Raw genomic sequence first — 227817 nt, 5'->3', positions numbered from 1 at the left:
GGATGAAGAAGTGGCCGACTGCCACGCCTTCTGCCAGCAACTGGCCACGCGGCTGCGCGCTTCCGGGCGCTGCGAAATCCTACTGGGCCAGCGGGTGCGGGGCATTCGCCATGGGGGAGATAAGGTCCAGGCCATCGACCTGGGGGAGCGCGTGTTGCCGGTGGACCAACTGGTGCTGGCTGCCGGGCACCGCAGCGCCGAACTGCGCCTGCCCGGGCTCCAGCTGCCGCTGTATCCGCTCAAGGGCTACAGCCTCAGCGTGCCCATCGGCCCGCAGCACCGGGCGCCGGGCATCAGCATCACCGACTACAACCGCAAGATCGTCTATGCGCGTATCGGCCAGCAACTGCGGGTGGCGGCCATGGTCGACATCGTCGGCTTCGACCCGGCGCCAGACCCCGGCCGCCTGGCCCTGATGCGCCGTCAGGCGGCCCAGACCTTCGCCGAGGCCGGTGACTATCAGGCAGCCGTGGAATGGGCCGGCATGCGTCCGGCTACCCCCAGCGGCGTGCCGCTGATCGGGGCCACCGCCTACCGCAACCTGTGGCTCAACCTTGGCCACGGCGCGCTAGGGTTCACCCTGGCCTGTGGCAGCGGCCAGTTGCTGGGCGAACTGATCGGCCAGCGTTGCACCAGTATCGACATGCAGGGCCTGACGCCCCGCGTTGCCTGAACGTTAAAAGGAGTCTTCAGATGAGTATCCAGCGTATCCACAGCAACGAGCGCCTGAGTGGCGCGGTGAGCTTTGCCGGACTGGTGTTTCTTTCCGGGCAGGTGCCGGGGGCCAGCAGCGATATCGGCGGCCAGACCCGCGAGGTGCTGGAGAAGATCGACGCCTTGCTGGCCGAGGCCGGCAGCGACAAGGAGCACCTGCTCAGCGCGACGATCTACCTCAAGGACATCCAGGCCGATTTCGCGGTGATGAACGAAGTCTGGTCGGCCTGGCTGTCCCCCGGCCAGGCGCCGGCGCGCACCACCTTGCAGGCGGCCCTGGCGCGCCCGCAGATCCTTGTAGAAATCAGCATCATCGCGGCCCGCCGCTAACTGCCCTTACCCACAACGGAGAATAACAATGCATAAGATCACGTTGCTCGGCTGCACCTTGGGGCTGCTGTTCAGCGCCATGTCCCAGGCCAATGAAGCGCCTCTGCAGGGCACCCTGGCGAAGATCGCCAACAGCGCCAGTATTACCTTGGGTTATCGCGATGCCTCGGTGCCCTTTTCCTACGTGGGGGATAACAGCGGCAAGCCCATGGGTTATTCCGTGGAGCTGGCGAGCAAGGTGGTGGAGCGCATCCAGCAGCAGTTGCACCTGCCCAACCTGAAGGTGAAATACAACCTGGTGACCTCGCAGACCCGCATTCCCCTGGTGCAGAACGGCACCGTGGACCTGGAGTGCGGTTCCACCGGGGTGACGGCCGAGCGGCAGAAGCAGGTGGCGTTTTCCTACGGTTTCATCTACGTCAAAGGCCAGTTGCTGACCGCCAAGGACAGCGGGATCAAGAGCTTCGCCGACCTGCGGGGCAAGAACGTGGTGACCACGGCGGGGACCACCAACGAGCGCTTTCTCAAGAGCTACAACGTCGAGCACAAGATCGACATGTTCGTGATCAGCGCCAAGGACCACGGCGAGGCCTTCCAGATGCTCCAGTCGGGGCGTGCGGCGGCGTTCTACATGGACGATGCGTTGCTGTACGGCGAGCGGGCCAAGGCCCGGGATCCGCACAACTGGGTGGTGGTGGGGGAAGAACAGTCGCGGGAGATCTACAGCTGCATGGTGCGCAAGGATGACCCGCAGTTCCTGGCCCTGGTCAATGGTGCCCTGGCGGACCTGTACCGCTCCGGGGAGATCAACGGCATTTACCAGCGCTGGTTCCAGCAGCCGATTCCGCCCAAGGGCCTGAACCTGGAATTCCCCATGACCAGTGAACTCAAAGCGATCATCGCCCAGCCCACCAGCGATCCGGTGCAATAGCCACCACCAGGAGGGGTTAGAAGTCGCCCCACAGTTGCTGGGCCACGGCCAGGGCCACCACGGGGGCGGTTTCGGTACGCAGCACCCGCGGCCCCAAGCGTGCGGGGAGGAAACCGGCGCTGTGGGACAGCTCCACTTCGGCGTCTGTCAGGCCGCCTTCAGGGCCAATGAGGAACGCCAGGCTGGCAGGCTTGGCGTGGCTTTCCAGGGGCTGGGCCACGGGGTGCAGCACCAGCTTCAGGTCGGCCCGGGCCTGCTTGATCCAGTCCGCCAGCAGCACGGGTGGGTGGATCACCGGGACCTGTGAGCGGCCGCACTGTTCGCAGGCGCTGATGGCCACCTGGCGCCAGTGCAGCAGGCGCTTGTCGGCGCGCTCGTCCTTGAGCCGCACTTCGCAGCGCTCGCTGAAGATCGGGGTGATTTCGCTGACCCCAAGCTCCGTGGCCTTCTGGATCGCCCAGTCCATGCGCTCGCCCCGGGACAGGCCCTGGCCCAGGTGAATCCGCAGCGGTGATTCTGCCTGGCCGGCGAAGCTTTCATTCAGCTGGACCCGAACCCGCTTCTTGCCCACTTCCACCAGAGCCCCGCGAAACTCGGTGCCCGAGCCATCGAACACCTGCAGGGCAGCACCTTCGGCCATGCGCAGTACGCGCCCGATGTAGTGTGCCTGGGCTTCCGGCAACTCGTGTTCGCCTAGGCTCAGGGGGGCGTCGATAAAGAAGCGGGACAATCTCATCTGGGTTCTCTGCTGAATGTGAATCGGTGGAAAGCGTTCTGTGGCGAGGGAGCAAGCTCCCTGGCCACAACTAACGACCTGCTCTAGCCCGGATCGCGAAAGCCGGGGTGGAAGTCCTTGGGCACCGCCACGCTGACCTGGTCGCGGGTGGCGATATCGATGCCTTCACTGGCGACTTCGGCGAGGAAGTCGATCTGTTCCGGGGTGATCACGTACGGCGGCAGGAAATACACCACGCTGCCCAGGGGACGCAACAGGGCGCCGCGTTCCAGGGCGTGCTGGAAGACTTTCAGGCCGCGGCGTTCCTGCCAGGGGTAGGCGGTCTTGCTGGCCTTGTCCTGGACCATCTCGATGGCCAGGACCATGCCGGTCTGGCGTACTTCGGCAACGTGGGGGTGGTCCACCAGGTGCGCGGTGGCGCTGGCCATGCGCCGGGCAAGCGCGTGGTTGTTCTCCACCACCTTGTCCTGCTCGAAGATATCCAGGGTCGCCAGGGCCGCGGCACAGGCCAGCGGGTTACCGGTGTAGCTGTGGGAGTGGAGGAAGGCGCGCAGGGTCGGGTAGTCGTCGTAGAAGGCGCTGTAGACATCGTCGGTGGTCATGCACGCGGCCAGGGGCAGGTAGCCGCCGGTCAGGGCCTTGGACAGGCACAGGAAATCCGGGCGGATGCCGGCCTGCTCGCAGGCGAACATCGTGCCGGTGCGGCCGAAACCCACGGCGATCTCGTCATGGATCAGGTGCACGCCATAGCGGTCGCAGGCTTCGCGCAGCAGCTTGAGGTACACCGGGTGATACATGCGCATGCCGCCGGCGCCCTGGATCAGCGGCTCGACTATGACCGCGGCCACTGTTTCGTGGTGCTCGGCCAGGGTCTGCTCCATGGCGGCGAACATGTTCCGCGAGTGTTCTTCCCAGCTCATGCCTTCGGGCCGCAGGTAGCAGTCCGGGCTCGGCACCTTGAGGGTGTCCAGCAGCAGGGCCTTGTAGGTCTCGGTGAACAGCGGCACATCGCCCACTGACATGGCGGCGATGGTTTCGCCGTGGTAGCTGTTGCTCAGGGTGACGAAGCGCTTCTTGTTCGGTTGGCCGCGGTTGATCCAGTAGTGAAAGCTCATCTTCATCGCCACTTCGATGCATGACGAACCGTTGTCGGCGTAGAAGCAGCGGGTCAGGCCTTCGGGGGTGATCTTGACCAGGCGCTCGGACAACTCGATCACCGGCTGGTGGCTGAAGCCGGCGAGGATCACGTGTTCCAGCTGGTCCACCTGGTCCTTGATGCGCTGGTTGATGCGCGGGTTGGCGTGGCCGAACACATTGACCCACCAGGAGCTGACCGCATCCAGGTAGCGTTTGCCTTCGAAGTCTTCCAGCCAGACGCCTTCGCCTCGCTTGATGGGGATCAACGGCAGCTGTTCGTGGTCTTTCATCTGGGTGCAGGGATGCCACAGCACCGCAAGATCGCGTTGCATCCACTGGTTATTCAGGCCCATGTACAGTCTCCTGGAAGCGGCCCGCCAACGGCGCGGGCGAACAATCGGGCAAGCCTATGCAATGCATGGCCGCGGGACAACCTATTGTGCAAGACGCGCCACGGCGTGATGCGTCAGGTGCAAAGACGCCGCCTGCAAGACCCAGGGCACGGCACGAGGGAGCAAGGAGGCTGGCTTGGCGTGAGGCTTAATCTTTTCTTAACGCGCTCGGTCCAGACTACTGATCGTATTTCTCGATATTTCAAAGCAAAAAATTCCGCTTTAATTCGATAGGTAAATCGCTAGTCTTGATCTGCGTTTCTTACAGGATGCAACTGATGCAGTTACGTAATTCTTCTTCTCGCTATGGTTGGGTCAGCATTGTTCTGCACTGGGGCGTGGCCCTGGCGGTGTTTGGTCTGTTCGCCCTGGGCCTGTGGATGGTCGGCCTCGACTACTACAGCACCTGGCGCAAAGACGCGCCGGACCTGCACAAGAGTATCGGCCTGACACTGTTTGCAATCATGCTGCTGCGGGTGTTGTGGCGGTGGGTCAGCCCACCGCCGCTGGCCCCGGCCAACCATGGGCCGCTGACCCGCCTGGGGGCCAAGCTGGGGCACGCGTTCCTCTACCTCGGCCTGTTCGCGGTCATGATTGCCGGTTACCTGATCTCCACCGCCGACGGCGTGGGTATCCCGGTGTTCGGCTTGTTTGAAGTTCCTGCCCTGATCTCCGGACTACCGGACCAGGCAGATGTAGCAGGTGTGGTGCATCTGTACCTGGCCTGGGCACTGGTGATCTTTGCCGGTATCCATGGCCTGGCTGCGCTGAAGCACCACTTTATCGATCGTGATGCGACCCTTACCCGTATGCTGGGTCGCAAAGCCTGATGTTCAACCTTGACTCAAAAGGAATAGAAAGCATGTTGAAAAAGACTCTCGCCGCTCTGGCAATCGGATCTGCTGTATTGGCGGCCGGTCAAGTGATGGCAGCGGACTACGTGATCGACAAGGAAGGCCAGCACGCCTTCGTCGACTTCAAGATCAGCCACCTGGGCTACAGCTTCATCACCGGTACCTTCAAGGACCTGGACGGCAAGTTCAGCTTTGACGCGGCCAAGCCGGAAGACGCCAAGATCGAAGTCAACGTGCGCACCGCCAGCGTGTTCACCAACCACGCCGAACGTGACAAGCACATCACCAGCAAGGACTTCCTGGACGCTGGCAAGTTTGCCGACGCCAAGTTCGTCTCCACCAGCGTCAAGCCCACCGGCAAGAACGCCGACGGCAAGCTGACCGCTGACGTGGCCGGCGACCTGACCCTGCATGGCGTGACCAAGCCGGTCGTGGTCAAGGCCACCTTCCTGGGTGAAGGCAAGGACCCATGGGGCGGCTACCGTGCCGGCTTCGAAGGTACCACCAGCATCAATCGCCAGGATTTCGGCAAGATGATGGACCTGGGCCCGGCCTCCAACAATGTCGACCTGTACATCAGCTTCGAAGGCGTGAAAGCGAAGTAATGCTTCGTCTGTAGCCGCTGCCGCAGGCTGCGACAAGGCCCGCAGGGCCTTCGCGATCTCCCCCGCACAGCCCTTACAGGACTGATCGCAACCTGCGAAAGCAAAAAAACGCCCCCGACCACAAACCGGGGGCGTTTTTTATTGCCCGTCATGAAATGCGGTAAACCGGTCAGGTCCTGGCGCCGGGTTCCCCGTCGTTCGCAGCCTGCGGCAGCGGCTACAGAAACGCCCTCGACCAGCCACCATGAAAAACGCCCCGGGCCTTGCGGCCAGGGGCGTTTTTCATTTCAGCGCGAGGCTCAGCGGTTGCGGGTCAGCAGCGCCGGCTTTTCGCCCCGTGGACGGCTTGGCAACTGATCCAGCTGCTCAGGCGTCGGGAAACGATCGGCCTTGGATTCCTTGTGCATGATCTTCGGCTGGTTGCCCCGAGGACTCTGCACGGCCGGTTCCTGGCGTGGCTGATCGTCACGGTTCGGGCGGCGATTGCGCGGCTCGTCGCGACGGCCCTGGCTGTCACGAGGGGCGCCGTTGCGCGGGCCGCCACTGCGCTTGGCCGGCGCGGTGCCGGTGGTGCTGCCGTTGCTGTTGCGCGGGTTGCCGGAACGACCCTGGCCACCACCGGCACCGCCGCGTGGCGGATTGCCAGCGCCCGCACCCTGGGCCGGAGCCCCTGGACGGCGGCCGCGGCCCTGGTTGTTCTTGTTCTGGTACGGGCTGACGTAGTCAGCGCGGTTACCGAAGTTGTCCACGTCGTCGTCGAGGAACTCGTCCGGTGCGCGATCGGCACGGGGCGTCGGTTGACGCTGTTCGCGGGCCGGGGTGCCTTCACGAGGCTTCTGCTCGCGGGCCGGGCGTTCGCCACGGGCGGGTTTTTCCTTGCCGCCCTTGTCCTTGCCCTTGTCCTTGCGACCGCCACCACCGCCACCGCCGTTCGGGCCATCGCCGCGTGGGCCACGGGGATTGCGCGGGTTGCGCACATCCGGACGCTCGCGCACTTCCGGCTTCTCGGCTTCCACTGCGCTGGCATCGAAGCCCATCAGGTCACCGTCGGCGATCTTCTGCTTGGTCATGCGCTCGATGCTTTTCAGCAGTTTCTCTTCGTCCGGAGCCACCAGGGAGATGGCTTCGCCGGAGCGACCGGCACGGCCGGTACGGCCAATACGGTGCACGTAGTCTTCGTCGACGTTAGGCAGTTCGAAGTTGACCACGTGAGGCAGTTGGTCGATATCCAGGCCGCGGGCGGCGATATCGGTGGCGACCAGGATCCGCACTTCGCCGGCCTTGAAGTCGGCCAGCGCTTTGGTACGGGCGTTCTGGCTCTTGTTGCCGTGGATCGCCACAGCGCTCAGGCCGTGCTTGTCCAGGTACTCGGCCAGGCGGTTGGCGCCGTGCTTGGTCCGGGTGAACACCAGGACCTGTTCCCAGGCGCCGGCGGTGATCAGGTGCGCCAGCAGGGCACGCTTGTGGCTGGCCGGCAGGCGGAAGACCCGCTGCTCGATACGCTCCACCGTGGTGTTCGGCGGGGTCACTTCGATGCGCTCGGGGTTGTGCAGCAGCTTGCCGGCCAGGTCCGTGATGTCCTTGGAGAAGGTCGCGGAGAACAGCAGGTTCTGGCGCTTGGCGGGCAGGCGGGCGAGGACTTTCTTGACGTCATGGACGAAGCCCATGTCGAGCATGCGGTCGGCTTCGTCGAGAACCAGGATTTCCACGTGGGACAGGTCGACGCTGCCCTGGCCAGCCAGGTCCAGCAGACGGCCGGGGCACGCCACCAGCACATCGACGCCACGGGCCATGGCCTGAACCTGCGGGTTCATGCCGACGCCGCCGAAGATGCAGGCGCTGACGAACTTCAGGTCGCGGGCGTACAGCTTGAAGCTGTCATGCACTTGCGCGGCCAGCTCGCGAGTGGGGGTCAGGACCAGTACGCGGGGTTGGCGCGGGCCATGACGCTGGGATTTGTCCGGATGACCGTTGGGAAACAACCGTTCCAGGATCGGAAGGGCGAAACCGCCGGTTTTACCAGTACCTGTCTGTGCCGCGACCATCAGATCGCGACCTTGCAACACGGCGGGAATGGCCCGCTGTTGCACCGGAGTAGGCTGGGTGTAGCCGGCGGCTTCGATGGCGCCGACTAAAGCCTCGGAGAGACCGAGGGAAGCAAAGGACATGAGTAATCCTGTTTTAGTGAGGGCTTGGCCCAAAGGGATAATCTTGCCGGGCGTGAATGGCGTTTAAGAGGACGCAATCCCGTCCGGTCCTGCTGGCCTGAAGGGTCATTCACCGGCGGCTCGCGCGGGCCGGTTGGCTGCGCCGTAGCGGGGTGGAGAGGCCTTGAACAGGGTCCAGCGTCCGGGCGTGAGCCTGGCGGGAGGCCGGAGTATAACAGAGCAATCAGTGTGCGCTGCTTTCCTGCTGCTCAACGGTTTTTTCTGACTCGCGGGTTGATGAAGACCTGACCGGCGGCAGAGCAGGTTCAGCACCGTACTTGGCGCTCAGTTGGGCGTAGGCCGGTTCGCGCTTGAAGCGCTTCAGTTCGGCGCCGAAGCGCTGTACCAGCAGGTCCATGCCGGCATTGCGGCGCACGGCCAGGTATTGGCTCTGGCGGCTGATGACAGTGGGGTTCTGGCTGACCTGGTCACGCAGCCCCAGGCTGTCCAGCAGGTGCTGGCCGACCCGTTTGTCGGTAATCAGCAGGTCGATCCGCCCCAGCAGCAGCTTGCCGAAATTGGCTTCGTGGGTGGGGGCCGGTTCGCGGTTGAACAGGGTCGAGTTGCTGAAATCGTCGCTGTACAGATAGCCGGGGGAAGTGCCGATGGTCAGGCCCTTGAGTTCGTTCAGGCGCTTGAACGGGTGTGGGCGCTGGTTGGCATAGAACATCACGAACTCCACGTCCGAGAGCGGCTCGTTGGGGTAGAGCAGGGTGCCGTCGCGCTGGTCGCTGTGGAAGATGTCCAGGGCGCCATCGGCCTGGCCGGTTTCCAGCATCGCCAGGCAGCGTTTCCAGGGCAGGAACTGCCACTGCACCTCTATGCCCAGGCGCTGGAAGACAATGGCGGTGGTTTCGTAGTCCAGGCCCTTGGCCGTGCCATTTTCCTCATAGACATAGGGCGCCCAGGGTTCGGTGACAATGCGCAGCTTCTCGCCATGGGCGGCAAGGCTCAGGCAAGTGCAGAGAAAGGTGGTCAGCAACCGGGCTATGACGGACATTGCTGGAGATTACGACGAGAGATCATGCAATTGCTAGAGGCAGTTCCGGACGCTCTAGCTCAAGGCTGCTGCAAACAAAAAGGCCCCGGTTTTCACCAGGGCCCGGAGCTTGGGTTGCAGCCTGTCAGCGTGGCAGCTGGAGGTTGCTCCAGATCGCCAGGCTCGGGTCGGCCTGGTTCAAGGTATAGAAGTGCAGTCCGGGTGCGCCGCCCTGGAGCAGGCGTTCGCACATGTCACTGATTACCTGTTCACCGAAGGCCTGGATGCTGGCGCTGTCATCGCCATAGGCTTCCAGCTGCTTGCGGATCCAGCGCGGAATCTCTGCGCCGCAGGCGTCGGAGAAGCGCGCCAGCTTGCTGTAGTTGGTGATGGGCATGATGCCCGGCACGATCGGGATGTTCACGCCCATCTTCTGCACGCGCTCGACGAAGTAGAAGTAGCTGTCGGCGTTGAAGAAGTACTGGGTGATCGCGCTGTCGGCACCGGCATTGGCCTTGCGCACGAAGTTGACCAGGTCTTCCTCGAAGTTGCGCGCTTGCGGGTGCATTTCTGGGTAGGCGGCGACTTCGATATGGAAGTGGCTGCCGGTTTCCTCGCGGATGAAGCTCACCAGGTCATTGGCGTAGCGCAGTTCACCGCTGGCCATGCCCATGCCCGAAGGCAGGTCGCCACGCAGGGCGACAATGCGCTTGATGCCGGCTGCCTGGTACTGCTGCAGCAGGCCGCGCAGGTCGTCCTTGCTGTCGCCGACGCAGGACAGGTGCGGCGCCGCAGGGACTTTAACTTCGCTCTCCAGTTGCAGCACGGTGTTGACCGTGCGATCACGGGTCGAGCCGCCGGCACCGTAGGTGCAGGAAAAGAAATCGGGGTTGTAGCCGGCCAGCTGACGGGCAGTGGCGAGCAGTTTTTCATGCCCAGCATCGGTCTTGGTGGGGAAGAACTCGAAGCTGTAGCGACGATCTTTGGACATGGAGGGGACCTCCAGTTGCAAGTAACAGGCGGCAAGCGCCAAGAAAAAGCGGAGGTGCGCTGGTTTCTTGTGCCTGCAGCCTGCTGCTTGAAACTGCTATAGCGATTAGGGCAAGCACCAGGTCAGTTGCAGCAAGCAGAGCTTTTGGCTCTTTGCTTGCCGCTGATGACTTGCCGCCTGCAGCTGCTCTTAGTAGCGGTAGGCGTCTGGCTTGAACGGGCCTTCGACGGTTACGCCGATGTATTCAGCCTGTTGCTTGGTCAGTTGAGTGACCACGCCGCCGAAGCCGCGAACCATTTCCAGGGCCACTTCTTCGTCGAGTTTCTTCGGCAGTACTTCAACAGTCAGGCGCTCGGCTTTCTGGGCCGGCGACAGGTCGGCGTACTTCTGGCCGAACAGGAAGATCTGTGCCAGGACCTGGTTGGCGAACGAACCGTCCATGATGCGGCTTGGGTGACCGGTGGCGTTGCCCAGGTTCACCAGGCGGCCTTCGGCCAGCAGGATCAGGTAGTCGTCGTTCTGTGCATCGAAATCGCCAGGGCCGGTGCGGTGGATCTTGTGCACCTGTGGCTTCACTTCTTCCCATGCCCAGTTCTTGCGCATGAAAGCGGTGTCGATTTCGTTGTCGAAGTGGCCGATGTTGCAGACCACGGCACGCTTTTTCAGGGCCTTGAGCATGTTTGCGTCGCAAACATTGACGTTACCGGTGGTGGTCACGATCAGGTCGATCTTGCCCAGCAGGGCTTTGTCGATGCTGGCTTCGGTGCCGTGGTTGATACCGTCGATGAACGGCGAAACCAGCTCGAAACCGTCCATGCAGGCTTGCATGGCGCAGATCGGGTCCACTTCCGAAACCTTGACGATCATGCCTTCCTGACGCAGGGACTGGGCCGAGCCCTTGCCCACGTCACCGTAGCCGATGACCAGCGCTTGCTTGCCGGACAGCAGGTGGTCGGTGCCGCGCTTGATGGCGTCGTTCAGGCTGTGACGGCAGCCGTACTTGTTGTCGTTCTTGCTCTTGGTCACCGAGTCGTTGACGTTGATCGCAGGAACCTTCAGCTCGCCCTTGGCCAGCATGTCCAGCAGGCGGTGCACGCCGGTGGTGGTTTCTTCGGTCACGCCGTGAACGCGGTCCAGTACCTGTGGGTACTTGTCGTGCAGCAGCTGGGTCAGGTCGCCGCCGTCGTCGAGGATCATGTTGGCGTCCCAAGGCTTGCCATCCTTGAGGATGGTCTGCTCCAGGCACCACTCGTACTCTTCTTCGGTCTCGCCTTTCCAGGCGAACACAGGAATGCCGGCAGCGGCGATGGAGGCTGCAGCCTGGTCTTGAGTCGAGAAAATGTTGCAGGACGACCAGCGTACTTCGGCACCCAGGGCAACCAGGGTTTCGATCAGCACGGCGGTCTGGATGGTCATGTGGATGCAGCCGAGGATCTTGGCGCCCTTGAGTGGCTGTTCAGCCAGGTACTTGCGGCGCAGACCCATCAGGGCCGGCATTTCCGATTCGGCGATGATGGTTTCGCGACGACCCCAGGCAGCCAGGGAGATGTCGGCGACTTTGTAGTCGGTAAAACCTGCAGGCGTGTTTACAGCGCTCATCAAGAGCCTCCATTCGTAGTGTGCGAATGGGCGCCGTTGTGCGTTTAGTGTCCATACAGGGAGCCCTGTACCAACAACGCCCCATCCGAGCCTGACAGGTCATGCCTGCTGCAGCGCCCCTCGGACAGGTGGCGGGAAAACGGTATCAAGTGCAGATGACCGTTTTGAAACGGTGGCGATTATAGCCGCCTGAGCCAGACTTCCAAAAGTGTTTATGTCACCTGGATGAAGATCGTTAATCGCGACCATAGTCGATGTTGCATAGAGCATGACTGCCCGGTCTGCCATTATGCCGGGCATCAATTGGCAGGACGGTCAGGAGTGCATATGAATTTCCACACCCGCAAGTGGGTTAAACCCGAAGACCTCAACCCCAACGGCACGCTGTTCGGCGGCAGCCTGTTGCGCTGGATCGACGAAGAAGCGGCGATCTACGCCATTGTCCAGCTGGGCAACCAGCGAGTCGTGACCAAGTACATCTCGGAAATCAACTTCGTCAGCGCCTCGCGCCAGGGCGACATCATCGAGCTGGGTATCACCGCCACCGAATTCGGTCGCACCTCGATCACCCTGACGTGCGAAGTGCGTAACAAGATCACTCGCAAATCCATTCTCACGGTGGAGAAGATGGTCTTCGTAAACCTGGGGGAAGACGGCCTGCCGGCGCCTCACGGCCGCACCGAAATCAAATACGTCAAAGACCAGTTCAAGGATGACGCTTGCGACGCCTGATGCCTTGCGCAGAAAGGAACAGCCCCGAGCCCAGCGTGTCGTAGCTAAATGACCCGCCTGGTTCAGGAGCCTTATGGACGCGCAAAAAGATGGCAAGACCCCCGGCCTCTCTGCTCAAGAGCAGCATGAGGTCGACCATAACCAGCCGCCCCGCGCGGCGGTCCTGCATGAAATCATCCGCACCCAGGGCGACCAGGAACTGGAGCGCAGTGTCGCAGCCCTCTGGTGGTCGGCCCTGGCTGCCGGCCTGACTATGGGCCTGTCGCTGATGGGCATGGGCCTGCTCAACTCCCGCCTGCCCGACGGCGAGGCCTTCAAGGTCATTGCCAGCTTTGGCTATTGCGCGGGTTTTCTGGCGGTGATTCTGGCGCGCCAGCAACTGTTCACGGAAAACACCCTGACTGCCGTGCTGCCGGTGATGAGCAAGCCGAGCCTGAACAACTTCGGGCGCTTGCTGCGCTTGTGGGGCGTGGTGCTGGTGGGCAACCTGTGCGGCACCCTGCTGGTGGCCTATGTGATGCTGCACTTGCCGATTTTCGACGGCAAGACCGATCAGGCCTTTCTGGAAATCGGCCGCAAGGTCATGGAGAACGACAGAGCGCAGATGTTCGCCAAGGGCATCATCTCCGGCTGGATGATTGCCACCATGGTCTGGATGATCCCGTCCATGGAGAGCGCCAAGCTGTGGATCATCATCCTGATCACCTACCTGATGGCGCTGGGGGATTTCACTCACATCGTGGTGGGCTCGGCGGAAGTGTCCTACCTGGTATTTGCCGGCGAGTTGCCGTGGCGGGATTTCTGGATGGTGTTCGCCGGGCCGACCCTGGCCGGGAATATCATTGGAGGCAGTTTCATCTTCGCCCTGATCAGCCATGCCCAGGTGCGTAGTGAAAGTGGCAAGCCGAACAGGAACGCGGACCGGGCACCGGCGCCCGATCCGCGGCAGATCAAGAAATGATCAGTGGGCCTCGGCCTTGGCCGCAGGGGCATCCTGGGTGACATGGCGCACCAGTTTGCCGATGGTCAGACCCTGTAGCAGGATCGACGACAACACCACGATGTAGGTGATGCTCAGCACCAGGTCACGCTCAGGCCCCAGGGGCAGGGCCAGCGCCAGCGCCACCGAGACGCCACCGCGCAAGCCGCCCCAGGTCAGCACGCGGATAGTGCCCCGGGGCACGCTGCGCCAGCGCCGCAACAGGAGGATTGCCGGGGCCACGGTGAGCACGCGAGAGAGCACGATGGCCACGGCCAGCAGGCTGGCAGCCGCCAGGTGCAGCCAGTTGAACGGCAGCAGCAACAGCTCCAGGCCGATCAGGGCGAACAGCAGGGCATTGAGCATGTCGTCGAGCAACTCCCAGAAACCGTCCAGGTAGCGCCGGGTCATGTCGTTCATCGCCAGGTTGCGTCCCAGGTTGCCGATGATCAGGCCGGCCACCACCATGGCAATCGGCGCCGAGACATGCAGCTCGCTGGCCATCGCCGAACCACCGATGACTAGGGCCAGGGTCAGCATCACTTCGATCTGGTGCTGCTCGATGCTCTTGATCATCAGATACACCAGGTAGCCGATCAGCCCGCCGAACAGTACGCCGCCAATGGCCTCATGCACGAACAGCCAGGCCGTGGCAGCCACGGTCGGGGTTTCCCCCAGTTGAGCGATGCCCAGCAGCACGGTGAACACCACTACCGCGGTGCCGTCGTTGAACAGCGATTCGCCGACGATGGTGGTCTTCAGCGGCTTGGAAGCGTTGGCGGTACGCAGCACACCCAGCACGGCAATCGGGTCGGTGGGGGAAATCAGCGCGCCGAACAGCAGGCAGTAGAGAAAGCTCACGTGCCAGCCGAACAGGCCGAAGATCCAGTAGGCCAGGCTGCCGATGACGAAGGTGGCGATCAGCACGCCGACCGTGGCCAGCAGGCCGATGGGCCAGCGGTAGCTGCGCAGGTCGTTGAGGTTGACGTGCAGGGCGCCGGCGAACAGCAGGAACGACAGCATCCAGTTCATCAGCAGATCGCCGAAGTCGATCTTGCCAATCAATTCTTCCACATGTTCTTCCAGGCCGGGGTAGCCCAGGTAGCTCAGGCCTTGCAGCAGCAGCGAGAACAGCAGGGCGGTGACCATCACGCCGATGGTCGGTGGCAAGCCGATAAAGCGGAAGTTGACGTAGGTGAGCAGCGTCGTCAGGCAGATAAAGGCAGCGACAAGTTCAAGCATCCGGACTCCTTTGGATGATTACAGAAAAAGCGACCTGAATGCTTTCAGGCTAAGGGTTTGATGTACCGGCGTCGGCGAGGGACACAGTTTTCGCCATCGTCGCCTGACCGCAGCCATTGACCACAGCCTCGACCCGACGTTGCAGGCACTTGGGGAAAAGTACCTCGAACATGCCCATGTTGCCGAATTGGCTGCTGGCACTGCCAAATGCGCCGGTAGCCCGTGCAAGCAGGGCCGCAGGCATGCGAGGATTCCCGGCTTCTGCCCGGATGTGCGGTATCCGGCTTTTTCAGGCAACCAGGGAGTGCAAGGTGCTGGCGACAAGTCTGGTTTTGGTGGCGGCGTTGTTGCACGCAGCCTGGAACACCCTGATCAAGTTCAGTGGCGAGCGCTTGCTGGTGGTGGCCTGCATGGACACCGTGGCCCTGCTGTTCGTGGCCATCATGCTGTTTTTTCTCGAATCCCCACCACTGGAGATCTGGCCCTGGATCATCGCCTCGGCGGCATTCGAGCTCTTGTATCGATATCTGCTGATCCAGGCCTATCGCGTGGGGGATCTCGGGCTGGTGTACCCGTTGATGCGCGGACTTTCGCCATTGGTGGTGCTGGCGTTGACCCTGGTCTTCGCCGGCGAGGCGCTGAGCACTCAGCAGGTCCTAGGCATTCTGCTGATTCCCTTCGGCATGCTCTGCCTGCTCTGGCAGGGCGGCGGCGGGGCACGGTTGCCCTGGTCGATGCTGCCGGTGGTGGCGCTGATCGGCCTGTGCATCGGTTGCTACACCTATATTGACGGCCAGGCGCTGCGCCGCTGGTCGCACCCGCTGGATTATCTGACCTGGGTCACGCTGCTCAGCGCCTGGCCCTTTCCGCTGGTGGCGGTGGTCTGGAAGCGCCCGGCCTTTGCCCTGTTCTGGCGCGAGCAGTGGCGCCTGGGGCTGAGCGTCGGGTTTTGCGTGTTGTTCAGCTACGCTCTGGTGCTTTGGGCCATGCAACTGGGATCGATCGCCGAAGCGGCTGCGTTGCGTGAAATCAGTGTGATCCTGGTGGTGCTGTTCGGCATGCGCTACCTGAAAGAACCTTTCGGCCGGCCACGGCTCTTAGCCTGTGGACTGGTGCTGATTGGCATGTTGGTGATGAAGTTCTGAAGGCTCCCTAAAAACTCTAAAAAAGGATTTGCTCCATGACTGTCGCTTTCTGGTGTGTGTTGATTGCAATCATCCTGCCCTATCTCTGTACTGCCATCGCCAAGGGCGCCGGCAAATACGGGCTTCGCTACAACCATGACCCACGGGCGTTCCTGAGTACTCTGGAGGGTTTGCCCAAGCGTGCCCACAACGCGCAGCTCAACGGTTTCGAGGTGACCCCGGCATTCGCTGCGGCGGTGATCATCGCCCATGTAGCAGGTAACGCCGAGCTGGTGACGATCAACGTGCTGGCGGTGCTGTTTATCACCAGCCGCCTGCTGTACATGATCTGCTACCTGGCGGACTGGGCGATCCTGCGGTCCCTGGTGTGGTTCGTGGGCATGGGCCTGATCGCCAGTTTCTTCTTCGTTTCAGTCTGAGACACCCTTTTGCAGGAGCCGGCAAGCCGGCTCCTGCAGGGGCTCAAGGGGCGTCGGGCACTTCCGGCACCTTGGGCAGCGCTACGCCCTTGGGCCAGAGCATCCAGATCTGGCCCTGCTGCTTCATGTCTCCGGCCAGTTGCCCCGCGGCATCGCCCGTGCCCCAGAACAGATCGGCGCGCACCTCACCGGTGATTGCGCCGCCCGTGTCCTGGGCGGCTACCGGCCGTACCAGGCTGCTGCCATCCGGGCGGGTGGTGGACAACCACAGCAGGCTGCCCAGGGGGATCACCTTGCGGTCCACGGCCACGCTATAGCCTGACGTCAGCGGTACGTTCAACGAGCCCCGCGGGCCTTCATTGCTATCCGGGTTGCGGTTGAAGAACACGTAGCTGGGGTTGCTGCCCAGCAGCTCGGGAATCCGTGCCGGGTGGGCCTTGGCCCAGGCGGCAATGGTGCCCATGGTCACGTCCTCTTTCTTCAGCTCGCCCTGGTCCACCAGCCAGCGGCCGATGGGACGGTAGGGGTGGCCGTTCTGGTCGGCATAGCCGATCCGCAATTGGCGCCCGTCATCCAGCTGGATTCGCCCGGACCCCTGGATCTGCAGGAATTGCAGGTCCATGGGGTCGGTCAGCCAGGCAATCACCGGGGCCTTGGTTCCCTTGCTTTCGATGGTCGCCGCATCGTCATAGGGCTTGAGTACCCGGCCTTCGAGCCGGCCACGCAGGCGCTTGCCCTTGAGCTCCGGGTAGAGGCTGTCCAGGGCGACGATGATCATGTCCTCCGGCACGCCGTATACCGGCACATTGGCCACCTGGGTCTGGGTCAGGCTGCCGGGATAGACCGGTTCGTAGTAGCCGGTGATCAGGCCGGTACTGCTGCCGTTGCCCGAGCGCAGGCCGTAGACCTGCAGGTGCTCCTTGAGAAAGCCGCGGATGGCCTCGGGGGTTTGCGGCACCGTCGCGGCTGCGGCGCAGGTGGCGCCCCACACCGGGTCGGCCTTGAGGCGGGTGCAGGCGCTGCGCCAGGAGCCGAAACCGGCCAGCAGGTCGTTGTCGGCGACGTTGGGCAGGGCGTCCCAGGTGGCGCTGTTGTAGGTGGCCAGGGCGTGGGTGGGGGCTGGCTTGGTATTGTCGCCGCCGTTGCAGCCAGCGAGCAGCGCCAGGGCCGGCAGGGCCCAGAGCAGATGGCGAGGCCAGCGGAGCGGGCTCGGGTTCATGCTGTATTTCCTTGAGAGGCTGCCCGCCGCATTGGTGATGGGGGACAACCCATATTATTAATAGGGCTATTGGTCTTTGCCGGGGAGGCGAGGATACTGGCCGCCGTTTCCGTGACCAGACCTGAAGCCACCATGACGCTAAAAAGACTTTCTGTTGTATTGCTGGCCTGCCTGACGCTTTCCGCCTGTGGCGGTGTCGATCCCAATTCTCCCCTGGGCCAGCGCAAGGCGATCTTCAAGCAGATGCTCAAGACCGGCGAGGACCTGGGGGGCATGTTGCGTGGGCGGATTCCTTTCGACGGCGCGCGCTTTGCCGAAGGCGCGGTGAAACTCGACAGCCTGTCCCATGAGCCGTGGAAGCACTTCCCCGAGGTCAAGGAAGAGGATCACAGCAGCGCCACCGATGACGTCTGGCGCAAGCAGGCGCGTTTCCAGGAGTTGGCCCGCACCCTGGAAGCCGCCACCGGTGAGCTGGTGACGATCAGCCAGGTCCAGCCCTACAAGGCCAGCAATCTGGGGCCGGCGGTGCAGAAGGTCGAGGATGCTTGCAGCGCCTGCCACAAAGAGTTCCGCAATCACTGATTGGCGGCTCTGCTGAGCAGGGCCGCGGCATCAGGTTGCTTACTTGTCCAGTTCGTCCAGGGCTTGCTGCAGTTCCTTGCGCGACTCGGCAAGCTTGTCCTTGCGCTTGTTGATCTTCTCCGAGTCACCTTTCTTCATGGCTTTTTCCAGGTCGGCCTGGCGTCGGCTGACCTCATGCTTGGCCTCAAGCACTTTGTTTTCCCGCTCTTTCTTCAGCGAGGCGTCGGTGCAGTGGGCGGTCACTTCGCTCAGGGCGCGCTCCAGGCCGGCCTGCTGATTGCTGTTGCCGTGGGCCTTGGCCTGTTCGATCTGGTTCATGATGGCCTGGCGCTTGGCGGCGCAGCCGGTCAGCTCGGGGGCCTGCTCGGCGGCCAGCAGTGGCGCGCTCATCAGGCTGCAGAGGGTCAGGGTGGCGAGCGATGGAAAAAGTTTCATTGAAGGCTCCAGGTGAAAAAGATCAAGAAATAACCAATAAAAATACTGACTGTTGTACCGGGAATGGGCTGTTGGAGCGTATTCCGGCTTGGGTGGTTCCACGTGCCATCGGGCTAAAAACCTTCGATACCGGCGCTGTTCAGGGCGCCTTGCAAGGCCAGGACCTCTGGAGCGCGAAAAAACGCCACCAGTTGTGCGGCCCGCTCCGCTCCGATACCGGCTTCATTCTGCCAGTCCAGGCTGCTTTTCATGGCCAGGGCCTGCCATGGCCCGCTCAGGTCGGCCGAGCCACTGGGCGGGATGCCGAGGGCTTTGAGCCAGCGTGGGAAGGGCTGTTGCCTGGCGCTGTGCAGGCTCTCGAGCAAACGCTTGCTGCTGCGATCACCAAAGCCGGCAATGTTAGCAAGCTCTGCCTGATCCAGGGTCAGCCAATCCAGCAGGCCTTTGATACGGCCTGTTTCAACCAGCCGGGCCCAGGTCCGGCTGCCGATATTCTGCAGGTTCAGGCCTTGTTTGCTGCTGAGCCAGGTCAGTCGGGCCAGAAATTGTTCCTCGCAGCCGGGTGATGGCTGCCAGCAACTCAGGAAGTGAAAGTCGGCTTCTCGCGGGGGCTGGATGCTTTGGCGCAGGGTGCTTCTGAGTACCACTTCATCCAGGCGCGGGATGCTCAACCCGGCGAGACTGATGGCTACCTGATCGCCGGGAACGATATCCAGGGATCGCCAGCGTTGCAGTGAGCCGAGACTGACACGGCGGATCTGCCGGTCGTCCAGGGTCACCGGCTCGATCTCCAGCAGGGGCGTGATGCGCCCCGTGCGGCCGATACGAAAATCGACTTGACGAACGCTGGCCAGCACCTGGGCGTAGGGGTACTTCCAGGCGGCAATCCAGTATGGGGCCTTGGCCTGCCAGCGTTCGGCGGCGGGACGCCGGCTTTGCCGCAGGATGATGCCGTCACTGGCAAAGGGCAGTGGCGAGCGATACCAGCGGGCCCGCCACTGTTGTGCATCGGCGAAGCCGCCTACGGGCCGGCTGTACTCGCGGGGTTCGACAAAGCCCAGGTCTGCCAGTTGTTCCAGGCGTTCGCTCAATGTAGCCGGGCCCTGGGGCCAGTCCCAGACAAACAGCCCGATCTGCGCGGCCTCCGCCGCTGTCAGCTGTTTGCGAGCCATCCAGCCTGCCACCCGGTTGCGCGCCTTGAGGCTGCCGGAGCGAGCCTGGACATGCTGCTCCAGGCGCAGATAGAGCTCTCCTTGCAGCAACAGGTCGACGGGCCGTGGCAGTCGTTTGGGTATGGCCTCGATTTGCCAGGCTGCACGGGTCCAGTCATGGCCATGCACGCCGTCGCCACGGCTGAGTGCTTGCTGGAACTGCCCCCGGTGGTAGATCAGGGTCACCGCTACGCCGTCGACCTTGGGTTGCGCCCAGATGTCGTCGCGGCCCTTGAGCCACCCCGTCACGGCATTGGCATCGGCGAGTTTTTCCACCCCTGTGTGGGGGATGGGGTGGCGGATGCTGCCCCCGGCGCCGAGCAGGGGCTGGTCCGTTGCCCGGGGAGCCTGGGGGAAGCACTGGCGCCAGGTGAGCAGGCGCTGGCGGGCCTGATCGTAGAGCTCATCCGCCACCAGTGATCGGCCGTCACGGTAATAGCTGCTATCCCAGCGCTGCAGTTGCTGCTGCAGGGCGGTGATTTCATCGGTGGCACGGGGAACCGGCCAGTCGGGGCAGGCGGCCTGGGCGAAGAATGGAGTGAGGCTCAGCAGCACAACGGCTCTTGGCAGCATGGGGAGCATCCTTGCTCTGTGGGTCATGCGCTAAAGGCTAGAGGGGATTGGCTGACGGCCGGGACGAAGGTGGTTGCGAGGTGTTTCCCCGTCAGGGAACACCTGTGTCCTTGCTCGCTCGGCCCCGTACCAGCAGCGGTTTGCGGGATGAGCAAGAAACCTCAGGCGACAAAAAAGCCCCGCCGGGCGGGCCGGGCGGGGCTTTGGATGTTGCCAGGTGAAGCTTACAGGCCGGCAGCGGCGCGCAGGGTGTCGGCGCGGTCGGTCTTTTCCCAAGTGAAGGTGGTGAAGGTGTCGTCACCCACGGTCTTGGTTTGCGGAGCCCGGCCGAAGTGACCGTAGGCAGCGGTTTCCTGGTACATCGGGTGCAGCAGGTCGAGCATGGTGGTGATTGCGTAGGGGCGCAGGTCGAACACTTCGCGTACCAGCTTGATGATCTTGTCGTCGCTGATCTTGCCGGTGCCGAAGGTGTTCAGCGAGATCGAGGTCGGTTGGGCCACGCCGATGGCGTAGGACACCTGGATCTCGCAGCGCTCGGCCAGGCCGGCGGCAACGATGTTCTTGGCCACGTAGCGGCCGGCGTAAGCGGCGGAACGGTCGACCTTGGATGGATCCTTGCCGGAGAACGCGCCACCGCCGTGACGGGCCATGCCGCCGTAGCTGTCGACGATGATCTTGCGGCCGGTCAGGCCGCAGTCACCTACCGGGCCACCGATGATGAACTGGCCGGTCGGGTTGATGTGGAACTGGGTGTCCTTGCTCAGCAACTCGGCAGGCAGCACGTGCTTGACGATCAGCTCCATCACGCCTTCGCGCAGGTCGTTGTAGGACACCTCGGGGTTGTGCTGGGTCGACAGCACCACGGCATCGATACCGACCACCTTGCCGCCTTCGTAGCGGCAGGTGACCTGGGATTTGGCGTCCGGGCGCAGCCAAGGCAGCAGGCCCGATTTGCGGGCTTCGGCCTGGCGCTGGACCAGTTGGTGCGAGAAGGTGATCGGCGCCGGCATCAGCACCTCGGTTTCGTTGCTGGCGTAGCCGAACATCAGGCCCTGGTCGCCAGCGCCCTGATCTTCCGGCTTGGCGCGGTCGACGCCCTGGTTGATGTCGGGGGACTGCTTGCCAATGATGTTCATCACGCCGCAGGTAGCACCGTCGAAGCCGACGTCGGAGCTGGTGTAGCCGATATCGCAGATCACATCGCGAACGATCTGTTCCAGGTCGACCCAGGCGCTGGTGGTGACTTCGCCGGCAACAATGGCCACGCCAGTCTTGACCAGGGTCTCGACCGCTACGCGGGCGTGCTTGTCCTGGGCAATGATGGCGTCCAGCACCGCATCGGAAATCTGGTCAGCGATTTTATCCGGATGCCCTTCAGACACGGACTCGGAGGTGAAAAGGGAGTATTCGCTCATCTTGAAGGTTTCCTAAATTTACCGATGGTGAGTGTCGCCAGCCGGTCGCTGAAAATGGCGAACCTGGATCTGGAAACCATTACGTAAGCCTACATACAGGCTTTCCCCGGGAGTCAGTCCCGCAGCGGTGGCCCAACGGGCCAAATCATCTTGTTCGAACCCTAGCCAGAGATCGCCGCAAGCCTCTTTGGCCCAACTCTGGTTGTGGCTGCACAAGTCTGTCACTAACAGGCTGCCGCCTGGTTGCAGCAATTGGGCCATCTGCTTGAGGGCCTCGGCCGGCGCGGCGAAATGGTGCAGGACCATGTTCAGCACCACGCAATCGGCCTGCAGCTGTACACCGTTCAGTGCATCGGCCAATTGCAGGCTGACGTTAGCCAATGTTTCGCGTTCGCACAGCTGGCGTGCCAGCTCCAGCATCGCCGGGCTGTTGTCCAGCGCGGTAACCCGGGCAAAGCGTCGGGCCAGCTCGGGGAGAAATCCACCGTCGCCGGGGCCGACTTCAATGGCCGTGGCCACTGGGTCGAAACTCAGTTTGTCCAGCAGCGCCAGCACACTGTCGCGATACTGGGGCAGTCCTGCGATCAGGTCCTGCTGGGCGCGGAATTTTTCCGCCACCCGGGAAAAGAAGTCCTGACTGGCTGCAGCCCGCTGCCGGTGCACCAGGCTGATCCGGGCCTGTACCTCGCCCGGTAGGTTCAGCTGGTCGACCTCTTCCAGCAAAGCTGCGTGCAGTTTGCCGCCCAGGAGCCCGGTATGGGGCAGGGCGCGGCGATAGAAAATCGCATTGCCTTCACGGCGGGTCGCCACCAGGCTGGCCTGGGCCAGGACCTTCAGGTGGTGGCTCATGCCCGACTGGCCGATGGCGAAGATCTGCGCCAGCTCCAGCACACCAAACGAATCGTTGCTCAGCGCGCGCAATACATTCAGCCGCAGGGGGTCGCCGCCGGCCTTGCACAGGGCCGCCAGTTCGTCGCAATCGTCATGGCTGATGGCAGGCGCGGGCAGGTTCATGGGGCAGCAGTCTAGAGATGCCCGCAAATGCTCGCAAGGCCAATATCAAAAAGTTTTGATATTGGTGCCTGTAGGGGCTTTTCCAGAGCCTCTGCTTCTACAGTCAACGAGCGGCGAAGGGGTTTCATCAATGGATTGTGTCTTCAACAGGGGAAAAACATGCCTGAGTGACTATCTGTCATTGCCCCCGCCTGACGCCTGAGGGAAAATGCAGGCCTTTTTTCCGTTTCGTTTTATTCAATCCCCAGGAGATCAGCGATGCCCAGCCGTCGTGAGCGTGCCAACGCCATTCGTGCCCTCAGCATGGATGCCGTGCAAAAAGCCAACAGCGGCCATCCAGGTGCCCCTATGGGTATGGCGGATATCGCCGAAGTACTTTGGCGTGACTACCTGAAGCACAACCCGAGCAACCCATCCTTCGCCGACCGCGACCGCTTCGTGCTGTCCAATGGCCACGGCTCGATGTTGATCTACTCGCTGCTGCACCTGACCGGCTACGACCTGTCGATCGATGACCTGAAGAACTTCCGCCAGCTGCACAGCCGCACCCCGGGCCACCCGGAGTTCGGTTACACCCCAGGCGTGGAAACCACCACTGGCCCGCTGGGCCAGGGCCTGGCCAACGCTGTGGGCTTTGCCCTGGCGGAGAAAGTCCTGGCGGCGCAGTTCAACCGTCCAGGCCACAACATTGTCGACCATCACACCTACGTGTTCCTGGGTGATGGCTGCATGATGGAAGGCATTTCCCACGAAGTCGCTTCCCTGGCCGGCACCCTGGGCCTGGGCAAGCTGATCGCCTTCTACGATGACAACGGCATCTCCATCGACGGCGAAGTCGAAGGCTGGTTCACCGACGACACGCCCAAGCGTTTCGAAGCCTATAACTGGCAAGTGATCCGCAACGTCGACGGCCACGATCCGGAAGAGATCAAGACCGCCATCGACACCGCGCGCAAGAGCCCGCTGCCGACCCTGATCTGCTGCAAGACCACCATCGGTTTCGGTTCGCCGAACAAGCAGGGTAAGGAAGATTGCCACGGCGCCCCACTGGGCGACGCGGAAATCGCCCTGACCCGCCAGGCGCTGAACTGGAACTACGGTCCGTTCGAAATCCCGGCCGACATTTATGCCGAGTGGGATGCCAAGGAAAAAGGTCGCGCTGCCGAAGCCGAGTGGGACCAGCGTTTCGCGGCCTATTCCGCTGCCTTCCCAACCGAAGCCAACGAACTGGTACGTCGCCTGAGCGGTGACCTGCCTGCCGACTTCGCCGAGAAGGCCGACGCCTACATCGCCGAAGTGGCCGCCAAGGGCGAAACCATCGCCAGCCGCAAAGCCAGCCAGAACACCCTGAATGCTTTCGGCCCCCTGCTGCCGGAAGTGCTTGGTGGGTCGGCCGACCTGGCCGGTTCCAACCTGACCCTGTGGAAAGGTTGCAAGGGTGTCAGCGCTGAAGATGCCAGCGGCAACTACATGTACTACGGCGTGCGCGAGTTCGGCATGACCGCCATCATGAACGGCGTTGCCCTGCACGGCGGCCTGGTGCCTTACGGCGCGACCTTCCTGATGTTCATGGAATACGCCCGCAACGCAGTGCGCATGTCGGCGCTGATGAAGAAGCGTGTGATCCATGTCTACACCCACGACTCCATCGGTCTGGGCGAAGACGGCCCGACGCACCAGCCGATCGAGCAACTGACCAGCCTGCGTACCACGCCGAACCTGGACACCTGGCGCCCGGCCGATGCCGTTGAATCGGCGGTGGCCTGGAAGAACGCGCTGGAGCGTAAAGACGGCCCTTCGGCGCTGATCTTCTCGCGTCAGAACCTGCAGCACCAAACCCGCGATGCCGGCCAGATCGCCGACATCAGCCGCGGTGGCTATGTGTTGAAGGACTGCGCAGGCGAGCCTGAACTGATCCTGATCTCCACCGGTTCGGAAGTCGGCCTGGCCGTTCAGGCCTACGACAAACTGACCGAGCAAGGCCGCAAGGTGCGCGTGGTTTCCATGCCTTGCACCAGCGTGTTCGATGCTCAGGACGCTGGCTACAAGCAATCGGTTCTGCCGCTGCAGGTCAGCGCACGTATCGCGATCGAAGCGGCTCATGCCGACTTCTGGTTCAAGTACGTGGGTCTGGAAGGTCGCGTGATCGGCATGACCACCTACGGCGAATCGGCTCCGGCTTCGGCACTGTTCGAAGAGTTCGGCTTCACCCTGGACAACATCCTGGGCCAGGCCGAAGAGTTGCTGGAAGACTAAACCCGGAAGCCGGGTTGTCTGTACTGACGCAATCGCGAGCAAGCTCGCTCCTGCAGGGATGTATACCGTCCTTGTGGGGGCGAGCTTGCTCGCGATGACGATGGCGCAGGCAGCACGAAGCTGATGGTTTCACCACCGGTCATTGAGAACCCCATGCCTCAACCGCGTCCCTACAAAGTTGCACTCAACGGCTACGGCCGGATTGGTCGTTGCGTCTTGCGTGCTCTGTTCGAGCGAGGGGCTGCGGCCGGGTTCGAGATCGTTGCCATCAACGATCTGGCCGACATGGCCAGCGTTGAATACCTGACACGCTTCGATTCCACCCACGGGCGTTTTCCCGGTGAGGTGAAGGTCGATGGCGATTGTCTGCATATCAATGGCAACTGCGTGAAAGTGTTGCGCAGTGCCACCCCCGAAGGCATCGATTGGGCGTCCCTGGGCGTCGATCTGGTGCTGGAATGCTCCGGTGCCTACCACACCCGCGAAGACGGCCAGCGTTTCCTCGACGCCGGCGCGCCGCGGGTGCTGTTCTCCCAGCCGATGGCCAGCGAGGCGGATGTCGACGCCACCATCGTCTATGGGGTGAACCAGGACTGCCTGAGCGGCGACGAACGGCTGGTGTCCAACGCCTCCTGCACCACCAACTGCGGCGTGCCGCTGTTGCGCCTGCTGGATCAGGCCATTGGCCTGGAGTACGTATCGATCACCACCATTCACTCGGCGATGAACGACCAGCCGGTGATCGACGCCTATCACCATGAAGACCTGCGGCGTACCCGTTCGGCCTTCCAGTCGGTGATCCCGGTGTCCACCGGTCTGGCGCGGGGTATCGAGCGCCTGTTGCCGGAACTTGCCGGGCGAATTCAGGCCAAAGCAGTGCGGGTGCCGACGGTGAACGTGTCCTGCCTGGACATCACCATGCAGACCGTGAGCGATACCGACGCCACCGAGGTCAACCGGATCCTGCGCGAGGCCGCCACCAGCGGTCCGCTCAAGGGCCTGCTGGCCTACACCGAGCTGCCGCATGCCAGCTGTGATTTCAATCATGATCCCCATTCGGCGATCGTCGATGCCAGTCAGACCCGTGTTTCCGGCCCCCGGCTGGTGAACATCCTGGCCTGGTTCGACAACGAATGGGGCTTTGCCAACCGAATGCTGGACGTAGCTGGGCACTACCTGCACACAGCCGCTCCACGCACTGACACTCAACTCTCTGTTTCTGAAGAACAGTAACCCAGGAATTGCGACCCATGACCGTGTTGAAGATGACCGACCTCGATCTGCAAGGTAAGCGCGTGCTGATCCGTGAAGACCTCAACGTCCCAGTCAAGGACGGTGTTGTCACCAGCGATGCGCGAATCCTGGCTTCGCTGCCGACCATCAAGCTGGCCCTGGAAAAAGGCGCGGCAGTGATGGTCTGCTCGCACCTGGGCCGCCCGACCGAAGGCGAGTTTTCCGCCGAGAACAGCCTCAAGCCGGTAGCCGACTACCTGAGCCGCGCCCTGGGTCGCGAAGTACCGCTGGTGGCCGACTACCTGGGTGGTGTCGAGGTCAAGGCCGGCGACATCGTGCTGTTCGAGAACGTGCGCTTCAACAAGGGCGAGAAAAAGAACGCCGACGAGCTGGCCCAGCAATACGCCGCCCTGTGCGACGTGTTCGTGATGGACGCCTTCGGCACCGCGCACCGCGCCGAGGGTTCGACCCATGGCGTGGCCAAGTTCGCCAAAGTGGCTGCTGCTGGTCCTTTGCTGGCCGCTGAGCTGGACGCGCTGGGCAAGGCCCTGGGCAACCCGGCCAAGCCGATGGCGGCCATCGTTGCCGGCTCCAAGGTGTCGACCAAGCTGGACGTGCTCAATAGCCTGAGCCAGATCTGCGACCAGTTGATCGTCGGTGGCGGCATCGCCAATACCTTCCTCGCCGCTGCCGGGCATCCGGTGGGCAAGTCGCTGTACGAGCCGGACCTGCTGGACACCGCTCGCGCCATCGCCGCCAAGGTCAGCGTACCGCTGCCGGTGGACGTGGTGGTGGCCAAGGAATTTGCCGAGAGCGCTGCGGCCACCGTCAAGCTGATCGCCGATGTGGCCGATGACGACATGATTCTCGACATCGGCCCGCAGACTGCCGCGCAGTTCGCCGAACTGCTGAAATCCTCCAGGACCATCCTCTGGAACGGTCCGGTGGGCGTGTTCGAATTCGACCAGTTCGGCAATGGCACCAAGGTCCTGGCCCAGGCCATCGCTGACAGCGCCGCGTTCTCCATTGCCGGCGGCGGCGACACCCTGGCAGCCATCGACAAATATGGCGTAGCCCAGCAGATCTCCTACATTTCTACCGGTGGCGGCGCCTTCCTCGAGTTCGTCGAGGGCAAGGTGCTGCCGGCGGTTGAAGTCCTGGAAGCCCGGGCCAAGGCCTGAGGCCTCGATTGGCCGGGCAAAGGAGTGTTCTGATGGTCAAGACGTTGCCACTGTTGATCGCCGTGGCGTTGCTGGCGGGCTGCTCCAGTGCCCCCAAGGCAACGCCTGCGGAGGATGCCGGCGAGGTGCAGAAAGGCTGCTACCAGGCTGACTGGCAGGCCGAGACGGCTCCGGTGATCAACAAGCGCCTGGGCCCTGAGGGCCTGGAGAAGTACGAGACGCCGTCAAAGGCCAGGGAACAGGGTTGCCCTTGACGGGTCAGATGGGTTAACGCAACGCGCCGGGGCCTGTTGGCCGCCCGCCGAGGAACATTGATGAAAGGTTTGATCGCCGTGGCGATGCTGGGCTTGTTGGCAGGTTGTGCCAACCTGAACCTGCTCAAGTCGCCGACCACTGACAACTGGACCACCTGGACCTGCGACAGCCAGGCCCAGGTGCTCTGGCGCTACACCGACGACAGCCGCAAGGCCGTCGACGTGCGCCTGGGGGGCGACGACCAGGTACGCCGCCTGAAGCTTGAGCCCAGCGGTTCGGGCTCGCTGTACAGCGACGACATGCTGGCGTTTCACGTCAAGGGCGAGGAGGGCCTGGTCTACTGGGTCGCCACCAATGACCTGATCGGCCGCGGCTGCAAGGCCATGTAGGGGCTGGCTTGCCAGCGGAGGCGGCCTCCAGACCTGTGCAAGGTTCAAGGCCCCTTTCACCGGCGAGCCGGCTCCTGCGTGGCTGTAGAGATTTGGTTTTAACGAATGGAACAGAGCGGGTTGACCCCCGATCTGCAATCACTTGAATAGCAGTCGCCGCTACGGCAGGCTTGCACGATTAACGACCCTCGACCGGGAGAGACACACACAATGGCACTCATCAGCATGCGCCAGATGCTGGACCACGCAGCCGAGTTCGGCTACGGCGTTCCAGCTTTCAACGTCAACAACCTTGAGCAGATGCGCGCCATCATGGAAGCCGCTGACAAGACTGACTCCCCGGTGATCGTCCAGGCTTCGGCCGGCGCCCGCAAATACGCCGGCGCGCCTTTCCTGCGTCACCTGATTCTGGCTGCCATCGAAGAGTTTCCGCATATCCCGGTGTGCATGCACCAGGACCACGGCACCAGCCCTGACGTCTGCCAGCGCTCCATCCAACTGGGCTTTTCCTCGGTGATGATGGACGGCTCCCTCGGTGAAGACGGCAAGACCCCGACCGACTACGAATACAACGTCCGTGTTACCCAGCAAACCGTAGCCATGGCTCACGCCTGCGGCGTGTCGGTAGAAGGCGAACTGGGCTGCCTGGGTTCGTTGGAAACCGGCATGGCCGGTGAAGAAGACGGTATTGGCGCCGAGGGCGTGCTGGACCACAGCCAGATGCTGACCGACCCGGAAGAAGCCGCGGACTTCGTCAAGAAGACCCAGGTGGATGCCCTGGCCATCGCCATCGGTACCAGCCACGGCGCCTACAAGTTCACCAAGCCGCCTACCGGCGACGTACTGGCCATCGACCGTATCAAGGAAATCCACAAGCGCATCCCCAACACTCACCTGGTGATGCACGGTTCCTCTTCGGTGCCGCAAGAGTGGCTGGCGATCATCAACCAGTACGGTGGCGACATCAAGGAAACCTACGGCGTGCCGGTTGAAGAAATCGTCGAAGGCATCAAGTACGGCGTGCGCAAGGTCAACATCGACACCGACCTGCGCCTGGCGTCCACTGGTGCCATGCGCCGCCTGATGGCCACCAACCCCAGCGAGTTCGACCCGCGCAAGTTCTTCGGCGCCACCGTGACCGCCATGCGCGATGTCTGCATCGCCCGTTACGAAGCCTTCGGCACCGCCGGCAACGCCTCGAAGATCAAGCCGATCTCCCTGGAAGCCATGTTCCAGCGTTACCTCAAGGGTGAGCTGAACGCCAAGGTCAACTGAGCCTAAGCGTCGAACGAAGAAGCCCGCAGCGATGCGGGCTTTTTTGTATTCGAAGCTCTTGCCTTCGTAGGCGCTGGCTTGCCCGCGAAGAGCGCCTTTGGGCGGATGCCGGGCTCAAGGGCGCCTTCGCCGGCAAGCCGGCTCCTACGCAGGGAGGGGGGTCAGGTCTTGTTGTGGTCGATGTCCAGCTTGGAAAAGGTCACCTTGCCGCCTTCGCTGGTATAGCCGGTGTTGTCCTGCACATAAACCCCGGCCTTGAAGTACAGCGGCTTGTCGCGCCAGGTCGCGCTCAACTGGCTGTCCCACTGATAGCCGGCAGCGCTGACGCCCAGGGCGCCGCCCGGGCTCAGGTGGATCAGGTAGGAAAACTCCCGGTCCATGGGCACGTTCTCGGCAATGGTGATGACACGGCCTTCCTCGTCGTCCGGGTGCAGGCGCACCTTGGCCACGATGTTGCCGCTGCCCTTGCTGGTCTTGTACTGGTACTCGACCTTCACCAGCGGCTTGGTGCTGTTGTAGGCGTGGATCTGGCCGATGACGATCTTGCCCGAGGAGGGCACCTGGTTCACCGCCAGGGTCGCGTACAGCAGGTTGTCCGCTTCGGGGTAGGTCCAGTTGCGCAAGGTGCCGTTGGAGTAGGTCTCGCGCAGCTCGGTGCGCGGGTAGATGGCGTTCTCGGTTTTCGAGCCGGTCACCGGCGACCAGAAGAACAGGGTGCCGGTATCGGAGTGGAAATACTGGTCCTTGAACCCCTTGACCAGTGTCGGGGTGTCGATGGTCGCCGGCGGGCTGCCGACGGGAACGCTGAGGTTCCAGGTTGCCAGGTCGATCATGGTGGTTTTCCGCAAGGCATGACTGATGCAGGTGGCCGAAGGCTTTAGCCTGCGCTTCTTAGGGGGTCTTTATAGCGCAGAAGCGGCGCTTGGCGAGGCCCGTATGGCGGATATATGGCGTCAGCAAAATGTCGAAATGCCATCTATCCCGGTTTTTATGCGGCAACTCTGTGACCGTTAGTCGGGAGCTGCGGCCATTGGCGAAGTGATGGCGTGCTGACAGCTTCTGCTTTTGAGGATCCGGGTCTAGAGTGAAACCTCAGGTTTTACCGGGTTTTTAAATCCGTTCAGTCTTATTACAGACAAGAGAAGCAGCATGGAATGCGTGCAACCAGAGGCAGCCGAAGGCCACTCCACTCTTCTGATCGTCGATGACTATCCTGAAAACCTCCTCAGCATGCGTGCTCTGTTGCAGCGCCAGGACTGGCAGGTGATGACCGCCGCCTCGGGGGTCGAGGCCCTGGGCCTGCTGCTCGAACATGAAGTGGACCTGGTGTTGCTGGATGTACAGATGCCCGGCATGGATGGCTTCGAAGTCGCCCGCCTGATGCGTGGCAGCCAACGTACCCGGCTGACCCCGATCATCTTTCTCACCGCCAACGAACAGTCTCAGGACGCCGTGATCAAGGGCTATGCCAGTGGCGCCGTGGACTACCTGTTCAAACCGTTCGACCCACAGATTCTCAAGCCCAAGGTCCAGGCCCTGCTGGAGCATCAGCGCAACCGCCGGGCCCTGCAGCACCTCAGCCACGACCTGGAGGTGGCGCGGGCCTTCAATGCCTCGGTGCTGGACAACGCTGCCGAGGGCATCCTGGTGGTGGACGAGGGCGGGTGCGTGCGTTTCGCCAATCCGGCGGTCTCGCGCCTGCTCAATGCCCAGGTCAAGGAGCTGGAAGGCTCGCCCTTTCTCGACTACCTGCAAAAGCCCCACGTTCCCGACTGGAGCGGCTCCGAGCTCTACGCCTGTTATCGCCGGGGCGAAACCTATCGCCTGCACGACGCTCAGATGCGCACCGTGCCCGGCCAGTTGATCAGCGTGGCCTTGTCCTGTGCGCCCTTGCCCAGTGACCAGAAGGCGATGGTGGTCACCCTGCTGGACATGTCCGAAGTGCGTCACCTGCACCAGCAACTGGAATACCAGGCCGTGACCGACCCGCTGACCGGCCTGCTCAACCGCCGCGGCTTCTATCAGACGGTGGAAAACATCCTGCTGCGCAGCGACCGCTCGGGAAAGTCCCTGGTCCTGCTCTACTTGGACCTCGACGGCTTCAAGCGGGTCAACGACTCCCTGGGGCACGACGCCGGCGACCGGGTGCTGCGCTGGGTTTCCGAACAACTGAAGGACTGCCTGCACTCCTTCGACATTCTCGGGCGCATGGGCGGCGACGAATTCACCGCGCTGCTGGAGCTGAGCTTCCCCGAGCAAGCGGCGAAGATCGCCGAGAAGCTGATCGAACGCCTGTCCATCAACCAGCAGATCGATGGCCTGGAGGTGGTGCTGGGGGCGAGTATCGGCATCGCCATCTACCCCGATTGCGGCTCCAACCTGGACGGCCTGTTGCGGGCGGCGGACATCGCCATGTACGAAGCCAAGCGCGCCGGCCGCCAGCAGTACCGCTACTACGATCACGAGATGAATGGCCGCGCCCGTTCGCGGCTGATGCTCGAGGAAAGCGTGCGCAGCGCCGTGGAGCGCAAGGAATTCACCCTGGTGTACCAGCCCCAGGTGGCCATTGCCGACGGGCGCCTGCGCGGTTTCGAAGCCTTGCTGCGCTGGCGTCATCCGAGTGTGGGCGACGTGCCTCCGGGGCTGTTCCTGCCCCTGCTTGAGGAGGCACGGCTGATCAGCCGCCTGGGCAGTTGGATCTATCAACAGGGCGCGGCCCAGCGCAAGGACTGGGAGCAGGTGTTCAGCCCCGACCTGGTGCTGGGCGTCAGCCTCAGTGCCACCCAGTTCAACATGCCCAACCTGGTGGCCGAGCTGCGCCAGGTGCTGTCGCGCCATGGCCTGCAACCGCGCCAACTGGAGGTGGAGGTTACCGAGGCCGCCTTGACCCAGAACCTGGATGACACCCGCAAACAGTTGCAGCTCCTGCGTCAGCTGGGGGTGCGGGTGGCCCTGGATGACTTCGGCTCGGGCAGTTGTTGCCTGGCCTACCTGCGTGACCTGCAACTGGACACCCTCAAGCTCGATCGCCACCTGATTGCCCGCCTGCTGACCTCGCCAAGGGATGCCGCCATTGCCCGCTGCGTGATCGACCTGTGCAAGCAGTTCGACCTGCTGGTGATCGCCGAGGGTGTGGAAACCCTCGAGCAATACCAGTGGCTCAAGGCCAATGGCTGCGAGTATGTGCAAGGTTTCCTGGTGGCTCGGCCGCTGACCGCCAGTATCGCCAGCCAGTTTGCCCAGCCCTTTGACTGGAGCGCGCTACAGGCCTGAATTCGCTACACTGGCGCCTTTTATGCCCTGCGTTGCCCCTTCATGACCGCACTCAAATACCTCCAGGCCTATCCCGTTGCCTTGCAGCAGCAAGTGCGCCAGTTGATCGATGAACAGCGCCTGGGCGACTACCTGAGCCAGCGTTACCCGGGCCGGCACGCTGTACAGAGCGACAAGGCGCTGTACAGCTACGCTCTGGAGCTCAAGCAGGAATACCTGCGCAATGCGCCGGCCATCGACAAGGTGCTGTTCGACAACCGTCTGGACCTGACCCACCGTGCCCTGGGCCTTCATACCACGGTTTCCCGGGTGCAGGGCGGCAAGCTCAAGGCCAAGAAAGAGATCCGCATCGCTTCGCTGTTCAAGGAGGCGGCGCCGGAATTCCTGCGGATGATCGTGGTGCACGAGCTGGCCCACTTCAAGGAGTCGGATCACAACAAGGCGTTCTACAAGCTCTGCGAGCATATGCTGCCGGGCTATCACCAGCTGGAGTTCGACCTGCGGGTCTACCTGACCTGGCGCGACCTGCAAGGCAAGGCGGGAGCGCCGGATTAACCCCTGAAGGCAAGGAGTGGGCGATGGATGTGAGCAAGACCAAGAGCAGTTTCTACCGCCGCCTGTATGTGGCGTACCTGATCGACAGCGGCCTGGCCAGCAGCGTGCCGGCGCTGACCGAGGTCACCGGCATGCCGCGGCGCACCGCCCAGGACACCATCGCGGCCCTGGCGGACCTGGACATCCTCTGCGAGTTCGAGCAGCAGGACGGCGCGCGCAACCATGCCGGGCGTTACCGGATCCACAACTGGGGCGCCATCGACAAGGGCTGGATCGAGCCCAACCTGCGGCAGATCAAGGCCGTGCTGGGCTATCCCTGAGGCTCAGGAGCGACGCATGCCGATGTGAGGAATACCGTCCTCCAGGTATGCTTCGCCCGCCACCACGAAACCGTAGCGGCCGTAATAGGCCTGCAGATGAGCCTGGGCCGAGAGGTAGATCGGCGTTTGCGGCCAGTGCCGCTCGGCCTGCTTCAGCGCCTGCTCCATCAGGGTGTGGCCCAGGCCCTGGCCACGGGCCTGTTCAGCGATGACCACGCGGCCGATGACCACGTCGCCACCCTGGGAAGTCGGGTCCAGCAGGCGCAGGTAGGCCAGCAACCGGTCGCCGTCCCAGGCCATCAGGTGGCAGGTATCGCCTTCAAGGTCGCGGCCGTCGACTTCCTGATAAGGGCATTTCTGTTCCACCACGAAGACTTCGGTGCGCAATTGCAGAATCGCGTACAACTGTTCCTTGCCCAGGTCGGTGTGGTGTTTGCAGACCCATTCGATGGTCATCTTCATATCCTGTATTGAGTGCTGCGCGAAATAGTAAGCACATCGCCACGGGATGTCTTGCCGGTTGTCACGCAGAAATTGTTTCTGTGAGATGGGTCAAAATGCCACTACTGAGATCACTGGTATTTGTCTTCTTTGTGTAATCTGTTTTCAAGACCTGTGCATGGGTTCTGATGAGCTAATGTTAGGAGCTGGGCCGACCTGTGCCGCACAGGCCGCGACCCTGGAGTATGGGCTGGAACGCGCTGGGCCCAGGGCCCGCTAAGGATCTATTAGCATGCTGCGACTGCATCGAGCTTTGGCTTTGATCGGATTGCTGTTGCTGGGCCAGAGCGCTTTTGCCGAAAGGCTGCGGCTGGTCGCCGATGCCTGGCCACCCTTTACCGACGCGACCCTGGTCAATGGCGGCGTGGCCACCGACATTGTCAGCACCGCCCTGTCCCGCGCCGGCTATTCCAGCGAATTCGAGCAGGTGCCCTGGGCCCGGGCCCTGCTGGGCATCGGCGAGGGGCGCTACGACGTGCTGGTGAATGCCTGGTACAACGAAGAGCGCACCCAGTTGGGGCAGTTCTCCGCGGAATACATGGTCAACCGCGTGCGCTTCATCAAGCGCAAGGACGCGCCGCTGGAATACAGCAACCTCAAGCAGCTGCATGAGTACCCGGTGGCAGTGGTGCGTGGCTACGCCTATTCCCCCGAATTCGACAATGACCCCGATCTGCAGAAGGTGCCGGTGCACAACTTCGCCATGGCGGTGCGCATGCTGGCGGCGGATCGGGTCAAGCTGACGCTGGAGGACGAATACGTTGCCCGCTACTACCTGGCCCGGGAGTCACCGCGGGTACGCAATGCGGTGGAGTTCCTGCCCAAGCCCCTGAGCGAGAACAGCCTGCATATCCTGGTCAGCCTGAAGAACCCCGAGCATGCGCAGATCGTGGCCAGGTTCGACAAGGAAATCGCTGCCATGAAAGCTGACGGCAGCTACGACCGCCTGCTGCGCCAGCACGGCATGTAACCGAAGGTGCAGGAGCTGGCTTGCCAGCGAAAGCGACTCCGGACCGTGCATGAGTCTTGCGGCCCCTTTCGCCGGCAAGCCGGCTCCTACGGTTTTGCGTTGTCGCTGGTGTCCTTGATCAGATGCGCCGCCAGGGTCCGCAACGGGCCCAGCTGACGGCAGATCAGCGCCAGTTGGGTCTGCACCAGGCGCTGGCCTTCGTCGACCTCGTCGGGCATTTGCTCCAGCTCATTGGCCAGGGCTTCTTCGGCATCGCTCTGGATATCGATCGGGGTCTTGTTGGCCAGACCCTGGGCAATCTCGTCGATGCTGGCCGCCAGGCTGACCCCGGCGCCTTCGATCAAGTGCTCGCGAACCTCGTCCGGCAGCCGGGTTTCGCGGTGTGCGCCCAGGCCCGAGAGGTAGCTGAGCAAGGTGTGGGACAGCACCAGGAAGCGAAAGCCCACGTCCGCTTCCTTACGGAAATGCCCGGGTTCCATGAGCATGTTGGCCAGGGTGGTGGACAGCGCGGCGTCGGCGTTGTGGGCGTTGCGCCGGGCCAGGCGGTAGGCCAGGTCGTCGCTCTTGCCGGCGGCGTACTGCTGCATGATCTGGCGCAGGTAGATGCTGTTGCAGGTCAGGGTGTTGGCCAGCACCTTGTTCAGGCGCCGGCCCTGCCAGTCCGGCAGGAACAGGAACACCGCCAGCCCGGCGATCAGGCTGCCCAGCAGGGTATCGAACAGCCGCGGCAGGAACAGCCCATAACCGTCGCCCACCTGGTTGAAGCAGAACAGCACCATCAGGGTGATGGCCGCCGTGGCCAGGGTGTAGCGGGTGGTGCGGTTGGTGAAGAACACCACCCCGGCGGCAATGGCGAACAGCGACTGCACCAAGGGGCTGGGGAACAGGTCGAACAGCGCCCAGGCGATGGTCAGGCCGATGGCGGTGCCGATGATCCGCTGGCCCAGCTTGCGCCGGGTGGCGCCGTAGTTGGGCTGGCAGACGAACAGGGTGGTGAGGATGATCCAGTAACCCTGGGAAGGGTGGATCAAATGCACCATGCCGTAGCCGATGCTCAGCGCCAGGGGCAGGCGCAGGGCATGGCGGAACAGCAGCGAGGTTGGCGTCAGCTGGGTGCGCAGGCGGGTCCAGACATCCTTGAAGTTGCGTGGCGAACGGTCCAGCAGGCTGCTGTCGGTGGCGTCCGCCAGGGCGTCGGGGTTGCTGGCGTCGCTGAGCAGGCGGTCGAGGGTGCCGAGGTTGGCCGCCAGGGCTCGCAATGAGCGCAACAGCCCGCGCCAGGCCGGGTTGCTCTGGATCCGCAGGTGTTCCAGGGAAGCGTGCAGGTCGCCCAGGGCCTCGGCGAAGGTGGCGTCATAGACGAACGGCTGGCGCAACTGGATGGATTCGGCCAGGGCACGGCAGGCCTTGCCCTGCTGGCGCAGCAGGCGCTGGCAGCGGAACAGCACGTCGCTGTGGAAAAACGCCTCGGTCAGGGCGTTGTATGGGTAGTGGGAAGAGCTGGCGCGCTCGTGAATGTCCTGGGCCAGGAAGTACAGCTTCAGGTAGCGGCTGACCTTCGACCCCGGCCGGCCGTTGCCCACCCGGTGCAGGATGATTTCCTTGGCGACGTTGAGGGCCGCCACCACCTTGCCGTTCTGCTTGGCCAGTTCCAGGCGCCGGGCCTCCACGTCCAGCTGGCGGATGGGCTCGAACAGAGAGGACTTGAGCTTGAGGTAGTAACCCAGTTCGCGAAACAGCCGGGCCAGGCTCTGCTGCACCGGCTGGTTGGAAAACAGCGCCTGCCACAGCACCGACAGCAGGCCGTACCAGGCGGCGCCGGCCACCAGCAGCAGCGGCTCGTGCCAGAAATCGATCACCGCGCCGCCGCGCTGGTCGACGCCGATCATGGTGTAGACCGAGAGGATCAGGGTCGCCGAGGCGATGGCGCCATAGCGTTCGCCCAGCGCCCCCAGCATGGTCAGGCCGAAGCTGGCCAGGGCCAGGGCGATGGCGAAGATCCAGGGGTAGGGGAACAGCAGTTCCACCGACAGCGCGGCAATGCTGAAGCACACCAGGGTCACGGCCAGGGAATTGAGCCGGCCTTGCCAGCTGTCGTCGGTTTCCGCCAGGGCGCTGGCGATGATGCCGAGGAACAGCGGGATCAGCAGGGCCATTTCATCCTGATACCAGCACAGCGCCATGCTGCCGGTCAGGGCGATGAACACCCGCACGCTGTAGCTGAATTTATCCAGCGCCCAGAGGCGGCGCAGGGATTGGCGAAAAGAGGTCGAGGACATGGAGTAGGGCAGGCCTTCCGGGGCGATGCAGCTAAATTGAGCCAGTATTGACGACGGCGCAATGCCGTCGTCACATCCTTGAGCAAAATCTGTTCCTCTTTCCTACGGCGCCCTGGCCACAGGCTCAGACGTACTGCGCCGCCGCGTAGCCCGAGGCCCAGGCCCACTGGAAGTTGAAGCCGCCCAAGTGGCCGGTGACGTCCAGCACTTCACCGATGAAATACAGCCCCGGGCTCTTCAGCGATTCCATGGTCTTGGACGAAACTTCCCGGGTGTCGACGCCGCCCAGGGTCACTTCGGCGGTGCGGTAGCCCTCGGTGCCCGCCGGTACCAGTTGCCAGCTGCCGAGTTTCTGCGCCACGTCCGCCAGCTCCGCCGGGGTGTACTGCTTCATCGGCTTGGAGACGAACCAGTGGTCGGCCAGCAGGCCGGCCATCTTCTTGGTGAAGATCTCCCCCAAGAGGGTCTTGAGCTCGCTGTTGGGGCGCTCGGCCTGCTGCTGTTGCAGCCAGCTCAGGGCGTCGTGGTCTGGCAGCAGGTTGATCTCGACGCTGTCGCCGGGCTGCCAGTAGGAGGAAATCTGCAGGATCGCCGGGCCGCTGAGGCCGCGGTGGGTGAACAGGATGTTCTCGCGAAAGCTCTGGTCGTTGCAGCTCACCAGGCAATCCACCGAGGTCCCCGATAGCTCGCTGCACAGTTCCTTGAGCTGGTCGGTGATGGTGAACGGCACCAGGCCGGCACGGGTCGGCAGCAGTTCGTGGCCGAACTGTTTGGCCACCTGATAACCGAAGCCGGTGGCGCCCAGCGTCGGGATCGACAGCCCGCCGGTGGCGATCACCAGCGATTGGCACTGAACCTGGCCGAGGGTGGTGTCGAGCAGGTAGCCGCTTTCGACCTTTTCGATGGTCTGGATCGAGGTGTCCAGGCGCAGCTCCACGCCGACCTGATCGCACTCGTCGAGCAGCATGCCGAGGATGTCGCTGGACTTGTTATCGCAGAACAGCTGGCCGAGTTTCTTCTCGTGGTAGGGCACGCCGTGCTTGGCCACCAGGCCGATGAAATCCCACTGGGTGTAGCGCGCCAGGGCCGATTTGCAGAAATGCGGGTTCTGCGACAGGAAGTTGGCCGGCTCGGTGTACATATTGGTGAAATTGCAGCGACCGCCGCCGGACATCAGGATTTTCTTGCCGGCCTTGTTGGCGTGGTCCAGCAGCAGCACCTGGCGGCCCCGGCCGGCCGCGGTCAGGGCGCACATCAGGCCGGCGGCGCCGGCGCCAATGATCACGACTTCGGTAGAACGCAAAACGGTGTCCTTAATAGAAGCGAACGGCCCTGTGGCAGCGGCTACAGGTCAAACAGTGGGGTTAGAGGACGCGCACGCGCAGCGAACGGCCCTTGATCTTGCCGTTGTTCAGGCGCTGCAGCGCCTGCATGACCACGGTGCGCTCAACCGCCACATACGACTGGAAGTCGAAGATCGCGATCTTGCCGACCTGGGCGCCCGGGATGCCGGCGTCGCCGGTCAGTGCGCCGAGAATATCCCCCGGACGTACCTTGTCCTTGCGCCCGCCGGCGATGCACAACGTGCTCATCGGTGGCTGCAATGGGGCGCCGCCCTGGGACTTGAGGTTATCGACCTGATCCCAGTTCAACGGGGCTTTCTGCAGTTGTTCGATGGCTTGCGCGCGATGGGCTTCGGACGGTGCGACGAGGCTGACCGCGATGCCTTTCTCGCCAGCGCGACCGGTACGGCCAACGCGGTGAATGTGGATTTCCGAATCGCGGGCCAGCTCGACGTTGATCACCATGTCCAGCGCATCGATGTCCAGGCCACGGGCGGCGACGTCGGTGGCGACCAGTACCGATGTGCTGCGGTTGGCAAACATCGCCAGCACCTGATCGCGGTCACGCTGCTCCAGGTCGCCGTGCAGGCCGACAGCGGAGATGCCTTTGGCGGTCAGGTGATCGACGGTTTCCTGCACTTGCTGCTTGGTGAAGCAGAACGCCACACAGGAGGCCGGGCGGAAGTGGTGCAGGACTTTGGTCACTGCGCTCATGCGCTCTTCCGGTGAAATCTCGTAGAAACGCTGCTCGATCTGCGTATCGTCGTGGAACGCTTCGGCTTTCACCGTTTGCGGATCGCGCATGAATTTCGACGCCAGTTGCTTGATGCCCACCGGATACGTGGCGGAGAACAGCAGGGTCTGGCGGCGCGACGGGGTCTTTTCGATGATGTCTTCGATGGCGTCGTAGAAGCCCATGTCGAGCATGCGGTCAGCTTCGTCGAGCACCAGCGTGTTCAGGCCGTCGAGCACCAGCGAACCCTTGCGCAGATGCTGCTGGATACGCCCTGGGGTGCCGACGATGATATGCGCACCGTGCTCCAGGGAGGCGATCTGTGGCCCGAACGACACGCCGCCGCACAGGGTCAGGACCTTGATGTTGTCTTCGGCGCGAGCCAGCCGGCGCACTTCCTTGGCCACCTGGTCGGCCAGCTCGCGAGTCGGGCAGATCACCAGGGCCTGGCAGCCGAAGTAGCGCGGGTTGATCGGGTTCAGCAGGCCGATGCCGAAGGCCGCGGTCTTGCCGCTGCCGGTCTTGGCCTGGGCGATCAGGTCCATGCCCTTGAGGATCACCGGCAAGCTCTGCGCCTGGATCGGCGTCATCTGGGCATAACCGAGGGAGTCGAGGTTAGCCAGCATGGCGGCGGACAGGGGCAAAGTATTAAAAGCGGTGGCGATGGTGGTCACGGGACTGGCCTGCAAAACAAAATGTCGCGCAGTGTATCAGTCCCGCTCCCACAACCTGCAAATTCTGGACGAGCAGCTGTGCAGGGGCGGTTTTGTGTAGGCGCTGGCTTGCCAGCGAAAGCGGCCGCGAGGTTGGCGCAGGGCTCGGGGGCCTCTTCGCCGGCAAGCCGGCTCCTACGGGGGGAGGTGCGTGGGTTCAGTGTTCGATGTGCTGCTCCTCGAGCTTGCGCGCGCGCCGGCCATCGGTGGGCGACAGCTGGAGGAAGATCGCCGCCGCCAGCATCGCCATGATGCCTACCGTGAGGAAGGTCAGTTGGAAGGCGCCGAGCACGGTGTCCACGCCATCGTTGCCCAACTCAGCGGTAAAGCCGCCCAGCAGCGCGCCGGCACAGGCCACCCCAAGGCTCAGGGACAGTTGCGCCACCACCGACAGCAGGCTGTTGCCGCTGCTGGCGGCGGCATCGTCGAGGTCGATCAGGGTCACGGTGTTCATCGCCGTGAACTGCAGCGAGTTGATCGCCCCCAGCACCGCCAGCATGCCCAGCAGCAGCGGGTAGGGCGTCTGTTCGCTGACCAGCCCCATACTGGCCAGCATGATGCCCAGGGCCAGGGTGTTGCCGGTGAGCACGATGCGGTAGCCCAGGCGCTCGATCAGTGGCCGGGCGATGGATTTGGCCAGCATTGCCGCGGCCGCCAGGGGCAGCATGCTCATCCCCGCCTGGGACGGTGAATAGCCCAGGGCCACTTGCAGCAGCAGGGGCACCAGGAACGGCAGGGCGCCGCTGCCCAGGCGGGCGAACAGGTTACCCAGAATGCCCACGGCAAAGGTCCGCACCTTGAACAGTGACGGGGCGAACAGCGGGTTGTCGGTGTGCACGGCCCGCAGCCAGTAGGCCGCCAGGCAGGCCAGCCCGCCGAACAGCAGCAACATCACCCGCAAGTGCGGCAGGTGCAGTTCCCCCAGGCCTTCCATGGCGATGGTGATCAGCACCATCGCCGCGCCGAACAGCACAAAGCCCAGGCTGTCGAAGCGTGTGCGCTCGCTGCCGCGCAGGTCGGGAATGAAACGCCACACCGCATAGCAGCCAACGGCGCCTACCGGCAGGTTGATCAGGAAGATCCAGTGCCAGGTCAGGTACTGCACCATCCAGCCGCCCATGGTCGGGCCGATCAGCGGCCCCAGAAGCCCGGGAATGGTGATGAAGCCCATGATCCGCACCAGTTCCGAACGCGGGTAGGCACGCAGCACCACCAGCCGTCCCACCGGCAGCATCAGCGCACCGCCCAGGCCCTGGATCACCCGGGCGCCAATCAGCTGGGTCAGGGTGTTGGACAGGGCGCAGAGCAGGGAACCGATGCTGAACAGCAAGATGGCGCCGAAGAAGATCCGCTTGGTGCCGAAGCGGTCGGCGATCCAGCCCGAGGCCGGGATCAAGAGGGCCACAGTGAGCATGTAGGCGATGATCACCCCCTGCATGCGCAGGGGGTTTTCCGCCAGGTCCTGGGCCATGGCCGGCAGGGCGGTATTGAGGATGGTGCCGTCCAGGGACTGCATGAAGAAGGCGATGGCCACCACCCAGGGCAGCCAGCGGGCGGTGGTGGCATCGAGTGGCGCGCGTTCGGGCATGGGACCTCTGGGTGAGTTCAGGTTTGAGGGCGGTTTCTACAGGGTCAGGGTCAGGCGGCTGACCAGCGCTCCGGGCAAGTGCATCGAAGCGGTCTGGCGCTGGCCGTAGGTACTGGCCGACAGCAGCAGCTCGCGTTGCTCGGTCAGGGCCTCCAGCTGCGAGCCCAGCAGGCTGTAGACGCTGTCATCGAAGCGCATGGTGCTCACCGGCGCCTGAATCTCGCCGTTCTCCACCCAGAAGGTGGCGAAGCGGGTCATGCCGGTCAGGCGCGCCGCCGGCAGGTCCGAGTAGTTCAGGTACCACAGGTTGCTGATGTACAGCCCGGTGCCCAGTTGCTTGAGGATCTCCTGCTGGGACAACTGCCCCGCGGCCATGTTCAGCGCGCTGGGGTACTCGCCGCTGCCGGCACCATTGGTGGTCAGGCCGTATTCGGCGGCGCTGCGGGAGTTGATCAGTTGGGCATTGGCGCTGCCCGCGGCGATCAGTGACAGGTCGCTGCGCGGGTAGCCTTCGTCGGAAAACGCCGGGCTCAGGGAGCCACTGACCTGTTCGTCGAGCGACACCAGCGGGTTCAGCGCGGCATCACCGGCATAGAGCTTCTGCAGCGGGCTGTGCTTGCTGGCGATCGACTGGGCCGAGAAGCCGCCCCAGGCCAGCATGCCCATGATCTCCTCCAGGGCCGCCGGCGCCAGGTAGGCCCGGTACTGCCCGGGCGCCAGGGTGCGCAGTGGCCGGCCAAGGAATTCCAGTTGTTCCCGGGCCTGCTGGAAGCGCAGGGCGAAGGCCTGGCTGTCCCAGGCGTGCCCGGCGTAGCTGGCCTTCACCGCCTCGCCGTTTTCGTGGAACAGGCTGAAATCGAAGTTGAAGCTGTTGGCCTGGTGCCAGCCGAAGGCCCCGCCGGAACTGGCGAAGCCACGGCTGATGGGGCCGGCAGCGTAGATGCCCACCAGGTCCAGGCCGGCGCCGGCGCGACCGATTTCTTCCACCACCTGCTCACTGCCGGGCAGCGGCTGGTCCTGCACGTGATGGCTTTGCCAATGGGTGTGGTTGAGCATCAGGTACGGATCGGCCGGCAGCAGCGGCAGGGTCTCGCGCAGTTGTTGCAGGCCATCGGCCAGGCGCTGGCGATCCACCTCGGGGTCATTGCTCAGGGTGATGCTGAGGTCGGCGTGGCGGCCATTGTCGATCAGCTTGAAATGCACGCTGGCCTGTTGCACCTGCCCGGCCTGGCGCACCTTGGCGTGGTTGAAGCGAATGAACTCCGAGGCTTCGGCGGCGTAGCTCAGGGTGAACTGCTCGGTCTCGCGCAGCGCGTCTTTGAGCCACTGCACCAAGGCCTTGAATGGCTGGGCCTGATCGGCTGTCCTGGTCATCAGGCGTCTCCTCCAAATACATCAATCTTGCTGAATACGCAGGCCGGCGAAGCATGGCCGACGCGAATCACCTGGTTGGGCTCGCCCTTGCCGCAGTTGGGCGTGCCCAGCACCTGGAAGGTGCTGCGGTCGCCGACCGCGCTGAGGTTGCGCCAGAACTGCGCGGAAATCCCCCGGTAATTGGGGTTCTTGACCACGCCCCGGAGTTCGCCGTTCTCGATCAACTGGCCCCATTCGCAGCCGAACTGGAACTTGTTGCGCGCATCGTCGATGGACCAGGAACGGTTGGTGGACATCAGGATGCCGTGCTCGATGTGCCCGATCAGTTGCTCCAGGGGCTGGTCGCCGGGCTCGATGTTGAGGTTGGCCATGCGGTCGATCGGTGCACGGTTCCAACTGCTGGCGCGGCTGTTGGCAACGCCGTCGAGGCCGCTGCGGTATTGCGAAAGGGCGCTGCCCAGGGGGCGTACCAGCAGGCCCTCGCGAATCAGGAACTGCTTGCTGGCCGCGGTGCCGTCGTCGTCGTGACTGTAGCTGGCCAGTTCCTCGGGGATCTGCGGGTCGAAAGTCACGTTGAGCAGCGAGGAGCCGTATTGCAGGCGGCCGAAATCCTGCTGTTTGACGAAGCTGGTGCCGGCGTAATTGCGCTCGTCGCCGAGAATGCGGTCCAGCTCCAGGGGATGGCCGATGGATTCGTGGATCTGCAGCATCATCTGGTCCGGCATCAGCAGCAGGTCCCGCGGGCCCTGGGGGGTATTGGGCGCCAGCAGCAGTTGCAGGGCCTGGTCGGCGACCCGCGGTGCGGCCCCCAGCAGGCCGCAGCGGCTGATCACATCGCCGGCGCCCTGCTGGCCGAAGTTCTCCCGGCCTAGGCTGCGGGTCTGGCTGTCGCTGCCGTCGTAGGCGGTCACGTCCAGGCCCGGGTAGACAAAACGCTGGGCCTGGCGCAGCTCGGCGCCGGCGCTGTTGAGGTAGATCTGTTCGACCTGGGTCACGCCGATGCCCACCTGCCAGTTCACCAGGCGTTCATCCTTGGGCACCGAGGCCGACTCATCGCCCAGCAGCTGATAGCAGTCGCTGAGGGAGGGGAAGGGCTGCTCCAGGTTGGGCGAGAAATAGTCCGCGCGGTGGCTGGAGACCGGTTGCTCACGCAGGTCCAGCAGGGCATGGGCGGCGATGACCCGGGCCTGCTGCTCGGCGCGGTCCAGGGCGGCCTGCAGGCCGCTTTGCGACAGGTCGTTGGTGGCGGCGTAGGCTTCCACGCCGCGCACCCGCACGGTCAGCATCGCCCCTTCGTCTCGGCCCAGGCTTGGCGGCTCGGCGACGTTCTTGCGCACCGACAGGTACTGGTCCGATTCGCGGACATAACGCAGGGAAAAGAATTCGGCGCCCGTGCGCAAGGCAGCGAAGCGCTGCTTGAGCTGGGGGTGAAAGTCGAACATGGAGGACCTCCTTGTGAGGCGCGATAGCGGGTCGACGCGTTTCGCCAGCAAACGGAACACCGCCCGGCGGTTCCTACAGGTATAGGTGCTGATGGGCGCGGGGGCGAAAGGGGATGTGCAAGTTGCAGAACTGTAGCCGCTGCCGAAGGCTGCGATCAAGGAAGTAGTTCTGAAGGAATGAAGGGAAGAGAAAAAGGGCGCCGACCCTTGCGGTCGGCGCCCGTCAGGCTTACTGCGCGGCGGGAGTCACATCGCGCATCGGCTTGCCACGTACCGGGGCTTCACCGGCTACGTAGTAGGCCGCGGTGCTGCGTGGCAGTGGCTGGCGGCCACGGATCTTGTCGGCGATTTTCTCGGCCATCATGATCGTCGGCGCGTTGAGGTTGCCGGTGGTGATGATCGGCATGATCGAGGCATCCACCACGCGCAGGCCTTGCATGCCATGCACGCGACCCTGGCCATCCACTACAGCCATGTCGTCGGTGCCCATCTTGCACGAGCAGGATGGGTGGAAGGCGGTCTCGGCGTGCTCGCGGACGAACTTGTCCAGTTGCTCGTCGGTCTGCACCTCGATGCCCGGGCTGATCTCGCGGCCGCGGAAAGGGTCCAGGGCCGGCTGCTGCATGATTTCACGGGTCAGGCGGATGCCGTCGCGGAATTCCTGCCAGTCCTGCTCGGTGGCCATGTAGTTGAAGAGGATGCTCGGGTGCTGGCGCGGGTCCTTGGACTTGAGCTGCACGCGGCCACGGCTCGGCGAGCGCATGGAGCCCATGTGCGCCTGGAAGCCGTGCTCTTTCACACCATTGCTGCCGTTGTAGTTAATCGCCACCGGCAGGAAGTGGTACTGGATGTTCGGCCATTCGAACTCTTCGCGGGTACGGATGAAACCGCCGGCTTCGAACTGGTTGCTGGCGCCGATGCCGGTGCCGTTGAACAGCCACTCGGCACCGATGGCCGGCTGGTTCCACCACAGCAGCGATGGATACAGCGACACCGGCTGGGTGCAGGCGTACTGCAGGTACAGTTCCAGGTGGTCCTGAAGGTTCTCGCCCACGCCCGGCAGGTCGTGAACCACCGGGATGTCCAGGCTTTCCAGGAGGGCGCGGGGGCCTACGCCGGAACGTTGCAGCAATTGCGGCGAGGCGATGGCGCCGGAGCTGACGATGACTTCCTTGCGCGCACGGGCTTCCACGCGCTCTTCAGTGCTGCCTTGCAGGTAGCTCACGCCCACGGCGCGCTTGCCTTCGAAGAGGATCTTGTCGGTCAGGGCGTGGGTGACGATGGTCAGGGTCGAACGCTTTTTCGCGGTGTCCAGGTAACCGCGGGCGGTGCTGGCGCGACGACCTTTAGGGGTGACGGTACGGTCCATCGGACCGAAGCCTTCCTGCTGGTAGCCGTTCAGGTCTTCGGTACGCGGGTAACCGGCCTGCACGCCGGCTTCGACCATGGCGTGGAACAACGGGTTGTTGCCGGCCTTGGGCGTGGTCACGCTGACCGGGCCTTCGCCGCCGTGGTAGTCGTTGGGGCCGATGTCACGGGTTTCCGCCTTGCGGAAATACGGCAGGCAATCCAGGTAGGTCCAGTCTTCCAGGCCTGGCAGCTTGGCCCAGCCGTCGTAGTCCATGGCGTTGCCGCGGATGTAGCACATGCCGTTGATCAGCGACGAGCCGCCCAGGCCCTTGCCGCGACCGCATTCCATGCGGCGACCGTCCATGTGTGGCTCTGGATCGGTCTCGTAGGCCCAGTTGTAGCGCCGGCCTTGCAGTGGGAAGGCCAGTGCCGCCGGCATCTGGGTACGGAAGTCGAAACGGTAGTCCGGGCCGCCGGCTTCCAGCAGCAGGACGGTGACGCCTTCGTCTTCAGTCAGACGGGTCGCCAGGGTGTTACCGGCAGAGCCGGCACCCACAATGATGTAATCGTATTCTTGGGCCATTGGAGCCTCCGTGGAGAGCTGCAAGCCTCAAGCTTCAAGCTGCGGGAAAAGGCAGCGAAGCGGGCTTGGCGTTGAATGAGGAGCAGGCGGCAAGCCAGGCTGTTGCCCTGGCTTGCCGCTTGTAGCTGGCTGCTAGCGGCTGCTTAGAACACCGAGGCGTAGTCGCCCAGCTCGACCTGCACCGACTTGATGCGGGTGAAGTTGTTCAGCGAGCTGATGCCGTTCTCACGGCCCACGCCCGACTGCTTGTAGCCGCCAACCGGCATCTTGGCGTCGGACTCGCCCCAGGCGTTGATCCAGCAGATACCGGCTTCGAGCTGATGAATCACGCGGTGAGCGCGGTTCAGATCCTTGGTGACCAGGCCGGCAGCCAGGCCGAAGTCGGTGTCGTTGGCGCGGCGGATCACTTCTTCTTCGGTTTCGTAGGTCAGGATCGCCATGACCGGGCCGAAGATTTCTTCACGGACGATGGTCATGTCGTCGGTGCAGTCGGTGAACACGGTCGGTGCAACGAAGGCGCCCTTGGCGAATTCGCCGTCGGTCAGGCGCTCGCCGCCGCACAGTACACGGGCACCTTCTTCTTTACCCTTGGCGATGTAGCCCAGCACGCTTTCCATGTGCGGGAAGCTGACCAGCGGGCCGAAGTTGGTGTTTTCGTCTTCCGGGTTGCCGATGCGGATGCGCGCAACGCGCTCGGCGATCTTGGCTTCGAAAGCGGCTTTCAGGTGGCTCGGTACGAATACCCGAGTACCGTTGGTGCAGACCTGACCGGAGCTGTAGAAGTTGGCCATCATGGCGGTGTCGGCGGCGCGATCCAGGTCGGCGTCGTCGAAGATGATCAGTGGCGACTTGCCGCCCAGTTCCATGGTCACGTCTTTCAGCGAGGAGCTGGAAGCGCTGGCCATGACCTTCTTGCCAGTGTCGGTGCCGCCGGTGAAGGAGACCTTCTCGATGCGCGGGTGCTCGGTCAGCCAGGTGCCGACTTCGCGGCCGCTGCCGGTCAGGACGTTGAACACGCCATCCGGCAGGCCGGCTTCGGTGTAGATCTCGGCCAGTTTCAGGGTGGTCAGCGAGGTCACTTCGCTCGGCTTGAAGATCATCGCGTTACCGGCCGCCAGGGCCGGTGCGGATTTCCACAGGGCGATCTGGATCGGGTAGTTCCACGCGCCGATACCGGCCACTACGCCCAGGGGCTCGCGACGGGTGTAGACGAAGGAAGTGGTGCGCAGCGGGATCTGCTCGCCTTCGATGGCCGGTACCAGGCCAGCGTAGTATTCCAGCACGTCGGCGCCGGTGACGATGTCCACGTACTTGGTTTCGGAGAACGCCTTGCCGGTGTCCAGGGTTTCCAGGGCGGCCAGTTCGTCGTTGCGCTCGCGGAGGATTTCCACGGCGCGACGCAGGATGCGCGAACGCTCCATGGCGGTCATGGCGGCCCAGATCTTCTGGCCTTTCTCGGCGCTGACCACGGCGCGTTCAACGTCTTCCTTGGTCGCACGCTGCACTTGTGCGAGAACTTCACCGTTGGCCGGGTTGATGGCATCGAAAGTGGCGTCGCTGCCGGCATCGGTGTAGCCGCCGTCGATGTAGAGTTTTTGCAGTTCGAAACGGGCCATAGTGTCCTCGCAAGTGCATTAAGTAGTGGGCTTGACCACCGGGCATGCCCCTAAGTTCGGGGCGCGCTGATCAGTGGCGGTTCAGGGGCCGAGCGTCTCTTTTGTGCTCTAGCGCTCCTGCTTAGCCAGTTGTAGATCCATGTATTCGTAAGCGATCCGTATCGCCTGGTCGGTGTCGAATGCATCACCCGACAAGGCACCACGCAGCCACAAACCGTCGATCAAGGCCGCCAGGCCGCGGGCTGCCTTGCGCGCATGGTAGAGCGGCAGGGCACGGCGGAACTGGCAACACAGGTTGGAATACAAGCGGTGGTCGTTGATCCGCTGCAACCTGTGCAAATCGGGCTGGTGCATGCTGGAAGCCCAGAAGGCCAACCAGGTTTTCATTGCCGGGCCGTTCACCTGGCTGGCATCGAAGTTGCCCTCGATGATCACTTTCAGATGAGCGCGCGGGCTGTCGTCCGTCAGGGCCTGGCGGCGTGCTCTGACGCCTTCGTTGAGCATGCTCATGATGTAACCCATCGTCGCTGCGATCAGGCCGTTCTTGTCCCGAAAGTAGTGACTGATGATGCCGTTCGAGACACCGGCCAAACGGGCGATCAGCGCAATGCTGGCGTCCCCCATTCCGACCTGATCGACCGCTTGCAGCGTGGCTTCGATCAATTGCTGGCGGCGTATGGGTTGCATACCGACCTTGGGCATCTGATACCTCTCCTTAGGCCTGTCGATTGGCGTATGACGCCCGTCGACTTGTGGGCCAGTCTATTTTGTTTTGATTGAACGTTCAATCAACAAAGAATAAGATCTGCGACAAATCGTCGCTGCCTGGGGAGTTTCTCCTGCTCGCAGATGGCGGAAAAACGACCTCCGAAAATGCCCGAAACTTACACGCGGCATAGCGTGGACCGGCAAGAGAGCACACGTGTTGAAGGGGCAGGACGCTCCGGGTTCCAGGCGACGAACTGCAGGTTCGTCACCGGCCCCGGATGCGGTTGCGCAACGCGGCTTTTGCGGTTTCGGGTGTTTTCGGGGTGTCTTTATAACACCCGATGATCGGCTGCCAACTAACCGATTGGTCGGGTGCCGTGTTGCCTTGTGTCCTTCTCTCGCACTGCCCGGAGCATCTGCGCAATGAGTTCTGCCTCTCTTATAAAGACCCCACCGGAGAAGGTGCGGGTCAACGGTTGGGTGTTCTACACCTCCACCGCGCTGATCCTGTTGTTGACCGCCATTCTGATCATCGCCCCGCAAGAGGCCGGCCGACTGCTGGGCATTGCCCAGGCCTGGTTGTCCCGCAGCTTCGGCTGGTACTACATGGTGGTGATCGCCGCCTACCTGGTGTTCGTGGTGGGCCTGGCGTTCTCCTCCTACGGCAAGCTCAAGCTGGGGACCAAGCAGGACACCCCGGACTTCAGCTACGGCGCCTGGGCGGGGATGCTGTTTTCCTCCGGCATCGGCATCTCGCTGCTGTACTTCGGTGCTTCCGAGCCGCTGGACCACTACTTCAACCCGCCGGAAGGCGTACCGGGCAGCAACCTGGCCGCACGCCAGGCGCTGCAGCTGACGTTCCTGCACTGGGGCCTGCACGGCTGGGCCATCTATGCCCTGGTGGGCCTGGCGGTGGCGTACTTCGCCTATCGGCATAACCAGCCACTGGCGCTGCGTTCGGCGTTGTACCCGCTGGTGGGCGAGCGCTGGGTCAAGGGCGCGGCCGGCCACGCGGTGGACGGTTTCGGCATGTTCGTGACCCTGCTGGGCCTGGTGACCAACCTCGGGATTGGTTCGATGCAGGTGTCTTCCGGCCTGGAAAACCTGTTCGGCATGGAGCACAGCAACACCAACCTGCTGATCGTGATCATCGTCATGAGCACGGTGGCCACCATCGCTGCGGTGTCCGGTGTGGAAAACGGCATCCGCCGCCTGTCCAACCTCAACATCGTGCTGTTCAGCGGCCTGCTGATCTTCGTCCTGCTGTTCGGCCCGACCCTGCACCTGCTCAACGGCTTCGTGCAGAACATTGGCGACTACCTGAACGGTGTAGTGCTCAAGACCTTCGACCTCTATGTGTATGAGGGCGACAGCGCCAAGTCCGATCGCTGGCTGGGCCTGTGGACCCTGTTCTACTGGGCCTGGTGGATTTCCTGGGCGCCATTTGTAGGCATGTTCATCGCGCGTATTTCCCGTGGTCGCACCGTGCGTGAACTGGTGGCCGGCGTACTGTTGATTCCCCTGGGCTTCACCCTGGCCTGGCTGTCGATCTTCGGTAACTCGGCCCTGGATCTGGTGGTCAATCAGGGAGCCGTGGAGTTGGGCAAGACGGCGTTGGAACAGCCGTCCATGGCGATCTACCAACTGCTCGAGCACTACCCGGCCTCGAAGATTGTCATCGGTGTGTCGATCTTCGTCGGCTTCGTGCTGTTCCTGACCCCCGCCGACTCCGGGGCGGTGATGATGGCCAACCTTTCGTGCAAGGGCGGCAACGTCGACGAAGACGCCCCGCACTGGCTGCGGATCTTCTGGTCGGTGGTGATCACCCTGGTGACCATCGGCCTGCTGTTCGCCGGCAACTTCGAAGCCATGCAGACCATGGTGGTGCTGGCCGGCCTGCCGTTCTCGGTGGTGCTGATCTGCTTCATGTTCGGCTTGCACAAGGCCATGCGCCAGGACGTGCAGATCGAGCAGGAGCAGGCGCAACTGGCCGAGCGTGGTCGTCGTGGCTTCAGCGAGCGCCTGAGCCAGCTGGACCTGCAGCCGACCCAGTCGGTGGTGCAGCGCTACATGGACAAGCACGTCAGCCCGGCCTTGCAGGAAGCGGCGGCGCAACTGCGCAACTTGAGCCTGGAAGTGCAGACCAACCTGGGCAAGTCGAAGAACCTGCTGGGCCTGCGCGTGGAAATGGATGAAGGCAATCCCTTCGTCTATGAAGTGAGCCTGGACGGCTACCTGGCGACGCCTAGCGAATCGACCCAGCCGGAAGGGGCCGACAGCGAAGTGCGCAGCCGTTTCTACCGCGCCGAGGTGTATCTGCACAACGGCAGCCAGGAATACGACTTGATGGGCTTCACCCAGGAGCAGATCACCCGGGATGTGCTCGATCAGTTCGAAAGCCATCGGCAGCTCCTTGGCCGTGTCTATAGCTGAGTGAAAACGGCCCCATCCTTGTAGGAGCCGGCTTGCCGGCGAAGACGTCCTCAAGGGCGCTGCAAGGCTTCAGGGCCTGTTCGTTGGCAAGCCAGCTCCTACAGAAGGGGGTGGGTGGTTAAAGCAAAACGCCGCGATTGCTCGCGGCGTTTTTGTGTCTGCTGCTTAACCCAGGTTCTTGCCGAGCAGCGCGTGGTAGAGCTCGCTGTCGCCAAGGATACCCACCACTTTCTGGTTGTCGTGGAGCACCAGTTTGTTGCCGGTCTGGTAGCGGATCTGCAGGGCATCGCGCATGCCGATGCTGGAGTCCACCAGGGTCGGGCGTCGGCCCAGTTCTTCCACGGCTTGCCCCGGAACCCAGTTCTGCAGGTCCAGCTGCGAGCCGTTGCGGCGTGCGCCCTTGATGGTGTTGCCTTCGGCCAGGTCGAGCCAGGAATCGCCACCCGGGTCCAGGCATACCGAGCCGTTGACCCGCTTGCAGTTGTCCAGGCTGCGCATCAGGCTGCGCCCGCACAGCACGTTCAGTGGGTTGGTGTGGGCAACGAAAGTCCGTACATAGTCGTCCGCCGGGTTGAGCACGATCTCTTCCGGGTTGCTGTACTGGATGATCCGTCCGTCTTTCATGATGGCGATGCGGCTGCCCAGCTTCAGGGCCTCATCCAGGTCGTGGCTGACGAAGACGATGGTCTTGCTCAGCTTGCGTTGCAGCTCCAGCAGTTCGTCCTGCAGGCCCTGGCGGATCAGCGGGTCGAGGGCCGAGAAGGGTTCGTCCATCAGCAGGATATCGGCGTCCATGGCCAGGGCACGGGCCAGGCCCACGCGCTGCTGCATGCCTCCGGAGAGTTCGTCGGGCTTCTTGTTGCGCCACTGGGTCAGGCCCACCAGCTCAAGCTTCTCGTCCACCAGCTTGCGCCGTTCCTTTTCCGGGCGGCCCTGCATTTCCAGGCCGAAGCTGATGTTTTCGCGCACGGTCAGCCAGGGCATCAGGGCGAACTTCTGGAACACCATGGCGATGCGCTTGGTGCGCATCATCTTCAGCTCGGCGGGGCTGCAGGAGGCGATGTCGATCTGCTTGCCTTCATGCTCGACGAACAGCTTGCCGCGGCTCACGGTGTTCAGGCCGTTGATGCAGCGCAGCAGGCTCGACTTGCCGGAACCGGAGAGGCCCATCAGCACGCAGATCTCGCCTTTCTCGATGTCCAGGCTGGCATTCTCGACGCCGACGATCTGCCCGGTCTTCTTCAGGATCTCGTTGCGGGTCATGCCCTGGTCCAGCAGCTTGAGGGGCTCGCGCGGGTCCTTGGAGAAAATCACGTCGACCTTGTCGAAGCGGATAATGCTCATGCGTCACCTCCTACTTTGGCTTCAGGTTGCTTGCAGATGCGGTCGAGCATGATCGCCAGCAGCACAATGGCCAGGCCGGCTTCGAAGCCCAGGGCGATATCCGCGGTATTGAGGGCGTTGACCACCGGCTTGCCCAGGCCATCGGCGCCCACCAGGGCGGCGATCACCACCATCGACAGCGACAGCATGATGCATTGGGTAATGCCGGCGGCGATGCTCGGCATGGCGTGGGGCAGTTCAATGCGCGACAACAACTGACGGCGCGAGCAGCCAAAGGCCTTGCCGGCGTCCATCAACTCTTGTGGAACATCGCGAATGCCCAGGTAGGTCAGGCGGATCGGCGCGGCGATGGCGAACACCACCGTGGAAATCAAGCCGGGCACCACCCCCAGGCCGAACAGGGTCAGGGTCGGGATCAGGTAGACGAAGGTGGGCACGGTCTGCATCAGGTCCAGCACCGGCCGCATCATGGTGTAGAACAGCGGCTTGTGCGCCGCGACTATGCCCAGGGGTACGCCGATGAGCACGCAGACCAGGGTGGCGAACAGCACCTGGGCCAGGGTTTCCATGGTTTCCTGCCAGTACCCCAGGTTGAGGATCAGCAGGAAGGACAGCACGACAAAGGCGGTCAGGCCCCATTTGCGCTGGATCAGGTGCGCCAGCAGGGCAATCAGGCCGATCAGGGCCAGGGGGTTGAACCAGGTCAGCGCGAACGTCACGCCGTGGATCATGGTTTCCAGGGTGGTAGCGATCGCGTCGAAGGTGCTGGCGCCGTGCTTCGTCAACCACTCGACGAAAGCCGCGATGTACTGGCCCAGGGGGATTTTCTGATCAGTGAGCATGGTATTGAACGTCCGCATGCAAGGGAAAAACAGCCCGGGCGGGCGAGCCCGCCCGGCGTAAGCGCACTACTTAATTTGAAGCTTGTGCAAGCTTGGCTTTCACGGCCTCCAGGCCAGGTTTACCGTCAATGGTGGTCACGCCGGCGAGCCAGGTATCGAGCACCTGAGGGTTCTGCTTCAGCCAGGCCTTGGCGGCCGCCTCAGGCTTCATCTTGTCGTCCAGCACGTTGCCCATCAGGGTGCTTTCCATGTTCAGGGTGAACGACAGGTTCTTCAGCAACTGGCCGACGTTGCTGCACTCTTCGGCATAGCCCTTGCGGGTGTTGGTGTAGATGGTGGCCTGGCCGAAGTTGGGGCCGAAGAACTCGTCGCCGCCGGTCAGGTACTTCATCTTGAAACGGGTGTTCATCGGGTGCGGTTCCCAGCCCAGGAACACCACCGCGGTGTCACGGCGCTGTGCGCGCTCGACCTGGGACAGCATGCCTGCCTCGCTGGATTCCACCACCTTGAAGCCGGCGTCCTTCAGGCCGAAGGCATTCTTGTCGATCATGGTCTGGATGGTGCGGTTGCCGTCGTTGCCCGGCTCGATGCCGTAGATCTTGCCGTCCAGTTCCTTCTTGAACTTGACGATGTCGGCGAAGTCCTTCAGGCCCTTGTCGTACAGCGACTCGGGCACCGCCAGGGTGTACTTGGCGTTTTCCAGGTTGGCCCGCAGGGTGGCCACGGTCCCGGCGTCGCGGTAGGGCTTGATGTCGTTTTCCATGGTCGGCATCCAGTTGCCGAGGAACACGTCCATGTTCTTGCCGTCGGCCAGGGACTTGTAGGTCACGGGCACGGAAATCATGGTGGTCTTGGTCTTGTAGCCCAGGGCGTTGAGCACGACGCTGGTGGTGGCGGTGGTCACGGTGATATCGGTCCAGCCGACATCGGAGAAGTTTACGGTGCTGCATTGTGCCGGTTCTGCGGCTTGTGCCAGAAGCGGCAGACTCAGCATGGCGGCCAACAACAACGACGGGGAACCTTTCATAGGGGGGACTCCTGGATGTTTTTTTGGCGGCGTTTGGACCGCGCTTATAAGTGTGGCGGTTGGTGTGTCGGGAACAGCTCTACCACCGTGCCTTGCAATCGAGTCGAGACTGATCATGTACCAGTGAAAATCTGTCGCCTACAGGGTGCGTCGTATCCAGTACAGGGAGGGTCGCATCCAGTGTCGGTGAGGTCGCTTACAGTGTTTTCGGGCGATTTTTCCTACAACTGAGCCGCAAAAAACGCCCAAAACCCCTGCGTTGCGCCTGGCGGCGTTAGTGGGCATGAGTGAGTCGGTGTCAGACGTCGCGGGCCTTGGCAAAAGCCTGATGATGCGCCCTTCTCGGCGGATTGCAGCTTGAGCGTAGCAGCTCCGTCAGAGGGCGTTTCCGGCGCCCGGACAGTGCTCAACCAGGAGTTACGCAGCAATGGCTATCAGTGTTTTCGACCTGTTCAAGATCGGCATCGGCCCCTCCAGTTCCCACACGGTCGGGCCCATGCGCGCAGCGGCTTTGTTCGTCCAGGTATTAAAGGAAAGGCAACTGCTGGAGCAGGTACGCCGGGTCGAGGTGCAGCTCTTCGGTTCGCTGTCCGCCACCGGCATCGGCCATGGCAGCGACAACGCGGTGATCATGGGCCTGATGGGGGAGTGGCCGGACGCGATCGACCCGTCGCTGATCGGCACGCGCATCGAGCTGCTGCGGGAAACCGACACCCTGTTGCTGGACGGGCGGCTGCCAGTGCCTTTCATCTGGGCCCGGGACATGCAGCTGGTGGACCGCAACCTGCCATTCCATCCCAACGCCATGACCCTGGTGGCCGCGGGCGAAGAGGGTGAGCTGCACCGCGATACCTACTATTCGGTGGGCGGCGGTTTTGTCGTCGACCAGGCCCAGGCCGACAGCGGTGTGGCGGACCTGGACCGCAGCGAGCTGCCTTACGATTTTTCCAGTGCGGTGGAACTGCTGGGCCTGTGCCAGAAGCACAACCTGCGGGTCGCCGAACTGATGCTGGCCAACGAGAAGGTCTGGCGTTCGGAAGAGGAAATTCGCAGCGGCCTGATGGCGCTCTGGCGTGCCATGCAGGACTGCGTGGAACAGGGGCTCAAGCACGAGGGCATCCTGCCTGGCGGGCTCAATGTGCGTCGCCGCGCGGCCAAGTTGCACCGTAGCCTGCAGGAACTGAACAAGCCCAATGTGATCGGCTCCACCCTCAGCGCCATGGAGTGGGTCAACCTGTTTGCCCTGGCGGTGAACGAAGAGAACGCCGCCGGCGGACGCATGGTCACCGCCCCCACCAACGGCGCGGCGGGGATCATTCCGGCGGTGCTGCATTACTTCATGAAGTTCAGCGAAGACGTCACCGACGCCAACGTGGTGGATTTCTTTCTCGGCGCGGCGGCCATCGGCATCCTGTGCAAGAAGAACGCCTCCATCTCCGGTGCCGAAGTCGGCTGCCAGGGTGAGGTGGGTTCGGCCTGCGCCATGGCGGCGGCCGGGCTGGCGGAAATTCTCGGGGCGACCCCTGAGCAGTTGTGCAACGCCGCGGAAATCGGCCTGGAGCACAACCTCGGCCTGACCTGTGATCCGGTGGGCGGGCTGGTGCAGGTGCCGTGCATCGAGCGCAACGCGATTGCCGCGGTGAAGGCGATCAATGCCGCGCAAATGGCCTTGCGCGGCGATGGCCAGCATTTCATTTCCCTGGACCGGGTGATTCGCACCATGCGTGATACCGGCGCCGACATGCACGACAAATACAAGGAAACCTCCCGTGGCGGCCTGGCGGTCAGCGCCGTGGAGTGCTGATTGCCGGCGCGCACAAATCGCTCACATGCCCAGGGGCGCGCCACCTTTTAGCGCGTCGTGAATAGACAAGTCGCCAACCGGGCCGGGCAGCCCCCGTGCCCGTGGCCCGGTTGTGCTTTGAGTGACACTCGCCCGCCCCTGTGCGAAGTGCTTGCCGCGCAAGTGCTACCTAATTGCTCACAGCTCTCTGGGCCTGGCCACCGCACGCCGACGGCGGCGCTTCTTATCCGCACATTGACAAGGGCTATGTAGACACGTCGCGACGTCGTTTTCAGGAGTTATTGAATGCCCATTCAACTTTAGGCATGGCAATTGCTCTGTGAATATCAAGCCCGTCTCCCTTGAGGAACAGGGCACATAAAAAGAGCCTCCGCCTGAGGCCATCACCCGCTTTGTGTGAGGAGATATCGCGATGACGTCGTTCAACTCCGGGGCCCAACCCCAGAACCGTGCGCCTCAATCCATCGGCTTTCTGCTGCTGGACAATTTCACGCTGATTTCCCTGGCCTCCGCAGTCGAACCCCTGCGCATGGCCAACCAACTGTCCGGTCGCGAGCTGTATCGCTGGACCACCCTCAGCGTCGATGGTGGCCAGGTCTGGGCCAGTGACGGTCTGCAGATCACCCCCGATGCCGCGATGCACAAAGCCCCCAGCCTCGATACCGTGATTGTCTGCGGCGGTATCGGCATCCAGCGCACCGTCACCCGCGAACATGTGTCCTGGCTGCAGAGCCAGGCCCGCCAGTCGCGCCGTCTGGGCGCGGTATGTACCGGCAGTTGGGCCCTGGCCTGCGCCGGCCTGCTGGACGGCTTCGATTGCAGCGTGCACTGGGAATGCCTGGCGTCGATGCAGGAAGCCTTTCCCCGGGTGGCCATGAGCACCCGCCTGTTCACCCTCGACCGCAACCGCTTCACCAGCTCCGGCGGCACCGCGCCGCTGGACATGATGCTGCACCTGATCAGCCGCGATCATGGCCGCGAGCTGTCGGCGGCGATCTCGGAAATGTTCGTCTACGAGCGCATCCGCAACGAGCAGGATCACCAGCGCGTACCCCTCAAGCACATGCTGGGCACCAACCAGCCCAAGCTGCAGGAAATCGTCGCCCTGATGGAAGCCAACCTCGAAGAGCCGATCGACCTCGACGAACTGGCGGTGTACGTCGCCGTGTCCCGGCGACAGCTGGAGCGGCTGTTCCAGAAGTACCTGCATTGCTCGCCGTCGCGCTACTACCTCAAGCTGCGGCTGATCCGCGCCCGGCAACTGCTCAAGCAGACTCCCATGTCGATCATCGAAGTGGCGTCGGTCTGTGGTTTTGTCTCCACGCCGCACTTCTCCAAGTGCTACCGCGAGTACTTCGGCATTCCACCGCGTGACGAGCGCATCGGTTCCAACACCACCCAGCAGGTGGCGATGATGCCGTTGCCGCAAGCCATGGTTTTGGCGCCGCTGTCCGGGCCATTGTCGGCCCTGAGCCAGGCACGCAACGAATCGACCTTCGCCAGCGTGCGCCTGTAGTCACAGGCGTTTCTTGAAATACACCACGCGCTCGGTTTCCTCGAAACCCAGCGCGTGGTGCAGATCCTGGCTGGCCAGGTTGTCGAGGCTGGTGTCCGAGGCCATTTCCACGCATCCCCGTTGTTGCCCCCAATAGGCGACCTGCTCGATCAGGCGCTGGGCAATGCCCTGGCGACGATGCCCGGGGGCCACATAGATGCCTTCAAGAAAGACCACGGGGGAGCTGTCGGTGCCGTTGACGTAGTCGTGGCGCAATGCAGCCTCGGCCAGGCCCACGGCCTCACCGTTCTCGGTGCAGGCCAGCCAGCAGCCGTAGCGCTGGGGCTCGGCCAGAATCTGCTGGATTTCGGCCTGGTGTTCATCCTGCGGGCAATCGGGCCATAGGCCCTGGCGCAATTGCAGCCACCCGCCAGCGTTGGCGGATGAACCAGGTTCAATGGGGGTCATGAGCGGGCCTGTGGTTTGTGGAGGAAACCCACTTTAGCAACCCGCCCGGGCCCCGGGGGCGTTCACGCGCGTTTTTGCTGCTGGTACTCGGCCAGGGCCGGCAGTAGTTGGCGGTCGATGGCCTGGCGTACGGCAGGCAGGATGGTCGCATTGCCGGTGAGCATCTGCTCGACCATGCCCTTGAGCGCCTTGGCCCGCGCATCGCTCAAGCCCCTTACCGCACATTCGCAGGCCTGCTCGGCGCTGGCGCCTGCGGGCATTTCGAAACCCAGGGCCCGGAGTTGTCCCAGCAGGTCGTCCTGGTCAATCAGATCCGCGTGCATCATGACTCTTATCCTTGTTCAGGGAGCGTGGTCGTGAGCCGATTCTGGTAGGGCGTCCGGGTGGCGGCAAGGGCAGATTGTCGCGATGGCCCGTTTACCTATGAACAGGTCGTTTTCGGCTAAGTCGATGGCCATGGCCGGTTGCCAGAGCGTTGGGAAAAGGCGGCGCAATCAAGTCTTGCGGCGCTTGCTTGTGAGGCCTCGGGCTTGCCTGAAGGGTGGGGTAATGAGCGTTCCTGCCGCGCAAAGACTTTCTGTGCAAGCGCTGGGTGTTTGGTAGGATGGCCGCCGAGTGGCAAACCATGGAGCTGGAGTGGATGAAAGTGATGTTCAGAATGGGGTTCGCCTGTTTGTTGTTGATGGTTTCCGGCGCCGCTCTGGCCGCTCCCGAGTGCGGCGATTTTCTGAAGGCCATGACCGACCCACCGAAGTCCCTGGAGTTTTTCCGTTGTGAGTCGAAGCCCCAGGATCAGGGCGCACCGCTGACTGCCAGTTACCGGGTCAAAGGTAAGGATGCCCATGAGGTAGAGCGCTATCTGCGGCGGGAGTTGGGGGTTCAGGAGGGGCTCAGGTTTGTCTGCTGCGGCTGGGAAACGAAGGGTTTCATTTCCTATAGGGATAGAAAGACCGGGCGTAATTACCAGATTGGCATGGGCTCTGAAGAGACGCCCTACAACCGGCGCCAGGATTGGCACAAGATCGGCTATTTCTATGTGACGGTGGTGCTGTATACCGAGGACATCTGAAGGCGTGGCAGTGGCCCTATTACCTATGAGCAGGTCGCTCTCGGCTAACTCGCGGGAAGGCAGAGTGGGCAGACTGAAACCAGCTCGCGTCGTGTCGGTTTGGTCACCTTCTCACCGCAGCTCCTCAGAAGTAGTCCCTGCCTCGATCCTGTCACGGCTTGATCGGGGCTTTTTTTGGCCTGTGGAAAGCTCTCCGGCAAGTTTCGCCGGCAAGCCGGCTCCCACGGGGGGAGCCGGGGCGGGTGGGGTGAGGATCAGCGCTGCAGCACCAGGATTCTGGAGAGCAGTTCGTCGCGGTCGATGTAGCAGCCCTGGAAGTGCCGGGCGCCGCTGGCCGGGTCGAAGGCGTTGCGCGCGTGCAGGGTGCGGCGGTTGTCGAAGCACCAGAGCTGGCCCGGGTCCAGGCGGCGAATGACCCGGAACCGGGCTTCGCGGGTCAGGGCGATAAAGCGCCGGTAGGCGCGGTACAGCCGGGGCATCTGTTCTTCCGTGGTGTCGAAGGGGCCACGCAGGAAATTGGCCATGCGGATTTCCGCGACCTGGCCCCGGGCATCCAGGGCGATGACCGGCGCCAGGCAGCGGTAGTCGCTGTGGCGGTCCTTGTTGCGAAACTCCACGGGAATTTCGCACAGGGCGCGGAACGCCTCGGGGTCTTCCCGGCGCAGGGCGTCGGCAATGGCGAAGCCGTCGACGAAAATGCTTTCGCCGCCTACCGCGTCATTCACCAGGCAATGCAGGAATTGCAGCCCCGGTTGCAGCTCGCGGGTCGGCAGGTCGCTGTGCAGCGGCAGATTGAAGGCGGTGTAGGCGTTGCTGTCGGCATCGGCCTTGGACTGCACGTTGAACAGCACGCCGAAATTGCTTTCGCGGATAAACGAAATACGCCGCGCAATCAGGGCCAGCGAGCCGGGTTCGGTGGGCGCGCCACGGACCTGGGTCAGGCCGGTATCGCGCAGGGCCAGCAGCCATTGCAGCAGCACCTGGGGGTCCTCCATCAGCGCCTGGTACTGGAACTCGGGCAGTTGCAGGCTGGCGTCCCACAGCGAGTGCCGGGCCTTGGCGGCCTGCCGTTCTTCGCGCGACTGTCGATCATAGGCATGGGCCCGCAGCCAGCCGGGGTCGAAGCGGCTGCGGTGGCCGTCCGCCCAGTCGAGGTTCAGGCAGCCGTCGGCATCAATGCGTGCGGCGCTGCACTCGAGGTCTTCGGCAACATCGACGATTTCCAGCACCTGTTCGCGGGTCACGCTGTAGACGCATTGCGGGCAAGGGCAGTTGTCCCGCAGCCATTGATGATGAAAAGGGCTGAGACGGCCGTCGGCCCAGTGCACCTGGAGCCGGTCCGGCAGGACCTGGACAGTGGCCAGTGCGCTGATCAACGGGTAACTGCGGTAGTCGGCAAGGGCGGCGGTGTTCACGGCGATCTCCTTTTCTTCTGAGGGCTATTTTTCCGCGGGCAGGGCGATCACCCGGCCGAGGCAGGCCGGGCGCGGCAGGTCCGCCTGCTCGGCGGCCAGGGTTTGCAGGCGTTGCAGCACCGGCTCGCTGAACGGCGCCGAACGCGGCCCGGCCAGGTCGACGTGGAGCAGCATCTGTTCGTTGCCGGCCAGCTCCTGGGGATCACCGACCTTGTGCAGGCTGTGATACAGGTGCAGGCGCTTGCGGTCGTGGCCGATGACCTGGGTGCGCACTTCGACCTCGGTGTCGAGCTTCACCTCATGCAGGTAGTTCAGGTGCAGTTCCAGGGTGAACAGCGAGTGGCCGCTGGCTTCGCGGTTATCGCTGTCGAGCCCCAGGCGATCCATCAGGGCGTCAGTGGCATAGCTGAAGATCAGCAGGTAGAAGGCATCGCGCAGATGGCCGTTGTAATCGACCCAGTCGCTGATGATGCGGGTGCTGTAGGTGGTCAGGGCAGGCATAAGGTCACCGGATAACGGTAGGAGCCGGCTTGCCGGCGAAGGCGTCCGTTGGGTTTGCGCCTGGCTTGGCGGCCCATTCGCCGGCAAGCCAGTTCCTACGGGGGTGGGTTAGTCGTGAAAGTGCATGCCGTGTTTGGCCTTGGTGGTTTTCACCGCCTCCAGCACCGCCAGCAGGCAGTCATCACGATAGCGCTCCAGGGCCGCAATGCTGTGGGTGCCCAGTTGCTCGGCGGTGCCTTCGACCACGTCGTCGATCAGCTTGTCGGTCAGCTCCGGGGCCGGCAGGTAGGTCCAGGGCAGTTGCAGCGCCGGGCCGAACTGGGCCATGAAGTGGCGCATGCCGGCGTCGCCGCCCGCCAGGGTGTAGGTGAGGAAGGTGCCCATGAACGACCAGCGCAGGCCGGCGCCAAAGCGGATCGCATCGTCGATTTCCCCGGTGGTCGCCACGCCGTCGTTGACCAGGTGCAGGGCCTCGCGCCACAGCGCTTCGAGAAGACGGTCGGCGATGAACCCCGGGACTTCCTTGCGCACGTGAAGGGCGCGCATCCCCAGGGATTCATAGACCTTGATCGCGGCCTGGACCGCTTCGGGCGCGGTGCGCTTGCCGCCCACCACCTCCACCAGTGGCAGCAGGTACACCGGGTTGAACGGGTGGCCCACCACGCAGCGTTCCGGGTGGGTCGAGCCCTCGTAGAATTCGCTGGGCAAAAGGCCCGAGGTGCTGGAGCCGATCAGCGCCTCAGGCTTGGCCGCGGCGCTGATTCTGCTGTGCAGTTCCAGCTTGAGCTCCAGGCGTTCGGGAGCGCTTTCCTGGATGAAGTCGGCATCCTTCACGCATTCCTCGATGGTGTCGACGAAGCGCAGGCGCTGTTGTGATGCTCCGGGGGCCAGCCCTTGTTTTTCCAGCGCGCCCCAGGCGTTGGCGACGCGCTTGCGCAGGGCTGCTTCGGCGCCGGGCGCCGGGTCCCAGGCCACTACGTCGAGGCCGTGGGCCAGGGCTCGGGCCACCCAGCCGCTGCCGATCACGCCGCTGCCCAGGGCGGCGAAAGTTTTGATGTCGGTAATAAAAGTCATCGCGTCTTCCTGGATAAAGAGTTCGTAGGAGCTGGCTTGCCAGCGAAGCTATTGGCGGCCTTGCGGGCCCCTTCGCCGGCACGCCGGCTGCTACGAGCTCGGATGTGACGGCCTCTTCGCGAGCAAGCTCGCTCCTACGGGGGGAGAGGTGGATTGGGGTTAGCCGCGTTGCTTCAGGCCCATCTTCTGGCGGCCTTCGGCAGGGGTCAGGACCCGGGCGCCGAGGCGGCTGAGGATTTCCGTGGCCCGTTCCACCAGTTGGCCGTTGGTGGCGAGCACGCCGCGATCCAGCCACAGGTTGTCTTCCAGGCCGACCCGCACGTTGCCCCCCAGCAGCACCGCTTGCGCGGCCATGGGCATTTGCATGCGGCCAATCCCGAAGCCGGCCCAGACCGCGTCCGCCGGCAGGTTGTCGACCATGGCCTTCATGGTGGTAGTGTCCGCCGGGGCGCCCCAGGGAATGCCCAGGCACAGCTGGAACAGCGGGTTGTCCAGCAGGCCTTCCTTGATCATCTGCTTGGCGAACCACAGGTGCCCGGTGTCGAAGATTTCCAGCTCGGCCTTCACTCCCAGCTCCTGGATACGCTTGGCGCCGGCCCGCAGCTGGGCCGGGGTGGAGACGTAGATGGTGTCGCCGTCGCCGAAGTTCAGGGTGCCGCAGTCCAGGGTGCAGATCTCCGGCAGCAGTTCCTCGACGTGGGCCAGGCGGGTCAAGGGGCCGACCAGGTCGGTGTTGGGGCCGAACTCCATGGGGTTCTCGCCGCCGCCGATCTCCAGGTCGCCGCCCATGCCGGCGGTGAGGTTGACGATGATGTCGATGTCGGCCTCGCGGATCCGCTCCATCACTTCGCGGTACAGCGCCACATCGCGGCTGAACTTGCCGGTGGCGGGGTCGCGCACATGGCAGTGCACCACGGTGGCGCCGGCCTTGGCGGCTTCTACGGCGGCCGCGGCGATCTGTTTCGGGGTGACCGGCACGTGCGGGCTCTTGGCGGTCGTGTCGCCAGCACCGGTGAGTGCGCAGGTGATGATGACGTCGTGGTTCATGGTGCGGTTCCTTACAGGCGTGTTTGCTGAGGGCGTGAGGTGGCCGTGCGCAGCCCAGGGCGGGCTGCGGGGCGGCAGTGGCGGTGGCTTATTTGCTGGTCAGTTGCAGGTGCTCGGCGGCCGGCTTGCCATCGAAGGTGGTGACCCCTTCCAGCCAGCGCTGCTGGTCCTGCGGGTGGTCCTTGAGCCATTGCCGCGCGGATTCCAGGGCATCCTTGTGATCCAGCAGCGGCTGCATCATGCGGCTCTCGTCTTCGGCGCTGAAGGTCAGGTTGGTCAACAGCCGGTGCACGTTCGGGCACTGCTCGGCGTAGTCAGGCGCGGTGACGGTCCACACCGTGGCCTGGCCTTCGTTGGGCCCCAGGGCGTTTTCGCTGCCGCTGAGGTAGGTCATCTTGAAGTTGACGTTCATCGGGTGCGGCGCCCAGCCGAAGAACACGATGGCCTCGTTGCGTTTCACCGCCCGGGCCACCGCCGACAACATGCCCGCCTCACTGGACTCCACCAACTGGAACTTGCCCAGGCCGAACTGGTTCTTGGCGATCATTTCCTTGATCTGCGTATTGGCTCCCGAACCCGGTTCGATGCCGTAGATCTTGCCCCCCAGTTCCTTCTGGAACCTGGCGATGTCGGCAAAGGTCTTCAGCCCCTTGTCCGCCAGGTAGGCCGGCACGGCCAGGGTGGCGCGGGCGTCCTTGAGGCTCGGTTCGGCCAGGACCTTGACCTGGTTGGCGTCGACGAAGGGGGTGATGGTCTGGTTCATCAGCGGGTTCCAGTAGCCCAGGAACAGGTCCAGGCGTTGGTCACGGATGCCGGCGAAGATGATCTGCTGGGAAGCACTGGTCTGCTTGGTCTTGTAGCCGAGGCCGTCGAGCAGGACCTGGGTCAGGGCGCTGGTGGCGATCACGTCGGTCCAGTTGACCACGCCCAGGCGCACGTTCTGGCAACTGGCGGCATCGGCGGCCAGGGCCCCGCTGCTCAGAAAAACGCTACCACTAAGCGCAAGCACACAGCTGCTGATCAGTCGTTTCATGATGCTTTCCTCGGCAGGTCGTTATTGTCGGTCCCGGCGTCTTTGTGCGCAGGTGTTGCCAAGGTACGCAGGCGCCGCCGGTGGCAAGCGCACAGCGGCGACCGACTCTTGCACTGCAGCGACCTGCCCCCTTGTGGCACGGGGGCATTTGGCGTATCACAAGGCCCACGCTGGCCGTCACCGGAGTGCGTTGCATGTCCCAGGACTTCTATTTCCTGCTGATGCCGGGGTTTTCCGCCATCGGTTTCATCTCGGCCATCGAGCCGCTACGGGTGGCCAACCGCTTTCGTGGCGAGCTGTACCGCTGGCATGTGCTGAGCGCCGACGGCGGCGCGGTGCTGGCCAGCAATGGCATGTCGGTGAATGTCGATGCGGCCCTGGAGCCGCTGAAGAAAGGCGCGACCTTGTGGGTGGTGGCCGGTTTCGAGCCGCTGAAGTTTCTCACCCCGGCCCTGGAGCACTGGTTGCGGCGGCTGGAGGTGGAGGGCGTGACCCTGGGCGGGATCGACACCGGTAGCGTGATCCTTGCCGAGAGCGGTTTGCTGGAGGGGCACCGGGTGACCTTGCACTGGGAGGCCATCGAGGCCTTCAAGGAGTCCTACCCGCAACTGAGCGTGACCCAGGAGCTGTTCGAGATCGATCGACGGCGCATCACCTGTGCCGGCGGCACGGCGTCCATCGACATGATGCTCGACCTGATCGCCCAGGCCCACGGCCCGCAACTGGCGGTCCAGGTCAGCGAGCAGTTCGTGCTGGGGCGCATCCGCCCGCGCAAGGATCACCAGCGCATGGAAGTCGCCAGCCGCTACGGCATCAGCAACAAGAAGCTGGTGCAGGTGATCGGCGAAATGGAACAGCACAGCGAACCGCCCCTGAGCACCCTGGCCCTGGCCGAGTCGATCAAGGTCACCCGGCGCCAGCTGGAGCGCCTGTTCCGCCTGCACCTCAACGACACCCCGAGCAATTTCTACCTGGGCCTGCGCCTGGAGAAAGCCCGCAAACTGCTGCGCCAGACCGACATGAGCGTGCTGGAGGTGAGCATTGCCTGCGGGTTTGAATCGCCGTCCTACTTCACCCGCAGTTACCGCGCGCGTTTCGTGCGGTGCCCGCGGGAAGACCGGCGCCCGTCGGGCGGCGGCCGCGAGCTGGCTTGACTCGGGCTCGGTAGCGCCGGCCAGCCGGCTCCTACGGTTACTTTTTCAGCAGGGCGGCGCAGGCGGCTTTGTAGGCTTCGTGCTGGTATTTGTTGAGGCTCGCGGCCAGAGCGAAGCCGTGCTTCTTGTACTGGGCGTTGATGGTCTGGGGCGACAGCAGGGTCACCTCGCAATTCTCCAGCAACTGAAACACGCCTTCGATCTTGAAGGTGGTGGGGCCGCCGGCGAACTCGCCTTTCTTGCTGCGCTTCTTGATGGCGATGCGGGTGATCCCGTGTTCGCGCACGAAGGCCCCGACCTGGCTGGCGAAGGCCCTGACGTTGGCGGCCTCGTCATCGTCTTCCAGGGCGATTTTCTTGGTGGCCAGCGGCTGGTGTTGCACCGCGCCGTCTTGCAGGGTGGCGAGGGCGAAGATGGCTTCGCTGCCTTTGATCTCGATACCGCAGATGCTCATGGGGAACCCTTTCAATCAGTGAGTGAGGCGCAGCTTACAGCTCCAGCTGGTCGGCGCGTATGCCGAAGGCGGCGGCGATCTTTTCCCGGGTGGCCCGGCGCGGCCGGGCGACGCTTTCCTGCTGGGCAAAGGCCGGCTGGGAGATCCCCAGGCGCCTGGCTACTTCGTCCTGGGTGAGGTGCAGGTGCTCGCGCCAGGCGCGGATCGGCGTGGCGCCGTCGACCATGCGGCTGACCACGTCATGGGGTATCAGATCGGCTTCCTTGTACTGCGCCATGTACTGCGCGTAGGGAATCACCACGAATGCCGGGCTGCCGTCCGGGCCGTGGATGATCTGGATGTCAGTAGGTACGTTCATCACGTTTCTTGACCTCTTGAACACTGACGATGTGTATGGCTCCGTCCCAGTCGAACAGGACCCGGTACTGCCCGACCCGAAGACGATAGGCATAAGTGTGGCCGGACAGGGCTTTGACGTTGCCACTGGCGGGCATGTCGGCCAGCAGGGCAATCGCATCGCGAACCTGGACCTGATGCTCGTGGTGCAGTCGCATCAACTGCTTGACCGCTTTTCTACTCCAGAGGATCTCGTTCATGGCGGACTATATAAGTCTTTTATAAGTAATGCGAAACCTTGCTTATATTTCCTGCCCGGCCAAGTGCAGAACCTTGTCCCTTTGTTGCCCGCGCCAACGTTACCAGGTCGTGGACTGCCCGCGCCGGTCCACCTCGTACACCTTCTGGCGCAGCAGCCGCTCCTTGAGCCAGCGCTCGGCCTTGCCCATCACCCGTTGTCGGGCCCAGAGCAGGTCGACGCCGATCAGCCAGTCGGTATGGGGGTAGGCCCCCAGTTGCAGTTCCACCAGCTCGCCCTTGGCCAGTTCACGCTGGATCAGTTGCCGCGGCAGGGTGGCCCAGCCCAGGCCGGCGCGGACCATTTCCAGCAGCGCCAGGTAGTTTTCCGCCTGCCACAGCTGGGTGGAGCGCAGGTATTCGCTGCTGGGCAGCTTGTTGGCGTGGGCGCTGAAGGCCAGGCGCCGGTGCACATGCAGGTCGTCGAAGGTCACGCTGTCGAGCTGCGCCAGCGGGTGGTCCGGGTGGCAGACGTGCAACATGATCAGCTTGCCCAATTGCTGGAACTCCAGCTCCTGGGGGTAGCCCGGTTGCGAGAAGGCGATGCCCAGCACCGCCTCACCCCGGGCCACCAGCTCGCTGGCGTCCCCGGACAGCGGGTGGCGGATCAGCAGGTCGACATAGGGAAAGGCCTGTTCGAACTCCCGCAGGGCCGGCATCAGCGGGCCATAGGGGGTTTCGATGACGATCGACAGGTGTGGCTCCACCACCTGCGACAGGCAGTCGGCGTTGGCCTGCAGGGTCAGGCAGCGCTCCAGCACCGCCTCGGCCTGCAGCAGCATCTTCTGCCCGGTGGCCGTCAGCACCGGGCTGCGAGCGCTGCGGTCGAACAGCTCGACCCCCAGGTCCGCCTCCAGGTTGCCGATGGCCACGCTGACCGTGGACTGGGTCTTGCCCAGCTTGCGTGCGGCGGCCGAGAACGAGCCGCTTTGCGCGGCCTGTACGAACATCTGCAGTTGATCCAGCGAAAAGCGCATCGCGGCTCCCGGCCCTGGAAGAGGGCTGTCTGATCCATCGTTAAAAACGATGGCTGCTCATTTGTTTCATCGTATTCAAGCACAGATCATGGCCCCGACGTCCGTACTTCCTGCCGGCGGCGCTTGCCCCGGATGCCTGCCAAAACAAAAGCAAAAGCTGCACCTTCAGGAGACCTGCGACATGACAATTTCCCGCGTGCATCCCGTGGACGAGGTCCTGCCCGTCCGCCAGCTGTTCACCTTCGGCCTGCAGCATGTGCTGGTGATGTATGCCGGTGCGGTGGCGGTGCCGTTGATTCTAGGCAATGCCCTGGGCCTGACCCCGGCGCAGGTGGTGCTATTGATCAACGCCAACCTGCTGACCTCGGGCATCGCCACCCTGGTCCAGACCCTGGGGTTCTGGCGTTTTGGCGCGCGGCTGCCGTTGATCCAGGGCTGTTCGTTCATCGCCCTGGCACCGATGATCATGATCGGCAAGCAGTTCGGCCTGACCGAGGTGTTCGGCGCGGTGATCGCCGCAGGCGTCATCACCATTGCCCTGGCGCCGCTGTTCAGCCGTTTGCTGCGGTTTTTCCCGCCCGTAGTGATCGGCAGCCTGATCACCATCATCGGCATTTCCCTGATGCCGGCAGCGGCGATCTGGCTCGGCGGCGGCAACCCCGCGGCGGACGATTTCGGCGCGCCGGCCAACCTGCTGCTGGGGCTGGCCACGGTAGCGGTGACGCTGGTGATCTACGGCAAGTTCTCGGGCTTTATCGGCAACCTCAGCGTGCTCATCGGCTTGCTGGTGGGCAGCCTGATCGCCGCGGCGTTCGGCATGACCGACTTTGCCCAGGTGAGCCAGGCGGCCTGGTTCGAACTGAGCCGGCCCATGGCGTTTGGGGCTCCACAGTTTTCCCTGGTGCCGATCCTGATCATGACCCTGGCGATGCTGGTGATCATGGCCGAGACCACTGGCAACTGCCTGGCCATCGGCAAGCTCACCGGCAAGCCGACCACCCAGCGCACCCTGGGCGATGCGTTCCGCGCCGATGGCCTGTCGACCCTGCTCGGCGGGCTGTTCAACAGCTTTCCCTACAACGCCTTTACCCAGAACACCGGGCTGATCGCGCTGTCCAGGGTCAAGAGCCGCTTCGTGGTGGCTGCGGCCGGGGCAATCATGGTGCTCATGGGGCTGTTTCCCAAGCTGGGTGCCCTGGTGGCCGCGGTGCCGACCCCGGTGCTTGGCGGTTGCGCCATCGTGATGTTCGGCATGACTACAGTGGCCGGCATCCAGGAACTGTCGCGGGTGCCGTTCGAAGGTACGCGCAACGCCATCGTGGTGGCGGTGTCGGTCAGCGTCGGGGTGCTGCCGATGTCCTTCCCGGCGCTGTTCGCCCATCTGCACGGTCCCCTCAGGCTGGTGCTGGAAAGCGGCATCTTCCTTGGCGCCATCACCGCCATCGTTCTCAACCTGCTGCTCAATCCCCGTGAGGCCACCGCCCAGGTGCTGGCAGCCCATGTCGAGCTCAATGACTGACGTTTTTCTCGCCGCCATTGCTGTGGCGGCTCCTGCCCATGAAAAGGAGGTCAAGATGACCCAGATTCTTTCTTCCATCCCTGCCGGTGTCACCGAACTGGACCTGCACTTGCTGCGCCAGAGCATCCAGCTCGCCGAAGAGGCCAAGGCCCGTGGCCGTCATCCGTTCGCGGCCCTGGTGGCCGATCGCGACGGCAAGGTCATCGCCAGCGCCGGCAACAACTCGATGCCCCCCGAAGGCGACCCGACCCAGCACGCCGAACTGGCGGCAGCGGCGCTGGCGGCCAAGCGCCTCAGCCCCCAGGCCCTGGCCGAGTGCACCCTGTACACCAGCGCCGAGCCCTGCTGCATGTGCGCCGGGGCCATCTACTGGACCGGCATTGGTCGGGTGGTCTACGCCTTGTCCGAACATGAGCTGCTGGAGTTGACCGGCGCCCACCCGGAAAACCCGACCTTTTCCCTGCCGTGCCGCGAAGTGTTCGCCCGTGGGCAGCGGCAGATCCCGGTGTTCGGGCCGATGCTTGAGAGCGAGGCCGCGCTGGCGCACAAGGGCTTCTGGAAATGAACGGCGGCCTATCCATCCATGTGGTGGACGTCGCCAGCGGCAAGGTGGCCGAAGGCATGGCGGTGCGGGTGCGCCGCCTGGGCGGCGAGCTGCTCTGCGCAGGGCGAATTGCCGGCAACGGCTTGCTGAGCGAGCTTGCCGAGCGGTCGGCGAGCTTCGGCCAGGGCGTCTACGAAGTGGAGCTGGACGTGGCGGCGTTCTATCGCGAGCAAGGCCAGGCGCTGCCGCCGGTGCCCTTCCTCGAGGTGCTGGTGTACCGCTTCGGCCTGGATGATCCGCGCCAGCACTACCACCTGCCGTTCAAGCTCACCGCCTGGGGCGTGTCCTGCTTTCGCGGTGGCGCCTGACCCGGCGCTGACCTGTAGGAGCGAGCTTGATCGCGAAACGCTCGCAGCCACCACAACCGGTTCGGCAGAGCGCTTTTCGCGGGCCGGCCCGCTCCTAGCGGTGGCGGGTCATTCCTGGGCGATGGATTCGATGAACTCCGAGCGTTCGTCGCTCATGCGCGCCAGGCAGTCATTAGTGGCGATGGTGTAGGCCTTGGTGCCGGGCTTGGCCGGAAAGGACTCCATCGCGCAGTCGGCGTCGCGCTGCTTCTGCCACAGTTGCTGGGCATTTTTGACCTTGGCGCTGATGTCGGCCAGTTGCCCTTTGTCGCTGCCATAGAGGGTGCCCAGGCGTTCCAGCAGGCTCTGCACGTTGTCGCCCAGCAACTGTTCGGCGGTGGTCCTGTTGTAGGTCGCGCATTCCAGGGTCTGCACGTTGTTTTCCACGCCGTCGCAGGGCGTGTTGTCGGCCTCTTCGGCCGCCTGTACGCCTGTCGTTATCAGTAACAAGGCCAGGAAGATCGGTTTCATTGCAGCGCTGCCCTCATCCAGTGACGCTTTCGTTGAAGCGGCGAATTCTGGCGCAAGCCCCGGGCAAAGAACAGAGGCCACCCATGCCCTCCGTCCGGCCCTTTGTCGGCGCTTGACGCTTTCGGCAATTCCCCTGTCGTTTTTGCACCCAGGCGCCCCGGCCCTCAAGCATATGCTGACCCCAAAGCGCCGGCAGACGATTCGGCGCATGAATCGCCAATAAGGGGACAGCCTGATGAGCCCAGCCGAACTACACGCCGACAGCATCGTTATCGACGGGCTGATCATTGCCAAGTGGAACCGCGAGCTGTTCGAGGACATGCGCAAGGGCGGCCTGACCGCAGCCAACTGCACCGTGTCGGTTTGGGAAGGTTTCCAGGCCACGGTCAACAACATTGCCTCCAGCCAGAAACTGATCCGCGAAAACAGCGACCTGGTGATGCCCGTGCGCACCACCGCGGACATTCGCAAGGCCAAGGAGCTGGGCAAGACCGGCATCCTCTTCGGCTTCCAGAATGCCCATGCCTTCGAAGACCAGATCGGCTACGTCGAGGTGTTCAAGCAGTTGGGCGTGGGCATCGTGCAGATGTGCTACAACACCCAGAACCTGGTGGGCACCGGCTGCTACGAGCGTGATGGCGGGCTCTCCGGGTTCGGCCGCGAGATCGTCGCTGAGATGAACCGCGTCGGGGTCATGTGCGACCTGTCCCACGTTGGTTCCAAGACCAGCGAGGAAGTGATCCTCGAATCCAAGAAGCCGGTCTGCTACTCCCACTGCCTGCCGTCGGGCCTCAAGGAGCACCCGCGCAACAAGTCCGATGCCGAACTGAAATTCATCGCCGACCACGGCGGTTTCGTCGGCGTGACCATGTTCGCGCCGTTCCTGGCCAAGGGCATCGACTCCACCATCGACGACTACGCCGAAGCCATCGAATACACCATGAACATCGTCGGTGAAGATTCGATTGGCATCGGCACCGACTTCACCCAGGGCCATGGCCAGGACTTCTTCGAATACCTGACCCACGACAAGGGCTACGCCCGGCGCCTGACCAACTTCGGCAAGATCATCAACCCCCTGGGCATTCGCACCGTGGGCGAGTTCCCCAACCTCACCGAGACCCTACTCAAGCGCGGCCACAGCGAGCGCGTGGTGCGCAAGATCATGGGCGAGAACTGGGTCAGCGTCCTGAAGGACGTCTGGGGCGAATAAGGCCACCCCCCCCACAGCACATTCCTGTAGCCGCTGCCGCAGGCTGCGATCGGCTCCGAAGGAGACGCGCTCTTGCGGCCCTCGGAAGGCTCTTCGAGCCTTTTCGCAGCCTGCGGCAGCGGCTACAGACGTACTTATCCACAGAATTCCGGAGTTTTGAAACATGGCCAAGATCGCCCCGCAATTGCCTATCGAAGTCGACAGCGAAACCGGTGTCTGGACCTCCGACGCCCTGCCGATGCTCTACGTGCCACGGCATTTCTTCGTCAACAACCACATGGGCATCGAGGAGGTGTTGGGCGCCGATGCCTACGCCGAGATCCTCTACAAGGCCGGCTACAAGTCCGCCTGGCACTGGTGTGAAAAAGAAGCCGAATGCCACGGCCTGGAAGGCGTGGCGGTGTTTGAGCACTACATGAAGCGCCTGTCCCAGCGCGGCTGGGGCCTGTTCAAGATCCAGGACATCGACCTGGATAAAGGCACCGCCAGCGTCAAGCTCGAACACTCGGCCTTCGTCTACGTGTACGGCAAGGTCGGGCGCAAGGTGGACTACATGTTCACCGGCTGGTTCGCCGGTGCCATGGACCAGATCCTGGCGGCCCGTGGCAGCAAGATCCGCACCGTGGCAGAGCAGGTTTACGGTGGTTCCGAAGAAGGCCACGACGATGGCCTGTTCGTCGTCAAACCGTTGTAAGCGGAGTTAAGAAAAATGGCTTTCGAAGCGATGTTCCAGCCGATCCAGATCGGCAAACTGACCATCCGCAACCGTGTGCTGAGCACCGCGCACGCCGAGGTCTATGCGACTGACGGCGGCATGACGACTGAACGGTATGTGAAGTACTACGAAGAAAAGGCCAAGGGCGGCATCGGCCTGGCGATCTGTGGTGGTTCCTCGGTGGTGGCCATCGACAGCCCCCAGGAGTGGTGGAGCTCGGTGAACCTGTCCACCGACCGCATCATCCCGCATTTCCAGAACCTGGCCGACGCCATGCACAAGCATGGCGCCAAGATCATGATCCAGATTACCCACATGGGCCGGCGCTCGCGCTGGGACGGTTTCAACTGGCCGACCCTGATGTCGCCGTCCGGGGTGCGCGAGCCAGTGCACCGCGCCACCTGCAAGACCATCGAGCCGGAGGAGATCTGGCGGGTGATCGGCAACTACGCCCAGGCCGCGCGCCGGGCCAAGGCCGGTGGCCTGGACGGTGTCGAGCTGTCGGCGGTGCACCAGCACATGATCGACCAGTTCTGGAGCCCACGGGTCAACAAACGCACCGACGAATGGGGCGGCACCTTCGAGAAACGCATGCGTTTCGGCCTGGAAGTGCTCAAGGCGGTACGCGCTGAAGTGGGCGACGATTTCTGCGTGGGCATGCGCCTGTGCGGCGACGAGTTCCACCCGGACGGCCTGTCCCATGAGGACATGAAGCAGATCGCCAAGTATTACGACGACACCGGCATGCTGGACTTCATCGGCGTGGTGGGTTCGGGCTGCGACACCCACAACACCCTGGCCAACGTGATCCCCAACATGAGCTTCCCGCCGGAGCCGTTCCTGCACCTGGCGGCGGGCATCAAGGAAGTGGTCAAGGTGCCGGTGCTGCACGCACAGAACATCAAGGACCCGAACCAGGCCACGCGGATTCTCGAAGGCGGTTACGTCGACATGGTGGGCATGACCCGCGCGCACATGGCCGACCCGCACCTGATCGCCAAGATCAAGATGGGCCAGATCGACCAGATCAAACAGTGCGTCGGCGCCAACTACTGCATCGACCGCCAGTACCAGGGCCTGGACGTGCTGTGCATCCAGAACGCCGCCACGTCCCGTGAATACATGGGCGTGCCGCACATCATTGAGAAAACCACCGGCATCAAGCGCAAGGTGGTGGTGGTCGGTGCCGGTCCTGCCGGTATGGAAGCCGCTCGCGTCGCCGCCGAACGTGGCCATGACGTGACCCTGTTCGAGAAGAAGGAAGCCATTGGCGGGCAGATCACCACGGCCTCCAAGGCGCCGCAACGGGACCAGATCGCCGGCATTACCCGTTGGTATCAGCTGGAACTGGCGCGCCTGAAAGTCGACCTGCGCCTGGGCACCGCGGCGGACACCGCGACCATTCTCGACCTGCGCCCCGACGTGGTGGTGCTGGCCGTGGGCGGCCATCCGTTCATCGAGCAGAACGAGCACTGGGGCGCCGACGAAGGGTTGGTGGTCAGCAGCTGGGACATCCTCGACGGCAAGGTGGCACCGGGCAAGAACGTGCTGGTGTACGACACCATCTGTGAGTTCACCGGCATGTCGGTCACCGACTTCATCGCCGACAAGGGTTCGCAAGTGGAAATCGTCACCGACGACATCAAGCCGGGCATCGCCGTGGGCGGCACCTCGTTCCCTACCTACTACCGCAGCCTGTACCCCAAGGAAGTGATCATGACCGGGGACCTGACCCTGGAGAAGGTCTACCGCGAGGGCGACAAGCTGGTGGCGGTGCTGGAGAACGAATACACCGGCGCCCGGGAAGAACGGGTGGTGGACCAGGTGGTGGTGGAAAACGGCGTGCGTCCTGACGAAGAGCTCTACTACGGGCTCAAGGAAGGTTCGCGCAACAAGGGCCAGATGGACGTCGAGGCGCTGTTCGCGATCAAGCCGCAGCCGTGCCTGAGCGAGACGGGGGAGGGCTACCTGTTGTTCCGCATCGGCGACTGCGTGTCCCAGCGCAACACCCATGCCGCGATCTACGACGCACTGCGCCTGTGCAAGGATTTCTAAGCCACTTCCTGTAGGAGCCGGCTTGCCGGCGATCGGCACTGGCGAGATACCGCGTGCTGCCTGATCGCTGGCAAGCCAGCTCCTACAAGGCCCCAGGTCTTTGGGAGCTCCACCATGTTGAACACCCTTCTTCCCATTCTGTTGTTCGCCGCCATCGGCCTTGCGGTCCTTGGCGCGCTGCGACGCGTGGCCATGTGGCGCCGGGGGCGAGCCTCCAAGGTCGATCTGATTGGCGGCCTGCTGGCCATGCCCAAGCGCTACATGGTGGATCTGCACCACGTGGTGGCCCGGGACAAATACATGGCCAACACCCACGTGGCCACGGCGGGGGGCTTTGTCCTGGCCGCCGTGCTGGCGATCCTGGTGCACGGTTTCGGCCTGCACAACCGCATCCTGGGTTATGCCTTGCTGCTGGCCACCACGCTGATGTTCGTCGGCGCGCTGTTCGTCGCCAAGCGCCGGCGCAACCCGCCGGCGCGGCTGTCCAAAGGGCCGTGGATGCGCCTGCCCAAAAGCCTGCTGGCATTCTCCGTGAGCTTCTTCGTGGCGACCCTGCCGGTGGCCGGGATCCTTCCGGAAAACTTCGGTGGCTGGCTGCTGGCGGCGCTGCTTGCGCTGGGTGTGCTCTGGGGCGTGTCCGAGCTGTTCTTCGGCATGACCTGGGGCGGGCCGATGAAGCACGCCTTCGCTGGCGCCCTGCACCTGGCCTGGCACCGGCGCGCCGAGCGCTTTGGTGGCGGACGCTCCACCGGCCTCAAACCGTTGGACCTGGAAGACCCGAACGCGCCTTTGGGGGTGGAAAAGCCCAAGGACTTCACCTGGAACCAGTTACTGGGCTTCGACGCCTGCGTGCAGTGCGGCAAGTGCGAGGCGGCGTGCCCGGCCTTCGCCGCCGGCCAGCCGCTGAACCCGAAGAAACTGATCCAGGACATGGTGGTCGGCCTGGCCGGCGGTACCGACGCGCAGTTCGCTGGCAGCCCGTACCCTGGCAAGGCCATCGGCGAACACGGCGGCAACCCGCACCAGCCCATCGTCAACGGCCTGGTGGACGCCGAGACCCTGTGGTCCTGCACCACCTGCCGGGCCTGTGTCGAGGAATGCCCGATGATGATCGAACACGTCGATGCCATCGTCGACATGCGTCGCCATCTGACCCTGGAGAAGGGCGCCACGCCGAACAAGGGCGCCGAGGTCCTGGAAAACCTCATTGCCACCGACAACCCCGGCGGCTTCAACCCCGGCGGGCGGATGAACTGGGCGGCGGACCTGAACCTGTCCCTGCTCAGCGACAAACAAAGCACCGACGTGCTGTTCTGGGTCGGCGACGGCGCCTTCGACATGCGCAACCAGCGCACCCTGCGGGCCTTTGTCAAAGTGCTCAAGGCGGCCAAGGTGGACTTCGCCGTGCTCGGCCTGGAAGAGCGCGACAGCGGTGACGTGGCCCGGCGCCTGGGCGACGAAGCGACTTTCCAGCTGCTGGCCAAGCGCAACATCCAGACCCTGGCCAAGTACCGCTTCAAGCGCATCGTCACCTGCGATCCCCACAGTTTCCATGTGCTGAAGAACGAGTATGGCGCCTTCGATGGCAACTACCTGGTGCAGCACCACAGCACCTACCTGGCCGAGCTGATCGGCGCCGGTGCGCTGAACCTGGGCCAGCACAAGGGCAGCAGCGTGACCTATCACGATCCTTGCTACCTGGGTCGTTACAACGGTGAGTACGAAGCCCCTCGGGACGTACTGCGTGCCCTGGGCATCGAGATCAAGGAAATGCAGCGCTCGGGCTTCCGTTCCCGTTGCTGCGGCGGTGGCGGCGGCGCGCCGATCACCGACATTCCGGGCAAGCAACGGATTCCCGACATGCGCATGCAGGACATCCGCGAAACCGGCGCCGAGCTGGTGGCCGTGGGTTGTCCACAGTGCACGGCGATGCTCGAAGGGGTGGTGGAGCCGCGGCCGATGATCAAGGACATCGCCGAACTGGTAGCCGATGCCTTGCTCGAAGACGCCGCCCCGAGCAAAGCGCCGGCGTCGGTGAAACCTGAACCTGCGGAGGTGCACTGATGAGCGACATTATCCGCCGCGATCCCCGGGCCGAGTGGATCGCCCGCAACCGCCTGCACCCGCTGCACGCGGCCATGCAGCCGGCGCAACACAGCTGGATGGGGCCCAATGGCCTGATCCGCAAGAACCCCCACGGCATCGGTTTCATCGGCCCCAACGGCCTCAAGCGCATCGACCGCAGTGGCGCCCAGCAGGGCGGCAGCGCCAAGCGCACGGCAGCGGCCGAGGTGCAGTTGCCGCTGCATCAAGTGGCGCAGCCGGCGTTCTACATCAGCGTGGTGCCGGACATGGTCGGTGGCCGCCTGAGCAGCCACGACCGCGACCTTCTGGGCCTGGCCCATCAGCTGGCGGGCCAGGACGGCGCGGTGCTGGCGGTGGTGTTCGGCGAGCACAAGGAATCGGCCTTCGCCACAGCGGGTGTCGACCGCCTGCTGGTGCTGCAAGGCAGCGAGTTCGAAGGTTATGCACCGGAGCAACGGGTGCAGGGCCTGCGGGCTGTGGATAACCAGTTCAGCCCGCGTCACTGGCTGCTGCCCGACAGCCGCACCGGCGGCGGCGAACTGGGCCGGCGCTTTGCCGCGGCCCTGGGCGAACGCCCGGCGACCCGGGTCTGGCAGGTCAAGGACGGGCAGTGCATCGGCCGTGCCGGCGCCGGCCTGCAGGACCTGGCGCGGCCGGTCGCGCGCTTGATCCTGGCCGCCGCCGAATGCGCGGAGCCGGTCAGCGAAACCCGCCACGAAGCCTTGCCGGTGGAGTTATCCACAAGCGTGGCCCGCAGCCTGGCGCGGATCGAAGACCTGGGCGCAGTGGCGGTGGACCCGGCGGCGATTCCCATGGCCGAGGCCGAATTCATCTTTTCCGGGGGCAACGGGGTCAAGGACTGGCCGCTGTTTCACCAGACCGCCGCCGCCCTGGGGGCCACCGAAGGCGCTTCGCGGGTGGCGGTGGACGACGGCTTCATGGCCCGCGACCGGCAAGTGGGGGCCAGTGGTATCTGGGTCACCGCGCGGGTCTATGTGGCGGTGGGGATTTCCGGAGCGATCCAGCACCTGCAAGGCATTGGTGCCTGCGATAAGGTGGTGGCGATCAACCTCGACCCGGGTTGCGACATGATCAAGCGTGCCGACCTGTCGGTGATTGGCGACAGCGCGGAGATTCTCAAGGCCTTGATCGCGGCGGTAGCGGCCTACCGCAACGACGCCAAGCGCGATGCGGCTTAAGGGGATGTTATGCACAGCAATGTAATCAGCCTGATTTCGATTGGCGCCCACCCCACCTCCGGCCGCCCGCGGCGTGCCGAACAGGATGCCCGGGCAGTGGAACTGGGCCTGCAACTGGCCGGTGCGCAGTTGCAGGTGCTGCATGCCGGCGATGTAGCCGAACCGGCCCTGCGCGCCTACCTGGGCATGGGCCTGGAACAGCTGCATGTGCTGGAGCAGCCGGCGGGCGCCGATGCCCTGCCGGCACTGACCCAGTACCTGCGTCATGCCGGCGCCCAGGTGGTGCTCACCGGCAGCCAGGCGGAAACCGGCGAGGGCTCGGGGATGCTGCCATTCCTGCTGGCGGAAAACCTCGGCTGGCCGCTGGTGGTGGGGCTGGCCCAGGTCGAGTCCCTGGGCGATGGCGTGGCCCATGTCCTGCAAGCCTTGCCCCGCGGCCAGCGACGCCGGCTCAAGGTGCGCCTGCCATTCCTCGCCACTGTGGATAACGCCGCACCCAAGCCGCGCCAGAGCGCCTACGGCCCGGCGCGCCGGGGCGTGCTCGAAACCGACCAGGTGCTGGTGGTGGAGGACGAGTTGTTCACAGGCTCCAGCCTGCAACCGGCCAAGCCGCGGCCCAAGCGCCTGAAAGTGATCAAGGCCAAGAGCGGCGCCGACCGCATGAAAGCCGCTACCGCCAAGGCCAGCGGCGGCACCGGCCAGGTACTCAAGGGCGTCAGTCCTGAGGCGGGTGCCGAAGCCATTCTCAAATTGCTCATCGAAGAAGGCGTAGTGCGCTGACCTCAGGGTTATGCACAACCCCTGGCACCGCTGTTCGCTGGCAAGCCAGCTCCTACGGGGGAAATGCACCCATGCCCTGTAGGAGCCGGCTTGCCGGCGAAGAGGCCAGCGCGGTTTTGCACAATTTCCGGCCGTCTTTCGCGACAGGGGGGTAGGGTTACTCACAATCCCTGTGTGCGGACCTGTGGATAAGGTGTTCGCGCCTCGCTCCAGCCCTTGTTCAGCAGGCCCTGGCGCCGCCTGTACGATTTTTGATCAGGCTAAGTCGGGGTTTTTTATGGCGTTTTTTCCATGATGGGAAAACCCTCGGGCAGACTTTTGCACAGCAGTTGCCCCCAAAGTCTGTTGGCGCTTCTGTGGATAAGATGTTCGCTTAGCGCTGTATCCCTTGCAGAACGGGGCTTTCAAGATTTTGTTCAAAAAACGACCAAATGCTTGTTTTTCCGCAGAATATCCTGGCGTGCCCCTGATAATGCGCGGCTTTTGGCGGTTTTCCACAGTGCCCGACTAGTGCACCCGAGTTGCCCCCAAAGTCTGTTGGCCGTTCTGTGGATAAGGTGTTCGCCTTCCTCTGTAGCCCTCTGAATACGTGGCTTTGATGGCTGTGTTCAAAAAATGATCAATACCTTGTGAAACAGCACTTTCTTCATAAGTCACGGATTTTATTGCCATTGCCCGGCGAAATATCCCCATGCCAGAGGAACTTGCCCACAGTTGCTGTGGGCCAAGGTGTGGATAAGGTGTTCGTCGAAGGCTGCACCCCTTGTAATCCATGGCTTGTGCGGCAATAGATCAAATTTCATACAGTTCTAATGGCTGCCTTGACACTGGCAAGTGGCCTGTCTTCACTGATGCCACAAGGACTTGGCAGTTACTTATCCACATCCGGTTCCCGGGAGCTCAGGCAATGGACTGTCGTTTATCACAGGCTTCTGCGATCCGCGCCTTTCTCCCTCGACGCACCCGCCGCCGCGCCACCAACCAGCGCGCCCGCCTATAGCTGCACTCCCGGGCTGCCGCCGGTTGGCACTTTTTCCACAGTTTGTGTTTCCCTGGCCAGGCTCCAGGCCAACCAGAAGTCCGCGGACTTTCTCAAGCAGGAGGCGCGTTTCTACAAGCCGCCGATCAACGTGACCTTCGCCAAGTTGCCCAACAACCTCAACCACGTCGGGGTCGAGCAACTGCCGTGCAACCACTGTGGCGACTGCGTCTGGGGCTGTAACAACAAGGCCAAGAACACCACCCTGATGAACTACCTGCCGGACGCCTGCAATCACGGTGCGCAGATTTTCTGCCAGGCCCAGGTGCGCCATCTGGAGCGTGACGGCGACGGCTGGATCGTGCGCTTCCAGTACCTGGACAGCGCCCAGGGACGGCATGTACGGGCGCTGCATCGGCCATGGGGCGATTCCCTATGGCGTTACCAGCGAACTGAAGGGCAACACCCAGGTGCAATGGTCGGAAACCCTTTCGGCAGACGATCCGAACTACCCGCTAGGGGTGCGCAATGGCTATGTGAAGGTGAGGCTGGACGGCCCGCAGATCAGCGAGACCTTCATCGGCGAGACCGGCGCGGTCAGCTGGTCGCGGCCCTGAAGGCCCTGTAGCCGCTGCCGAGCCCGCGAGGCAGCGACAAGATCCGCGGGACCTTGCTTGACGGTTTTCCGGCGGACCTCAGGCGCTCTCAAGATCGCTGCGCCTGCTGCGTCGGAATGCCGCCCAAGCCGTTCGCAGCCTGCGGCAGCGGCTACACAAGCCTTGTAGCCGCTGCGGTGCTTGCAGTGTCAGCCGGTGACCGGAACACCCTTGAGGTAAGGCGCCGGTTCCGCCCCCAGGTTGCTCAGCATGCGCTCGCTGTACCAGTCGACGAAGTTGACCACGCCGAACTCGTAGGTCTTGGAGTACGGGCCGGGCTGGTAGGCGGTGGAGTTGATGCCGCGCTGGTTCTCTTCCGCCAGGCGCCGGTCCTGGGCGTTGGTGGCGTCCCACACCTGGCGCATGCGTTCGACGTCGTAGTCCACGCCTTCCACGGCGTCCTTGTGCACGATCCACTTGGTGGTGACGATGGTTTCCTGGGCGCTGATGGGCCACACGGTGAACACGATGATGTGGTCGCCCATGCAGTGGTTCCACGAGTGGGGCAGGTGCAGGATGCGCATCGAGCCCAGGTCCGGGTTCTTGATCCGGCCCATGAGTTTGGCGCAGCCCTGCTTGCCGTCCAGGGTCATGGACACGGTGCCCTTGAGCAGCGGCATGCGCACGATGCGGTTGCGCAGGCCGAAGCTGGCGTGGGCGTAAGGGATCTTCTCGGCTTCCCAGGCGGCAGCGGAGGCGGCCACGTGGTCCTTGAACGCCTGGTCGGCCCGCGGGTCGGTGACGTCGTCCCATTCCAGCAGGGTTTTCAGCAATTCGGGGTGCGAGCCGCCGCAGTGGTAGCACTCGCGGTTGTTCTCCAGCACCAGCTTCCAGTTGGCCTTTTCATGCAAGGTGGTCTGCACCGCCACCTTGGTGTTCTCCATGTCGTAGGGCTCCATGTAATGGGCCAGGGTCGCGAGGAAGTCGTCGATGGCCGGCGGGTTCTCGGCCAGGGAGATGAAGATGTAGCCGCCGGCGGTCTTCACGTTCACCGGTTTCAGGCCGTATTGCTTCATGTCGAAGTCGGCGCCCATCTCGGTGCCGGCGAACAGCAGGCGGCCGTCCAGTTCGTAGGTCCACTGGTGGTAGTGGCAGACCAGCTTGGCGACCTTGCCCTTGTCGCTGGTGCACAGCCGTGAGCCGCGGTGGCGGCAGACGTTGTGGAAGGCGTGGACCACGCCGTCGGCGCCGCGGATGACGATGATCGGGTTCTTGCCGATCTGCAGGGTGATGTAGTTGCCCTTGGTAGGGATTTCGCAGGTCATGCCGGCGATCAGCCATTCCTTCTGGAAGATCTCCTGCATGTCGATATCGAACAGCCTTTCATCGCAGTAGAACGGCTGCGGCAGGGAAAAGGTCCGCTCACGTTCCTGCAGCATCTGTGCAGTGGCCTTGCGTGCAGGTTCCAGCGGATCGCCCAAGCTCAGGGTTGCGGTGACGTCCATCGTTCAAGTCCTCATGGCCGTTCAGTGCGGCCGGCGAATTAATTAGTGGCTACGGTGGGTGCTACGCAAGTCACGAAAAAAACGGCTGTTGTCGTTGAGGCGAGTGTGGGTCCGCAGGCGCCAAGAACCTTATCCATGGGCGACATGGCCCAATCTGTTCCCGACGCGCCAGCCCCGGCAGCTGGGGGCTGGTCGCGATAAGCATGTGAATGTCGCAGATAGGTAAATGGGCGCGAGAAGCCTTACGCAGAATCGCTGACAAGACGCCGACCGTCGGCCGTGGAGAACAGCATGTCCAACACCTTCCTTAACCCGGTAACCACCCAGACCTGGGCCAATGGCCGTCACATCGTCCGTTGCGTCAAAGTCATCCAGGAAACCTGGGACGTGCGGACCTTCTGCTTCATGGCCGACCAGCCGATCATGTTCTTCTTCAAACCGGGGCAGTTCGTCACCCTGGAGCTGGAGATCGAGGGCCAGCCGGTGATGCGTTCCTACACCATCTCCAGCTCGCCCTCGGTGCCCTACAGCTTCTCGGTGACCATCAAGCGCGTGCCCGGCGGCAAGGTCTCCAACTGGCTGCACGACACCCTGCACGAAGGCCAGGAACTGGCGGTGCACGGGCCGGTGGGGCTGTTCAACGCCATCGACTTTCCGGCGCCGAAGATCCTCTACCTCAGCGGCGGCGTCGGCATTACCCCGGTGATGTCCATGGCGCGCTGGTTCTACGACACCAACGCCAACGTCGACATGGTGTTCATCCACAGCGCCCGTTCCCCCAAGGACATCATTTACCACCGCGAGCTGGAGCACATGGCCTCGCGGATCGACAACTTCAGCCTGCACCTGATCTGCGAAAAGCACGGCCTGGGCGAGCCCTGGGCCGGTTATCGCGGCTACCTGAACCACAAGATGCTGGAGTTGATGGCCCCGGATTTCCTGGAGCGGGAAGTGTTCTGCTGCGGCCCCACGCCCTATATGAGCGCGGTCAAGCGGCTGCTGGAAGCCGCCGGTTTCGACATGGCCCGCTACCACGAGGAATCCTTCGGCGCGACCCCGGCCGAAGCCCGGGCCGATGCGGTGGAACACGCCGAACAGGCGGCCGAGGCGCCGGAGCCGGACCTGGCGGATCTGCATCAGGTGGAGTTCACCGCTTCGGGCAAGAGCATCCGCGTGGGCCCCGGGGAAACCGTGCACGCGGCGGCGGCCAAGCTTGGCCTGATGATTCCCAAGGCCTGCGGCATGGGCATCTGCGGCACCTGCAAGGTGCTCAAGCTGGGGGGCGAGGTGGAGATGGAGCACAACGGCGGGATCACCGAGGAAGACGAAGCCGAAGGCTACATCCTGTCCTGCTGCAGCGTGCCCAAGGGCGACGTGCGCGTGGAGTTCTGATCGCCGGCAAACCGGCCCCTGCATCCGTTTGCTGTAGGAGCCGGCTTGCCAGCGAACAGGTGCAACCTGATCCTTCGGTTACTGATACAACGCCGGGCGCCGATCCAGGTGCACATGGTTATGTTCACTGATGGATTTGTGCCAGGCCTGGGTCAGGTCCAGCTCCGCCAGCAGCAACTGCTCGGCGCTTTCCCGATCCCTGCCCGCCAGTGGATAACCGTCGGCATCGACAAGGGTCGAGCCGCCCACCCAGTTCACTCCACGTTCCTCGCCGCAGCGGTCGCAGGCGGCGATGAACATCCGGTTGACCGCCGCATTGGCCTGCACCCGGACCATCTCCGCCGGCCGCTCGCCGAGCGGGCGCGGGCCATCCGGCCAGTTCACCGGGGCGCACAACAGGGCCGCGCCGGCCAGGGCTGGCAGGCGCACCCACTCGGGAAACTCCAGGTCGTAGCAGATCATCATGGCGATCGGCCCGAAGCGGGTCGGCACCACCGGCGGCGGCTCGTCGCCCGGGGTGAAGATCAGGTTTTCCCTATCCCACAGGTGGGCCTTGCGGTACAGCGTCAGCCTGCCTTCGGGTTCGACCAGCGCCGCGCTGTTGGCCACGCGCTCCTGGTCCAGGCGCTCGCAGAAGCCGCCGACGATCACCACCTGCAGCTCTTCGGCCAGGGTTTTCCACAGGCTCAGGGTCGGCCCGTCGAGGCTTTCTGAGAGTGCCAGGGCTTCATTGCGGTCGCTGAACACATAGCCGCTCTGCACCAGTTCCGGCAGCACCACCACCTGGGCGCCGCGGGCGGCGGCCTGGCGTATCGCCTCGGCGCCCAGGGCGCGGTTGTACTTAAGGTCGCCGATGCGCGGGGCCACTTGCTGGCAGGCCACCTTGAGGGATGCCTGAGGAATCATTGCGCGCCTCCTTCCAGTTGCTGCTCGCTGGCCTGGATGGCCAGGCGCTCCGCGTCCAGGTCCAGGTTGCGGGTCAGCGCCCAGTAGACCAGCGCGGCCACGGCAAGGCCAACCACGAAGGCAATGTCGGCGCCGCCCAGGGCCTGGGACAGCGGGCCCTGGAAGAAACTCAGGGACATGAACGGCACCATCGCCAGCAGGCCGAGGAAATACGCCAGCAGCCCGGCGCTGGACCAGCGGCCATAGATCCCGGTGTGATTGAAGATGTCGCTGATGGCATAGCGACCTTTGCGCACCAGGTAGAAGTCCGCCAGGTTGACTGCGGTCCAGGGCACCAGGAAATACAGCATCAGCAGCACGAAAGTGTTGAAGCTGCCCAGGTAGCTCTCGGGAATGTTCATGGCGATGAGAAAGATCACCACCGCCACCAGCACGATTCCGCAGACCCGGCTCTTGAGGTTGGGCTTGATCGACTTGAAGCCGTCGATGGCGCTGATGCCGGTGAGCATGGCGCCGTAGCAGTTGACCGCCATGATGCCCACCAGCGCCGGCACTGCGATCAGCACGGTGAAGGTGCCGAAGCCGGGGATCACCCGGTTGCCCACTTCGCGCACGCTGGCGATGGCATCGGGGGAGGGCAGGGCCGAGGCCAGGAACGCCCCCAGGGACATCAGCCACAGGGCCGAACCGGCGGCGCCCAGGTAGGTCCAGAAGATCACCTGGCGCGACGGCGTCTGGTGCGGCAGGTAGCGTGAGTAGTCGGAGACGTACACCGAATAGCTGATCTGGTAGCCGGCGGCGGCCGACAGCTGGATCAGGAACGCCGACCAGGAGAACTGCGGGTCGGCCAGGGCCGAGTCGGCCTGCAGGGTCAGCAGGGCACTGACGGTGAGCACGGCGAACACGCTGATCATCACGTAGGTCAGCCAGCGCTGCACGGTGTGCAGCAGGTCATGGCCGATCACCGCGATCAGCACCGCCACGGCGATCATCAGGGTGTACCAGGGCGCCCGGGCGCCGGGAATCACGGTGTTGATGGCATCGGTGGCGAGGATCACGTTGAACACGTTGAAGCCGATGTAGACGAACACCACGGCGGTGAACGGCACGATGGCGCCGCGCAGGCCGAACTGGGCGCGGGACTGGATCATCTGCGGCAGCCCCATGCGCGGACCCTGGTTGGCGTGGAAGGCCATGCAGAAGGTACCCAGGCAGACGCCGATGACGATCGCCAGGATGGCGTATTGCAGGGCAAGGCCCAGGGCTGCGCCGGTGAAACCGGTGACCATGGTGGTGAGCACGAAGTTGCCGGTGAACCAGAAGGGGCCCTGGTGCCAGACCTTGCCGTGGCGCTCGTTGCGCGGCACGTAGTCGATGGAGCGGGTTTCGATCTTCAGGCCGGGAGGCTGGGCGTTCTCGGTGACGCAAGAAGAAGTCGTCATGGGGTACAGCCTTATTTTTATAGGTCGACCCCGGAGTCTCGGACAAACGCTGCGGTTGTTGAATCAGTGGGGGCAAATAATCAGTTCAGGAATTTGTGAACTGATGAAGGGGGCGTGCTTGACGGGCCTCTTCGCTGGCAAGCCGGCTCCTACGGGGTGGGGGGGCGCTGGCCATTGTAGGAGCCGGCTTGCCGGCGAAGGCGTCGGTGAGCGCGACGCTTGGGTTGCGGGCCTCTTCGCTGGCAAGCCAGCTCCTACAGGCGGGGGGTGGGTCAGGCGCTCATGACGGTGCGGATGTCGGCTGCCAGTTCGCGCACGCGGTCTTCCTCGGTGTCCCAGGAGCACATGAAGCGCGCGCCACCCTTGCCGATGAAGGTATAGAAGCGCCAGCCCTTGGCCGTCAGTGCGGCAATGGCCGGTTCCGAGAGTTGCAGGAACACGCCGTTGGCCTGCACCGGGAACATCAGTTCCACGCCAGGAATGTCGGCCACCAGTTGGGCCAGCAGCTGCGCGCAGTGGTTGGCGTGGCGGGCGTGCTTGAGCCAGGCGTCGTTTTCCAGGAGGCCGACCCAGGGCGCGGAGAGAAAGCGCATTTTCGAGGCCAACTGGCCAGCCTGCTTGCAGCGGTAGTCGAAGTCTTCCGCCAGCTTGTGGTTGAAGAACAGGATCGCTTCACCCACCGCCATGCCGTTTTTCGTGCCGCCAAAGCACAGCACGTCCACGCCGGCCTTCCAGGTCAGCTCCGCCGGGGTACAGCCGAGGAAGGCGCAGGCGTTGGAGAAGCGCGCGCCGTCCATGTGCAGGTTCAGCCCCAGTTCCTTGCAGGTGGCACTGATGGCGCGAACTTCTTCCGGGGTGTAGACACTGCCCACCTCGGTGGCCTGGGTCAGGGTTACCACCCGCGGCTTGGGATAGTGGATGTCCTGGCGCTTGAGGGCGATCTCGCGGATCGATTCCGGGGTCAGCTTGCCGTTCTGGGTGCCGGCGATCAGCAGCTTGGAGCCGTTGGAGAAGAACTCCGGGGCGCCGCACTCGTCGGTTTCGACGTGGGCGGTTTCCGAGCAGATCACGCTGTGGTAACTCTGGCACAGCGACGACAGGGCCAGGGAGTTGGCGGCGGTGCCGTTGAAGGCGAAGAACACTTCGCAATCGGTTTCGAACAGTTTGCGGAAATGATCCGAGGCGCGAGCGGTCCACTGGTCGTCGCCGTAAGCGCGCTCGTGGCCGTGGTTGGCCTGCTCCATGGCGGCCCAGGCTTCGGGGCAGATGCCGGAGTAGTTGTCGCTGGCGAATTGTTGGCTCTTGTCGGTCATGGCCGGCTCCGTGGTCGATGATGGTGCGCACTTTAACCAAGAATAATGGCCCAGCACACGCTCTGTTTATGCCGGAATAATGCATGGCCCATAAGGATTTATGCGTGACGCGATGCTGAAACCCGACACTGCCCGGCGCGACGGGGCGCTGGATGCGCTGAAATGGCTGGCGCTGCTGAGCATGGTCCTCGATCACCTGCGTTATGTGGGCCTGAGCCTGGACTGGTTTTACGTACCCGGGCGCCTGGCGTTTCCCTGGTTCTGCCTGGCCATGGCGGTGAACCTGACCCGGGCCAGGGATGAAATCGACCGCCGGCCCGGCCCATGGCGCTACCTGGGCTGGTTGCTGCTGTTCAGCCTGCTGAGCGAGATTCCCTATCGTCTGTTCATTCCCGGCCCCGATACCTTGAATGTGTTGCCCACCCTGGCCCTGGGCCTGCTGGTGGCTCGCGGCTGGCAGCGGCGCAGAGGCCTGGACCTGGGGCTTGGCCTGCTGGCCTTGCTGCTGGCGGTGGTTTTCAGCGAGCGGCTGATGTTCGGCGCCTTCGGGGTGTTGCTGCCGCTGGCCCTGGTACTGGTGTTGCGCCGGCCCTGGTATTTCAGCCTGCTGCCTGGGGCGCTGTGCCTGGCGGCCAATCAATGGGAAACCTTGTTCCGGGCGGCGCGCCTGGGCAATCAGGTGGCGACCTGCGGTATTGCCGCTTGTCTGCTGGCGCCGTGGCTGGGGCTGATGCTGCTGCGGGGGCTGCGTGGCAGGTCGGTGCCGGCCATGCGCCGCTGGGCCTACCTGCTGTACCCGGCGCACTTTCTCCTGCTGCTGGCCCTGCGCGCAGCCCTGTAGGAGCCGGCTTGCCGGCGAAGGCGCCCGTGAGGGTTTGCGCCCGGCTTGCGGGCCTCTTCGCTGGCAAGCCGGCTCCTACGGCAGAGAGCGTTGCGTTGTGGGGGAAGGACAGGCCCGATCCAGAGCCGTTGGCGGGTGGTGCGGGCAGGCATTTATCTCCGCACGCCAGGGCATGTCGTAAACGCACCTTTGCGTGGCGTCCATAGGCATTTGAGTTCCCCTTCCCGGTCATACCATCGCATCCAAAGGGCGTAGCTGTAAGGCTCGCCTCACCGAGACGAAAGGCGCACCGCCGCCGCTGGGAGAGACGTGATGTTCAGCAAGCAAGACCAGATCCAGGGTTACGACGATGCACTGCTGGCGGCCATCAATGCCGAGGAACAACGCCAGGAAGATCACATCGAGCTGATCGCGTCGGAAAACTACACCAGCAAGCGGGTGATGCAGGCGCAAGGCAGCGGGCTGACCAACAAGTACGCCGAAGGCTATCCGGGAAAGCGCTACTACGGTGGCTGCGAGCACGTGGACAAGGTCGAGGCCCTGGCCATCGAGCGCGCCAAGCAACTGTTCGGTGCCGACTACGCCAACGTCCAGCCGCACTCCGGTTCTTCGGCCAACAGCGAGGTGTACCTGGCCCTGCTGCAGGCCGGCGATACCATCCTCGGCATGAGCCTGGCCCATGGCGGCCACCTGACCCACGGGGCCAAGGTGTCGTCCTCGGGCAAGCTGTACAACGCGGTGCAGTACGGCATCGACACCCGCACCGGGTTGATCGACTACGACGAAGTCGAGCGCCTGGCCGTGGAACACAAGCCGAAGATGATCGTCGCCGGCTTCTCGGCCTACTCCAAGACCCTGGACTTCCCGCGCTTCCGGCAGATCGCCGACAAGGTCGGGGCGCTGCTGTTCGTCGACATGGCCCACGTCGCCGGGCTGGTGGCCGCCGGTCTGTATCCCAACCCGCTGCCCTATGCCGACGTGGTCACTACCACCACCCACAAGACCCTGCGCGGTCCCCGTGGCGGGCTGATCCTGGCCAAGGCCAACGAAGAGATCGAGAAGAAACTCAACGCTGCCGTGTTCCCGGGTGCCCAGGGCGGTCCGCTGATGCATGTGATTGCGGCCAAGGCGGTGTGCTTCAAGGAAGCGCTGGAACCTGGCTTCAAGGCTTATCAGCAGCAAGTGATCGACAACGCCCAGGCCATGGCCGGCGTGTTTATCAAACGCGGCTACGATGTAGTGTCCGGCGGCACCGACAACCACCTGTTCCTGGTCAGCCTGATTCGCCAGGGCCTGACCGGCAAGGATGCCGATGCCGCCCTGGGCCGCGCCCACATCACCGTGAACAAGAACGCCGTGCCCAACGACCCGCAGTCGCCGTTTGTCACGTCCGGCCTGCGCATCGGCACCCCGGCGGTCACCACCCGCGGTTTCAAGGTCACCCAGTGCACCGAACTGGCGGGCTGGATCTGCGACATTCTCGACCACCTCGGCGATGCCGACGTCGAGGCCAATGTCGCCCGTCAGGTGGCGGCCCTGTGTGCTGATTTCCCGGTTTACCGCTGAGAGCCGCAACTGGAGCAATGACTATGCAACGCTATTCGGGCTTCGGCCTCTTCAAGCACTCTCTCAGCCACCATGAAAACTGGCAGCGCATGTGGCGCACCCCGACCCCGAAGAAAGTCTATGACGTGGTCATAGTCGGCGGCGGCGGGCATGGCCTGGCCACCGCCTACTACCTGGCCAAGGAACACGGCATCACCAATGTCGCGGTGGTGGAGAAGGGCTGGCTGGGCGGCGGCAACACCGCGCGCAACACCACCATCGTGCGTTCCAACTACCTGTGGGACGAGTCGGCGCAGCTCTACGAGCATGCGATGAAGTTGTGGGAAGGCCTGTCCCAGGACCTCAACTACAACGTGATGTTCTCCCAGCGCGGGGTCTACAACCTGTGCCATACCCTGCAGGACATCCGTGATTCCGAGCGCCGGGTCAGCGCCAACCGGCTCAACGGCATCGACGGCGAACTGCTCAACACCCAGCAGGTGGCGGACGAGATCCCCTACCTGGACTGCTCGAAGAACACTCGCTACCCGGTGCTCGGCGCCACGGTCCAGCGCCGCGGCGGCGTGGCCCGTCACGACGCCGTGGCCTGGGGCTTTGCCCGCGCCGCCGACGCCCTGGGCGTGGACCTGATCCAGCAGACCGAAGTCATCGGTTTTCGCAAGGAAAACGGCGTGTGCATCGGCGTCGAGACCAACAAGGGCTTTATCGGTGCCAAGCGCGTCGGGGTGGTCACCGCCGGCAACTCCGGGCACATGGCCAAGCTCGCGGGTTTTCGCCTGCCGATCGAATCCCACCCGCTGCAGGCGCTGGTGTCGGAGCCGATCAAACCGATCATCGACAGCGTGATCATGTCCAACGCGGTGCACGGCTACATCAGCCAGTCGGACAAGGGCGACCTGGTGATCGGCGCCGGTATCGACGGCTGGGTCGGCTACGGCCAGCGCGGTTCCTACCCGGTGATCGAGCACACCATCCAGGCCATCGTCGAGATGTTCCCGGTCCTCTCCCGTGTGCGCATGAACCGCCAGTGGGGCGGCATCGTCGACACCAGCCCGGACGCCTGCCCGATCATTTCCAAGACTCCGGTGCCGAACATGTTCTTCAACTGCGGGTGGGGCACCGGCGGCTTCAAGGCCACCCCGGGTTCGGGCAACGTGTTTGCCGCAAGCCTCGCCAAGGGCGAGATGCATCCATTGGCCGCCCCTTTCTCCATCGACCGTTTCCACAACGGCGCGCTGATCGACGAACACGGCGCTGCTGCGGTCGCCCACTAAAAGGACAACTACCTATGTTGCATATCTTCTGTCCTCACTGCGGCGAGCTGCGCTCCGAAGAGGAATTCCATTCGTCCGGCCAGGCGCATATTCCACGGCCCCTGGACCCCAACGCCTGCACCGACGAGGAGTGGGGCGACTACATGTTCTTCCGCGACAACCCTCGCGGCCTGCACCACGAGTTGTGGATCCACGCCGCCGGTTGCCGCCAGTACTTCAACGCTACCCGCGACACCGTCACCTACGAAATTCTTGAGACCTACAAGATCGGCACCAAGCCGCAATTCACCGCCAAGGCTGCTGGAGAGAAGGTATGAGCCAGACCAATCGCCTGTCCAACGGCGGACGCATCGACCGCAACAAGGTCCTGACCTTCACCTTCAACGGCCAGAGCTACAAGGGTTTTGAGGGCGACACCCTGGCCTCGGCCCTGCTGGCCAACGGCGTGGACATCATCGGCCGCAGCTTCAAGTACTCCCGGCCCCGGGGCATCTTCGCCGCAGGCTGCGAGGAGCCCAACGCGGTGCTGCAGATCGGTGCCACCGAAGCCACCCAGATCCCCAACGTGCGCGCCACCCAGCAGGCGCTGTACCAGGGCCTGGTCGCCACCAGCACCAACGGCTGGCCCAGCGTCAACAACGACATGATGGGGATTCTCGGCAAGGTCGGCGGCAAGCTGATGCCGCCGGGCTTCTACTACAAGACCTTCATGTACCCGCAATCGTTCTGGATGACCTACGAGAAGTACATCCGCAAGGCGGCGGGCCTCGGTCGCTCGCCCACCGAGAACGATCCGGACACCTACGACAACATGAACCAGCACTGCGACGTGCTGATCGTCGGCGCCGGCCCCGCGGGCCTTGCCGCCGCCCTGGCAGCGGCCCGCAGTGGCGCCCGGGTGATCCTGGCCGACGAGCAGGAAGAGTTCGGCGGTACCCTGCTGGACAGCCGCGAGAGCCTGGACGGCAAGCCGGCGGCGGAGTGGGTGGCCAGTGTGGTTGCCGAACTCCAGTCGCTGCCGGATGTGTTGCTGCTGCCGCGGGCCACGGTCAACGGCTACCACGACCACAACTTCCTGACCATTCACGAGCGCCTCACCGATCACCTCGGCGACCGCGCGCCCATCGGCCAGGTACGCCAGCGCATCCACCGGGTCCGCGCCAAGCGCGTGGTGCTGGCCACCGGCGCCCATGAGCGGCCGCTGGTCTACGGCAACAACGATGTGCCGGGCAACATGCTGGCTGGCGCGGTCTCCACCTATGTGCGGCGCTACGGCGTGGCCCCGGGCAAGAAACTGGTGCTGTCCACCAACAACGACCACGCCTACCGTGTGGCCCTGGACTGGCTCGACGCCAGCCTGCAAGTGGTGGCCATCGCCGATGCGCGGCACAACCCGCGCGGCGCCCTGGTGGAAGAAGCCCGGGCCAAGGGTATTCGCATCCTCACCTCCAGCGCGGTGATCGAGGCCCGAGGCAGCAAGCACGTGACCGGCGCGCGTGTAGCGGCCATCGACGTCAAGGCACACAAGGTCACCAGCCCCGGCGAATGGCTCGACTGCGACCTGATCGCCAGCTCCGGCGGCTACAGCCCGGTGGTGCACTTGGCCTCGCACCTGGGCGGCAAGCCGGTGTGGCGCGAAGACATCCTCGGTTTCGTGCCCGGTGAAGCGCCGCAGAAGCGTGTGTGCGTCGGTGGCATCAACGGCGTCTACAGCCTCGGCGATACCCTGGCCGACGGTTTCGAAGGCGGTGTGCGCGCCGCCAGTGAAGCCGGTTTCCAGGCCGTTGAGGGCGTTCTGCCCAAGGCCCTGGCCCGTCTTGAAGAACCGACCCTGGCGCTGTTCCAGGTGCCCCACGAAAAAGGCACGGCGCGTGCGCCGAAGCAATTCGTCGACCTGCAGAACGACGTCACCGCCGCCGCCATCGAACTGGCGACCCGCGAGGGCTTCGAGTCGGTGGAACACGTCAAGCGCTACACCGCCCTGGGCTTCGGCACCGACCAGGGCAAGCTGGGCAACGTCAACGGCCTGGCCATTGCCGCCCGTTCGCTGAACGTCAGCATTCCGCAGATGGGCACCACCATGTTCCGTCCGAACTACACGCCGATCACCTTCGGCGCCGTGGCTGGCCGGCACTGCGGGCACATCTTCGAGCCGGTGCGCTTCACCGCGCTGCATGCCTGGCATGTGAAGAATGGCGCCGAGTTCGAAGACGTCGGCCAGTGGAAACGCCCCTGGTACTTCCCGAAAAACGGCGAAGACCTGCATGCCGCGGTCAAGCGCGAATGCCAGGCCGTGCGCGACAGCGTCGGCCTGCTGGACGCCTCGACCCTGGGCAAGATCGACATCCAGGGCCCGGACGCCCGGGAGTTTCTCAACCGCATCTACACCAACGCCTGGACCAAGCTCGACGTGGGCAAGGCCCGCTACGGCCTGATGTGCAAGGAAGACGGCATGGTCTTCGACGACGGCGTCACTGCCTGTCTGGCCGACAACCACTTCCTGATGACCACCACCACCGGCGGCGCGGCCCGCGTGCTGCAGTGGCTGGAGATCTACCAGCAGACCGAATGGCCGGACCTCAAGGTGTACTTCACCTCGGTCACCGACCACTGGGCCACCATGACCCTGTCCGGGCCCAACAGCCGCAAGCTGCTGAGCGAAGTCACCGACATCGACCTGGACAAGGACGGCTTCCCGTTCATGACCTGGAAGGAAGGCCTGGTGGGTGGCGTACCGGCGCGGGTGTTCCGTATCTCGTTCACCGGCGAGCTGTCCTACGAGGTCAACGTCCAGGCCGACTACGCCATGGGCGTGCTGGAGCAGATCGTCGAGGCCGGCAAGAAGTACAACCTGACCCCCTACGGCACCGAGACCATGCACGTGCTGCGGGCCGAGAAGGGCTTCATCATCGTCGGCCAGGACACCGACGGCTCCATGACCCCGGACGACCTGAACATGGGCTGGTGCGTGGGCCGGACCAAGCCGTTCTCCTGGATCGGCTGGCGCGGCATGAACCGTGAAGACTGCGTGCGCGAGCAGCGCAAGCAACTGGTGGGCCTCAAGCCGATCGACCCGACCCAGTGGCTGCCGGAAGGTGCGCAACTGGTGTTCAACCCCAAGCAGGCGATCCCGATGAGCATGGTGGGCCACGTGACCTCCAGCTATGCCCACAACTCCCTGGGTTATTCCTTCGCCCTGGGTGTGGTCAAGGGGGGGCTCAAGCGCCTGGGCGAGCGGGTCTTCGCACCGCTGGCCGATGGCCGGGTGATCGAGGCGGAAATCGTTTCCTCGGTGTTCTTCGACCCCAAAGGCGACCGCCAGAACATCTAAGGCACAACACGCTCATGTAGGAGCCGGCTTGCCGGCGAAGGCGGCCTTAGGGCCGGCACAAGGCCCAAGCGCCTCTTCGCCGACAGCCGCCTCCCCACAGGGCTGGCGTTATCAACAGAATTCAGGACAGGTGCTCTATGACCGCAGTCAACGTTTACCAACAGCGCCCCACCACCGGGGCCAAGGCCGAGTCGTCGTTGCACCACGCCGACCTGCCGAGCCTGGTGGGCAAGGGCCGCAAGAACGCCGGGGTGACCCTGCGCGAGAAAAAACTCCTCGGCCACCTGACGATCCGTGGCGACGGCCACGATCCGGCCTTCGCCGCCGGCGTGCACAAGGCCCTGGGCATCGAGTTGCCGGGTGCCCTGAGCGTGGTGGTCAAGGGTGAATCCAGCCTGCAATGGCTGGGTCCGGATGAGTGGCTGCTGATTGTGCCCAGCGGCGAAGAGTTCGCCGCCGAGCAGAACCTGCGCGCCGCCCTGGGCGACCTGCATATCCAGATCGTCAACGTCAGCGGCGGCCAGCAGATCCTCGAACTGTCCGGCCCCAACGTGCGTCAGGTGCTGATGAAGTCCACCAGCTACGACGTGCACCCCAACAACTTCCCGGTGGGCAAGGCAGTGGGCACGGTGTTCGCCAAGTCGCAACTGGTGATCCGCCGTACCGGCGAAGACACCTGGGAGTTGCTGGTGCGCCGTAGCTTCTCCGATTACTGGTGGATGTGGCTGCAGGATGCCGCGGCCGAATATGGCCTGAGTGTCCAGGCCTGAACCCAGCTTGGCTTGGTAGGAGCGAGCTGGCTCGCGAAGGATGGATTTTCCGGAAGACCACAGCGCCCTTGGATTTTTCGCGAGCAAGCTCGCTCCTACAGAGAATCGACCGCGCTGCGGTTGCCCCAACGAACAGGAGTTATCCCGCATGAGCCGCGCCCCCGATACATGGATTCTCACCGCCGACTGCCCCAGCGTGCTCGGCACGGTGGACGCGGTGACCCGCTTTCTGTTCGAGCAGGGCTGCTACGTCACCGAGCACCACTCCTTCGATGACCGGCTCTCGGGCCGCTTCTTCATTCGCGTGGAGTTTCGCCAGCCCGACGGCCTCGACGAACAGGGCTTTCGCGATGGTCTGGCGCAGCGGGCCAAGGCCTTCGAGATGAACTTCGAACTGACCGCGCCGCACTACCGGCCGAAGGTGGTGATCATGGTCTCCAAGGCCGACCACTGCCTCAACGACCTGCTCTACCGCCAGCGCATCGGCCAGTTGCCCATGGACGTGGTGGCGGTGGTGTCCAACCACCCGGACCTCAAGCCCCTGGCCGACTGGCACCAGATTCCCTACCACCACTTCCCCCTAGACCCCAACGACAAGCCGTCCCAGGAGCGTCAGGTGTGGCAGGTGATCGAGGACTCCGGCGCCGAACTGGTGATCCTTGCCCGCTACATGCAAGTGCTGTCGCCGGAGCTGTGCCGCAAGCTCGATGGCAAGGCCATCAACATCCACCACTCGCTGCTGCCGGGCTTCAAGGGCGCCAAGCCTTATCACCAGGCCTACAACAAGGGGGTGAAACTGGTGGGAGCCACGGCGCACTACATCAACAACGACCTGGACGAAGGCCCGATCATCGCCCAGGGCGTGGAGGTGGTGGACCACAGCTATTACCCCGAGGACCTGATCGCCAAGGGCCGGGATATCGAGGGCCTGACCCTGGCCCGGGCGGTGGGTTATCACATCGAGCGGCGGGTGTTCCTGAACGGCAACCGGACGGTGGTGCTCTGATGATTCCCGGGGCTGCTGCGCAGCCCTTCGCGAGCAAGCTCGCTCCTACAGGCGTTGCGCCTGTTCGCGCGAAAGCGATTTTGAAAACGAAACAGCATCTGTACCCGAGCAATCCACGTGTTTCCCCTTTGGGTTACGCGGTTCCATAACAACAACAGCGAGGTGAAAGCATGTCTGGTAATCGTGGTGTCGTGTATCTGGGCAGCGGCAAGGTCGAGGTACAGAAAATCGACTATCCAAAAATGCAGGACCCGCGCGGCAGGAAGATTGAGCACGGCGTCATCCTGCGCGTGGTCTCCACCAACATCTGCGGTTCGGACCAGCACATGGTCCGTGGTCGTACCACCGCCCAGGTCGGCCTGGTGCTGGGCCATGAAATCACCGGCGAGGTGATCGAGAAGGGCAGCGACGTCGAGAACCTGAAGATCGGCGACCTGGTCTCGGTGCCCTTCAACGTGGCGTGCGGGCGCTGCCGCTCCTGCAAGGAACAGCACACCGGGGTCTGCCTGACCGTCAACCCGGCTCGCGCCGGCGGTGCCTATGGCTACGTCGACATGGGCGACTGGACCGGCGGCCAGGCCGAGTATGTGCTGGTGCCTTACGCCGACTTCAACCTGCTGAAACTGCCGAACCGCGACAAGGCCATGGAGAAGATCCGCGACCTGACTTGCCTCTCCGACATCCTGCCCACCGGTTATCACGGCGCCGTCACCGCTGGCGTTGGCCCGGGCAGCACCGTTTATGTGGCCGGTGCCGGCCCGGTCGGCCTGGCGGCTGCCGCTTCCGCGCGCCTGCTGGGGGCGGCGGTGGTGATCGTCGGTGACGTCAACCCGGTACGCCTGGCCCACGCCAAGGCCCAGGGTTTTGAAATTGCCGACCTGTCCAAGGACACCCCGCTGCACGAACAGATCGCCGATTTGCTTGGTGAGCCGGAAGTCGACTGCGCAGTGGACGCCGTGGGCTTCGAAGCCCGTGGCCACGGCCATGCCGGTGCCCAGCACGAAGCCCCGGCCACCGTGCTCAACTCGCTGATGGGCGTGGTGCGGGTGGCGGGCAAGATCGGTATCCCCGGCCTGTACGTCACCGAAGACCCGGGCGCCGTGGACGCCGCGGCGAAGATGGGCAGCCTGAGCATCCGCTTCGGCCTGGGCTGGGCCAAGTCCCATAGCTTCCACACCGGCCAGACCCCGGTGATGAAATACAACCGCCAACTGATGCAGGCCATCATGTGGGACCGCATCAACATTGCCGACGTGGTAGGGGTTGAAGTCATCAGCCTCGACGACGCCCCGCGCGGCTATGGCGAGTTCGATGCCGGCGTGCCGAAGAAATTTGTTATCGATCCGCACAAGCTGTTCAGTGCTGCCTGAGACTTGAGGCGATAGAAGAAAAAGGGCGACCCACGGGTCGCCCTTTTGCGTTGTGGCATAAGCCCGAGACCGCCGCGAGCACTTCGTACCCCGTGGCTAAAAACACCCCCCTGTAGCCGCTGTCGAGCTTGCGAGGCTGCGCAAAGGTCCGCAGGACCTTGCGTGGCGATCCTGCGTCGGGCGCTGCCGATATCGAGTCAGAAACCCTTGCCCGGGTAGTCGACCCAGTGTTCTCCACTGAGGATGTACTGCGCGGCGGCCTCGCTAAACACGCCTGGCGCATCCCGCTGGAAACGCGATCGCCACTGGGGCAGCCACCAGTAGTTGAGCGCCGTGCCTCTTGGGAAAAGCACCATGCTCAGGACGGATTGGTCGATGAGCCCGCGCTGATACAACTGGTGAATGCGGTCCATGAAATCCAGGTAGTAGCCGATGGGCAGCGAGAGCATCAGCACGGCGGTATGGAATTTTTCCGTGGGCGCTCGTTGCGGGTTTTCCAGCAGGCCCAGGGCTTCGCAGTAATGGGCCTGGGGCTGGCGAGCCAGGGTCTGGGCCGCCGGGACTTCGAGAATGATCAGTGAGTGGATCTCCTCTTGCCAATCGGCGCCGTGGGTCTCCTGGAAGTACTGGCTGATGACCTCGGTCAGGGGGCCGGTGGCATGGGCTGCGTCCGAGCAACGGTTGCCGTCGATGGGGCGGCCGATGATCCAGATGACGAGGGGGATGGCCAGGGCCAGGGCGATGCAGCTGTAGAGGGCCGTTCTGATTGGAGATCGTTTCACTGCAAGTGCCGGAAGGTGCGGGGGGCTTGCGCGGCAACCCGGGGCTGGCGCAGACCCTGCTGGTGAGTGGGCAGGGCAGTTTAGCGTTGGCGGCTTCGCTGGCAAGCCAGCTCCTACACAAGCCTTGCAGGAGCCGGCTTGCCGGCGAAGATTCCCGTCAGAGCGCCGCCAATTGCCCCTGGTACAGCACCGGCCCGGTGGGTTGCCCAGTAGGCGAGCCGCCGTGGGGTTCCAGGCTCACCGCCAGGGCGATCGGGGTACCCAGCAGGTCGCGTTGGGCCGGGCTCAGGTTGATCCGGCCCTTGCCGCCCACCGGTACCACGCCCAGGGAAATAGGCTTGCCATCGGCAGGAATCGCCCAGAGTTCCAGGCTGCGGTCCAGGCCGATGGCGGTCAGGGTCAGGGGTTCCACCTGCAGGTACTGGGCGTGGGCCTTGATCTGCAAGGCCGGTTGCTGGTCGGCGCTGAGCAGGGTGGCGCTGTAGCGCACCTGGTCGTCCTGCCGGATAAAGCCGATGTACAGGGTGGCCAGCACGGCGCAGGCGGCGATCGCCAGGCGCAGGCGCATCCACAGCGGGTTTTTCTGCGGCATGTGCAGGACCTGGGGCTGGATACGCGCCTGGATGCCTTGCCACACATGCTCCGGCACTTCCTGCTCGGGCAGGCCTGCGGTCAGGCTGGCGAGGCTCTCCTGCCACTGCGCCAGTTCCTCGCGCAGGGCCGGGTCGTCCAGCAGGAGCATGTCGAAGCGCCGGCGCGCGGCGCCCTGCATCAGGCCGATGGCGTAGTCGGCGGCGAGGGCGCGGCGCCGTTCGGGGGTTCGATAATTCATGATTCAAGGCACCTGCGCAGGCGTTCCATGCCGCGGCGGATCCAGGACTTGACCGAGCCCAGGGGCGCGGCCAGCTGCTCGGCCAGTTCGGAGCAGGACAGGCCCTGGAAGTAGGCCACGGTGATGGACTGGCGTTGCATGCCCTCCAGGCTTTCCAGGCAGCGGTTCAGGGCCCGGGCCTGGCGGGCGCTGTCCAGTTGTTCGTGGGCCGAGGGGGCGTCGTCCATCAGTTGCTGCTGCTCCCCCTCGCCCAGGGGCCGCTCGCGGTGCTTGCGCAGTTGGTCGATGGCCTGGTTGCGGGTGATGTTGATCATCCAGGTCAGGGGGGCGGACAGGTGCGGCTGGTAGCGCACGGCGTTGTTCCAGATGCGCACGAAGCTTTCCTGCAGCACCTCCTCGGCCAGGTCGCGGCGGCCCATGAAGCGCAGGGCCACCCCATTCAGGTACGGGGCAACGCTGCGGTACAGGGTTTCGAAGGCGCGGCGATCGCCCAGTGAGCACTGGGCCAGCAAGTGCCGCAGTTGATCGGGGTCGAGAGCGGAAATGGCGGTTCTCCAGGCAGGTGGCAAATGAATGGACCACGGCTGGCAACGGTCGATCCAGCCAGAGGGTAGTCCAGGGTGGGCGGTTGTTCCATTCACGGGTTGCGACCTCCTGCTACGGCCGGTGCCGATGTGCCTGCGCCGGTCGTCGTTGCTGCATATACGCAGAGCGGCGAGCCGTGGATGCGTGATTCTCGACTAAAATCCACAGGGTGCGGGCGCCGCTGCGTCACTTTCGGAACATTCGCCCGAAGCTTCAGTCAAAAGGCTGTTTTCCAGCCATCCGAACACGGGTGGTTTCCTGCCCCATGAGGTTGTTTCGATGAATATTCCACGCGGTTTCGCCTTGGCTACCCTGATGACCCTGGCAGCCGGTTCGGCCCTGGCCGGCGGTTTCAGCCTGAACGACGCGGCCAATGCCATTTCCGGCATGCAGGGCGGCGACAAGGCTGCCGCCGCGGCCCCCACTTCCCAGACCGCCGGCCTGCTCGGAGCCCTGGGTTCGCAACTGAATGTCACTCCCCAGCAAGCCATCGGCGGTACGGGCGCCATGCTTGGCCTGGCGAAGAACCAGTTGAGCAGCACCGACTATTCCCAGTTGAGCAAAAGTGTCCCGGGCCTGGACAAGCTCTCGGGCAGCAACGCCCTGGGCAGCCTGGGTGCCCTGAGCGGCCTGCTGGGCCAGTCGTCCGGGCAGACCAAGGGCCTGGACAGCGCCCTGGGCGACGTCAAGGACACCAATGACCTGAACAACGCCTTCGGCGCCCTGGGCATGGACAGCGGCATGATCGGCCAGTTTGCGCCGGTGATCCTGCAGTACCTGGGCCAGCAGGGCGTTGGCGGCTCCCTGCTGCAAAGCCTGAGCGGCATCTGGGGCGTGGCCAAGTAGCGCGCTCCGGCCCCGGCGCCTGGCGCGCCGGGGCCCTCCCAGTTTCCTGCAATCCTGGTCTTTACCTTTCCCGGAGTTTTCGCCGAATCGGGCCTGTGCTATATCTCGCGCCCCGTTTTCCAAGGAAGCTTGAACGCGATGTTCATGGATGCACTGAAGATGTCTCTGCCCGCCGATGCGGTGCTCGGTTTCATGCTCTACATGCTGGGCGCGGCCCTGGTCTTTGCCCTCTATGCGTTCATCTATACGCGCCTGACCCCCTATAACGAATTCGCCCTGATCCGCGAGGGCAACAGCGCGGCTTCCATCGCCCTGTCCGGTGCCTTGCTGGGTTTTGCCATTCCGGTGGCCAGCGCTATTTCCCATTCAATCTCGATCATCGACTTCCTGCTCTGGGCCGGCATCGCCGCGGTGGTGCAGCTGCTGGCGTTCTTTGTGGTCAGCCTGACCCTCAAGGGCCTGTCCCAGCGCATTGCCAGCCAGGAGTACGCGGCGGCCATCCTGGTGGCATCGGTTTCTGTCGGTGTCGGCCTGCTGAACGCGGCCTGCATGACCCCTTCGGTCTGAGGGCGCGGCCATGAAACGCAGCAAGAGCGTGCGCCTGGTGTTGCTGGGCAGCGTGCCGTTTGCCCTGGCCGCCTGTGACGGCCAGTCCCAGGCGACCCGGGAAGTGCGCCAGACCCAGAATTTCAGCAGCGTCAGCGAATGCGAACGGGCACAGATTCCGTCCGCCATTTGCCAGGCCGCCCGCGATGACGCCCGCGAGCGTGGGGAGCGTGTGGCCCCGCGTTACCTGGACCTGCAACGTTGCGAGGAGGATTTCGTCACCGCCAACTGCATGGTCTCGCGCGATAACCGAGCCTATGTACCGATTTCCAGCGGTTTTGCCCTGACCTCCCAGCGCACGGTGCCGGACAAGCCCGAAGAAGAACAACAGACCAGCTCCAGTGGTGGTGGTGGTGGTGGTGGTGGTGGTGGTGGTGGCTCCAGCTCGGGCTCGCGCTTCTGGCGCTGGATCGGCCTGGATTCGACCCCTGAACCGCGCTATTTCAGCGAGGCCCTGTACAAGCAGCGCGATGGTCGTGGCGGTACCCAGCTGAGCACCCTCAGCCAGCAGGTGGAGGCTGGCAAGACCTTCTCTGGCGCCAGTGGCGGGCGCTTCGGGATATCCAGCCCGGAACACTTCACCAGCGCCGGCAACCCGCTGGCCGGCGCCCATGAAGTGGTCAGCCGCAGCGGCTTCGGCTCCTCCAGCCGCAGCAGTTGGAGCTTCGGTTCTTGAAGCGCATCCCCAGCACACCGCGTGCGGACTGGCAAGCCACGGCGGAGCAACTGGGTTTTGCCTTCCACACCTTCGACGGTGAGCCTTACTGGGACGAGTCGGCCTACTACCGCTTCAGCCTGCGGCAGATCGAGGACGACCTGGAAGACCCGACCCAGGAACTGCACGAGCTGTGCATGGCCCTGGTGGCCGAGGTGGTGGACAGCGAGGAACTGCTGGAGCGCCTGGCTATCCCTGCGGCCTTTCATGAGTTGATCCGCCAGTCATGGAAGCAGGGCGACCCCCACCTCTATGGGCGCATGGACCTGTGCTACGACGGCACCGGCCCGGCCAAGCTCCTGGAAACCAACTACGACACGCCGACCTCGCTGTACGAGGCGAGCTTCTTCCAGTACGTCTGGCTCGAACAGCAGATGCAGCGCGGGCAATTGCCGGCCGGCTGCGACCAGTTCAACAGCATCGAGGACAAGCTGCTCCAGGCCTTCGTCCAGGGCGGCTTCAAGTCGCCGATGCACTTTGCCTCGGTCAGGGATTCGCTCGAAGACCGCGGCACGGTCGAATACCTGCGCGACATTGCCCGTCAGGCTGGCCTGGGGACGCGGTTGCTCGACATCGAGGACATCGGCCTGAATGCCGGCGGGCGTTTCGTCGACCTGCTGGGCACCCCCATCGACAGCCTGTTCAAGCTCTACCCCTGGGAGCACCTGTTCAACGAAGCCTTTGGCCCGGCCATTGCCGGCAGCCGCACGCAGTTTGTCGAGCCGCCGTGGAAAGCCATTCTCTCCAACAAGGGCGCGCTGGCCCTGCTCTGGGAACGGCATGCGGGGCACCCGAACCTGCTGCCGGCGTTTATCGACGACGACCCCGCCGCCAGCCTGGGCCCGGGGTGGGTGCGCAAGCCGTTCTTTTCCCGAGAGGGCGCCAATGTGGAAATCTGCACCGAAGGCGGCGAGCATTTGATCGAGGCCGGGCCCTACGGCGGCGGGCCCTGCATCCGCCAGCAGTTCCACCCCTTGCCGGTGTTTGCCGGCAACCACACGGTGATCGGCAGTTGGGTGATCGGGGACCAGCCGGCGGGTATCGGCATTCGTGAGGACAACTCGCCGATCACCAAGGACAGCAGCCGCTTCCTGCCCCACGTGATCAGCGATTGATCAGCGGCTTTCGCCCAGCAACTCGCTGATGCGCTGGTCCTTGTCGGTCCACAGCCGGTTGACCCAGTCCTGCACCTGCTGGCGGAACGCCGGGTCGTTTTCGTAATCGCCCTGCCACAGCGCGGGGTCCAGTTCGCGGGTGCGGATGTCGATGATCACCTTGGGCACGCTGCCGCAGATCAGGTCCCAGAAACCGGGAATGCGTTCCTGGGGATAGACCACGGTGACATCCAGCATGGCGTCCAGCTGTTCGCCCATGGCCGCGAGGACAAAGGCCACGCCGCCAGCCTTGGGCTTGAGCAGATGCTGGAAGGGCGAGCCCTGCTGCTGGCGCTTGGCCGGGGTGAAGCGGGTGCCCTCCAGGTAGTTGACCACGGTCACCGGCTGGCGCTTGAACAGCTCGCAGGCAGCCTTGGTGATTTCCAGGTCCTTGCCTTGCAGTTCCGGGTGCTTGGCCAGGAAGGCCTTGCTGTAGCGCTTCATGAAGGGGTAGTCCAGGGCCCACCAGGCCAGCCCCAGGAACGGCACCCAGATCAGTTCCTTCTTGAGGAAGAACTTGAAGAACGGCGTGCGCCGGTTGAGGGTCTGGATCAGGGCCGGGATGTCGACCCAGGATTGGTGGTTGCTCACCACCAGGTAGGAGGTGTCGACCCGCAGGCCCTCGCCGCCGCGTATGTCCCAGCGGGTGGGGATGCACAGGGCGAAGATCAGCTTGTCGATCTCGGCCCAGGTCTCGGCGATCCACATCACCGCGGCCGAGGCGTAGTCACGCAGGCGCCCGGGCAGGACCAGCTTGAGCAGGGCGAACACCATCAACGGGCCGAACAGCACCAGGGTGTTGAGCAGCAGGAGCAGGGTGACGAAACAGCCGGTGAGCAGGCGGCGCATAAGGCACTCTTTGCAATCTTTTGGGCGCGCCATGATAAGCAGCTTCGGCGGGCAGGCCAAATTCTAGTGTGCTGACGAATGTTTCACCTGGGGGCGGGTAGGGTGGGTGGCAATTGGCTGGGGTGTCTATCGGGGCCCTTTCGCCGGCAAGCCGACTCCTACGGGGCTCGGGTAGAACCAATTCGTTGGCAGCGGTCTAAAATCCCGCTGCCCACTTTCTTCAAGGAATCCACCGTCGTGAAATCTGTCCTTGCTCTTGTGTCTCTGTTGGCGCTGCCGGTGATGGCTGCCGAGCCGACCCTGTATGGCCGTTACGAATACATCCGCCTGCCGGAAATCGGCGAAACCCTGCAAGCCAAGATGGACACCGGGGCCCTGACCGCTTCGCTGTCGGCCAAGGATATCCAGACCTTCACCCGCGATGGCGAGGACTGGGTGCGCTTCCGCCTGGCCACCAAGGACGCTGGCAGCAAGGTCTACGAACACAAGGTGGCGCGCATCAGCAAGATCAAGAGCCGTTCCGACGAGGACGATGACCGGGAAGAGCCGCAGGCGGCCAAGCGCCCGGTGGTGGAACTGGAAATGTGCCTGGGCAACGTCAAGCGCACGGTGGAGGTCAACCTCACCGACCGCAGCAGCTTCAACTACCCGCTGCTGATTGGCGCCAAGGCCCTGCGCGAATTCGGTGCGGCGGTGAACCCGGCGCGGCGTTATACCGCCGATAAACCCGACTGCTGATTGACGACTTACCAGGCATCCGGCACCGTTCGCACACTGAATTTGCGTGCTTGGATGCCATGCCCCATATCCTGATTGTCGAAGACGAAGCGGCGATTGCCGACACCCTGATCTTTGCCCTGCAAGGCGAAGGCTTCACTACCACCTGGCTGAGCCTGGGCCGTGCGGCCCTGGAGCATCAACAGGCGAGCCCGGCGGACCTGATCATCCTCGACATCGGCCTGCCGGATATCAGCGGCTTCGAAACCTGCAAGCAACTGCGGCGCTTCAGCGAGGTGCCGGTGATGTTCCTCAGTGCCCGGGACGGCGAGATCGACCGGGTGGTGGGCCTGGAAATCGGTGCCGACGATTATGTGGTCAAGCCCTTCAGCCCGCGGGAAGTGGCGGCGCGGGTCAAGGCGATCCTCAAGCGCATGGTCCCGCGGGCGGCTCCCGAGGCGGTCGCGGCGTTGTTCGTGATTGACCCTGAGCGGGTGCAGATCAGTTACCGTGGCCAGCCCCTGAGCCTGACCCGGCATGAGTTCCGCCTGCTGCAATGCCTGCTGGAACAGCCCGAGCGGGTGTTCAGCCGCGAGCAGTTGCTGGACGCCCTGGGGGTAATGGCGGATGTGGGCTATGAGCGCAACATCGACAGCCATATCAAAAGCCTGCGGGCCAAGCTGCGCCTGGTGGCGGCCCAGGCCGAACCGATCCAGACCCATCGCGGCCTGGGCTACAGCTACAGCCCGAGCCACGCCTGATGACCTTGGGGCTGCGGATCTTCCTGGTCTATTTGCTGTTCATCAGCCTGACCGGCTATTTCGTGCTGAGCACGGTGATGAAGGAGATTCGTCCCGGGGTCCGCCAGTCCACCGAGGAAACCCTGGTGGACACCGCCAACCTGCTGGCGGAGATCCTGCGGGATGACTTCAAGGCCGGCACCCTCAGCGAGAACCGCTGGCCGCAGCTGTTGCGTGCCTATGGCGAGCGGCAACCGGCGGCGACCATCTGGGGCCTGCCGAAGAATCAGGTCAACCACCGCATCTACGTGACCGACGCCAAGGGCATCGTGGTCCTGGATTCCAGCGGTCTGGCGGTGGGCCAGGACTATTCGCGCTGGAACGACGTGTACCTGACCCTGCGCGGCCAGTACGGCGCGCGCTCGTCGCGCTCGCTGGCCGACGATCCCAATTCCTCGGTGATGCACGTGGGTGCGCCGATCCGCGACAACGGCCAGATCATCGGCGTGGTCACTGTGGCCAAGCCCAACAGTTCCCTGCAGCCCTATGTCGACCGCACCGAGCGGCGCCTGCTGTGGTACGGCGCCGGGCTGATCGCCATGGGCCTGCTGTTCGGTGCCTTGCTGTCCTGGTGGCTGAGCGCCGCGCTGCGGCGCATGACCGCCTATGCCCTGGCGGTCAGCGAAGGGCGCCGGGCCGAGTTGCCGCACTATCGCGGCGGTGAAATGGAGCAGTTGGCCACGGCGGTGGAACACATGCGCACCCAGCTCGAAGGCAAGGCCTACGTCGAGCGCTACGTGCATACCCTGACCCACGAACTGAAAAGCCCCCTGGCGGCGATTCGCGGGGCGGCGGAGCTGCTGCAGGGCGAAATGCCCCTGGAACAGCGCCAGCGTTTCGTCGGCAATATCGACAGCGAAAGCGCGCGCATGCAGCAGTTGATCGAGCGCCTGCTGAACCTGGCGCAGGTGGAGCAGCGCCAGGGCCTGGAAGAGCGGGTGAATGTGCCCCTGGCGCCGTTGTGCAAGGAGCTGCTGAACAGCCAGCACGGGCGTATCGAAGGCAAGCAACTGCAGGTGGAACTTCAGGTGCCAGCGGACCTGGCCTGGTCCGGCGAGCCGTTCCTGCTGCGCCAGGCCCTGGGCAACCTGCTGACCAATGCCCTGGACTTCAGCCCCGTGGGCGGCCTGTTGCGTTGCAGCGCGCAACCTGTGGAGGAGGGCGTGGAGCTGGTGCTGTTCAACCAGGGCGAGCCGATTCCGGACTATGCCCTGCCGCGCCTGTGCGAGCGGTTCTATTCCCTGCCGCGCCCGGACAGCGGACGCAAGAGCACCGGCCTGGGGCTGAACTTCGTCGAGGAAGTGGTGCAGTTGCATGGCGGCCGGATGCGTATCGACAACGTTCCGGGCGGGGTGCAGGTGACCTTGCGCCTGCCCTGAGCGGGGATTCTCCACAGACTCTCCACATTGCTTCCATAAAACCCCCATAGCCGCGTTCCAGACTCTCCTCCATTCGAACCGGGAGAGCCTCATGAACCGCAACCTGACCTTCAAACTCGGGGCCATTGGCCTGTTGATCCTGCTGTTGCTGATACCGCTGCTGATGATCAGCGGCCTGATCAGCGAGCGCCAGAGCCTGCGCGACGGCGTGCTCGACGATATTGCCCGCAGCTCCAGCACCCAGCAGCAGATCCGCGGCCCGGTGATGGTGGTGGATTACCGCAAGACCGTGCGCACCTGGAAGACCGACGAAAAGACCAAGAAGCGCTATCAGGAAATCGGCGAGGAGCAAGGGCGCATGTTCTTCCTGCCGGAACACTTCGAGCTGGACGGCAAGGCCCAGACCGAGCTGCGTGCCCGGGGCATCTACGAGGCTCGGCTGTTCCACGCCGACAACCACATCAGCGGCCATTTCGCCGTGCCCGAGCAATACGGGATCAAGGAAGATTTTGCCGACTACCAGTTCGACCAGCCCTTCCTGGCGGTGGGCATCAGCGATATCCGCGGCATCGAGAACGCCCTGCAACTGCAACTCAACGGCCAGACCCTGGACTTCGCCCCGGGCACCTTTGTCAGTTGGCTGGATGAAGGCGTGCATGTGCTGCTGCCGCCCCTGGACCTGAAAAAGAACACCCGCCTGGATTTCGCCTTCGACCTGCGCCTGCAGGGCACCGGCCAGTTGCAGGTGCTGCCGGTGGGCAAGACCAGCAAGGTCCTGCTGACGGCCAACTGGCCGCACCCGAGCTTTATCGGCAACTACCTGCCGGTGCAGCGTGAAGTGACCGAGCAGGGCTTTTCAGCCATCTGGCAGACCTCGTTTTTCTCCACCAACCTGGAACAGGCCATGGAGCGTTGCGCATTCGGCACGCAATGCCAGGACTTCAACGGCCGCAGCTTCGGCGTGAGTTTCATCGACCCGGTGGACCAGTACCTGAAGAGCGACCGGGCCATCAAATACGCCTTGCTGTTCATCGGCCTGACCTTCGCCGGCTTCTTTCTCTTCGAGGTACTCAAGAGCCTGTCGGTGCACCCGATCCAGTACGGGTTGGTGGGCGTGGCCCTGGCGTTCTTCTACCTGTTGCTGCTGTCGCTATCGGAGCACCTGGGCTTTGCGCTGGCCTATGGCGTGTCGGCGGCAGCCTGTGTGGGGCTGATCGGCTTCTATGTCAGCCATGTGCTGCACAGCTGGCGTAACGGCGCGCTGTTCGCGATCGCGCTGGCGGCCTTGTACGGCCTGCTCTATGGCCTGCTCAGCGCCGAGGATTACGCGCTGCTGATGGGCTCGCTGCTGCTGTTCGGGCTGTTGGGCGTGTTCATGGTGCTGACCCGCAAGCTGGACTGGTATGGCATTGGCCAGCGCAAGGCAGCGCAGCCTTTGCAGTTCGATCTGGAGGCCGTCCATGAGTAGGTCATTGGGTTTGCGTGAGGATCAGCGCCAGCGGGAGCATCTGGCGCAGCGCATCGGCCAGTTGTTTCCGCTCGATGCCTGGTGGCTGGTACGCCAGCAAGCCATGCCCCGTGCTGCAGGAGCCGGCTTGCCGGCGAAGAGGCCCGATCGCCTGACCGATTAGACCGGCGGCCGGGTCGCCAGCATCGACGGGCGCTGGCTGATCTCGAAGTACCAGGCGGCCAGTTGGGGATGGTCCTGGCGCCATTCCAGGTCGGGGTGGCGGAAATCCAGGTAGCCCAGGGCGCAGGCAACGCTGATGGCGGCAATATCGAAGTGGCTGGCCAGTTCGGCAATCGCTTCGGCTTCCAGCACCGCCAGGGCTCGGCGGATCTTGTCGCGCTGGCCGTCGAGCCACTGTTCCCAGTGTTTTTCCGGGGCACGCAGGGCCAGCTCGTAGCGCACCAGTACCGAGGCGTCCATGATCCCGTCGGCCAGGGCCGCGAGCGTCAGGCGCCGCCAGCGGGCCGAGCCGTCCCGGGGGATCAGCGGGTTGCCGACGTGCTGCTGGTCCAGGTAGTCGAGGATTACCCGGCTGTCGTACAGAACCTGGCCGTTGTCCAGGCGCAGGGCGGGGATCTTGCCCAGGGGGTTGTCCTGGTTCAGCGCGGCGTCCGGAGCTACCGGGCTCAACTGGCTGGCTTGCAGGGCGACCCGGTTCAACTGCCCGGTTTCATGCAGCAGCACCATGACTTTGCGTACGTAAGGTGATGCCGGGTTGTGGAACAGCGTCATGCTTGGGGTGGACATGAATATTCCTCGCGGGTGGAAGTCTCGCAGCCCGGGGATCTTAGCGCAGCCTGTGGCATTGGCCACAGGGGCGATTGGCGGTACAGACGAGGAGTGATGAGTGCGCAGGTCCTATCTTCTACACGGGTTGTACAGCCTGGCCCTGACCCTGTTGGGCGCGCTGGCGGTGTATCTGGCCTTGCAATACGAGTTCCGCCGCAAGGGTGAAGGGGAGCCGGAGCTGGTCATGGCGTTCGCCTACATGGCCTGGTACTGGGCCCTGCCGGCACTGGCCCTGCCGGGCCTGGGCTGCGCACTGCTGGCCTGGCGCGGGCCCGACCCGGTGACCCAGCCCTGGCGCTGGAGCCTGGCGGCCAGCTATGTGCCGCTGCTGGGGCTGGCGTTGTTCAGCGTGCTGGTGGCCATCGAGGCGCTGCTGGAAAATCGCCTGTTCATCCCGGTGATGCTGATCGGCCTCGGGCTCTCGATGTACCTGTGGCGTGGTTTCCCGGCGCCAGGTTCAGGCCGCCGGCTTGCGCCGCAACAGGCCGCGCAGGGCGATCAGCGTCGGTAGGCCCAGGCCCAGCCAGCTCAAGCTGTCCCAGGCCCCGTCTCCCAGTAGCGCCGCGAACAACCCGGCGGCGCAGAGCAGGCCAATGCCCAGGGGCGCGGCGAAGACCTTCCAGAAGTTCGATTGCCGGGGTTTCATGGGCGCACCTGCGGTATCGACTTGCCGGCTCGCCGGCGGGCTAGCCACAGGTACAGGCCGCTGCCCAGGACAATGATGGTCAGCACGTCCATCGCCGCCCACAGCACCTTCATCGGCATGCCGCCGTAGTCGCCGAAATGCAGCGGCTGGGACATGCCCATGGTGTCCATGTACCAGGGCCGCCCGGCCACGGCGGTGACCTGCAGGCTACTGGCGTCGATCAGCACCGGGGTCAGCAGGTGCGAAGTCAGGTGGCTGCTGCCCTTGAGGAACACCGCGTAGTGATGCTCGCTGGAAAAGCGTGTGCCGGGGAAGGCGATGAAGTCCGGCTGCATGCCCGGGGCGGCTTCCCTGGCGATATCCAGCAGGCGGCTGGCCGGCGCCAGTGAGGTCAGTGGCGGCGCGTCGCGGTAGGGCGCGACCATGGCGCTGAGGCTGTCGTTGCGCCAGGCGGCGATGATCAGGTCGGCACAAGCGCTGATCACGCCGGTAACGCCCACCACTAGGGCCCAGGTCAGGGTTACCACGCCGATCAGGTTGTGCAGGTCGAGCCAGCGCAGGCGGCTGGACTTGTCCTGACGCACCGTGGCGAACTTCAGGCGGCGCATGAACGGCAGGTAGAGTACCGTGCCGGAGATGATCGCCAGCACGAAGAGGATGCCCATGAAGGCCAGCAGCAGCTTGCCCGGCAGCCCGGCGAACATGTCCACATGCAGGCGCAGCATGACCATCATCAACCCGCCATTGGCCGAGGGCATGGCCACGGCCTCGCCGGTGCGGGCGTCGAGCATGAAGGTGTGGGAGGCGTTGGGCTCGGTGCCGGCGGTTCTGGCCATGATGGTCATCACGCCATTGGGTTCGTCCTCGTCCCAGCCGAAGTACTGCATGACCTCACCCGGGCGATGAGCCTCGGCGGCCTTGACCAGCTGTTGCAGGTCCAGGTGCGGGGTGTCGGCGGGCATCTCCCGCAGTTCGGGGGAATCCCCCAGCAGGTGATCGATCTCGTGGTGGAAGATCAGCGGCAGGCCGGTGAGCGCCAGCATCAGCAGGAACACCGTGCAGATCAGGCTGGTCCAGGTGTGGATAAAGGACCAGCGGCGGATTGTCTTGCTTTTCATCGAGGCTCCAATGGCAAAAGGGCCGCGGTTCAGGCGGCCCTTCGGCGAGGGTTTTCCCTTCTTAGAATTTGTAATTCACGCTGGCCATGACGTTGCGGCGGTCGCCGTAGTAGCAGTAGGTGCCGTCGCAGGTCGACATGTATTCCTTGTCGAACACGTTGTTGGCGTTGAGGGCCACGCTGGCGCCCTTGAGCGAGCTGTCCAGGCGGCCGAGATCGTAGTGCACCGCGGCGTCATACACGGTGTAGGACGCGGTATCGCCGTCGGATTTGCGCGCGACATAGGCCAGGTTGCCTGCCGGCACGTTGTTGGTCTCGCCGATATAGCGGGCGCCGAAGCCTACGCCGAAGCCGTCCAGCAAGCCGTTGTGCCAGGTGTAGTCGGCCCAGATCGAGGCCTGGTTTTCCGGGGTCAATGGCAGTGGGCGGTTCTTGTCCTGAGGGTCGCCGACCTTGGTCATCTTGCTGTTGGCATAGGTATAGGCCGCCGTCAGCTTGAGGTTCTCATTGACGTTGCCCACCGCTTCCAGCTCGAAACCACGGACCTTGGCTTCCCCCAGGGGCCGGCTGACACCCAGGCTGTCGGTAAGGACGATGTTCTGCCGGGTCAGGTCGTACACCGCGGCAGTGAACAGCATGTCGCTGCCAGGAGGCTGGTACTTGAGGCCCAGTTCGTATTGCTTGCCGGTGCTGGGCTCGAAGGCCTGGCCCTTGGCGTTGCCGCCGGGTTCGGCCTGGAAGGATTCGGCGTAGGAGATGTAAGGGGTGAAGCCGGAATCGAAGACGTAGCTGAGGGCCGCGTTGCCGGTGAAGGCCTGGTCGTTGCGCTCATCGTGGGGCTTGTTGGCGATGTTGTAGAACCGGGATTCGGTGTGCAGCCAGTCCTGGCGCCCGCCCAGGGTCAGGCGCCAGTTGTCCAGGGCCATCTGGTCCTGGACGTAGAGGCCGGTGCCCTGGCGCTTCTGGTTGTAGTCGTTGTAGGCAAAGTAGGCGACTTTGCTGAAATCCTGACCGTAGACCGGGTTGATGATGTTGCTGGTGGGCGCTTCACCGTACAGCCACTTGTAGTTGGTGTTGACGCGCTGGTAGTCCAGGCCCAGCAACAGGGTGTGCTTGAGCTCGCCGGTGTCGAAGTCGGCCTGGAAGTTGTTGTCCACGGCGAACTGGCTGATGTCCTCGTTGACGATGTTGGCGCCACGGCGCACGGTGCCGTCGGCACTCACCGCCTGGTCGGGCTTGTTGGGCCAGTAGCTGCCACCGGCGGTAATGCCCTGGAACGACAGATCGCTCTTGGTGTAGCGCAGGTTCTGGCGGAACTGCCAGACGTCATCCAGGCGGTGCTCGAAGGCGTAACCCAGTGCGTAGTAGGTCTTGTCGTAGTATTCCCAGCTCGGATCGCCAAGGTTCTTGTGGTACTTGATCTCGCCCGCCGGGCTCGCCAGTTTGGTGCCCTGCAACGGCAGGAACTGGCTGGTGATGCCGGTATCGTCACGATTGAACTGGCTGAGGAAGGTCAGCTTGGTGTCTTCGTCAATGTTCCAGGTCAGGCTGGGGGCCAGGTTGTAACGCTTGTCCTGGTTGTGCTCGATGGCGGTGTTGCTGTCGCGGACCACGCCGCTGACGCGATACAGGAAACGCCCTTCGTCATCGATGGGGCCGGTGCTGTCGAAGCTGATCTGCTTGCGCTGGTAACTGCCGATCTGCAGTTGCACTTCGTGGCTGCTGCTGTCTTCCGGGCGGCGGCTGACCATGTCCAGCAAGCCCCCGGGTGGTGTCTGGCCGTAGACCGAAGACGCCGGGCCGCGGAGCAGGGCTACACGCTCCAGGTCCCAGGTTTCCAGCTTGGGCATGGTGTAGGTGCCCTTTGGCAGGGGCAGGCCATCGAGGAACTGGGTGGGTTCGAAGCCCCGCACCTTCAGCCACTCGGCGCGGCTGTCGCTGCCGTAGCTGCTGGCGGTGACGCCGGGCATGTAGCGCACGGCATCGTCGAGGTTCTGTACCGCACGGTCGCTCATCTGCTCACGGGTAGCGACGGAGATGGAGCGAGGCACTTCACGCAGTTCGGTATCGGTCTTGGTGCCGACGGCAGTGCGCTTGGCCATGTAACCCTCGACTGGACCCCACGCCGTTTCATAGCTGCTCTGGCCGGTGATATTGGTTTGCGGCAAGGCCACCACGCCTTCCGGTGTGGCCACCAGGCTGTAGGTGCCGGCGCTGCTGTGCTCCAGTTGCAGGCCGGTGCCACGCAGGGCCTCACGCAGGGCGCCCGGTGCATCGAACTGGCCCTTGACCGGGGCCGAAGTCTTGCCCGCCGCCAGGGACGGATTCAGGCTCAGGGCCAGGCCGGCCTGGCTGGCGATCTGGTTCAGGGTGCTGGCCAGCGGTGCGGCCGGCAGGTTGTAGGCGCGCACGCTGGTGGACTGTTCGGCAGCCATCAGCGCCGGGCTGGCCAGGGGGGCGCAGAGGGCGATGGCTACGGCCAAGAGACTGGGGCGCAACAGGGTGTCTAGCGGGCGGGACATACGGCGGCTCCTGAATGGAAATGTTTCGCAATTGCCTAGGTGCCGGACGAGATTGGAAAAGTGATAGGGCGGATTGAAAATAATTTAGATTTAGACTGATTGAGGCTAATTCGCCGGCAAGCCAGCTCCTACGGGATCGGTGCAGGAGCCAGCTTGCTGGCGAAGGCTGCGACACCAACCTCAGCGCTTGGCGTCGGCCTTGGCCACCACCGTCACCCACCAGGCGGTGTGCCGCTCGATCTTCACTGGCAGGGTCGGCAGCAGGGCATTGAGCGCGAGGTCCGTGTCCTGCAGCGGGAAGCTGCCGGTGATGCGCAGGTCGGCCACTTCCGGTGCGACGCCCAGGTGACCACGGCGATAACGGCCCAGTTCATCGATCAGGTCACCGAGCCGGGCGTTGTCCACCACCAGCATGCCCCGGGTCCAGGCGTCGGCCCCCAGGTTCAGGGCCTGCAGCGGGCCGAGGCCATCGCGGCGCATCAGCACTTGCTGGCCTTCCTTGAACACCTGCTCGTCCTGACCGGCTTGCGGCCTTGCCGCCACCGCCGATTGCAGCACCCCGAGGCGGGTGCCCTGGTCCTCGCGCTTGACCAGGAACCGTGTGCCCAGGGCGCGCATTCGGCCGTCGCGGGTTTCGACGATGAACGGCCGACTGTCGTTGTGCCCGGTCTCGATCAGGATCTCGCCTTCCTGAAGCACGATCCGCCGCTGCTTCTCATCGAAGCGCACATCCAGCGCACTGTGGGTATTGAGGTTGATCACCGTGCCGTCGGCCAGGCGCAGGGTGCGCTGCTCACCGGTGGCGGTGCGCTGGTCTGCCAGCCAGTAGTCCATCGGCAGGTAGCGTTCCCCGGCAAACAGCGCCAGGCCGCCGAACAGCACGACGCTGGCGACCCCGCGACCCAGCTTGCGTACCCGCCGGCGCAAGCCTTCGCGCGATTGCAGCAAGGCGTTGCGGGCCGGGCCGGTGGCCACGCCAAAGCGCTGGTCGAGCATGCCCAGCTGGCGCCAGGCGCGGGCGTGTTCTTCATGGGCAGCGTGCCACTTGGCAAACTCTTCGCGCTCCACGGCACTGGCGCCGCCATCCAGCGACAGCTGCCAGGCGATGGCGGCATCCAGCACCTGGGCCGACACCGGCTTGGAACTCATGGGGGTCATAGCGGCTCCCCGTACAGGGCGATGTAGCACTGGCGGATGCCCTGGGCCAGGTATTGGCGCACCCTTGGCACCGAGACCCCCAGGCGTTCGGCGATCTCGGCGTGGCTCAGGCCGTCGAGGCGGTTATAGAGGAAGGCCATGCGCGCCTTGCTGGAGAGCTTGCCCAGCAGGCGGTCGATGGCCTTGAGGTCTTCGAGGATCATCTGCTGTTCTTCGGGCGACGGTTGTTCGCCTTCGGGGATCAGCATCAGTTCGCTGAGGTAAGCCTGTTCCAGCGCGGCGCGCCGGAAATAGTCGAACAGCAGGCCCTTGGCGATGGCCACCAGAAACGCCCGCGGCTCCCGGGGCGCCTTGAGTTCGTCGCGGCCCAGCAGGCGCACGAAGGTGTCCTGGCTCAGGTCCTCGGCCCGCTGGCTGCAGGCAACGTTGCGCCGTAGCCAGGCCAACAGCCAACCACGATGGTCGCGATACAACGCACCAACCAGCTCATTGTGAGGGCTTTGGACTGACGACAACGGAACTCACCAATCGAGAAGTTTAAACTAACGAGAATTATTCGCGATTGTGGCAGAGGCGAAACAGTGGCGCAATTGACGCTGGTCGGCTGCCTTGTGGCTGAAGAGGGCGGGTGCCCAAGACAAGGAACCAGTTGTGTCGAGGGAACTGGCTCCCGTTGGCGTGCGCAGCACGCCCAAGGCGTTGTATCTGTTAGATCCAGGACTCCGGTTCTACGGCCGCGGCGCGGCCGAGCGGGAGCAAGCTCCTTCGCCACAGTGCGGTGGCTCAGAACGAAGGTGCCTGCTGCCGGCGTTTCCACTGGCCCAGGCGCTGTTGCAGGTTCAGCGGGCTGTGGATCTGCTGCTGGCGGGCGCGGTTGAACAGGATCAGCGCCAGCTCCGCGGTGGCCAGGGCATCGGCCGCCGCGTTATGGCGCTCCACCACTTGCAGGTTGAACCAGCGCACCCAGTCGTCCAGCCCGGCTTCGCGGATCTGGGCCTGGGGGCACAGCAACGGCGCCATGTCCGCTACATCGAGGAAGCTGTGTTGCAGGCGGTAGCCCAGGCTGTCCTTCAGCGCCCGGCCGAGCATGTGCTGGTCGAACGGGGCATGAAAGGCCAGCAGCGGGCTGTCGCCGACGAACTCCATGAAATCCAGCAGGGCCTCCACCGGATCACAGCCGGCGGCGATGGCGCTGGGCCCCAGGCCGTGGATCAGTACGCTGGGGCTGAGCTTGTGGCCCTGGCGTTGCAGGGTGCGCTCGAACTGCTGGCTGAAGTCGATGGCACCGTCTTCGATCACCACCGCGCCAATGGACAGCACCTGGTCGCGGTTGAGGTTGAGGCCGGTGGTTTCCACGTCCACCACTACCCAGCGCTGCTCTCGCAGGCTGCTTTCATTCAGCTCGGTGAAGGCCGGTAGCCGATCGCGACGCTGTTGCTGCTCGGCGCTCAGCAGGCTGACTGCGGGGCGGAACCAGGCAAACAGGCTCATAGCTGGTACCGCAAGGCCAGGCTGCTTTGCAGGCGCTGGGCCTGGCGCAGGGATTCACGCAGGATGCGCCGGTCCAGGTGGTTCAGGCTGTCCGGGTCGACCCGGTTGGAATAGGGCTGGTTCTCCCGGGTCTGGCGCTGGTGCTGCTGCATGCGGGTCTGCTGGATGAAGTGATAGGCCTCTTCATAGGCGGCGCCGTCCAGGGGCTCGATCACTTGTTTGGACACCAGCTGGCGCAGGCGCTCCAGGGTATTGATCGCGCCGATGCCGTTGGCCAGGGCCAGCAACCGGGCACCGTCGACGAAGGGGGTGAGGCCCTGGACCTTGAGGTCCAGGGTGGCCTTTTCGCCATTTTTCCTGGCCAGCACGAACTCGCGAAAACGCCCCACGGGCGGGCGCTGGCGCAGGGCGTTTTCCGCCATCATGCGTTGGAACAGACGGTTGTCCGCCACCTGGTCGAGGATGCCCCGACGCAGTTGTTCGGCGCTCTGTTCATCGCCCCAGACCACCCGCAGGTCGAAATAGATGCTCGAACCCAGCAGGTTTTCCGGGGTGGCCTCGCGGATGAAGGCCGCGAAGCGCCGGGCCCATTCAGCACGGGACAGGCACAGCTCGGGGTTGCCGGCCATGATGTTGCCCTTGCACAGGGTGAAACCGCACATGGCCAGGCTCTGGTTGATCTGCTGGGCGATGGGTAGCAGCTTGCCGCGGATTTCTGCCGCGTGGGCCGCGTCCCGGGCCTCGAACAGGATGCCGTTGTCCTGGTCGGTGTGCAGGGTCTGTTCGCGTCGGCCTTCACTGCCAAAGCACAGCCAGCTGAAAGGCACGCCGGGGTCGCCCTTGTCGGCCAGGGTCAGCTCGATGACCCGGCACACGGTGTGATCGTTGAGCAGGGTGATGATATGGGTGATCTGGGTCGAGGAGGCGCCGTGGGCCAGCATGCGCTCCACCAACTGGCCGATCTCGCCCCGCAGCGCCACCAGGTGTTCGACCCGGGGCGCGTTGCGGATGGTCCGCGCCAGGTGCACCAGGTCGACCCGCTGCAGGGAAAACAGATCGCGCTCGGAAACCACGCCGCACAGGCGCTGTTCTTTCACCAGGCAGACATGTGCGATATGCCGCTCGGTCATGGCGATGGCGGCGTCGAAGGCGCTGTGGTCCGGGCTGAGGAAGAACGGCGCCTGGGTCATGTGCTTTTCGATGGGCTGGTTGAGGTCCTGGGTGCCGTCGGCCACCACCTGGCGCAGGTCGCGCAGGGTGAAGATCCCCAGCGGGGCCTTGCGTTCGTCCACCACGACGATGCTGCCGACCTGCTGCTCATGCATCAGCGCCACGGCTTCGCGCAGCGGCGTCTGCGGTGAACAGGCCACCGGATGACGCATGGCCAGCTCGCCCAGGCGGGTGTTCAGCGAATACTGGGTGCCGAGGGTTTCCACCGCTTTCTGTTTGACTTGCTGGTTGACCTGGTCCAGCAGGCTGCTGACTCCACGCAGGGCGAAGTCGCGAAACTCCGCGGACAGGGCGAACAGCTTGATGAAAGCGCCCTTGTTCAGTTGCAGGCAGAACGTATCTTCGGCGGCGCGATGCTCGGTGCGGGTCGCGCGCTCACCCAGCAGCGCGGCCAGGGGGAAACACTCGCCGGAAGTGATTTCGAAGGTGGTCTCGGTGCTGCCCTTGGCGGCGTGTGTGCGTTCGCCCACCACGCGGCCCTGCTTGACGATATAGAAGTGCTCAACCGGGCCGTCGGCCGGCTTGATGATGCTGTCGCCGGGGCCGTAGAAGCGCAGTTGGCATTGTTCTACCAGGTAGGCCAGATGCAGCTGCTCCATCTGGTTGAACGGCGGGAACCGTTGCAGGAACTGCACGGTCCCCTGGATGTTCTGCAACACCGCGGTCTTCCCGGCCTGGGTGAAGGCGTCCGCTTTACTCATAACGATTACCGCAGTCTTTTTGGATTTGTTGTGGTCGGATCACGGCATGGTCGGCTGCAACGTCTGGGGTGCCCATTGGACGTAAGTCTAGGTAGCGCCCTAGGGGCCGGACATTTGGCTTTGAAGCGTCGGCAATCAATGCGAAAAAGCTCTGATCAAGACTCTTGGCAATTTTTCCGACGAAGTGCACATTGGAGGCCTGCTTAGCGATGTCTGACCACTGTGCTAGGGGATTGATCTGTTCATGTAGAGAAATGTATGCCCGACCACGATATTTTGAGTGACGCCGAGCGCGAGGCCCTGAGTGCGGTCATGCTGGAACCGGATCTGCCGCCCCAGCGGGTGCTGATCGCCGATGACGACAAGGATGCACGGGAGCTGCTTGCCGAGATTCTTGGCCTGGATGGCATCCGTTGCATCACGGCGGCCAGTGGCAAGGCCGCACTTGAGTTGCTTGAATCGAATAAATCCATCGGCCTGTTGATCACCGATCTGCGCATGGCGCCCTGCAATGGCCTGGACCTGATCCGCCAGGTGCGTGAATCGGAGCGGGCGGCGCTGCCGATCATCATCATTTCCGGCGACGCCGATGTCCGCGATGCCATCGCCGCCATGCACCTGAGCGTGGTGGACTTCCTGCTCAAGCCGATCGACACCACCAAGCTGCTGGCCCTGGTCAAGCACGAGCTGGGCGTGGTGCTCTAGCCGATCCCTTGCCACACAGGCGAAAAAAAGCCCCGGCCTTGCGACCGGGGCTTTTTTAATTACTGCTGGTTACGCGGGCTTACAGACCGTTCTTGGCCTTGAACTCGCGACGCCGGCGGTGCAGGACCGGCTCGGTGTAGCCGTTTGGCTGCTTGGTGCCTTCGATCACCAGTTCCAGGGCGGCCTGGAAGGCGATGTTGCTGTCGAAGTCCGGTGCCAGGGGGCGGTACAGCGGGTCGCTGGCGTTCTGCCGGTCAACCACCGGAGCCATGCGCTTGAGGCTTTCGAGCACCTGCTCCTGGGTGACCACGCCGTGGCGCAGCCAGTTGGCGATGTGCTGGCTGGAGATACGCAGGGTGGCGCGGTCTTCCATCAGGCCGACGTCATTGATGTCCGGCACTTTCGAACAGCCCACGCCCTGGTCGATCCAGCGCACCACGTAACCGAGAATGCCCTGGGCGTTGTTGTCCAGTTCGTTCTTGATCTGCTCCGGCGTCCAGCTCGGGTTGACCGCCAGCGGGATGGTCAGGATGTCATCCACCGAGGCGCGGGCACGCTTGGCCAGTTCGGCCTGGCGGGCGAATACGTCGACCTTGTGATAGTGCAGCGCGTGCAGCGCAGCGGCGGTCGGGGATGGAACCCAGGCAGTGTTGGCACCGGCCAGTGGGTGAGCGATTTTCTGTTCGAGCATCGCTGCCATCAGGTCCGGCATCGCCCACATGCCCTTGCCGATTTGCGCGCGGCCTTGCAGGCCGGTGCTCAGGCCGATATCGACATTCCAGTTCTCGTAGGCGCCGATCCATTTCTCGGCCTTCATGTCGGCCTTGCGCACCATGGCGCCGGCCTCCATGGAGGTGTGGATTTCGTCGCCGGTGCGGTCGAGGAAGCCGGTGTTGATGAACACCACGCGCTCGCTGGCCGCCTTGATGCAGGCCTTGAGGTTGACCGTGGTGCGGCGCTCCTCGTCCATGATCCCGACTTTCAGGGTGTTGCGCGGCAGGTTCAGCACCTCTTCGATGCGGCCGAACAGCTCGTTGGTGAACGCCGCTTCTTCAGGGCCGTGCATCTTCGGCTTGACGATGTACATCGAGCCGGTGCGGCTGTTCTTGCGCGACGTGTTGCCGTTGAGGTTGTGGATCGACGCCAGGCTGGTGACCAGGCCGTCGAGGATGCCTTCCGGCACTTCGTTGCCATCCTTGTCGAGGATCGCATCGATGGTCATCAGGTGGCCGACGTTGCGCACGAACAGCAGCGAACGACCGTGCAGTTTCACCGGCTCGCCATTGACCCCGGTGTATTCGCGGTCGGCGTTCATGGTGCGGGTGAAGGACTTGCCACCCTTGGAAACTTCTTCCGCCAGGTCGCCTTTCATCAGGCCGAGCCAGTTGCGGTAGATCACCACCTTGTCGTCGGCATCCACTGCGGCGACCGAGTCTTCGCAGTCCATGATGGTAGTCAGGGCCGCTTCCATCAGCAGGTCCTTGACCCCGGCGGCGTCGGTCTGGCCGACCGGGCTTGTGGCGTCGATCTGGATCTCGAAGTGCAGGCCGTTGTGTTTGAGCAGGATCGCGGTAGGGGCCGCAGCGTCGCCCTGGTAGCCGATCAGTTGCGCGTCGTTGCGCAGGCCGCTGTTGCTGCCACCCTTGAGGCCGACCACCAGCTTGCCGCCGACGATCTTGTAGCTCACCGAGTCCACGTGGGAGCCGGCAGTCAGCGGCGCGGATTCATCGAGGAAGGCGCGGGCGAAGGCGATGACCTTGTCGCCGCGGACCTTGTTGTAGCCTTTGCCTTTTTCCGCACCATCGGCTTCGCTGATGGCATCGGTGCCGTACAGGGCGTCGTACAGCGAGCCCCAGCGAGCGTTGGAAGCGTTGAGGGCGAAGCGCGCATTCATCACCGGCACCACCAGCTGCGGGCCGGCCATGTGGGCGATTTCTTCATCGACGTTTTGCGTCGTGGCCTGGAAATCCGCCGCTTCTGGCAGCAGGTAACCGATGTCTTGCAAGAAGGCTTTATAAGCCACAGCGTCATGCGCCTGGCCGGCACGGGACTGGTGCCAGGCATCGATACGTGCCTGGAAGTCATCGCGTTTGGCGAGTAGGGCTTTGTTCTTCGGCGCCAGGTCGTGAATGACCTTGTCTGCACCGGCCCAGAACGAGTCGGCGGTGAGGCCGGTACCGGGAATGGCTTCGTTGTTCACGAAGTCGAACAGGACTCTGGCGACCTGCAGGCCACCGACTTGAACGTGCTCAGTCATTGCTTGCCTCACTCTGCTCAGCTATTTCGCTTTTCAGCTCTTCAAATTAACAATGAAGCCGGCGGCCATTTAAAGCACAACCCTGTTCTCCAGTACATGCCATCGCTGGCGGCTGGGTCCTTCCAATCAACGGCGGAGCCTTGCTGACGGGCTGTTGCGGGGGTTGCGATCAGGCCTTGGCGAACATCGTTCCAACGTTATGTAGTGCGCGCTGCGGCATACTACATGATGAACTGCGGTTGTGAAAATTAGACTAAAAGCGTCGTTCCGCGACTTTAAAGTGCAGTGCGGTCACGCAGGGGAATGCGATGTTCTCAAAAAGCCGGTGGATTGTTCCATATAAATACAAAAAGTTGTACACGATTTGTGTTTTGCCTTGCGCACCCTCGTAGGAGCCGGCTTGCCGGCGAATAGGCCTTCGGGGTTTGCGTCGGCCTTGCGGGCGCATTCGCCGGCAAGCCAGCTCCTGCACAAGCTGCTGCCATATGGGCTGGAAGGCACGGGGAATGAGGCTGCCTATACTGGATCTTTCATTGCTCAAAGAGGGCTGCGCCATGGACCATCTCGTTCTCACGGTATTCGCCCCGGACAAGGCCGGCCAGGTCGAGCGCATTGCCCAGTGCATCGCCGAGCATGGCGGCAACTGGCTGGAAAGCCGCCTGTCACGCATGGCCGGGCAGTTCGCCGGGATCCTGCGGGTGGCAGTGCCGGCCGAAGCCTACGATGAACTGGTGGATGCCCTGCAAGGCTTGTCGGCCCAGGGCATTCGCGTGTTGATCGCCGAAAGCGGCGTGGAGCAGTCCTGCACCTGGAAACCCATCGCCATGGAACTGGTGGGCAACGACCGCCCGGGAATCGTGCGCGACATCACCCGGCTGCTGGCCGAGCAGGGGGTGAACCTGGAGCGCTTGGTGACCGAGGTGCGCCCAGCGCCCATGAGCAGCGAGCCGCTGTTCCACGCCGAGGCGATCCTTGCGGTGCCGCTGACCCTGTCCCTGGAAGTGCTGCAGGCGCGCCTGGAAACCCTGGCGGACGACTTGATGGTGGAATTGGTCCTGCGCAGCGAGCCCTGAGCCCTTGTGAGGGTTATCCCAGTAAACCGTGCATGTGCCTGTGGATAACCTGTAGAGACCAGGCCCTGGCCCAGAGCCAGCGCGGCGTTGCGCCAGTTGATCAAAAAACCAGCAGTTTCAAGGGCTTGTGCACAAAGGGCGGGGATCAGGTTGTGGATAACCTTGGGAAGAACCGCTGCAAGCCACGAAGAGCGTGGCCTGCAGGGCTTTGTACGTTTATTGATCAGCGACGCCCGCGCAGGCTGAGCCAGGCATCCACGCTGTATACCGCCAGGCCGGCCCAGATAAACATGAAGGCCAGCAAGGTGCTGGAGGACAGGTGCTCGTCGAACAGCAGCACGGCCTGCAGCAGCACCAGGGTGGGAGCCAGGTACTGGAGGAAACCCAGGGTGGTGTAGGGCAGGTCCCGCGCGGCAGCGTTGAAGCACACCAGAGGTACCAGGGTCACCGGGCCGGCAGCCACCAGCCACCAGGCCTGGGAACTGCTCCAGAACTCGGCATGGGCACTGCTGGCATCGGGGTGCAGCAGCAGCCAACCCAGAGCGATGGGCACCAGCATCCAGGTTTCCACCACCAGGCCGGGCAGGGCCTTGACCGGCGCCTGCTTGCGGATCAGCCCGTAGAAGCCGAAGCTCAGCGCCAGCATCAGCGAGACCCAGGGCAGGCTGCCTACCCGCCACACTTGCTGGGCCACGCCCACCGCCGCCAGGATTACCGCCAGCCACTGCATGCGCCGCAGGCGTTCGCCAAGAATCAGCATGCCCAGCAGCACGTTGACCAGTGGGTTGATGTAGTAGCCCAGGCTGGCTTCGAGCATGCGCCCGTTGTTTACCGACCAGACGTAGGTCAGCCAGTTGGCGGCGATCAGGGTGCCGCTCAGGGCCAGGATCGCCAGGCGCCTGGGGTTGTCCCGCAGTTCGCGCCACCAGCCGGGGTGCTTCCACACCATCAGCAGCAGGGCGCCGAACAGCGCCGACCAGAGCACCCGGTGGATGATGATCTCGACCGCGGGAACGCTGGCGATAGCTTTGAAATAGAGCGGGAACAGACCCCAGATGATGTAGGCGGTCAGACCCAGGATGTACCCGCGGCGCGGGTTGGCGGCTTGCATGCAGAATCCTTGCTTAGGCAGCTAACAAAGCCGCAATTGTAAGGACAATTGTCTAGACCTGTCCTGACTTTTACCCCGCTGCCCACTGTGGACGCCGGCTTGCCGACGAGGGCAATCTCTCGGGCCCTTTCGCTGGCAAGCCAGCTCCTACGGCTGGCGCCCTTGTGTGGGTACCGGCTTGTCGGCGAAGGCGATTTCTCGGGTCCCCTTCGCTGGCAAGCCGGCTCCTGCAGGCCGGGTCAGAACAGCTTGAGGGGTTCTTCGTTGAGGGCCGCCAGCTGTTCGCGCAAGGCCAGCACCTGATCGCCCCAATAACGCTCGCTGCCGAACCAGGGGAAACTGTGGGGGAACGCCGGGTCGTCCCAGCGTCGTGCCAGCCAGGCGCTGTAGTGCATCAGGCGCAAGGCTCGCAGTGGTTCGATCAGGGCCAGCTCCCGCGGGTCGAAATCATGGAACTCGCTGTAGCCATCCATCAACTCGGACAACTGGCCCAGGCATTCCTGGCGGTCGCCGGCGAGCATCATCCACAGGTCCTGCACCGCCGGGCCCATGCGGCAGTCATCCAGGTCGACGATATGGAACATCTCGTCGCGGCACATCATGTTGCCGGGGTGGCAGTCGCCGTGCATCCGGATGTTCTGGTGTGGCGTGGCCTGGTAGACCTCTTCCACCCGCTTGAGCAGGTCCCGGGCCACCGACTCGTAGGCTGGCAGCAGGCTCTTGGGGATGAAGTTGCCCTGCAGCAGGGTTGCCAGGGAATCGTGACCGAAGTTCTTCACCCCCAGGGCTTCGCGGTGTTCGAACGGGCGGGTGGCACCCACCGCGTGCAGGCGGCCCAGCAACTGGCCGAGACGGTAGAGCTGGTCCAGGTTGCCTGGCTCCGGGGCGCGGCCGCCGCGGCGGGGAAACAGGGCGAAACGAAAGCCCGCGTGTTCGAACAGGCTGGCGCCGTCGTGAATGATCGGCGCCACCACCGGCACGTCGCATTCGGCGAGTTCGAAGGTGAAGCGGTGTTCTTCCAGGATCGCTTCGTTGGTCCAGCGCTGGGGCCGGTAGAACTTGGCGATCAGTGGCTCGCTTTCGTCGATGCCGACTTGATAGACGCGATTTTCGTAGCTGTTGAGCGCCAGCACGCGGGCGTCGCTGAGAAAGCCGATGCTTTCAACGGCGTCCAGGACCAGATCGGGGGTCAGTGTTTCAAACGGGTGCGACATGCTTACTCCTGCGCGCAGCAGGCTGCCGCGTCCGGCCAAGCATGGTAACGCAGACGGGGAGCCAGCGGGGGAGGGTTTGCCGGTGGTTCGGCCGTGCGTCGGGTTCGCCGCCCAGCCGGTTCCTGCGGGTGCAGAAGCCGGCCGGGCGCGAGGCGGGGTCAGGCGCCGATGACGCCGCCGTCTTCCCGGGTGATGGCCATGACCGAGGAGCGTGGCTTGCCGTTGGGCAGGTGTTCGGGGAAGGTCGAACCGCCGTTTTCCCCAGGGTGCTGGATACCCACGAACAGGGTCTTCTGGTCCGGGGCGAAGGCGATGCCGGTGACTTCGCAACCCACCGGCCCGACCATGAAACGGCGGATCTCACCGCTGTCCGGGTCGGCGCAGAGCATCTGGTTGTTGCCCATGCCGGCGAAGTCGCCGCTGTTGCTGTAGTCGCCGTCGGTGAGGATCCACAGGCGCCCGGCCTTGTCGAAACCCAGCCCGTCGGGGCTGTTGAACATGTTCTGCGGGGTGATGTTGGACGACCCACCCTTGGGTTGGCCGGCGTGCACCCCCGGGTTGCCGGCCACTACGAACAGGTCCCAGGAAAAACTCATGGCACCATGATCGTCGCCGCCGGTGCGCCAGCGCAGGATCTGCCCGTAGACGTTCTTCTCCCGCGGGTTGGGGCCGCCTACCGGCTGGCCGTCCTCGCCACGCTTGGAGTTGTTGGTCAGGGTGCAATAGACCTGGCCGTCCTTGGGGCTGACCACTATCCATTCCGGGCGGTCCATGCGCGTGGCCTGGACCACGCTGGCGGCCAGGCGAGCCTGGATCAGCACCTGGGCCTGGTCGGCGAAGCCGCTGCTGGCGTCGATGCCGTTCTTGCCGTGGGTCAGCTCGATCCACTGGCCCTGGCCCTTGGGGTGGTCCGGGTTGCCGTCGCCGGCATCGAAGCGGGCCACGTACAGGGTGCCGTGGTCCAGCAGGTCGCGGTTGGCCTTGGGGTTGCGGTGGTTGATCTTGTCGCGGCTGATGAACTTGTAGATGAATTCGCCACGTTCGTCGTCGCCCATGTAGACCACGGCGCGGCCGTCGCGGGTTTCGGCCAGGGCGGCGTTCTCGTGCTTGAAGCGACCCAGGGCGGTGCGCTTGACCGGGGTCGATTGCGGGTCGAACGGATCGATCTCCACCACCCAGCCGTGACGGTTGAGTTCGTTGGGGTTCTTCGCCAGGTCGAACCGCGGATCGTGCAGGTGCCAGTTGATCTCCTTGCTGGCCACCACGGCGCCGTAGCGCTTCTGCGCGGCGTCGAATTTCTGCTCGGCGTTGCTGCTGCCGAAGCAGTCGGTGAAGTTCTCTTCGCAGGTCAGGTAGGTGCCCCATGGGGTCTTGCCGTTGGCGCAGTTCTGGAAGGTGCCGAGGACTTTCTTGCCCTTGGGGTCGGCGCTGGTCTTGAGCAGATCGTGACCGGCTGCGGGGCCACTCAGGCGGATCGGCGTGTTGCCGTGGATCCGTCGGTTGTAGCGCGAGCCCTGGACGAACTGCCACTGGCCATTCTTGCGCTGCACTTCAATCACCGACACGCCTTCGCTGGCCTGGGCCTTGCGCACGTCTTCGGCGGATTGCGGCAAGCCGCCATGGGGGTAGAGGTAGCGGTAGTTGGTGTATTCGTTATTGATGGCCATCAGCGCGCGGTGGCGGTCGTCCGGGAAGGCGAACAGGCTCATGCCGTCGTTGTTGTCGCCAAACTGCACTTCCTGGGCCCGGGCGGTGCCATTGCCGCTGGGGTCGAAGGCCGGGCCGTTCTTGGCCAGGGGCTGGCCCCAACTGATCAGTACCGAGGACTTGTAGCCAGGTGGCAAGGTGATGCTGTCGCTGGTGGCGGCAGGGATGCCGGCAAAGCCCAGCAACTGGCTGGTGCCGGCGCTGACGCTGGCGGCCAGGGCGCTGCGGCTCAACAGGTTGCCGCCCAGGAACAGCGCTGCACCGCACAGGGCGCCGGCACCGATGAAACCGCGGCGGCTGAGGCCGACCATCTGTTCCAGGTCGGTGGGTTGGTCTTCTTCTAGTAACAGGCTCATATCAGGCTCCCTGCAGGTTTTTGCAGCCACCTTAATGAGCCCCCATGACGAATATGTTGCAGTGAAATGGCGGTGGAGCCTTGGTCAGAGCGGGGTTCCGATCAGCACGTGGGACGGTGAGAACTGCACCTGGACGGTCGAGGATTCCTTTAACTCCAGGGTCTTGAGCAGCAACGGCTCGGCCAGGGCGCACAACGTCTGACCATTGGGCAGGGCAATTCGCACCTCGCAGGGGCCGTCCTCGGCGTCGAGAATCTGCTCGATCGTGCCCCTCAGGCAATTGTGTCCAGTTGTTACTTGGGCGCCCGCGGCTTGTACGTCCAGCCAGCCAGCCTTGATCAGTGCCACCACTTCGGTCCCCGGCAGCAGTTCCAGGCGCAGGGTGCTGTCGTGGGTGATCTGCGCCTGGAGTTGCAGGCCCTCGGGCAGTTCCAGGACGATCAGGTCGTTGCAGCCCTGGCTTTCGACAGCCCGGACCTTGCCATGCAACTGATTGCGCGCGCTGGTGCGCAGCATCAGGCGGCTGAGCAAGTCGAGGTCGCTGGTGTCTTCCGCCGCTTCCAGTACCTGGGCCTGCAGAGCTTGCAGGCGCTGGTAAAGACGCAGCACCCGCTCGCCCTCGGCGGACAGCTTGGCGCCGCCGCCGCCCTTGCCGCCGACGCTGCGCTCCACCAGCGGGCTCTGGGCCAGGTTGTTCAGTTCGTCGATGGCATCCCAGGCTGCCTTGTAGCTCAGGCCGGCGCTTTTTGCCGCGCGGGTGATGGAGCCTTGTTCGGCGATGTGTTGCAGCAAGGCAATGCGTTGCGGGCGGCGGACGATGTGCTGGGTCAACAGAGTGGGCAAGGACATGGCGGGGGGCGCTTTGAACACTGGGGGTGGACTGGGAGTTTGCGGCTTGGGCGACGAGAGTCAAGTCAGTCGCCGGTGCCGGGGCTTGGGGTCCTGGCCAGGCAGTAGATATCCACCCGACGGGCACCGGCGTTGATCAGCAAACGGGCCAGGGCCTGGGCGGTGGCTCCGGTGGTCAGGACATCGTCCACCAGGGCCAGGTGTCGTCCTGCAACCTGGGCCTGATCTGCTAGGGCGAAGGCCTGGCGCAGGTTGCGCTGGCGGGCCCGGGCATCCAGGCCCTGCTGGGCGGGGGTGTCTTGGGTGCGCAGGAGGAGCTCGGGTTGCACCACCAATTGCAACGAAGCGCCCAGCCACTGGGCCAGCATGCCTGCCTGATTGAAGCCGCGCTGGCGCAGCCGCCTGCGGGACAGTGGCACCGGCAGCAGGCAATCAGGCCGTGGCAGGCCTTCATCGAAGCGATAGTGGAGGAACTGGCCGAGAAGTTCGGCCATCAGCCGGCCAAAAGGCCATTTCTCATGGTGCTTGAAACGGCTGATCAGGCTGTCCACCGGGAAATCGTAGCGCCAGGGTGCGATCACCCGCTGAAACGCCGGCGGCTCTTGCAGGCACTGGCCACAGGTGAGGCCGGGCCCAGGCAGGGGCAGGGCGCAGACTGAACACTGGGCGCCGAGCCAGGGCAGCTCGTCCAGGCAGGGAGCACACAGGGCCAGGGCCGAATCGCTGGGTTCGTCACACAATAAACATGCCTGATTGTTTTTTAACCAGATGTAAACCGGTCCTTTGTATCTGGGTTGACAGTGCATGGCTCTTCCTTAAATATGCCGAACATCCGTGTCGCGGCTGTGGGCTTTCCTGTCCCGCACCGCTTGCCAAGCATAATCAAGGAATCGCCCATGAGCGCCAGCACCACCGCCACCCTGCGTCATGACTGGACTTTGGCTGAAGTCAAAGCCCTGTTCGTCCAGCCCTTCAATGACTTGCTGTTCCAGGCGCAGACGGTGCACCGCGCGCATTTCGACGCCAATCGGGTCCAGGTTTCCACGCTGCTGTCGATCAAGACCGGCGCCTGCCCGGAAGATTGCAAATATTGTCCGCAGTCCGGTCACTACAACACCGGCCTGGAAAAGGAAAAGCTCCTTGAGGTGCAGAAGGTCCTGGAAGAGGCCGCCCGGGCCAAGGCCATCGGTTCTACCCGTTTCTGCATGGGCGCGGCCTGGAAGCACCCTTCGGCCAAGGACATGCCCTATGTGCTGGAGATGGTCAAAGGCGTGAAGGCCATGGGCCTGGAAACCTGCATGACCCTGGGCCGTCTCGATCAGGACCAGACCGAGGCGCTGGCCAAGGCCGGCCTGGACTACTACAACCACAACCTCGATACCTCGCCGGAGTTCTACGGCAACATCATCACCACCCGCACCTACAGCGAGCGCCTGCAGACCCTGGCCTATGTGCGTGACGCGGGCATGAAGATCTGTTCCGGCGGCATTCTCGGCATGGGCGAATCCCTGGATGACCGCGCCGGCCTGCTGATCCAGCTGGCCAACCTGCCGGAGCATCCGGAGTCGGTGCCGATCAACATGCTAGTGAAGGTGGCGGGTACGCCGCTGGAAAATGCCGAAGAGGTAGACCCCTTCGACTTTATCCGCATGCTTGCGGTGGCGCGGATTCTCATGCCGCAATCCCATGTGCGGCTATCGGCTGGCCGTGAGGCGATGAACGAGCAGATGCAGGCCCTGGCGTTCTTCGCCGGCGCCAACTCGATTTTCTACGGCGACAAGTTGCTGACCACCGCCAACCCGCAGGCCGACAAGGACATGCAGCTGTTCGCGCGCCTGGGCATCCAGCCCGAAGCCCGCGAAGAACACGCCGACGAGGTGCACCAGGCCGCCATCGAACAGGCCCTGGTGGAGCAGAAAAGCAGCGAGCAGTTCTACAACGCCGCCGTCTGACCTTCTGCCGTAGGAGCCGGCTTGCCGGCGAATCTCGCGAGCCTCATGGATTTCGCGTCGCCTGCTTCGCCGGCAAGCCAGCTCCTGGCGAAGAACTGTCCGTAAGCCAACATCGAGGCCTGCATGTCTTTTGATCTCGCCGCGCGCCTTGCTGCCCGCCGTGCCGAACACCTTTATCGCCAGCGCCCGCTGCTGCAGAGCCCCCAGGGGCCGCAAGTGGTGGTCGACGGTCAGCCATTGCTGGCCTTTTGTAACAACGACTACCTGGGCCTGGCCAACCATCCGCAAGTGATCGAAGCCTGGCGCTCCGGTGCCAGCCGCTGGGGCGTGGGCGGTGGTGCTTCCCATCTGGTGATCGGCCACAGCACGCCCCATCACGCCCTGGAAGAGGCGCTGGCCGAACTCACTGGCCGCCCTCGGGCGCTGTTGTTTACCACCGGCTACATGGCCAACCTAGGGGCGGTGACGGCGCTGGTGGGGCAGGGCGATACGGTGCTGGAGGATCGTCTCAACCACGCGTCGCTGCTCGATGCGGGGCTGCTTTCCGGCGCGCGCTTCAACCGCTATCTGCACAACGATGCGCACAGCCTGGCCAAGCGTCTGGAAAAGGCCACCGGCAATACCCTGGTGGTCACCGATGGGGTGTTCAGCATGGACGGCGATGTCGCCGACCTGCCGGCCCTGGCTCGGGCAACCAAGGCCCGTGGCGCCTGGCTGATGGTGGACGATGCCCATGGTTTCGGGGCGCTGGGGGCCAATGGCGGCGGGCTGGTGGAGCATTTCGGCCTGGGGATGGATGAGGTGCCGGTACTGGTGGGCACCCTGGGCAAGGCTTTCGGCACCGCCGGGGCCTTTGTCGCCGGCAGCGAGGATCTGATCGAAAGCCTGATCCAGTTTGCCCGGCCTTATATCTACACCACCAGCCAGCCGCCAGCCCTGGCCTGCGCCACCCTGAAAAGCCTGGAGCTGCTGCGCAGCGAGCATTGGCGGCGCGAGCACCTGGCGGCCTTGATCCGTCAATTCCGCCAGGGCGCCGAGCAGATCGGCCTGCAGCTGATGGACAGTTTCACCCCGATCCAGCCGATCCTGGTGGGCGACAGTGCTCGGGCCGTGCGCCTGTCGCAGATGCTGCGTGAACGGGGAGTCATGGTCAGCGCCATTCGCCCGCCTACCGTGCCGGCCGGCAGCGCGCGGCTGCGGGTGACCTTGTCCGCGGCCCACAGCGAGGCCCAGGTGCAGCTATTGTTAAGCGCGTTGGCAGACTGTTTCAGTGAACTGCAAGCGGAGCCGAGCCATGCGTGATCGACTGATTCTGTTGCCGGGCTGGGGCTTGGGCGTGTCGCCGCTGGAACCTCTGGCGGCGGCCTTGCAGGGGCTGGATGAACACTTGCGGGTGGAGATCGAGCCCTTGCCGGAGTTGACCTCCAGCGACCCGCAGGACTGGCTGGACGAACTCGATGACGCCGTGCCGGACAATGCCTGGCTGGGTGGCTGGTCCCTCGGCGGCATGCTGGCGTCGGAACTGGCGGCGCGCCGTGGTGAGCGCTGCTGCGGCCTGCTGACCCTGGCCAGCAATCCCAGTTTTGTCGCCCATGAACAATGGGCCAGTGCCATGGCCGGGGAAACCTTCGACGGCTTCCTGGCCGGCTGCGCGGCCGATCCGCGAACCACCCTCAAGCGTTTTACCTTGCTCTGCGCCCAGGGCGCCGCGGACACGCGAGGCCTGTCGCGGTTGCTCCTGAGCGGCGCGCCGACCACGGCGCCGGCGGTGCTGATGGCCGGGCTGGAGTTGCTGGCGCAGTTGGATACCCGCGAAGCCTTGCAAGGCTTTCGCGGGCCGCAGTTGCACTTGTTTGCCGGGCTCGATGCTCTGGTGCCTGCCGAGGCGGCCGGTGAATTGCTGGCCTTGCTGCCGGATATTGAAGTTGGCCTGATTGAACACGCCAGCCACGGATTTCTCCTGGAGGACCCCCATGGAGTGGCGGGAGCGATCCAGGCTTTCTTGCATGAGTCCGGTGATGACTGACCTTTCTCTGACTGCCTTTCCCGGTCGCCTGCCTGACAAGCGCCAGGTCGCGGCTTCGTTCTCCCGCGCGGCGGCCAGCTATGACAGTGTCGCGGAGCTGCAGCGTGCGGTCGGGCAACAATTGCTCAGCCGTCTGCCCCCGGGCCTTGAGCCACGGTGCTGGCTGGACCTGGGCTGCGGCACCGGGCATTTCAGCCGGGTGCTGGGGCAGCGTTTCCGTGCTGCCCAGGGGCTGGCCCTGGATATTGCCGAGGGCATGCTCAATCACGCCCGGCCTTTGGGTGGCGCGGACCATTTCATCGCCGGGGATGCTGAACGCCTGCCGTTGCAAGGCGACAGTTGCCAATTGATCTTCTCTAGCCTGGCGGTGCAGTGGTGCGACGATTTCTCTGCTGTGCTCAGTGAGGCTATGCGGGTGCTCAAGCCGGGCGGCGTGCTGGCTTTTGCCAGCCTGTGCGTGGGTACTTTGCAGGAACTGCGCGAAAGTTGGGCGCAGGTCGATGGCCAGGTTCACGTCAATCGCTTCCGTGAGTTCGAACATTATCGACAGCTGTGTGAAGCCAGTGGCTTGCAAGTGCGCAGTCTGGAAAAGGCGCCCCATGTCCTGTATTACCCGGATGTGCGCAGCCTGACCCATGAGTTGAAAGCCCTGGGCGCGCACAACCTCAATCCCGGACGCCCGGGCGGCTTGACCGGACGGGCGCGGATCGCCGGGTTGATCGATGCCTACGAGGGTTTCCGACAGGCCAAGGGCCTGCCGGCGACTTATCAAGTGGTCTATGCCGTGCTGGAGAAACCGCTATGAGCCCTGCCTACTTCATTACGGGTACCGATACCGATGTGGGGAAAACCACCATTGCGGCCGGCTTGCTGCATGCGGCGCGTCTGGCCGGCCTGAGTACTGCTGCGGGCAAGCCGGTGGCTTCGGGTTGCGAGCTGACGGCCAAGGGCCTGCGTAACGCCGATGCCCTGGCATTGCAGGCGCAGTCTTCGTTGCCGTTGGCCTATGCAGAAGTGAATCCGGTTGCCTTCGAACCGGCCATCGCCCCTCATCTGGCAGCGCGAGAGGCCGGGGTTGCGCTGACCGTGCAGTCGCTGTTGACGCCCATGCGCCATCTGCTGGCCAAGGGCGCGGACTTCACGCTGATTGAAGGCGCGGGTGGTTGGCGGGTCCCCCTGGCAGACCAGGACAATCTGTCGGATCTGGCCATGGCGCTGGGGTTGCCGGTGATCCTGGTGGTGGGCGTGCGTCTGGGTTGCATCAATCATGCGTTGCTGACGGCCGAAGCCATCGCTCAGGACGGCCTGCAACTGGCGGGGTGGGTGGCCAATATCATCGATCCAAAGACCTCTCGTCTGGAGGAAAACCTCGCAACCCTGGCCGAGCGCTTGCCGGCCCCGTGCCTGGGCAGGGTGCCGAAACTCAAGCCGGCCAGCGCCGAGGCGGTGGCCGAGCATTTGCAACTGGATCTGCTGGACTAGATTTTGCCTATTGCAAGGCATATTGCCATTAGTGTTTTTGACGGGTGTTTTCTTGACGGGTCTGCTTCAATGACACCTGTCACTCATTCTCAAGGTCGAGTTCTCCCATGCAAATCTCCGGGAACACCGCTTTCTACGCCGGGCTGAACGCTATCCAGACCGGGCAGAATCGCGTCGATCAAGCCGCCGGCCAGATTGCCAGCACTGCAGTTGAACGCTCTGCCGGCAGCCAGTCGTCGGATGTTCAGGTTGACCGCCTGCGCGCTGTGGATCGCAGCCAGGAATCGGATCTGGCCAGCAGCATGGTGGAGATGTCCATGGGCAAGATCCAGGCAGAACTGGGCGTCAATGTCGCCAAGGCCTCGGATGAAGTCCTCGGCACCCTGATCGATACCTACGCCTGATTACCCTCTGCAAAAGCCCGGCCTCCCAGAGAGACCGGGCTTTTTCATGCCTTTTCTGTTGATAGCGGCTCTCGCTGATTCCTTTCCCTGACTGATTGCCGGTGCGTCGGCTCCTACACTTCATGGCAGTGCCGTGGGTGTTCGCCTGCGTATGCATTTTGTTTCGATGACGAAAGGCATTGGCGCGACGCTTGACAAGATTTGGGCGTAAACGTATGTTTCAAACAACTGTTTGACCGCTATAAAAACTCAACGCGGTTGTTCATTCCCGGTTACATCAGCAGAGGTTTATCGCTATGCCTGACTACAAGGCCCCCTTGCGTGATATTCGCTTCGTTCGTGACGAGCTGCTCGGCTATGAGGCGCATTATCAGAGCCTCCCGGCTTGCCAGGACGCCACTCCGGACATGGTTGACGCCATTCTCGAGGAAGGTGCCAAGTTTTGTGAGCAGGTGCTGGCTCCGCTGAACCGTGTGGGCGACCTGGAAGGTTGCACCTGGAGTGAATCCGGCGTTAAGACCCCTACCGGCTTCAAGGAAGCCTACAAGCAATTCGTCGAAGGCGGCTGGCCAAGCCTGGCTCACGACGTTGAGCACGGTGGTCAGGGCCTGCCTGAATCCCTGGGCCTGGCGGTCAGCGAAATGGTTGGCGAAGCCAACTGGTCGTGGGGCATGTACCCTGGCCTGTCCCATGGCGCGATGAACACCATTTCCGAACACGGTACTGCCGAGCAGCAAGAGGCCTACCTGACCAAGCTGGTGTCCGGCGAGTGGACCGGCACCATGTGCCTGACCGAGCCGCACTGCGGCACCGACCTGGGCATGCTGCGCACCAAGGCCGAACCTCAGGCCGATGGTTCCTACAAAGTCACTGGCACCAAGATCTTCATCTCTGCCGGTGAACACGATATGGCCGACAACATCGTCCACATCGTTCTGGCCCGCCTGCCGGACGCACCGGCCGGTACCAAGGGTATTTCGCTGTTCATCGTGCCCAAGTTCCTGCCTAACGCTGATGGCAGCGTAGGTCAGCGCAACGCCGTGAGCTGTGGTTCCCTGGAGCACAAGATGGGGATCCACGGTAACGCCACCTGCGTGATGAACTTCGACGCGGCCACCGGTTTCCTCATCGGCCCGGCGAACAAAGGCCTGAACTGCATGTTCACCTTCATGAACACCGCGCGCCTGGGTACCGCTCTGCAAGGCCTGGCCCATGCCGAAATCGGCTTCCAGGGCGGCCTGAAGTACGCTCGCGATCGCCTGCAAATGCGCTCCCTGACTGGCCCGAAAGCGCCGGACAAGGCTGCCGACCCGATCATCGTGCACCCTGACGTGCGCCGCATGCTGCTGACCATGAAGGCCTTCGCCGAAGGCAACCGGGCAATGGTCTACTTCACTGCCAAGCAGGTCGATATCGTCAAGTACGGTGTGGATGAAGAAGAGAAGAAGAAAGCCGACGCACTGCTGGCGTTCATGACTCCGATCGCCAAGGCGTTCATGACTGAAGTTGGTTTTGAATCCGCCAACCACGGTGTGCAGATCTATGGCGGCCACGGCTTCATCGCCGAGTGGGGCATGGAGCAGAACGTTCGCGACAGCCGTATCTCGATGCTGTACGAAGGCACCACCGGTATCCAGGCACTCGACCTGCTGGGCCGTAAAGTGCTGATGACTCAGGGCGAGGCTCTGAAAGGCTTTACCAAGATCGTCCACAAGTTCTGCCAGAACAACGAAGGCAACGAAGCCGTCAAGGAATTCGTCGCACCCCTGGCTGCACTGAACAAAGAATGGGGCGAGCTGACCATGAAGGTCGGTATGGCTGCCATGAAAGATCGCGAAGAAGTCGGCGCGGCCTCCGTGGACTACCTGATGTACTCCGGTTATGCCTGCCTGGCCTACTTCTGGGCCGACATGGCACGCCTGGCGGCAGAAAAGCTGGCAGCCGGCACCACCGAAGAGGCGTTCTACACCGCCAAGCTGCAGACTGCGCGTTTCTACTTCCAGCGCATCCTGCCGCGTACCCGCACTCACGTTGCAACCATGCTTTCGGGTGCCAACAACCTGATGGACATGAAGGAAGAAGACTTCGGCCTGGCTTACTAAGCCCGACCGCAGTGGTTCGAAAAGCCGTTCGCCCCTTGGGGCGAGCGGTTTTTTTATGCCCGCAGAATCTTCATGAAAATTCCCGACTAAATCGCTAAGCAGAAGCGATTTCCTGCCGTTAAAGAGATGGCAATGTGATGTCCATCACACCGCGTGTGCTTAACTTCAACAAATGAAGGCACAATGCCATTCATTGATCAGCCGGGTCGGAGTTTTACCCTTGCCGCGTTCTTTCGCTGTACGTTTCAGTCACTTTGTACCGTCTTTACTGCTTCTGCTTGCGGGGCTGGCGGCCGCCTACGTCAAGGACCTCAACGTCTTCTTCACCTCGCTGTTCAACGTGCTGCCAACCTTGGTGCTGTTGCTGGGCGGGGCGTATTGTGCGGTGTATCGGCGCCAGCGCGAACTGTTCTTGATGGTCACCGTGTACATCGCCTATTTCCTGCTGGACACCCAGACCGACTACTACCGGGACAACGGCAGGGTCCGGGAAGACGCGGCGGTGGTGTTCCATCTCTGCTGCCTGTTGCTGCCCCTGTTGTTCGGCCTGTTCGCTGCCTGGCAGGAGCGCACGCACCTGTTCCAGGACATGGTGGCGCGTTTTGCCGTGCTGCTGGCTTTCGGCAGTGTGGCTCTGGGGCTCGAGCAGAGTTACCCGCAGGCTCTGCTGAACTGGTTGGCGGAGATCCGCTGGCCGGCCCTGCATGGCAGTTGGATGAGTTTGATCCAGTTGTCGTATCCAGTGTTCTTCGCAGCCTTCCTGCTGCTGGCGATCCAGTACTGGCGCAGCCCGCGTCCGCTGCACGCGGCGCAGCTGGTGGGGCTTCTGGGGCTGTTCTGGATGCTGCCCAAGACCTTCATCCTGCCGTTCACCCTGAACATCATGTGCAGCCAGGTGATGCTGATGATCGCTGCTGCTGTCGCCCACGAGGCCTACCAGATGGCGTTCCGCGACGAGCTGACCGGCCTGCCGGGACGTCGGGCGCTTAATGAGCGCATGCAGCGCCTGGGGCGCAACTATGTGCTGGCGATGACCGACGTCGATCACTTCAAGAAATTCAATGACACCCACGGGCACGATGTGGGCGACCAGGTGTTGCGCCTGGTGGCCAGCAAGCTCTCGAAAGTCACCGGGGGCGGCCGGGCCTACCGTTACGGAGGCGAGGAGTTTGCCGTGGTGTTCGCCGGCAAGACCATGGACGAATGCATGCCGCATCTGGAGATGATTCGCGAGATCATCGCCACCTACAACATTCAACTGCGTAATCAGGACAACCGCCCTCAGGACGACCAGCAGGGTCGCCAGCGTCGCGGTGTCGCTGCCGCGTCCAGTGTCTCGGTGACCATCAGTATCGGCGTCGCCGAGCGGCTGGCAGAGCACCGGACTCCGGAGGAAGTGCTCAAGGCTGCAGACCAGGCGCTCTACAGCGCCAAGGGGGCGGGGCGTAACTGTGTCATTGCATTCGGGCAGAACCGCCGCGGTGCGGTGCGCATGGATACAGCTGCGGGTTGAGTGATGATGGCGCATTCAGCGCCTGCACAGTCATTGGCAGGCTGAGGGCGGCGGCAGTAGGTTGGTCTGATCTGCTGCCGGAGAAACCACCATGCCCGAGTATCAAGCCCCCTTGCGCGACATGCGCTTTCTGATCGATCACGTCTTCGACTTTCATGCCAGTTACGCGGCGTTGGGGGCCACTGACGCCAGCCCGGACATGGTCAGTGCCATCCTCGAGGAAGGCGCGAAATTCTGCGAAAACGTCCTGGCCCCGTTGAACCGTTCCGGTGACGAGGAAGGTTGCCACTTTGATAACGGCGTGGTCACCACGCCCAAGGGCTTCAAGCAGGCCTTCGCCCAGTACGTTGAAGGCGGCTGGCACGGGTTGGCCGCCGATCCGGCCTATGGCGGCCAGGGACTGCCCCACTCGCTGGGGCTGGTGATCAGCGAGATGGTGGGCTCCAGCAACACCTCCTGGGGCATGTACCCGGGCCTGACCCACGGTGCCATGTCGGCTATTCATGCCCACGGCAGCGCGGAACAGAAGCAGTTGTACCTGGGCAAGCTCACCGCCGGGCAATGGACCGGCACCATGTGCCTGACCGAAGCCCATTGCGGCACTGATCTTGGCATCATCAAGACTCGCGCGGTGCCCCAGGCAGACGGCAGCTATGCGGTGACGGGGAGCAAGATCTTCATCTCCGCCGGCGAGCACGACATGAGCGAGAACATCGTTCACCTGGTGTTGGCCAAGCTGCCGGACGCGCCGGCCGGAACCAAGGGTATTTCGCTGTTCATCGTGCCCAAGTTCCTGCCGGATGCGGCAGGTGAGGCCGGCGAGCGCAATGGCGTGAGCTGCGGCTCCATCGAGCACAAGATGGGGATCAAGGCGTCCGCGACCTGTGTACTGAACTTCGACGGTGCCAGGGGCTTTCTGATTGGTCAGGCCAACAAAGGCCTGAACTGCATGTTCACCATGATGAACCACGCCCGCCTGGGGACCGGAATGCAGGGCCTGTGTCTGGGTGAAACCAGCTTCCAGGGGGCGATCAGATACGCCAACGATCGTTTGCAGATGCGGTCGCTGACCGGCCCCAAGTCTCCGGACAAGGCGGCGGACCCGATCATCGTCCACCCTGATGTGCGGCGCATGCTGCTGACCATGAAGGCGTTCAACGAAGGCAACCGGGCCCTGGCCTACTTCACCGCCCAGTTGCTGGATGTGGCGCATCTGAGCCGCGATGAAGCCCAGCGCCAGGACGCCGAGAACCTCCTGGCGTTCCTCACCCCGATCTGCAAGGCCTTCATGACCGAGACCGGGCTGGAAGTGACCAACCACGGCATGCAGGTGTTCGGCGGTCATGGGTTTATTCGCGAATGGGGCATGGAGCAGTTGGTACGTGATTGCCGCATTGCGCCGATCTATGAAGGTACCAATGGCATCCAGGCCCTGGACCTGCTGGGCCGCAAGGTGCTGGGCAGCCAGGGCAAGCTGCTGCTGGGCTTTACCCGGATTGTGCACAAGTTCTGCAGCGCGCATGCCGAGCATCCGCAGCTCCAGGCTTATGTCGCGCAACTCGATGCCTTGAACCGTCAGTGGGGCGAGTTGACCACCAAGGTCGGCATGGCAGCCATGAACAACCCCGACGAAGTGGGGGCCGCGGCCTTTGATTACCTGATGTACAGCGGCTACATCGTCCTGGCTTATTTCTGGTTGCGCATGGCTTTGGTCGCCCAGCAGCAACTGGACGCCGGGCAGGGCGACCAGGACTTCGCCACCGCCAAGCTGATCACCTGCGAGTTCTATTTCAAGCGCCTGCTGCCCCGTACGGGGGCTCATCGGGCGGCCATCGAGGCCGGCAGTGATTGCCTGATGAAGCTTCCCGCGCAGTTGTTCGCCTTGTAACTGCTAGGGCGGCACGAACAAAGCCCGCTGCTGCGGGTTTTTTCGTGCTTGGGAATATCTGTGACCAAAAATTACATAAAGGTCACTAGTTGACCCTATGTGTCGCAAAAGTTGTTCGGGTACACTCTGGTTTTCTAAATGGGTCCGTTTCGGCCCGCTTTTTTAGTTCTTGCGAGGTTTGCCATGGCTGACTACAAAGCGCCCTTGCGCGATATGCGCTTCGTCCTCAATGAAGTTTTCGAGGTCGCCAAACTCTGGGCCCAGTTGCCGGCTCTGGCTGAGACTGTGGATGTCGAGACGGTCGAGGCGATTCTGGAGGAAGCGGGCAAAGTCACCGCCAGAAGCATTGCTCCGCTGAGTCGCGGTGCCGACGAGGAAGGTTGCCACTGGGACAACACCGAGGTGACCACCCCTGAAGGTTTCCCACAGGCCTATCAGACCTACGCCGAAGGTGGTTGGGTCGGCGTGGGTGGCGATCCCGAGTTCGGCGGCATGGGCATGCCCAAGGCGGTATCGGCCCAGGTCGAGGAAATGGTCAACTCCGCGAGCCTGGCCTTTGGTCTGTACCCGATGCTGACTGCCGGGGCCTGCCTGTCGATCAACGCCCATGCCAGCGAAGAGCTGAAAGCCACCTACCTGCCGAACATGTATGCCGGTGTCTGGGCAGGCTCCATGTGCCTGACCGAGCCCCATGCCGGTACCGATCTGGGGATTATCCGCACCAAGGCCGAGCCTCGGGCCGACGGCTCCTATGCCATCAGCGGAACCAAGATCTTCATTACCGGTGGTGAGCACGACCTGACGGAAAACATCATTCACCTGGTGCTGGCCAAGCTGCCGGATGCGCCGGCTGGTCCCAAGGGTATTTCCCTGTTCCTGGTGCCCAAGTTCATGGTCAATGCCGATGGCAGCCTGGGCGAGCGCAACCCGGTGACCTGTGGTTCGATCGAGCACAAGATGGGCATCCAGGCTTCGGCCACGTGCGTGATGAACTTCGATCAGGCCATCGGTTACCTGGTGGGTGAACCGAACAAGGGCCTGGCGGCCATGTTCACCATGATGAACTACGAGCGTTTGGGGGTAGGTATCCAGGGGCTGGCCACTGGCGAGCGTTCCTACCAGAACGCTATTGAATATGCTCGTGATCGCCTGCAGAGCCGCTCGCCTACCGGCCCGCAAGCCAAGGACAAGGTAGCCGACCCGATCATTGTGCACCCGGATGTGCGGCGCATGCTGCTGACCATGAAGGCTGCAAACGAAGGCGGCCGGGCATTTTCCACCTATGTGGCGATGCAATTGGATACCGCCAAGTTCAGCGAAGATCCGGATACCCGCAAGCGCGCGGAAAGCCTGGTGGCTTTGCTGACCCCGGTGGCCAAGGCTTTCCTGACCGACCTGGGTCTGGAAACCACGGTTCATGGCCAGCAGATCTTCGGCGGCCACGGCTATATCCGTGAGTGGGGCCAGGAACAACTGGTACGCGATGTACGGATTACCCAAATCTACGAGGGCACCAACGGTATCCAGGCTCTGGATCTGGTGGGACGCAAGATCGTCGGGAGCGGCGGTGCGTTCTATAAGCTGTTCGCCGACGAGATCCGCCATTTCACCGCTACGGCGGATGAGCAATGGGGGGAGTTCACCCGCCCGCTGAACGCGGCGCTGGACAATCTGGATGAGCTGACCGCCTGGGTATTGGACCGGTCCGCCAGCAACCCCAACGAAATCGGGGCAGCGTCGGTGGAATACCTGCAGGTATTTGGCTACACCGCCTACGCCTACATGTGGGCACTGATGGCCAAGGCTGCGTTGGGCAAGGAGCAGGAAGACGACTTCTATGCCAGCAAACTGGGGACGGCGCGGTTCTACTTCGCCCGCCTGCTGCCGCGTATCCACTCGCTTAGCGCCTCGGTCAAGGCCGGTAGCGAATCGCTGTTCCTGTTGCAGGCTGAGCAGTTTTAACCAGCAAGGGCGTTTGTAAGTCATCTCTTACATAACGTGCTGCTGATCGTCCATATCGGTAGATGACGGCTGAAGCTAATCTACTTCACATGGACGTCGCGCAGGAAGCGCAAAGCAACAACACGGACACGTAGGATTCCGCCAGGATGGTGGAGTGAAAAGGATGTCAGGGAAACAGTCTGCAAAGCCCCGCTTCGGCGGGGTTTTCTTTTGTCCGGGTTTTTTATTTTGGCGGGCTTATCCCGGCACCTCCACGGCGGAAGTTCCCCCCAGGCGCGGCTCCTGCGCATTCATCGAGTCTTCCAACAAGCTGCGCAGCAGCTCCAGCGTCCCCTGTTGACGCTGCAGATCCCGGCAGACCAACCCCACTTTTAGCGGCACCCTGGGCTCGCTCAGTGGTTTCCACAACAGTTCCTTGTTGCCGTGCTGCTGTTGGGAGCGCCCGGGAAGCACGGTGGCCAGCCGTGTATGGGGCAGGCTGTCGAGAATCCCGGCCATGTTGTTCAGCTCCGCCTGCACCTGCGGGCGCCGCCCCAGATTGGCCAGTTGAGCCTGCCAGATCTGACGGATCTGGAACTCCTCTCCCAACAACAGCATCGGCAACTCTGCTGCCTGGCTCATGGAGACCTTCTTGAACTCGCGCAGCGGATGCTGCTCCGGGATGACCAGGGTCAGTTCATCTTCGTACAGCGGTACCCCATGCAGACCTGGCTGGCGTGGCGGCAAGTAGCTGATGCCGATATCCAGCGAGCCATTGAGCAGGCGTCTTTCGATCTCCAGGCCGGTCAATTCATAGATCTGCACCACAAGATGGGGCTGGGCCTTGCGTACACGCTCAAGCATCTGCGGCACCAGGCTGGTATGCACGGTTTGCAGTACGCCGATCGCCAAGGTGCGCAGCGCCTGGCCCTTGAAGTTGCGCAAGGCTTCGCGGGCCTGTTGCAAGCCGTCGAGCAGGGGCAGGGCGTGGTTGTACAGCGTATGCGCCGCCAGTGTCGGCAACAGGCGTTTACTGCTGCGCTCGAACAGGCTGACGTCGAGGTTCTGTTCCAGCTGGCGGATCTGCTGGGAAAGCGCCGGTTGCGAGATCGACAGCCGTTCGGCGGCACGTCCCACATGACCTTCTTCATACACCGCGACGAAATAACGCAGCTGCTTAAAATCCATAAGTATTTCTTATCGAAAAAGCTTAAAAAACGAAATGGCCCGAAGCCCCGGAGGGGCCTAGTCTAGCGCCTATTCACAAGGCTTACAGGGCCACGAAGGGCAATGAATACCGTTTACGTCGATGGTGTTTACATAGGCAAGGCAAAAAATCTCGGCCAGGGTCTGGTCAGCGACACTGACAAGTACCCGGTTGCCAACCGACTCTGGTTGTGGCCACAAGGCCTGGGCAGCGATGAGCACGGCGATCCGCGCTTTCACACCGGTCCCGAGCGCGCCTTGCATCATTACCCCGCTGAACACTATGACCACTGGCGCAAACGTTACCCACAGTTCGCCTGGTGCGCGCCGGCCTTCGGTGAAAACCTGTCCACCCATGGCCTCACCGAAGAACAGGTGTGCCTGGGCGATCTGTTTCGCTGGGGCGGTGCGCTATTGCAGGTCAGCCAGCCGCGTTCGCCCTGCTATCGCCTGAGCCATCGCTGGAGCCTGGCCAATCTGCCGCAACAGGCCCAGGACAATGGTCGTTGCGGCTGGTTTTACCGGGTCCTCAAGCCAGGTTTCGTACAAGCGGATGAACCTTTTGAACTGATTCAGCGCAGTTACCCCGGCCTCACCGTGGCCTGGGCCCTGCGCTGTTTTTTCCAGGAACCTCTGGAACATGCTGGCTTGAAAACCCTCATTGATTGCCCGGCGCTTTCCTCGCGCTGGCGTGATATCGCTATCAAGCGCATGCGTACTGGCCGGGTTGAAGACTGGTCCGCGCGCCTGCTGGGGCTGCCGCTGGAGGGCCTGCGGGCATGAATCTGTTCAACCTGCGCCGCACTGTGCCGAGCCTGGAAGATCTGGCCGCCGAGCCCTATGCAAACGCTTCGGCCCCGGCCTTTTCCAACGAGTGCCTGATGCCCAGTGTGCAGCGTCCCCAACCGGTCTTCGTGCGCGGCCAGGGCTCTTGGCTGTGGGACAGTGAAGACCGTACTTACCTGGACTTCACCCAGGCCGGGGCCGCCAACAGTCTTGGCCACAGCCCGTCGGTCCTGGTCGCCGCGCTTGCCGAGCAGGCGCAGTCGCTGATCAACCCGGGTTCCGGGTTCTACAACCGTGGCATGCTCAAGCTGGCCGATCGCCTGTGCCGCAGCACCGGCAGCGACCAGGCCTACCTGCTGAGCAGCGGCACTGAAGCTTGCGAGGCCGCAATCAAGCTGGCGCGTAAATGGGGGCAACTGCATCGTGGCGGCGCGGCTGGCATCATCACCGCCAGCCAGAGCTGCCATGGTCGTGGCTTTGCTGCGTTGTCGGCGGCTGGCAGCGGCGCTCCGGGCAATCGTTTCGGCCCCGGGCTGCCGGGTTTCAGCCAGGTGCCGTTCAACGATCTGCCGGCTTTGCACGCAGCGGTGGATGCGCAAACCGTGGCGATCATGCTGGAGCCGATCCAGAGTGAGGCTGGTGTCATTCCGGCGACCGAGCATTACCTCAAGGGTGTCGAGCGCCTGTGCCGTGAACTGGGCATCCTGCTGATTCTCGATGAGGTCCAGACTGGCATCGGCCGCTGCGGCACCCTGCTGGCCGAACAGCTGTATGGCGTGCGTGCCGACATCATCGCTCTGGGCAAGGGGCTCGGCGGTGGCGTGCCACTGGCGGCGTTGCTGGCACGGGGCAAGGCCTGCTGTTTCGAGGCGGGCGAGCTGGATGGCACTCACCATGGCAATGCGCTGATGACCTCGGCCGGCCTGGCGGTTCTGGACAGCTTGCAGGAGCATGGCTTTCTTCAGCAGGCGCGCCATAACGGCCAGTACCTGGGGCAGGAACTGACCCGCCTGGCGAGCCGGTATGCACAGGGCCAAGTGCGGGGGCAGGGTTTGTTGTGGGGCATGACCCTGGCGGATGAGTCCGCCGACGCGGTGGTCAAGGCCGCCTTGCATGAAGGCTTGCTGCTCAGCGCGCCGCAACCGGACTGCCTGCGTTTTACCCCGGCATTGAGTGTCAGCAAAGGCAATATCGACGAAATGCTCCTGCGCCTGGCTCGGGCTTTTTCCCGGGTGCGCACGGCGCAATTGCACTGTCGCAAGGGAGTGGCCGTCTGATGCGTGTACTGATCCTGCAACATTCGCCTGCCTCCGGACCGGGGCGGATCAACCAGTGGCTGCTGGAGCGGGCGAGCGCCGTGCACATCTGCCATCTGTACGCCCAGGCACGTTTGCCGCGGCTCGACAGTTTCGACCTGCTGATCGCTCTGGGTGGGCCCATGAGTGTGCACGACGAGGCCCAGACTCCGTGGCTGGCTGCGGAAAAACGCCTGTTGCGCAAGGCCCTGTCTGCCGGCAAGCGCGTGCTGGGCATCGGCCTGGGTGGCCAGCTCCTGGCGCAGGCGCTGGGAGCTCAGGTTCGCCCCAGTGCAGCGCGGGAGATTGGCTGGTGGCCTGTGGAAAAGTACCCCAATGCCCAGGACTCGCCTCTGGGGCTGGCCTTGCCGGAACGTCTGATGGCCTTTCATTGGCACGGCGAAAGCTTCGATCTGCCCAAGGGCGCGTTGCCGCTCTATCGCTCGGCGGCCTGCGATCACCAGGGCTTTATCTGGCAGGAGCGGGCCATCGGCTTGCAATGCCTGTTGCAGAGCGACTTGCACAGCATCGAGGCACTTTTGCAGGCGCGCCCCAACGGTTGGCTGAGCGCTGAACACAGCGCCGAGCCCGATAGCGTCGAGGATCAACAGGCGATTCTCGCCGGAATCCCGCATTGCAGTGGTCTGGCACCCACTCTGTTCCGGGTGCTGGATTACCTTTCCGGGCCACATGCGACCTTACGTTGACTGACTTCCTGAACCGTCTCGCGGTATAACGCATCGCCCCGTGTCCGATTTTTCGCACGGGGCGTTTTTTTATCTCCAGCTTTTTCAAACCCCTTCTTTGTTCTTGCAACCTCCTTCAAGTACCGGCTCGTTGTACGGGCGCCATGGCCATCAAGCTGTTGAGCGTGGTGCAGGGACATGGCCTCCAGATCCTCGCCCGAGTGGCAGCGCGGCCTCGAATCGCTCTGAACCCTGGCGTATGGCCAAGGTCGATTGCAGGTAAGGCTCATTCGAGCCGATTGTTATCAGGAGCTGCCCATGGACTTGATCCGCATCATCTTTGCCATTCTCTTGCCGCCCCTGGGGGTCTTCCTGCAAGTGGGGTTTGGCGGCGCTTTCTGGCTGAACATCCTGCTGACCCTGTGCGGCTACATTCCGGGGATCGTGCATGCGGTGTACATCATCGCTAAACGCTGATGGTCTGCCCGTTCCAGGGGAACGGGCAGTAGCTGATCAGTGCTGTGCCTGCAACACTCGGCGGTAAAACCGCCACTCCTGCTCCAGGGCGTGGGCCTGGTTGCTGGCCTTGCGAAAGCCGTGGCGCTCATCGGGATAGTAGTGGGCCTCGGCGGCGATGCCCTGGTCCTGTAGTGCCTTGAGCATGTCGCGAGTCTGCTTGGGCACCACCACCGCATCCTGCTCGCCCTGGAAAAACACCACCGGCACGCCGATGCTGCTGGCGTGGGCCAGGGGAGTACGGGCCAGATAACGTTCGCTGTCGCGTTCAGGATCGCCGATCAGCCAGTCCAGGTAGTCGCCTTCGAACTTGTGGGTGGCGCGGGCCAGGCTGATCGGATCGCTGACTCCGTAGAGGCTGGCCCCGGCGCAGAAGACCTTGGCGAAGGCCAGGGCGCAGAGGGTGGTGTAGCCCCCCGAGCTGCCGCCGCGTATGAATGCCTGTTGCGGATCGATCAGCCCCTGCTCATCCAGGTGGGCCACCACGGCGCAGGCGTCTTGCACATCCACCTCGCCCCAGCGCAGGTGCAGGGCCTGGCGATAGGCCCGGCCATATCCGGTGCTGCCGCGGTAGTTCAGGTCGGCCACGGCAAAGCCGCGCTGGGTCCAGAACTGGATACGCGGGTCGAGTATCGGGTAACAGGCCGAAGTCGGGCCGCCGTGGATGAACACCACCAGGGGCGGCCGGTTGACACCGTTCATGGCCGGGTAGAAGAAACCGTGGGCCTGGCCGTCGCCGCTGGGGTAGCACAGGGTCTGCGGGCGGCTGATGCGTTCCGCCGGCAGAGGGGCAATCCCTCCCGCCAGGACTTGGACCTGCCGGGTCTTGCGGTCTATGGCGATAACGGCCGAGGGGCTGACAGGCGAGGCCGCGATGCAGTACAGGTAGTGCTGGTCCAGCGCCAGGCTGCGGAAGCGGCTGTAGTTGCCGCTAAAGTCCTGCTGGAAACCGTCGTCCTGACGCAGCCCGAGGCGGCCAAAACCCTGCTCGGTCCAGCTGCCAAACCAGGCATCGCCGCCCAGGGGCAGCCAGGTGCAACTTCCCAGTTGCCAAGGCGCCGGGGCATGGTCCGCGGCGGTGCTGGGCAACGGCCGCAAACCATCGCTCGACTCGGTCCAGGGTTGCCAGAAACCGCCGCGATCGCTGAGGCAATACAGATGATCGTGCTGGTCGAAGCGCGGCTGTTGCAGTGACTCTGGCTCGCCATCGCCCGCCACGCAGCGGGGATCCCCCCAGGTCCCGTTGCCCAGGCGCTCAGCAAGCATCAGGCGGGTGCTGGTCCAAGGTTGATGGGGCCGGTCCCACTCGATCCAGGCCAGGCGCAGACCATCGGGGCTGAGGGTAGGAGCGGCATAGAAGTCGGCCCCGGCAGCCAGTAGCCGGCGTTGACCGGTGACGCTGTCAATGCTCACCAGTTGGTGTTGTTCGGCGCACTCCTCGACGGCCAGCACCTGGCCAGAGTGGTATCGCAGGTCACCGTAGCGGCACGTGCCTTGAGTCAAGGCGCTGGGCGCTCCACCGGCCAGGGGCTGGCGATACAGCTGCTGGTCCGCCTCGTTGACGAACAGCAGGGCATCATCGCTGAGGCAGAAGGCGCCACCACCGTATTCATAGACCCTGCTGCGCACGCTGAAGCCGGTTGGCGTCAGGCACTGGGCCTGGCCCTGATGCCACTGCCAGATCCGACAGCGGCCGTCCTCGGGACGATATTCATTCCAGAACAGGCCGTGGGTCGTCAGTTGCAGTTCAGCAAAGTCGACCCCGGCCGTAGTGGCCTGGCTGGCGCTGAAGGGCTCAACCCTTGGCGATGAGGCGGGAGTTTCGTTCATTGCGAAAAGCCAGTTGCTCGATGGTGTGGGTGGCCGTTTCAGATTCTTCACGGGCCTGGAGGATCATCCCATGGTGTGGCGATTTGCTGCACACCGGATCGGCATTGCTGGCATCTCCGGTGAGCATGAAGGCCTGGCAGCGGCAGCCGCCGAAGTCCTTTTCCTTCTCGTCGCAGGAGCGGCAGGGTTCGGGCATCCAGTCGTACCCGCGAAAGCGGTTGAAACCGAATGAGTCGTACCAGATGTGCTGCATGCTGTGGTCGCGCACATTGGGGAACTGCACCGGCATCTGCCGCGCGCCGTGGCAGGGCAGTGCGGTGCCGTCCGGAGTCACGGTGAGGAAGATGCTGCCCCAGCCGTTCATGCAGGCCTTGGGGCGCTCCTCGTAGTAGTCCGGAGTGACGAAGATCAGCTTGCAGGGATGCCCTTGGGCTTCCAGCCTGGCGCGGTATTCGTTGGTGATGCGCTCGGCGCGCACCAGTTGCTCCTTGGTCGGCAGCAGGCCCACGCGGTTGAGCTGGGCCCAGCCGTAGAACTGGCAGGTGGCGAGCTCGACGAAATCGGCTTCCAGTGCGATGCACAGCTCGATGATGCGGTCGATCTTGTCGATGTTGTGCCGGTGGGTGACGAAGTTCAGCACCATCGGATAGCCGTGGGCCTTGACCGCACGGGCCATTTCCAGCTTCTGCGCGAAGGCTTTTTTCGAACCGGCCAGCAGGTTGTTCACCTGTTCGTCGCTGGCCTGGAAGCTGATCTGGATATGGTCCAGGCCGGCTTTCTTGAAGTCGCTGATCTTCTGCTCGGTGAGGCCGATGCCGGAGGTGATCAGGTTGGTATAGAAGCCCAGCTTGCGCGCCTCGCCGATCAGTTCGGCCAGGTCCTGGCGCACCAGCGGCTCGCCGCCGGAGAAACCCAGCTGCGCTGCACCCATTTCCCGCGCTTCGCGAAATACCTTGATCCACTGCTCGGTGCTCAGCTCCTTGCCCTGCTCGGCGAAGTCCAGGGGGTTGGAGCAGTAGGGGCACTGCAGCGGGCAACGGTAGGTCAGCTCGGCCAGCAGCCACAGCGGCAGGCCAACTTCCGGTTTGCCGGGCAGAACCGCCGGTTCAGGCGAGTTCGATCCAGTGCTGAGCACGGGCGACCTCCATGAACTGCTCGATATCTTCACCGAGCTCGGCCACCCCCGGGAACTGGATTTCCAGCTCGCTGATGATCGCCGCCACGTCACGTTCGCCATCGATCAGGCCGCCAATCAGGGCGGCACTGTCGTTGAGCTTGATCATGCCCTCGGGGTACAGCAGGACGTGGCCCTTTTGCGCCGGTTCATACTGGAAGCGGTAGCCGGGGCGCCAGCGTGGGGTTTTACTGCGGTCGAAACTCATAGGGTGATCCCCTTATGCCAGACCCGCTGATCGGTGACGCTGTGATAGGGCGGGCGGTTCAGTTCATAGGCCATGCTCATGGCGTCGAGCATGCTCCAAAGGATGTCCAGTTTGAACTGGAGAATTTCCAGCATGCGTTCCTGGCCGGCACGGGTGGTGTAGTGCTGCAGGGTGATCGCCAGGCCGTGCTCGACATCACGGCGGGCCTGGCCCAGGCGGGTGCGGAAGTACTCGTAGCCAGTGGGGTCGATCCATGGGTAATGCTGGGGCCAGCTGTCCAGGCGCGACTGGTGGATTTGCGGCGCGAACAGTTCGGTCAGCGAGCTGCTGGCCGCCTCCTGCCAACTGGCCCGGCGAGCAAAATTGACATAGGCGTCCACGGCAAAGCGCACACCGGGCAGCACCAGTTCCTGGGAGCGCAACTGGTCCGGGTCCAGGCCCACGGCCTGGCCCAGGCGCAGCCAGGCCTCGATGCCGCCGTCCTCGCCCGGGGCGCCGTCATGGTCCAGCAGGCGCTGGATCCATTCGCGGCGAATCTCCCGGTCCGGACAGTTGGCGAGGATCGCCGCGTCCTTCATGGGGATGTTCACCTGGTAATAGAAGCGGTTGGCGACCCAGCCCTGGATCTGCTCGCGGGTCGCCCGGCCTTCATACATCGCCACGTGATAAGGGTGATGGATGTGGTAGTAGGCGCCTTTGGCGCGCAGTGCCTGCTCGAATTCGGCGGCGGACAGCGGGGTGTCGGTCATGTGTGTTCTCCGGGGGGCAGCCCTTTCGCGGGCAAGCCCGCTCCTACGCAAAGGGGCCAAGGCTCGTGGGGCGAGCTTGTGGGCGATTCGCCCTACAGCTCAATACTCATTCCGTCGTAAGCCACTTCCACCTTTCGGCGTACCAGTTCGGCACGTTCGGCGGAGTCTTCATCGAGGATCGGGTTGGTGTTGTTGATATGTATCAGCACCTTGCGCTGGCGGGGCAACTGTTCCAGCACTTCGAGCATGCCGCCGGGGCCGTTCTGCGCCAGGTGGCCCATTTCCCGGCCGGTACGGGTGCCCACGCCACGACGCTGCATTTCATCGTCTTCCCACAGGGTGCCGTCCACCAGCAGCACATCGCTGGCGGCCATGATCTCCAGGAGTGGCGCGTCGACCTTGCCCAGGCCCGGCGCGTAGAAGAGTTTGCCGCCGCTGCGCAGGTCTTCGACGATCAGGCCGATGTTGTCCCCCGGGTGCGGGTCGAAACGGTGGGGCGAATAGGGCGGCGCTGCGCTGCGCAGGGGCAGCGGCGTGAAGCGCAGGTTGGGGCAGGCGGGGATGCTGAAGCTCTGGTCCAGCTCGATGCGGTTCCAGCTCAGGCCGCCGTTCCAGTGGCTGAGCATCTTGAACAGCGGGAAACCGGTGCTCAGGTCTTCATGGACCATGTCGGTGCACCAGACCTGGTGCGGGCAGCCTTCACGCAGGCTGAGCAGGCCGGTGGTGTGGTCGATCTGGCTGTCCATGAGGATGATGGCGCCGATGCCGGTGTCCCGCAGTGCGCGGCCCGGTTGCATGGGGGCGAAGCTTTGCAACTGCGCGCGGATATCCGGAGAGGCGTTGCACAGCACCCAGTTCACCCCGTCATCGGAAATCGCGATGGACGATTGAGTGCGCGCCTGGGCCCGCAGGCTACCGTCGCGAAATCCGGCGCAGTTCACACAGTTGCAGTTCCACTGCGGAAAACCACCGCCGGCGGCGGAACCTAGAATCTGGACAAACATGGACGCTCCCTGGGCTCAAGACTGAAAAAAGGACGGAGAACTGAAAATAAAAACGCCCCGGACGGGCCGAGGCGTTGCGCTGCGTTTCTGGCCAGAGGCAGAAATTAGCGGCTGGCGAAGTACATGGTGACTTCGAAGCCGATACGCAGGTCGGTGTAAGCAGGTTTGGACCAGGTCATAAAATTGCTCCTTTGAGGTGGGTGGGACGGGTGTTGCCTATACATATAGTCCACCTCCGGCGGGAGATGTTCAGATGCTTAGGAGGCTATCTTACTAAATTCCCGCGGAAGGTTGCCCGCAATTCTGAAGAAAGCTCATTGCAGCGCTGGTAATGATCATTCTGCCACTTGCCAGGGTGTACCCGGGCACGGCCTGTTGGCCAGCGCGCTGCAGCCGCCGGCAGCCTCTCTGAGTTGGCGGGCGGCCTGGATCACGATGGCGGGCGTCAGGGCCTCTATGCAGCCTTGCAACTGCGGCAGGTAATCCGACGAGTGGCCGGCCAGTTTTGCCTGCCACAACAAATCCATGGCCTGGTCCAGGGGCAGGGTCGCGGGCTGCAACTGTTGAGCCAGGGCCTGTTGCTGATCATTCCAGCTGGGCTCGTCGAGTGCCTGGAGTTGTTCGGGCAGGTGCTCAAGGAATTGTGCGATGTGCTGAAGTATCTCGGTGACTGTCGCGCCGGGGGATTGCACGCCGAACAACAGACCCGTCCGGCCGTTGCGCTGGCGAACGGCACTGAAGACGCCATAGCCCAGTTGCAGCTCTACCCGCAGGCGCTGATAGAACGGGGTCTGGCAGAGCTGGCCGAGCAGGCGCCATGCGGCTTCATCGGCAAGGCTGGCGCTGGGCACGGGATAGAACAGCAGCAGGGCATGCTCACCGGCACTCCCGGGCAGGTTCTGCCACTGCTGGCCGGTGCCTGCTGGCACCGGCCGGCAGAGGGTGGCGTCCGCTGTGCCGGGCATCTGTTGCAGGGTTCGGCTCAAGGCTTCCTGGATGGCGGCTGGCAGCGCCAGGCCCAGTCCGTCCCAGCGAGCGCTGGCCCAGAGTGCTTGCAAGGCCTCTGGGTCGGGCTGGGCCGGGCTGTCGGGCTGTGGCTGTTCGCTGAATGCCTTGAGCAATTGGCGGATCGGCAGCAGGGGCGCTTCAGCATTGACGCTTGCCTGCTCCTGCCAGAACGACTCGGCAGGTCGTCCCAGGGCTTTCAATGCTTGCAGTAGTACTGCGGGCATGGGGGACGGCAAACCGTGCAGTTTCAGCAGCCAGTCTTTGCCACAAGAGGTGTAAATCAGCTCTACGCCGGCCTGGCGGGCATCGTCGCGCAATGTCGCCAGGCTGCGCAGCAACCGGGCATGCAAGCCCATCGGAGCAGGCGAGGCCAGTTGCCAGCGCAGAGTCAGGGCGCTACCAGAAGGATCTGCTGGCAGCGCCTGGCTGAAGCTCAGGGCCGAGCTTTCCTTGCGGCCCCGGGAGCGATCCTGGGCAAAGGTGCGCAGCCCGCGATGAGCGCTGGTCTGCCCGCGAATCAACCCGGCCCGTGGTGCCTCGATCGTGCTGCGTAGAAAGGGGTTGGCAGGAGGCAGGCGCCAGTCGTGGCTGAAGTGCTCCACAGCCTGGGGTTGCAACTGCTTGAGCACCTGCTTGAGGGCGGCCAGCCCCGACTCATCCAGCCCATCGGCAGCTTGGCGGCTGTCGCGTCGGGACAGTTCCAGGGCGCTGGCAACTTCGATCTGGCGCTGTTGCAGCAAGGCATATTCTTCGCGCAACGGTGCCCAGTCGGCCTGGGCACTGAAGAACCCCAGCCACTCTGTCAGCAGCTCGCGTACCTGAACCGGGGCTGATGCCGCCACGCTGGTCAGAGCGAACTCCAAGTGCAGCAGGGCCTGGCCGGCGAACTCATACAGAAGCGTCGCCTTGAGGCTGTGAGCCAGTTGGCGCTGCTGGAGTTCCGCCAGCAACCCGCCGGGCTTGGCCGATTGCAGCCAGGTGCAGAGAAAATCCACAGCGGCAGTCGCGCCCGCGGGCAGCCGCTCTAGAGCAAACAGCAGGTCCAGCCGCTGGCCGCTGAGTTGTTGGTAAGTCTGGTTGCCCGTGGCCATTAGGGCGGGAGGCGCTGTCTGCTCAAGGTGTTGACCGCTCGGCAGGCAACTGCCGTAGCGTTCCGCCAGGGCTCGGAGCTCCTCCAGTGGCTGCGGGCCGGCGAGGCTCAAGACCATTTGCCCGGCCTGGTAATACTCGCGATGGAACTGCTGCAAGGCCTGCTGGAAGGCGTTATTGGGCAGGTTCAGGCTGTAGCGGTTGCCGGCATGGAAGGCCCTTAGCGGGTGCGCGGCATGAAGACCGTCAAACAGTGCGAACTGACGCTGCGCTGTCGCATCCCGGGACCAGGCGATGAACTCCGCGTGCAGGACTTCCCGCTCCCGGTGTTGGTCCTCCAGGCTCATGCGCGGTTGAGCGAGCATCTCGCACAGACGTTCCAGGCCACCGGCAAAGGCGCTGGCCGGCAGCTCGAAAAAGAACTCGGTGGCACGTTCGCAGGTTCGCGCGTTCAGTTGCCCGCCCTGGGCCCGTACATAGGCCATCAGCCCCTGTTCGACAGGAAAGCGCTCGGTCCCGAGAAACAGCAGGTGTTCCAGAAAGTGCGCCAGGCCCGGCCAGGCCAGCGGTACATCGTGGCTGCCGGCGGCGACCCGCAATGTCGCGGCGCAGCGTTTCAAATGGGGAGCATGACGCAGGGAAACCCGCAGGCCGTTGGCCAGGGTTTCCAGTGGGGGCAGAGGGTGATTCGGCGCGGGCATGAGCACTTCCAGAACAGAGAAGCGCTCATGCTAGCGGATATCCCCGGATCAGCGCTTGCTCAGGTCGTCGTAAAGCTCGGGGCGGCGATCGGACAGGTAGCGGTTGAGCGCCCGGGATTCGCCCATCAGTTGGCGGTCCAGGGTGCCGATGATCAGGGCCTCGTCGAGACCGGCCAGGGCAATCCGGCTGCCGTCGGGGGCGGCGATGCTGCTCTGGCCGCAATAGCGGATCTGTTCTTCATGGCCACAGTAGTTGGCATAGGCCACGTAGCACTGGTTCTCGAAGGCCCGGGCACGGATCGTCACGTCGGCGACGAAGTCGTAGGGGATCATGTTGGCGGTCGGCACCAGAATCAGCTCCGCGCCTGCCAGTGCCAGGCGTCGTGCATTCTCCGGGAACTCGATGTCGTAGCAGATCAGAAAGCCGAGTTTCCAGCCGTCCAGTTCCACCAGGGGAAAGTCATCTTCGCCGGCGCTGAACATCGAATGGTCGAGGTCACCGAACAGGTGGGTCTTGCGGTAGTTGCACAGGCGCTGCCCCTGGGCGTCGATCAACTGCACGGCGTTGTAGATCTGGCCGTCGTCACTGCGCTCCGGGTAGCCATAGAGGATCGCCGTGCCGGCGGCCTGGGCGATGGCGGCGATGCGCTGGGCCGAAGGGCCGTCCTGGGCCTCGGCCAGAGCGCCTACCGCTTCCAGGCCGATGTTGTAGCCGCTGAGAAACATCTCCGGCAGCACCAACAGATCGGCATCGGTGGCCTCCATGGCCACCTGATGCAGGCGTTGCAGGTTGCCGGCCACATCCAGCGGCCGTGGCGGGCACTGATACAGGGCGACGCGCATGGTCTTCACTCCACTCACTGACAGACCGGCCACTGTAGCCGCTGTCGCAGGTTCGTACGACATCCCCGCAGGGCAAGCCTGCGGGGACGAGCGCCTGCCCGGCCGCCGGTTTCAGTCGGCCAGGGCAATCGGCCCGATCTCGTGGAACACATCCCCCGGGCCCGGGTTCTCGGCGTGGGTAGCGCCACCGAAGTGCTTCATGATCCCCCACACCGCGTTCAGCGAGGTCTGCACCGCACCCTCGACCCAGGCCGGAGTCCAGGAGACATCGTCACCAGCGATGAAGATACCGCGCTGCTCGGCGGGCATGTCGTCCTGCATGAAGTGCGCGTACATCCGCTGGTTGTAGCGGTAGTGGCCCGGCAGCGCGCCCTTGAAGGCACCGAGGAAATGCGGGTCGGCCTCCCAGGAGACGGTGATCGGGTCGCCGATGATACGGCTGGCGATATCCACCTTGGGGTAGATCTTCTTCAGCGCATCCAGGGCCAGCTTCACGCGTTTTTCCACAGGCTGCGGGAGCATCTTCAGGGCATCGCTCATCCACGAGTAGGACAGGCAGATCACCCCCGGCTTGTCGTCGCCGTTGTCGAACAGGTAGGTGCCGCGGGTCAGGCGGTCGGTGAGGGTCATGCTCATCAGGTCGCGACCGGTTTGCGGATCCTTGTCCTTCCAGAACGGCCGGTCGACCATGACGAAGGTCTTCGACGACTGCATGTAGCGGGTGCGGTCCAGGGCCATCCACATCTTTTGCGAGAACAGCGATTCCTCGCATTCGATCTGGGTGGTCAGCAGCCAGCTCTGGCAGGTGGTCAGCACCGCGGCGTATTCCCGGGTGTCGCCCCAGTTGTCGGTGACGCTGAAACGGCCGTCGGCGGCCCGGGCAATGCGCTTGACCCCGGTACGCGGCGCGCCGTGGTGCAGCGAGCTGAGGCTGGTACCGGCCGGCCAGTGGGCACAACGCTCCGGCACGTGGCGCCAGATGCCCAGGGGCACCTGCTCGACGCCGCCCACGACCAGGTGCTGGTGGTCGTCGCAGTTGGTCATGACCACGCGGAAGATTTCCAGCATCGAGTTGGGGAAGTCCGAATCCCAGCCGCCGGTGCCGAAGCCCACCTGGCCGAACACCTCGCGGTGATGGAAAGACAGCTTGGCGAAGGCCTTGGAGGTGGCGACGAAGTCGTAGAAGGTGCGGTCGTCCCACAGCGGCACCAGGGTGTTCCACAGTTCCTTGAGGCGCGGCACGTCGCGGTCACGGATTGCCTGCTGGATTTCGCTGAAGCGCGAACCATCTTCCAGGGCATCGGCCCAGGCATCGGCGACTTCCTGGAACAGCGCCGGCAGGTCGGCGAGTTTCTGGGCGTAGTGGGTCTGGCCTTCGAGGTCGATGACGGTGCTGCCCGAGGCCGGGGTCAGCGGGTTGGGAAAGGGCTTGGTTTCAAGGCCGAGCTTGTCGACGTAATGGTAGAAGGCCGTGGACGACACCGGAAAGCGCATGCCACCCAGCTCGGCGATGACCCCTTCGGCTCCCTCAAAGGCCTGGGAGCGCAGGCGGCCGCCCATTTTCGAGGCTTCATAGACCACTGGCTTGAGGCCCAGCTTCATCAGCTCGTAGGCCGCCACCAGCCCGGCGATACCGGCGCCGACAATCGCCACTTCGGTGCCGTGCCGTGCCTGGGGAATGCTGCCCAGGCCGGCAGGATGCTCGATCCAGTCGTCGAAGGCGAAAGGGAAGTCCGGGCCGAAAATGGTGATCGGCTTCTTACCGTCTGCAGGATGGCGATTGTTCTTGTTCATGGCTGACCTTGGCGGGCGGCTCAGCAGAGTGCTGAGTATAGGAAAAGATGGCAGCCATTCTAGAGAGGGTGAAACACGTAAATAAGACGCAAACTGTCGTCGTTATGCTCGGTTATTTATCGATATGACGAATTTGTGCGTCAGATTGACTGGTTGGCAGGGCGCGCCTTACAGCGCGTGCCCGCGATCGATCTTGCTGCTGAGGATGATTGAGGTGGTGGTTTTCTCCACGCCGTCAACGCTGCCGATCTGGTCCAGCAACTGGTCCAGCTGTTCCGGTGAGTCGGTGCGCAGCCAGGCCACATAGTCGAATTCGCCGCTGACCGCACACAGTTGCTGGACCTGCGCCATGCCGCTCAGGCGCCGCAGCACTTCCTTGCCAGAGCGCGGCTGGACCTTGATGCCGACATACGCCTGCAAGCCGCCATCGACTACCCGCTGCCCCAGGCGCACGCCATATCCGGTAATGACCCGGGTCTTTTCCAGGCGGGCCAGGCGCGAGGTCACGGTGGTGCGGGCGATACCCAACTGCCGGGCCAGCATCGCCACGCTTTCGCGGGCGTTGATCTGCAAGGCTGCGATCAATTGACGGTCGACTTCGTCAAGAACGGGAGGGCGGCTATCGGACAAGGTGGGCTCCAGCACGGCTATCGGGGGAGCGCACATGTTACAGGCTCCCGTGAACACCCGCCGCAGCTCCCGGAGAACATGGCGCAAGCGACAGCTACGCTCTGCAAGTCGGGAATTTTTTTGAAACAAATGACCTGCGACAGATTGTCATAAGTAACTGGTTAGTACATTCTCGCCGTCAGGTTTTGAAGATGGGAGAGTTTTTAAGATGAAAAACACGGGGGCTGCCGCCGGCAGCAAATGGTTGCTCGGGGGGCTGGGTATCCTGATTGCCCTGATCGGGCTGGGCCTGGCCGCAGGCGGGGGTTACCTCCTGAGCCTGGGCGGCAGTGCCTATTTCCTGTTGATGGGCCTGGCGATGCTGGTGTCCGGGCTGCTGATCGCGCGGCGCAACCCGCGTGGTGCCTGGCTGTATGGGGTGGCCCTGGTGCTGACGGCGATCTGGGCGGTCTGGGATGCGGGCCTGGAATACTGGCCGCTGGTCTCGCGGGTACTGACCTTCGCCGTGATCGGCCTCGTGGTGGCGCTGATCTACCCGACCCTGGTGCGCGCCTCCGGAGCCCATGCCGGGCGCGGTGCCTATGGCCTGGCTGGGCTGTTGGGGATCGGTGTGGTCGCGACCCTGGCCTACATGTTCGTGCCGACCCATGTGGTCAAGGCGGATAAGGTGCCAGCGGTCCAGCCGGTGGCTCCCGGGACGGAACAGAAAGACTGGGCCCACTGGGGCAATACCACTGCGGGCAACCGCTTCGCCGCACTGGACCAGATCAACAAGGGCAACATCGACCAGTTGCAGGTGGCCTGGACCTTCCGCACCGGTGACCTGCCCGAAAGCAACGGCGCTGGTGCCGAAGACCAGAACACACCCCTGCAGATCGGCGATACCGTCTACACCTGCACCGCCTACGGCAAGGTGTTCGCCCTGGACGCCGACACTGGCGCCGAGCGCTGGAAGTTCGACCCGCAGGGCTACGCGCCAAACTGGCAGCGCTGCCGCGGCCTGGGTTATTTCGACGCCTCTGCCACCCCGGTAGCCGATGCTTCGGCGCCTGCTGCTCCGGCGGCCTGCACCAAGCGCCTGTTCCTGCCGACCGGTGATGCGCGCCTGATCGCGATCAACGCTGAAACCGGCAAGCCCTGTGAAGACTTTGGCAACCAGGGCACGGTCGATCTGAAAACCGACATGGGTGAGATCAAGCCGGGCTACTACCAGCAGACTTCGACACCGTTGGTGGCGGGCACCGTAGTGATCGTCGGCGGCCGGGTGGCGGACAACTTCTCCACCGGCGAACCGCCGGGCGTGGTTCGGGCTTTCGATGTGCGCAGCGGCGAGCTGATGTGGGCCTGGGACCCGGGCAACCCGGCCACCACCAAGCGCCCGCCGGCGGGTGAAACCTACACCCGTGGCACGCCCAACGTCTGGTCGGCAATGTCCTATGACGCCAAGCTGGGCCTGGTGTACCTGCCCACTGGCAACGCCACCCCGGATTTCTTCGGCGGCCAGCGCACCGAGTTCGACGACAAGTGGAACTCCTCCATCGTCGCCATCGACGTGAAGACCGGCCAGGTTCGCTGGCACTTCCAGACCACCCATCACGATCTCTGGGACTTCGACCTGCCGGCACAGCCGCTGTTGTACGACATTCCGGACGACAAGGGCGGTGTACAGCCGGCGCTGGCCCAGGTCACCAAGCAGGGCGAGATATTCCTGCTCAACCGTGAGACCGGCAAGCCGATTGCCCGGGTGGAAGAGCGCCCCGTGCCCCAGGGCAATGTGCCGGGCGAGCGGTACTCGCCGACCCAGCCGTTCTCGGTGGAAATGCCGTCGATCGGCAACCAGACCCTGACCGAGTCCGACATGTGGGGCGCGACCCCCTTCGACCAGCTGATGTGCCGTATCCAGTTCAAGGGCATGCGCCATGAGGGTGTGTACACCCCGCCGGGCCTGGATCATGCGTTGCAGTTTCCGGGCTCCCTGGGCGGCATGAACTGGGGCAGCGTGTCGGTGGACCCCACCAGCAACTACATGTTCGTCAACGACATGCGTCTGGGCCTGGCCAACTACATGATTCCCCGGGACCAGATCGCCGCTGGTGCCAGTGGCATCGAGATGGGCGTGGTGCCCCAGGAAGGCACGCCGTTCGGCGCCATGCGCCAGCGCTTCCTCTCGGCGGCGGGCATTCCCTGCCAGAAGCCGCCGTTCGGTACCATGTCGGCCATCGACCTGAAGACCCGCAAGCTGGTGTGGCAAGTGCCGGTGGGTACCGTGCAGGACACCGGCCCGCTGGGGATCCGCATGCACCTGCCGATCCCGATTGGCATGCCGACCCTGGGCGCGTCCCTGGCTACCCAATCCGGCCTGCTGTTCTTCGCCGGTACCCAGGATTTCTACCTGCGGGCCTTCGATACCGGCAATGGCAATGAGATCTGGAAAGCGCGCCTGCCCGTGGGCAGCCAGTCGGGCCCCATGACCTACGTGTCGCCCAAGACCGGTCGCCAGTACATCCTGCTCACCGCTGGCGGTGCGCGGCAGTCGACGGATCGTGGCGACTACGTGATTGCTTACGCGTTGCCCAAGAAATAAGCGCAGCCTGGCAACACCATGAAAAGCCGCGCAATGCGCGGCTTTTTCATGGGCGCAGGCAACGGGCTTCAGCCCCGTGCGATTTGGGGAAGGCGGGGCATGTTCCGGGAGGGCGTTGGTGGTTGCCTGCAGGGGAGTGTAAATAAGAACTGTCTTAGATACTGTTTGTGGGCATTTTGCTAAAAAAGCCGCCTTTTCCAGGTCCCGAAATAGTGGGAATGAATATGGATTTCGGCATGACGTACAGGCTGTCTCTTTCAGGCTTTCAGGATGCGGTCGAGCATTTCCACACGGTGGTCGAGGCCCTGGCCTTCTATGAAAGCCTTCAGGAGAGGGAGGGGGATGCACCTGGCGCAGGCCGTGCAGAATTGCACTGTCTGCAAAGGAATACCTTCGTCGTCCTGCTTCCGGGAATCAGTGTGCAAACCGTCACCGAAGAACTGGAAACCGTGTGGGAGTGGGCGCCGGAAGATCGCCTGAAGATTCGCCCCATGTTGAAAGAGCGCTATCGGACCAAGACTTGATGAGGTTTGCTTTTCAAGCAATAACACAGAGCTGCGCATTGCATGGATTTTGTGTTTGGTGGGCTTCGAGACATACGCCCCGCCGCCTCTGCAGTCGGTACGCGCCGCGATCTTGAGATGGGCAAAAAAGTGAGTGCAGAACTCGTCGGCGAGCGGGGGAATGCTTTCTACATCCGATTTATGTGTGGTTACTAATGTATACCTATACGGATTATCATCGGTGGCTGCCTTAAAAAGTGTCCATCGGAGAGCGGAGGCTTGCAGATGGAGGTTTATCGCCCACTACTACCTCCCCGTCATTAAGTAACTGTGATTTGGTCGGTCGGATGTTTCACAGTTGGAAATTCGATCTTGTCGATAGATACGAATTTTTGGGCGCTCTATTTGTTTTCAGGGTGCCGTATCACTCACTAAGAATTTAACTTGTTCAAGGTGTGTCCCACCTCCGAAAATCTGTCTTTAGGCGTGTTTTTTAAGAATTGCCTTAGATCGTGGTCGGTTTGAATGAAATAGAATTTTAAGAGGTGAGTTTTTCAAGCGACTAGGGCGATGAAGTCATGATTAGCTATTTAGGCGGTTACAGTTTTTTTCGGAGCTATCTTGTAATATTTTTTGTTTGTGTGATCTATTCCGGTTTCGTAAGTGCGGATTATCGAAATAATTACTGTAACTCCGGAGCGGAGTTGGGTAGTAACTCTATATCTTTTAAGCTCGGATACTTACGCCCTTTCTCTGAGGTGGAAGTTGGAGGTGTTCTCGGAACCGCAGCGCTGGTGGGTGCCGTGACATGTAACGCTGTAGAAGAACCTTACGGAAAGTTGGGCTTTAGTCTGCAAGTTGGTCCTGGTACAGGCGAGCCTGGGAACATTTGCAGTACGCCGATTGATGGAGTTGGAGTGCGATATAGATCGGCTTATGGTAGAGCCATACCATGTGACCATTGGGACGAAGTTTTCCTGGTCCAGCCAAAAAAAGGCGGGTACTACGCGGTCTCATTGGATCAAGCAGTGGAGTTCATTAAAACCAAGCCGAGAACCTCCCTCGGGCCAGGGTTACATGAGCTGCGACTGCCTCCGAGTAGCTATATCTCCTCATACTGGAAAGGTACAACCAATAGCAATATTTGGGGAAACTATGCATTTTATTCAACCGCCAAACTGCTGGTAGCAGACTGCCGAATGGTTGACGCAAACAAAACAGTTGACTTCGAAGGAGTGAATCCATATCACCTTGCAGATGGCGGCATGGTAGAAAAGAAATTTGATCTTACGCTTGGGAGTTGTGGCAGCCAAAGCGCAGCCGAAGAATTCAACAGCGTTGCCAGTTTCCATTTTCAGTCGAAAAATATACGAACAGATGGAAGGCTGGAAAATGACCGATGCGAGGGGTGCGCCAAAGGCATATTGATCACAGTGGCAAATGCTAAGGGGAAAATGATTGATTTAAATAAATCTTATTTGATGAGAGGTGGTGATTATAGCCTGAGCGGAGAAAGAATAACGCACCACTTTTTGGCTAGGTTAGAGCGCGATTTTAAAAATATTGAAGCAGGAAGAATTCAGGTGGTGCTTACGCTGATAATAAGTTCGCTTTAATTGTGAATGCGATGTAAATGCTGTATGGGTATGCATGATGGTATTTTTGCGTTGATATTTGATTGTTGAATTGTAACGTTCTGGCTGATTGATATATCTATTTAGGCTCTCTCTTGTAGTTGGTCGATAATGTGATGTTAATTGTTTTGTTGTCCGTTGACTTTTTAAAGCTTGGAATCGCATGAGTATATTTGAGTGCATTAGCATTGCTCGGCGGCAGGGCCTGCTAATGAATATGCTCGGCGAGTTGAGTGTTCATACCCGCCAGTGGGGTGAGCGTATTGCAAACAATCTTGAATAGATTCACGTCCTTAGATCGGATCCAGCTGTTTGGCGCTTGCAGGCTCTGACCATGCGCCAGGATCTGGACGTCTCACAGAACGACGTGCTTCAGATTCAGGAGCGGCGGATCGGTCAGGGTCGCCGCCAGTTCGCGTCAGACCAGTATCCGCCGCACGTCTTTAGTGGAGGTTTAACTCTCCGCGCAACTGATGAAGTTGCGCTATGGCAGTAGAAGTTGTCTGTATGTATCGGCGGTCGGCGATGAGGGCAGAAGGGGCTTCTAGGGTCTATACCAACCCTGTCCAGGGTTAACTGAGCTTGTGTGGGTGGAAAGGAAAGGGGGCTATTTGTTGAACGATTCAGAAAAGCGAAAGCCGCGCATTGCGCGGCTTTCTTGTTTGGTGGGCCCACACGGACTTGAACCGTGGACCAAAGGATTATGAGTCCTCTGCTCTAACCAACTGAGCTATAGGCCCTCAGTAGGCGCCGGATTATAGCGATGGTTTCTCGGCTGTGCTATCCGAAAAATCGGAAACTCGGATTCGCAGGAAGGTCGTACAGAACTCCTCGGCTTCAAGGGGCAGGCTGACGATATAACCCTGGATCTGTTCGCAGCCTTCCAGGGTGAGGAAGGTCTGCTGCTCCTGGTTCTCCACGCCTTCGGCAATCACCGTGAACTGCATGCTGCGCCCCAGGGCGATGATGGCGCGGACAATCGCCACGTCGTGGGGGTCGTCCGGCAGCCCGCGGACAAAGGACTGGTCGATCTTGAGAAAGTCCAGGGGCAGGCGCTTGAGGTAGCTGAGGGACGAGTAGCCGGTGCCGAAGTCGTCGATGGCCAGTTGCACGCCCAGGCGCTTGAGCTGATGCAGCACTTCCAGGGCTTCTTCGGCCTGGCTCATGATGAAATTCTCGGTGATCTCCAGCTGTAGCATTCCGGGCTGCAGGTCATAGTCGCGCAGCAGTTGCTCGATGCGCCCCAGCAGGTTGGGCTGGCGCAACTGGGCGCCGGCGAGGTTCACCGACAGCGGGCCGAAATCCTCAAAGCGCCGGTTCCAGTTGTTGAGTTGCAGGCAGGCCTGTTCCAGTACCCAGTCGCCGATCAGCAGGATCATGCCGTTTTCTTCGGCCAGGGGAATGAAGTGCTCTGGGGGCACATCGCCGAAAGTGGGGTGATGCCAGCGGATCAGGGCTTCGGCGCCCACCAGCTCGTGGTTGCTGAGGCTGATCTTGGGTTGGAAATACAGTGACAGTTCGTTGCGCTCTATGGCTCGCCGCAGCTCGTGCTCCAGGGCTACCCGTTCGCTGGCCTGGGCGGTCAGGTCGCGGGTGTAGCGCTCCACGCGGTTGCGGCCCTTGGCCTTGGAGCGATACATGGCGGCGTCGGCGTTCTTGATCAGGGTGGCGACATCGCAGCCGTCCTTGGGGTACAGGCTGGTGCCGATGCTCGCGCTGATGAAAAACTCGTGTTCGCCGGCCTGGAAGGGGGCGGTAAAGCAGTTCAGCAGCTTGGTGGCGATGTGATCGGCATCGCTGGCCTGGTGCAGGCCCGGCAGCAGGATGATGAATTCGTCGCCACCCAGGCGGGCCACGGTGTCGATATCCCTCAGCTGTTCCTTCAGACGCACGGCGATGCCCTTGAGCAGCAGGTCGCCCACCGGGTGGCCGAGGCTGTCGTTGATGTGCTTGAACCGGTCCAGGTCGAGGAACAGCACCGCGCCCTGGCTGCCGTTGTCCTGTTGGCTATTGAGGGCACTAAGCAGCCGGCTTTCGAACAGGGTGCGATTCGGCAGGCCGGTCAGGGGGTCGTGGTGAGCCTGGTAGTCGAGCCGCGCCTGGGCGTGCTTGAGGCTGGAAATATCGGCGAACACCGCGACGAAATGGGTGATCTGGTTTTCCCGGTTGCGCACCGCATTGATGGTCAGCCAGTTGGGATAAAGCTCACCGTTCTTGCGCCTGTTGGAGATCTCACCCTGCCAGTGGCCCTCCAGGGTCAACTGATGCCACATCGCGGCGTAGAAGGCGCTGTCATGCAGGCCCGAGGCAAGCAGGCGCGGAGTGTGGCCCAGGGCTTCGCGTTCGCTGTAGCCGGTGATTTCGCTGAAGGCGCGATTGACTGCGCTGATGCGCTGCTGGGTATCGGTGATCATCACGCCTTCGGCCGTGCTTTCGAATACGGTCGCCGCCTGTTGCAGCTTCTCCTGCATCAGGCGTCGGTCTGTGATGTCCCGGGCGATGGTCAGCATGCAGTCGTCACCGCCGATGGGCAGTGGCCGGCTCGACAGCTCGCAGAGGCGGATCTGGCCATCGTTGCGCCTGATATGGCAGTTGAAGTCGCGGACGAAACCATCGCGCTGCAGCAGGTCGAGCATCTGCTTGCGCTCATTGAGATTGACCCAGATGCCCAGGTCCAGGGTCGAGCGGTCCAGCGACATGGCGCTGTTGAAGCCGGTGATGCGACTGAAGCCTTCGTTGACCTCGATCAGTAGCCCGTCGCGCTGACGGGTCAGCAGCAGGCCATCGGGGGAGGCATGGAAGGCCTTGGCGAATTTCTCCTCGGAGGTCTGCAGTTGTTGCTGGGTCTCCTTGAGTTGGCTGATGTCGCGTACCACTACCACCAGCGCTGGCGTGGTGTCGAGGTCGAAGGGCTCGGCGGAGATCAGGCCGGTGAACAACTGGCCGTTATGCCGGCGAAAGGGCATTTCCAGATTGCGGATGCTGCCGGCCTGCAAGCGTTGCAGCAGCCCCGGCCCGACCCCGGGGATGCCCCAGATATTGAGCTCGGTGGCGGTCTGGCCAACCACGCTTTGCGCGCTCAGGCCGATCTGCTCCTCGAAGGCCTTGTTGACTTCCAGCAGGCAGCCGTCGGACAGCCGGGCAATCACCAGGATGTCCGGACATTGCTGGAACACCGAGGCGAACTTCTGTTCGGACAGGCGCAGGGCCTCTTCGGTGTGCTTGGTCTCGCTGATGTCGATCATCAGCCCGCGCATCACCGGTTCGTGGCCATGCTCGATCAGGCTGACGATGTCGCGCACCCAGAGGCAGCGACCGTCGGCGGCGATCACCCGGTAATCGAGGCTGTGATCCCGCCCGGCCTGCACTTCGTGGTCGCAGAAGGCCTGGGCCCGGGTCAGGTCCGCGGGGTGGATGATGTTGCGCCAGAAACCGGGAATCAGCCAATGGGCCAGGGGATAGCCCAGCAGGGCTTCGGCATGGGGCGAGACATAGCTGTAGGTAAAGTCGCTGATGCGCGCTTCCCAGGCAATCGCGGACAGGCTTTCCACCAGGCTGCGGTAGTGGTATTCGCTGCTGCGCAGTTCCTGTTCCAGGGCGACCCGCCGGGAAATTTCCGAGCTCAAGCGGCGGTTGATACGGATCACCACCGCCAGCACGGTCACCAGCAGCAGTAGACCGGGCAGGCCATACATCAGGACATCCGACCAGAAGGTCCTGTGGTCGAGCACGCTGCCCACCCAGTGTTGCTGGATGGTGCTGATTTCCTCGGGGCTGAGGTCGGCGAGCACCTTGTCGAGAATGCTTACCAGGACCTTGTTTTCCCGAGGGACGCCCATCGCCAACTGATAGCGATAGGGGGTTTCGCCGCTGACGTAGAGACCGTCGAGCTTGAGCTGACGCAGGCTCCAGACACTGGAGGCGAGGTCGCCGACCACGGCGTCCACTTCATCGGTGGCCAGGGCCTGCAGCGCCGAGCTGACATTGGGCATGGCCACCAGGTTCAGGTCCGGGTGGTGGGTGCGCAACAGTTCGTGAGGGGCGTAGTTTTCCACCACCGCTATCTTGAGACCGTACAGTTCCTTGAGGTTGTGGGGTTGCGCGCCGCCTTCATGGGCGAGGATGACGATGGGGAAGTCCAGGTAAGGCCGGGTGAAGGCCATGTAGCTCTGGCGTTCGGGGGTCGACATGATCCCGGGCAGCAGGTCCAGCTTGCCCTGCTTGGCGTCCTCTAGCACCGCGGTCCAGCTGGCGGGCTCGACGGGCTTGAGGTTTACGGACAGGCGTTCCTGGATCAGGTGGATGTAGTCCGCGGCCAGGCCCTGATAGCGGCCTTCTTCATCCCGATACTCGAAAGGCGGCCATGAAGCGTCCACACCCAGGCGCAGTTCCGGGTGAGTCTTGAGCCAGCTACGTTCTTCGTCGGTGAGAGTCAGCGCGCCAGCCGTTGCGGTCCAGGTGAGCAGCGCCAGCAGGAGCATGGCCGACAGTCTGGGCATAACCGTCTCGTTATGGCACGGGGAATGTTTCGAGTGTAGACCGGCTATGGGGCGGGGAAGGAAAGAAGGATGGGCTGCAAAAAGCAAAACCCCCAGCTGGGCTGGGGGTCTTGGGCTTACTCGTCGAGGAAGGAGCGCAGATGCTCGCTTCGCGTCGGGTGGCGCAGCTTGCGCAGCGCCTTGGCTTCGATCTGGCGGATCCGCTCACGGGTCACATCGAACTGCTTACCGACTTCCTCGAGGGTATGGTCGGTATTCATGTCGATGCCGAAGCGCATGCGCAGTACCTTGGCTTCACGGGCAGTGAGGCCGGAGAGTACTTCGCGAGTTGCTTCCTTCAGGCTCTCAACCGTGGCGACATCGATTGGCGACTGCATGGTCGAGTCTTCGATGAAGTCGCCCAGATGGGAGTCTTCGTCATCACCGATCGGGGTTTCCATGGAGATCGGCTCTTTGGCGATCTTCAATACCTTGCGGATCTTGTCCTCAGGCATTTCCATGCGTTCGCCCAGCTCTTCCGGAGTCGGTTCGCGACCCATTTCCTGCAGCATCTGCCGGGAAATACGGTTGAGCTTGTTGATCGTCTCGATCATGTGCACCGGAATACGGATGGTGCGGGCCTGGTCGGCGATCGAGCGAGTGATCGCCTGACGGATCCACCAGGTGGCATAAGTCGAGAACTTGTAGCCGCGACGGTATTCGAACTTGTCCACCGCCTTCATCAAGCCGATGTTGCCTTCCTGGATCAGGTCGAGGAACTGCAGGCCACGGTTGGTGTACTTCTTGGCAATGGAGATCACCAGACGCAGGTTGGCTTCAACCATCTCTTTCTTCGCGCGGCGGGCCTTGGCCTCACCGATCGACATGCGACGGTTGATGTCCTTGATCTCGGCGATCTTCAAGCCGGTTTCGACTTCAAGAGCGGTCAGCTTCTGCTGGCAACGGATGATGTCTGGCTGCAGGCGGGCGATGGCTTCGGCGTACTTGCTCTTGCCTTTGGCCAGGGCGTCGGTCCAGCTTTCATCCACTTCGTTGCCCGGGAACTGGCGCAGGAAGTCGGCACGTGGCATGCGGGCATCACGCACGCAGAGCTGCATGATGGCGCGTTCCTGCTGGCGCAGGCGATCCAGGGCACTGCGTACACGTTCAACCAGGCCTTCGAATTGCTTCGGAACCAGTTTGATCGGCATGAACAGTTCAGCCAGGGCCAGCATTTCGGCGATGGCTTGCTTGTTCTCGCGGCCGTGTTTCTTCAGCGCCTTGCGGGTGACTTCCATCTGGTCGGCGACGGCGCCAAAGCGCTGTGCGGCGATGACCGGATCCGGACCGCTTTCGGCTTCTTCTTCGTCTTCGGTCGCTTCCGCTTCTTCGTCTTCGCTGTCGTCATCCGCTTTCGCGGTCTTGGTGTCGACAGGCGGCGGCACTTCGGCGGCAGGCGGCGTAATGCCGTCATCCGGGTCGATGTACCCGCTGAGAACGTCGGACAGGCGTCCACCTTCGGTGGTGACGCGAGTGTACTCGGAGAGGATGTGATCAACCGTGCCAGGGAAGTGCGCGATTGCGCCCATCACTTCACGGATACCCTCTTCGATACGCTTGGCGATTTCGATTTCGCCTTCACGTGTGAGCAGCTCTACCGTGCCCATTTCGCGCATGTACATGCGCACTGGGTCGGTAGTGCGACCAATGTCGGTTTCCACAGCCGCCAACGCTGCGGCGGCTTCTTCAGCTGCTGCTTCGTCGGTATCGGCTTCGGCCAACAAAAGGGCATCCGCATCCGGAGCACTCTCGAATACGTTGATCCCCATGTCGTTGATCATGCGGATGATGTCTTCCACCTGTTCCGGATCTGAAATATCCTCCGGCAGGTGGTCGTTGACCTCCGCGTAAGTCAGGTAACCCTGCTCACGTCCACGGCTGATCAACTCTTTGAGGCGAGACTGCTGTTGCGCTTTTCCGGACATAACACCCTATCCACTGAAGGTCTTGGCGGGCAAAAAACAAGCCGAGGATTATACCCGAGCTATGACCTCACGCGCCAGTTGAGGTCGGGTTTGATGCGGGAACATTGCGTTTTAGAAGCTCAACCAGCTGTTTTTTCTCTTCGCTGCTGAGCTCGCTTTGACGCGATTTCCTGAGAAGTTGCTCTAAAACACGCTCGCGTTGGCGAGCTGACAAGCTATTAATGGTGTCGAAAAACTGTTGTTCAAGGTTATCTCCGTCGATCAGCCATTCTTTTTCCGCCAGTGCGGTGAGCAGATGCCCTTGCTGGGTGCCGTGCCAGCGCGCCATCAATTGATGAATAGAGCGTAGCTTAGGATTTTTCTGCACGGCTTCGATCAGAGCCACCAGCAACTGGGTATTGGTGTTGTCGTCATCGGCAAAATGCCCGGCATCTTCAACTTTTTCTGCCAATTGCGGGTGATGCAGCAAAGTGCGCAAGGCTGAAAGGGTCGGCGGTTCCACTGCAGCGGGAATGCGCGGGCCGCGTGGCTGGTCGCGATCGCCCTGGCGCTTGCCCTTGCCGTTCTTGTCCCAGGGTTTGTTTTCCCATTTCTTGCCGCCGGCATTTTTCTTCGGCTTCCACTCTTGTTGTGGGGCGTACGCCTCCTGGTGCGGCTCATGGTAGTCGGCATAATCCGGCATCGCGTCGTAATCGATGCCTGCGTCGTACGCGGGTGGCGCTTCGGGCGGTGCGCTGTGGGCCAGTTGGTTGACCGTTTCGTTGGTCAGGCCGGTGATTTCGCTCAGGCGCTGGCGCATCAGGGTGCGCAGGTTGGCCCCGGGGATTTTCTCGATCAGGGGCGCGGCCAGGGTCGCCAGATGGGCCTTGCCTTCCAGTGAGCGCGGATCGGCTTCATCGATCAGTTGCTGGAAAAAGTAATCGGCCAGCGGTTGTGCATGCTGGTTGATTCGAGCGCGGAAGGCATCGGTGCCTTCGGAGCGGACCAGGGTATCCGGATCTTCGCCTTCGGGAAGGAACAGAAAGCGCGCGCGGCGCCCGTCCTGCAAGCAGGTCAGGGTCGCCTCCAGGGCGCGCCAGGCGGCCTTGCGCCCAGCCTGGTCACCGTCGAAGCAGAACAGTACGTTGGGTACGATGCGGAACAGGCGCTTGAGGTGTTCTTCGCTGGTGGCGGTACCCAGGGTGGCCACGGCGTTGCGCAGGCCTTGCTGGGCCAGGGCGATGACGTCCATGTAGCCCTCGACAACGATGATTTCGTCGAGGTTGCGGTTGTTCTTGCGGGCTTCAAACAGGCCGTAGAGTTCCTGGCCCTTGTGAAAGACCGGGGTCTCCGGAGAGTTCAGGTATTTGGGCTTGTCGTCCCCCAGAACCCGGCCGCCGAAGGCGATGATTCGGCCGCGAGTGTCGCGGATCGGGAACATTACCCGGTCGCGAAAGCGGTCATAGCGCTTGCCGGTCTCGGCGTTCTCGATCAGCAGGCCGGCATCGATCATGGCTTTCTGCTGCAGGGTGTCGCTGCTCAGGTGTTTGAACAGGTTGTCCCAGCCAGGCGGAGCGAAGCCCAGGCCGAAGTCCCGGGCGATCTCGCCGGTAAGGCCGCGCCCCTTCAGGTAGTCGACCGCAGCCTTGCGCGCTGGATGGCTTTTCAGGGCCTGGCGGTAGTAGTCGGCGGCGGCGGTGAGCAGCGGATACAGCGGTGAGTCGGTGGGTTGCCGAGGCTTGCGCTGGCCGCGGCTGCTCTCTTCGCGGGGGATTTCCATGCCAGCCGCCTTCGCCAGTTCCTCGACGGCCTGGGGAAAGTCCAGGTTGTCGTGGTCCATGATGAAGCCGAGGGCGTTCCCGCCTGCGCCGCAGCCAAAGCAGTAGTAGAACTGCTTGTCGGGGCTGACGCTGAAGGAGGGAGTCTTTTCCTTGTGGAAGGGGCAGCAGGCGGTGTAGTTCTTGCCGGCTTTCTTGATTTGCAGGCGCGAACTGACGACATCGACGATGTCGGTGCGGTTCAGAAGGTCGTCAATAAAGCTCTGGGGAATAAGCCCGGCCATGGCGTTCTCGTCATCACTGCGCGCAAAGATAGCCCTGGCGACACTGTCGAAAGTTCGGGTGGCGGCCAAGCGTGAGGTTGCGCGGCTCGACCCTGGTTTTCGGCGTGATCGCAGTCGGGAAGTGTATCTGCCGAACGTCCACTGACGTTAGTTTCAATCAGTATTCGACTATTTGAAGGTGTTGCGCTGAGTCCGACAGTGGCTTTGGGCTGGCCTCGGATAGCTCATTAAGCGGGCGCTGGAGAAGGGCGCCTTGGGCTGATCGTCTGTAGGAATCAGATAAGGGTGTGCTCGTCAGTAGCCTTGGAAGGCTCGTCAGAAAAGACGTGCACCGCTGGCAAGAAGCCAGGTCTGACGTGGTGAAGCAGAATCGTCTGGGTCGCATGGGCGGCTTCGACGGTGAAGCATCAAGCGTATTCCGCAAATGCCATTAGCCCGGCTGAGGGCCGGGCTTGGCAGAAGCTTGCAACGAACGTCTGTGTATTAGTACAGACGTACGGCGCGGCGCTGTTCGCGCTGAACTTTCTTGGCGTGACGCTTAACAGCAGCAGCTGCTTTGCGCTTACGCTCAGAAGTCGGCTTCTCGTAAAATTCGCGGCTACGAACTTCAGCCAGAACACCGGCTTTTTCGCAGGAGCGCTTGAAACGACGCAGAGCTACGTCGAAGGGTTCGTTCTCTTTAACTTTGACGGCTGGCATCCAGAGCTACCTTCATTCATTACCGGGGTCAACGTTCTCGTCGCAAAAATCGCGGCTGAGGTCGTCGGTTTTTAAGGGTTGCGGATGTTAACCCCTCAACGCTCGGAATGCAAAGCCTCTGATCGAAAACCGCTGGTCGGGCGCGGGAGTGGCGACTATTATGCGCGCCTTCGAATTCAGCCTCTACAAGGCGCAAACCCATGCTAGTACTGGGATTAGAAACGTCCTGCGACGAAACCGGCGTCGCGTTATACGACAGTGAGCGGGGCCTGCTGGCCGACGCGCTGTTCAGCCAGATCGACCTGCATCGCGCCTACGGTGGCGTGGTGCCGGAGCTGGCCTCCCGGGATCACGTCAAGCGCATGCTGCCCTTGATCCGCCAGGTGCTGGCCGAGGCCGACTGCGTGCCTACCGAGATCGACGCGATTGCCTACACCGCTGGCCCCGGCCTTGTCGGTGCCTTGCTGGTGGGGGCTTCCTGCGCCCAGGCGCTGGCCTTTGCCTGGGGCATTCCAGCCCTGGGCGTGCACCATATGGAGGGCCACCTGCTGGCGCCGATGCTGGAGGAGCAACCTCCGCAATTCCCGTTCGTCGCTTTGTTGGTGTCCGGTGGTCATACCCAGTTGGTTCGGGTCGATGGTATCGGCCAATACGAGTTATTGGGCGAGACCCTGGATGACGCCGCAGGCGAGGCATTCGACAAGACGGCGAAGATGATCGGCCTGAATTATCCGGGCGGCCCCGAGATTGCGCGCCTGGCGACTCAGGGCGTAGCAGGGCGCTTTGTCTTTCCGCGGCCGATGACCGATCGCCCGGGGCTGGATTTCAGCTTCAGCGGCTTGAAAACCTTCGCCTTGAACACCTGGCAGCAGTGCGTCAGCGCTGGAGACGACGGCGAGCAAACCCGTTGCGACATCTCCCTCGCGTTCCAGCAGGCGGTGGTGGAGACTCTGACCATCAAATGCAAGCGTGCCTTGAAGCAGACCGGTCTCAAACGTCTGGTTATTGCGGGAGGTGTAAGTGCCAACAAGGCATTGCGCGCTTCGCTGGAAAAGATGCTGGCTGAAATGAAGGGCAATGTGTTCTATGCCCGTCCCGAGTTCTGCACCGACAACGGAGCGATGATCGCCTTTGCCGGTTGCCAGCGTTTGCAGGCCGGGCAGCAGGAAAGCCTGGCGATCAGCGTACAGGCGCGTTGGCCGATGGAGCAGTTGTCAGCTCTCTGATTTCATGCGGGGAGGCTCGGGCTGAGACCTTTTCATCTGAGGGATTCAAAAATGCCGTTCGCGCCCGGCAAACAGGTCGCGTAAATTGCCGCGGTGGCGCCAGACGATCAGCAGTGTCAGCACGCTCATCGGCAATAGCGCCTCCGGTTCCTGCCAGGCCAGCAGTGGCAAGGTCAGGGGGGTGGCGATCAGTGCGGCCAGTGAACTGGTACGAGTGAGATAGAAGGTTAGCGCCCAGGCGGCGATGGCCAGCAGCGCGGCCGGGGGGTAGAGCCCCAGCAGCATGCCGGCGGCGGTGGCGACACCCTTACCGCCGCGGAAGCGGAAGTACAGTGGAAACAGATGGCCGAGGACGGCATAGAGCCCCACCCAGGCCTGTTGTTGCAGGGACAAGCCCGCGAGGTGGGCGATCAGCACAGGTGCCAGGCCTTTGCACAGGTCTCCCAGCAGGGTCAGGACTGCGAGTTTCTTGCCGGCCAGGCGCAGCATGTTGGTGGCGCCGGCATTACCCGAGCCACTCATTCGCGGGTCGGGATTACCCGTAAGGCGGCTGAGCAAAATGGCGAAGGACAGAGAGCCGAGCAGGTAGGCGAAAATCGCCAGTAACCAAAACATGCTAACTATTCCGGGCGAGGAAGCCCTGATTCTAACGGCGCATTGCGCCCTTGTCGTGCTGCGGAGAAGAGTGCTTGGACAGAGTGTTTATCGAAGGGCTGGAAGTGGACACCGTGATTGGTGCCTACGACTGGGAGCGCGGCATCCGACAGTGCCTGCGTCTTGATCTGAGCTTTGCCTGGGACAATCGCCCGGCAGCTGCTGGAGATGATCTGACGCTGGCATTGGACTATGCCAGTGTCTCCACCCGGATCCAGGCGTTTGCCGAGCATGCCCAGTACCAGTTGGTGGAAACCTTTGCCGAGCGCCTTGCCGAGGTTCTGATGAATGAATTTCACATCCCTTGGTTGCGCTTGAAACTGACCAAGCCTGGCGCCGTCCCGGCTGCCTCGGGTGTGGGTGTGGAGATCGAGCGCGGATGTCGCTGACTCAGGTGTATCTGGGGCTCGGTAGCAATATCGAGCGTGAAGTTCATCTGCGGGCCGGGCTCGATGCCCTGGCCGGTTTTCTGGTGGATATGCGTTGCTCGCCGGTGTTCGAAAGCCAGCCGGTGGGAATCAAGAGCGGCCCGTTCTTCAACCTGGTGGTGACGGCTTTTACCGACTTGCCTCTGATCGAGCTGGACCGGCGCCTGAAGTTCATCGAGGCCGATAACGGCCGTTATGCCCCTGATCGTAAAGGCCTGCCGCTGGATATCGATGTATTGCTCTACGGTGAACTGACCGGCAATTTCGATGGCCTGATCCTGCCCCGGGCAGAGATTCTGAAGAACGCCTTCGTGCTCTGGCCGCTGTCGCTGATGGCGCCCGAGCGGGTGCATCCGCTGGCGGGCAAGAGCCTCGGGGCGCTCTGGGCCGAGGCGCAGATCGATCAGGTGCTGGCCCCGGTCGCCTTCGAATGGCGGGGCATGCAACTGACCCCTCCAGACTTATAGCTACCCTCGGCTAATCGCGGACCAGTCGGGGCGGTCCGCGACTCACTCAAGGCGCGTGCTGTTCCTTGTAGGCCTTGATGGCCTTCAGTCGTTCCAGCCTTAGTGCCTCGCCCAGTTGCGGCCCCTTGAACCCCTGTTCCAGCAAGGGTTGAACCGCCACCTTGCGCGCCGCCTCGGCGGCTCCTCGCAGGTAATCGGCCTGCGGATAAGGCCGCGACTCCAGCCCAAGACGGCCGCGAGCATCCATTTCGCATGCCGCTATGAACTCTTCGAAACGCTGTGGGCGTCGGAACACGTCGAAACTTTGCAATAGTTCCAGGAGTGTCGAGCCCTTGAGTTCCAGCGCCTTGTGGCCGTGGGTATGGTACTGGCCCACCAGCAGTGCCAGCTCCTGGCATTCCCGGGGCGCCTTGAAGCGTTCATTGACCGCCTTGATCAGTTCCAGGCCTGTGCGCTCATGGCCAATGTGCCGTGGCCACTCCTCCTCGGGTGTCAGGCCTTTGCCCAGGTCGTGGAGCAGGCAGGCCCAGCGCACGCTGAGGGGTTGCTGATGCAACGCGGCTTGCAGCAGAACGCTGAGGGTGTGCGCGCCGGTGTCTATCTCCGGGTGGTGGACCGCGGGTTGAGGTACGCCGAACAGTGCGTCGATTTCGGGCATCAGCACCGCCAGCGCGCCGCAGTCGCGCAATACTTGGATAAAGACCTGGGGCTGATCCTCCATCAGGGCGCGAGATATCTCTTTCCAGCTGCGTTCGGCCGTCAGGGCCTGAAGCTCACCGGATTCACTAAGTTCGCGCATCAGCTCGAGTGTCTCTGGCGCCACGCGAAAACCCAGACCGGCGTAGCGGGCGGCGAAGCGGGCGACCCGCAGTACTCGCAGGGGATCTTCGGCGAATGCCGGGGAAACGTGGCGCAATAGCCGCTCTTCAAGGTCCTTCTGACCGTTGTAGGGATCGGTGAGGCGGCCCTGTTCATCTTCGGCCATGGCGTTGATGGTCAGGTCGCGACGGATCAGGTCCTCTTCCAGAGTGACTTCCGGGCTGGCATGGAAGGTGAAACCGCCATAACCCCGCCCACTCTTGCGCTCGGTGCGGGCCAGGGCATACTCCTCGCCGCTCTTGGGGTGCAGGAACACCGGGAAGTCCGCGCCCACGGGGCGAAAGCCCTTGGCGAGCATCTCCTCTGCGCTGGCACCCACTACCACCCAGTCGATATCGGTAACCGGCCTGCCGAGCAGGCGATCGCGCACGGCGCCGCCGACTTTGTAAATCCGCATAAAAAAACCTCCGTTAGCGCGACAGGATAACCCTTGTATCGCGCATCCGGAGGCTTGTTATCGGGCTTAAAGGTGGATAACCGCCAGGTCCAGGCGACCGTAGTCGTTTTCGTTGTGATCGCTCTTTGGCGGTACGTGGTGGGTTTTCATCACCTGGTCGCCCTGCAGGGTTTCCAGGTGAATGTCGAAGCCCCAGAGGCGGTGCAGGTGCTTGAGCACTTCGTCGGTGGAATCCCCCAGGGGTTTACGGTCGTGTTGCTGATGACGCAGGGTCAAGGAGCGGTCGCCCCGGCGGTCGATGCTCCAGATCTGCACGTTGGGTTCGCGGTTGCCCAGGTTGTATTGCGCGGCCAGGGTTTCACGGATGATCCGATAGCCGCTTTCATCATGGATTGCCGGTACCAGCAGGTCGTCCTTCTGGTCGTCGTCCATGATGCTGAACAGCTTGAGATCGCGGATGACCTTGGGCGACAGGTACTGCAGGATGAAGCTCTCGTCCTTGAAGCTGCTCATGGCGAACTTGATGCTCGACAGCCAGTCGGTGCCGGCCAGTTCCGGGAACCAGCGCCGGTCCTCTTCCGTGGGCTCCTCGCAGATGCGTCGGATATCGCGGTACATGGCAAAGCCCAAGGCATAGGGGTTGATGCCGTTGTAGTAGGGGCTGTCGAAGCCTGGCTGGAATACCACGCTGGTATGGGAGGTGAGGAATTCCATCATGAAGCCATCGGTGACCAGGCCTTCGTCGTACAGATCGTTCATCAAGGTGTAGTGCCAGAAGGTAGCCCAGCCTTCGTTCATCACCTGGGTCTGGCGTTGCGGGTAGAAGTACTGGGCGATCTTGCGCACGATGCGCACGATCTCGCGTTGCCAGGGCTCCAGCAGTGGCGCGTGTTTTTCGATGAAATAGAGGATGTTTTCCTGAGGTTCGGCGGGGAAGCGCGCATTGTCCTTGTCGCTGTACTTGTCCGCGCCCTTGGGAATGGTGCGCCACAGGTCGTTGATCTGTTTCTGCAGGTGTTCCTCCCGGTCTTTCTGCCGGCGCCGTTCTTCTTCGGCGGAAATCGGGTAGGGCCGCTTGTAGCGGTCGACACCGTAGTTCATCAAGGCATGGCAGGAGTCCAGCAGATCTTCCACGGCATCGATGCCATGGCGCTCCTCGCATTGCATGATGTACTGCTTGGCGAACACCAGGTAGTCGATGATCGAGCTGGCATCGGTCCAGGTGCGGAACAGGTAATTGCCCTTGAAGAAGCTGTTGTGGCCATAGCAGGCGTGAGCCACCACCAGCGCCTGCATGCAGATGGTGTTCTCTTCCATCAGATAGGCAATGCAAGGGTCGGAGTTGATGACGATTTCGTAGGCCAGGCCCATCTGGCCCCGGCTGTAGGATTTTTCGGTGCTGAGGAAGTGCTTGCCGTAGGACCAGTGGTGATAGCCCAGGGGCATGCCCACCGAGGCATAGGCGTCCATCATCTGCTCGGCGGTGATCACTTCGATCTGGTTGGGATAGGTGTCCAGGGCATAGCGGGCCGCGATACGGCTGATTTCACGGTCGTAGGCCTGGATCAGCTCGAAGGTCCATTCCGAGCCGGTGGAGATGGGTTGGCGCTTCTGCTCTCTGGCGGTCATGTCACTAACCTGCGCTGGAAGAGTTCACGGAAGACCGGATAGATGTCTCCGGCCGAAACCAGTTGCTGCTGGGCGAATGTATCGGAAAAGGCCTCGGCGATGCGTTCGTACTCGAACCACAGGGCCTGGTGCTCGCGCGGGGTGATTTCCACGTAGGTGTAGTACTGCACGAACGGCATGATCTGGTTGATCAGGATGTCGCGGCAGATCGGCGAGTCGTCGTTCCAGTTGTCGCCATCGGAGGCCTGGGCAGCGTAGATGTTCCACTCGTTGCTCGGGTAGCGTTCGGCCATGATCTCCTGCATCAGCTTCAGGGCGCTGGAGACGATGGTGCCGCCGGTTTCCCGTGAATAGAAGAACTCCTCTTCGTCCACTTCCCGGGCACTGGTGTGGTGGCGGATGAACACGACGTCGATCTTGTCGTAGTTGCGCTTGAGGAACAGGTACAGAAGGATGAAGAAACGCTTGGCGATGTCTTTGGTGGCCTGGGTCATGGAGCCGGAAACGTCCATCAGGCAGAACATCACCGCCTTGGAGCTGGGGTTGGGCTGTTTCACCAGCAGGTTGTACTTGAGGTCGAAGGTGTCGAGGAAGGGCACGCGGTGAATCCGGGCACTCAGGCGCTCGATTTCCGCCTCAAGCTCCTGGATATCGCCGAAATTGTCCGGTTCTTCCCGCTTCAGGCGCGCCAGTTCTTCCTTGGCTTCCCGCAGCTTGGCCCGGCTGCTGCCGGACAAGGCAATGCGCCGCGCGTGGGCCGACCGCAAGGTACGGATGATATTGATCCGGGCCGGGTTGCCTTCGTTGCTGATCCCGGCTCGTACGGTCTTGAAGGTGTCGGTTCCGGTCAGGTTGCGTTTCACCAGGTTGGGCAGTTCCAGGTCCTCGAACATGAATTCGAGGAATTCCTCCTGGGTGATCTGGAACACGAACTCGTCCATGCCTTCGCCGGAGTTGCCGGCCTTGCCCCGGCCGCCACCGCCCCCACCGCCGCCTTGAGGCCTGGCAATGTGCTCGCCGGCAGTGAATTCCTTGTTGCCTGGGTGAACCACGGTCTGCTTGCCGCCACGGCCGTGGTGCAGCACCGGCTCGTCGATATCCCGCCCGGGAATGCTGATTTGCTCGCCATGCTCCATATCGGTGATGGAGCGCCGGCTAACCGCCTCTTCGACGGCCTTTTTAATGTGGTCACGGTAGCGCCGCAGAAACCGCTGGCGGTTTACCGTGCTCTTGTTCTTGCCATTGAGACGTCGGTCGATCACATAGCTCATGGGCCCCTCCGGGGAGCTTCAAGACATAAGCTTCAAGCGGTAGGCAGCGTTGCAGCAGAGCCCGCAAGGGCTCTACGGCAAGGTGCCCGCAGCTTGGGGCTAGAAGCTTGCAGCTGCTTTACTGCGACTTTCTGACCCGCAGATACCATTCGGATAGCAGCCGTACCTGTTTGTCGGTGTAGCCGCGCTCGACCATTCGTGTGACGAAATCGTTGTGCTTCTGCTGATCCTCCTTGCTCGCCTTGGCGTTGAAGCTGATGACCGGCAACAGGTCCTCGGTGTTGGAGAACATTTTCTTCTCGATGACCACCCGCAGCTTCTCGTAGCTGAGCCAGGTGGGGTTCTTGCCGTTGTTGTTGGCCCGGGCGCGCAGGACGAAATTGACGATTTCGTTGCGGAAATCTTTCGGGTTGCTGATCCCGGCCGGTTTTTCGATCTTTTCCAGTTCCTCGTTGAGGGCCACGCGATTGAGGATTTCGCCGGTCTCCGGATCGCGGTATTCCTGATCCTGGATCCAGAAGTCCGCATAGAGCACGTAGCGGTCGAAGATGTTCTGGCCGTACTCGCTGTAGGACTCGAGGTAGGCGGTCTGGATCTCCTTGCCGATGAATTCGATGTAGCGCGGTGCCAGGTATTCCTTGAGGAAGCGCAGGTAGCGCTCGCGGGTTTCTGCCTGGAACTGCTCTTGCTCGATCTGCTGTTCCAGCACGTACAGCAGGTGCACCGGGTTCGCCGCCACTTCGTGAGGGTCGAAGTTGAAGACCTTCGACAGGATCTTGAAGGCAAAGCGAGTCGACAACCCGTTCATCCCCTCATCGACGCCAGCGCTGTCACGGTATTCCTGGATCGACTTGGCCTTGGGATCGGTGTCCTTGAGGTTTTCGCCGTCATACACCCGCATCTTCGAGTAGATGTTGGAGTTCTCCGGCTCCTTGAGGCGCGAAAGCACGGTGAACTGCGCCAGCATCTTCAGGGTGTCGGGGGCGCAGTGGGCCTTGGCCAGGGAGCTGTTGAACAGCAGCTTGTCGTAGATCTTCACCTCATCGGTGACCCGCAGGCAGTACGGCACCTTGACGATATAGATCCGGTCGATGAAGGCTTCGTTGTTCTTGTTGTTGCGGAAGGTGTGCCATTCCGACTCGTTGGAGTGGGCCAGCAGAATGCCGGTAAACGGAATCGCCCCCAGGCCCTCGGTGCTGTTGTAGTTGCCTTCCTGCGTCGCGGTCAGCAATGGGTGCAGCACCTTGATCGGTGCCTTGAACATTTCGACGAATTCCATCAGGCCCTGGTTGGCCCGGCACAGCGCCCCGGAGTAGCTGTAGGCGTCGGCGTCGTTCTGTGGGAATTCTTCCAGCTTGCGGATATCCACCTTGCCCACGAGGGCCGAGATGTCCTGGTTGTTCTCATCCCCAGGCTCGGTCTTGGCCACGGCAATCTGGTTGAGGATCGACGGATAGAGTTTCACCACCCGGAACTGGCTGATGTCGCCGCCGAACTCCGACAGGCGCTTGGTGGCCCAGGGCGACATGATGGTGTTGAGGTAACGCCGTGGAATGCCGAAGTCTTCTTCGAGAATCGCGCCATCTTCCGTGGCGTTGAACAGGCCCAGCGGTGATTCGAAGACCGGAGAGCCCTTGATGGCGTAGAAGGGCACTTTCTCGATCAGTTGCTTGAGTTTCTCGGCGAGGGAGGATTTACCACCGCCCACCGGCCCCAGCAGATAGAGGATCTGTTTCTTTTCTTCCAGGCCCTGAGCGGCATGACGGAAGTAGGAGACGATCTGATCGATGCATTCTTCCATGCCATGGAAGTCTTCGAACGCCGGATAGCGGCGAATCACTTTGTTGGAGAAGATTCGCGACAGCCTCGAATTGGTCGAGGTATCCAGCAATTCGGGCTCGCCGATGGCCAGCAGCAGGCGCTCGGCGGCCGAGGCGTAGGCGCTTCGATCCTTCTTGCACAGCTCCAGGTATTCCTGCAGCGAAAACTCTTCCTGGCGTGTGGATTCGAAGCGTTGTTGGAAGTGGCTAAAAATACTCATGACGTCACCTCGCTCGATACGTGGAGCCGGCGTCGGATCAGTCAGTCAAGTGCTGGCATGCAGCTGAGTTTCCAGCTGCTGTTTACCCCCCAGAACACTTTCAAAGCTATCGACCTTGAAAGCTAGTACCGATGACCCGCTCGCCGGTGTACCGGCTCTCCCCTGATTTGGATGGCCTGAGGCTAAGGATAGTTCGGAATCCGGGAGGTCAAGGCGAGATGGGGAATTAGTTGCCCGCTACCGTTCGTCTGGTGCTGCGTCAGCCCGCGTCGTACGCGGGCTAGAGCGTCGGAAAAAAATTATTCAGGGTTGCCCTGAGCGGTTTCCGCTGGATAAGTGCTGCGCCACAGTTCGAAGCCGCCATCCAGGCTGTAGACGTCGGAAAAGCCCTGGCTGACCAGGTAGGCTGCCGCGCTCTGGCTCGAGTTTCCGTGGTAGCAAACCACCACTAGCGGAGCGTCGAGGTCAGCCGCGCGGATGAAGTCGGAAATGGAGTGATTGTCCAGGTGTTGCGAGCCACTGATGTGGTTCAGTGCGTAGGTTTGCGGATCGCGGATGTCCACCACCACGGCACCTTGCTCGCGCAGTGCCTGGGCCTGTTCTGGGGGGATGCGTTTGAATTCGCTCATGGCGGGCTCCTGGAGCTTGATAATCAGCGCCGGCTAGCGCTTTGCCGGTGCCGGCAGGGGTTCGGGGGAAAGAGCGGCGGTGCGGCCTTGGGCATCGCAGTCGCAGGTCAGGCGTACGCCGCTATCGACATTCAGCAGGGTCATGGCCCCGCCCCAGACGCAGCCGCTGTCCAGGGCGAAGATGCCGGGCTCGTTGCAATGGCCTTCCAGGGCTGCCCAGTGGCCGAAGATGATCTTCAGGTCCCGGGTCTTGCGCTCCTTGTGGCTGAACCAGGGGGCGTAGCCCGGTGGCGCGGTGTCCAGGCCCTCCTTGCTCTTGAGGTCCAGCTTGCCGTCGCTGGTACAGAAGCGCATGCGGGTGAAGTAGTTGGTGATGACCCGCAGGCGAGTCACGCCTTTGAGATCACTGTCCCATTTCGCTGGATCATTGCCATACATACCGTCCAGGAAGGGGTCGAAGAGGTTGTCGTCGCGCAACGCTTCTTCGACCTCGGCGGCACATTTCTGGGCTTTCTTCAGCGACCACTGGGGGGCTATGCCGGCGTGCACCATGGCGATGTTGCGGGCTTCGTCGTAATGCATCAGCTTCTGCTGGCGCAGCCACTGCAAGAGCTCCTCGCAATCGGGAGCCTCCAGGATCTCGCGCAGAGTGTCGGATTTCTTCAGGCGCTCGACGTTGCGCCAGACGGCCAGCAGGTGCAGGTCGTGATTGCCCAGCACGCAGACCAGCGAGTCGCGGATCGAATACAGGTAGCGCAGGGTTTCCAGCGACTGCGGGCCACGGTTGACCAGGTCGCCCACCAGCCACAGGCGATCCCGGGCGGGATCGAAGGCTACTTGTTCAAGCAGGCATTGCAGAGGTTCCAGGCAGCCTTGCAGGTCGCCGACGGCGTAGGTCGCCATCAGTGCAAGGCTCCGGGCACGGCCAGGCGGAAGGGCGCAATGACGGCGTCGAACTGTTTGCCATCCTCGGCGAGCATCTGATAGCTGCCCTGCATGTTGCCAACCCGGGTGGTCATTACCGTGCCGCTGCTGTAGGTGTGGCTTTTGCCTGCGGCGATCAGCGGTTGCTGGCCCACCACGCCGGCACCACGGACCTCTTCGACATGCCCGTCGCCATCGGTGATCACCCAGTGCCGGGACAGCAGCTTGGCTGGAAGCGAGCCATTGTTCTGCACGGTGATGGTGTAGGCGAAAGCGAAGCGGTTCTGCTCGGGTTGCGATTGGTCTGCCAGAAAGCGAGTGACGACGCTGACGTCGACCTGGTAACGAGGATCGGACATGCAAGAGGCCTTTAAAGCAAAGCGGGACGCGGGACGGGACTGATGGAGGTCAGTCTAGGTCAAGTATCGGGTAGTAGACCAGACATCCCGTCTGGCGTCCTACCCGATATCAGCCGAGGGCGTTTCAGTCGGCGGCGGGCTTGGGCTGGTCTGCCAGCTGATCGGCCAGGCGCACGAAGGCGGCCAGGTCCAGTTGCTCGGGACGCAGGCTGCCGTCGACGCCGGCCGCCTCGATCTCGGCGCTGCTGAGCAGTGCCTTGAGGGTGTTGCGCAGGGTCTTGCGGCGCTGGTTGAAGGCTTCGCGGACGATGCGCTCGAGCAGGCGATGATCCTTGGCCGGGTGGGGCAGTACGGCGTGGGGCACCAGGCGCACGATCGCCGAGTCGACTTTTGGCGGCGGATTGAAGGCGCCCGGGCCGACGTTGAACAGGTGCTCCACACGGCAGTGATACTGGACCATGATCGAAAGACGGCCCCAGTCACCACCGCCAGGGCCGGCAGCCAGGCGTTCGACCACTTCCTTTTGCAGCATGAAGTGCATGTCGCGGATCAGGCCGGCGTTCTGCAGCAGGTGGAAGATCAGCGGAGTAGAGATGTTGTAGGGCAGGTTGCCGACCACCCGCAGGCTGCCTGGCGCTGCGCCCAGGGTGTTGAAGTCGAACTTCAGGGCGTCGCCCTGGTGCAGGTTGAAGTTGCTCTTGCCGGCGAATTGCTGGTTGAGGATCGGGATCAGGTCCTTGTCCAGTTCCACCACGTCCAGCTGGGCGCCGCTGCCCAGCAGGCCCTCGGTCAGGGCGCCCTGGCCCGGGCCGATTTCCAGCATGCGGTCCTCGGGCTTGGCGTGGATGGACCGCAGGATGCGGTCGATGACGCCAGCGTCATGCAGGAAGTTCTGGCCGAAGCGCTTGCGCGCCCGGTGTTGGTATTGCTCGGTCATATACGGTTCTCGGCCATCTGGTAGGCGGTTTCCAGGGCGACCTGCAGGCTGCCGGTGTCGATCTTGCCGCTGCCGGCCAGGTCCAGGGCGGTGCCGTGGTCGACGGAGGTGCGGATGATCGGCAAGCCGAGCGTCACGTTGACGGCCGCGCCGAAGCCTTTGTATTTCAGCACAGGCAAGCCTTGGTCGTGGTACATCGCCAGCACTGCGTCGCAGTGCTCCAGATATTTGGGGGTAAACAGAGTGTCGGCAGGCAACGGACCGCGCAGGTCCATGCCTTCGGTACGCAGGCGCTCTAGGGTAGGTTCGATGATGTCGATTTCTTCGCGGCCCAGGTGACCGCCTTCACCGGCGTGGGGGTTGAGCCCGCAGACCAGGATGCGTGGCCGGGCGATGCCGAACTTGTGCTGCAGGTCGGCATGCAGGATCCGCGTGACCCGCTCCAGGCGCTCGACAGTGATGGCGTCGGCGATTTCCCGCAAGGGCAGGTGGGTGGTTACCAGCGCCACGCGCAGGCCGTGGGTGGCCAGCATCATCACCACTTGCTCGGTGTGGGTCAGGTCGGCGAGGAATTCGGTATGGCCGGAAAAGGCGATCCCGGAGTCGTTGATCACGCCTTTGTGCACGGGGGCGGTGATCATGCCGGCAAAGTGCCCGTCCAGGCAGCCCTGGCCGGCGCGGGTCAGGGTTTGCAGGACAAAAGCCGCATTGGCCTGGTCCAGCTGGCCGCTGATCACAGGTTTGGCCAGGGGCGTGTCCCAGACATACAGGCTGTTCGCCGGGGCGGGTTCAGTCGGCAGTTGCTCCAGGGTTACCGGCAGCAGATCGACGGCCACGCCCAGCTGCGCGGCCCGCTCTAGGAGCAGGTCGCGGCTGGTAATGGCAATCAGGGGGTGAGGCTGGGGTTGCGAAGCGAGCAGCAGGCACAGGTCAGGACCTATACCCGCCGGTTCGCCGGGTGTCAGAGCGAAACGTCTGGGTTTCACTGTGCGGCCTGTTCAGCGCCGGGCAGCTTGATTTCGACGTAGGCCTCGTCACGGATCTGCCGCAACCAGGTCTGCAGCTCTTCGTCGTACTTGCGGTTACGCAGGACGGTCATGGCTTGCTGTTCGCGGGCCTGGCTGGTGCTGTCGGTGGCGCGACGGCCAAGGACTTCCAGTACGTGCCAGCCGTAAGGGCTCTTGAAGGGCTTGGACAGTTGACCTTGTGGGGTCTTGGCCATCACTTCGCGGAATTCCGGCACCAGGGCGTTCGGGTCGATCCAGTTGAGGTCGCCGCCGTTGAGGGCGGAGCCTGGGTCTTCCGAGTAGCTTTTCGCCAGTTCGGCGAAGTCTTCGCCGGCCTCAATGCGATCGTAGAGTTTCTGCGCCAGGCGCTTGGTCTCTTCTTCGCTGCGAATTTCGCTTGGCTTGATCAGGATGTGACGCACGTGCACTTCGTCACGCACCTGATTGCCACCGCCACGCTTGTCCAGCAGCTTGAGGATGATGAAGCCGCCAGGGGTACGGGCCGGTTGGGTAATGTCGCCCACGGCCATGGCGCTCAGTTCGCGATCGAATGGAGGGGGCAGTTGAGCCGCTTTGCGCCAGCCCATGTCGCCGCCTTCCAGAGCGTTGTCGCTGCCGGAGCGGGCGATTGCCAGCTGGGCGAAGTCTGCACCCTGCTTGAGCTGCTGGTACACCTCCATGGCCTGGCGGGCAGCACTCTGAATGGCTTCGGAGTTGGCGCTTTCCGGGGTCGGGATCAGGATGTTGGCCAGGTGCAGTTCTTCGGAGAGCTGCATCTTGCCCAGGTCCGAGGCCAGGAAGTTCTTCACTTCCTGTTCCGATACCTGGATGCGTTCGGCCACACGGCGCTGGCGCACGCGGCTGATGATCATCTCGCGGCGAACCTGGTCACGGGCGTCCTCATAAGAGAGACCATCGTGGGCCAGGGCGGCACGGAATTGCTCGATGCTCATGCTGTTGCGCTGGGCAATGGTGCCGATCGCCTGGTTCAGTTCTTCATCGGTGATGCGGATGCCGGAGCGTTCGCCAATCTGCAGTTGCAGGTTTTCAACGATCAGGCGTTCCAGAACCTGTTGCTCCAGGACGCTGGTAGGCGGTACACCACCGCCACGCTTGGCGATGGTTTGCTGGACTTCGTGAACCCGTTGGTCCAACTGGCTCTGCATGACTACGTCGTTGTCGACGATGGCCACGACCTTGTCGATGGACTGTACTGCGGCGCTGGCCGCAGTACTCAGGAACAGCGCGCCCAGCATCAGCGGGCGCAGACAATCAGAAAGCTTGGTCTTCACGTTCACGATAACCTTGGATGCCTTTGTCGAGGAAGCTCTCTACTTTGGTGCCCATGACGCCACCGAGACCCTTCAGAACAATTTGGAGGAAGATGCCGCGGTCGCCTTTTTCGTTCTCCGGAGCGTTCTGACTGAACTCGTCATACTTGACCCAGTAACGGCTGATCAGGCGCAGTTTCCAGCAGCAGTTGTCGTATTCGAAACCACCGAAGGCCTCGAGCGTGCGGTTACGGTTGTAGTCGTACTGCCAACGGCTGATGGCGTTCCATTGCGGCACGATCGGCCAGATCACCGAGAAGTCATGCTGCTGGATCTTGTAGTAGTCCTTCACGTAGCCAGGCTGGCCTGGAGTGCCGTAGTCGCCACCCATTTTCCAGGTACCGCTGTTCTGGTCGTAGCGAATCTGGTCGTTGCGATAGCGATAGCCGGCGTTGACCACCTTGTTCGGGTTGTCTTCAGGCTGATAGTGGAACATCGCACTGCCGGAACGCGGGCTGTGGCTGTCCGGGTCCCAGTTGTAGTCGGCAGTTGCACGCCAGTCGCGGTTGTAGCGGTATTCGTACTCAAGGGCGTAGGGCGAGACGTTGGACTTGGCATCGTCGCGAGTGCGGTAGTCGATACCCGGCAACTGGACGGTGCGATCCTTGAAGTACAGGGCCTGGCCGACGCTGATGCGCTGGCGTTGGAAACCGTTGTCTTCGATCCAGCGGCTGGTTACGCCCAGGGACAGCTTGTTCTCGTCACCGACACGGTCGGAGCCGGAGAAGCGGTTGTCGCGGAACAAGGAGGCGTAGTTGAACGTGGGCTCGCCAGTATCGAATACCGGGATGTCTTTCTGATCCTCTTCAGGAACGTAGAGGTAGAACGCGCGTGGTTCCAGGGTTTGACGATAGTTCTTGCCAAACCATTGGGTGTTGCGGTCGAAGTACAGGCCACCGTCGAGGCTGGCGATCGGGACGCCGCGGTTTTGGTTTCGGCTGTAGTCGCCGCCGACATAGCGGGTGCCTGTAGCGGTCGCGTAGTTGCGTGCCGCGACGATGCCTTCTTTGCCAGTACCATCAAGATCAAGGTTGTATTGGGTGTACATGTACTTCAAGGACGGCGTCAGGTAGCCGTAGCTCCAGTTCAGCGGCAGGCTGACGCCCGGCTTGAGGTTCAGACGATCGCCATTCGCGCGGGCTAGCCCAGCGACGTTGGTATCCAGGCGTCGCGTGCCCACTGCACCGGTAACCGGATCGATCGGCCCACCGTCCTTGTCCGTATAATTGCCTGTCAGCAGATCCCGATCGAAGCGCACCAACTCGGTTTCATAAGTGAAATCCAGGCCTTGCGGATGGTACGGCAGCGCGCCGTTGAAGGTGATTTGCGGCAGCTTGTTGTACGGAGTGATGTTAGACACGCTGGCCAGCTCGTACGCCTGTACGTTCAGGCGTGCGGTGTAGCTGTCGCCACGGTAGGTCACGGCACCTTGCTGGTTGACGTAATCGGTGGACTTCACGCCGATCTGGTCGGTCTGCAGATCCTGGAAGTAGTACGGATCGCTGATCTTGGTGTAGTCGACTTCGGTCATCAGACGCGAATCAAGCCCGCCCTTGTGCTGCCAGTTGAGCATATAGCGGGTTTTTTCGTAGTCGGTCTGCTTCTTGCGATCGGTGTCGTCGTCGTTGAGGTAGGCCGCGCCGAACTGACCTTCGCTGCTTTTGGTCAGGTAGCGGAACTCGCCTTCCATCAACAGGCCGCGCTTGGCCATGTAGCGTGGGTACAACGTGGCGTCGTAGTTGGGTGCCAGGTTGAAGTAGTACGGGGTCACCAGCATGAAGCCGGTATCGCTGCCGGTACTGAAGCTAGGCGGCAGGAAGCCGGACTGGCGACGATCGTCGATCGGGAAGTAGATATACGGGGTGTAGAGCACCGGAATATCTTTGACCCGAAGGGTCACGTTGGTCGCGGTACCGAAGCCGGTGGCCGGGTTCAAGGTGATGTTGTTGCCCTTGAGCTGCCAGGCGTTGCTGTTCGGCTCGCACGTGGTGTACGTACCATCCTTGAGGCGGATGATGGCGTTTTCCGCACGCTTGGCGTACAGCGCATTACCGCGGACGCGGGATTTGTGCAGTACGTACTCGGCGTTGTCGACCTTGGCTTCACCGGTATCCAGCTGGATGTCGGCGTGGTCGCCCACCAGCAGCGCGCCATTGTCGCGTACGCGCACGTTGCCGCTTAGTTCGCCGCGGTTCTCGGCCTGATACAGGCTGGCCTCGTCGGCCTCGACCTGCATGCTGCCCTGGCGCATGACCACGTCACCGGCCAGGGTCGCCACTTGTTCTTCCTGCTGATAGCGGGAAGCCTTGGCGCCGATAAAGGTCGGAGCGTCACTTTTATTCGTCTTGTCATTCATGCCAGGACGAATCGGTTCGATATAGGAACCAGAGCAGTAAGGACCGGTCTCGGCCAATTGAGCGGCGGTGAGCTTCTCACGCGGTACCCAGTCGAGGTGGCTGTAGTCCGCACTGCGGGACTTCAGGCCACGGCCCTTGGCCTCGGTCACCAGCTTCGACTTGTCGCCGCTGGCTTCTTCGCCCGTAGCATCGGCTGCCGTGGCAACGCTGGAGCTGACCGAGTTGGCGTCGTGGACCGGGCGCGGCGGCAGTTGGGCGGCGCTGGTTTTCGGCGCACAGGCCCAGCCACCCGAAGCAGAGACTGAGCAGTCATACTGTTCCGCGGCGACCACGAAGGAAGTGGCTAGAGGTTGCAGGGCCAGCAAACTGCCGGTAACCAGCAACGGAAATTTTTTACGAAACGCGGGGGATTTCAATGCCATCTTATTAGTCCGGGCTTCCTGCGTGCCATCTGCCCGCGGTGTGGGCCGCACGCCTCTCGATGGTCTGAAAAAGATGCTGGATAATAAAGCATGACCCGCTTGACGGCTAGCGCCGTCGGAGACCCTTGTAATGCCTGACCAAGATGTACGCTTGCAACACCTGAAAGTTTGGCTCGATGAGCAGTTGGCGATTGTTTATGCAACACAGGGCTGGGGTGAAGTGCCCCCGGCAACATTGACCGCAGCCAGCAGCGACGCGAGTTTCCGTCGTTATTTCCGTTGGCAGGGCGCGGGTCGCAGCTTCGTGGTGATGGACGCTCCGCCCCCCCAGGAAAACTGCAAACCCTTCGTGGATATCGCCCGTTTACTGGCGACTTGCGGCATCAACGTGCCGAAAATTTATGCAGAAGATTTGCCTCGCGGCTTCCTGTTGCTCAATGACCTGGGCAATCAGACCTACCTGGACGTGATCAACGAACATAATGCCGACGCACTGTTCGAGGATGCATTCCAGGCTTTGCTGGCCTTCCAGCAGTTGCCGATGGACACGCCCCTGCCCAGTTACGACGTGGCCCTGCTGCGCCGCGAACTGGAGCTGTTCCCCGAGTGGTACATCGGCCGTGAGCTGGGCATCAGCCTGAGTCCGCAGCAGCGCGAGCAATGGCAGCGTGCCAGCGACCTGCTGATCGACAGCGCCCTGGCGCAACCTAAGGTGCTGGTGCACCGCGACTATATGCCACGCAACCTGATGCACAGCGAACCGAACCCCGGCGTGCTGGACTTCCAGGATGCGGTCTACGGCCCGGTGACCTATGACGTGACCTGTCTGTTCAAGGATGCCTTCCTCAGCTGGCCGGAGTCCCGGGTACAAGGCTGGCTGAGCCAGTACTGGCACCAGGCGCGGGCGCGGGGTATCCCGGTGCAGGACGACTTTGACGAGTTTCTGCGGGCCAGCGACCTGATGGGCGTGCAGCGTCACCTCAAGGTGATCGGTATCTTCTCGCGGATTTGCCACCGCGATGGCAAACCACGCTACCTGGCCGACGTGCCGCGCTTCTTTGCTTATATAGAGGCGGTGACGTCCCGACGCCCCGAGCTTGCAGAGCTGTCGCAACTGCTGCTCAGTCTGCGCCAGCCGGCGGGAGCCCATGCATGAAGGCGATGATCCTGGCAGCCGGCAAGGGCGAGCGCATGCGCCCCCTGACCCTGACCACTCCCAAACCCTTGCTGCCTGTAGCGGGCATGCCGCTGATCGAGTACCACCTGCGGGCCCTGGCGGCGGCAGGTTTTCGCGACATCGTCATCAACCATGCCTGGCTCGGCCAGCAGATCGAGGATGCCCTCGGCGATGGCCAGCGCTGGGGCCTGAACATTCAGTATTCGGCCGAAGGCCAGCCGCTGGAAACCGGCGGCGGGATTTTCCAGGCATTGCCCTTGTTGGGGGACGCGCCGTTCCTGGTGGTCAATGGCGATATCTGGACCGACTACGATTTTGCCGCCCTGCGCCGGCCCCTGGCCGGGCTGGCTCATCTGGTGATGGTGGACAACCCGCCGCACCACCCCAGTGGTGGCGACTTCTGCCTGGTAAACGGCCAGTTGCACGACCGCCAGCCAGGCGTAGCGGCGCTCACGTTCAGCGGCATATCGGTGCTGCATCCGCGGTTATTCCAGGGTTGTGTTGCCGGTCCGTTCAAGCTGGCGCCGCTATTGCGCGAAGCCATGGCCCAAGGCCAGGTCAGTGGCGAACATATGCAGGGGCACTGGGTCGATGTCGGCACCGTCGAGCGTCTGGCCCAGGTTGAACACTTGCTGCAAGCGAGTCGCTGATATGTGGTGGCCAGGGACTCTGATCGGAGCCGGAGCTGGATTTGCAATCGCCAGTATTCCGGGGGCCATGCTCGGTGCGTTGCTGGGGCAGGCGCTGGACCGGCGCCTGCAACTGCACAGCTGGGCGCAGGTGCGTGAACGCCTGGGCGGTCGCCCGGCGTTGCGCAATGATGAATTGCTGTTCGTGCTGCTGGGGCGGCTGGCCAAGAGTGATGGCCGGGTGATGGACGGGCATATCCAGCAGGCGCGCCAGGAAATGCGCTCGCTGGAGATGAACGATGCGGCCCAGCGCCGGGCGATTGCCGCATTCAACCGCGGCAAGTCGGGCAATGACCGTCTGCGCGGCTATCTGCGTCGCCTCGCGGCTCAGCCCCATGCCGCCGAAGGCGTGCTGCGGGCCTGTTGGCGCATGGTCTGGGCCGACGGCCGGGTCGGGCCGGCGGAGCGCGAACTGATCCAGCTCTGGGGCAAATGGCTGGGCTGGACCCGTGAGCAGGTGCAGGCGTTGGCGCAGGACTACGGTCCGGCGAGGAAGTCACTGGCCGAAGGCGCCCTGACTTATCAAGAGGCGCTGCGCCTGTTGGGGGTTGCAGCTACCAGCGAGCCGGCGCAGATCAAGCGGGCCTATCGGCGCCTGCTCAGCCGCCATCACCCGGACAAGATCGCCGGCAACGGCGCCAGCGAGGCACAGGTGCGTGAGGCTACGGAAAAGACCCGGGAGCTGCACAGCGCCTATGCCCTGATACGCCAGCGCCGGGAATTCCGCTGAGGGTGCAGGCCGCGATTGCCGCTGCGGCAGTCGCGGCCTGTGGGCTCAGCTATCGGTGTTCTGAGGGTTCAACCAACCGCGTACCCGGCGAAACAGCTGCTCTTGCTGGGCGGTGTTGTTGCCGGGCAGGGCCTTGAGGGGAATCTGGCTGAAGTTCGAGTGCTTCAGGCGCTTGCTCGCTTGCAGTCGCTCCAGGGCGGCTTTTTGCGCCAGAGGCTTGTCGACATAGAAGAAGTCGGCAGTGGCCAGCTTCAACGTAGGCGTGATCTCCACCAGTTGCGGTTTGCCATTGGCCGGGGACTGGGCTGCTACCATCACCAGCTTCTGTACTTGGGCCGGCTGTTTCTCGCTGAGGTAGCGTGCGGCCCAGTAGGCACCCGTACCATGACCCAGGAGCACGATACTGCGGGCGTTCTGCTGTTCGGCAAAGGCCAGGGCAGCATCGACGCGGGTGAAGATGCGCTCGGCATCGGCCTTGATCTGCTCTTCCGTGCTTTCTGCTACTACCCGGTCGGCCACGTCGGCTTCGCCGCCAGCGACCTGCTCGATCGGCTTGGCCTCGGTGCTGGCATCCTTGGCGGTGTTGGCCTTGTCCGTAGGGGCCGGTGCGGCTTCGACCACCCGTGGTTGCGCGGCCTCGCTGAGCATGTCGGGCAGGGTCAGGCTCAGGCTGGCCCACTCGGTGTCCGGCAATTTGTTGCGCAAAGGTGCAATGGCTTGCGGCCAGTCAGCGGTTTCACCCGCTCCCGGGAGGATAATCACCACGCCCTTGGGGTCGCTGGTGTTGGCCGGCTTCCACAGGGCCAGGAAGGTATCGCCGCCGGCTTGCAACTGCTGCTGTTCCAGGGCGGGCAACTGGCGCTCCAGGGCGGCGGCGTCTTCCTGGCTACGCTCAGGCAGGGGTTGGCGTTGCGCCGGTTGTTCCTCGGGAGTCTTGGTTTCTGGAGCCGGGTCGGCAGCTTGCACAGAAAAGGTCCAGGGCAGGATCAGCGACAGGCACAATGCGGGCAGTGCCGAGCGGTGGACAAGGGGCATCGGATATTCCAGGCCAGAAGTAATTCCGGCAGCCTAATGGGTTGGTCAGTATTTGTCAGGGTGTGAGACTTCAGATGATGCGTTTTCGCTGCCTTCTGCTTATCGGCTGTCTGTGCCTTCCCTTGATAGGTCATGCGGCCCCGGCGCCCCAGGTGCCGACTGCGCCCTTGAGCCTGGAACAGCGCCAGTGGCTGGCGCAGCACCCCGAGTTGCGGGTGGGGCTGGTGTTGCAGGCGCCGTTCGCCCAGTACGACCGGCGCCTGCAGCGGCTGTCCGGGGCTAATGTCGAGTTGATGCAAGCCCTGGCCAAGGCGCTGAACATCGAGCTCAGCTGGCGCAACTTCCCTGACCAGGCACAGCTGGAGCGGGCCCTGCGCGACGGCGAGGTGGACATGGCCCCGGGCCTGACCCAGACCCCGGCCGGTCTGCGCCTGTGGTTGTTCAGCGACCCCTATATGCGCGTGCCGCAGCTGGTGGTCGGGGAGCGCAAGGGCGCAGGTGCGGTGGAGCTGGAAAAACTCGACAGCCAGGCCCGGGTCGCCGTGCGCATGCCCAGTGCGGTGGCCGATTACCTGCGCCTGACTTACCCCAACCTCAACCTGCAAGGAGTGCCCCTGGAGCGCCAGGCCCTGCAGTTGCTGCTGAGCCAGCAGGCCCGCTACGCGGTGGTGGACGAGGCTCAGCTCAGTCGCCTTTCGGGGGAGGCGGAGTTCGCCGGGCTGGCCGTGGTGGGGGATATCGGCCTGCCGCAATTGCTGCGGGTAGCCACTCGCCGCGATTGGCCGGAACTGGCGAGCATTGTCGAAGCGGCCTTGCATGCGATCCCGGCCAAGGAGCTGGAGCAGCTCCATGGCCGCTGGCTGCAGCCCAAGTACCCGCGGCTTGGCGAGTCCCCCGGAGTCTGGCAGAACCTCAGCCTGCTGTTGGTGATCCTGCTGCTGGCGAGTCTGGCGATCGTCTTCTGGCAGCGCCGCCAGCAGCGCAGCCTGGAGCAGCGCCTGCTGGCGGCGCGGGAGGACATCGCCTTGCGTGCCGCCAGCGAGGAAGCCCTGCGCCTGACCCAGTTCTCCATCGATCAGAGCACCGTGGGCATTCTCTGGGTCAATTGGGACAGCCATGTGCGCTACGCCAACCGGGCAGCCGAAGAGATGCTCGGTTACCCGGCGGGCGGGGTGATCGACCGGCCGCTGATCGATTTCGAGCCCAACCTGCATATGGATCGCTGGCTCAACCTGTGGAAGCGGGCCCGGGCCAGCGAGGAGGGCGTGCAAAGTTTCGAGACCCAGTGTGTGCGTGCCGATGGCAGCATCCTGCCGGCTGACGTGTCCCTGAGCTTCCTGCGCTTTCGCGACAGCGAATACCTGGTGGTCTATCTCAATGACGTGACCGAGCGCCGTCGCGCGCTGGCGGCCCTGCGCGAAAGCGAGGCGCGTCTGCAGGGGATTGCAGCCAACGTGCCGGGCCTGGTGTTCCGCCTGGAGCGGGCGCCGGTCACCGGGCAGATCGACTTCGCCTATATCAGCGAAGGCAGCGAGACCCTGGTGGGCTACTCGCCAGCAGTGCTGGCCCACCGGGACAAGGGCCTGCGCAGCCTGGTGCACCCGGACGACAAGGCCAGCTATCACCAGACCCAGGACCAGGCCCTGGACACCGACAGCGACTGGTCCTGGCAGGGCCGCATCCTCACTCGCCAGGGCCAGCAGCGCTGGGCCGAGATCAAGGCCATCACCCGGCGCCTGGATGACGGCGCGTTTGTCTGGGACGGCATTGTCTGGGACATCAGCGAAAGCAAGCGCATCGAGCTGGAACTGGCCAGCTCCCGTGAACAGTTGCGGGAGCTGTCGGCGCACCTGGAAAGCGTGCGCGAAGAGGAAAAGGCCCGCATTGCCCGGGAAGTCCATGACGAACTGGGGCAGATGCTGACTGTGCTCAAGCTGGAAACGTCCATGTGTGAGCTGGCCTATGCCCAGCTCGACCCGGGCCTGCATGAACGCCTCAACAGCATGAAGCGCCTGATCGCCCAGCTGTTCCAGCTGGTGCGGGATGTGGCTACCGCACTGCGGCCGCCGATCCTCGATGCGGGCATCGCCTCGGCCATCGAATGGCAGGCCCGCCGGTTCGAGGCCCGCACCCAGATCCCTTGCCTGGTGCAGGTGCCGGACAACCTGCCGCGCTTGAGCGACGCCAAGGCCGTCGGCCTGTTCCGTATCCTCCAGGAGGCCCTGACCAATGTCATGCGCCATGCCCAGGCGCATACTGTGGAACTCACCCTGACCCTGGAAGCACACGAGCTGTGCATGAGCATCAGCGATGACGGCCTGGGCTTCGACACCGCTTCGGCGCGCCCGACGTCCTTTGGCTTGGTAGGCATGCGCGAGCGGGTGCTGATCATGGGCGGGAGCCTGTCGCTGCACAGTGAGCGGGGCGAAGGCACCACCCTGAGTGTCCGGGTGCCCCTGGACCAAGAACAATAATGAGGAGACACGCGTGATCCGTGTACTGGTAGCCGAAGACCACACCATCGTTCGCGAAGGCATCAAGCAACTGATTGGCCTGGCCAAGGACCTGGTCGTGGTGGGCGAGGCGAGCAACGGCGAGCAGTTGCTGGAGACCCTGCGTCAGGTGCCCTGCGAAGTGGTGCTGCTGGATATCTCCATGCCCGGGGTGAACGGCCTGGAGGCCATTCCGCGGATCCGTGCCCTGAGCAATCCGCCGGCGATCCTGGTGCTGTCGATGCACGACGAGGCGCAGATGGCCGCCCGGGCGCTGAAGATCGGCGCTGCCGGCTACGCCACCAAGGACAGTGATCCGTCGCTGCTGCTGACGGCCATTCGCAAGGTGGCATCCGGCGGCCGCTATATCGACCCGGACCTGGCTGACCGTATGGTCTTCGAGGTCGGCCTGACCGATACCCGGCCCTTGCATTCGCTGCTTTCCGAGCGTGAATTCTCGGTTTTCGAGCGCCTGGCCCAGGGCGCCAATGTCAACGACATTGCCCAGCAACTGGCCCTGAGCAGCAAGACCATCAGTACCCACAAGGCGCGGCTGATGCAGAAGCTCAACATCACCTCCCTGGCCGAACTGGTGAAATACGCCATGGAACACAAGCTGCTCTGACACCCTCTGCGGTGCTCTCCCTCCCCTTGGGGGAGGGCACTTATCCATTTGCGACATTCCGCGCTTTCAGGCTTTCGCCGTTTCTTGCCGCTTGCAGCCTGCCGTTTGCCTCCGCCCTTATCCAATCGCGCCATTCTTGTAGGGCAATCCCTACACGCAACCTTCCAGAGGGCTGAGGCGAATCTCTCCTGGCCCCCGATTTGCGCGCTCTGCAGGCTCCTCTAGGCTTGTTCCACAGCCGTCTAAAACAAAAGGTGCGGGTATGAGCGAGGTCGTTTCAAGTGCTGGGGCCAACGATGTTCTGGTCAGCTTTCGTGGTGTGCAGAAGAGCTACGACGGCGAGAACCTGATCGTCAAAGACCTCAACCTGGAAATTCGCAAAGGCGAGTTCCTCACCCTGCTGGGGCCGTCCGGTTCCGGCAAGACCACCAGCCTGATGATGCTGGCCGGTTTCGAAACCCCGACCGCCGGCGAGATCCAGCTGGCCGGGCGCTCGATCAACAATGTGCCGCCGCACAAGCGCGACATCGGCATGGTGTTCCAGAACTACGCGCTGTTCCCCCACATGACCGTGGCCGAGAACCTGGCCTTTCCGCTGTCGGTGCGCGGCCTCGGCAAGACCGACATCAGCGAGCGGGTCAAGCGCGTGCTGAGCATGGTCCAGCTCGACGCTTTCGCCCAGCGCTACCCGGCCCAGCTGTCCGGTGGCCAGCAGCAGCGGGTGGCCCTGGCCCGGGCCCTGGTGTTCGAGCCACAGCTGGTGCTGATGGACGAACCCCTTGGTGCCCTCGACAAGCAACTGCGCGAACACATGCAGATGGAGATCAAGCACCTGCACCAGCGCCTGGGCGTGACCGTGGTCTATGTGACCCACGACCAGGGCGAAGCCCTGACCATGTCCGACCGGGTGGCGGTGTTCCACCAGGGCGAGATCCAACAGATCGCGCCGCCGCGCACTCTCTACGAAGAGCCGAAGAACACCTTCGTCGCCAACTTCATCGGCGAGAACAACCGCCTCAACGGCCGCCTGCACAGCCACAACGGCGAGCGTTGCGTGGTGGAGCTGGGGCGTGGCGAGAAGGTCGAGGCGCTGGCGGTGAATGTCGGCCAGGTCGGCGGCCCGGTGACCTTGTCCATCCGCCCGGAGCGGGTGAGCCTCAACGGTTCCAGCGAAAGCTGCGTCAACCGCTTCTCCGGCCGGGTGGCGGAATTCATCTATCTGGGCGACCACGTCCGGGTGCGCCTGGAAGTCTGCGGCAAGAGCGACTTCTTCGTGAAACAGCCGATTGCCGAGCTCGATCCTGCGCTGGCAGTAGGTGACGTGGTGCCGCTTGGCTGGCAAGTCGAGCACGTTCGCGCGCTCGACCCGCTTCTAGAGGCGAATTGATCGCCCCCCTGCAACACCAACCTGCACGTGGAGAACACAATAAATGTTGAGATCCCTGAAATTCACCGCCCTGGCACTGGGCATGATGGGTGCGGCGCACGCCATGGCGGCGGGCCCGGACCTGACCGTGGTGTCCTTTGGCGGGGCGAACAAGGCGGCCCAGGTCAAGGCCTTCTATGCCCCTTGGGAAGCGGCGGGCAAGGGCAAGATCATCGCCGGCGAATACAACGGCGAGATGGCCAAGATCAAGGCCATGGTCGACACCAAGAGCGTGTCCTGGGACCTGGTAGAAGTGGAGTCCCCGGAACTGTCCCGCGGTTGCGACGAGGACATGTTCGAGCAACTGGACCCGGCGCTGTTCGGTAACAGCGAAGACTACGTCAAGGGCGCGATCCAGCCGTGCGGCGTGGGCTTTTTCGTCTGGTCCACGGTACTGGCCTACAACGCCGACAAGCTGAAAACCGCTCCGAGCAGTTGGGCTGATTTCTGGGACGTCAAGCAGTTCCCGGGCAAGCGCGGCCTGCGCAAGGGCGCCAAGTACACCCTGGAGTTCGCCCTGATGGCCGACGGCGTCGCGCCCAAGGACGTGTACAAGGTCCTGGCCGGCAAGGATGGCCAGGACCGCGCCTTCAAGAAACTCGATGAGCTCAAGCCCTACATTCAGTGGTGGGAAGCCGGCGCCCAGCCGCCGCAGTACCTGGCTTCCGGCGACGTGGTCATGAGCTCGGCCTACAACGGCCGGATCGCCGCGGTGCAGAAGGAAAGCAACCTGAAAGTGGTGTGGAACGGCGGCATCTACGACTTCGACGCCTGGGCCATTCCAAAAGGCCTGGACAAGGCTCGCGCCGAAGCGGCGAAGAAGTTCATCGCCTACTCGGTGCAACCGCAGCAGCAGAAGACCTATTCGGAGAATATCGCCTACGGCCCGGCCAACACCCAGGCCGTGCCGCTGCTGGCCAAGGACATCCTCAAGGACATGCCGACCACTCCGGAAAACATCGCCAACCAGGTGCAGATCGACGTCAGCTTCTGGGCTGACAACGGTGAGCAACTGGAACAGCGCTTCAACGCCTGGGCAGCCAAGTAACCACCCCCTGCCGTTGTAGGAGCGAGCTTGCTCGCGAAGGCGTCATCAGCATCAACCTTGATGGTGAAGCACAGCCTTCGATGCGCGGCCAAGCCCGCTCCTGCCGCCTGGTGGTTTGTATTCGAAAGATCGATTCGCGGAGTTTGTCATGACCATCACCGTTCCCCTGAACGCGGTCACCGGCCCGACCCTCAAGCAGCGGCTGGCCCGTGCCGAGCGGGTCAACCGCTGGAAGGCCCAGGCGCTGATCGCGCCCCTGGTGCTGTTTCTGCTGCTGGTGTTCCTGGTACCGATCGTGGCGCTGCTGTACAAGAGCGTCGGCAACCCGGAAGTGGTCGGCGGCATGCCGCGTACTGTGGCGGCCGTGAGTGCCTGGGACGGTCGTGGCCTGCCTGCCGAAGGGGCCTACAAGGCGTTGAGCGAAGACCTGGCGGATGCCCGCAAGAATCAGACCCTGGGCGACCTGTCCAAGCGCCTGAACATGGAGTTGGCCGGCTACCGCAGCCTGCTGACCAAGACCGCTCGCGCCCTGCCGTTCAAGGCCGAGCCCGAATCCTATAAAGAAGCCATGGAAAGCCTGGATGAGCGCTGGGGCGACCCGGCCTACTGGCAGGCGATCCGCCGCAACACCAGCAGCCTGACCCCTTACTACCTGCTGGCGGCGGTGGACCATCGCATCGACGACCTGGGCGAACTGGCCCCGGCCACCCCGGACCAGTCCATCTACCTGGACATCTTCGCCCGCACCTTCTGGATGGGCCTGGTGATCACCGCCATCTGCCTGGCCCTGGCCTATCCCCTGGCGTACCTGCTGGCCAACCTGCCGGCGCGCAAGAGCAACCTCCTGATGATCCTGGTGCTGCTGCCGTTCTGGACCTCGATCCTGGTGCGAGTGGCGGCGTGGATCGTGCTGCTGCAATCGGGTGGCCTGATCAACAGCGCGCTGCTGGCCATGGGGGTGATCGACAAGCCCCTGGAACTGGTGTTCAACCGCACCGGGGTCTACATCTCCATGGTGCACATCCTGTTGCCGTTCATGATCCTGCCGATCTACAGCGTGATGAAAGGCATCTCGCCCACCTACATGCGTGCGGCGATCTCCCTGGGCTGCCATCCGTTCGCCAGCTTCTGGCGGGTGTATTTCCCGCAGACCTACGCCGGGGTCGGCGCTGGTTGCCTGCTGGTGTTCATCCTGGCGATTGGTTACTACATCACCCCGGCGTTGCTGGGCAGCCCGAACGACCAGATGGTCAGCTACTTCGTCGCCTTCTATACCAACACCAGCATCAACTGGGGCATGGCCACGGCCCTGGGCGGCCTGCTGTTGCTGGCGACCATCGTGCTCTATCTGATTTACAGCTGGCTGGTGGGCGCAAGCCGCCTGCGCCTGAGCTAAGGAGAGAATCGAAATGCTGAGCCCCTACATGTCGCCCGTCGAACGGGTCTGGTTCTACAGCTTGCGGATTCTCTGCGGCTTGATCCTGTTGTTCCTGGTGTTGCCGGTGCTGGTGATCATCCCGCTGTCGTTCAACTCCGGCAGTTTCCTGGTGTACCCGCTGCAGGGCTTTTCGCTGCACTGGTACCAGGACTTCTTCGCCTCTGCCGAGTGGATGCGCGCGCTGAAGAACAGCGTCATCGTGGCGCCGGCCGCAACCTTGCTGGCCATGGTCTTCGGCACCCTGGCGGCCATCGGCCTGACCCGCGGTGATTTCCCCGGCAAGGCGCTGGTGATGGCCCTGGTGATTTCGCCGATGGTGGTACCGGTAGTGATCATCGGTGTGGCCAGCTACCTGTTCTTCGCCCCGCTGGGCATGGGCAACAGTTTCTTTTCGCTGATCATCGTGCACGCGGTGCTCGGCGTGCCTTTCGTGATCATCACCGTGTCGGCAACCCTGCAGGGCTTCAACCACAACCTGGTGCGGGCCGCGGCCAGCCTGGGCGCCTCGCCGCTGACCACATTCCGCCGGGTGACCTTGCCGTTGATCGCCCCCGGGGTCATCAGTGGCGCGCTGTTCGCCTTCGCCACCTCGTTCGATGAAGTGGTAGTGACCCTGTTCCTCGCCGGCCCGGAGCAGGCCACCCTGCCGCGGCAGATGTTCAGCGGCATCCGCGAGAACCTCAGCCCGACCATCGCCGCTGCGGCCACGTTGCTGATCGCCTTCTCGGTGATCCTGCTGCTGACCCTGGAATGGCTGCGCGGGCGCAGCGAGAAACTGCGCACGGCTCAGGCCTGAGCCCCTCGGGCGGCCTTGTACTAAGGTCTGGGCCGCCCCGTCCCCTCTGCTTGTCGTTCACCCGTAAACTGCGCGCTTCCCATGCTTACTGTGGAGTCGCGGGTGAACTTCAACGATGCCAGTTTCGAAGAGCTGCTCAATGCGCTGCATGACGGCGTCTACATCACCGATGGCCAGGGCCAGACCCTCAAGGTCAACCAGGCCTACGAGCGCCTCACCGGCCTGAACGGCGCCGAGCTGCTGGGGCGGCCGATGCAGGAGCTGGTGAAGAGCGGGGTGATTTCCCAGTCCGCTTCACTACGGGTACTGCAGGACGGTCGGCCGGTGTCGGTGATGCAGAGCCTCAGCCACGGCAAGAAGTTGCTGGTCAGTGCCACGCCGATCCTCGCCGCCGACCAGAGCATTCGCTATGTGGTCAGCACCGTGCGCGACATGACCGAGCTGCTGCGCATCAAGCGCGAGCGCGACGAGTTGCAGCAGCTCAAGCAGCTGCGCACCAGCACTGCGCGGCTGCATGCGGGCCAGCGTGACGACCTGTTGCAATCACCGCTGATGGCCGACCAGGAGGTTTCCGGGCGGGTCTTTGCCCAGGCCCGGCAAGTGGCCGACTGCGACGTGAAGGTGCTGCTGCAGGGGGAGACGGGTGTGGGTAAAACCCTGGTGGCGCAATTTATCCACAACGCCAGTGCTCGTGCCCGCGAACCGTTCCTGGCCCTCAACTGCGGGGCGCTGCCGGAGAACCTGATCGAGGCCGAGCTGTTCGGCTATGCCCCGGGTGCCTTCACCGGTGCCGGCAGCAAGGGCAAGCGCGGGCTGCTGGAACTGGCACACAACGGTACGTTGTTTCTCGACGAGATCGGCGATCTGCCCCTGGCGGTGCAGGTCAAGCTGCTCAAGGTCATCGAAGAGAACCGCTTCATTCCGGTGGGCGGCCTGGAGCTCAAGGAGGTGGATGTGCGCATCATCAGCGCCACCCATCACGACCTCAAGCAGCGGGTGGCCGAGGGCAAGTTCCGCGCCGACCTGTATTACCGCCTGAATGTGGTGCCCATCGCGATCCCGGCCCTGCGCGAGCGCAGCGAGGAAATCGGCCCCTTGCTGGAGTACTACCTGGAGCACTTCAACCAGCGCTATCAGCGTGAGGTGCAGTGGAGCCTGGAAGCCCTGGAACTGCTCGGCGAGTACGCCTGGCCGGGGAACATCCGCGAGCTGATCAACGTGGTGGAGCGCCTGGTGGTGACCTGCTCCGGCCAGGTGATAGAGGCCCTGGACCTGCCGGAGGACCTGATCGAGCAACAGGCCCGCAACACCGACGACAGCCGCCTGCCGCTGCGCAAGGTGCTGGAGAACGCCGAGCGCCAGGCGATTCGCGCGGCCCTGCAACTGCACAAGACCACCCGCCTGGCCGCCAAGGCGCTGGGGGTGAGCCAGGCCACGGTGGTGCAGAAGATGAAGCGCTGGGAACACTCTGATTAGGATTCTGATCAGAGCTGCCTGCAGCGATCAGCAATTCAATCGCGACGGCCCGGTCACTCCCCTGGATTTCCTTCCAGAGCCTTGTAGATCAAGGCTTTGCGTATCTTGGCACAGCTTTCGCTCTACAGCCTGCGAGCCCATTCGAGAGTGGCCGCCTGACGGCGCTCTTGCCACAACAATTAAACAAGGCCGAGCTGATGAGTATCTCTGCGTTCAAGATTGCCAACAAACTGATTACCGGCCAGGGCGCCATCGAACAGCTGGACGCCGAACTGGCGCGCCTGCAGATCAGCAACCCGCTGATCGTCACCGATGCGATCCTGGTCAAGTCCGGCACCGTCGATCTGGCCTTGGCCCACCTGGGCGGGCGCGCTTACCGGATCTTCGACGAGGTCCAGCCGGAGCCGGAAATCGCCATAGTCCAGGCCTGCACCCAGGCTTACCGGGCCGGTGGCCACGATGGCCTGATCGGCCTGGGCGGCGGCAGCGCCATTGATATCGCCAAGGCGGTGGCGGCGTTCGCCGGCCATGAAGGCGCGCTGGAAGAACTGTTCGGGGTGGATCAGGTGCAGCGCAAGGGGCCGCCGCTGATTGCCATTCCTACTACTGCGGGCACCGGTTCGGAGGTGACCAACGTGGCGATCCTCTCGGACAAGGTGGCCCAGTTGAAAAAGGGCATCGTCAGCGATTACCTGCTGCCGGACGTAGCGCTGGTGAGCCCGGTGATGACCCTGACCTGCCCGCGCAGCGTCACCGCCGCCAGTGGCGTCGACGCGCTGGTGCATGCGGTGGAGTCCTACCTGTCGCTCAACGGTTCGCCGATCACCGACTCCCTGGCCCTGGGCGCGATCCGCCTGATCGTCAGGGCGCTGCCCAAGGCCTACGCCAACCCGGCCAACCTGCAGGCCCGGGAAGACATGGCCACCGCCAGCCTGATGGCCGGCATGGCCTTCGGCAATGCCGGAGTCGGTGCAGTGCATGCCCTGGCCTATCCCCTGGGCGGGCGCTTCAATATCGCCCACGGGGTGAGCAACGCGTTGCTACTGCCCTACGTCATGGCCTGGAACAAGATGGCCTGTGTCGAGCGCTTTCGCGATATCGCCCAGGCCATGGACCTGCCGATCGCCGGGCTCAGTGATGGCCAGGCCGCAGAGCAGGCGGTCCAGGCCATGGCTGCGCTGTGCGCTGCGGTGGACATCCCCACGGGCATGCGCAGCTTCGGCGTGCCCGAGGACGCGATCCCGGCCATGGCCGTGGAAGCGGCGGGTATCCAGCGGCTGATGCGCAACAACCCGCGCCAACTGAGCCCCGGCGATATCGAGCAGATCTACCGGGCTGCCTATTGATCGATCCTTGCCCGTGCCAACTGGCGCGGGCCGCTTTACACCGCCACCAATACCAATAAGACAGGTGCAGTTGATGCCAACGCCTTCCGACACTCGGCACGAAACGCCGTACATCGCCCTTGGCCCGTTCAAGGTGCGTTTGCCCTTTATCCACTACAAATTCGAGCTGCCGGACTACCTGCAAGGCTTGCTGATGTGCGCCGTCGACCTGGCGGCCATTCCACTGATGACCGAGTTCCTCGGCATGCCCTTCGAGATGGCCTTGGCTGTGGTCATGCTTAACGGCCTGTTGTACCTGGCCCACCACCTGCTGGGCGACCCCGTGGTGCCCGGCTGGATCACCCCGGCGGTGCCGCTGCTGATGGCCTATTGCGCGCAGTTTCCCGTGGGCCCGGAGCGTGTCCACGCGCTGATTGCCTTCCAGCTGATGCTCGGGGTGTTCTCCATCGCCCTGGGGGCCACCGGCATGGCGCGCAAGGTGGTGGGCTTCGTGCCCTCGGCGATCAAGTCGGGAATCATTGTCGGCGCCGGGCTCAGTGCGGTGACCGCGGTGTTCCAGGTGGGCGGCAAGTTCGACAGCTTTCCCTGGACCATTTCCATCGCCATCGGCATTGCCTTCTACCTGATCTTTTCCCAGCACTTTGCCCAGCTCAAGCTGCGCAACCGCTTCTGGTGGAACTTCGCCAAGCTGGGCATCCTGCCGATCATCCTGCTGGCGGTAGTGCTGGCGCCGCTGTTCGGTGAAGCGCCGTGGCCGACCATCCAGTGGGGCCTGAGCAAGCCGGACTTCATCGGCCTGTGGAACAACTACACGGTGTTCGGCCTGGGCATGCCGCCGCTGTCGATGTTCATCAGCGCGCTGCCGACCATGCTCGCGGTGTACATCATCGTCTTTGGCGATGTGCTCAGCGCCAAGGTGCTGCTGGACGAGGCCGAGCAGATTCGCACCGACGAAAAAGTCGACTACGACCCGGACCGCTCGCACCTGATCTTCGGCGTGCGCAACGCGTTCATGAGCATCTTCGGTCCGGACATTGCCATGTGCGGGCCGAAATGGGCGGCGATGCTGGTGGTGGTGATCGAGCGCTTCAAGGGCGGGCCCAAGGCCATGAAGTCGATCTATGGCGGCATGGGTTCGTTCCGCTGGGGCACCAACACCGGCTTGCTGCTGTTGCCGGTAGTGACCCTGGTGCAGCCGATTCTCGGGGTCGCGCTGGCGCTGACCTTGCTGATCCAGGGTTACGTCAGCGTGCGCCTGGGCATTCTCGAGGCCCGTAGCCAGCGTGACCTGGGCATCGCAGGGGTGATCGGTGCAGTGCTGGCGATCAAGGGCGCCAGTTGGGGCTTTGCCATTGGCGTGGTGCTGTGCCTGCTGATCTACGGCAAGAACTTCTTCAAGGGCGAGAACGACCGGACTTTCAGCAAGGACCTGGGCGCCGCGGACGCAACTGCCGTCCCGGGTGCCCAGCCAGGGCCCCAGGCCAAGCCCGCCCGGGCGGTGGAAAGCGAGGTGGCTTGAGCCTTCGCGGGCAACGTGAGCACTGTCGTGATGCCGATCGGGCATCGCGACAGCCCGGTTGCGCAATCCCCAGCTACGCTTGTGCCGGCTCCCACCTTTATATAAGAGGCTGCGCACATGAGTATTTCCTCTTTCAAGATCGCCCATAAATTGCTGACCGGCAGCACCGCCATCGAGCAACTGGCTGCCGAGCTGACCCGCCTGGATGTCGATAACCCGCTGATCGTCACCGATACTGCCCTGCTCAGGTCCGGCACGGTGGAGCTGGCGCTGGCCCACCTGGGGGAGCGCAGTTACGAAGTCTTCGACCGGGTGCAGCCCGATCCGGAAATCGCCATCGTCGAGGACTGCATGCAGGTGTACCGCGAGGGCGGGCATGACGGGCTGATCGGCCTGGGCGGCGGCAGCGCCATCGATATTGCCAAGAGTGTCGGGGCCTATGCCGGCTATCACGGCGCCCTGGAGGACCTGTTCGGCATCGACCAGGTGCCGCGCAAGGGGCCGCCGCTGATCGCCATTCCCACCACCGCAGGCACTGGTTCGGAAGTGACCAATGTGGCGATCCTCTCGGACCGGGTCGCGCAATTGAAGAAAGGCATCATCAGCGACTACCTGCTGCCGGACGTGGCCCTGGTCAGCCCGCAGATGACCCTGACCTGTCCACCGCGTGTCACCGCGGCCAGCGGCGTCGATGCCCTGGCGCATGCCATCGAGGCCTACCTGTCCCTCAATGCTTCCGCGATCACCGACTCCCTGGCCATCGGCGCCATCAAGCTGATCGTCAAGGCTTTACCCAAGGCCTTTGCCAACCCGGCCCACCTGCAGGCCCGGGAGGACATGGCCACCGCCAGCCTGATGGCCGGCATGGCCTTCGGCAATGCCGGGGTCGGTGCGGTGCATGCGATGGCCTATCCCCTGGGCGGACGCTTTCATATGTCCCACGGGGTCAGCAATGCCTTGCTGCTGCCCTATGTCATGACCTGGAACAAGATGGCCTGCGTCGAGCGTATGCAGGATATCGCCGAGGCCATGGGGGTACAGACCGCGCACCTGAGCGCCAGCGAGGCGGCCGACCGGGCAGTGGAGGCCATGGCAGCGTTGTGTGCGGCGGTGGAAATTCCCAGCGGCTTGCGCAGCTTCGGCGTGCCCGAGGATGCGATCCCGGCCATGGCCGTCGAGGCCGCGGGTATCGAGCGCTTGATGCGCAACAACCCGCGCCGGCTGAGCCCCGCCGATATCGAGAAGATCTATCGCGCGGCCTACTGATCATCGCGGTTACGGTGTGCGCTCCAAAGCATGAGGTATACAATGCGCGCCATCGTGATTCTGCTCAAAAAAGGTGCGTCATGCAGCCCTTCGCTATTGCTCCGTCGATTCTCTCCGCCGACTTCGCCCGTCTGGGCGAGGAAGTGGACAATGTCCTGGCCGCCGGCGCCGACATCGTGCATTTCGATGTCATGGACAACCACTATGTGCCGAACCTGACCATCGGCCCGATGGTCTGCGCTGCGCTGCGCAAGTACGGGATCACCGCGCCGATCGATGCACACCTGATGGTCACTCCGGTGGACCGCATCATCGGTGACTTCATCGAAGCGGGCGCCACCTACATCACCTTCCACCCCGAAGCCACGCTGCATGTGGACCGTTCCCTGCAGATGATCCGCGAAGGCGGTTGCAAGGCCGGCCTGGTGTTCAACCCGGCAACTCCGCTGGACGTGCTCAAGTACGTGATGGACAAGGTCGACATGGTGCTGCTGATGAGTGTCAACCCGGGCTTTGGCGGGCAGAAGTTCATTCCGGGCACCCTCGACAAGCTGCGTGAGGCTCGTGCCTTGATCGATGCCTCCGGGCGGGATATCCGCCTGGAAATCGACGGTGGGGTGAACGTGGGCAACATCCGCGAAATCGCTGCCGCAGGCGCCGATACCTTTGTGGCAGGCTCGGCGATCTTCAATGCGCCGAACTATCAGGAAGTCATCGAGAAAATGCGTGCCGAACTGGCGTTGGCGCGACCATGAGCGCCTTTGAGCAGCTGTTCCAGGGGCGCCTGCCACGGCTGGTGATGTTCGACCTGGATGGCACCCTGGTCGATTCGGTACCGGACCTTGCGGCCGCCGTGGATCAGATGCTGCTCAAGCTGGGGCGCAAGCCTGCCGGTGTCGAGGCGGTGCGTGAGTGGGTTGGCAACGGTGCGCCCATGCTGGTGCGCCGGGCCCTGGCCAACAGCCTGGAGGCCCAGGGTGTCGACGATGTCGAGGCCGAGTATGCGCTGGAGCTGTTCAATACCGCCTACGAGGACAGCAACGAGTTGACCGTGGTCTATCCCGGTGCGCGCGAGACTCTCAAGTGGCTGCACAAGCAGGGCGTGGAAATGGCCCTGATTACCAACAAGCCCGAGCGTTTCGTGGCCCCCTTGCTGGACCAGATGAAAATCGGTCGGTATTTCCGCTGGATCATCGGCGGCGATACCCTGCCGCAGAAGAAACCCGACCCGGCGGCGCTGTTCTTTGTGATGAAGATGGCCAGCGTGCCGGCCTCGCAATCACTGTTCGTCGGCGATTCGCGCAGTGACGTGCTGGCAGCCAAGGCGGCGGGGGTCAAGTGCGTCGCCCTGAGCTACGGCTACAACCACGGCCGGCCGATTGCCGAGGAGTCGCCGGCGCTGGTGATCGACAACCTGCGGGCGCTGATCCCCGGTTGCTTAGAACCTGCCGCTGAGATAACGTTGCCCGACGCTGTTCCATCCCATTCTGGAAACTCCATCGTGGTGGTCACTCGCAAACTCTGGATGAAAGTCATCAAGGCCCTGGCCCGCTGGCGTTGGCGCGCCTGATTTTTGTCTGGCCGGCCCCGCCGGCGCGTTTGCATACCTGACTGTTAGACCCTCAAGCCACGAGGCACCCCATGATTCGCGAAGAATTCCTGCGTTTGGCCGCAGCCGGTTACAACCGTATCCCGCTGGCCTGCGAAACCCTTGCCGACTTCGACACCCCGCTGTCGATCTACCTGAAACTGGCCGACCAGCCCAACTCCTATCTGCTGGAGTCGGTGCAGGGCGGTGAGAAATGGGGGCGTTACTCGATCATCGGCCTGCCGTGCCGCACTGTGCTGCGGGTGCACGGCTTCCAGGTCAGCGTGACCCATGATGGCGTGGAGATCGAAAGTCACGAAGTGGCCGACCCGCTGGCCTTCGTCGAGGAATTCAAAGCCCGCTACAACGTCCCGACCATTGCCGGCCTGCCGCGTTTCAACGGTGGCCTGGTGGGCTATTTCGGCTATGACTGCGTGCGTTATGTCGAGCCGCGCCTGGGCCCGTGCCCGAACCCGGATCCGATCGGTGTGCCGGATATCCTGTTGATGGTCTCCGACGCGGTAGTGGTGTTCGACAACCTGGCGGGCAAGGTGCACGCCATCGTGCTGGCCGACCCTGGCCAGGACAACGCCTTCGAAGCCGGCCAGGCACGTTTGCAGGAATTGCTGGCGCAACTGCGCCAGCCGATCACTCCGCGTCCGGGCCTGGATTTCAGCAAGCAGCTGGCCGCCGATCCGCTGTTCCGCTCCAGCTTTACCCAGGCTGACTATGAGCGGGCCGTGGACACCATCAAGGAATACATCCTGGCCGGTGACTGCATGCAGGTGGTGCCGTCCCAGCGCATGTCCATCGATTTTTCGGCGGCGCCCATCGACCTGTACCGGGCGCTGCGCTGCTTCAACCCGACCCCTTACATGTACTTCTTCAACTTCGGTGATTTCCACGTAGTGGGCAGCTCGCCGGAAGTGCTGGTGCGGGTCGAAGACAACCTGATCACTGTGCGGCCGATCGCCGGTACCCGCCCGCGGGGCGCCTCCGAGGAAGCCGACCTGGCCCTGGAGCAGGACCTGCTGTCGGACGCCAAGGAGATCGCCGAGCACCTGATGCTGATCGACCTGGGACGCAACGACACCGGTCGGGTCTCGGAAATCGGTTCGGTGAAACTCACCGAAAAGATGGTCATCGAGCGCTATTCCAACGTGATGCACATCGTTTCCAACGTCACCGGCCAGCTCAAGGCCGGGCTGACGGCCATGGATGCGCTGCGGGCGATCCTGCCGGCGGGCACCCTGTCCGGCGCACCGAAAATCCGTGCGATGGAAATCATCGACGAGCTGGAACCGGTCAAGCGTGGGATCTATGGCGGCGCCGTGGGTTACTTCGCCTGGAACGGCAACATGGACACCGCCATTGCCATTCGCACGGCGGTGATCAAGAACGGCGAGCTGCATGTACAGGCCGGCGGCGGGATTGTCGCCGACTCGGTGCCGACCCTGGAGTGGGAAGAGACACTGAACAAGCGTCGCGCAATGTTCCGTGCCGTGGCACTGGCGGAACAGACCCCTGCATCCAAGGCTTGAGGAGTTGCTGTCGTTGATTGGTTTTATGAGGATCCTGATGTCTATCAGGACCTCATGAAATCCAGTGCTGTGGTGTATATCAATCGAGCGCGGGAGCGATAAGCGCCCAGCTGCTGCGCTGATGAAGGCCCCGAGCATTGCGCCCTAAGGTCTTAGGCCTGCCTGATATTTTCCTGCGGTTTTTCGAAGGCAACGAACAGTTGGTCTGCGGTGATAGTGCCAAGGTCCAGGCGCATGTTGGCTTCAAGCATGGCGAACAGGCGGGTGAATACATCGAATACCTTGCAATGTTCTTCCATGCCTGAGAACGGGTTGTCGATCTTCTCGGCGATCAGCGAGCTTTCCTGTACGGCGTCATAGACCTCACGCAAGGTGATATCGCTGGCTGGGCGTGCGAGGGTCAGGCCGCCGTGGGCGCCGCGCCATGACTTCAGAATATTGGCTTTGACCATCAACGACACGAGACTGCGTACCCGGGTGGGATGAGTCTTGACCCACTTGGCAATGGTCTCGGTACGCAACCTCTGCGGCGCGTTGGCCGCTACGAACGAGAGGATGTATGAGGCGGTGATCAGGCGGGTCGACTGACTCATCTAGTTTGAATTCTCTCTTCAGTGGTAGGGCAGTAGCGACATTCCGATCTGCCCCTTCGAACCGATAGTACTGACAAAACCCCGCCTAGCAAGAGCCTCGCTCGTAAAGAGAAGGGGATTGGCAGCGACCTGTTTTTGAGCTTAATGTATTTGTCACGATGACAATTACAAATATTTAGCATCAGTGCGTGCGAGGTCGGCTGAATCCTTTTCTCTGCGGTTCAACAGAGGCAATGCCATGAGCGATAACAACAACAAAATAACTCAAGCGATGCACGACAGCGGCCTGCCGCGTCGGGATTTTCTCAAGTACAGCGCAGCGGCGGTTGCCGTGGCCGGGGCGTTTTCAATGGGCTTGCCGCAACGCGGCTGGGCCGGGGAGGCCACCCCGAAAGCGGGCGGCGTGCTACGCATGGGCCTGGCCGGTGGCAGTACTACCGATTCTCGTGATCCAGGTTCATGGAGCGACACCTTTACCTTTGTCGGTTTCTCGGCGGTGTACAACACCCTGAGCGAAATCGGCGTCGATGGCACGGCGATCCCCGAGCTTGCCGAGCGCTGGGAATCCAGCCCCGATGCACGCATCTGGACCTTCACCTTGCGCCAGGGGGTGACCTTCCATAACGGCAAGACTCTGGATGCTGGCGATGTGGTCGCCTCAATCGGGCATCACCTGGGCGACAAGTCCACCTCGGCGGCCAAGACTGTGCTCGGCGATGTTGCCAAGGTCAGCGCCCAGGGCAATGACACCGTGGTGTTCGAACTGCATTCGGGCAATGCCGACTTCGCCTACGTGGTGGCCGATTATCACCTGGTGATCATGCCCGCCAAGGACGGCGCCGCCGACTGGCAGGCCGGGATCGGCACCGGCGGTTATCGCCTCAAGGGCTTCGAACCCGGCGTGCGCATGGACCTTGAGCGTAGCCCGGATTACTGGAAAGCCGGCCGCGCGCATTTCGCCAGCGCCGAGTTGCTGGCCATCGCCGATGGCGCCGCGCGGGTCAACGCCCTGGTCACCGGCCAGGTCGATGTGATCAACAAGGTCGATCTCAAGACTGTCGCCTTGCTCAAGCGCAACCCCAATCTGGTCATCGAAGAGACCAAGGGCGCCCAGCACTACACCTTCCCGATGCTGACCGACAGCCAGCAGTTCCAGGACAACAACATCCGTCTGGCGCTCAAACATGCGATCAACCGCGAAACCCTGCTGGCCTCGGTGCTTTATGGCTATGGCCAGATTGGCAACGACCACCCGATCCAGCCCGGTAGTCGCTTCATCAACAGCGCCCTGGAGCAGCGTGGCTATGACCCGGACAAGGCGCGTTTCTACCTGCGCCAGGCCGGGGTCGATTCGCTCAAGGTGCGCCTGCAGGCTTCCGATGCCGCTTACACCGGCGCGGTGGATGCCTCGGTACTGTTCAAGGAGCAGGCACGCCAGGCCGGTATCGACATCGACGTGGTGCGCGAACCTGCCGACGGCTTTTTTTCCAATGTGTGGATGAAGCAGCCCTTCACCACCTCGTTCTGGTACAGCAGCCTGACCGCCGACCGCATGTTCAGCATCGGCTACGCCAAGGGCGCGGCCTGGAACGAGACGCGCTGGGACAACGCCCGTTTCAACCAGCTGCTCAACGCCGCTCGCGGCGAGATGAACGCGCCGCTGCGCCAGGAGATGTACAACGAAATGCAGGCCCTGTGCCGTGACGAGGGCGGGGCGATCGTGCCGCTGTTCGCAAGCTCCGTGGCCGCACGCTCCAAGCGCGTGGCCCACGGCGGGCTGACCGCGCCCTACGGCGAGCTCGATGGCCTGCGCTTGATCGAGCGCTGGTGGCAGGCGTAAGCCCGACACTTTTTGCACCTTTCTTCGTTGATCCTGTTCGAGGAGCTGTACGGTGAATAGCCTTTGCAAACTGTTGCTCCAGCGCCTGGCCCTGGGCCTGTTGTCGCTGTTGGCGGTGTCGGTGATCATCTTCCTGGCCGTCGGCATGCTCCCGGGCGATGTCGCCCAGGCCATGCTCGGCCAGGCGGCAACTCCCGAGACCGTCGCTGCCTTCCGTGCCCAACTGGGCCTGGATCTGCCGCCGCTGACCCGCTTCGGCCACTGGGCCTGGCAACTGCTGCACGGTGACCTGGGCCTGTCGCTGGCCAACCAGCGGCCGATTGCCGAGCTGATCGGCACGCGCCTGGGCAACACCTTTACCCTGGCCTTGCTGGCGGCGCTGGTGTCGGTGCCGGTAGCCTTGCTGCTGGGCATGCTCGCGGCGCTGTACCGCAACAGTTGGTTCGACCGCCTGCTCAACACCAGCGCCCTGAGCGCGGTGTCGTTCCCGGAGTTTTTCGTCGCCTATATCCTGATCCTGGTGTTCGCGGTCAAGCTCAACTGGTTGCCGAGTATCTCCAACCTGGCTCCGGGGGCATCGTTCGCCGAGGTGCTGGAGCGCTCGCTACTGCCGGTGCTGACCCTGAGCCTGGTGGTGGTCGCGCAAATGATGCGCATGACCCGCGCGGCCTTGATCAACGTGCTGGCCAGCCCCTATATCGAGATGGCCCGGCTCAAGGGCATCAGCCAGGCGCGGATCATCTTCCACCACGCCTTGCCCAATGCCCTGGCACCGATCATCAATGTGGTGGCACTGAACCTGGCCTACCTGGTGGTCGGCGTGGTGGTGGTCGAGGTGGTGTTCGTCTATCCGGGGCTCGGCCAGTTACTGGTCGACTCGGTGTCCAAGCGCGATATCCCGGTGGTGCAGGCCTGCAGCCTGATCTTCGCCGCCACCTACATCCTGCTCAATACCACGGCCGACGTGCTGTCGATTGCCAGCAACCCACGCCTGATGCATCCGAAGGGGTAAGCCATGAGCCTGATCAAAGCGTTGTTGCGGGCGCCCATGAGCGCCCAGTTCGGCCTGCTGGTGATTGTTGCCTACATACTGGTGGCGCTGTTCGCGCCGGTGCTGGCGCCGTATGGCGAGACTGAAGTGGTCGGCGAAGGTTTTGCGCCCTGGGGCGGGCAGTTCCTGCTGGGTACCGATAACCTGGGCCGCGACATGTTCAGCCGCCTGGTGTATGGCGCGCGCAACACTCTGGGGATTGCCTTCCTGACGACGCTACTGGCCTTTGCCGTCGGCGGTTTCTGCGGGCTGGTAGCGGCGATCAGGGGCGGCTGGATCGACCAGGGCCTGTCGCGGCTGGTGGATATCCTCATGGCCATCCCGCAGCTGATCTTTGCCTTGCTGATCCTCAGCGTGGTCGGCACCAACGCCACCTCGCTGGTGCTGGTGATCGCGCTGCTGGATGCCACCCGGGTGTTTCGCCTGTCACGGGCGGTGGCGATGACCGTGGTGGTCCAGGACTTCGTCGAGGCCGCCCGGCTGCGTGGGGAAGGGCTGTGGTGGCTGGTCAGCCGCGAGGTGCTGCCCAATGCCGCCGCGCCGCTGATTGCCGAGTTCGGCCTGCGTTTTTGCTTCGTGTTTCTGTTCATCAGTGCGTTGTCGTTCCTGGGCCTGGGCATCCAGCCGCCGACCGCCGACTGGGGCAGCATGGTCCGCGACAATGCCGTGCTGATCACCTTCGGCGATATCAGCCCGCTGCTGCCGGCCCTGGCAGTGGCGCTGATCACCGTCAGCGTCAACTTTGTCGTGGACTGGGTGCTGCATCTTTCCAGCGGCCTGAAGGAGTGCTGAGCATGACCGTTCATCCAAGTGAAAAACCGCTACTGGAAATCCACGACCTGCGTATTGAAGGTCATTATCAGGACGCTTGGCACCCGCTGATCAAAGGCATCGACTTGAGCTTGCAGCGGGGCGAAGTACTGGGCCTGATTGGTGAATCGGGGGCGGGAAAGTCGACTCTGGGCCTGGCCTCCATGGGTTATGTGCGCGACGGTTGCCGTATCACGGGTGGCTCGGTGCGCTTCGATGGCCAGGAACTGGTGGGCGCCAAGCCCGAAGCCCTGCGCAAGCTGCGCGGCCTGCGTATCGCCTATGTCGCGCAAAGCGCGGCGGCCTCGTTCAACCCCGCGCACCGGCTGATCGACCAGCATGTCGAAACCGCGGTAAGGAACGCTGGTATCGAGCGTGCCAAGGCACAAGCCGAAGCAGTGGAGCTCTACCGCATACTGCGTCTGCCCAACCCCGAGCAGATCGGCCAGCGCTACCCGCACCAGGTCTCCGGCGGTCAGTTGCAACGGGTGATGACCGCCATGGCCATGGCCTGCCACCCGGACCTGATCATCTTCGACGAACCGACCACGGCGCTGGATGTCACCACCCAGATCGAAGTGCTGGTGGCGATTCGCGATGCGGTGAAAACCTACGGGAGCGCCGCCTTGTACATCAGCCACGACCTGGCAGTGGTGGCGCAAATGGCCGACCGCATCATGGTTCTGCGTCACGGCAAGCTGGTGGAGGAGGCCGACACCCGGACCATGCTCGACGCCCCACAGCAGGATTACACCAGATCGCTGTGGGCAGTACGTAGCTTGCGCACCGAACCCAAGCCGTGCCCACCGCAGGCAACACCGCTGCTGGAGGTACGCAAGGCCAGCGCCAGCTACGGCCATCAGCCGGTGCTGCATGATGTCTCGCTCAAGCTCTATCGTGGCCAGACCCTGGCGGTGATCGGCGAGTCGGGCAGCGGCAAGAGCTCTACGGCACGCTTGATCACCGGGTTGTTGCCGCCGACCAGCGGCCAGGTGTTGTATGACGGAAAAGCGCTGCCAGCTGATTATCGCCAGCGCAGCAAGGAGCAATTGCGCCGATTGCAGATGATTTACCAGATCCCCGACACCGCGCTCAACCCGCGCCAGCGCATCGTCGACATCATCGGCCGGCCGCTGAGTTTCTACCTCGGCCTCAAGGGCCAGGCGCTGCGCCAGCGGGTCGCCGAGCTATTGGAGATGATCGAGCTGGACCCGGCGTTGTACATGGATCGCCAGCCCCGCGAACTGTCTGGCGGGCAGAAGCAGCGAATCTGTATCGCCCGGGCTCTGGCGGCCGAGCCGCAACTGATCATCTGCGACGAAGTCACCTCGGCCCTCGACCAACTGGTGGCCGAAGGCGTTCTGAAGCTGCTCAACCGCATCCAGCAGCAACTGGGCGTGGCCTACTTGTTCATCACCCACGACGTCGCCACCGTGCGCGCCATTGCCGACGAGGTACTGGTGATGCAGCGTGGGAAGGTGGTCGATCACGGCTGCCGGGAGGAGATCTTTACCCCGCCGTACCGCGACTACACCGGCTTGTTGTTCTCCAGTGAGCCAGAAATGGATCCGGACTGGCTCGACCATTTGCTGGAGAAAAGGGCGCTGGTTTCCTGACTTGGCCATGGCAAGAATAGCGCCCCTTTGATCAAGTGGCCGTGCTTCCTGTTCTGGCAGAGGCGTAATGCCCCTTGAGCCGCACGACAAAGGAGAGCAAGCAGGCGGCCACCACATTACGAACCGCGCCGTTTCGGTGATGGACTTGTGGCGTTTAAAGGGCCTCCAAGCCAGCTGCCGAGGCGGGCTGCGCAAAACGGTTTGCATGTCGTGCCGCCCGGCGCTCTGGAGCGCACGGCATACGCGGGGCCAGCCATGCATTGCGCTCCAACGGAGTGGGGCAGGTATCAACCATCGGAGTGAGTGCCGCAAGACCCAGCGGCAAATTGCAATCGACGCAGCCCCTTGATGAACGGTACAATCGCGCCTCGAAGCTCGGCTGCGGAACGCCGTCGAGTGCTCAATTACGGTTAGGTCCTATGCTTTACATTGCAACGATTCGTTTTAGTCAGTGGTGGCGCTTCCAATAGGAAGCGGCACGTCGTTGCGGTTTTTTAACCGAACCCTGCCGCCGTAATCGGCAAGCAGGGATCAAGGATCTAATAGCTCTCCGGCACGGCGGCTCCAAACCCCAGGAGAACGCTGCATGCCAATCAGTCTCCCCACGCAGTACACCTTCGCCCGGCGGCAATGCCATCGGGTGCATCGTCATGCCCAACGTTCTGTCGGCTTGCGCTGGCGATGGCCGACGATGGCGTGGCGAGCTGAGCGACATTGCATAGATAAGGCGGTTCAATTCCATCACCTTGTCTGCCCTGCCGACAGCTTGCAGCCTTCGGGTGCGCAAGCTCGCCCGGCACGCTCCACTGCGCTTGTGTATATCAATGTGCATATCGACACCCTGAGTTGCATGCACACCTACTTTAAAATCAATAAGTTGGAGCATGTATGCTGCTGATGATTGATAACTACGACTCCTTCACCTACAACGTCGTCCAGTACCTGGGCGAGTTGGGAGCTGAGGTGAAAGTAGTGCGCAATGACGAACTGACCGTGGCTCAGATCGAGGCGCTCAAGCCCGAGCGCATCGTGGTCTCGCCCGGGCCTTGCACGCCGACCGAAGCCGGTATTTCCATCGAGGCGATCAAGCATTTCGCCGGCAAGCTGCCAATTCTCGGCGTATGCCTGGGGCATCAGTCCATCGGCCAGGCCTTTGGCGGCCAGGTGGTGCGTGCCCGGCAAGTGATGCACGGCAAGACCAGCCCGGTGTTCCACCGTGACCTGGGGGTGTTCAACGGCCTGAACATGCCGCTGACCGTAACCCGTTACCACTCGCTGGTGGTCAAGCACGAGAGCTTGCCCGAGTGCCTCGAAGTCACGGCCTGGACCCAGCTGGAAGACGGCTCCGTCGACGAGATCATGGGGTTGCGCCACAAGACGCTGAATATCGAGGGGGTGCAATTTCACCCCGAGTCTATTCTCACCGAGCAGGGCCACGAGCTGTTCGCCAACTTTCTCAAACAGAGCGGCGGCACGCGCTAAGGACTTTTCATGGATATCAAGACTGCCTTGAGCCGTATCGTCGGCCACCTGGACCTGAGCACCGAAGAAATGCGTTCGGTAATGCGTGAAATCATGACCGGCCAATGCACCGATGCGCAGATTGGCGCCTTCATGATGGCCATGCGCATGAAAAGCGAAAGCATCGACGAGATCGTCGGTGCGGTATCGGCAATGCGCGAGCTGGCGGACCGGGTCGAGCTGAAAACCCTGGATGGCGTGGTGGATGTAGTGGGCACCGGCGGCGACGGGGCGAACATCTTCAACGTGTCCACGGCTTCCTCCTTTGTGGTCGCAGCGGCCGGTTGCACTGTGGCCAAGCACGGCAACCGCGCGGTGTCCGGCAAGAGCGGCAGCGCCGACCTGCTGGAAGCGGCAGGGATCTATTTGAACCTGACCCCGGTCCAGGTGGCGCGCTGCATCGATAACGTCGGCATCGGCTTCATGTTTGCCCAGTCCCATCACGGGGCGATGAAATATGCCGCCGGCCCGCGTCGCGACCTTGGCCTGCGCACCCTGTTCAACATGCTCGGCCCGCTTACGAATCCGGCCGGAGTCAAGCATCAGGTGGTAGGCGTGTTCACTCAGGCGTTGTGCCGGCCCTTGGCCGAAGTCTTGCAACGCCTGGGCAGCAAGCACGTTCTGGTGGTGCATTCCCAGGATGGTCTGGACGAGTTCAGCCTGGCTGCGCCCACCTATGTGGCCGAGCTGAAGAATGACCAGATCACCGAGTACTGGGTACAGCCCGAGGATCTGGGCATGAAGAGCCAGAGTCTGTTCGGCCTGGTGGTGGAAAGCCCGGCGGCCTCCCTGGAGCTGATCCGCGATGCCCTGGGGCGCCGCAAGACCGAGCATGGCCAGAAGGCCGCCGAAATGATTGTGCTCAATGCGGGTGCGGCGCTGTATGCCGCCGATCATGCCAGTAGCCTGAAAGAGGGCGTGGCCCTGGCTCACGACGCCTTGCACACCGGCCTGGCCCGGGAGAAGCTCGAAGAGCTGGGTGCCTTTACCGCGGTGTTCAAGCAGGAGAATGAAGGATGAGTGTGCCGACAGTTCTGGAAAAAATCCTCGCCCGTAAAGCCGAGGAGGTTGCCGAGCGCAGCGCCCGCGTCAGCCTGGCCGAGCTGGAAACCCTGGCGCGTGCTGCCGATGCACCACGGGGTTTCGCCCGGGCCTTGCAGGATCAGGTCAAGCTCAAGCAGCCGGCAGTGATAGCCGAGATCAAGAAGGCTTCGCCGAGCAAAGGCGTGATCCGTGAGAACTTCGTTCCGGCGGACATTGCCAAGAGCTACGAGAAAGGCGGTGCCACTTGTCTGTCCGTGCTGACCGATGTCGATTACTTCCAGGGTGCCGATGCGTACCTGCAGCAGGCCCGCGCCGCCTGCAAGCTGCCGGTGATCCGCAAGGACTTCATGATCGACCCGTACCAGATCGTCGAAGCCCGTGCCCTGGGCGCCGACTGCGTATTGCTGATTGTCGCTGCGCTGGATGACGCGCGGATGGCGGAGCTGGCGGCGTTGGCCAAGGGCGTTGGCCTGGATGTGCTGGTGGAAGTGCATGATGGTGATGAGCTGGAGCGGGCGTTGAAGACCCTCGACACACCGCTGGTTGGGGTCAACAACCGCAACCTGCACACCTTCGAAGTCAATCTGGAGACCACCCTCGACCTGCTGCCACGCATTCCCCGCGAGCGCCTGGTGATTACCGAGAGCGGCATCCTCAACCGTGCCGATGTCGAGCTGATGGAAATCAGCGATGTCTATTCGTTCCTGGTGGGTGAGGCGTTCATGCGTGCCGAAAGCCCGGGCAGCGAATTGCAGCGTCTGTTCTTCCCTGAGCGCGGCGTGCCGGTCAGCGGCTCGACCCTGGACTGAACCCGTGACAATGAACAAGCCGGCGATGCCGGCTTTTTCATGCCTATCGCCAAGGATTTCTACTGCCATGACTCAACCCCTTGCCTTGACTGTCGAAGCCGGCCTGCAGGCCGAGCAAGATCTGCTGGCCCTGGTGTGTACCGGTGAACAAGAGTTCGGCCTGCTGTTCTGGCAGCCCAGTGACCGGGCGCTGGTGATGCCTCGGCGCTTGAGCCGCCTGCCTGGATTTGAACGGGCCTGCGAGGAGTCGGCCGCCAACGGCTGGCCGGTGCTGTTGCGCGAAACCGGCGGCGAGCCGGTGCCGCAGTCGGCGGCCACGGTGAACATCGCCCTGGTCTACGCCCCGCCGCGCAGCGAAGGGGATCAGGGCCGGATCGAAACCGCGTACCGGCGCCTGTGTCAGCCGATCTGCGACCTGCTCAGCGAGCTGGGGGGCAACCCGTCATTGGGCGAAGTGGAAGGGGCGTTCTGCGATGGTCGCTTCAACGTCAACCTGGACGGGCGCAAGATGGTTGGCACCGCCCAGCGCTGGCGTCAGAGCAAGGGTGGCCAGCGGCCAGTGGGCCTGGTGCATGGTGCCTTGCTGCTGGATAACGAACGCGATTCGATGGTGAACGCGGTCAATACTTTCAATCAGGCCTGTGGCCTGGAACAGCGCTGCCGGGCCGAAAGTCATATCGCCCTGCACGAGGCCTTTGCGGCGCCCGATGCGCTAGTGCGGTTGGAGAGCCTGTACCGACAGATGCTCAAGGGCTTCCTGGGGGATTAGCGGGTGCCGAATACCACCATGGTCTTGCCCTTGACGTGAACCAGGTTGCGTTCTTCCAGATCCTTGAGGACGCGACCGACCATTTCCCGTGAACAACCGACGATCCGGCCGATTTCCTGGCGGGTGATCTTGATCTGCATGCCATCCGGGTGGGTCATGGCGTCCGGTTGCTTGCACAGCTCCAGCAGGCAGCGGGCCACCCGCCCGGTCACGTCGAAGAACGCCAGGTCGCCGACCTTGCGCGTGGTGTTGCGCAGGCGCTGGGCGATCTGCCCGCTGAGCACATAGAGGATGTCCGGGTCGTTCTGCGACAGTTCGCGGAACTTGGCGTAGCTGATCTCGGCAACCTCGCACTCTACCTTGGCGCGCACCCAGGCGCTGCGCTGCTGCTCATGGCCGGCCTCTTCGAAGAGCCCCAGTTCGCCGAAGAAGTCTCCGGCATTGAGGTAGGCGATGATCATCTCCCGACCGTCATCGTCTTCGATGAGGATGGTCACCGAGCCCTTGATGATGAAGTACAGGCTGTCGGACACATCACCGGCGCAGATGATGTTGCTCTTGGCCTGATACCGGCGGCGTTGACAGTGCATGAGCAACTTGTCGAGATTTTTGATCTTGGGGGTGGGGGCAATAGCAACCATGGTTGTATCCCGAAAAGACTGCACGGTATGAGGTGTTTTTTTTTATGGGGCGTAAAACGAAGGTGTTGAACGCTGGCGATGCGCCAGTCATTTGGCGTCAGCTTAACAGACACGTCCTTGGCTCAATTAAGATTTTTCTTATCGAAAACCGGTATTGAGGGACAAACGGTCAAAGCGCTGTGGCTGGAAAACCCTGTGCTAAGCTGGCGACCCTTTTTTAACAGTGGAGTCTTGGCGATGAAGGCACGCATCCAATGGGCTGGCGAAGCCATGTTCCTCGGCGAATCGGGCAGTGGCCACGTAGTGGTGATGGATGGCCCGCCGGAAGCCGGTGGCCGCAACCTGGGTGTTCGCCCTATGGAAATGCTCCTGCTCGGCGTGGGCGGTTGCAGCAACTTCGATGTGGTCAGCATTCTCAAGAAGTCGCGCCAGGCGGTTGAAAGCTGCGAGGCGTTCCTGGATGCCGAGCGTGCCACCGAAGACCCCAAGGTCTTCACCAAGATCCACATGCATTTCGTGGTCAAGGGCCGGGGCCTCAAAGAGGCCCAGGTCAAGCGGGCCATCGAGCTGTCTGCCGAGAAATACTGCTCGGCGTCGATCATGCTCGGCGCGGCCGGTGTGGCCATCACTCACGATTACGAAATCGTCGAGCTGGGCTGAACCCGCGCGGATTCTGGCGGTAAAAGAAAAGGGCGCTTCGATAGCGCCCTTTTTGATGCCCGTGGTTTGGAATCAGATCCGGTAGGTGCTCTTGGTCATGACCTTGGCCAGCAGGCTCATGCCGAATTTCACCGGCGCCGGGAAGCGGAACCCGCCGGCTTCGAGCGCGGTTTCAGCGTGATGTTCTTCGTCGATGCGCATCTGTTCGAGAATCGCTCGGGACTTTTCGTCTTCGGCCGGCAGTTGCTCCAGATGCTCGTTCAGGTGCTTGCACACCTGGTCTTCAGTGGCGGCAACGAACCCCAGGCTGACCTTGTCGCTGATCAGGCCTGCCGCGGCGCCGATGCCGAAGGACAAACCGTAGAACAGCGGGTTGAGCACGCTCGGGTGGCTACCCAACTGGCGGATGCGCTGTTCGCACCAGGCCAGGTGGTCGATTTCTTCTTCGGCGGCATGTTCCATGGCCTGGCGTACCTGAGGCAGCTTGGCGGTCAGGGCCTGGCCCTGGTACAGCGCCTGGGCGCAGACTTCCCCGGTGTGGTTGATGCGCATCAGGCCGGCCACGTGCCGGGTGTCCTCGTCACTCATCTGCGCTTCCGGCTGCACGATGGCCGGCGACGGGCGATAAGGTTGGCCGCTGAAAGGCAGCAGCGTGCGCATCGCCATATCGGCTTGCAACAGCAGGCGGTCGATCGGCGAGTAGTGACGTTGGGTAGTCATGCTTATCTCCGGGAGAAATCTCGGCGGCCAGTTTACTCCAATCAAAGGAGCGAAAACTGCGCTGGATCAGCGCACCCTCGTCCTCGATGGTCCGAGAGGGCGCTGCGCAAGGGGTGGGTGGGGGCAATCAGCCCGGCGGCCAGTTCATCTGGCGCTGACCCAGCACGTGCATGTGAATGTGATACACGGTCTGCCCACCCAGCTCGTTGCAGTTCATGACCACCCGGAAGCCGTCTTCGCAGCCTTGCTCCTTGGCCAGGCGCTGGGCGGTGAACAGAATGTGTCCGGCCAGGGTCTTGTCGTCCTCGGTGAGGTCGTTGAGGGTACGGATGGGTTTCTTCGGGATCACCAGGAAATGCACCGGCGCTTGCGGGGCAATATCGTGGAAGGCCAGAACCTGGTCGTCCTCGTAGATGATCTTCGCGGGTATTTCTCTGTTGATGATCTTGGTGAACAGAGTATCCACAGCTGTTTCTCCATTGGGTTGGTCCGGGCCGAGTGTACTCAGGTGCACAAGGTGCGCCCAGCCCCGACTCTTAACGTGGGCAGTAGGCCCGATTGACGTAACCGACGATCTTGCGGGTCAGCCAGCGTGAACTCAGGCGGGCGCTGAAGGCCATCCAGCGGTTCAGGCGGCCGGGAATGATGATGGCGCGGTTCTTTTCCAGGGCGCGGATCGCATACAGCGCGACCTCCTCGGGGCTCATGAGCAGCTTGCTGTCCTTGAGTTTGGTGGTGTCCATTTGTGCGGTGCGGAAAAATGCGGTGCGGGTCGGCCCCGGGCAGAGTACCGAGACCTTCACCGCGCACTTCTTCAATTCTTCGCGCAACCCTTCGGAGAAATGCAGGACATAGGCCTTGCTGGCGTAGTAGCTGCTCATCCAGGGGCCGGGATAGAAGGCTGCCACCGAGGCGACATTGAGGATCTGCCCGCCGCCCAGCAGCGCCATGCTGTTGCCCAGGGCATGACACAGGCGGGTGAGGGCGAGGATGTTGACCTCGATCAGGTCCTGCTCGGTCATCCAGTCCTGGGCCAGGAACGGGCCGCTGGTGCCGATGCCGGCGCAATTGACCAGCAGGTCGATCTGCCGGTCACCCTCCTCCAGCTCCAGCAGGAAACCGGACAGGCGCAGTGGTTCGCCCAGGTCGCAGGCGCGGAACAGCACTTCGACGCCGAAGCGCTGGGTCAATTCCAGGGCGATGCATTCCAGCTGATCACGCTGACGGGCCACGAGAATCAAGTTACGGCCGCGCCGGGCCAGTGCTTCGGCCAGGGCCAGGCCTATGCCGCTGGAAGCACCAGTGATCAGAGCGTAACGGGTCATGCATTTCTCCATCGCAACGGCCGGCGGCCTGCGACGGGGAGGGTCGCAGGCCCGGGCGCGTTTATTCTTGCTCGGACTCGGATTCTACAGGGGCGGCGATATCGGCGGGTTCGGCATCTTCATCGGCGTTGCTGGAGTCGATGCTTTCGCTGTAGCTGGTTTCGCTGTAGCGATCTTCCAGGGAGCTCAGACCGCCGGCCACCATGCCCACGATCAGCACGACGATCAGGACGACCCACATCCAGGACAGCACCTTGACGGCGGTGGTGTTGGGCGGTGGTGGTGCGCCGTAGCGGTTGGCCACGTTGCTGCCCGGGCTGACCATCAGCACCAGAGGGAAGATGCTGCCGACGATGGGCACGAAGTTCAGCAGCCACAGCCAGCCCGACCAGCCGAGATCGTGCAGGCGCTGCACGCTGATCTGAATGCTGACCACGAGGAAGCCGATGAAGACCACGATGCCGCCGACAATCCCCAGGCCGGTGAGCAGGGTGGAATTGAACACCGCCGCGGACAGGATACCGAAGAAGGCGCCTACCCCGACCACGGCCAGCATGGCCACCGTCAGGACCAGAGTCCAGGCCAGGTAGCGCAGGCGACCGATACGGCCTTCGAAGCTGAATACGTTGAGTGCGGCGTATTGTGGGATTGCATCGCCTACTACGGCTTGCGGGGGCGCATAGGGTGACTCGCTGAGGCTGCTGGCCCTGGGTGTGGGGGTTACTGCGTCTAGATCCAGCTTCAGGGCCTGCTCGGATTCGATGCGGGCATCGATCCCGGCGTTCTTCAATGCTTCCAGATAGCGCTGGGCGTCGGCCTGCGTCAGGTCGCGCTTGAGCTCCACCTGCTGGCCGCTGAACAGGCGTTCTACGGCGGCCGCATCGCTTTTGAACAGTTCGGCGAGGTTCAGTTGGGCAGTGGCTTTTTCCACGCCGGGCAGCAATGTGCCGTCGAAAACGATCTTGTAGCGGGTTTCGCTCATGGGGGCATCCCTGTCACTTGAAAAGAAGGTTTACATAAAAGACCGACAGTTTAAGGCCAGCGCCCCTCGGCTGGCCAAAAAACTAATGAGAACGGGTTAACGTGGCCAGCGTTTGCTCAGTTGGCTGGCGCGTTGCTGGGCCGCCTGATATTCGCTGTCCAGGCGCGCGATCAATTGGTCGACGCTGGGCAGGTCGTCGATTTCACAGACCCCCTGGCCTGCGGACCAGACGGTTTTCCAGGCTTTTGCCTCATCACTGATGGGTTTGAGCTTGGAGCCGAAGTTGATCTCACCTTTGCCTTGCAGGGCGGCCAGGTCGAAACCTGCGTTCTCCAGGCTTTGGCGCATGAAGCTGGCAGGTACTCCAGAAACCGCGGCGGTATGCACGATGTCGGCGGCTCGAGAGCTGAGTAGCATCTCTTTATAGGCATCCGGTGCGTGGCTTTCGGTGGTACCGATAAAGCGGGTGCCCAAGTAGGCGAGGTCGGCGCCAAGCAGCTGTGCGGCAAGAATCTCGTGGCCCCGGTTCAGGCAGCCGGCCAGTAGCAGGGTCTTGTCGAAGAACTGGCGGATCTCGGCGACCAGAGAGAAGGGGCTCCAGGTGCCTGCATGGCCACCCGCTCCGGCTGCGACGGCGATCAGCCCATCGACACCCGCCTCGGCGGCTTTCTCTGCGTGCCGGCGGGTGGTCACGTCATGAAATACCAGGCCGCCGTAGCTGTGCACGGCGTCCACTACTTCCTTGACCGCGCCGAGGCTGGTGATGACGATCGGTACCTTGTGCTCGATGCAGATCTGCAAGTCGGCCTGCAGCCGTGGATTGCTGTTGTGCACGATCAGGTTCACGGCGTAGGGAGCAGGGTTCTCCAGCTTGGCCAGGCCCGCTTCGATCTCCTCCAGCCAGGCCTTGAAACCGCTGCTTTCGCGCTGATTGAGGGCGGGAAAGCTACCCACCACACCATTGCGACAGCAGGCCAGGACCAGTTCCGGGTTGGAGATCAGAAACATCGGCGCGGCCACCAGGGGCAGGCGCAGACGTTGTTCGAGCAAAGCGGGCAGTGACATTGGAGTACCCCCAGGGAAGCGACTAGTTAGAGTTAGAACGGCCGTACAACGACCAAAATTACAATAGCCAGCAATATCAGAACCGGTACTTCATTGAACCAGCGATAAAAGACATGGCTGCGGGTGTTTTCGCCACGGGCGAAGCGCTTCACTTGCGCGCCGCACATGTGGTGATAGCCGATGAGGATGACCACCAAGGTCAGTTTGGCGTGCATCCAGCCGCCCTGGCCGAAATACGCGCTGGGGTTGAGGCTGATCAGCCAGATGCCAAAGATCAGTGCCGCGATCATCGCAGGCCCCATGATGAAGCGGTACAGCTTGCGTTCCATCAGGCAGAAGCGCTCGCGGCTGATGCTGTCCTCGCTTTGGGCGTGGTAAACGAACAGGCGTGGCAGGTAGAAAAGGCCGGCAAACCAGCAGACCACGCTGACGATATGAAAGGCTTTGAGCCATAGATAGAGCATTTTTAGTTATTCCCAGGTTCACGGTGGCGAAGATAGTAGAGGGTAGAGCGTCCGCACGTCACCTTGACGGTTGTCGCAGGGGCGCGCCGCCCCTATTATCGGCAGCTTTCCAGTGGGTTCGTTGAGGGCAGGTTTATGGTCAAGGTCGGTATCGTCGGCGGCACGGGTTACACCGGTGTCGAACTGCTGCGTCTGTTGGCACAGCATCCGCAAGCGCGAGTGGAAGTCATCACTTCGCGATCCGAGGCTGGCCTGGCCGTTGCCGATATGTACCCGAACCTGCGTGGCCATTACGACGGCCTGGCGTTCAGCGTGCCGGATATCAAGACCCTTGGTGCCTGTGACGTGGTGTTCTTTGCCACCCCCCATGGCGTGGCGCATGCACTGGCTGGCGAGCTGCTGGCTGCGGGGACCAAGGTCATCGACCTATCGGCAGACTTCCGCCTGCAGGATGCCGATGAGTGGGCCAAGTGGTACGGTCAGCCTCACGGTGCTCCTCAATTGCTGGACGAAGCGGTCTACGGCCTGCCGGAAGTCAATCGCGAACAGATCAAGAAAGCCCGTTTGATTGCGGTTCCTGGCTGCTATCCAACCGCAACCCAGCTCGGTTTCCTGCCGCTGCTGGAAGCCGGCCTTGCCGACACTTCCCGGCTGATCGCCGACTGCAAATCCGGTGTCAGCGGTGCTGGCCGTGGCGCCAGCGTCGGGTCGCTGTACTCGGAAACTTCCGAGAGCATGAAGGCCTATGCGGTCAAGGGGCACCGTCATTTGCCGGAAATCCGTCAAGGCCTGCGCCGGGCAGCAGGCAAGGAAGTTGGCCTGACGTTCGTACCGCACCTGACGCCGATGATTCGCGGTATCCACTCCACGCTCTACTCCACGGTGGTGGATAAGTCGGTGGATCTGCAGGCGTTGTTCGAGAAGCGTTATGCCAATGAGCCGTTTGTCGATGTAATGCCGGCCGGCAGCCATCCGGAGACCCGCAGTGTGCGGGGTGCCAACGTGTGCCGGATTGCCGTGCACCGGCCGCAGGATGGTGATCTGGTAGTGGTACTGTCGGTCATCGACAACCTGGTCAAGGGCGCTTCGGGCCAGGCGGTGCAGAACCTCAATATCCTGTTCGGCCTGGATGAGCGTCTGGGGCTGTCCCACGCGGGCATGCTGCCTTAACGTCGTTTTTGCGTGAACAAAAAGGCCCGTCTGACGGGCCTTTCTGCTTTATACGGGTGGCTGTACGACTATTGATATACCGTAACAATAGTTGACCGCTTTTCTGGGAGAAGCGGATAATGCGCGTCATTACGCAGTATGGCGGCTTAACGCCGGGAGATAGTCAGCATGAGCGTTGAATCCTTCACCCCCACGGCTTTGCAATTCACTCAAGGTGCAGCGCACAAGGTGAAGACCCTGGTCGATGAAGAGGGTAATGATCGCTTGAAGCTGCGCGTATTCGTTACGGGCGGCGGTTGTTCGGGGTTTCAGTACGGTTTCACTTTCGATGAGGAAGTGGCCGAGGATGACACCATCGTCGAGCGCGAGGGCGTGAGCCTGGTGGTCGATCCGATGAGCTTCCAGTACCTGGCCGGTGCTGAAGTGGACTACCAGGAAGGCCTGGAAGGTTCGCGGTTCGTGATCAAGAACCCCAATGCCACCACTACCTGTGGTTGCGGGTCGTCGTTCTCGATCTGACCAGCCGGCAGTAGCCATTCGCCGAACGCCGCAGGGGCCTGGGATCCTGCGGCGTTTTGCTGTCTGCTGTTCAAGCCGGGTAGATGGCGCCTAGTACACGCAGGCCACGGGCGCCGGTGACGCTGGGCCGGTTGGCAGCGATGCCTTCCAGGCAGCAGTGGGCCAGCCAGGCAAACGCCATAGCCTCTACCCAGTCGGGATCTACGCCATACGCCGCAGTGCTGCTGACCCGTGTTTGCGGGAGGAGGGCTGCCAGGCGGCCCATGAGCGCTGCGTTATGCGCGCCGCCGCCGCACACCAGCAGCTCCTGGGTGTCACTTTGAGCGCTCTGCAGCGAATCGACGATGGTTAGAGCTGTCAGTTCGAGAAGGGTAGCCTGCACGTTTTCGGCGGCAATAGCGCCCCGTGCCCTCAGATGCCGCTGTAGCCAATCAAGATTGAATACCTCGCGCCCGGTGCTCTTCGGGCCTTGGGTGGCGAAGAACGGGTCGCTGAGCAGGGCTTGCAGGAGGGGCGGATCAACCTGGCCGCTGGCAGCCCACTGGCCATTGCGGTCGAAGTTCTCTGCGCGTTGGGCCTGGATCCAGGCATCGAGCAGGACGTTGCCCGGGCCACAGTCGAATCCGGCCACCGGCTTGGCGGTTTCGATCAGGCTCAGGTTGCTGAACCCGCCAACGTTCAGCACGGCGCGGTTTCCCGGGCGCTGGTCGAACAGGGCTTCGTGAAAGGCCGGAACCAGCGGCGCGCCTTGCCCGCCCGCTGCCACGTCGCGGCTGCGGAAGTCGCTGACGACAGTGATCCCGGTCAGCTCAGTGAGCAGGGCTGGGTTGCCGATCTGCACCGTGAACCCGCGGCTTGGCTCATGGCGCACGGTTTGTCCGTGGCTGCCGATAGCGCGAATGTCTTGAGGGTGCAGTTGCTGTTGTTGCAGAAGCTGGTTGATGGCCTGGGCGGCCAGTTCGACCCAGTGCTGTTGGGCGATGGCGGAACGGGCGATCTCGTCGGGGCCACTGGCGCACAAACCCAGGAGTTCGGCGCGCAGGGTATCGGGCATGGGGATGTAGCGAGTGGCGACCAATCTGAGCGCCGGGCTTTGCTCGATCAGGGCGATGTCCAGGCCATCAAGGCTGGTACCGGACATCACACCTATATAGAGCGCCATGGCTTAGCGCTTGCTCGAGGCCAGCATCGTGGCCTTTTCCTGATCCATCCGGGCCATCAGAGGCTGGCTCTGCTGCAGGAAGCGTGCTCGTTCGGCCTTGGCGATCGGGTCGGCCATGGGCAGCTTCTGGCCCAGCGGATCCACGTGGACACCGTTGACCTGGAACTCGTAGTGCAGGTGCGGTCCGGTGGACAGCCCGGTGGTACCGATATAGCCGATGACCTGGCCCTGTTTCACCGAGCCGCCAGTCTTCACACCCTTGGCAAAGCCCTGCATGTGGCCGTACAGGGTGCGGTAGGTGTTGCCGTGCTGGATGATCACGGTATTGCCATAACCGCCACGACGGCCAGCTAGCAGCACCTTGCCATCACCGGCAGCCTTGATTGGCGTGCCCCGTGGCGCGGCATAGTCCACGCCCTTGTGGGCACGGATCTTGTTCAGAATCGGGTGCTTGCGGCCCATGGAAAAGCGCGAACTGATGCGAGCGAAGTCCACAGGTGTACGGATGAAGGCCTTGCGCATGCTGTTGCCATCAGCGGTGTAGTAGCTGCTGGAACCCTGTTTGTTGGTGTAGCGCACTGCGGTGTAGGTCTTGCCACGGTTAGTGAAGCGCGCGGAGAGGATATTGCCTGTACCGACTACCTTGCCGTTGGCGACTTTTTGCTCATAGATCACGTCGAATTCGTCACCCTGGCGAATATCCTGGGCGAAGTCGATGTCGTAGCCGAAAACGTTGGCCATATCCATGGTCAGGCTGTGGGACAGCCCGGCGCGTGCGGCAGACTGCGAAAGCGAGCTGTTGATGACGCCGTGGACATAGGCAGAACGAACCACTGGCTTGGTGATCACGCGGCTGAACGTAAAGCCCTTGGGGCCTTTGGTCAGGGTGATGGTTTCCAGGTCGCTGACCTTGCTGTGCAGGTTGTTCAGTTGGCCATCAGGCGTCAGCTCGAACTCCAGCTTCTGGCCATGCTTGAGCTGGGAGAACTGCTTGGCCTGCTTGTCGCTGGCCAGTACTTCATGGACAGAAGTGGCTGGCAGGCCAACCTTTTCAAAGAGTGTGGAGAGGGTGTCGCCCTTGGTGACCAGAACTTCCCTGTGGCCGGGGGCTTTTGGCTCCTCCACGGCAGCAGGCACAGGTGCGGTTTCTGCGGTTTGCGTGGTGTCTTCGGCGGTGTTTTCGATCTGTGCGAAAGGTGAGGCAACGGCCTCGCTTGTGGCTTGTTCGGTGGATGCGGCGTCTTGATCTTGTGTCAGTTGCTCGATCGGGCTTTCCAGATCAAGGCTCAATGTCGTTTTTTTTGCTTCTACATCACTGGATGGAAATACCAGAAGGGCCAAGCTGAGAAGGGCCGCGATGCCACTTGCGGCGAGCAGGTGGCTCTTCGGATAAAGCGGTGGCGCTTTAGACGGTTCGGTGGTCATAGGTAATTTGACTTTGAAAAGATGAAATGGAAAAGATGAATGACATGATGAAGATGAAATAACTGTATAAAATATAACCAAATCATCTGTGACGCAAGGGCGCGGGCACTCTGCTTTCGGAATGCTCCCGTACGCCGGGCAAAACTTGTAATTAGTCCATGATCTTGTATGGTTGGTTCCCTTTTGAATCTGAGCCTTGCGGGTCTGTTATGAAGTCGGTTGAAGAGCAGCTAGCGCTGATCAAACGTGGTGCGGAAGAGTTGTTGGTCGAGTCCGAGTTGATCGAGAAGCTCAAGCGCGGCGAACCGCTGCGCATTAAGGCTGGCTTCGATCCGACGGCGCCGGATCTGCATCTCGGGCATACCGTACTTATTAATAAGCTGCGTCAGTTCCAGGACTTGGGTCACCAGGTAATCTTCCTGATTGGCGACTTCACCGGCATGATCGGTGACCCCAGTGGCAAAAGTGCCACGCGCCCACCCTTGACTCGCGAGCAGGTCCTGGAAAACGCAGAGACCTATAAAAGCCAGGTTTTCAAGATTCTTGATCCTGCCAAGACTGAGGTGGCTTTCAACTCCACCTGGATGGACAAGATGGGGCCGGCGGACTTCATTCGTCTAACTTCCCAGTACACCGTTGCGCGGATGCTCGAGCGCGACGACTTCGACAAGCGCTATTCGACCAATCAGCCGATTGCCATTCATGAGTTCCTGTATCCGTTGGTGCAAGGCTATGACTCGGTGGCATTGCGCGCCGATGTCGAGCTGGGCGGTACCGACCAGAAGTTCAACCTGCTGATGGGGCGTGAGCTGCAGCGCGGTTACGGTCAGGAGGCTCAGTGCATTCTGACCATGCCATTGCTCGAAGGGTTGGATGGCGTCAAGAAGATGTCCAAGTCTCTGGGTAACTATGTCGGTATCCAGGAGGCGCCTGGCGTGATGTACGGCAAGCTGGTGTCCATTCCTGATGCGTTGATGTGGCGTTACTTCGAGTTGCTCAGCTTCCGCTCCATGGATGAGATCAATGCATTCAAGGCGGATGTAGATGCTGGCGCTAACCCGCGTGACATCAAGATCAAGCTGGCCGAAGAGATTGTTGCGCGCTTCCATGGTGAAGAGGCTGCTGCAAATGCTCACCGTGCCGCAGGTAACCGCATGAAAGATGGCGAGCTGCCTGATGATCTGCCGGAAATCGAGCTGGTTGCTGCCGAGGATATGCCGATTGCGGCTGTCCTTAATAAGGCAGGGCTGGTGAAGAACGCCGCAGTGGCTCGGGATCTTCTAGGTTCGGGTGGTGTGCGGGTGGATGGTGAGGTTGTCGATCGCACCTATATATATGCAGTAGGTTCAACCCATGTGTGCCAAGCCGGCAAGAAGGCATTTGCACGTATTACGCTTAAATCCGAATAAAACTGAAAATAGGTGTTGACGGCGAATTATATCTCTCTATAATTCGCCCCACTTCCGGCGCAGTCGAAACGGAAAACTCCTTGAGATTCAATGAGTTGCGCAGTTTTCGACAGCGGTTACGCTTCAGTTCATCGAAGCCAGAAGCAGTTGGTAAGGCAGTCAGTTTTCGCCTTATTAACGATTCGATCCTCTC

General features: G+C 63.0%; 203 protein-coding genes, 1 tRNA gene, 1 pseudogene and 1 riboswitch (1 of these 206 only partly in view). Of the genes and pseudogenes, 105 read left to right on the top strand and 100 right to left on the bottom strand.

Annotation, left to right across the window (positions count from 1 at the left end):
• The 3 genes in view from M2395_RS24070 to M2395_RS24060 are tightly spaced (at most 28 nt apart) and all read left to right on the top strand, a layout consistent with a single transcriptional unit that may run on beyond the window.
• Window positions 1-673 carry the 3' portion of a D-amino acid dehydrogenase gene (locus tag M2395_RS24070; protein WP_123431074.1) on the top strand. 569 nt of this gene lie to the left of the window's left edge, so 673 of the gene's 1242 nt are visible here — the last part of the coding sequence; the start codon falls outside the window, past its left edge; its stop codon occupies window positions 671-673.
• A 20-nt stretch (window positions 674-693) separates the two neighbouring features.
• Window positions 694-1044, top strand: a complete 351-nt coding sequence (locus M2395_RS24065; protein ID WP_011063981.1) for a RidA family protein — start codon at window positions 694-696, stop codon at window positions 1042-1044.
• A gap of 28 nt (window positions 1045-1072) precedes the next feature.
• Window positions 1073-1975 carry a transporter substrate-binding domain-containing protein gene (locus tag M2395_RS24060; RefSeq protein WP_011063980.1) on the top strand — a complete coding sequence of 301 codons (903 nt, stop codon included), beginning with the start codon at window positions 1073-1075 and terminating at the stop codon, window positions 1973-1975.
• A 16-nt stretch (window positions 1976-1991) separates the two neighbouring features.
• On the opposite strand, the gene M2395_RS24055 is transcribed toward M2395_RS24060, so the two are convergent.
• Both M2395_RS24055 and M2395_RS24050 read right to left on the bottom strand, forming a co-directional pair.
• The gene (locus tag M2395_RS24055) at window positions 1992-2711 is read right to left on the bottom strand and encodes a 16S rRNA (uracil(1498)-N(3))-methyltransferase (protein ID WP_019095274.1); all 720 of its coding nucleotides are present in this window, start codon (window positions 2709-2711) and stop codon (window positions 1992-1994) included.
• A gap of 83 nt (window positions 2712-2794) precedes the next feature.
• Window positions 2795-4201 (bottom strand): adenosylmethionine--8-amino-7-oxononanoate transaminase, encoded by a 1407-nt coding sequence (locus tag M2395_RS24050; protein ID WP_065365096.1) that lies wholly within the window; start codon window positions 4199-4201, stop codon window positions 2795-2797.
• 317 nt (window positions 4202-4518) lie between these two features.
• Between M2395_RS24050 and M2395_RS24045 the strand changes: the two genes are divergently transcribed.
• Both M2395_RS24045 and M2395_RS24040 read left to right on the top strand, forming a co-directional pair.
• Window positions 4519-5070, top strand: a complete 552-nt coding sequence (locus M2395_RS24045) for a cytochrome b (RefSeq protein WP_123431073.1) — start codon at window positions 4519-4521, stop codon at window positions 5068-5070.
• A 32-nt stretch (window positions 5071-5102) separates the two neighbouring features.
• Entirely contained in the window at window positions 5103-5699 is a 597-nt protein-coding gene (locus tag M2395_RS24040) for a YceI family protein (protein ID WP_011063976.1), read from the top strand.
• A gap of 299 nt (window positions 5700-5998) precedes the next feature.
• Here M2395_RS24040 and M2395_RS24035 read toward each other — a convergent pair whose 3' ends face one another.
• From M2395_RS24035 to ahcY, 4 genes are all read right to left on the bottom strand, one after another.
• Window positions 5999-7867: a DEAD/DEAH box helicase gene (locus M2395_RS24035; protein WP_041120219.1), complete on the bottom strand. Its 1869-nt coding sequence runs from the start codon at window positions 7865-7867 to the stop codon at window positions 5999-6001.
• A 223-nt stretch (window positions 7868-8090) separates the two neighbouring features.
• Window positions 8091-8906: an ABC transporter substrate-binding protein gene (locus M2395_RS24030; protein WP_011063974.1), complete on the bottom strand. Its 816-nt coding sequence runs from the start codon at window positions 8904-8906 to the stop codon at window positions 8091-8093.
• A 124-nt stretch (window positions 8907-9030) separates the two neighbouring features.
• Window positions 9031-9876 carry a methylenetetrahydrofolate reductase [NAD(P)H] gene (metF, locus tag M2395_RS24025; protein WP_123431072.1) on the bottom strand — a complete coding sequence of 282 codons (846 nt, stop codon included), beginning with the start codon at window positions 9874-9876 and terminating at the stop codon, window positions 9031-9033.
• Between the two features lie 189 nt (window positions 9877-10065).
• The gene (ahcY, locus tag M2395_RS24020; RefSeq protein WP_011063972.1) at window positions 10066-11475 is read right to left on the bottom strand and encodes an adenosylhomocysteinase; all 1410 of its coding nucleotides are present in this window, start codon (window positions 11473-11475) and stop codon (window positions 10066-10068) included.
• A gap of 21 nt (window positions 11476-11496) precedes the next feature.
• Window positions 11497-11603, bottom strand: a riboswitch (S-adenosyl-L-homocysteine riboswitch).
• Between the two features lie 199 nt (window positions 11604-11802).
• Here ahcY and M2395_RS24015 point away from each other — a divergent pair.
• Window positions 11803-12207, top strand: coding sequence for an acyl-CoA thioesterase (locus tag M2395_RS24015; RefSeq protein ID WP_041120217.1), 405 nt, complete (start codon window positions 11803-11805; stop codon window positions 12205-12207).
• A 73-nt stretch (window positions 12208-12280) separates the two neighbouring features.
• Window positions 12281-13168, top strand: a complete 888-nt coding sequence (locus tag M2395_RS24010) for a formate/nitrite transporter family protein (RefSeq protein WP_011063970.1) — start codon at window positions 12281-12283, stop codon at window positions 13166-13168.
• Here M2395_RS24010 and M2395_RS24005 read toward each other — a convergent pair whose 3' ends face one another.
• Window positions 13169-14428: a sodium:proton antiporter gene (locus M2395_RS24005; protein WP_011063969.1), complete on the bottom strand. Its 1260-nt coding sequence runs from the start codon at window positions 14426-14428 to the stop codon at window positions 13169-13171.
• Window positions 14429-14739: 311 nt separating this feature from the next.
• Between M2395_RS24005 and M2395_RS24000 the strand changes: the two genes are divergently transcribed.
• Window positions 14740-15573, top strand: coding sequence for an EamA family transporter (locus M2395_RS24000; protein WP_011063968.1), 834 nt, complete (start codon window positions 14740-14742; stop codon window positions 15571-15573).
• 35 nt (window positions 15574-15608) lie between these two features.
• Window positions 15609-15992, top strand: a complete 384-nt coding sequence (locus M2395_RS23995; protein ID WP_011063967.1) for an MAPEG family protein — start codon at window positions 15609-15611, stop codon at window positions 15990-15992.
• 43 nt (window positions 15993-16035) lie between these two features.
• On the opposite strand, the gene M2395_RS23990 is transcribed toward M2395_RS23995, so the two are convergent.
• The gene (locus tag M2395_RS23990) at window positions 16036-17211 is read right to left on the bottom strand and encodes a murein transglycosylase A (RefSeq protein WP_015637337.1); all 1176 of its coding nucleotides are present in this window, start codon (window positions 17209-17211) and stop codon (window positions 16036-16038) included.
• Between the two features lie 132 nt (window positions 17212-17343).
• Between M2395_RS23990 and M2395_RS23985 the strand changes: the two genes are divergently transcribed.
• On the top strand, window positions 17344-17793 hold the full coding sequence (locus tag M2395_RS23985; protein ID WP_011063965.1) for a cytochrome c: 450 nt from the start codon (window positions 17344-17346) through the stop codon (window positions 17791-17793).
• 39 nt (window positions 17794-17832) lie between these two features.
• On the opposite strand, the gene M2395_RS23980 is transcribed toward M2395_RS23985, so the two are convergent.
• From M2395_RS23980 to M2395_RS23965, 4 genes are all read right to left on the bottom strand, one after another.
• On the bottom strand, window positions 17833-18228 hold the full coding sequence (locus M2395_RS23980; RefSeq protein ID WP_011063964.1) for a DUF1090 domain-containing protein: 396 nt from the start codon (window positions 18226-18228) through the stop codon (window positions 17833-17835).
• 113 nt (window positions 18229-18341) lie between these two features.
• Window positions 18342-20012: an NAD-dependent DNA ligase LigB gene (ligB, locus tag M2395_RS23975; RefSeq protein WP_077934899.1), complete on the bottom strand. Its 1671-nt coding sequence runs from the start codon at window positions 20010-20012 to the stop codon at window positions 18342-18344.
• 224 nt (window positions 20013-20236) lie between these two features.
• The gene (gene metK / locus M2395_RS23970) at window positions 20237-21427 is read right to left on the bottom strand and encodes a methionine adenosyltransferase (RefSeq protein WP_015637335.1); all 1191 of its coding nucleotides are present in this window, start codon (window positions 21425-21427) and stop codon (window positions 20237-20239) included.
• A gap of 18 nt (window positions 21428-21445) precedes the next feature.
• Window positions 21446-22441 carry a metalloregulator ArsR/SmtB family transcription factor gene (locus M2395_RS23965; RefSeq protein ID WP_011063961.1) on the bottom strand — a complete coding sequence of 332 codons (996 nt, stop codon included), beginning with the start codon at window positions 22439-22441 and terminating at the stop codon, window positions 21446-21448.
• Window positions 22442-22699: 258 nt separating this feature from the next.
• Here M2395_RS23965 and tkt point away from each other — a divergent pair, with 258 nt between their 5' ends.
• From tkt to fba, 6 genes are all read left to right on the top strand, one after another.
• A complete protein-coding gene (tkt, locus tag M2395_RS23960) occupies window positions 22700-24697 on the top strand; it encodes a transketolase (RefSeq protein ID WP_011063960.1) in 1998 nt (665 codons plus the stop codon).
• Between the two features lie 153 nt (window positions 24698-24850).
• Complete coding sequence (gene epd, locus M2395_RS23955; protein WP_011063959.1) at window positions 24851-25930, top strand: erythrose-4-phosphate dehydrogenase; 1080 nt, start codon at window positions 24851-24853, stop codon at window positions 25928-25930.
• A 17-nt stretch (window positions 25931-25947) separates the two neighbouring features.
• On the top strand, window positions 25948-27111 hold the full coding sequence (locus tag M2395_RS23950) for a phosphoglycerate kinase (RefSeq protein ID WP_011063958.1): 1164 nt from the start codon (window positions 25948-25950) through the stop codon (window positions 27109-27111).
• 32 nt (window positions 27112-27143) lie between these two features.
• On the top strand, window positions 27144-27365 hold the full coding sequence (locus M2395_RS23945) for a hypothetical protein (protein WP_011063957.1): 222 nt from the start codon (window positions 27144-27146) through the stop codon (window positions 27363-27365).
• A gap of 60 nt (window positions 27366-27425) precedes the next feature.
• Window positions 27426-27755, top strand: a complete 330-nt coding sequence (locus M2395_RS23940) for an MliC family protein (RefSeq protein WP_011063956.1) — start codon at window positions 27426-27428, stop codon at window positions 27753-27755.
• 210 nt (window positions 27756-27965) lie between these two features.
• Window positions 27966-29030, top strand: a complete 1065-nt coding sequence (gene fba, locus M2395_RS23935; protein WP_003229012.1) for a class II fructose-bisphosphate aldolase — start codon at window positions 27966-27968, stop codon at window positions 29028-29030.
• A 161-nt stretch (window positions 29031-29191) separates the two neighbouring features.
• Here fba and M2395_RS23930 read toward each other — a convergent pair whose 3' ends face one another.
• Window positions 29192-29863: a polysaccharide lyase family 7 protein gene (locus M2395_RS23930; protein WP_011063955.1), complete on the bottom strand. Its 672-nt coding sequence runs from the start codon at window positions 29861-29863 to the stop codon at window positions 29192-29194.
• A gap of 316 nt (window positions 29864-30179) precedes the next feature.
• On the opposite strand from M2395_RS23930, the gene M2395_RS23925 reads away from it, so the two are divergent.
• The 3 genes from M2395_RS23925 to M2395_RS23915 are packed head-to-tail and all read left to right on the top strand — an operon-like array spanning window position 30180 to window position 33178.
• Complete coding sequence (locus tag M2395_RS23925; protein ID WP_015637331.1) at window positions 30180-32303, top strand: bifunctional diguanylate cyclase/phosphodiesterase; 2124 nt, start codon at window positions 30180-30182, stop codon at window positions 32301-32303.
• Between the two features lie 42 nt (window positions 32304-32345).
• Entirely contained in the window at window positions 32346-32858 is a 513-nt protein-coding gene (locus tag M2395_RS23920) for a M48 family metallopeptidase (protein WP_011063953.1), read from the top strand.
• A 23-nt stretch (window positions 32859-32881) separates the two neighbouring features.
• The gene (locus M2395_RS23915; protein ID WP_011063952.1) at window positions 32882-33178 is read left to right on the top strand and encodes a helix-turn-helix domain-containing protein; all 297 of its coding nucleotides are present in this window, start codon (window positions 32882-32884) and stop codon (window positions 33176-33178) included.
• Window positions 33179-33181: 3 nt separating this feature from the next.
• On the opposite strand, the gene M2395_RS23910 is transcribed toward M2395_RS23915, so the two are convergent.
• Window positions 33182-33634 (bottom strand): GNAT family N-acetyltransferase, encoded by a 453-nt coding sequence (locus tag M2395_RS23910; protein WP_011063951.1) that lies wholly within the window; start codon window positions 33632-33634, stop codon window positions 33182-33184.
• Between the two features lie 277 nt (window positions 33635-33911).
• Between M2395_RS23910 and M2395_RS23905 the strand changes: the two genes are divergently transcribed.
• Window positions 33912-34649 (top strand): ABC transporter substrate-binding protein, encoded by a 738-nt coding sequence (locus M2395_RS23905; protein ID WP_011063950.1) that lies wholly within the window; start codon window positions 33912-33914, stop codon window positions 34647-34649.
• A gap of 86 nt (window positions 34650-34735) precedes the next feature.
• On the opposite strand, the gene yccS is transcribed toward M2395_RS23905, so the two are convergent.
• From yccS to betI, 9 genes are all read right to left on the bottom strand, one after another.
• Window positions 34736-36928, bottom strand: coding sequence for a YccS family putative transporter (yccS, locus tag M2395_RS23900; protein WP_019095267.1), 2193 nt, complete (start codon window positions 36926-36928; stop codon window positions 34736-34738).
• A gap of 124 nt (window positions 36929-37052) precedes the next feature.
• The gene (locus tag M2395_RS23895) at window positions 37053-38231 is read right to left on the bottom strand and encodes an NAD(P)/FAD-dependent oxidoreductase (protein WP_077934896.1); all 1179 of its coding nucleotides are present in this window, start codon (window positions 38229-38231) and stop codon (window positions 37053-37055) included.
• 61 nt (window positions 38232-38292) lie between these two features.
• Window positions 38293-39630 carry an ATP-dependent RNA helicase DbpA gene (dbpA, locus tag M2395_RS23890; protein WP_230493580.1) on the bottom strand — a complete coding sequence of 446 codons (1338 nt, stop codon included), beginning with the start codon at window positions 39628-39630 and terminating at the stop codon, window positions 38293-38295.
• 244 nt (window positions 39631-39874) lie between these two features.
• The gene (gene mdtD / locus M2395_RS23885; protein WP_015637327.1) at window positions 39875-41305 is read right to left on the bottom strand and encodes a multidrug transporter subunit MdtD; all 1431 of its coding nucleotides are present in this window, start codon (window positions 41303-41305) and stop codon (window positions 39875-39877) included.
• Window positions 41306-41341: 36 nt separating this feature from the next.
• Entirely contained in the window at window positions 41342-42679 is a 1338-nt protein-coding gene (locus M2395_RS23880; protein WP_053154309.1) for a TldD/PmbA family protein, read from the bottom strand.
• Window positions 42679-44121, bottom strand: coding sequence for a TldD/PmbA family protein (locus tag M2395_RS23875; protein ID WP_053154306.1), 1443 nt, complete (start codon window positions 44119-44121; stop codon window positions 42679-42681). Before M2395_RS23875 ends, M2395_RS23880 begins: the two co-directional genes overlap by 1 nt.
• A 229-nt stretch (window positions 44122-44350) precedes the next feature.
• The gene (gene betA, locus M2395_RS23870) at window positions 44351-46054 is read right to left on the bottom strand and encodes a choline dehydrogenase (protein ID WP_053154303.1); all 1704 of its coding nucleotides are present in this window, start codon (window positions 46052-46054) and stop codon (window positions 44351-44353) included.
• Between the two features lie 143 nt (window positions 46055-46197).
• On the bottom strand, window positions 46198-47670 hold the full coding sequence (betB, locus tag M2395_RS23865; protein WP_011063942.1) for a betaine-aldehyde dehydrogenase: 1473 nt from the start codon (window positions 47668-47670) through the stop codon (window positions 46198-46200).
• A 108-nt stretch (window positions 47671-47778) separates the two neighbouring features.
• On the bottom strand, window positions 47779-48372 hold the full coding sequence (betI, locus tag M2395_RS23860; RefSeq protein ID WP_011063941.1) for a transcriptional regulator BetI: 594 nt from the start codon (window positions 48370-48372) through the stop codon (window positions 47779-47781).
• 486 nt (window positions 48373-48858) lie between these two features.
• On the opposite strand from betI, the gene M2395_RS23855 reads away from it, so the two are divergent.
• Window positions 48859-50811, top strand: a complete 1953-nt coding sequence (locus M2395_RS23855; RefSeq protein ID WP_225368821.1) for a BCCT family transporter — start codon at window positions 48859-48861, stop codon at window positions 50809-50811.
• A gap of 165 nt (window positions 50812-50976) precedes the next feature.
• On the opposite strand, the gene choV is transcribed toward M2395_RS23855, so the two are convergent.
• The 3 genes from choV to M2395_RS23840 all read right to left on the bottom strand — a co-directional run bounded on the left by choV (window position 50977) and on the right by M2395_RS23840 (window position 54024).
• Window positions 50977-52155 (bottom strand): choline ABC transporter ATP-binding protein, encoded by a 1179-nt coding sequence (gene choV, locus M2395_RS23850; protein WP_011063939.1) that lies wholly within the window; start codon window positions 52153-52155, stop codon window positions 50977-50979.
• Complete coding sequence (gene choW, locus M2395_RS23845; RefSeq protein WP_019095263.1) at window positions 52152-52997, bottom strand: choline ABC transporter permease subunit; 846 nt, start codon at window positions 52995-52997, stop codon at window positions 52152-52154. Before choW ends, choV begins: the two co-directional genes overlap by 4 nt.
• A 70-nt stretch (window positions 52998-53067) precedes the next feature.
• Window positions 53068-54024, bottom strand: a complete 957-nt coding sequence (locus M2395_RS23840) for a choline ABC transporter substrate-binding protein (RefSeq protein ID WP_011063937.1) — start codon at window positions 54022-54024, stop codon at window positions 53068-53070.
• A gap of 427 nt (window positions 54025-54451) precedes the next feature.
• Here M2395_RS23840 and M2395_RS23835 point away from each other — a divergent pair, with 427 nt between their 5' ends.
• Complete coding sequence (locus M2395_RS23835) at window positions 54452-55828, top strand: L-serine ammonia-lyase (protein ID WP_011063936.1); 1377 nt, start codon at window positions 54452-54454, stop codon at window positions 55826-55828.
• Between the two features lie 412 nt (window positions 55829-56240).
• Window positions 56241-57344, top strand: coding sequence for a GlxA family transcriptional regulator (locus M2395_RS23830; RefSeq protein WP_011063935.1), 1104 nt, complete (start codon window positions 56241-56243; stop codon window positions 57342-57344).
• Here the strand turns inward: M2395_RS23830 and aac(6') are convergent, their stop codons facing one another.
• Window positions 57345-57791: an aminoglycoside 6'-N-acetyltransferase gene (gene aac(6') / locus M2395_RS23825; protein ID WP_041120185.1), complete on the bottom strand. Its 447-nt coding sequence runs from the start codon at window positions 57789-57791 to the stop codon at window positions 57345-57347. It abuts the gene before it with no gap.
• A gap of 62 nt (window positions 57792-57853) precedes the next feature.
• The gene (locus M2395_RS23820; protein WP_015637320.1) at window positions 57854-58117 is read right to left on the bottom strand and encodes a hypothetical protein; all 264 of its coding nucleotides are present in this window, start codon (window positions 58115-58117) and stop codon (window positions 57854-57856) included.
• Window positions 58118-58431: 314 nt separating this feature from the next.
• Between M2395_RS23820 and M2395_RS23815 the strand changes: the two genes are divergently transcribed.
• Entirely contained in the window at window positions 58432-58860 is a 429-nt protein-coding gene (locus tag M2395_RS23815) for a DUF4952 domain-containing protein (RefSeq protein ID WP_173476976.1), read from the top strand.
• Between the two features lie 254 nt (window positions 58861-59114).
• Here the strand turns inward: M2395_RS23815 and M2395_RS23810 are convergent, their stop codons facing one another.
• The 5 genes from M2395_RS23810 to M2395_RS23790 all read right to left on the bottom strand — a co-directional run bounded on the left by M2395_RS23810 (window position 59115) and on the right by M2395_RS23790 (window position 63930).
• Window positions 59115-60275: a gamma-butyrobetaine dioxygenase gene (locus M2395_RS23810; RefSeq protein WP_123431070.1), complete on the bottom strand. Its 1161-nt coding sequence runs from the start codon at window positions 60273-60275 to the stop codon at window positions 59115-59117.
• A 24-nt stretch (window positions 60276-60299) separates the two neighbouring features.
• The gene (locus tag M2395_RS23805; protein ID WP_053154291.1) at window positions 60300-60776 is read right to left on the bottom strand and encodes a thioesterase family protein; all 477 of its coding nucleotides are present in this window, start codon (window positions 60774-60776) and stop codon (window positions 60300-60302) included.
• A gap of 108 nt (window positions 60777-60884) precedes the next feature.
• Window positions 60885-61850: an L-carnitine dehydrogenase gene (locus tag M2395_RS23800; protein WP_019095258.1), complete on the bottom strand. Its 966-nt coding sequence runs from the start codon at window positions 61848-61850 to the stop codon at window positions 60885-60887.
• Window positions 61851-62009: 159 nt separating this feature from the next.
• Window positions 62010-62897: a 3-keto-5-aminohexanoate cleavage protein gene (locus M2395_RS23795; protein WP_019095257.1), complete on the bottom strand. Its 888-nt coding sequence runs from the start codon at window positions 62895-62897 to the stop codon at window positions 62010-62012.
• An 88-nt stretch (window positions 62898-62985) separates the two neighbouring features.
• Window positions 62986-63930: a choline ABC transporter substrate-binding protein gene (locus M2395_RS23790; RefSeq protein ID WP_123431069.1), complete on the bottom strand. Its 945-nt coding sequence runs from the start codon at window positions 63928-63930 to the stop codon at window positions 62986-62988.
• A 194-nt stretch (window positions 63931-64124) separates the two neighbouring features.
• Here M2395_RS23790 and M2395_RS23785 point away from each other — a divergent pair, with 194 nt between their 5' ends.
• Entirely contained in the window at window positions 64125-65084 is a 960-nt protein-coding gene (locus tag M2395_RS23785; protein WP_015637314.1) for a GlxA family transcriptional regulator, read from the top strand.
• A gap of 37 nt (window positions 65085-65121) precedes the next feature.
• Here the strand turns inward: M2395_RS23785 and M2395_RS23780 are convergent, their stop codons facing one another.
• The 4 genes from M2395_RS23780 to M2395_RS23765 form a co-directional block, all read right to left on the bottom strand.
• Window positions 65122-65538, bottom strand: coding sequence for a DUF3010 family protein (locus tag M2395_RS23780; RefSeq protein WP_015637313.1), 417 nt, complete (start codon window positions 65536-65538; stop codon window positions 65122-65124).
• A gap of 34 nt (window positions 65539-65572) precedes the next feature.
• The gene (locus M2395_RS23775; protein ID WP_015637312.1) at window positions 65573-65896 is read right to left on the bottom strand and encodes a helix-turn-helix domain-containing protein; all 324 of its coding nucleotides are present in this window, start codon (window positions 65894-65896) and stop codon (window positions 65573-65575) included.
• A complete protein-coding gene (locus M2395_RS23770) occupies window positions 65880-66134 on the bottom strand; it encodes a type II toxin-antitoxin system RelE/ParE family toxin (RefSeq protein WP_011063923.1) in 255 nt (84 codons plus the stop codon). The genes M2395_RS23775 and M2395_RS23770 overlap by 17 nt, the downstream gene beginning before the upstream one ends.
• Window positions 66135-66233: 99 nt before the next feature.
• On the bottom strand, window positions 66234-67148 hold the full coding sequence (locus M2395_RS23765) for a LysR family transcriptional regulator (protein WP_011063922.1): 915 nt from the start codon (window positions 67146-67148) through the stop codon (window positions 66234-66236).
• 181 nt (window positions 67149-67329) lie between these two features.
• Here M2395_RS23765 and M2395_RS23760 point away from each other — a divergent pair, with 181 nt between their 5' ends.
• The 3 genes from M2395_RS23760 to M2395_RS23750 are packed head-to-tail and all read left to right on the top strand — an operon-like array spanning window position 67330 to window position 69579.
• Window positions 67330-68667, top strand: coding sequence for a nucleobase:cation symporter-2 family protein (locus M2395_RS23760; RefSeq protein ID WP_123431068.1), 1338 nt, complete (start codon window positions 67330-67332; stop codon window positions 68665-68667).
• Between the two features lie 55 nt (window positions 68668-68722).
• Window positions 68723-69232, top strand: coding sequence for a nucleoside deaminase (locus tag M2395_RS23755; protein ID WP_123431067.1), 510 nt, complete (start codon window positions 68723-68725; stop codon window positions 69230-69232).
• Window positions 69229-69579 carry a hydroxyisourate hydrolase gene (locus M2395_RS23750; protein ID WP_041120173.1) on the top strand — a complete coding sequence of 117 codons (351 nt, stop codon included), beginning with the start codon at window positions 69229-69231 and terminating at the stop codon, window positions 69577-69579. Before M2395_RS23755 ends, M2395_RS23750 begins: the two co-directional genes overlap by 4 nt.
• 108 nt (window positions 69580-69687) lie before the next feature.
• Here the strand turns inward: M2395_RS23750 and M2395_RS23745 are convergent, their stop codons facing one another.
• Window positions 69688-70089: a lysozyme inhibitor LprI family protein gene (locus tag M2395_RS23745; RefSeq protein WP_015637309.1), complete on the bottom strand. Its 402-nt coding sequence runs from the start codon at window positions 70087-70089 to the stop codon at window positions 69688-69690.
• A 235-nt stretch (window positions 70090-70324) separates the two neighbouring features.
• Between M2395_RS23745 and M2395_RS23740 the strand changes: the two genes are divergently transcribed.
• From M2395_RS23740 to M2395_RS23705, 8 genes and pseudogenes are all read left to right on the top strand, one after another.
• A complete protein-coding gene (locus M2395_RS23740) occupies window positions 70325-71302 on the top strand; it encodes a dipeptidase (RefSeq protein ID WP_011063917.1) in 978 nt (325 codons plus the stop codon).
• A 163-nt stretch (window positions 71303-71465) separates the two neighbouring features.
• A complete protein-coding gene (locus M2395_RS23735) occupies window positions 71466-71996 on the top strand; it encodes a 4-vinyl reductase (RefSeq protein ID WP_011063916.1) in 531 nt (176 codons plus the stop codon).
• Between the two features lie 15 nt (window positions 71997-72011).
• A complete protein-coding gene (gene dgcA / locus M2395_RS23730; protein ID WP_123431066.1) occupies window positions 72012-74072 on the top strand; it encodes a dimethylglycine demethylation protein DgcA in 2061 nt (686 codons plus the stop codon).
• Window positions 74073-74186: 114 nt separating this feature from the next.
• Entirely contained in the window at window positions 74187-76136 is a 1950-nt protein-coding gene (gene dgcB, locus M2395_RS23725; RefSeq protein WP_072443626.1) for a dimethylglycine demethylation protein DgcB, read from the top strand.
• A complete protein-coding gene (locus M2395_RS23720; protein ID WP_015637306.1) occupies window positions 76136-77356 on the top strand; it encodes an electron transfer flavoprotein subunit alpha/FixB family protein in 1221 nt (406 codons plus the stop codon). Before dgcB ends, M2395_RS23720 begins: the two co-directional genes overlap by 1 nt.
• Before the next feature lie 9 nt (window positions 77357-77365).
• On the top strand, window positions 77366-78136 hold the full coding sequence (locus tag M2395_RS23715; RefSeq protein ID WP_011063912.1) for an electron transfer flavoprotein subunit beta: 771 nt from the start codon (window positions 77366-77368) through the stop codon (window positions 78134-78136).
• A gap of 1067 nt (window positions 78137-79203) precedes the next feature.
• Window positions 79204-79506 (top strand): annotated as a pseudogene (locus M2395_RS23710) (GMC family oxidoreductase N-terminal domain-containing protein); the annotation flags it as partial.
• Between the two features lie 7 nt (window positions 79507-79513).
• Window positions 79514-79732, top strand: a complete 219-nt coding sequence (locus M2395_RS23705; RefSeq protein WP_123431065.1) for a hypothetical protein — start codon at window positions 79514-79516, stop codon at window positions 79730-79732.
• A gap of 188 nt (window positions 79733-79920) precedes the next feature.
• On the opposite strand, the gene gbcA is transcribed toward M2395_RS23705, so the two are convergent.
• Window positions 79921-81216 carry a glycine-betaine demethylase subunit GbcA gene (gene gbcA, locus M2395_RS23700; RefSeq protein WP_011063910.1) on the bottom strand — a complete coding sequence of 432 codons (1296 nt, stop codon included), beginning with the start codon at window positions 81214-81216 and terminating at the stop codon, window positions 79921-79923.
• 291 nt (window positions 81217-81507) lie between these two features.
• Here gbcA and gbcB point away from each other — a divergent pair, with 291 nt between their 5' ends.
• A complete protein-coding gene (gene gbcB, locus M2395_RS23695; protein ID WP_123431064.1) occupies window positions 81508-82608 on the top strand; it encodes a glycine-betaine demethylase subunit GbcB in 1101 nt (366 codons plus the stop codon).
• A 78-nt stretch (window positions 82609-82686) separates the two neighbouring features.
• Here the strand turns inward: gbcB and M2395_RS23690 are convergent, their stop codons facing one another.
• The 3 genes from M2395_RS23690 to M2395_RS23680 form a co-directional block, all read right to left on the bottom strand.
• A complete protein-coding gene (locus tag M2395_RS23690) occupies window positions 82687-83514 on the bottom strand; it encodes a nitrilase-related carbon-nitrogen hydrolase (RefSeq protein WP_047289640.1) in 828 nt (275 codons plus the stop codon).
• Window positions 83511-84956 carry a cytosine permease gene (locus M2395_RS23685; RefSeq protein WP_015637303.1) on the bottom strand — a complete coding sequence of 482 codons (1446 nt, stop codon included), beginning with the start codon at window positions 84954-84956 and terminating at the stop codon, window positions 83511-83513. The genes M2395_RS23690 and M2395_RS23685 overlap by 4 nt, the downstream gene beginning before the upstream one ends.
• A 272-nt stretch (window positions 84957-85228) precedes the next feature.
• On the bottom strand, window positions 85229-86269 hold the full coding sequence (locus tag M2395_RS23680) for a low specificity L-threonine aldolase (RefSeq protein WP_011063906.1): 1041 nt from the start codon (window positions 86267-86269) through the stop codon (window positions 85229-85231).
• Window positions 86270-86369: 100 nt separating this feature from the next.
• On the opposite strand from M2395_RS23680, the gene M2395_RS23675 reads away from it, so the two are divergent.
• The 8 genes from M2395_RS23675 to fdhA all read left to right on the top strand — a co-directional run bounded on the left by M2395_RS23675 (window position 86370) and on the right by fdhA (window position 96427).
• Window positions 86370-87110: a TraX family protein gene (locus tag M2395_RS23675; protein WP_123431063.1), complete on the top strand. Its 741-nt coding sequence runs from the start codon at window positions 86370-86372 to the stop codon at window positions 87108-87110.
• A gap of 312 nt (window positions 87111-87422) precedes the next feature.
• Window positions 87423-88676, top strand: coding sequence for a serine hydroxymethyltransferase (locus tag M2395_RS23670; RefSeq protein WP_011063904.1), 1254 nt, complete (start codon window positions 87423-87425; stop codon window positions 88674-88676).
• A 23-nt stretch (window positions 88677-88699) separates the two neighbouring features.
• Window positions 88700-89950: a sarcosine oxidase subunit beta family protein gene (locus M2395_RS23665; protein ID WP_011063903.1), complete on the top strand. Its 1251-nt coding sequence runs from the start codon at window positions 88700-88702 to the stop codon at window positions 89948-89950.
• A 14-nt stretch (window positions 89951-89964) separates the two neighbouring features.
• A complete protein-coding gene (locus M2395_RS23660) occupies window positions 89965-90267 on the top strand; it encodes a sarcosine oxidase subunit delta (protein WP_011063902.1) in 303 nt (100 codons plus the stop codon).
• The gene (locus M2395_RS23655; protein ID WP_015637299.1) at window positions 90264-93281 is read left to right on the top strand and encodes a sarcosine oxidase subunit alpha; all 3018 of its coding nucleotides are present in this window, start codon (window positions 90264-90266) and stop codon (window positions 93279-93281) included. Before M2395_RS23660 ends, M2395_RS23655 begins: the two co-directional genes overlap by 4 nt.
• Window positions 93282-93418: 137 nt before the next feature.
• The gene (locus tag M2395_RS23650; protein WP_015637298.1) at window positions 93419-94051 is read left to right on the top strand and encodes a sarcosine oxidase subunit gamma; all 633 of its coding nucleotides are present in this window, start codon (window positions 93419-93421) and stop codon (window positions 94049-94051) included.
• A gap of 148 nt (window positions 94052-94199) precedes the next feature.
• On the top strand, window positions 94200-95057 hold the full coding sequence (gene purU, locus M2395_RS23645; protein WP_041752650.1) for a formyltetrahydrofolate deformylase: 858 nt from the start codon (window positions 94200-94202) through the stop codon (window positions 95055-95057).
• 170 nt (window positions 95058-95227) lie between these two features.
• Window positions 95228-96427 (top strand): formaldehyde dehydrogenase, glutathione-independent, encoded by a 1200-nt coding sequence (gene fdhA / locus M2395_RS23640; RefSeq protein WP_011063898.1) that lies wholly within the window; start codon window positions 95228-95230, stop codon window positions 96425-96427.
• 197 nt (window positions 96428-96624) lie between these two features.
• Here fdhA and M2395_RS23635 read toward each other — a convergent pair whose 3' ends face one another.
• From M2395_RS23635 to M2395_RS23625, 3 genes are all read right to left on the bottom strand, one after another.
• Window positions 96625-97209, bottom strand: a complete 585-nt coding sequence (locus M2395_RS23635; protein WP_019094048.1) for a hypothetical protein — start codon at window positions 97207-97209, stop codon at window positions 96625-96627.
• 157 nt (window positions 97210-97366) lie between these two features.
• The gene (locus M2395_RS23630) at window positions 97367-98041 is read right to left on the bottom strand and encodes an anti-sigma factor domain-containing protein (RefSeq protein WP_123431062.1); all 675 of its coding nucleotides are present in this window, start codon (window positions 98039-98041) and stop codon (window positions 97367-97369) included.
• Window positions 98038-98682 carry a sigma-70 family RNA polymerase sigma factor gene (locus tag M2395_RS23625; protein ID WP_011063895.1) on the bottom strand — a complete coding sequence of 215 codons (645 nt, stop codon included), beginning with the start codon at window positions 98680-98682 and terminating at the stop codon, window positions 98038-98040. The genes M2395_RS23630 and M2395_RS23625 overlap by 4 nt, the downstream gene beginning before the upstream one ends.
• Window positions 98683-98905: 223 nt before the next feature.
• On the opposite strand from M2395_RS23625, the gene M2395_RS23620 reads away from it, so the two are divergent.
• The 4 genes from M2395_RS23620 to M2395_RS23605 all read left to right on the top strand — a co-directional run bounded on the left by M2395_RS23620 (window position 98906) and on the right by M2395_RS23605 (window position 101908).
• Window positions 98906-99472 carry a DUF2780 domain-containing protein gene (locus M2395_RS23620; protein WP_011063894.1) on the top strand — a complete coding sequence of 189 codons (567 nt, stop codon included), beginning with the start codon at window positions 98906-98908 and terminating at the stop codon, window positions 99470-99472.
• 138 nt (window positions 99473-99610) lie between these two features.
• Window positions 99611-100039: a DUF350 domain-containing protein gene (locus M2395_RS23615; protein WP_123431061.1), complete on the top strand. Its 429-nt coding sequence runs from the start codon at window positions 99611-99613 to the stop codon at window positions 100037-100039.
• 10 nt (window positions 100040-100049) lie between these two features.
• A complete protein-coding gene (locus tag M2395_RS23610) occupies window positions 100050-100754 on the top strand; it encodes a DUF1190 domain-containing protein (protein ID WP_123431060.1) in 705 nt (234 codons plus the stop codon).
• Window positions 100751-101908, top strand: a complete 1158-nt coding sequence (locus tag M2395_RS23605) for a glutathionylspermidine synthase family protein (RefSeq protein WP_015637287.1) — start codon at window positions 100751-100753, stop codon at window positions 101906-101908. Before M2395_RS23610 ends, M2395_RS23605 begins: the two co-directional genes overlap by 4 nt.
• On the opposite strand, the gene M2395_RS23600 is transcribed toward M2395_RS23605, so the two are convergent.
• Window positions 101909-102796, bottom strand: a complete 888-nt coding sequence (locus M2395_RS23600) for an acyltransferase (RefSeq protein ID WP_011063890.1) — start codon at window positions 102794-102796, stop codon at window positions 101909-101911.
• A 237-nt stretch (window positions 102797-103033) separates the two neighbouring features.
• Between M2395_RS23600 and M2395_RS23595 the strand changes: the two genes are divergently transcribed.
• From M2395_RS23595 to M2395_RS23575, 5 genes are all read left to right on the top strand, one after another.
• Complete coding sequence (locus tag M2395_RS23595; RefSeq protein WP_011063889.1) at window positions 103034-103534, top strand: ATP-dependent zinc protease; 501 nt, start codon at window positions 103034-103036, stop codon at window positions 103532-103534.
• A 59-nt stretch (window positions 103535-103593) separates the two neighbouring features.
• Window positions 103594-104274 (top strand): two-component system response regulator CreB, encoded by a 681-nt coding sequence (gene creB, locus M2395_RS23590; RefSeq protein WP_123431170.1) that lies wholly within the window; start codon window positions 103594-103596, stop codon window positions 104272-104274.
• Entirely contained in the window at window positions 104274-105692 is a 1419-nt protein-coding gene (creC, locus tag M2395_RS23585; RefSeq protein ID WP_053154265.1) for a two-component system sensor histidine kinase CreC, read from the top strand. The genes creB and creC overlap by 1 nt, the downstream gene beginning before the upstream one ends.
• A gap of 91 nt (window positions 105693-105783) precedes the next feature.
• Complete coding sequence (gene creD, locus M2395_RS23580) at window positions 105784-107160, top strand: cell envelope integrity protein CreD (RefSeq protein ID WP_041120144.1); 1377 nt, start codon at window positions 105784-105786, stop codon at window positions 107158-107160.
• Window positions 107153-107323 carry a hypothetical protein gene (locus M2395_RS23575; protein WP_158267418.1) on the top strand — a complete coding sequence of 57 codons (171 nt, stop codon included), beginning with the start codon at window positions 107153-107155 and terminating at the stop codon, window positions 107321-107323. The genes creD and M2395_RS23575 overlap by 8 nt, the downstream gene beginning before the upstream one ends.
• On the opposite strand, the gene M2395_RS23570 is transcribed toward M2395_RS23575, so the two are convergent.
• A complete protein-coding gene (locus tag M2395_RS23570; RefSeq protein ID WP_011063885.1) occupies window positions 107320-107949 on the bottom strand; it encodes a glutathione S-transferase in 630 nt (209 codons plus the stop codon). The genes M2395_RS23575 and M2395_RS23570 overlap by 4 nt on opposite strands.
• Before the next feature lie 100 nt (window positions 107950-108049).
• Here M2395_RS23570 and M2395_RS23565 point away from each other — a divergent pair, with 100 nt between their 5' ends.
• Window positions 108050-108502 carry a hypothetical protein gene (locus M2395_RS23565; RefSeq protein WP_011063884.1) on the top strand — a complete coding sequence of 151 codons (453 nt, stop codon included), beginning with the start codon at window positions 108050-108052 and terminating at the stop codon, window positions 108500-108502.
• Here the strand turns inward: M2395_RS23565 and M2395_RS23560 are convergent.
• The 7 genes from M2395_RS23560 to M2395_RS23530 all read right to left on the bottom strand — a co-directional run bounded on the left by M2395_RS23560 (window position 108449) and on the right by M2395_RS23530 (window position 116856).
• Window positions 108449-108637, bottom strand: a complete 189-nt coding sequence (locus M2395_RS23560; protein ID WP_011063883.1) for a hypothetical protein — start codon at window positions 108635-108637, stop codon at window positions 108449-108451. The genes M2395_RS23565 and M2395_RS23560 overlap by 54 nt on opposite strands.
• Window positions 108634-109755 carry a PepSY domain-containing protein gene (locus M2395_RS23555; RefSeq protein ID WP_123431059.1) on the bottom strand — a complete coding sequence of 374 codons (1122 nt, stop codon included), beginning with the start codon at window positions 109753-109755 and terminating at the stop codon, window positions 108634-108636. The genes M2395_RS23560 and M2395_RS23555 overlap by 4 nt, the downstream gene beginning before the upstream one ends.
• Window positions 109756-109816: 61 nt before the next feature.
• On the bottom strand, window positions 109817-112276 hold the full coding sequence (locus M2395_RS23550) for a TonB-dependent siderophore receptor (RefSeq protein ID WP_123431058.1): 2460 nt from the start codon (window positions 112274-112276) through the stop codon (window positions 109817-109819).
• A 180-nt stretch (window positions 112277-112456) separates the two neighbouring features.
• On the bottom strand, window positions 112457-113434 hold the full coding sequence (locus M2395_RS23545; RefSeq protein ID WP_123431057.1) for a FecR domain-containing protein: 978 nt from the start codon (window positions 113432-113434) through the stop codon (window positions 112457-112459).
• Window positions 113431-113949 carry an RNA polymerase sigma factor gene (locus M2395_RS23540; protein WP_011063879.1) on the bottom strand — a complete coding sequence of 173 codons (519 nt, stop codon included), beginning with the start codon at window positions 113947-113949 and terminating at the stop codon, window positions 113431-113433. Before M2395_RS23540 ends, M2395_RS23545 begins: the two co-directional genes overlap by 4 nt.
• Window positions 113950-114217: 268 nt before the next feature.
• Entirely contained in the window at window positions 114218-114925 is a 708-nt protein-coding gene (locus tag M2395_RS23535; RefSeq protein WP_011063878.1) for a PolC-type DNA polymerase III, read from the bottom strand.
• Window positions 114922-116856 (bottom strand): putative nucleotidyltransferase substrate binding domain-containing protein, encoded by a 1935-nt coding sequence (locus M2395_RS23530; protein WP_123431056.1) that lies wholly within the window; start codon window positions 116854-116856, stop codon window positions 114922-114924. The genes M2395_RS23535 and M2395_RS23530 overlap by 4 nt, the downstream gene beginning before the upstream one ends.
• Window positions 116857-117114: 258 nt before the next feature.
• Here M2395_RS23530 and M2395_RS23525 point away from each other — a divergent pair, with 258 nt between their 5' ends.
• Window positions 117115-117561 carry a response regulator gene (locus tag M2395_RS23525; protein ID WP_015637278.1) on the top strand — a complete coding sequence of 149 codons (447 nt, stop codon included), beginning with the start codon at window positions 117115-117117 and terminating at the stop codon, window positions 117559-117561.
• A gap of 79 nt (window positions 117562-117640) precedes the next feature.
• Here the strand turns inward: M2395_RS23525 and M2395_RS23520 are convergent, their stop codons facing one another.
• Window positions 117641-119818 (bottom strand): malate synthase G, encoded by a 2178-nt coding sequence (locus M2395_RS23520; RefSeq protein ID WP_011063875.1) that lies wholly within the window; start codon window positions 119816-119818, stop codon window positions 117641-117643.
• A 554-nt stretch (window positions 119819-120372) separates the two neighbouring features.
• Between M2395_RS23520 and M2395_RS23515 the strand changes: the two genes are divergently transcribed.
• Complete coding sequence (locus M2395_RS23515) at window positions 120373-120891, top strand: glycine cleavage system protein R (RefSeq protein ID WP_011063874.1); 519 nt, start codon at window positions 120373-120375, stop codon at window positions 120889-120891.
• 223 nt (window positions 120892-121114) lie between these two features.
• Here M2395_RS23515 and rarD read toward each other — a convergent pair whose 3' ends face one another.
• From rarD to M2395_RS23490, 5 genes are all read right to left on the bottom strand, one after another.
• Window positions 121115-122002, bottom strand: coding sequence for an EamA family transporter RarD (gene rarD / locus M2395_RS23510; RefSeq protein WP_077934885.1), 888 nt, complete (start codon window positions 122000-122002; stop codon window positions 121115-121117).
• A 239-nt stretch (window positions 122003-122241) separates the two neighbouring features.
• A complete protein-coding gene (locus tag M2395_RS23505; RefSeq protein WP_011063872.1) occupies window positions 122242-123216 on the bottom strand; it encodes a serine/threonine protein kinase in 975 nt (324 codons plus the stop codon).
• Between the two features lie 158 nt (window positions 123217-123374).
• Window positions 123375-125279, bottom strand: coding sequence for a PhoX family phosphatase (locus tag M2395_RS23500; RefSeq protein WP_053160253.1), 1905 nt, complete (start codon window positions 125277-125279; stop codon window positions 123375-123377).
• A gap of 84 nt (window positions 125280-125363) precedes the next feature.
• Window positions 125364-126128: a TOBE domain-containing protein gene (locus M2395_RS23495; RefSeq protein WP_011063870.1), complete on the bottom strand. Its 765-nt coding sequence runs from the start codon at window positions 126126-126128 to the stop codon at window positions 125364-125366.
• A gap of 65 nt (window positions 126129-126193) precedes the next feature.
• Complete coding sequence (locus tag M2395_RS23490; protein ID WP_077934884.1) at window positions 126194-126934, bottom strand: ComF family protein; 741 nt, start codon at window positions 126932-126934, stop codon at window positions 126194-126196.
• Between the two features lie 90 nt (window positions 126935-127024).
• Here M2395_RS23490 and bioB point away from each other — a divergent pair, with 90 nt between their 5' ends.
• From bioB to M2395_RS23440, 10 genes are all read left to right on the top strand, one after another.
• Complete coding sequence (bioB, locus tag M2395_RS23485) at window positions 127025-128080, top strand: biotin synthase BioB (protein WP_011063868.1); 1056 nt, start codon at window positions 127025-127027, stop codon at window positions 128078-128080.
• 123 nt (window positions 128081-128203) lie between these two features.
• Window positions 128204-129382, top strand: coding sequence for an 8-amino-7-oxononanoate synthase (gene bioF, locus M2395_RS23480; protein WP_123431055.1), 1179 nt, complete (start codon window positions 128204-128206; stop codon window positions 129380-129382).
• A complete protein-coding gene (locus tag M2395_RS23475) occupies window positions 129375-130106 on the top strand; it encodes an alpha/beta fold hydrolase (protein WP_123431054.1) in 732 nt (243 codons plus the stop codon). The genes bioF and M2395_RS23475 overlap by 8 nt, the downstream gene beginning before the upstream one ends.
• Complete coding sequence (gene bioC / locus M2395_RS23470; RefSeq protein WP_077934881.1) at window positions 130099-130911, top strand: malonyl-ACP O-methyltransferase BioC; 813 nt, start codon at window positions 130099-130101, stop codon at window positions 130909-130911. The genes M2395_RS23475 and bioC overlap by 8 nt, the downstream gene beginning before the upstream one ends.
• Window positions 130908-131588, top strand: coding sequence for a dethiobiotin synthase (gene bioD, locus M2395_RS23465; RefSeq protein ID WP_011063864.1), 681 nt, complete (start codon window positions 130908-130910; stop codon window positions 131586-131588). Before bioC ends, bioD begins: the two co-directional genes overlap by 4 nt.
• Window positions 131589-131695: 107 nt before the next feature.
• Window positions 131696-131992 carry a hypothetical protein gene (locus M2395_RS23460; RefSeq protein ID WP_011063863.1) on the top strand — a complete coding sequence of 99 codons (297 nt, stop codon included), beginning with the start codon at window positions 131696-131698 and terminating at the stop codon, window positions 131990-131992.
• Between the two features lie 296 nt (window positions 131993-132288).
• A complete protein-coding gene (locus M2395_RS23455; RefSeq protein WP_015637270.1) occupies window positions 132289-134094 on the top strand; it encodes a phenylacyl-CoA dehydrogenase in 1806 nt (601 codons plus the stop codon).
• Window positions 134095-134314: 220 nt separating this feature from the next.
• Window positions 134315-135607, top strand: a complete 1293-nt coding sequence (locus M2395_RS23450) for a GGDEF domain-containing protein (RefSeq protein WP_011063861.1) — start codon at window positions 134315-134317, stop codon at window positions 135605-135607.
• 91 nt (window positions 135608-135698) lie between these two features.
• On the top strand, window positions 135699-137495 hold the full coding sequence (locus M2395_RS23445) for an acyl-CoA dehydrogenase C-terminal domain-containing protein (protein WP_123431053.1): 1797 nt from the start codon (window positions 135699-135701) through the stop codon (window positions 137493-137495).
• 183 nt (window positions 137496-137678) lie between these two features.
• Entirely contained in the window at window positions 137679-139457 is a 1779-nt protein-coding gene (locus M2395_RS23440) for an acyl-CoA dehydrogenase C-terminal domain-containing protein (protein WP_015637268.1), read from the top strand.
• A 237-nt stretch (window positions 139458-139694) separates the two neighbouring features.
• On the opposite strand, the gene M2395_RS23435 is transcribed toward M2395_RS23440, so the two are convergent.
• Entirely contained in the window at window positions 139695-140624 is a 930-nt protein-coding gene (locus M2395_RS23435) for a LysR family transcriptional regulator (RefSeq protein ID WP_011063858.1), read from the bottom strand.
• 102 nt (window positions 140625-140726) lie between these two features.
• Here M2395_RS23435 and M2395_RS23430 point away from each other — a divergent pair, with 102 nt between their 5' ends.
• The 4 genes from M2395_RS23430 to M2395_RS23415 all read left to right on the top strand — a co-directional run bounded on the left by M2395_RS23430 (window position 140727) and on the right by M2395_RS23415 (window position 143886).
• A complete protein-coding gene (locus M2395_RS23430; RefSeq protein WP_123431052.1) occupies window positions 140727-141425 on the top strand; it encodes an MOSC domain-containing protein in 699 nt (232 codons plus the stop codon).
• Window positions 141422-142705 (top strand): aspartate aminotransferase family protein, encoded by a 1284-nt coding sequence (locus M2395_RS23425; protein WP_123431051.1) that lies wholly within the window; start codon window positions 141422-141424, stop codon window positions 142703-142705. Before M2395_RS23430 ends, M2395_RS23425 begins: the two co-directional genes overlap by 4 nt.
• Window positions 142705-143430 carry a type 1 glutamine amidotransferase gene (locus tag M2395_RS23420; protein WP_011063855.1) on the top strand — a complete coding sequence of 242 codons (726 nt, stop codon included), beginning with the start codon at window positions 142705-142707 and terminating at the stop codon, window positions 143428-143430. The genes M2395_RS23425 and M2395_RS23420 overlap by 1 nt, the downstream gene beginning before the upstream one ends.
• Window positions 143431-143727: 297 nt before the next feature.
• On the top strand, window positions 143728-143886 hold the full coding sequence (locus M2395_RS23415; RefSeq protein ID WP_011063854.1) for a YqaE/Pmp3 family membrane protein: 159 nt from the start codon (window positions 143728-143730) through the stop codon (window positions 143884-143886).
• A 36-nt stretch (window positions 143887-143922) separates the two neighbouring features.
• Here M2395_RS23415 and M2395_RS23410 read toward each other — a convergent pair whose 3' ends face one another.
• From M2395_RS23410 to M2395_RS23365, 10 genes are all read right to left on the bottom strand, one after another.
• The gene (locus M2395_RS23410; RefSeq protein ID WP_123431050.1) at window positions 143923-145755 is read right to left on the bottom strand and encodes a S9 family peptidase; all 1833 of its coding nucleotides are present in this window, start codon (window positions 145753-145755) and stop codon (window positions 143923-143925) included.
• Window positions 145721-146890 (bottom strand): pyrroloquinoline quinone biosynthesis protein PqqE, encoded by a 1170-nt coding sequence (pqqE, locus tag M2395_RS23405; RefSeq protein WP_019094523.1) that lies wholly within the window; start codon window positions 146888-146890, stop codon window positions 145721-145723. Before pqqE ends, M2395_RS23410 begins: the two co-directional genes overlap by 35 nt.
• A complete protein-coding gene (gene pqqD, locus M2395_RS23400) occupies window positions 146862-147137 on the bottom strand; it encodes a pyrroloquinoline quinone biosynthesis peptide chaperone PqqD (protein WP_011063851.1) in 276 nt (91 codons plus the stop codon). Before pqqD ends, pqqE begins: the two co-directional genes overlap by 29 nt.
• Window positions 147134-147886 carry a pyrroloquinoline-quinone synthase PqqC gene (pqqC, locus tag M2395_RS23395; RefSeq protein WP_011063850.1) on the bottom strand — a complete coding sequence of 251 codons (753 nt, stop codon included), beginning with the start codon at window positions 147884-147886 and terminating at the stop codon, window positions 147134-147136. Before pqqC ends, pqqD begins: the two co-directional genes overlap by 4 nt.
• A gap of 92 nt (window positions 147887-147978) precedes the next feature.
• On the bottom strand, window positions 147979-148890 hold the full coding sequence (pqqB, locus tag M2395_RS23390; protein ID WP_011063849.1) for a pyrroloquinoline quinone biosynthesis protein PqqB: 912 nt from the start codon (window positions 148888-148890) through the stop codon (window positions 147979-147981).
• Window positions 148891-148994: 104 nt separating this feature from the next.
• On the bottom strand, window positions 148995-149069 hold the full coding sequence (pqqA, locus tag M2395_RS23385; RefSeq protein WP_003194766.1) for a pyrroloquinoline quinone precursor peptide PqqA: 75 nt from the start codon (window positions 149067-149069) through the stop codon (window positions 148995-148997).
• A 156-nt stretch (window positions 149070-149225) separates the two neighbouring features.
• Window positions 149226-151688, bottom strand: coding sequence for a pyrroloquinoline quinone biosynthesis protein PqqF (gene pqqF / locus M2395_RS23380; RefSeq protein ID WP_123431049.1), 2463 nt, complete (start codon window positions 151686-151688; stop codon window positions 149226-149228).
• A gap of 48 nt (window positions 151689-151736) precedes the next feature.
• Window positions 151737-152531, bottom strand: coding sequence for a carbon-nitrogen hydrolase family protein (locus tag M2395_RS23375; RefSeq protein ID WP_041120107.1), 795 nt, complete (start codon window positions 152529-152531; stop codon window positions 151737-151739).
• A gap of 111 nt (window positions 152532-152642) precedes the next feature.
• Window positions 152643-154325 (bottom strand): NAD(P)/FAD-dependent oxidoreductase, encoded by a 1683-nt coding sequence (locus M2395_RS23370; protein ID WP_041120105.1) that lies wholly within the window; start codon window positions 154323-154325, stop codon window positions 152643-152645.
• A gap of 168 nt (window positions 154326-154493) precedes the next feature.
• Window positions 154494-154955 carry an Lrp/AsnC family transcriptional regulator gene (locus tag M2395_RS23365; protein WP_011063845.1) on the bottom strand — a complete coding sequence of 154 codons (462 nt, stop codon included), beginning with the start codon at window positions 154953-154955 and terminating at the stop codon, window positions 154494-154496.
• A gap of 208 nt (window positions 154956-155163) precedes the next feature.
• On the opposite strand from M2395_RS23365, the gene M2395_RS23360 reads away from it, so the two are divergent.
• The 3 genes from M2395_RS23360 (at window position 155164) to M2395_RS23350 (ending at window position 159658) form a co-directional block, all read left to right on the top strand.
• On the top strand, window positions 155164-157539 hold the full coding sequence (locus tag M2395_RS23360) for a glucose/quinate/shikimate family membrane-bound PQQ-dependent dehydrogenase (protein ID WP_019094517.1): 2376 nt from the start codon (window positions 155164-155166) through the stop codon (window positions 157537-157539).
• Between the two features lie 218 nt (window positions 157540-157757).
• Window positions 157758-158063, top strand: a complete 306-nt coding sequence (locus tag M2395_RS23355) for a hypothetical protein (RefSeq protein WP_172621754.1) — start codon at window positions 157758-157760, stop codon at window positions 158061-158063.
• A 557-nt stretch (window positions 158064-158620) separates the two neighbouring features.
• Window positions 158621-159658, top strand: a complete 1038-nt coding sequence (locus M2395_RS23350) for a fimbrial protein (RefSeq protein ID WP_077934877.1) — start codon at window positions 158621-158623, stop codon at window positions 159656-159658.
• Between the two features lie 681 nt (window positions 159659-160339).
• Here M2395_RS23350 and M2395_RS23345 read toward each other — a convergent pair.
• The 5 genes from M2395_RS23345 to rpsU all read right to left on the bottom strand — a co-directional run bounded on the left by M2395_RS23345 (window position 160340) and on the right by rpsU (window position 168879).
• Window positions 160340-160416, bottom strand: a tRNA-Ile gene (locus M2395_RS23345).
• A 15-nt stretch (window positions 160417-160431) separates the two neighbouring features.
• Window positions 160432-164175 (bottom strand): EAL domain-containing protein, encoded by a 3744-nt coding sequence (locus tag M2395_RS23340; protein ID WP_011063841.1) that lies wholly within the window; start codon window positions 164173-164175, stop codon window positions 160432-160434.
• Between the two features lie 116 nt (window positions 164176-164291).
• The gene (rpoD, locus tag M2395_RS23335) at window positions 164292-166139 is read right to left on the bottom strand and encodes an RNA polymerase sigma factor RpoD (protein WP_011063840.1); all 1848 of its coding nucleotides are present in this window, start codon (window positions 166137-166139) and stop codon (window positions 164292-164294) included.
• A 67-nt stretch (window positions 166140-166206) separates the two neighbouring features.
• Entirely contained in the window at window positions 166207-168180 is a 1974-nt protein-coding gene (gene dnaG, locus M2395_RS23330) for a DNA primase (RefSeq protein WP_123431048.1), read from the bottom strand.
• 483 nt (window positions 168181-168663) lie between these two features.
• The gene (gene rpsU, locus M2395_RS23325) at window positions 168664-168879 is read right to left on the bottom strand and encodes a 30S ribosomal protein S21 (protein ID WP_002551877.1); all 216 of its coding nucleotides are present in this window, start codon (window positions 168877-168879) and stop codon (window positions 168664-168666) included.
• A 200-nt stretch (window positions 168880-169079) separates the two neighbouring features.
• On the opposite strand from rpsU, the gene tsaD reads away from it, so the two are divergent.
• Entirely contained in the window at window positions 169080-170105 is a 1026-nt protein-coding gene (tsaD, locus tag M2395_RS23320) for a tRNA (adenosine(37)-N6)-threonylcarbamoyltransferase complex transferase subunit TsaD (RefSeq protein WP_011063838.1), read from the top strand.
• Window positions 170106-170150: 45 nt separating this feature from the next.
• Here tsaD and plsY read toward each other — a convergent pair whose 3' ends face one another.
• Entirely contained in the window at window positions 170151-170720 is a 570-nt protein-coding gene (gene plsY, locus M2395_RS23315) for a glycerol-3-phosphate 1-O-acyltransferase PlsY (RefSeq protein ID WP_011063837.1), read from the bottom strand.
• 74 nt (window positions 170721-170794) lie between these two features.
• On the opposite strand from plsY, the gene folB reads away from it, so the two are divergent.
• Window positions 170795-171148 carry a dihydroneopterin aldolase gene (gene folB / locus M2395_RS23310; protein ID WP_011063836.1) on the top strand — a complete coding sequence of 118 codons (354 nt, stop codon included), beginning with the start codon at window positions 170795-170797 and terminating at the stop codon, window positions 171146-171148.
• Complete coding sequence (gene folK / locus M2395_RS23305; RefSeq protein ID WP_015637255.1) at window positions 171139-171654, top strand: 2-amino-4-hydroxy-6-hydroxymethyldihydropteridine diphosphokinase; 516 nt, start codon at window positions 171139-171141, stop codon at window positions 171652-171654. The genes folB and folK overlap by 10 nt, the downstream gene beginning before the upstream one ends.
• 46 nt (window positions 171655-171700) lie before the next feature.
• Here folK and M2395_RS23300 read toward each other — a convergent pair whose 3' ends face one another.
• The 11 genes from M2395_RS23300 to M2395_RS23250 all read right to left on the bottom strand — a co-directional run bounded on the left by M2395_RS23300 (window position 171701) and on the right by M2395_RS23250 (window position 185837).
• Entirely contained in the window at window positions 171701-172930 is a 1230-nt protein-coding gene (locus M2395_RS23300) for a multifunctional CCA addition/repair protein (protein WP_077934875.1), read from the bottom strand.
• Window positions 172931-172996: 66 nt separating this feature from the next.
• A complete protein-coding gene (locus M2395_RS23295) occupies window positions 172997-174559 on the bottom strand; it encodes a SpoVR family protein (RefSeq protein ID WP_011063833.1) in 1563 nt (520 codons plus the stop codon).
• A complete protein-coding gene (locus M2395_RS23290) occupies window positions 174556-175830 on the bottom strand; it encodes a YeaH/YhbH family protein (RefSeq protein ID WP_011063832.1) in 1275 nt (424 codons plus the stop codon). Before M2395_RS23290 ends, M2395_RS23295 begins: the two co-directional genes overlap by 4 nt.
• A 118-nt stretch (window positions 175831-175948) precedes the next feature.
• Entirely contained in the window at window positions 175949-177871 is a 1923-nt protein-coding gene (locus M2395_RS23285) for a PrkA family serine protein kinase (RefSeq protein ID WP_011063831.1), read from the bottom strand.
• A gap of 299 nt (window positions 177872-178170) precedes the next feature.
• Complete coding sequence (glpE, locus tag M2395_RS23280; RefSeq protein WP_011063830.1) at window positions 178171-178500, bottom strand: thiosulfate sulfurtransferase GlpE; 330 nt, start codon at window positions 178498-178500, stop codon at window positions 178171-178173.
• A gap of 33 nt (window positions 178501-178533) precedes the next feature.
• Window positions 178534-179403, bottom strand: coding sequence for a symmetrical bis(5'-nucleosyl)-tetraphosphatase (locus M2395_RS23275; protein WP_015637253.1), 870 nt, complete (start codon window positions 179401-179403; stop codon window positions 178534-178536).
• Window positions 179403-179783 carry a Co2+/Mg2+ efflux protein ApaG gene (apaG, locus tag M2395_RS23270; protein WP_011063828.1) on the bottom strand — a complete coding sequence of 127 codons (381 nt, stop codon included), beginning with the start codon at window positions 179781-179783 and terminating at the stop codon, window positions 179403-179405. Before apaG ends, M2395_RS23275 begins: the two co-directional genes overlap by 1 nt.
• A gap of 124 nt (window positions 179784-179907) precedes the next feature.
• Entirely contained in the window at window positions 179908-180720 is an 813-nt protein-coding gene (gene rsmA, locus M2395_RS23265; protein ID WP_047289583.1) for a 16S rRNA (adenine(1518)-N(6)/adenine(1519)-N(6))-dimethyltransferase RsmA, read from the bottom strand.
• Window positions 180717-181706, bottom strand: a complete 990-nt coding sequence (pdxA, locus tag M2395_RS23260; RefSeq protein WP_015637252.1) for a 4-hydroxythreonine-4-phosphate dehydrogenase PdxA — start codon at window positions 181704-181706, stop codon at window positions 180717-180719. The genes rsmA and pdxA overlap by 4 nt, the downstream gene beginning before the upstream one ends.
• Window positions 181703-183019 carry a peptidylprolyl isomerase SurA gene (surA, locus tag M2395_RS23255; protein ID WP_036997049.1) on the bottom strand — a complete coding sequence of 439 codons (1317 nt, stop codon included), beginning with the start codon at window positions 183017-183019 and terminating at the stop codon, window positions 181703-181705. The genes pdxA and surA overlap by 4 nt, the downstream gene beginning before the upstream one ends.
• On the bottom strand, window positions 183000-185837 hold the full coding sequence (locus M2395_RS23250) for an LPS-assembly protein LptD (protein WP_077934874.1): 2838 nt from the start codon (window positions 185835-185837) through the stop codon (window positions 183000-183002). Before M2395_RS23250 ends, surA begins: the two co-directional genes overlap by 20 nt.
• A gap of 130 nt (window positions 185838-185967) precedes the next feature.
• Between M2395_RS23250 and M2395_RS23245 the strand changes: the two genes are divergently transcribed.
• From M2395_RS23245 to M2395_RS23235, 3 genes are read left to right on the top strand one after another with little or no spacing between them, the layout of a single operon-like run.
• Entirely contained in the window at window positions 185968-186993 is a 1026-nt protein-coding gene (locus tag M2395_RS23245) for an aminoglycoside phosphotransferase family protein (RefSeq protein ID WP_077934873.1), read from the top strand.
• A complete protein-coding gene (gene murU, locus M2395_RS23240; protein WP_015637249.1) occupies window positions 186990-187664 on the top strand; it encodes an N-acetylmuramate alpha-1-phosphate uridylyltransferase MurU in 675 nt (224 codons plus the stop codon). The genes M2395_RS23245 and murU overlap by 4 nt, the downstream gene beginning before the upstream one ends.
• A 1-nt stretch (window position 187665) precedes the next feature.
• On the top strand, window positions 187666-188433 hold the full coding sequence (locus tag M2395_RS23235; RefSeq protein ID WP_011063821.1) for a TerB family tellurite resistance protein: 768 nt from the start codon (window positions 187666-187668) through the stop codon (window positions 188431-188433).
• A gap of 45 nt (window positions 188434-188478) precedes the next feature.
• On the opposite strand, the gene M2395_RS23230 is transcribed toward M2395_RS23235, so the two are convergent.
• A complete protein-coding gene (locus M2395_RS23230; protein WP_015637248.1) occupies window positions 188479-189468 on the bottom strand; it encodes an alpha/beta hydrolase family protein in 990 nt (329 codons plus the stop codon).
• 74 nt (window positions 189469-189542) lie between these two features.
• Between M2395_RS23230 and M2395_RS23225 the strand changes: the two genes are divergently transcribed.
• From M2395_RS23225 to trpE, 13 genes are all read left to right on the top strand, one after another.
• Window positions 189543-191942, top strand: a complete 2400-nt coding sequence (locus M2395_RS23225; RefSeq protein WP_053154199.1) for a PAS domain S-box protein — start codon at window positions 189543-189545, stop codon at window positions 191940-191942.
• Window positions 191943-191955: 13 nt separating this feature from the next.
• Window positions 191956-192585 carry a response regulator gene (locus tag M2395_RS23220; RefSeq protein WP_011063818.1) on the top strand — a complete coding sequence of 210 codons (630 nt, stop codon included), beginning with the start codon at window positions 191956-191958 and terminating at the stop codon, window positions 192583-192585.
• 262 nt (window positions 192586-192847) lie between these two features.
• Complete coding sequence (locus M2395_RS23215; protein ID WP_011063817.1) at window positions 192848-193972, top strand: ABC transporter ATP-binding protein; 1125 nt, start codon at window positions 192848-192850, stop codon at window positions 193970-193972.
• Between the two features lie 43 nt (window positions 193973-194015).
• Complete coding sequence (locus M2395_RS23210; protein ID WP_011063816.1) at window positions 194016-195059, top strand: ABC transporter substrate-binding protein; 1044 nt, start codon at window positions 194016-194018, stop codon at window positions 195057-195059.
• A 148-nt stretch (window positions 195060-195207) separates the two neighbouring features.
• Window positions 195208-196455: an ABC transporter permease gene (locus M2395_RS23205; RefSeq protein WP_011063815.1), complete on the top strand. Its 1248-nt coding sequence runs from the start codon at window positions 195208-195210 to the stop codon at window positions 196453-196455.
• A gap of 13 nt (window positions 196456-196468) precedes the next feature.
• The gene (locus tag M2395_RS23200) at window positions 196469-197293 is read left to right on the top strand and encodes an ABC transporter permease (protein ID WP_011063814.1); all 825 of its coding nucleotides are present in this window, start codon (window positions 196469-196471) and stop codon (window positions 197291-197293) included.
• Window positions 197294-197395: 102 nt separating this feature from the next.
• On the top strand, window positions 197396-198769 hold the full coding sequence (locus M2395_RS23195; protein ID WP_053160230.1) for a sigma-54-dependent Fis family transcriptional regulator: 1374 nt from the start codon (window positions 197396-197398) through the stop codon (window positions 198767-198769).
• Window positions 198770-198966: 197 nt separating this feature from the next.
• On the top strand, window positions 198967-200115 hold the full coding sequence (locus tag M2395_RS23190; RefSeq protein ID WP_011063812.1) for an iron-containing alcohol dehydrogenase: 1149 nt from the start codon (window positions 198967-198969) through the stop codon (window positions 200113-200115).
• Window positions 200116-200188: 73 nt separating this feature from the next.
• The gene (locus tag M2395_RS23185; protein ID WP_123431047.1) at window positions 200189-201634 is read left to right on the top strand and encodes a hypothetical protein; all 1446 of its coding nucleotides are present in this window, start codon (window positions 200189-200191) and stop codon (window positions 201632-201634) included.
• A 117-nt stretch (window positions 201635-201751) separates the two neighbouring features.
• Window positions 201752-202900, top strand: a complete 1149-nt coding sequence (locus tag M2395_RS23180; RefSeq protein ID WP_011063810.1) for an iron-containing alcohol dehydrogenase — start codon at window positions 201752-201754, stop codon at window positions 202898-202900.
• Between the two features lie 80 nt (window positions 202901-202980).
• Window positions 202981-203655, top strand: coding sequence for a ribulose-phosphate 3-epimerase (gene rpe, locus M2395_RS23175; RefSeq protein WP_011063809.1), 675 nt, complete (start codon window positions 202981-202983; stop codon window positions 203653-203655).
• Window positions 203652-204470 carry a phosphoglycolate phosphatase gene (locus M2395_RS23170; protein ID WP_077934868.1) on the top strand — a complete coding sequence of 273 codons (819 nt, stop codon included), beginning with the start codon at window positions 203652-203654 and terminating at the stop codon, window positions 204468-204470. Before rpe ends, M2395_RS23170 begins: the two co-directional genes overlap by 4 nt.
• 71 nt (window positions 204471-204541) lie before the next feature.
• On the top strand, window positions 204542-206029 hold the full coding sequence (trpE, locus tag M2395_RS23165; protein ID WP_011063807.1) for an anthranilate synthase component I: 1488 nt from the start codon (window positions 204542-204544) through the stop codon (window positions 206027-206029).
• Window positions 206030-206181: 152 nt separating this feature from the next.
• Here trpE and M2395_RS23160 read toward each other — a convergent pair whose 3' ends face one another.
• Window positions 206182-206622, bottom strand: a complete 441-nt coding sequence (locus M2395_RS23160) for an Rrf2 family transcriptional regulator (protein ID WP_015637243.1) — start codon at window positions 206620-206622, stop codon at window positions 206182-206184.
• Between the two features lie 238 nt (window positions 206623-206860).
• Here M2395_RS23160 and M2395_RS23155 point away from each other — a divergent pair, with 238 nt between their 5' ends.
• The 8 genes from M2395_RS23155 (at window position 206861) to M2395_RS23120 (ending at window position 216082) form a co-directional block, all read left to right on the top strand.
• The gene (locus M2395_RS23155; RefSeq protein ID WP_123431046.1) at window positions 206861-208462 is read left to right on the top strand and encodes an ABC transporter substrate-binding protein; all 1602 of its coding nucleotides are present in this window, start codon (window positions 206861-206863) and stop codon (window positions 208460-208462) included.
• 52 nt (window positions 208463-208514) lie between these two features.
• Window positions 208515-209474, top strand: coding sequence for an ABC transporter permease (locus M2395_RS23150; RefSeq protein WP_011063804.1), 960 nt, complete (start codon window positions 208515-208517; stop codon window positions 209472-209474).
• Between the two features lie 3 nt (window positions 209475-209477).
• A complete protein-coding gene (locus M2395_RS23145; RefSeq protein ID WP_011063803.1) occupies window positions 209478-210305 on the top strand; it encodes an ABC transporter permease in 828 nt (275 codons plus the stop codon).
• 2 nt (window positions 210306-210307) lie between these two features.
• Entirely contained in the window at window positions 210308-211939 is a 1632-nt protein-coding gene (locus M2395_RS23140) for an ABC transporter ATP-binding protein (RefSeq protein WP_011063802.1), read from the top strand.
• Window positions 211940-212827: 888 nt separating this feature from the next.
• Window positions 212828-213421 (top strand): aminodeoxychorismate/anthranilate synthase component II, encoded by a 594-nt coding sequence (locus M2395_RS23135; protein ID WP_011063801.1) that lies wholly within the window; start codon window positions 212828-212830, stop codon window positions 213419-213421.
• Window positions 213422-213430: 9 nt separating this feature from the next.
• The gene (gene trpD / locus M2395_RS23130) at window positions 213431-214480 is read left to right on the top strand and encodes an anthranilate phosphoribosyltransferase (protein WP_011063800.1); all 1050 of its coding nucleotides are present in this window, start codon (window positions 213431-213433) and stop codon (window positions 214478-214480) included.
• Window positions 214477-215313: an indole-3-glycerol phosphate synthase TrpC gene (trpC, locus tag M2395_RS23125; protein WP_123431045.1), complete on the top strand. Its 837-nt coding sequence runs from the start codon at window positions 214477-214479 to the stop codon at window positions 215311-215313. The genes trpD and trpC overlap by 4 nt, the downstream gene beginning before the upstream one ends.
• 67 nt (window positions 215314-215380) lie before the next feature.
• Window positions 215381-216082, top strand: coding sequence for a lipoyl protein ligase domain-containing protein (locus M2395_RS23120; protein WP_015637240.1), 702 nt, complete (start codon window positions 215381-215383; stop codon window positions 216080-216082).
• Here the strand turns inward: M2395_RS23120 and crp are convergent.
• Complete coding sequence (crp, locus tag M2395_RS23115) at window positions 216079-216723, bottom strand: cAMP-activated global transcriptional regulator CRP (protein WP_011063797.1); 645 nt, start codon at window positions 216721-216723, stop codon at window positions 216079-216081. The two genes, M2395_RS23120 and crp, sit on opposite strands and share 4 nt — an antisense overlap.
• Window positions 216724-216960: 237 nt before the next feature.
• Between crp and M2395_RS23110 the strand changes: the two genes are divergently transcribed.
• Window positions 216961-217383: an OsmC family protein gene (locus M2395_RS23110; RefSeq protein ID WP_009045862.1), complete on the top strand. Its 423-nt coding sequence runs from the start codon at window positions 216961-216963 to the stop codon at window positions 217381-217383.
• 72 nt (window positions 217384-217455) lie between these two features.
• Here M2395_RS23110 and coq7 read toward each other — a convergent pair whose 3' ends face one another.
• From coq7 to hemJ, 6 genes are all read right to left on the bottom strand, one after another.
• On the bottom strand, window positions 217456-218103 hold the full coding sequence (gene coq7 / locus M2395_RS23105; protein WP_011063796.1) for a 2-polyprenyl-3-methyl-6-methoxy-1,4-benzoquinone monooxygenase: 648 nt from the start codon (window positions 218101-218103) through the stop codon (window positions 217456-217458).
• A gap of 127 nt (window positions 218104-218230) precedes the next feature.
• Entirely contained in the window at window positions 218231-218569 is a 339-nt protein-coding gene (locus M2395_RS23100; RefSeq protein WP_011063795.1) for a histidine triad nucleotide-binding protein, read from the bottom strand.
• A 70-nt stretch (window positions 218570-218639) separates the two neighbouring features.
• Complete coding sequence (locus tag M2395_RS23095; RefSeq protein ID WP_015637239.1) at window positions 218640-219428, bottom strand: SDR family oxidoreductase; 789 nt, start codon at window positions 219426-219428, stop codon at window positions 218640-218642.
• Window positions 219429-219489: 61 nt separating this feature from the next.
• Window positions 219490-220410: a DUF805 domain-containing protein gene (locus M2395_RS23090; RefSeq protein ID WP_015637238.1), complete on the bottom strand. Its 921-nt coding sequence runs from the start codon at window positions 220408-220410 to the stop codon at window positions 219490-219492.
• Between the two features lie 96 nt (window positions 220411-220506).
• Entirely contained in the window at window positions 220507-221475 is a 969-nt protein-coding gene (locus M2395_RS23085; protein WP_019092762.1) for a nitronate monooxygenase family protein, read from the bottom strand.
• A 32-nt stretch (window positions 221476-221507) separates the two neighbouring features.
• Window positions 221508-221939, bottom strand: a complete 432-nt coding sequence (gene hemJ / locus M2395_RS23080) for a protoporphyrinogen oxidase HemJ (RefSeq protein ID WP_011063791.1) — start codon at window positions 221937-221939, stop codon at window positions 221508-221510.
• Between the two features lie 135 nt (window positions 221940-222074).
• Between hemJ and argC the strand changes: the two genes are divergently transcribed.
• Both argC and erpA read left to right on the top strand, forming a co-directional pair.
• The gene (gene argC / locus M2395_RS23075; protein ID WP_015637236.1) at window positions 222075-223109 is read left to right on the top strand and encodes an N-acetyl-gamma-glutamyl-phosphate reductase; all 1035 of its coding nucleotides are present in this window, start codon (window positions 222075-222077) and stop codon (window positions 223107-223109) included.
• A 168-nt stretch (window positions 223110-223277) separates the two neighbouring features.
• A complete protein-coding gene (gene erpA, locus M2395_RS23070) occupies window positions 223278-223628 on the top strand; it encodes an iron-sulfur cluster insertion protein ErpA (RefSeq protein WP_011063789.1) in 351 nt (116 codons plus the stop codon).
• Between the two features lie 70 nt (window positions 223629-223698).
• Here erpA and M2395_RS23065 read toward each other — a convergent pair whose 3' ends face one another.
• Both M2395_RS23065 and M2395_RS23060 read right to left on the bottom strand, forming a co-directional pair.
• The gene (locus tag M2395_RS23065) at window positions 223699-224790 is read right to left on the bottom strand and encodes an anhydro-N-acetylmuramic acid kinase (RefSeq protein WP_077934861.1); all 1092 of its coding nucleotides are present in this window, start codon (window positions 224788-224790) and stop codon (window positions 223699-223701) included.
• Between the two features lie 3 nt (window positions 224791-224793).
• On the bottom strand, window positions 224794-226215 hold the full coding sequence (locus tag M2395_RS23060) for a peptidoglycan DD-metalloendopeptidase family protein (RefSeq protein ID WP_011063787.1): 1422 nt from the start codon (window positions 226213-226215) through the stop codon (window positions 224794-224796).
• Between the two features lie 209 nt (window positions 226216-226424).
• Between M2395_RS23060 and tyrS the strand changes: the two genes are divergently transcribed.
• The gene (gene tyrS / locus M2395_RS23055) at window positions 226425-227624 is read left to right on the top strand and encodes a tyrosine--tRNA ligase (protein WP_053154182.1); all 1200 of its coding nucleotides are present in this window, start codon (window positions 226425-226427) and stop codon (window positions 227622-227624) included.
• Here the strand turns inward: tyrS and M2395_RS23050 are convergent.
• Window positions 227611-227817 (bottom strand): hypothetical protein (locus M2395_RS23050; protein WP_221181929.1); only part of this gene is annotated, 207 nt, incomplete at its 5' end. The two genes, tyrS and M2395_RS23050, sit on opposite strands and share 14 nt — an antisense overlap.

This window comes from Pseudomonas sp. BIGb0176, from assembly GCF_024810175.1.
Classification (GTDB): Bacteria; Pseudomonadota; Gammaproteobacteria; order Pseudomonadales; family Pseudomonadaceae; genus Aquipseudomonas; species Aquipseudomonas protegens.
Note: the sequence above shows the minus strand (reverse complement) of the source record. Positions and strands in the feature narration are given on the sequence as shown.

Excerpts from the sequence above, each read along its gene's own strand:
- M2395_RS23530 (WP_123431056.1), bottom strand. The coding sequence starts at position 116,856 with ATGAGTAAAGCGGACGCCTTCACCCAGGCCGGGAAGACCGCGGTGTTG.
- plsY (WP_011063837.1), bottom strand. The coding sequence starts at position 170,720 with ATGTTTTGGTTACTGGCGATTTTCGCCTACCTGCTCGGCTCTCTGTCC.
- gbcA (WP_011063910.1), bottom strand. The coding sequence starts at position 81,216 with ATGGACGTCACCGCAACCCTGAGCTTGGGCGATCCGCTGGAACCTGCA.
- M2395_RS23615 (WP_123431061.1), top strand. The coding sequence starts at position 99,611 with ATGTTCATGGATGCACTGAAGATGTCTCTGCCCGCCGATGCGGTGCTC.
- crp (WP_011063797.1), bottom strand. The coding sequence starts at position 216,723 with ATGGTTGCTATTGCCCCCACCCCCAAGATCAAAAATCTCGACAAGTTG.
- M2395_RS23830 (WP_011063935.1), top strand. The coding sequence starts at position 56,241 with ATGACGTCGTTCAACTCCGGGGCCCAACCCCAGAACCGTGCGCCTCAA.
- M2395_RS23800 (WP_019095258.1), bottom strand. The coding sequence starts at position 61,850 with ATGACTTTTATTACCGACATCAAAACTTTCGCCGCCCTGGGCAGCGGC.
- erpA (WP_011063789.1), top strand. The coding sequence starts at position 223,278 with ATGAGCGTTGAATCCTTCACCCCCACGGCTTTGCAATTCACTCAAGGT.
- M2395_RS24040 (WP_011063976.1), top strand. The coding sequence starts at position 5,103 with ATGTTGAAAAAGACTCTCGCCGCTCTGGCAATCGGATCTGCTGTATTG.
- M2395_RS23705 (WP_123431065.1), top strand. The coding sequence starts at position 79,514 with ATGTACGGGCGCTGCATCGGCCATGGGGCGATTCCCTATGGCGTTACC.
- M2395_RS23915 (WP_011063952.1), top strand. The coding sequence starts at position 32,882 with ATGGATGTGAGCAAGACCAAGAGCAGTTTCTACCGCCGCCTGTATGTG.
- M2395_RS23750 (WP_041120173.1), top strand. The coding sequence starts at position 69,229 with ATGAACGGCGGCCTATCCATCCATGTGGTGGACGTCGCCAGCGGCAAG.
- glpE (WP_011063830.1), bottom strand. The coding sequence starts at position 178,500 with ATGAGCGAATTCAAACGCATCCCCCCAGAACAGGCCCAGGCACTGCGC.
- M2395_RS23285 (WP_011063831.1), bottom strand. The coding sequence starts at position 177,871 with ATGAGTATTTTTAGCCACTTCCAACAACGCTTCGAATCCACACGCCAG.
- M2395_RS23495 (WP_011063870.1), bottom strand. The coding sequence starts at position 126,128 with ATGTCCTTGCCCACTCTGTTGACCCAGCACATCGTCCGCCGCCCGCAA.
- M2395_RS23170 (WP_077934868.1), top strand. The coding sequence starts at position 203,652 with ATGAGCGCCTTTGAGCAGCTGTTCCAGGGGCGCCTGCCACGGCTGGTG.
- betI (WP_011063941.1), bottom strand. The coding sequence starts at position 48,372 with ATGCCCAAGGTCGGTATGCAACCCATACGCCGCCAGCAATTGATCGAA.
- creC (WP_053154265.1), top strand. The coding sequence starts at position 104,274 with ATGACCTTGGGGCTGCGGATCTTCCTGGTCTATTTGCTGTTCATCAGC.
- pqqC (WP_011063850.1), bottom strand. The coding sequence starts at position 147,886 with ATGACCGACACCCCGCTGTCCGCCGCCGAATTCGAGCAGGCACTGCGC.
- murU (WP_015637249.1), top strand. The coding sequence starts at position 186,990 with ATGAAGGCGATGATCCTGGCAGCCGGCAAGGGCGAGCGCATGCGCCCC.
- M2395_RS23415 (WP_011063854.1), top strand. The coding sequence starts at position 143,728 with ATGGACTTGATCCGCATCATCTTTGCCATTCTCTTGCCGCCCCTGGGG.
- rpoD (WP_011063840.1), bottom strand. The coding sequence starts at position 166,139 with ATGTCCGGAAAAGCGCAACAGCAGTCTCGCCTCAAAGAGTTGATCAGC.
- M2395_RS23460 (WP_011063863.1), top strand. The coding sequence starts at position 131,696 with ATGCAAATCTCCGGGAACACCGCTTTCTACGCCGGGCTGAACGCTATC.
- M2395_RS23355 (WP_172621754.1), top strand. The coding sequence starts at position 157,758 with ATGAATATGGATTTCGGCATGACGTACAGGCTGTCTCTTTCAGGCTTT.
- tyrS (WP_053154182.1), top strand. The coding sequence starts at position 226,425 with ATGAAGTCGGTTGAAGAGCAGCTAGCGCTGATCAAACGTGGTGCGGAA.
- M2395_RS23985 (WP_011063965.1), top strand. The coding sequence starts at position 17,344 with ATGACGCTAAAAAGACTTTCTGTTGTATTGCTGGCCTGCCTGACGCTT.
- M2395_RS23950 (WP_011063958.1), top strand. The coding sequence starts at position 25,948 with ATGACCGTGTTGAAGATGACCGACCTCGATCTGCAAGGTAAGCGCGTG.
- betB (WP_011063942.1), bottom strand. The coding sequence starts at position 47,670 with ATGGCCCGTTTCGAACTGCAAAAACTCTACATCGACGGCGGCTACACC.
- M2395_RS23090 (WP_015637238.1), bottom strand. The coding sequence starts at position 220,410 with ATGAGCGAAACCCGCTACAAGATCGTTTTCGACGGCACATTGCTGCCC.
- M2395_RS24035 (WP_041120219.1), bottom strand. The coding sequence starts at position 7,867 with ATGTCCTTTGCTTCCCTCGGTCTCTCCGAGGCTTTAGTCGGCGCCATC.
- M2395_RS23670 (WP_011063904.1), top strand. The coding sequence starts at position 87,423 with ATGTTCAGCAAGCAAGACCAGATCCAGGGTTACGACGATGCACTGCTG.
- fdhA (WP_011063898.1), top strand. The coding sequence starts at position 95,228 with ATGTCTGGTAATCGTGGTGTCGTGTATCTGGGCAGCGGCAAGGTCGAG.
- M2395_RS23525 (WP_015637278.1), top strand. The coding sequence starts at position 117,115 with ATGCCCGACCACGATATTTTGAGTGACGCCGAGCGCGAGGCCCTGAGT.
- M2395_RS23180 (WP_011063810.1), top strand. The coding sequence starts at position 201,752 with ATGAGTATTTCCTCTTTCAAGATCGCCCATAAATTGCTGACCGGCAGC.
- M2395_RS23290 (WP_011063832.1), bottom strand. The coding sequence starts at position 175,830 with ATGAGCTATGTGATCGACCGACGTCTCAATGGCAAGAACAAGAGCACG.
- M2395_RS24010 (WP_011063970.1), top strand. The coding sequence starts at position 12,281 with ATGGACGCGCAAAAAGATGGCAAGACCCCCGGCCTCTCTGCTCAAGAG.
- M2395_RS23250 (WP_077934874.1), bottom strand. The coding sequence starts at position 185,837 with ATGGCATTGAAATCCCCCGCGTTTCGTAAAAAATTTCCGTTGCTGGTT.
- trpD (WP_011063800.1), top strand. The coding sequence starts at position 213,431 with ATGGATATCAAGACTGCCTTGAGCCGTATCGTCGGCCACCTGGACCTG.
- M2395_RS23840 (WP_011063937.1), bottom strand. The coding sequence starts at position 54,024 with ATGAAAGGTTCCCCGTCGTTGTTGTTGGCCGCCATGCTGAGTCTGCCG.
- mdtD (WP_015637327.1), bottom strand. The coding sequence starts at position 41,305 with ATGCCCGAACGCGCGCCACTCGATGCCACCACCGCCCGCTGGCTGCCC.
- M2395_RS23155 (WP_123431046.1), top strand. The coding sequence starts at position 206,861 with ATGAGCGATAACAACAACAAAATAACTCAAGCGATGCACGACAGCGGC.
- metF (WP_123431072.1), bottom strand. The coding sequence starts at position 9,876 with ATGTCCAAAGATCGTCGCTACAGCTTCGAGTTCTTCCCCACCAAGACC.
- choW (WP_019095263.1), bottom strand. The coding sequence starts at position 52,997 with ATGCTCACTGATCAGAAAATCCCCCTGGGCCAGTACATCGCGGCTTTC.
- pqqF (WP_123431049.1), bottom strand. The coding sequence starts at position 151,688 with ATGCCCGCGCCGAATCACCCTCTGCCCCCACTGGAAACCCTGGCCAAC.
- M2395_RS23920 (WP_011063953.1), top strand. The coding sequence starts at position 32,346 with ATGACCGCACTCAAATACCTCCAGGCCTATCCCGTTGCCTTGCAGCAG.
- M2395_RS23555 (WP_123431059.1), bottom strand. The coding sequence starts at position 109,755 with ATGAAAAGCAAGACAATCCGCCGCTGGTCCTTTATCCACACCTGGACC.
- M2395_RS23945 (WP_011063957.1), top strand. The coding sequence starts at position 27,144 with ATGGTCAAGACGTTGCCACTGTTGATCGCCGTGGCGTTGCTGGCGGGC.
- dgcA (WP_123431066.1), top strand. The coding sequence starts at position 72,012 with ATGGCTTTCGAAGCGATGTTCCAGCCGATCCAGATCGGCAAACTGACC.
- choV (WP_011063939.1), bottom strand. The coding sequence starts at position 52,155 with ATGAGCATTATCCGCTTCGACAAGGTCGACGTGATTTTCTCCAAGGAC.
- M2395_RS23760 (WP_123431068.1), top strand. The coding sequence starts at position 67,330 with ATGACAATTTCCCGCGTGCATCCCGTGGACGAGGTCCTGCCCGTCCGC.
- M2395_RS23185 (WP_123431047.1), top strand. The coding sequence starts at position 200,189 with ATGCCAACGCCTTCCGACACTCGGCACGAAACGCCGTACATCGCCCTT.
- M2395_RS23160 (WP_015637243.1), bottom strand. The coding sequence starts at position 206,622 with ATGAGTCAGTCGACCCGCCTGATCACCGCCTCATACATCCTCTCGTTC.
- M2395_RS23205 (WP_011063815.1), top strand. The coding sequence starts at position 195,208 with ATGACCATCACCGTTCCCCTGAACGCGGTCACCGGCCCGACCCTCAAG.
- M2395_RS23535 (WP_011063878.1), bottom strand. The coding sequence starts at position 114,925 with ATGAGCCTGTTTGCCTGGTTCCGCCCCGCAGTCAGCCTGCTGAGCGCC.
- bioD (WP_011063864.1), top strand. The coding sequence starts at position 130,908 with ATGAGCCCTGCCTACTTCATTACGGGTACCGATACCGATGTGGGGAAA.
- M2395_RS24060 (WP_011063980.1), top strand. The coding sequence starts at position 1,073 with ATGCATAAGATCACGTTGCTCGGCTGCACCTTGGGGCTGCTGTTCAGC.
- M2395_RS23805 (WP_053154291.1), bottom strand. The coding sequence starts at position 60,776 with ATGCCTGCCCTGACCACCTACAGCACCCGCATCATCAGCGACTGGGTC.
- M2395_RS23230 (WP_015637248.1), bottom strand. The coding sequence starts at position 189,468 with ATGCCCCTTGTCCACCGCTCGGCACTGCCCGCATTGTGCCTGTCGCTG.
- M2395_RS24055 (WP_019095274.1), bottom strand. The coding sequence starts at position 2,711 with ATGAGATTGTCCCGCTTCTTTATCGACGCCCCCCTGAGCCTAGGCGAA.
- M2395_RS23815 (WP_173476976.1), top strand. The coding sequence starts at position 58,432 with ATGAAAGTGATGTTCAGAATGGGGTTCGCCTGTTTGTTGTTGATGGTT.
- M2395_RS23570 (WP_011063885.1), bottom strand. The coding sequence starts at position 107,949 with ATGTCCACCCCAAGCATGACGCTGTTCCACAACCCGGCATCACCTTAC.
- M2395_RS23420 (WP_011063855.1), top strand. The coding sequence starts at position 142,705 with ATGCGTGTACTGATCCTGCAACATTCGCCTGCCTCCGGACCGGGGCGG.
- M2395_RS23610 (WP_123431060.1), top strand. The coding sequence starts at position 100,050 with ATGAAACGCAGCAAGAGCGTGCGCCTGGTGTTGCTGGGCAGCGTGCCG.
- M2395_RS23360 (WP_019094517.1), top strand. The coding sequence starts at position 155,164 with ATGAAAAACACGGGGGCTGCCGCCGGCAGCAAATGGTTGCTCGGGGGG.
- dgcB (WP_072443626.1), top strand. The coding sequence starts at position 74,187 with ATGTTGAACACCCTTCTTCCCATTCTGTTGTTCGCCGCCATCGGCCTT.
- M2395_RS23785 (WP_015637314.1), top strand. The coding sequence starts at position 64,125 with ATGTCCCAGGACTTCTATTTCCTGCTGATGCCGGGGTTTTCCGCCATC.
- M2395_RS23600 (WP_011063890.1), bottom strand. The coding sequence starts at position 102,796 with ATGCGCCGCCTGCTCACCGGCTGTTTCGTCACCCTGCTCCTGCTGCTC.
- M2395_RS23835 (WP_011063936.1), top strand. The coding sequence starts at position 54,452 with ATGGCTATCAGTGTTTTCGACCTGTTCAAGATCGGCATCGGCCCCTCC.
- M2395_RS23210 (WP_011063816.1), top strand. The coding sequence starts at position 194,016 with ATGTTGAGATCCCTGAAATTCACCGCCCTGGCACTGGGCATGATGGGT.
- M2395_RS23740 (WP_011063917.1), top strand. The coding sequence starts at position 70,325 with ATGAGCCCAGCCGAACTACACGCCGACAGCATCGTTATCGACGGGCTG.
- ligB (WP_077934899.1), bottom strand. The coding sequence starts at position 20,012 with ATGCTGCCAAGAGCCGTTGTGCTGCTGAGCCTCACTCCATTCTTCGCC.
- M2395_RS23455 (WP_015637270.1), top strand. The coding sequence starts at position 132,289 with ATGCCTGACTACAAGGCCCCCTTGCGTGATATTCGCTTCGTTCGTGAC.
- creB (WP_123431170.1), top strand. The coding sequence starts at position 103,594 with ATGCCCCATATCCTGATTGTCGAAGACGAAGCGGCGATTGCCGACACC.
- bioF (WP_123431055.1), top strand. The coding sequence starts at position 128,204 with ATGTCTTTTGATCTCGCCGCGCGCCTTGCTGCCCGCCGTGCCGAACAC.
- betA (WP_053154303.1), bottom strand. The coding sequence starts at position 46,054 with ATGGCCCAAGAATACGATTACATCATTGTGGGTGCCGGCTCTGCCGGT.
- M2395_RS24065 (WP_011063981.1), top strand. The coding sequence starts at position 694 with ATGAGTATCCAGCGTATCCACAGCAACGAGCGCCTGAGTGGCGCGGTG.
- M2395_RS23690 (WP_047289640.1), bottom strand. The coding sequence starts at position 83,514 with ATGATTCCTCAGGCATCCCTCAAGGTGGCCTGCCAGCAAGTGGCCCCG.
- M2395_RS23905 (WP_011063950.1), top strand. The coding sequence starts at position 33,912 with ATGCTGCGACTGCATCGAGCTTTGGCTTTGATCGGATTGCTGTTGCTG.
- M2395_RS23375 (WP_041120107.1), bottom strand. The coding sequence starts at position 152,531 with ATGCGCGTCGCCCTGTATCAGTGCCCGCCACGGCCGCTGGATGTGGCC.
- M2395_RS23560 (WP_011063883.1), bottom strand. The coding sequence starts at position 108,637 with ATGAAACCCCGGCAATCGAACTTCTGGAAGGTCTTCGCCGCGCCCCTG.
- M2395_RS23275 (WP_015637253.1), bottom strand. The coding sequence starts at position 179,403 with ATGGCGACCTACGCCGTCGGCGACCTGCAAGGCTGCCTGGAACCTCTG.
- M2395_RS24005 (WP_011063969.1), bottom strand. The coding sequence starts at position 14,428 with ATGCTTGAACTTGTCGCTGCCTTTATCTGCCTGACGACGCTGCTCACC.
- purU (WP_041752650.1), top strand. The coding sequence starts at position 94,200 with ATGAGCCGCGCCCCCGATACATGGATTCTCACCGCCGACTGCCCCAGC.
- M2395_RS23135 (WP_011063801.1), top strand. The coding sequence starts at position 212,828 with ATGCTGCTGATGATTGATAACTACGACTCCTTCACCTACAACGTCGTC.
- M2395_RS23715 (WP_011063912.1), top strand. The coding sequence starts at position 77,366 with ATGCACAGCAATGTAATCAGCCTGATTTCGATTGGCGCCCACCCCACC.
- tkt (WP_011063960.1), top strand. The coding sequence starts at position 22,700 with ATGCCCAGCCGTCGTGAGCGTGCCAACGCCATTCGTGCCCTCAGCATG.
- M2395_RS23520 (WP_011063875.1), bottom strand. The coding sequence starts at position 119,818 with ATGACTGAGCACGTTCAAGTCGGTGGCCTGCAGGTCGCCAGAGTCCTG.
- M2395_RS23990 (WP_015637337.1), bottom strand. The coding sequence starts at position 17,211 with ATGAACCCGAGCCCGCTCCGCTGGCCTCGCCATCTGCTCTGGGCCCTG.
- M2395_RS23910 (WP_011063951.1), bottom strand. The coding sequence starts at position 33,634 with ATGACCATCGAATGGGTCTGCAAACACCACACCGACCTGGGCAAGGAA.
- M2395_RS23940 (WP_011063956.1), top strand. The coding sequence starts at position 27,426 with ATGAAAGGTTTGATCGCCGTGGCGATGCTGGGCTTGTTGGCAGGTTGT.
- M2395_RS23190 (WP_011063812.1), top strand. The coding sequence starts at position 198,967 with ATGAGTATCTCTGCGTTCAAGATTGCCAACAAACTGATTACCGGCCAG.
- M2395_RS23085 (WP_019092762.1), bottom strand. The coding sequence starts at position 221,475 with ATGTCACTGCCCGCTTTGCTCGAACAACGTCTGCGCCTGCCCCTGGTG.
- M2395_RS23140 (WP_011063802.1), top strand. The coding sequence starts at position 210,308 with ATGACCGTTCATCCAAGTGAAAAACCGCTACTGGAAATCCACGACCTG.
- M2395_RS23300 (WP_077934875.1), bottom strand. The coding sequence starts at position 172,930 with ATGCGGATTTACAAAGTCGGCGGCGCCGTGCGCGATCGCCTGCTCGGC.
- M2395_RS23215 (WP_011063817.1), top strand. The coding sequence starts at position 192,848 with ATGAGCGAGGTCGTTTCAAGTGCTGGGGCCAACGATGTTCTGGTCAGC.
- M2395_RS23770 (WP_011063923.1), bottom strand. The coding sequence starts at position 66,134 with ATGAACGAGATCCTCTGGAGTAGAAAAGCGGTCAAGCAGTTGATGCGA.
- rarD (WP_077934885.1), bottom strand. The coding sequence starts at position 122,002 with ATGCAAGCCGCCAACCCGCGCCGCGGGTACATCCTGGGTCTGACCGCC.
- M2395_RS23765 (WP_011063922.1), bottom strand. The coding sequence starts at position 67,148 with ATGCGCTTTTCGCTGGATCAACTGCAGATGTTCGTACAGGCCGCGCAA.
- M2395_RS23110 (WP_009045862.1), top strand. The coding sequence starts at position 216,961 with ATGAAGGCACGCATCCAATGGGCTGGCGAAGCCATGTTCCTCGGCGAA.
- M2395_RS23410 (WP_123431050.1), bottom strand. The coding sequence starts at position 145,755 with ATGAACGAAACTCCCGCCTCATCGCCAAGGGTTGAGCCCTTCAGCGCC.
- epd (WP_011063959.1), top strand. The coding sequence starts at position 24,851 with ATGCCTCAACCGCGTCCCTACAAAGTTGCACTCAACGGCTACGGCCGG.
- M2395_RS23065 (WP_077934861.1), bottom strand. The coding sequence starts at position 224,790 with ATGGCGCTCTATATAGGTGTGATGTCCGGTACCAGCCTTGATGGCCTG.
- M2395_RS23445 (WP_123431053.1), top strand. The coding sequence starts at position 135,699 with ATGCCCGAGTATCAAGCCCCCTTGCGCGACATGCGCTTTCTGATCGAT.
- M2395_RS23225 (WP_053154199.1), top strand. The coding sequence starts at position 189,543 with ATGATGCGTTTTCGCTGCCTTCTGCTTATCGGCTGTCTGTGCCTTCCC.
- M2395_RS23440 (WP_015637268.1), top strand. The coding sequence starts at position 137,679 with ATGGCTGACTACAAAGCGCCCTTGCGCGATATGCGCTTCGTCCTCAAT.
- M2395_RS23680 (WP_011063906.1), bottom strand. The coding sequence starts at position 86,269 with ATGACCGACAAGAGCCAACAATTCGCCAGCGACAACTACTCCGGCATC.
- M2395_RS23720 (WP_015637306.1), top strand. The coding sequence starts at position 76,136 with ATGAGCGACATTATCCGCCGCGATCCCCGGGCCGAGTGGATCGCCCGC.
- M2395_RS23790 (WP_123431069.1), bottom strand. The coding sequence starts at position 63,930 with ATGAAACGACTGATCAGCAGCTGTGTGCTTGCGCTTAGTGGTAGCGTT.
- apaG (WP_011063828.1), bottom strand. The coding sequence starts at position 179,783 with ATGTCCGATCCTCGTTACCAGGTCGACGTCAGCGTCGTCACTCGCTTT.
- argC (WP_015637236.1), top strand. The coding sequence starts at position 222,075 with ATGGTCAAGGTCGGTATCGTCGGCGGCACGGGTTACACCGGTGTCGAA.
- M2395_RS23780 (WP_015637313.1), bottom strand. The coding sequence starts at position 65,538 with ATGAGCATCTGCGGTATCGAGATCAAAGGCAGCGAAGCCATCTTCGCC.
- M2395_RS23350 (WP_077934877.1), top strand. The coding sequence starts at position 158,621 with ATGATTAGCTATTTAGGCGGTTACAGTTTTTTTCGGAGCTATCTTGTA.
- M2395_RS23665 (WP_011063903.1), top strand. The coding sequence starts at position 88,700 with ATGCAACGCTATTCGGGCTTCGGCCTCTTCAAGCACTCTCTCAGCCAC.
- pqqD (WP_011063851.1), bottom strand. The coding sequence starts at position 147,137 with ATGAGTTTCGACCGCAGTAAAACCCCACGCTGGCGCCCCGGCTACCGC.
- M2395_RS23980 (WP_011063964.1), bottom strand. The coding sequence starts at position 18,228 with ATGAAACTTTTTCCATCGCTCGCCACCCTGACCCTCTGCAGCCTGATG.
- M2395_RS23060 (WP_011063787.1), bottom strand. The coding sequence starts at position 226,215 with ATGACCACCGAACCGTCTAAAGCGCCACCGCTTTATCCGAAGAGCCAC.
- M2395_RS23660 (WP_011063902.1), top strand. The coding sequence starts at position 89,965 with ATGTTGCATATCTTCTGTCCTCACTGCGGCGAGCTGCGCTCCGAAGAG.
- M2395_RS23120 (WP_015637240.1), top strand. The coding sequence starts at position 215,381 with ATGACTCAACCCCTTGCCTTGACTGTCGAAGCCGGCCTGCAGGCCGAG.
- M2395_RS23145 (WP_011063803.1), top strand. The coding sequence starts at position 209,478 with ATGAGCCTGATCAAAGCGTTGTTGCGGGCGCCCATGAGCGCCCAGTTC.
- creD (WP_041120144.1), top strand. The coding sequence starts at position 105,784 with ATGAACCGCAACCTGACCTTCAAACTCGGGGCCATTGGCCTGTTGATC.
- M2395_RS23550 (WP_123431058.1), bottom strand. The coding sequence starts at position 112,276 with ATGTCCCGCCCGCTAGACACCCTGTTGCGCCCCAGTCTCTTGGCCGTA.
- rpsU (WP_002551877.1), bottom strand. The coding sequence starts at position 168,879 with ATGCCAGCCGTCAAAGTTAAAGAGAACGAACCCTTCGACGTAGCTCTG.
- tsaD (WP_011063838.1), top strand. The coding sequence starts at position 169,080 with ATGCTAGTACTGGGATTAGAAACGTCCTGCGACGAAACCGGCGTCGCG.
- M2395_RS23505 (WP_011063872.1), bottom strand. The coding sequence starts at position 123,216 with ATGTCGCACCCGTTTGAAACACTGACCCCCGATCTGGTCCTGGACGCC.
- M2395_RS23930 (WP_011063955.1), bottom strand. The coding sequence starts at position 29,863 with ATGATCGACCTGGCAACCTGGAACCTCAGCGTTCCCGTCGGCAGCCCG.
- M2395_RS24030 (WP_011063974.1), bottom strand. The coding sequence starts at position 8,906 with ATGTCCGTCATAGCCCGGTTGCTGACCACCTTTCTCTGCACTTGCCTG.
- bioC (WP_077934881.1), top strand. The coding sequence starts at position 130,099 with ATGACTGACCTTTCTCTGACTGCCTTTCCCGGTCGCCTGCCTGACAAG.
- M2395_RS23430 (WP_123431052.1), top strand. The coding sequence starts at position 140,727 with ATGAATACCGTTTACGTCGATGGTGTTTACATAGGCAAGGCAAAAAAT.
- M2395_RS23340 (WP_011063841.1), bottom strand. The coding sequence starts at position 164,175 with ATGCCCAGACTGTCGGCCATGCTCCTGCTGGCGCTGCTCACCTGGACC.
- folK (WP_015637255.1), top strand. The coding sequence starts at position 171,139 with ATGTCGCTGACTCAGGTGTATCTGGGGCTCGGTAGCAATATCGAGCGT.
- M2395_RS23425 (WP_123431051.1), top strand. The coding sequence starts at position 141,422 with ATGAATCTGTTCAACCTGCGCCGCACTGTGCCGAGCCTGGAAGATCTG.
- pqqB (WP_011063849.1), bottom strand. The coding sequence starts at position 148,890 with ATGTTTGTCCAGATTCTAGGTTCCGCCGCCGGCGGTGGTTTTCCGCAG.
- bioB (WP_011063868.1), top strand. The coding sequence starts at position 127,025 with ATGAGCGCCAGCACCACCGCCACCCTGCGTCATGACTGGACTTTGGCT.
- M2395_RS23735 (WP_011063916.1), top strand. The coding sequence starts at position 71,466 with ATGGCCAAGATCGCCCCGCAATTGCCTATCGAAGTCGACAGCGAAACC.
- M2395_RS23880 (WP_053154309.1), bottom strand. The coding sequence starts at position 42,679 with ATGACCAGGACAGCCGATCAGGCCCAGCCATTCAAGGCCTTGGTGCAG.
- M2395_RS23620 (WP_011063894.1), top strand. The coding sequence starts at position 98,906 with ATGAATATTCCACGCGGTTTCGCCTTGGCTACCCTGATGACCCTGGCA.
- M2395_RS23995 (WP_011063967.1), top strand. The coding sequence starts at position 15,609 with ATGACTGTCGCTTTCTGGTGTGTGTTGATTGCAATCATCCTGCCCTAT.
- M2395_RS23515 (WP_011063874.1), top strand. The coding sequence starts at position 120,373 with ATGGACCATCTCGTTCTCACGGTATTCGCCCCGGACAAGGCCGGCCAG.
- M2395_RS23245 (WP_077934873.1), top strand. The coding sequence starts at position 185,968 with ATGCCTGACCAAGATGTACGCTTGCAACACCTGAAAGTTTGGCTCGAT.
- M2395_RS23545 (WP_123431057.1), bottom strand. The coding sequence starts at position 113,434 with ATGACCCCCATGAGTTCCAAGCCGGTGTCGGCCCAGGTGCTGGATGCC.
- M2395_RS23685 (WP_015637303.1), bottom strand. The coding sequence starts at position 84,956 with ATGACGACTTCTTCTTGCGTCACCGAGAACGCCCAGCCTCCCGGCCTG.
- hemJ (WP_011063791.1), bottom strand. The coding sequence starts at position 221,939 with ATGCTCTATCTATGGCTCAAAGCCTTTCATATCGTCAGCGTGGTCTGC.
- M2395_RS23370 (WP_041120105.1), bottom strand. The coding sequence starts at position 154,325 with ATGAACAAGAACAATCGCCATCCTGCAGACGGTAAGAAGCCGATCACC.
- trpC (WP_123431045.1), top strand. The coding sequence starts at position 214,477 with ATGAGTGTGCCGACAGTTCTGGAAAAAATCCTCGCCCGTAAAGCCGAG.
- M2395_RS23500 (WP_053160253.1), bottom strand. The coding sequence starts at position 125,279 with ATGAGCCTGTTACTAGAAGAAGACCAACCCACCGACCTGGAACAGATG.
- M2395_RS23650 (WP_015637298.1), top strand. The coding sequence starts at position 93,419 with ATGACCGCAGTCAACGTTTACCAACAGCGCCCCACCACCGGGGCCAAG.
- M2395_RS23235 (WP_011063821.1), top strand. The coding sequence starts at position 187,666 with ATGTGGTGGCCAGGGACTCTGATCGGAGCCGGAGCTGGATTTGCAATC.
- M2395_RS23675 (WP_123431063.1), top strand. The coding sequence starts at position 86,370 with ATGCGTGACGCGATGCTGAAACCCGACACTGCCCGGCGCGACGGGGCG.
- M2395_RS23200 (WP_011063814.1), top strand. The coding sequence starts at position 196,469 with ATGCTGAGCCCCTACATGTCGCCCGTCGAACGGGTCTGGTTCTACAGC.
- M2395_RS23475 (WP_123431054.1), top strand. The coding sequence starts at position 129,375 with ATGCGTGATCGACTGATTCTGTTGCCGGGCTGGGGCTTGGGCGTGTCG.
- yccS (WP_019095267.1), bottom strand. The coding sequence starts at position 36,928 with ATGTCCTCGACCTCTTTTCGCCAATCCCTGCGCCGCCTCTGGGCGCTG.
- M2395_RS23095 (WP_015637239.1), bottom strand. The coding sequence starts at position 219,428 with ATGACCCGTTACGCTCTGATCACTGGTGCTTCCAGCGGCATAGGCCTG.
- M2395_RS23295 (WP_011063833.1), bottom strand. The coding sequence starts at position 174,559 with ATGACCGCCAGAGAGCAGAAGCGCCAACCCATCTCCACCGGCTCGGAA.
- M2395_RS23875 (WP_053154306.1), bottom strand. The coding sequence starts at position 44,121 with ATGTTCGACTTTCACCCCCAGCTCAAGCAGCGCTTCGCTGCCTTGCGC.
- rpe (WP_011063809.1), top strand. The coding sequence starts at position 202,981 with ATGCAGCCCTTCGCTATTGCTCCGTCGATTCTCTCCGCCGACTTCGCC.
- M2395_RS23925 (WP_015637331.1), top strand. The coding sequence starts at position 30,180 with ATGGAATGCGTGCAACCAGAGGCAGCCGAAGGCCACTCCACTCTTCTG.
- M2395_RS23795 (WP_019095257.1), bottom strand. The coding sequence starts at position 62,897 with ATGAACCACGACGTCATCATCACCTGCGCACTCACCGGTGCTGGCGAC.
- trpE (WP_011063807.1), top strand. The coding sequence starts at position 204,542 with ATGATTCGCGAAGAATTCCTGCGTTTGGCCGCAGCCGGTTACAACCGT.
- coq7 (WP_011063796.1), bottom strand. The coding sequence starts at position 218,103 with ATGACTACCCAACGTCACTACTCGCCGATCGACCGCCTGCTGTTGCAA.
- ahcY (WP_011063972.1), bottom strand. The coding sequence starts at position 11,475 with ATGAGCGCTGTAAACACGCCTGCAGGTTTTACCGACTACAAAGTCGCC.
- metK (WP_015637335.1), bottom strand. The coding sequence starts at position 21,427 with ATGAGCGAATACTCCCTTTTCACCTCCGAGTCCGTGTCTGAAGGGCAT.
- M2395_RS23435 (WP_011063858.1), bottom strand. The coding sequence starts at position 140,624 with ATGGATTTTAAGCAGCTGCGTTATTTCGTCGCGGTGTATGAAGAAGGT.
- rsmA (WP_047289583.1), bottom strand. The coding sequence starts at position 180,720 with ATGACCGAGCAATACCAACACCGGGCGCGCAAGCGCTTCGGCCAGAAC.
- M2395_RS23575 (WP_158267418.1), top strand. The coding sequence starts at position 107,153 with ATGAGTAGGTCATTGGGTTTGCGTGAGGATCAGCGCCAGCGGGAGCAT.
- dnaG (WP_123431048.1), bottom strand. The coding sequence starts at position 168,180 with ATGGCCGGGCTTATTCCCCAGAGCTTTATTGACGACCTTCTGAACCGC.
- M2395_RS23655 (WP_015637299.1), top strand. The coding sequence starts at position 90,264 with ATGAGCCAGACCAATCGCCTGTCCAACGGCGGACGCATCGACCGCAAC.
- M2395_RS23745 (WP_015637309.1), bottom strand. The coding sequence starts at position 70,089 with ATGAAACCGATCTTCCTGGCCTTGTTACTGATAACGACAGGCGTACAG.
- M2395_RS23755 (WP_123431067.1), top strand. The coding sequence starts at position 68,723 with ATGACCCAGATTCTTTCTTCCATCCCTGCCGGTGTCACCGAACTGGAC.
- M2395_RS24015 (WP_041120217.1), top strand. The coding sequence starts at position 11,803 with ATGAATTTCCACACCCGCAAGTGGGTTAAACCCGAAGACCTCAACCCC.
- dbpA (WP_230493580.1), bottom strand. The coding sequence starts at position 39,630 with ATGCTGGCTAACCTCGACTCCCTCGGTTATGCCCAGATGACGCCGATC.
- gbcB (WP_123431064.1), top strand. The coding sequence starts at position 81,508 with ATGTCCAACACCTTCCTTAACCCGGTAACCACCCAGACCTGGGCCAAT.
- fba (WP_003229012.1), top strand. The coding sequence starts at position 27,966 with ATGGCACTCATCAGCATGCGCCAGATGCTGGACCACGCAGCCGAGTTC.
- M2395_RS24045 (WP_123431073.1), top strand. The coding sequence starts at position 4,519 with ATGCAGTTACGTAATTCTTCTTCTCGCTATGGTTGGGTCAGCATTGTT.
- M2395_RS23775 (WP_015637312.1), bottom strand. The coding sequence starts at position 65,896 with ATGAACGTACCTACTGACATCCAGATCATCCACGGCCCGGACGGCAGC.
- M2395_RS24050 (WP_065365096.1), bottom strand. The coding sequence starts at position 4,201 with ATGGGCCTGAATAACCAGTGGATGCAACGCGATCTTGCGGTGCTGTGG.
- M2395_RS23820 (WP_015637320.1), bottom strand. The coding sequence starts at position 58,117 with ATGATGCACGCGGATCTGATTGACCAGGACGACCTGCTGGGACAACTC.
- M2395_RS23630 (WP_123431062.1), bottom strand. The coding sequence starts at position 98,041 with ATGAATTATCGAACCCCCGAACGGCGCCGCGCCCTCGCCGCCGACTAC.
- M2395_RS23490 (WP_077934884.1), bottom strand. The coding sequence starts at position 126,934 with ATGCACTGTCAACCCAGATACAAAGGACCGGTTTACATCTGGTTAAAA.
- M2395_RS23965 (WP_011063961.1), bottom strand. The coding sequence starts at position 22,441 with ATGAACCTGCCCGCGCCTGCCATCAGCCATGACGATTGCGACGAACTG.